The 230,686-nt window shown below is 50.9% G+C and carries 204 protein-coding genes, 1 tRNA gene, 2 CRISPR repeat arrays and 1 riboswitch; of the genes, 130 read left to right on the forward strand and 75 right to left on the reverse strand.

What is annotated here, in order from left to right; translation table 11 throughout:
• Window positions 1–99: 99 nt before the first annotated feature.
• The 9 genes from EKM96_RS00005 (at window position 100) to EKM96_RS00045 (ending at window position 11,062) form a co-directional block, all read left to right on the forward strand.
• A complete protein-coding gene (locus EKM96_RS00005) occupies window positions 100–576 on the forward strand; it encodes a hypothetical protein (RefSeq protein ID WP_125638111.1) in 477 nt (158 codons plus the stop codon).
• A 347-nt stretch (window positions 577–923) separates the two neighbouring features.
• Window positions 924–1,400: a hypothetical protein gene (locus EKM96_RS00010; RefSeq protein WP_125638114.1), complete on the forward strand. Its 477-nt coding sequence runs from the start codon at window positions 924–926 to the stop codon at window positions 1,398–1,400.
• 283 nt (window positions 1,401–1,683) lie between these two features.
• Window positions 1,684–1,878 (forward strand): hypothetical protein, encoded by a 195-nt coding sequence (locus EKM96_RS00015; RefSeq protein WP_125638116.1) that lies wholly within the window; start codon window positions 1,684–1,686, stop codon window positions 1,876–1,878.
• 179 nt (window positions 1,879–2,057) lie between these two features.
• Complete coding sequence (locus EKM96_RS00020; protein ID WP_164510935.1) at window positions 2,058–3,539, forward strand: DUF5776 domain-containing protein; 1,482 nt, start codon at window positions 2,058–2,060, stop codon at window positions 3,537–3,539.
• Window positions 3,540–4,043: 504 nt separating this feature from the next.
• Window positions 4,044–6,605, forward strand: a complete 2,562-nt coding sequence (locus EKM96_RS00025; protein ID WP_125638120.1) for a SpaA isopeptide-forming pilin-related protein — start codon at window positions 4,044–4,046, stop codon at window positions 6,603–6,605.
• Between the two features lie 3 nt (window positions 6,606–6,608).
• Complete coding sequence (locus EKM96_RS00030) at window positions 6,609–8,048, forward strand: SpaA isopeptide-forming pilin-related protein (RefSeq protein WP_125638122.1); 1,440 nt, start codon at window positions 6,609–6,611, stop codon at window positions 8,046–8,048.
• 31 nt (window positions 8,049–8,079) lie between these two features.
• Window positions 8,080–8,865 carry a class C sortase gene (locus tag EKM96_RS00035; protein WP_125638124.1) on the forward strand — a complete coding sequence of 262 codons (786 nt, stop codon included), beginning with the start codon at window positions 8,080–8,082 and terminating at the stop codon, window positions 8,863–8,865.
• The gene (locus tag EKM96_RS00040) at window positions 8,862–9,554 is read left to right on the forward strand and encodes a class A sortase (protein WP_164510936.1); all 693 of its coding nucleotides are present in this window, start codon (window positions 8,862–8,864) and stop codon (window positions 9,552–9,554) included. The genes EKM96_RS00035 and EKM96_RS00040 overlap by 4 nt, the downstream gene beginning before the upstream one ends.
• Before the next feature lie 188 nt (window positions 9,555–9,742).
• The gene (locus tag EKM96_RS00045; protein WP_125638128.1) at window positions 9,743–11,062 is read left to right on the forward strand and encodes a replication-associated recombination protein A; all 1,320 of its coding nucleotides are present in this window, start codon (window positions 9,743–9,745) and stop codon (window positions 11,060–11,062) included.
• A 269-nt stretch (window positions 11,063–11,331) separates the two neighbouring features.
• Here the strand turns inward: EKM96_RS00045 and EKM96_RS00050 are convergent, their stop codons facing one another.
• Both EKM96_RS00050 and EKM96_RS00055 read right to left on the reverse strand, forming a co-directional pair.
• Window positions 11,332–11,760, reverse strand: a complete 429-nt coding sequence (locus tag EKM96_RS00050; RefSeq protein ID WP_125638130.1) for a nuclear transport factor 2 family protein — start codon at window positions 11,758–11,760, stop codon at window positions 11,332–11,334.
• A 171-nt stretch (window positions 11,761–11,931) separates the two neighbouring features.
• Window positions 11,932–13,101 (reverse strand): DUF2075 domain-containing protein, encoded by a 1,170-nt coding sequence (locus tag EKM96_RS00055; protein WP_125638132.1) that lies wholly within the window; start codon window positions 13,099–13,101, stop codon window positions 11,932–11,934.
• A gap of 197 nt (window positions 13,102–13,298) precedes the next feature.
• Between EKM96_RS00055 and EKM96_RS00060 the strand changes: the two genes are divergently transcribed.
• The 12 genes from EKM96_RS00060 (at window position 13,299) to EKM96_RS00115 (ending at window position 29,260) form a co-directional block, all read left to right on the forward strand.
• Complete coding sequence (locus tag EKM96_RS00060; RefSeq protein WP_164510937.1) at window positions 13,299–13,772, forward strand: GNAT family N-acetyltransferase; 474 nt, start codon at window positions 13,299–13,301, stop codon at window positions 13,770–13,772.
• Window positions 13,773–14,218: 446 nt separating this feature from the next.
• Window positions 14,219–16,729, forward strand: a complete 2,511-nt coding sequence (locus tag EKM96_RS00065) for a MucBP domain-containing protein (protein ID WP_125638136.1) — start codon at window positions 14,219–14,221, stop codon at window positions 16,727–16,729.
• Window positions 16,730–17,018: 289 nt separating this feature from the next.
• A CRISPR array of direct repeats spans window positions 17,019–17,473; the repeat unit is 28 nt; unit sequence GTATTCCCCACGGATGTGGGGGTGATCC.
• 327 nt (window positions 17,474–17,800) lie between these two features.
• Window positions 17,801–20,575: a CRISPR-associated helicase Cas3' gene (cas3, locus tag EKM96_RS00070; RefSeq protein ID WP_125638138.1), complete on the forward strand. Its 2,775-nt coding sequence runs from the start codon at window positions 17,801–17,803 to the stop codon at window positions 20,573–20,575.
• The gene (locus tag EKM96_RS00075) at window positions 20,556–22,259 is read left to right on the forward strand and encodes a type I-E CRISPR-associated protein Cse1/CasA (RefSeq protein ID WP_164510938.1); all 1,704 of its coding nucleotides are present in this window, start codon (window positions 20,556–20,558) and stop codon (window positions 22,257–22,259) included. Before cas3 ends, EKM96_RS00075 begins: the two co-directional genes overlap by 20 nt.
• Before the next feature lie 17 nt (window positions 22,260–22,276).
• Window positions 22,277–22,879: a type I-E CRISPR-associated protein Cse2/CasB gene (gene casB / locus EKM96_RS00080; protein WP_125638140.1), complete on the forward strand. Its 603-nt coding sequence runs from the start codon at window positions 22,277–22,279 to the stop codon at window positions 22,877–22,879.
• Window positions 22,879–23,952, forward strand: a complete 1,074-nt coding sequence (cas7e, locus tag EKM96_RS00085; RefSeq protein WP_125638142.1) for a type I-E CRISPR-associated protein Cas7/Cse4/CasC — start codon at window positions 22,879–22,881, stop codon at window positions 23,950–23,952. Before casB ends, cas7e begins: the two co-directional genes overlap by 1 nt.
• Entirely contained in the window at window positions 23,933–24,634 is a 702-nt protein-coding gene (gene cas5e / locus EKM96_RS00090; RefSeq protein ID WP_125638144.1) for a type I-E CRISPR-associated protein Cas5/CasD, read from the forward strand. The genes cas7e and cas5e overlap by 20 nt, the downstream gene beginning before the upstream one ends.
• A gap of 12 nt (window positions 24,635–24,646) precedes the next feature.
• Complete coding sequence (gene cas6e / locus EKM96_RS00095) at window positions 24,647–25,318, forward strand: type I-E CRISPR-associated protein Cas6/Cse3/CasE (protein WP_125638146.1); 672 nt, start codon at window positions 24,647–24,649, stop codon at window positions 25,316–25,318.
• 3 nt (window positions 25,319–25,321) lie between these two features.
• A complete protein-coding gene (gene cas1e, locus EKM96_RS00100; RefSeq protein WP_125638148.1) occupies window positions 25,322–26,275 on the forward strand; it encodes a type I-E CRISPR-associated endonuclease Cas1e in 954 nt (317 codons plus the stop codon).
• Window positions 26,272–27,162, forward strand: a complete 891-nt coding sequence (cas2e, locus tag EKM96_RS00105; RefSeq protein ID WP_125638150.1) for a type I-E CRISPR-associated endoribonuclease Cas2e — start codon at window positions 26,272–26,274, stop codon at window positions 27,160–27,162. The genes cas1e and cas2e overlap by 4 nt, the downstream gene beginning before the upstream one ends.
• Window positions 27,163–27,191: 29 nt before the next feature.
• Window positions 27,192–28,012: direct repeats of the CRISPR family, unit length 28 nt; unit sequence GTATTCCCCACGGATGTGGGGGTGATCC.
• Between the two features lie 262 nt (window positions 28,013–28,274).
• Entirely contained in the window at window positions 28,275–28,724 is a 450-nt protein-coding gene (locus tag EKM96_RS00110) for a hypothetical protein (RefSeq protein ID WP_125638153.1), read from the forward strand.
• An 89-nt stretch (window positions 28,725–28,813) separates the two neighbouring features.
• Complete coding sequence (locus EKM96_RS00115) at window positions 28,814–29,260, forward strand: GNAT family N-acetyltransferase (protein WP_125638154.1); 447 nt, start codon at window positions 28,814–28,816, stop codon at window positions 29,258–29,260.
• 102 nt (window positions 29,261–29,362) lie between these two features.
• On the opposite strand, the gene EKM96_RS00120 is transcribed toward EKM96_RS00115, so the two are convergent.
• Window positions 29,363–29,842 (reverse strand): MerR family transcriptional regulator, encoded by a 480-nt coding sequence (locus EKM96_RS00120; RefSeq protein WP_125638156.1) that lies wholly within the window; start codon window positions 29,840–29,842, stop codon window positions 29,363–29,365.
• 105 nt (window positions 29,843–29,947) lie between these two features.
• Here EKM96_RS00120 and EKM96_RS00125 point away from each other — a divergent pair, with 105 nt between their 5' ends.
• The 7 genes from EKM96_RS00125 (at window position 29,948) to EKM96_RS00155 (ending at window position 38,535) form a co-directional block, all read left to right on the forward strand.
• Window positions 29,948–30,685, forward strand: coding sequence for an SDR family oxidoreductase (locus tag EKM96_RS00125; protein ID WP_125638158.1), 738 nt, complete (start codon window positions 29,948–29,950; stop codon window positions 30,683–30,685).
• A gap of 159 nt (window positions 30,686–30,844) precedes the next feature.
• Window positions 30,845–31,327, forward strand: a complete 483-nt coding sequence (locus tag EKM96_RS00130; RefSeq protein WP_125638160.1) for a GNAT family N-acetyltransferase — start codon at window positions 30,845–30,847, stop codon at window positions 31,325–31,327.
• Window positions 31,328–31,533: 206 nt separating this feature from the next.
• On the forward strand, window positions 31,534–33,495 hold the full coding sequence (locus EKM96_RS00135; protein WP_125638162.1) for an elongation factor G: 1,962 nt from the start codon (window positions 31,534–31,536) through the stop codon (window positions 33,493–33,495).
• 27 nt (window positions 33,496–33,522) lie between these two features.
• Window positions 33,523–34,224, forward strand: a complete 702-nt coding sequence (locus EKM96_RS00140) for a DUF1835 domain-containing protein (RefSeq protein WP_125638164.1) — start codon at window positions 33,523–33,525, stop codon at window positions 34,222–34,224.
• Between the two features lie 138 nt (window positions 34,225–34,362).
• A complete protein-coding gene (locus EKM96_RS00145) occupies window positions 34,363–35,028 on the forward strand; it encodes a type 1 glutamine amidotransferase (protein WP_125638166.1) in 666 nt (221 codons plus the stop codon).
• A 221-nt stretch (window positions 35,029–35,249) separates the two neighbouring features.
• Window positions 35,250–36,134, forward strand: coding sequence for a proline iminopeptidase (gene pepI, locus EKM96_RS00150; protein ID WP_125638168.1), 885 nt, complete (start codon window positions 35,250–35,252; stop codon window positions 36,132–36,134).
• A 442-nt stretch (window positions 36,135–36,576) separates the two neighbouring features.
• Window positions 36,577–38,535, forward strand: coding sequence for a MucBP domain-containing protein (locus tag EKM96_RS00155; protein WP_125638170.1), 1,959 nt, complete (start codon window positions 36,577–36,579; stop codon window positions 38,533–38,535).
• 44 nt (window positions 38,536–38,579) lie between these two features.
• Here the strand turns inward: EKM96_RS00155 and yaaA are convergent, their stop codons facing one another.
• On the reverse strand, window positions 38,580–39,326 hold the full coding sequence (yaaA, locus tag EKM96_RS00160) for a peroxide stress protein YaaA (RefSeq protein ID WP_125638172.1): 747 nt from the start codon (window positions 39,324–39,326) through the stop codon (window positions 38,580–38,582).
• Between the two features lie 253 nt (window positions 39,327–39,579).
• On the opposite strand from yaaA, the gene EKM96_RS00165 reads away from it, so the two are divergent.
• Window positions 39,580–40,308: a DNA alkylation repair protein gene (locus EKM96_RS00165; protein WP_125638174.1), complete on the forward strand. Its 729-nt coding sequence runs from the start codon at window positions 39,580–39,582 to the stop codon at window positions 40,306–40,308.
• Between the two features lie 19 nt (window positions 40,309–40,327).
• On the opposite strand, the gene EKM96_RS00170 is transcribed toward EKM96_RS00165, so the two are convergent.
• Window positions 40,328–41,047, reverse strand: a complete 720-nt coding sequence (locus EKM96_RS00170) for a RibD family protein (protein ID WP_125638176.1) — start codon at window positions 41,045–41,047, stop codon at window positions 40,328–40,330.
• A 389-nt stretch (window positions 41,048–41,436) separates the two neighbouring features.
• Here EKM96_RS00170 and EKM96_RS00175 point away from each other — a divergent pair, with 389 nt between their 5' ends.
• The 3 genes from EKM96_RS00175 (at window position 41,437) to EKM96_RS00185 (ending at window position 43,178) form a co-directional block, all read left to right on the forward strand.
• The gene (locus EKM96_RS00175) at window positions 41,437–41,964 is read left to right on the forward strand and encodes a hypothetical protein (protein ID WP_125638178.1); all 528 of its coding nucleotides are present in this window, start codon (window positions 41,437–41,439) and stop codon (window positions 41,962–41,964) included.
• A 127-nt stretch (window positions 41,965–42,091) separates the two neighbouring features.
• Complete coding sequence (locus tag EKM96_RS00180; protein WP_125638180.1) at window positions 42,092–42,775, forward strand: YjjG family noncanonical pyrimidine nucleotidase; 684 nt, start codon at window positions 42,092–42,094, stop codon at window positions 42,773–42,775.
• A gap of 22 nt (window positions 42,776–42,797) precedes the next feature.
• Entirely contained in the window at window positions 42,798–43,178 is a 381-nt protein-coding gene (locus tag EKM96_RS00185; RefSeq protein ID WP_125638183.1) for a VOC family protein, read from the forward strand.
• Window positions 43,179–43,238: 60 nt separating this feature from the next.
• Here the strand turns inward: EKM96_RS00185 and EKM96_RS10730 are convergent, their stop codons facing one another.
• Window positions 43,239–43,361 (reverse strand): hypothetical protein, encoded by a 123-nt coding sequence (locus tag EKM96_RS10730; protein WP_263853522.1) that lies wholly within the window; start codon window positions 43,359–43,361, stop codon window positions 43,239–43,241.
• Window positions 43,362–43,498: 137 nt separating this feature from the next.
• Between EKM96_RS10730 and EKM96_RS00190 the strand changes: the two genes are divergently transcribed.
• Window positions 43,499–44,377: an EamA family transporter gene (locus EKM96_RS00190; protein ID WP_125638185.1), complete on the forward strand. Its 879-nt coding sequence runs from the start codon at window positions 43,499–43,501 to the stop codon at window positions 44,375–44,377.
• A 140-nt stretch (window positions 44,378–44,517) separates the two neighbouring features.
• On the opposite strand, the gene EKM96_RS00195 is transcribed toward EKM96_RS00190, so the two are convergent.
• Window positions 44,518–45,378, reverse strand: a complete 861-nt coding sequence (locus EKM96_RS00195) for a hypothetical protein (RefSeq protein WP_225417546.1) — start codon at window positions 45,376–45,378, stop codon at window positions 44,518–44,520.
• 296 nt (window positions 45,379–45,674) lie between these two features.
• Between EKM96_RS00195 and EKM96_RS00200 the strand changes: the two genes are divergently transcribed.
• The 8 genes from EKM96_RS00200 to EKM96_RS00235 all read left to right on the forward strand — a co-directional run bounded on the left by EKM96_RS00200 (window position 45,675) and on the right by EKM96_RS00235 (window position 53,036).
• The gene (locus tag EKM96_RS00200; RefSeq protein ID WP_125638189.1) at window positions 45,675–47,561 is read left to right on the forward strand and encodes a glycoside hydrolase family 2 TIM barrel-domain containing protein; all 1,887 of its coding nucleotides are present in this window, start codon (window positions 45,675–45,677) and stop codon (window positions 47,559–47,561) included.
• The gene (locus tag EKM96_RS00205) at window positions 47,545–48,510 is read left to right on the forward strand and encodes a beta-galactosidase small subunit (RefSeq protein WP_125638191.1); all 966 of its coding nucleotides are present in this window, start codon (window positions 47,545–47,547) and stop codon (window positions 48,508–48,510) included. Before EKM96_RS00200 ends, EKM96_RS00205 begins: the two co-directional genes overlap by 17 nt.
• A 109-nt stretch (window positions 48,511–48,619) precedes the next feature.
• Window positions 48,620–48,982: a hypothetical protein gene (locus tag EKM96_RS00210; RefSeq protein WP_125638193.1), complete on the forward strand. Its 363-nt coding sequence runs from the start codon at window positions 48,620–48,622 to the stop codon at window positions 48,980–48,982.
• A 230-nt stretch (window positions 48,983–49,212) separates the two neighbouring features.
• Window positions 49,213–49,893 (forward strand): hypothetical protein, encoded by a 681-nt coding sequence (locus EKM96_RS00215; RefSeq protein WP_125638195.1) that lies wholly within the window; start codon window positions 49,213–49,215, stop codon window positions 49,891–49,893.
• 378 nt (window positions 49,894–50,271) lie between these two features.
• Window positions 50,272–50,925, forward strand: a complete 654-nt coding sequence (locus EKM96_RS00220; protein ID WP_125638197.1) for an NAD(P)H-binding protein — start codon at window positions 50,272–50,274, stop codon at window positions 50,923–50,925.
• A gap of 19 nt (window positions 50,926–50,944) precedes the next feature.
• A complete protein-coding gene (locus tag EKM96_RS00225) occupies window positions 50,945–51,391 on the forward strand; it encodes a MerR family transcriptional regulator (protein ID WP_125638199.1) in 447 nt (148 codons plus the stop codon).
• Window positions 51,392–51,487: 96 nt separating this feature from the next.
• Complete coding sequence (locus EKM96_RS00230; protein ID WP_125638201.1) at window positions 51,488–51,967, forward strand: flavodoxin family protein; 480 nt, start codon at window positions 51,488–51,490, stop codon at window positions 51,965–51,967.
• Between the two features lie 25 nt (window positions 51,968–51,992).
• On the forward strand, window positions 51,993–53,036 hold the full coding sequence (locus EKM96_RS00235; RefSeq protein ID WP_125638203.1) for a zinc-dependent alcohol dehydrogenase family protein: 1,044 nt from the start codon (window positions 51,993–51,995) through the stop codon (window positions 53,034–53,036).
• Window positions 53,037–53,370: 334 nt separating this feature from the next.
• On the opposite strand, the gene EKM96_RS00240 is transcribed toward EKM96_RS00235, so the two are convergent.
• The gene (locus EKM96_RS00240; RefSeq protein WP_125638205.1) at window positions 53,371–53,958 is read right to left on the reverse strand and encodes an NAD(P)H-dependent oxidoreductase; all 588 of its coding nucleotides are present in this window, start codon (window positions 53,956–53,958) and stop codon (window positions 53,371–53,373) included.
• Between the two features lie 97 nt (window positions 53,959–54,055).
• Here EKM96_RS00240 and EKM96_RS00245 point away from each other — a divergent pair, with 97 nt between their 5' ends.
• The 6 genes from EKM96_RS00245 to EKM96_RS10645 all read left to right on the forward strand — a co-directional run bounded on the left by EKM96_RS00245 (window position 54,056) and on the right by EKM96_RS10645 (window position 58,520).
• Window positions 54,056–54,625, forward strand: a complete 570-nt coding sequence (locus EKM96_RS00245; RefSeq protein WP_125638207.1) for a Crp/Fnr family transcriptional regulator — start codon at window positions 54,056–54,058, stop codon at window positions 54,623–54,625.
• Between the two features lie 248 nt (window positions 54,626–54,873).
• A complete protein-coding gene (locus EKM96_RS00250; protein WP_125638209.1) occupies window positions 54,874–56,211 on the forward strand; it encodes an MFS transporter in 1,338 nt (445 codons plus the stop codon).
• 78 nt (window positions 56,212–56,289) lie between these two features.
• A complete protein-coding gene (locus EKM96_RS00255) occupies window positions 56,290–56,892 on the forward strand; it encodes an NAD(P)H-binding protein (RefSeq protein ID WP_125638211.1) in 603 nt (200 codons plus the stop codon).
• 26 nt (window positions 56,893–56,918) lie between these two features.
• Complete coding sequence (locus EKM96_RS00260; protein ID WP_125638213.1) at window positions 56,919–57,281, forward strand: nuclear transport factor 2 family protein; 363 nt, start codon at window positions 56,919–56,921, stop codon at window positions 57,279–57,281.
• A gap of 94 nt (window positions 57,282–57,375) precedes the next feature.
• Window positions 57,376–57,912, forward strand: a complete 537-nt coding sequence (locus EKM96_RS10635; RefSeq protein WP_225417527.1) for a zinc-ribbon domain-containing protein — start codon at window positions 57,376–57,378, stop codon at window positions 57,910–57,912.
• On the forward strand, window positions 57,909–58,520 hold the full coding sequence (locus EKM96_RS10645; RefSeq protein ID WP_225417528.1) for a PrsW family glutamic-type intramembrane protease: 612 nt from the start codon (window positions 57,909–57,911) through the stop codon (window positions 58,518–58,520). Before EKM96_RS10635 ends, EKM96_RS10645 begins: the two co-directional genes overlap by 4 nt.
• Before the next feature lie 124 nt (window positions 58,521–58,644).
• Here the strand turns inward: EKM96_RS10645 and EKM96_RS00270 are convergent, their stop codons facing one another.
• Genes EKM96_RS00270 through EKM96_RS00280 form a run of 3 tightly spaced genes read right to left on the reverse strand, consistent with a single transcriptional unit; the run spans window position 58,645 to window position 61,732 of the window.
• Window positions 58,645–59,823 carry a MalY/PatB family protein gene (locus tag EKM96_RS00270; protein WP_164510939.1) on the reverse strand — a complete coding sequence of 393 codons (1,179 nt, stop codon included), beginning with the start codon at window positions 59,821–59,823 and terminating at the stop codon, window positions 58,645–58,647.
• Window positions 59,824–59,850: 27 nt separating this feature from the next.
• Complete coding sequence (nhaC, locus tag EKM96_RS00275) at window positions 59,851–61,344, reverse strand: Na+/H+ antiporter NhaC (protein ID WP_125638216.1); 1,494 nt, start codon at window positions 61,342–61,344, stop codon at window positions 59,851–59,853.
• A gap of 22 nt (window positions 61,345–61,366) precedes the next feature.
• The gene (locus tag EKM96_RS00280; RefSeq protein WP_125638218.1) at window positions 61,367–61,732 is read right to left on the reverse strand and encodes a RidA family protein; all 366 of its coding nucleotides are present in this window, start codon (window positions 61,730–61,732) and stop codon (window positions 61,367–61,369) included.
• Window positions 61,733–61,911: 179 nt separating this feature from the next.
• Here EKM96_RS00280 and EKM96_RS00285 point away from each other — a divergent pair, with 179 nt between their 5' ends.
• Both EKM96_RS00285 and EKM96_RS00290 read left to right on the forward strand, forming a co-directional pair.
• Complete coding sequence (locus tag EKM96_RS00285; protein ID WP_125638220.1) at window positions 61,912–62,613, forward strand: helix-turn-helix transcriptional regulator; 702 nt, start codon at window positions 61,912–61,914, stop codon at window positions 62,611–62,613.
• A gap of 135 nt (window positions 62,614–62,748) precedes the next feature.
• Window positions 62,749–63,366, forward strand: a complete 618-nt coding sequence (locus tag EKM96_RS00290; protein ID WP_125638222.1) for a LysE/ArgO family amino acid transporter — start codon at window positions 62,749–62,751, stop codon at window positions 63,364–63,366.
• A gap of 58 nt (window positions 63,367–63,424) precedes the next feature.
• Here EKM96_RS00290 and EKM96_RS00295 read toward each other — a convergent pair whose 3' ends face one another.
• From EKM96_RS00295 to EKM96_RS00335, 9 genes are all read right to left on the reverse strand, one after another.
• Entirely contained in the window at window positions 63,425–64,006 is a 582-nt protein-coding gene (locus EKM96_RS00295) for a cadmium resistance transporter (protein WP_125638224.1), read from the reverse strand.
• 116 nt (window positions 64,007–64,122) lie between these two features.
• Window positions 64,123–64,635 (reverse strand): GtrA family protein, encoded by a 513-nt coding sequence (locus tag EKM96_RS00300; RefSeq protein ID WP_125638226.1) that lies wholly within the window; start codon window positions 64,633–64,635, stop codon window positions 64,123–64,125.
• A gap of 135 nt (window positions 64,636–64,770) precedes the next feature.
• Entirely contained in the window at window positions 64,771–66,411 is a 1,641-nt protein-coding gene (locus tag EKM96_RS00305) for a peptide ABC transporter substrate-binding protein (protein ID WP_125638228.1), read from the reverse strand.
• A 471-nt stretch (window positions 66,412–66,882) separates the two neighbouring features.
• Window positions 66,883–67,242 (reverse strand): MmcQ/YjbR family DNA-binding protein, encoded by a 360-nt coding sequence (locus tag EKM96_RS00310; RefSeq protein ID WP_125638230.1) that lies wholly within the window; start codon window positions 67,240–67,242, stop codon window positions 66,883–66,885.
• A gap of 368 nt (window positions 67,243–67,610) precedes the next feature.
• Window positions 67,611–68,735 (reverse strand): NAD(P)-dependent alcohol dehydrogenase, encoded by a 1,125-nt coding sequence (locus tag EKM96_RS00315; RefSeq protein ID WP_061776337.1) that lies wholly within the window; start codon window positions 68,733–68,735, stop codon window positions 67,611–67,613.
• A gap of 238 nt (window positions 68,736–68,973) precedes the next feature.
• A complete protein-coding gene (gene aldA, locus EKM96_RS00320) occupies window positions 68,974–70,449 on the reverse strand; it encodes an aldehyde dehydrogenase (protein WP_125638232.1) in 1,476 nt (491 codons plus the stop codon).
• A 289-nt stretch (window positions 70,450–70,738) separates the two neighbouring features.
• Window positions 70,739–71,524 (reverse strand): SDR family NAD(P)-dependent oxidoreductase, encoded by a 786-nt coding sequence (locus tag EKM96_RS00325; RefSeq protein ID WP_125638234.1) that lies wholly within the window; start codon window positions 71,522–71,524, stop codon window positions 70,739–70,741.
• Window positions 71,525–71,552: 28 nt separating this feature from the next.
• A complete protein-coding gene (locus EKM96_RS00330; RefSeq protein WP_125638236.1) occupies window positions 71,553–71,876 on the reverse strand; it encodes a DMT family transporter in 324 nt (107 codons plus the stop codon).
• Window positions 71,877–72,126: 250 nt separating this feature from the next.
• Window positions 72,127–72,795 carry an N-acetylmuramoyl-L-alanine amidase gene (locus tag EKM96_RS00335; RefSeq protein ID WP_125638238.1) on the reverse strand — a complete coding sequence of 223 codons (669 nt, stop codon included), beginning with the start codon at window positions 72,793–72,795 and terminating at the stop codon, window positions 72,127–72,129.
• Between the two features lie 159 nt (window positions 72,796–72,954).
• On the opposite strand from EKM96_RS00335, the gene EKM96_RS00340 reads away from it, so the two are divergent.
• Window positions 72,955–73,515, forward strand: coding sequence for a nucleotidyltransferase family protein (locus tag EKM96_RS00340; protein ID WP_125638240.1), 561 nt, complete (start codon window positions 72,955–72,957; stop codon window positions 73,513–73,515).
• A 138-nt stretch (window positions 73,516–73,653) separates the two neighbouring features.
• On the opposite strand, the gene EKM96_RS00345 is transcribed toward EKM96_RS00340, so the two are convergent.
• Window positions 73,654–74,169 (reverse strand): DUF2798 domain-containing protein, encoded by a 516-nt coding sequence (locus tag EKM96_RS00345; protein ID WP_125638242.1) that lies wholly within the window; start codon window positions 74,167–74,169, stop codon window positions 73,654–73,656.
• Window positions 74,170–74,415: 246 nt separating this feature from the next.
• Here EKM96_RS00345 and EKM96_RS00350 point away from each other — a divergent pair, with 246 nt between their 5' ends.
• The 4 genes from EKM96_RS00350 to EKM96_RS00365 all read left to right on the forward strand — a co-directional run bounded on the left by EKM96_RS00350 (window position 74,416) and on the right by EKM96_RS00365 (window position 78,303).
• Window positions 74,416–74,916, forward strand: a complete 501-nt coding sequence (locus EKM96_RS00350) for a TetR/AcrR family transcriptional regulator (RefSeq protein ID WP_125638244.1) — start codon at window positions 74,416–74,418, stop codon at window positions 74,914–74,916.
• Between the two features lie 11 nt (window positions 74,917–74,927).
• Window positions 74,928–75,989: an ABC transporter permease gene (locus tag EKM96_RS00355; RefSeq protein WP_125638246.1), complete on the forward strand. Its 1,062-nt coding sequence runs from the start codon at window positions 74,928–74,930 to the stop codon at window positions 75,987–75,989.
• A gap of 2 nt (window positions 75,990–75,991) precedes the next feature.
• Complete coding sequence (locus EKM96_RS00360) at window positions 75,992–76,663, forward strand: ABC transporter ATP-binding protein (RefSeq protein ID WP_125638248.1); 672 nt, start codon at window positions 75,992–75,994, stop codon at window positions 76,661–76,663.
• A gap of 257 nt (window positions 76,664–76,920) precedes the next feature.
• Window positions 76,921–78,303 (forward strand): sugar porter family MFS transporter, encoded by a 1,383-nt coding sequence (locus EKM96_RS00365; RefSeq protein ID WP_125638250.1) that lies wholly within the window; start codon window positions 76,921–76,923, stop codon window positions 78,301–78,303.
• Between the two features lie 95 nt (window positions 78,304–78,398).
• On the opposite strand, the gene EKM96_RS00370 is transcribed toward EKM96_RS00365, so the two are convergent.
• The gene (locus EKM96_RS00370; RefSeq protein WP_164510940.1) at window positions 78,399–79,358 is read right to left on the reverse strand and encodes a helix-turn-helix transcriptional regulator; all 960 of its coding nucleotides are present in this window, start codon (window positions 79,356–79,358) and stop codon (window positions 78,399–78,401) included.
• 80 nt (window positions 79,359–79,438) lie between these two features.
• Between EKM96_RS00370 and EKM96_RS00375 the strand changes: the two genes are divergently transcribed.
• Complete coding sequence (locus EKM96_RS00375; protein WP_125638254.1) at window positions 79,439–79,909, forward strand: effector binding domain-containing protein; 471 nt, start codon at window positions 79,439–79,441, stop codon at window positions 79,907–79,909.
• 80 nt (window positions 79,910–79,989) lie between these two features.
• Window positions 79,990–80,619 carry a GyrI-like domain-containing protein gene (locus EKM96_RS00380; protein ID WP_125638256.1) on the forward strand — a complete coding sequence of 210 codons (630 nt, stop codon included), beginning with the start codon at window positions 79,990–79,992 and terminating at the stop codon, window positions 80,617–80,619.
• 64 nt (window positions 80,620–80,683) lie between these two features.
• Here the strand turns inward: EKM96_RS00380 and EKM96_RS00385 are convergent, their stop codons facing one another.
• Both EKM96_RS00385 and EKM96_RS00390 read right to left on the reverse strand, forming a co-directional pair.
• A complete protein-coding gene (locus EKM96_RS00385; protein WP_125638258.1) occupies window positions 80,684–81,343 on the reverse strand; it encodes an HAD family hydrolase in 660 nt (219 codons plus the stop codon).
• A gap of 461 nt (window positions 81,344–81,804) precedes the next feature.
• Window positions 81,805–82,977: an iron-containing alcohol dehydrogenase gene (locus EKM96_RS00390; protein ID WP_125638260.1), complete on the reverse strand. Its 1,173-nt coding sequence runs from the start codon at window positions 82,975–82,977 to the stop codon at window positions 81,805–81,807.
• Window positions 82,978–83,386: 409 nt separating this feature from the next.
• On the opposite strand from EKM96_RS00390, the gene EKM96_RS00395 reads away from it, so the two are divergent.
• From EKM96_RS00395 to EKM96_RS00420, 6 genes are all read left to right on the forward strand, one after another.
• Window positions 83,387–84,133, forward strand: a complete 747-nt coding sequence (locus EKM96_RS00395; RefSeq protein WP_125638262.1) for a hypothetical protein — start codon at window positions 83,387–83,389, stop codon at window positions 84,131–84,133.
• Between the two features lie 65 nt (window positions 84,134–84,198).
• The gene (locus tag EKM96_RS00400) at window positions 84,199–85,185 is read left to right on the forward strand and encodes a serine hydrolase (protein WP_125638264.1); all 987 of its coding nucleotides are present in this window, start codon (window positions 84,199–84,201) and stop codon (window positions 85,183–85,185) included.
• Between the two features lie 971 nt (window positions 85,186–86,156).
• The gene (locus EKM96_RS00405; RefSeq protein ID WP_125638266.1) at window positions 86,157–87,137 is read left to right on the forward strand and encodes a cation diffusion facilitator family transporter; all 981 of its coding nucleotides are present in this window, start codon (window positions 86,157–86,159) and stop codon (window positions 87,135–87,137) included.
• 243 nt (window positions 87,138–87,380) lie between these two features.
• The gene (locus tag EKM96_RS00410) at window positions 87,381–87,752 is read left to right on the forward strand and encodes a winged helix-turn-helix transcriptional regulator (RefSeq protein ID WP_125638268.1); all 372 of its coding nucleotides are present in this window, start codon (window positions 87,381–87,383) and stop codon (window positions 87,750–87,752) included.
• Window positions 87,753–87,832: 80 nt separating this feature from the next.
• The gene (locus EKM96_RS00415; protein WP_125638270.1) at window positions 87,833–88,141 is read left to right on the forward strand and encodes a hypothetical protein; all 309 of its coding nucleotides are present in this window, start codon (window positions 87,833–87,835) and stop codon (window positions 88,139–88,141) included.
• Complete coding sequence (locus EKM96_RS00420) at window positions 88,131–89,318, forward strand: NADH-dependent flavin oxidoreductase (RefSeq protein ID WP_125638272.1); 1,188 nt, start codon at window positions 88,131–88,133, stop codon at window positions 89,316–89,318. Before EKM96_RS00415 ends, EKM96_RS00420 begins: the two co-directional genes overlap by 11 nt.
• A 218-nt stretch (window positions 89,319–89,536) precedes the next feature.
• Here the strand turns inward: EKM96_RS00420 and EKM96_RS00425 are convergent, their stop codons facing one another.
• The 4 genes from EKM96_RS00425 to EKM96_RS00440 form a co-directional block, all read right to left on the reverse strand.
• Window positions 89,537–90,220 carry a DUF4097 family beta strand repeat-containing protein gene (locus EKM96_RS00425; protein WP_164510941.1) on the reverse strand — a complete coding sequence of 228 codons (684 nt, stop codon included), beginning with the start codon at window positions 90,218–90,220 and terminating at the stop codon, window positions 89,537–89,539.
• A 76-nt stretch (window positions 90,221–90,296) separates the two neighbouring features.
• Window positions 90,297–90,863 carry a TetR/AcrR family transcriptional regulator gene (locus EKM96_RS00430; RefSeq protein ID WP_125638275.1) on the reverse strand — a complete coding sequence of 189 codons (567 nt, stop codon included), beginning with the start codon at window positions 90,861–90,863 and terminating at the stop codon, window positions 90,297–90,299.
• A gap of 99 nt (window positions 90,864–90,962) precedes the next feature.
• Window positions 90,963–92,234 carry an MFS transporter gene (locus EKM96_RS00435; RefSeq protein ID WP_125638277.1) on the reverse strand — a complete coding sequence of 424 codons (1,272 nt, stop codon included), beginning with the start codon at window positions 92,232–92,234 and terminating at the stop codon, window positions 90,963–90,965.
• A gap of 133 nt (window positions 92,235–92,367) precedes the next feature.
• Window positions 92,368–92,784: a MerR family transcriptional regulator gene (locus tag EKM96_RS00440; protein ID WP_125638279.1), complete on the reverse strand. Its 417-nt coding sequence runs from the start codon at window positions 92,782–92,784 to the stop codon at window positions 92,368–92,370.
• A 274-nt stretch (window positions 92,785–93,058) separates the two neighbouring features.
• Here EKM96_RS00440 and EKM96_RS00445 point away from each other — a divergent pair, with 274 nt between their 5' ends.
• The 3 genes from EKM96_RS00445 to EKM96_RS00455 all read left to right on the forward strand — a co-directional run bounded on the left by EKM96_RS00445 (window position 93,059) and on the right by EKM96_RS00455 (window position 95,425).
• Entirely contained in the window at window positions 93,059–94,135 is a 1,077-nt protein-coding gene (locus tag EKM96_RS00445; RefSeq protein WP_125638281.1) for an NCS2 family permease, read from the forward strand.
• A gap of 3 nt (window positions 94,136–94,138) precedes the next feature.
• The gene (locus tag EKM96_RS00450; RefSeq protein WP_125638283.1) at window positions 94,139–94,687 is read left to right on the forward strand and encodes a phosphoribosyltransferase family protein; all 549 of its coding nucleotides are present in this window, start codon (window positions 94,139–94,141) and stop codon (window positions 94,685–94,687) included.
• Between the two features lie 237 nt (window positions 94,688–94,924).
• Complete coding sequence (locus EKM96_RS00455; RefSeq protein WP_125638285.1) at window positions 94,925–95,425, forward strand: hypothetical protein; 501 nt, start codon at window positions 94,925–94,927, stop codon at window positions 95,423–95,425.
• Between the two features lie 104 nt (window positions 95,426–95,529).
• Here the strand turns inward: EKM96_RS00455 and EKM96_RS00460 are convergent, their stop codons facing one another.
• A complete protein-coding gene (locus EKM96_RS00460; RefSeq protein ID WP_125638287.1) occupies window positions 95,530–97,164 on the reverse strand; it encodes a peptide ABC transporter substrate-binding protein in 1,635 nt (544 codons plus the stop codon).
• Window positions 97,165–97,771: 607 nt separating this feature from the next.
• Between EKM96_RS00460 and EKM96_RS10735 the strand changes: the two genes are divergently transcribed.
• The 3 genes from EKM96_RS10735 (at window position 97,772) to EKM96_RS00470 (ending at window position 100,185) form a co-directional block, all read left to right on the forward strand.
• A complete protein-coding gene (locus EKM96_RS10735) occupies window positions 97,772–97,900 on the forward strand; it encodes a hypothetical protein (RefSeq protein WP_263853523.1) in 129 nt (42 codons plus the stop codon).
• A 191-nt stretch (window positions 97,901–98,091) separates the two neighbouring features.
• Entirely contained in the window at window positions 98,092–99,165 is a 1,074-nt protein-coding gene (locus tag EKM96_RS00465; RefSeq protein WP_125638289.1) for an AEC family transporter, read from the forward strand.
• Between the two features lie 18 nt (window positions 99,166–99,183).
• On the forward strand, window positions 99,184–100,185 hold the full coding sequence (locus EKM96_RS00470) for an NAD(P)-dependent oxidoreductase (protein WP_125638291.1): 1,002 nt from the start codon (window positions 99,184–99,186) through the stop codon (window positions 100,183–100,185).
• 51 nt (window positions 100,186–100,236) lie between these two features.
• On the opposite strand, the gene EKM96_RS00475 is transcribed toward EKM96_RS00470, so the two are convergent.
• The 4 genes from EKM96_RS00475 to EKM96_RS00490 all read right to left on the reverse strand — a co-directional run bounded on the left by EKM96_RS00475 (window position 100,237) and on the right by EKM96_RS00490 (window position 104,882).
• Window positions 100,237–101,733: a zinc ribbon domain-containing protein gene (locus tag EKM96_RS00475; protein WP_125638293.1), complete on the reverse strand. Its 1,497-nt coding sequence runs from the start codon at window positions 101,731–101,733 to the stop codon at window positions 100,237–100,239.
• A gap of 17 nt (window positions 101,734–101,750) precedes the next feature.
• A complete protein-coding gene (locus EKM96_RS00480; RefSeq protein ID WP_125638295.1) occupies window positions 101,751–102,191 on the reverse strand; it encodes a zinc ribbon domain-containing protein in 441 nt (146 codons plus the stop codon).
• 18 nt (window positions 102,192–102,209) lie between these two features.
• Complete coding sequence (locus tag EKM96_RS00485) at window positions 102,210–103,370, reverse strand: TcaA second domain-containing protein (RefSeq protein ID WP_125638297.1); 1,161 nt, start codon at window positions 103,368–103,370, stop codon at window positions 102,210–102,212.
• A 1,050-nt stretch (window positions 103,371–104,420) separates the two neighbouring features.
• Window positions 104,421–104,882 (reverse strand): NUDIX hydrolase, encoded by a 462-nt coding sequence (locus tag EKM96_RS00490; RefSeq protein WP_125638299.1) that lies wholly within the window; start codon window positions 104,880–104,882, stop codon window positions 104,421–104,423.
• Between the two features lie 413 nt (window positions 104,883–105,295).
• On the opposite strand from EKM96_RS00490, the gene EKM96_RS00495 reads away from it, so the two are divergent.
• The 3 genes from EKM96_RS00495 (at window position 105,296) to EKM96_RS00505 (ending at window position 110,111) form a co-directional block, all read left to right on the forward strand.
• Window positions 105,296–106,714, forward strand: a complete 1,419-nt coding sequence (locus EKM96_RS00495) for an MFS transporter (protein WP_125638301.1) — start codon at window positions 105,296–105,298, stop codon at window positions 106,712–106,714.
• Between the two features lie 111 nt (window positions 106,715–106,825).
• Window positions 106,826–107,878 (forward strand): alpha/beta hydrolase fold domain-containing protein, encoded by a 1,053-nt coding sequence (locus tag EKM96_RS00500; RefSeq protein WP_125638303.1) that lies wholly within the window; start codon window positions 106,826–106,828, stop codon window positions 107,876–107,878.
• Window positions 107,879–107,906: 28 nt separating this feature from the next.
• A complete protein-coding gene (locus EKM96_RS00505; protein WP_125638305.1) occupies window positions 107,907–110,111 on the forward strand; it encodes a glycoside hydrolase family 65 protein in 2,205 nt (734 codons plus the stop codon).
• Window positions 110,112–110,399: 288 nt separating this feature from the next.
• Here EKM96_RS00505 and EKM96_RS00510 read toward each other — a convergent pair whose 3' ends face one another.
• Window positions 110,400–110,714 (reverse strand): DMT family transporter, encoded by a 315-nt coding sequence (locus tag EKM96_RS00510; protein ID WP_125638306.1) that lies wholly within the window; start codon window positions 110,712–110,714, stop codon window positions 110,400–110,402.
• A 2-nt stretch (window positions 110,715–110,716) separates the two neighbouring features.
• A complete protein-coding gene (locus EKM96_RS00515; protein WP_125638308.1) occupies window positions 110,717–111,040 on the reverse strand; it encodes a DMT family transporter in 324 nt (107 codons plus the stop codon).
• A 403-nt stretch (window positions 111,041–111,443) separates the two neighbouring features.
• Window positions 111,444–111,538, reverse strand: a riboswitch (guanidine-I (ykkC/yxkD leader).
• A gap of 334 nt (window positions 111,539–111,872) precedes the next feature.
• Here EKM96_RS00515 and scrK point away from each other — a divergent pair.
• The 4 genes from scrK to EKM96_RS00535 all read left to right on the forward strand — a co-directional run bounded on the left by scrK (window position 111,873) and on the right by EKM96_RS00535 (window position 115,389).
• Window positions 111,873–112,748, forward strand: coding sequence for a fructokinase ScrK (scrK, locus tag EKM96_RS00520; protein ID WP_125638310.1), 876 nt, complete (start codon window positions 111,873–111,875; stop codon window positions 112,746–112,748).
• A gap of 18 nt (window positions 112,749–112,766) precedes the next feature.
• A complete protein-coding gene (locus EKM96_RS00525; protein WP_125638312.1) occupies window positions 112,767–113,768 on the forward strand; it encodes a zinc-dependent alcohol dehydrogenase family protein in 1,002 nt (333 codons plus the stop codon).
• Window positions 113,769–113,859: 91 nt separating this feature from the next.
• Window positions 113,860–114,558, forward strand: coding sequence for a fructose permease (locus tag EKM96_RS00530; protein ID WP_164510950.1), 699 nt, complete (start codon window positions 113,860–113,862; stop codon window positions 114,556–114,558).
• A gap of 438 nt (window positions 114,559–114,996) precedes the next feature.
• Entirely contained in the window at window positions 114,997–115,389 is a 393-nt protein-coding gene (locus EKM96_RS00535) for a VOC family protein (protein ID WP_125638316.1), read from the forward strand.
• A 46-nt stretch (window positions 115,390–115,435) separates the two neighbouring features.
• Here the strand turns inward: EKM96_RS00535 and EKM96_RS00540 are convergent, their stop codons facing one another.
• Window positions 115,436–116,848: an aminotransferase-like domain-containing protein gene (locus EKM96_RS00540; protein WP_125638318.1), complete on the reverse strand. Its 1,413-nt coding sequence runs from the start codon at window positions 116,846–116,848 to the stop codon at window positions 115,436–115,438.
• 121 nt (window positions 116,849–116,969) lie between these two features.
• Here EKM96_RS00540 and thiD point away from each other — a divergent pair, with 121 nt between their 5' ends.
• The 3 genes from thiD to EKM96_RS00555 are packed head-to-tail and all read left to right on the forward strand — an operon-like array spanning window position 116,970 to window position 118,843.
• The gene (gene thiD / locus EKM96_RS00545; RefSeq protein ID WP_125638320.1) at window positions 116,970–117,755 is read left to right on the forward strand and encodes a bifunctional hydroxymethylpyrimidine kinase/phosphomethylpyrimidine kinase; all 786 of its coding nucleotides are present in this window, start codon (window positions 116,970–116,972) and stop codon (window positions 117,753–117,755) included.
• 12 nt (window positions 117,756–117,767) lie between these two features.
• The gene (locus EKM96_RS00550) at window positions 117,768–118,268 is read left to right on the forward strand and encodes an ECF transporter S component (protein WP_061776381.1); all 501 of its coding nucleotides are present in this window, start codon (window positions 117,768–117,770) and stop codon (window positions 118,266–118,268) included.
• A 17-nt stretch (window positions 118,269–118,285) separates the two neighbouring features.
• The gene (locus tag EKM96_RS00555; RefSeq protein WP_061776399.1) at window positions 118,286–118,843 is read left to right on the forward strand and encodes a TIGR01440 family protein; all 558 of its coding nucleotides are present in this window, start codon (window positions 118,286–118,288) and stop codon (window positions 118,841–118,843) included.
• Between the two features lie 133 nt (window positions 118,844–118,976).
• Here EKM96_RS00555 and EKM96_RS00560 read toward each other — a convergent pair whose 3' ends face one another.
• Window positions 118,977–119,954, reverse strand: a complete 978-nt coding sequence (locus EKM96_RS00560; RefSeq protein ID WP_125638322.1) for a LacI family DNA-binding transcriptional regulator — start codon at window positions 119,952–119,954, stop codon at window positions 118,977–118,979.
• A gap of 188 nt (window positions 119,955–120,142) precedes the next feature.
• On the opposite strand from EKM96_RS00560, the gene EKM96_RS00565 reads away from it, so the two are divergent.
• Together EKM96_RS00565 and EKM96_RS00570 are read left to right on the forward strand one after the other, a co-directional pair.
• A tRNA-Gln gene (locus EKM96_RS00565) sits at window positions 120,143–120,214 on the forward strand.
• A 204-nt stretch (window positions 120,215–120,418) separates the two neighbouring features.
• Window positions 120,419–121,099: a YoaK family protein gene (locus tag EKM96_RS00570; RefSeq protein WP_125638324.1), complete on the forward strand. Its 681-nt coding sequence runs from the start codon at window positions 120,419–120,421 to the stop codon at window positions 121,097–121,099.
• A gap of 239 nt (window positions 121,100–121,338) precedes the next feature.
• Here the strand turns inward: EKM96_RS00570 and EKM96_RS00575 are convergent, their stop codons facing one another.
• From EKM96_RS00575 to EKM96_RS00585, 3 genes are all read right to left on the reverse strand, one after another.
• Window positions 121,339–123,072 carry an aryl-sulfate sulfotransferase gene (locus tag EKM96_RS00575; RefSeq protein ID WP_164510942.1) on the reverse strand — a complete coding sequence of 578 codons (1,734 nt, stop codon included), beginning with the start codon at window positions 123,070–123,072 and terminating at the stop codon, window positions 121,339–121,341.
• A 359-nt stretch (window positions 123,073–123,431) separates the two neighbouring features.
• A complete protein-coding gene (locus EKM96_RS00580) occupies window positions 123,432–124,406 on the reverse strand; it encodes a C39 family peptidase (protein WP_125638326.1) in 975 nt (324 codons plus the stop codon).
• A 161-nt stretch (window positions 124,407–124,567) separates the two neighbouring features.
• Window positions 124,568–125,122 carry a cysteine hydrolase family protein gene (locus tag EKM96_RS00585; protein WP_125638327.1) on the reverse strand — a complete coding sequence of 185 codons (555 nt, stop codon included), beginning with the start codon at window positions 125,120–125,122 and terminating at the stop codon, window positions 124,568–124,570.
• A 266-nt stretch (window positions 125,123–125,388) separates the two neighbouring features.
• Between EKM96_RS00585 and EKM96_RS00590 the strand changes: the two genes are divergently transcribed.
• The 10 genes from EKM96_RS00590 to EKM96_RS00635 all read left to right on the forward strand — a co-directional run bounded on the left by EKM96_RS00590 (window position 125,389) and on the right by EKM96_RS00635 (window position 136,450).
• Complete coding sequence (locus EKM96_RS00590; RefSeq protein WP_125638329.1) at window positions 125,389–126,354, forward strand: DUF4097 family beta strand repeat-containing protein; 966 nt, start codon at window positions 125,389–125,391, stop codon at window positions 126,352–126,354.
• Between the two features lie 159 nt (window positions 126,355–126,513).
• Window positions 126,514–127,518: a tRNA dihydrouridine synthase gene (locus tag EKM96_RS00595; RefSeq protein WP_125638331.1), complete on the forward strand. Its 1,005-nt coding sequence runs from the start codon at window positions 126,514–126,516 to the stop codon at window positions 127,516–127,518.
• A 170-nt stretch (window positions 127,519–127,688) separates the two neighbouring features.
• Window positions 127,689–128,888: an enoyl-[acyl-carrier-protein] reductase FabV gene (gene fabV, locus EKM96_RS00600; RefSeq protein ID WP_125638333.1), complete on the forward strand. Its 1,200-nt coding sequence runs from the start codon at window positions 127,689–127,691 to the stop codon at window positions 128,886–128,888.
• Between the two features lie 167 nt (window positions 128,889–129,055).
• Complete coding sequence (locus tag EKM96_RS00605; RefSeq protein WP_125638335.1) at window positions 129,056–129,499, forward strand: flavodoxin domain-containing protein; 444 nt, start codon at window positions 129,056–129,058, stop codon at window positions 129,497–129,499.
• Between the two features lie 24 nt (window positions 129,500–129,523).
• On the forward strand, window positions 129,524–130,042 hold the full coding sequence (locus tag EKM96_RS00610; protein ID WP_125638337.1) for a GNAT family N-acetyltransferase: 519 nt from the start codon (window positions 129,524–129,526) through the stop codon (window positions 130,040–130,042).
• A gap of 203 nt (window positions 130,043–130,245) precedes the next feature.
• Window positions 130,246–131,610, forward strand: a complete 1,365-nt coding sequence (locus EKM96_RS00615) for an amino acid permease (RefSeq protein ID WP_125638339.1) — start codon at window positions 130,246–130,248, stop codon at window positions 131,608–131,610.
• Between the two features lie 18 nt (window positions 131,611–131,628).
• A complete protein-coding gene (locus EKM96_RS00620) occupies window positions 131,629–132,291 on the forward strand; it encodes a hypothetical protein (RefSeq protein WP_125638341.1) in 663 nt (220 codons plus the stop codon).
• A gap of 236 nt (window positions 132,292–132,527) precedes the next feature.
• Entirely contained in the window at window positions 132,528–133,181 is a 654-nt protein-coding gene (locus tag EKM96_RS00625) for a WxL domain-containing protein (RefSeq protein ID WP_125638343.1), read from the forward strand.
• 59 nt (window positions 133,182–133,240) lie between these two features.
• Window positions 133,241–134,266 carry a DUF916 and DUF3324 domain-containing protein gene (locus tag EKM96_RS00630; protein ID WP_225417529.1) on the forward strand — a complete coding sequence of 342 codons (1,026 nt, stop codon included), beginning with the start codon at window positions 133,241–133,243 and terminating at the stop codon, window positions 134,264–134,266.
• Window positions 134,267–134,278: 12 nt separating this feature from the next.
• Window positions 134,279–136,450: an L-type lectin family protein gene (locus tag EKM96_RS00635; RefSeq protein WP_125638345.1), complete on the forward strand. Its 2,172-nt coding sequence runs from the start codon at window positions 134,279–134,281 to the stop codon at window positions 136,448–136,450.
• Between the two features lie 127 nt (window positions 136,451–136,577).
• On the opposite strand, the gene EKM96_RS00640 is transcribed toward EKM96_RS00635, so the two are convergent.
• On the reverse strand, window positions 136,578–137,813 hold the full coding sequence (locus EKM96_RS00640; RefSeq protein WP_125638347.1) for an ArgE/DapE family deacylase: 1,236 nt from the start codon (window positions 137,811–137,813) through the stop codon (window positions 136,578–136,580).
• Window positions 137,814–137,934: 121 nt separating this feature from the next.
• Window positions 137,935–138,351 (reverse strand): Lrp/AsnC family transcriptional regulator, encoded by a 417-nt coding sequence (locus EKM96_RS00645; RefSeq protein WP_125638349.1) that lies wholly within the window; start codon window positions 138,349–138,351, stop codon window positions 137,935–137,937.
• Window positions 138,352–139,129: 778 nt separating this feature from the next.
• On the opposite strand from EKM96_RS00645, the gene EKM96_RS00650 reads away from it, so the two are divergent.
• The 5 genes from EKM96_RS00650 (at window position 139,130) to EKM96_RS00670 (ending at window position 145,274) form a co-directional block, all read left to right on the forward strand.
• Window positions 139,130–140,062, forward strand: coding sequence for an ABC transporter ATP-binding protein (locus tag EKM96_RS00650; RefSeq protein ID WP_125638351.1), 933 nt, complete (start codon window positions 139,130–139,132; stop codon window positions 140,060–140,062).
• 1 nt (window position 140,063) lies between these two features.
• Window positions 140,064–141,584, forward strand: a complete 1,521-nt coding sequence (locus EKM96_RS00655) for an ABC transporter permease/substrate-binding protein (protein ID WP_125638353.1) — start codon at window positions 140,064–140,066, stop codon at window positions 141,582–141,584.
• Window positions 141,585–141,599: 15 nt separating this feature from the next.
• Window positions 141,600–142,550, forward strand: a complete 951-nt coding sequence (locus tag EKM96_RS00660; RefSeq protein WP_125638794.1) for a zinc-binding dehydrogenase — start codon at window positions 141,600–141,602, stop codon at window positions 142,548–142,550.
• 588 nt (window positions 142,551–143,138) lie between these two features.
• Window positions 143,139–144,266, forward strand: a complete 1,128-nt coding sequence (locus tag EKM96_RS00665; protein ID WP_125638355.1) for a vitamin B12 independent methionine synthase — start codon at window positions 143,139–143,141, stop codon at window positions 144,264–144,266.
• Between the two features lie 312 nt (window positions 144,267–144,578).
• Window positions 144,579–145,274, forward strand: coding sequence for a glycerophosphodiester phosphodiesterase family protein (locus EKM96_RS00670; RefSeq protein WP_125638357.1), 696 nt, complete (start codon window positions 144,579–144,581; stop codon window positions 145,272–145,274).
• A 46-nt stretch (window positions 145,275–145,320) separates the two neighbouring features.
• On the opposite strand, the gene EKM96_RS00675 is transcribed toward EKM96_RS00670, so the two are convergent.
• Window positions 145,321–145,875, reverse strand: coding sequence for an NADPH-dependent FMN reductase (locus tag EKM96_RS00675; protein WP_125638359.1), 555 nt, complete (start codon window positions 145,873–145,875; stop codon window positions 145,321–145,323).
• Window positions 145,876–145,951: 76 nt separating this feature from the next.
• Between EKM96_RS00675 and EKM96_RS00680 the strand changes: the two genes are divergently transcribed.
• The 10 genes from EKM96_RS00680 (at window position 145,952) to EKM96_RS00725 (ending at window position 159,469) form a co-directional block, all read left to right on the forward strand.
• Window positions 145,952–146,383, forward strand: coding sequence for a MarR family winged helix-turn-helix transcriptional regulator (locus EKM96_RS00680; RefSeq protein WP_125638361.1), 432 nt, complete (start codon window positions 145,952–145,954; stop codon window positions 146,381–146,383).
• Window positions 146,384–147,138: 755 nt separating this feature from the next.
• Window positions 147,139–148,080, forward strand: a complete 942-nt coding sequence (locus EKM96_RS00685; protein WP_125638363.1) for a phosphate/phosphite/phosphonate ABC transporter substrate-binding protein — start codon at window positions 147,139–147,141, stop codon at window positions 148,078–148,080.
• Between the two features lie 81 nt (window positions 148,081–148,161).
• Window positions 148,162–148,914, forward strand: a complete 753-nt coding sequence (gene phnC / locus EKM96_RS00690; RefSeq protein ID WP_125638365.1) for a phosphonate ABC transporter ATP-binding protein — start codon at window positions 148,162–148,164, stop codon at window positions 148,912–148,914.
• A gap of 11 nt (window positions 148,915–148,925) precedes the next feature.
• Window positions 148,926–149,720 (forward strand): phosphonate ABC transporter, permease protein PhnE, encoded by a 795-nt coding sequence (phnE, locus tag EKM96_RS00695; protein WP_125638367.1) that lies wholly within the window; start codon window positions 148,926–148,928, stop codon window positions 149,718–149,720.
• Between the two features lies 1 nt (window position 149,721).
• Window positions 149,722–150,534: a phosphonate ABC transporter, permease protein PhnE gene (phnE, locus tag EKM96_RS00700; protein WP_191987329.1), complete on the forward strand. Its 813-nt coding sequence runs from the start codon at window positions 149,722–149,724 to the stop codon at window positions 150,532–150,534.
• 2 nt (window positions 150,535–150,536) lie between these two features.
• Complete coding sequence (locus EKM96_RS00705) at window positions 150,537–152,093, forward strand: bifunctional metallophosphatase/5'-nucleotidase (protein WP_125638802.1); 1,557 nt, start codon at window positions 150,537–150,539, stop codon at window positions 152,091–152,093.
• A gap of 476 nt (window positions 152,094–152,569) precedes the next feature.
• Window positions 152,570–155,317 carry an HAD-IC family P-type ATPase gene (locus EKM96_RS00710; protein WP_125638369.1) on the forward strand — a complete coding sequence of 916 codons (2,748 nt, stop codon included), beginning with the start codon at window positions 152,570–152,572 and terminating at the stop codon, window positions 155,315–155,317.
• Between the two features lie 235 nt (window positions 155,318–155,552).
• Window positions 155,553–156,971, forward strand: a complete 1,419-nt coding sequence (locus tag EKM96_RS00715) for a C69 family dipeptidase (protein ID WP_125638805.1) — start codon at window positions 155,553–155,555, stop codon at window positions 156,969–156,971.
• Window positions 156,972–157,010: 39 nt separating this feature from the next.
• Window positions 157,011–158,012, forward strand: a complete 1,002-nt coding sequence (locus tag EKM96_RS00720; protein ID WP_125638370.1) for a hypothetical protein — start codon at window positions 157,011–157,013, stop codon at window positions 158,010–158,012.
• A gap of 518 nt (window positions 158,013–158,530) precedes the next feature.
• A complete protein-coding gene (locus EKM96_RS00725; protein ID WP_125638372.1) occupies window positions 158,531–159,469 on the forward strand; it encodes a DMT family transporter in 939 nt (312 codons plus the stop codon).
• 79 nt (window positions 159,470–159,548) lie between these two features.
• Here the strand turns inward: EKM96_RS00725 and EKM96_RS00730 are convergent, their stop codons facing one another.
• Window positions 159,549–161,567, reverse strand: coding sequence for a heavy metal translocating P-type ATPase (locus tag EKM96_RS00730; RefSeq protein ID WP_382336179.1), 2,019 nt, complete (start codon window positions 161,565–161,567; stop codon window positions 159,549–159,551).
• 116 nt (window positions 161,568–161,683) lie between these two features.
• Window positions 161,684–162,124, reverse strand: coding sequence for a CopY/TcrY family copper transport repressor (locus EKM96_RS00735; protein WP_125638374.1), 441 nt, complete (start codon window positions 162,122–162,124; stop codon window positions 161,684–161,686).
• Between the two features lie 233 nt (window positions 162,125–162,357).
• Between EKM96_RS00735 and EKM96_RS00740 the strand changes: the two genes are divergently transcribed.
• The gene (locus EKM96_RS00740; protein WP_125638376.1) at window positions 162,358–163,635 is read left to right on the forward strand and encodes a D-alanyl-D-alanine carboxypeptidase family protein; all 1,278 of its coding nucleotides are present in this window, start codon (window positions 162,358–162,360) and stop codon (window positions 163,633–163,635) included.
• A 63-nt stretch (window positions 163,636–163,698) separates the two neighbouring features.
• Here the strand turns inward: EKM96_RS00740 and EKM96_RS00745 are convergent, their stop codons facing one another.
• Together EKM96_RS00745 and EKM96_RS00750 are read right to left on the reverse strand one after the other, a co-directional pair.
• A complete protein-coding gene (locus EKM96_RS00745; protein WP_125638377.1) occupies window positions 163,699–166,275 on the reverse strand; it encodes an ABC transporter permease in 2,577 nt (858 codons plus the stop codon).
• 9 nt (window positions 166,276–166,284) lie between these two features.
• Window positions 166,285–166,986 carry an ABC transporter ATP-binding protein gene (locus EKM96_RS00750; RefSeq protein ID WP_125638379.1) on the reverse strand — a complete coding sequence of 234 codons (702 nt, stop codon included), beginning with the start codon at window positions 166,984–166,986 and terminating at the stop codon, window positions 166,285–166,287.
• 176 nt (window positions 166,987–167,162) lie between these two features.
• Between EKM96_RS00750 and EKM96_RS00755 the strand changes: the two genes are divergently transcribed.
• Window positions 167,163–168,008, forward strand: a complete 846-nt coding sequence (locus EKM96_RS00755) for an aldo/keto reductase (RefSeq protein WP_125638381.1) — start codon at window positions 167,163–167,165, stop codon at window positions 168,006–168,008.
• 106 nt (window positions 168,009–168,114) lie between these two features.
• On the opposite strand, the gene EKM96_RS00760 is transcribed toward EKM96_RS00755, so the two are convergent.
• Both EKM96_RS00760 and EKM96_RS00765 read right to left on the reverse strand, forming a co-directional pair.
• The gene (locus EKM96_RS00760) at window positions 168,115–169,266 is read right to left on the reverse strand and encodes a low temperature requirement protein A (protein ID WP_164510944.1); all 1,152 of its coding nucleotides are present in this window, start codon (window positions 169,264–169,266) and stop codon (window positions 168,115–168,117) included.
• A 45-nt stretch (window positions 169,267–169,311) separates the two neighbouring features.
• Entirely contained in the window at window positions 169,312–170,202 is an 891-nt protein-coding gene (locus tag EKM96_RS00765) for a LysR family transcriptional regulator (protein WP_125638384.1), read from the reverse strand.
• Between the two features lie 121 nt (window positions 170,203–170,323).
• On the opposite strand from EKM96_RS00765, the gene EKM96_RS00770 reads away from it, so the two are divergent.
• From EKM96_RS00770 to EKM96_RS00800, 7 genes are all read left to right on the forward strand, one after another.
• Window positions 170,324–170,701 (forward strand): DUF2255 family protein, encoded by a 378-nt coding sequence (locus EKM96_RS00770; RefSeq protein WP_125638386.1) that lies wholly within the window; start codon window positions 170,324–170,326, stop codon window positions 170,699–170,701.
• Between the two features lie 10 nt (window positions 170,702–170,711).
• Window positions 170,712–171,656, forward strand: a complete 945-nt coding sequence (locus EKM96_RS00775; protein ID WP_225417535.1) for an aldo/keto reductase — start codon at window positions 170,712–170,714, stop codon at window positions 171,654–171,656.
• A 98-nt stretch (window positions 171,657–171,754) separates the two neighbouring features.
• Window positions 171,755–172,396 (forward strand): NAD(P)H-binding protein, encoded by a 642-nt coding sequence (locus tag EKM96_RS00780; protein ID WP_125638390.1) that lies wholly within the window; start codon window positions 171,755–171,757, stop codon window positions 172,394–172,396.
• Window positions 172,397–172,408: 12 nt separating this feature from the next.
• Window positions 172,409–173,317 (forward strand): amidohydrolase family protein, encoded by a 909-nt coding sequence (locus tag EKM96_RS00785; protein ID WP_125638392.1) that lies wholly within the window; start codon window positions 172,409–172,411, stop codon window positions 173,315–173,317.
• 20 nt (window positions 173,318–173,337) lie between these two features.
• Window positions 173,338–173,928: a DapH/DapD/GlmU-related protein gene (locus EKM96_RS00790; RefSeq protein ID WP_125638810.1), complete on the forward strand. Its 591-nt coding sequence runs from the start codon at window positions 173,338–173,340 to the stop codon at window positions 173,926–173,928.
• Between the two features lie 4 nt (window positions 173,929–173,932).
• On the forward strand, window positions 173,933–174,589 hold the full coding sequence (locus EKM96_RS00795; RefSeq protein WP_125638394.1) for a putative quinol monooxygenase: 657 nt from the start codon (window positions 173,933–173,935) through the stop codon (window positions 174,587–174,589).
• A 40-nt stretch (window positions 174,590–174,629) separates the two neighbouring features.
• Window positions 174,630–175,637: an aldo/keto reductase gene (locus EKM96_RS00800; RefSeq protein WP_125638396.1), complete on the forward strand. Its 1,008-nt coding sequence runs from the start codon at window positions 174,630–174,632 to the stop codon at window positions 175,635–175,637.
• 170 nt (window positions 175,638–175,807) lie between these two features.
• Here the strand turns inward: EKM96_RS00800 and EKM96_RS00805 are convergent, their stop codons facing one another.
• The 4 genes from EKM96_RS00805 to EKM96_RS00820 all read right to left on the reverse strand — a co-directional run bounded on the left by EKM96_RS00805 (window position 175,808) and on the right by EKM96_RS00820 (window position 180,389).
• Window positions 175,808–177,532: a hypothetical protein gene (locus tag EKM96_RS00805; protein WP_125638398.1), complete on the reverse strand. Its 1,725-nt coding sequence runs from the start codon at window positions 177,530–177,532 to the stop codon at window positions 175,808–175,810.
• 158 nt (window positions 177,533–177,690) lie between these two features.
• On the reverse strand, window positions 177,691–178,254 hold the full coding sequence (locus EKM96_RS00810) for a L,D-transpeptidase (protein WP_125638400.1): 564 nt from the start codon (window positions 178,252–178,254) through the stop codon (window positions 177,691–177,693).
• Window positions 178,255–178,601: 347 nt separating this feature from the next.
• Complete coding sequence (locus EKM96_RS00815) at window positions 178,602–179,453, reverse strand: polysaccharide deacetylase family protein (protein WP_125638402.1); 852 nt, start codon at window positions 179,451–179,453, stop codon at window positions 178,602–178,604.
• Between the two features lie 111 nt (window positions 179,454–179,564).
• A complete protein-coding gene (locus tag EKM96_RS00820; protein WP_125638404.1) occupies window positions 179,565–180,389 on the reverse strand; it encodes a site-specific integrase in 825 nt (274 codons plus the stop codon).
• Window positions 180,390–180,833: 444 nt separating this feature from the next.
• Between EKM96_RS00820 and EKM96_RS00825 the strand changes: the two genes are divergently transcribed.
• The gene (locus EKM96_RS00825; RefSeq protein ID WP_125638406.1) at window positions 180,834–182,768 is read left to right on the forward strand and encodes an acyltransferase family protein; all 1,935 of its coding nucleotides are present in this window, start codon (window positions 180,834–180,836) and stop codon (window positions 182,766–182,768) included.
• 222 nt (window positions 182,769–182,990) lie between these two features.
• Complete coding sequence (locus EKM96_RS00830) at window positions 182,991–183,704, forward strand: hypothetical protein (protein ID WP_125638408.1); 714 nt, start codon at window positions 182,991–182,993, stop codon at window positions 183,702–183,704.
• Between the two features lie 84 nt (window positions 183,705–183,788).
• Here the strand turns inward: EKM96_RS00830 and EKM96_RS00835 are convergent, their stop codons facing one another.
• The gene (locus EKM96_RS00835; protein ID WP_125638410.1) at window positions 183,789–184,352 is read right to left on the reverse strand and encodes a sugar O-acetyltransferase; all 564 of its coding nucleotides are present in this window, start codon (window positions 184,350–184,352) and stop codon (window positions 183,789–183,791) included.
• 268 nt (window positions 184,353–184,620) lie between these two features.
• Here EKM96_RS00835 and EKM96_RS00840 point away from each other — a divergent pair, with 268 nt between their 5' ends.
• Complete coding sequence (locus EKM96_RS00840; protein ID WP_125638412.1) at window positions 184,621–186,315, forward strand: oleate hydratase; 1,695 nt, start codon at window positions 184,621–184,623, stop codon at window positions 186,313–186,315.
• A 79-nt stretch (window positions 186,316–186,394) separates the two neighbouring features.
• Here EKM96_RS00840 and EKM96_RS00845 read toward each other — a convergent pair whose 3' ends face one another.
• Window positions 186,395–187,204, reverse strand: a complete 810-nt coding sequence (locus tag EKM96_RS00845) for a MerR family transcriptional regulator (RefSeq protein WP_164510945.1) — start codon at window positions 187,202–187,204, stop codon at window positions 186,395–186,397.
• Between the two features lie 99 nt (window positions 187,205–187,303).
• Between EKM96_RS00845 and EKM96_RS00850 the strand changes: the two genes are divergently transcribed.
• From EKM96_RS00850 to EKM96_RS00860, 3 genes are all read left to right on the forward strand, one after another.
• Window positions 187,304–188,248, forward strand: coding sequence for a zinc-binding dehydrogenase (locus tag EKM96_RS00850; protein ID WP_125638416.1), 945 nt, complete (start codon window positions 187,304–187,306; stop codon window positions 188,246–188,248).
• Window positions 188,249–188,506: 258 nt separating this feature from the next.
• Window positions 188,507–190,267 (forward strand): thiamine pyrophosphate-binding protein, encoded by a 1,761-nt coding sequence (locus EKM96_RS00855; RefSeq protein WP_164510946.1) that lies wholly within the window; start codon window positions 188,507–188,509, stop codon window positions 190,265–190,267.
• A 268-nt stretch (window positions 190,268–190,535) separates the two neighbouring features.
• The gene (locus EKM96_RS00860; RefSeq protein WP_125638418.1) at window positions 190,536–192,779 is read left to right on the forward strand and encodes an ATP-binding cassette domain-containing protein; all 2,244 of its coding nucleotides are present in this window, start codon (window positions 190,536–190,538) and stop codon (window positions 192,777–192,779) included.
• 54 nt (window positions 192,780–192,833) lie between these two features.
• Here the strand turns inward: EKM96_RS00860 and EKM96_RS00865 are convergent, their stop codons facing one another.
• On the reverse strand, window positions 192,834–194,339 hold the full coding sequence (locus EKM96_RS00865; RefSeq protein WP_125638420.1) for a DUF5776 domain-containing protein: 1,506 nt from the start codon (window positions 194,337–194,339) through the stop codon (window positions 192,834–192,836).
• 141 nt (window positions 194,340–194,480) lie between these two features.
• Window positions 194,481–195,113, reverse strand: a complete 633-nt coding sequence (gene lepB, locus EKM96_RS00870) for a signal peptidase I (RefSeq protein ID WP_125638422.1) — start codon at window positions 195,111–195,113, stop codon at window positions 194,481–194,483.
• 1,132 nt (window positions 195,114–196,245) lie between these two features.
• Here lepB and EKM96_RS00880 point away from each other — a divergent pair.
• Complete coding sequence (locus tag EKM96_RS00880) at window positions 196,246–196,767, forward strand: MarR family winged helix-turn-helix transcriptional regulator (protein ID WP_125638424.1); 522 nt, start codon at window positions 196,246–196,248, stop codon at window positions 196,765–196,767.
• Window positions 196,768–196,884: 117 nt separating this feature from the next.
• Here the strand turns inward: EKM96_RS00880 and EKM96_RS00885 are convergent, their stop codons facing one another.
• Complete coding sequence (locus EKM96_RS00885; RefSeq protein ID WP_125638426.1) at window positions 196,885–198,201, reverse strand: MFS transporter; 1,317 nt, start codon at window positions 198,199–198,201, stop codon at window positions 196,885–196,887.
• 32 nt (window positions 198,202–198,233) lie between these two features.
• A complete protein-coding gene (locus tag EKM96_RS00890) occupies window positions 198,234–198,755 on the reverse strand; it encodes a DUF1440 domain-containing protein (RefSeq protein WP_125638428.1) in 522 nt (173 codons plus the stop codon).
• A 219-nt stretch (window positions 198,756–198,974) separates the two neighbouring features.
• Here EKM96_RS00890 and EKM96_RS00895 point away from each other — a divergent pair, with 219 nt between their 5' ends.
• The 4 genes from EKM96_RS00895 (at window position 198,975) to EKM96_RS00910 (ending at window position 204,467) form a co-directional block, all read left to right on the forward strand.
• Window positions 198,975–201,245 (forward strand): ATP-binding cassette domain-containing protein, encoded by a 2,271-nt coding sequence (locus tag EKM96_RS00895; RefSeq protein WP_125638430.1) that lies wholly within the window; start codon window positions 198,975–198,977, stop codon window positions 201,243–201,245.
• Between the two features lie 165 nt (window positions 201,246–201,410).
• Window positions 201,411–202,943, forward strand: coding sequence for a hypothetical protein (locus EKM96_RS00900; protein ID WP_125638432.1), 1,533 nt, complete (start codon window positions 201,411–201,413; stop codon window positions 202,941–202,943).
• A 99-nt stretch (window positions 202,944–203,042) separates the two neighbouring features.
• Window positions 203,043–203,903 carry a DUF805 domain-containing protein gene (locus tag EKM96_RS00905; protein ID WP_164510947.1) on the forward strand — a complete coding sequence of 287 codons (861 nt, stop codon included), beginning with the start codon at window positions 203,043–203,045 and terminating at the stop codon, window positions 203,901–203,903.
• 171 nt (window positions 203,904–204,074) lie between these two features.
• Entirely contained in the window at window positions 204,075–204,467 is a 393-nt protein-coding gene (locus tag EKM96_RS00910; RefSeq protein WP_125638436.1) for a tautomerase family protein, read from the forward strand.
• A gap of 267 nt (window positions 204,468–204,734) precedes the next feature.
• On the opposite strand, the gene EKM96_RS00915 is transcribed toward EKM96_RS00910, so the two are convergent.
• The gene (locus tag EKM96_RS00915) at window positions 204,735–205,913 is read right to left on the reverse strand and encodes an MFS transporter (protein ID WP_125638438.1); all 1,179 of its coding nucleotides are present in this window, start codon (window positions 205,911–205,913) and stop codon (window positions 204,735–204,737) included.
• A 122-nt stretch (window positions 205,914–206,035) separates the two neighbouring features.
• Between EKM96_RS00915 and EKM96_RS10740 the strand changes: the two genes are divergently transcribed.
• The gene (locus EKM96_RS10740; protein WP_263853524.1) at window positions 206,036–206,158 is read left to right on the forward strand and encodes a hypothetical protein; all 123 of its coding nucleotides are present in this window, start codon (window positions 206,036–206,038) and stop codon (window positions 206,156–206,158) included.
• Window positions 206,159–206,324: 166 nt separating this feature from the next.
• On the opposite strand, the gene EKM96_RS00920 is transcribed toward EKM96_RS10740, so the two are convergent.
• From EKM96_RS00920 to EKM96_RS00945, 6 genes are all read right to left on the reverse strand, one after another.
• On the reverse strand, window positions 206,325–207,653 hold the full coding sequence (locus EKM96_RS00920; RefSeq protein ID WP_225417538.1) for a hypothetical protein: 1,329 nt from the start codon (window positions 207,651–207,653) through the stop codon (window positions 206,325–206,327).
• 92 nt (window positions 207,654–207,745) lie between these two features.
• The gene (locus EKM96_RS00925; RefSeq protein ID WP_125638443.1) at window positions 207,746–208,942 is read right to left on the reverse strand and encodes a multidrug effflux MFS transporter; all 1,197 of its coding nucleotides are present in this window, start codon (window positions 208,940–208,942) and stop codon (window positions 207,746–207,748) included.
• A 193-nt stretch (window positions 208,943–209,135) separates the two neighbouring features.
• Window positions 209,136–209,798, reverse strand: coding sequence for an ABC transporter permease (locus EKM96_RS00930; RefSeq protein ID WP_125638446.1), 663 nt, complete (start codon window positions 209,796–209,798; stop codon window positions 209,136–209,138).
• A gap of 2 nt (window positions 209,799–209,800) precedes the next feature.
• Window positions 209,801–210,730: an osmoprotectant ABC transporter substrate-binding protein gene (locus EKM96_RS00935; RefSeq protein ID WP_125638449.1), complete on the reverse strand. Its 930-nt coding sequence runs from the start codon at window positions 210,728–210,730 to the stop codon at window positions 209,801–209,803.
• A 10-nt stretch (window positions 210,731–210,740) separates the two neighbouring features.
• Window positions 210,741–211,367 carry an ABC transporter permease gene (locus EKM96_RS00940; protein WP_125638452.1) on the reverse strand — a complete coding sequence of 209 codons (627 nt, stop codon included), beginning with the start codon at window positions 211,365–211,367 and terminating at the stop codon, window positions 210,741–210,743.
• Window positions 211,364–212,569: a betaine/proline/choline family ABC transporter ATP-binding protein gene (locus EKM96_RS00945; protein ID WP_125638455.1), complete on the reverse strand. Its 1,206-nt coding sequence runs from the start codon at window positions 212,567–212,569 to the stop codon at window positions 211,364–211,366. Before EKM96_RS00945 ends, EKM96_RS00940 begins: the two co-directional genes overlap by 4 nt.
• 358 nt (window positions 212,570–212,927) lie before the next feature.
• Here EKM96_RS00945 and EKM96_RS00950 point away from each other — a divergent pair, with 358 nt between their 5' ends.
• Entirely contained in the window at window positions 212,928–213,392 is a 465-nt protein-coding gene (locus EKM96_RS00950; RefSeq protein ID WP_225417550.1) for a Rossmann-fold NAD(P)-binding domain-containing protein, read from the forward strand.
• Between the two features lie 77 nt (window positions 213,393–213,469).
• Here the strand turns inward: EKM96_RS00950 and EKM96_RS00955 are convergent, their stop codons facing one another.
• From EKM96_RS00955 to purH, 7 genes are all read right to left on the reverse strand, one after another.
• The gene (locus EKM96_RS00955; RefSeq protein ID WP_125638461.1) at window positions 213,470–214,699 is read right to left on the reverse strand and encodes an MFS transporter; all 1,230 of its coding nucleotides are present in this window, start codon (window positions 214,697–214,699) and stop codon (window positions 213,470–213,472) included.
• A 298-nt stretch (window positions 214,700–214,997) separates the two neighbouring features.
• Window positions 214,998–215,945, reverse strand: coding sequence for a Dyp-type peroxidase (locus EKM96_RS00960; protein WP_125638463.1), 948 nt, complete (start codon window positions 215,943–215,945; stop codon window positions 214,998–215,000).
• Window positions 215,946–216,097: 152 nt separating this feature from the next.
• Window positions 216,098–217,261 (reverse strand): MalY/PatB family protein, encoded by a 1,164-nt coding sequence (locus EKM96_RS00965; protein ID WP_125638466.1) that lies wholly within the window; start codon window positions 217,259–217,261, stop codon window positions 216,098–216,100.
• Window positions 217,254–218,123 carry a DUF3737 family protein gene (locus EKM96_RS00970; protein ID WP_125638469.1) on the reverse strand — a complete coding sequence of 290 codons (870 nt, stop codon included), beginning with the start codon at window positions 218,121–218,123 and terminating at the stop codon, window positions 217,254–217,256. The genes EKM96_RS00965 and EKM96_RS00970 overlap by 8 nt, the downstream gene beginning before the upstream one ends.
• A gap of 117 nt (window positions 218,124–218,240) precedes the next feature.
• Window positions 218,241–220,307, reverse strand: a complete 2,067-nt coding sequence (locus tag EKM96_RS00975) for a hypothetical protein (RefSeq protein WP_125638472.1) — start codon at window positions 220,305–220,307, stop codon at window positions 218,241–218,243.
• A gap of 12 nt (window positions 220,308–220,319) precedes the next feature.
• Window positions 220,320–221,345 carry a glycosyltransferase family 2 protein gene (locus EKM96_RS00980; RefSeq protein ID WP_125638475.1) on the reverse strand — a complete coding sequence of 342 codons (1,026 nt, stop codon included), beginning with the start codon at window positions 221,343–221,345 and terminating at the stop codon, window positions 220,320–220,322.
• A 181-nt stretch (window positions 221,346–221,526) separates the two neighbouring features.
• On the reverse strand, window positions 221,527–223,056 hold the full coding sequence (gene purH, locus EKM96_RS00985) for a bifunctional phosphoribosylaminoimidazolecarboxamide formyltransferase/IMP cyclohydrolase (protein WP_125638478.1): 1,530 nt from the start codon (window positions 223,054–223,056) through the stop codon (window positions 221,527–221,529).
• A gap of 494 nt (window positions 223,057–223,550) precedes the next feature.
• Between purH and EKM96_RS00990 the strand changes: the two genes are divergently transcribed.
• The 3 genes from EKM96_RS00990 (at window position 223,551) to EKM96_RS01000 (ending at window position 226,901) form a co-directional block, all read left to right on the forward strand.
• Window positions 223,551–224,900: a GH25 family lysozyme gene (locus EKM96_RS00990; protein WP_125638481.1), complete on the forward strand. Its 1,350-nt coding sequence runs from the start codon at window positions 223,551–223,553 to the stop codon at window positions 224,898–224,900.
• Window positions 224,901–224,921: 21 nt separating this feature from the next.
• On the forward strand, window positions 224,922–225,566 hold the full coding sequence (locus tag EKM96_RS00995) for a hypothetical protein (RefSeq protein WP_125638484.1): 645 nt from the start codon (window positions 224,922–224,924) through the stop codon (window positions 225,564–225,566).
• 150 nt (window positions 225,567–225,716) lie between these two features.
• Entirely contained in the window at window positions 225,717–226,901 is a 1,185-nt protein-coding gene (locus EKM96_RS01000; RefSeq protein WP_125638487.1) for an AI-2E family transporter, read from the forward strand.
• Between the two features lie 78 nt (window positions 226,902–226,979).
• Here the strand turns inward: EKM96_RS01000 and EKM96_RS01005 are convergent, their stop codons facing one another.
• Window positions 226,980–228,287, reverse strand: coding sequence for a hypothetical protein (locus EKM96_RS01005; RefSeq protein ID WP_125638490.1), 1,308 nt, complete (start codon window positions 228,285–228,287; stop codon window positions 226,980–226,982).
• On the reverse strand, window positions 228,284–230,590 hold the full coding sequence (locus tag EKM96_RS01010) for an SEC10/PgrA surface exclusion domain-containing protein (RefSeq protein WP_125638493.1): 2,307 nt from the start codon (window positions 230,588–230,590) through the stop codon (window positions 228,284–228,286). Before EKM96_RS01010 ends, EKM96_RS01005 begins: the two co-directional genes overlap by 4 nt.
• Window positions 230,591–230,686: the final 96 nt, after the last annotated feature.

Genomic DNA, 230,686 nt, shown 5'->3' on the forward strand with positions numbered 1-230,686 from the left:
CGCCACAACTTCTATTTGATAACGGCCTGTTCTGGGATTGTCCTCAACGACTGGCTAACTTGTTCTTGCAATTTACGATAATCAATTGGAGGAATACATATGAAAGTTAAATTTTTGGTAGCAGCAGTCTTGAGCCTGGGCCTTGCCGGAACAGTGACAAGCTTTGGCCAACCGGTCAACGCCGCAGCGAAGTCGAAACGGATGACATACTACAAGACGATGCCCAAGGCTTTACGCGGGACTTGGCAAGAGAAGAGTTACTCTAAGTACAAGAAGGGCATCAAGGTTAGATGGACGTACACTTTCAAGAAAAACTCTTACTCCATGAGAATGGATTTTAAGGGTGGTCATAAGAAGTCCAAGACCATTAATTTTTCTAAAAAGGAAATTGGTGGCATGAACTATGATCGTAAATATAAAGAGTATAATGTCTATCCTGGTGGGTCATCGATTCCCAAGAGTAAGCTACCTTATGCCGCTTACCTGACGTTCACCGCTGGCAAGCACAACGGTAAGAAGGCACTGGGACAACATGCCATCGCCGATGACAAGATTTTCTATTTTTACCGCAAATAAGCAATCGTCGCTAGGTTGGCTTATCAATAAGTCTGGCGTACTTTAGCGACTTACGAGAGGTCGTCCCAAATTATTGGGCGGCCTCTTTATTGTTCTTAGGCGACGAATTTATAATTGAAGGCATCGCTCTTAGGATATTAGAAGAAGACTCACAGTCTGGGGCCTTGGAAATCGAATCACCACAACGCTACTACGAGGTGGAGGCAGACGATGAGCCGGGGAGCACCATAAGCAACCGGTTCAACAATGCCACAATCGACAAATATTTATGTATTCCGATGGTTAACATGGTGCTATACTTATGAGGTAATTGATGGTTTAAATGATAATCAATCGGAGGCGTACATATGAAAGTTAAATTTTTGGTAGCGGCAGTCTTGAGCTTGGGGCTTGCCGGCGCAGCGACAAGCTTTGGCCAACCGGTCAACGCCGCAGCGAAAGCAAAGCGGGTGACGTATTACAAGACGATGCCTAAGGCTCTGCGAGGAACCTGGCAAGAAAAGAATTACTCGAAGTTCAAGAAGGGTATCAAGGTTAGATGGACCTACTCCTTCAAGAAGAATTCCTATTCTATGAGAATGGACTTTAAGGGTGGTCATAAGAAGTCTAAGACCATTAATTTTTCTAAAAAGGAAATTGGTGGTATGTTCTATGATCACAAGTACAATCGGTACAGCATCTATCCTGAAACGCCCAATCTGCCTAAGAGCAAACTGCCTTATGCGGCGTTCATGACGTTTACCGCTGGCAAGCACAATGGTAAACAGGCACTGGGACAGCATGGCATGGCCGACGATCACTTGCTGTACTTCTACCGCAAATAAATAATTACAGATAATTTGATACAAGCTCAAGATTAATTGATTAACGGGACGACAAACAGATTTTATGTTTGTCGTCCCGTTTGTTATTGAGGATAGATGTCGAAATTATCGTAGCGTATACAGACTTTTTTGACTAGATATTACCCCTTTTCCAGGTGTAGATGTGCTACACTATGACCGTTGAATAAAACAATGATGGATAGTGATAATTCTAGTGGTTACTTTGATTTGGTGGCTATAGAAGCATAGGGAGATCCGGAACATACTAGGAGGAATATCGCTCATGAAACGAAGCGTGCTGGGGCTGGCAGTCGTAGCGGGAGTGGCTTTTTGTGGTGTTCAGGTATCGGGAACGGTGCCCATATTTTCAATGATTGGAACAGAGGTCGTTGCCCATGCATCGGATGCAACAACGGTTGTCGATTCCGATCCGGGGTCAACAGAAAAGTCTGAGTTAGGGACTTGCCATGGAAATTAACGGCAGATGGCGTTCTGCATGTTGGAAGTGGTGAGTTGCCGGCAGCTACGAAGCCATATAGTAATTATGAGACACCCTTTTTCTATATTCAGGTTCGAGAAGGCGGCGACCACAATAACTATGAATTTAATACGATATCATTTGATGGTAAAGTCACAACACCTAAGAATGCATCATTTATGTTTGCTAATTTTTTGACGAGTACCCCGCCGCAGATTAGAAATTGGCAAAACGTGGATACTAGCAATTCGACCAACTTTGCTTTTATGTTTTTGGATAGTGGGCAGGATACGGTTGATGTATCCAAATTTAACACGAGTAAGGCAACGGACATGCATGGCATGTTTAGCAGTACGCCTCTTGTTACCGGCTATGAGAATCTGGATACAAGTCACGTTACGGATATGAGTAGCATGTTTGATGGTTATGGTGATGAAGATAAGCCAGCTTCTTTGGATTTATCGAAATTTAATGTTGGCAACGTAAGCGCGGCTGAATCGACGACGCAATTTGGGCAAATCATACATGGTTCAAGTGGGTTCTATAGAATGTTTAATGATGTTCAAGTTAAAAATCTTAATATTGGTAATTGGAAACCCAGCGTGCCGCTAACCAATATGTTTGATGGCTCTTATGCATCCCAAATAAGTAGGCTCACAGTAAGTCCGCAGGACAACTTAACTGATTCAGCGTTACCCGAGTTGGACACGGTTAATAACCCTGATTTGGCTGGGTATACTGGAAAATGGGAAAGCATTAACGATCAATACTTAAAGCCCAATGATCAAAGTAAAACCACGTACACGTCGGCTGAGCTGATCAGCAAGTACGATGGGAGCACAGCGCCAGCTGGCAATCAAACGTATCAATGGGAACCAGCAGTCACGCCAGGTAATCCAGTGACGATTCATTACGTGGACCAAGATGGCAAGCCGATTCAGGCCGACGGGCAGCTGCCCGGTGCGTTAGGGGATAGCTACATTGTTAAGCCGACTGCCATTAAGGGGTATCAATATGTTAAGGCTACTGCGGGCTCGCTGGCGGGGACGTTTACGGCCGATCCGCAGAGCGTCACCCTGTCCTATAAGGTAGCGCCAGTAACGCCGGCCGGTAATGGCACCGGCACGTCGACCAGTGAGTCGTCCAGCTCGAGTGATAGCTCTTCGACTAACGCTAAGAAGCAGCCAGTCGTCATCGCCGACAAGGACCGGGCAATCACGGCGGTTAAGAAGATCGGCTTCTATAGAACGCCAAACTTTAGTAAGAAGACCCGGCAATACGTCTACGCCAAGCAGAACCGGTCGATGCGGCCACAGTTTGTGATTACGGGCGTGGCACACGCCAAGAACGGCGTTAAGCGGTACCTGGTTCGGGATGTGACGACTGGCTCCAAACGATACGGCAAGACTGGCTATATCACGGCCAAGCAGGCTTTTACGGTTCACACGTACTATCAGCATAATCCTAGGCGCGTCAAAGTCATCTTGGCCACGAATGCCTATCGGGATAAGGCACTTAAGCATCAAGCCAAACACTTGAAGCGCGGAGCGGTCTTGCAGGTTAAAAAGATCGTGCGGTATCATTTAACGACGCGGTTGGAGCTCGTTGACGGCAGCTTCGTTACGAGTAATAAAACCCACGTGATTGAACAATCGAAGTAGTGGTCAATTTGATGGAAACCAAAGAGAGGGATGCTCATACGAGCATCCCTTCTTTTTATGTCGGCCAGCACGTAGCTACAGAAAAAGCTGCGTCCCAACGAATGACTCTTCTATAGTAGAAACCACTTCTAAACCAATACGGTAATGAGCGAGATGATCACCCTAAATGCTCGCTACAACCTGGTCAAAACATCAACAGCAATAGCTTATCTTCAAAAACTTTGCCACCAATTTTTTCGTATGGAATTGGTCACCAGCATCGGCCAGACCTAGCCGCCATCCAACCAAATCCTTGTCAAATCAACGTTTTAACGCCGCCGGATGCCCATAACACCTCAACTAATTTAACCCAAACCACAATCGTTTTACTATGTAACACAACAATAGACTTAATGTTATTAGTATTTACATATAGTATTCATAAATAATTCACATTTCGTTGTTATTCTTAAATCACTGAAGAAGAGACGACTCGCAACCCGCTTTGATATGGAGGTGTCCCCCATGAAAAAATGGCTACGAATCATTTTAATCATCACTTGCCTCATTGGCGTGACTTCACTACTGGGTCAGGCTAAGAAGTGCAAGACAATCATTCAATCAGCTGCTATCCATGACCAAAGCGGTAGAGTTGTTGAAAGCATCCCAAGTCACCAACCACAGGAAGTACAAATGGCGTTAACACTTGACCTTCCTGCTGGCGACACGGTGATTGCACTGGCAGACCAGGACCAAGCAGAATTTGTTCCTGGCGAAATCACTGAATTAGAGGCAGCTGAAGGCATCACGGCCGAAGTTGACCAGCAGAAACAATTAAAGCTGAACAACAGCCAGGACAAGGCACAACAGGTTGAACTCCTGGTGCCAATCAAGTTGGCTAACCCACTACTTATCAGCGACCTAGAACTGAAGTTACTGGTAGTCGACAAATCAGAAAAATTCAAGCTTGCTAAAGTTGCGGTGACTTCCGAAGAAGACGAAGACGCTGAAGAAGCAGCGAAGGAATCCTCAAAGGTGAGTAGCAGCGACGACAGCAAGGACCAAAACAGCAGCAACGACAATGACGCCGTAACTTCCAGCTCACAGTCAGGCACACAGCCTTCCGCAAGCCCACGGGTAAAGAAGGCCGAAACTGACAACAGCGACCAGGCAACTGAACCAGCTAAGGAAGAAGCGGTAAAGCAACCTGAAACGAAGGCGTCAAAGGTGGCAACGCCACAATTTCCATCCGGCGCAGGCATCAACGTTCACCGGGCACAAGTCCAGGTGGGCAGCTGGTCAGACAGCCTCATCGTTGGCGGTTCACTGCTAGCCAAAGACAACGTGAAGCTTCACGAAAAAGTGTACGATGGCGTAAGCATCACGTCGGGCGGATACTACGTCCCTAACAGCTTTGAAGACCGTTACCACGTTTCATACATGAGAAAGGGCGATATCGACGGCCCACCAGCTGGCGAAAAAGCATACGCAGTAGCGGTTTCCGGTAAGCCAGAAGAAGACAAAGACGACGACATCTACGTTTACTACAGCAACGTTGGGGCATACACGGACTCCGCATCGGCTGACACGCCGACGGAACCAATGGGCGCCATCGTTAAAATCTCAAACATCAAATACCACAAAAAGATTACTGGTAAAGATGAAGACGGCAAGGCCTTCATCGACTTTTCCAACAATTTCTACTCCGGCATGGTATACAACGGCATCGAGACGCTTGACATGGACGTAACGTTCACGACGAGTGACTGGAGCCAGGCGCTGGTGTTCCCAGATCTCGACATTAATGGCGACGCTCGGAGCTACTTCACTTTCGGTTCGCTAAACGGGAACAAGCCCTTTGAACACGAATGGGCAGGTAGCCGGTTAGAGCTTCCAGGGAAAGTGGCACCAGGGGCTAAGATCACTTACCGCGGAGAAGGTTGGTATGAAGGAACTGGCGTTGGTGTTACGAACAAAGAAACTTACGATGGCAAAGATGGTCCGGCAGACTGGGGTGACTACCTTGGGTCCAGCGACTACGAGCTGGGCGCGGTATCCTTCCCGCTGGTTGGTCAAGACCAACTATTCAAGTTAAAGAGTGAGTCCGGCTTCACTTGGCAGTCCTTCTCCAGCGGCTACGTAATGCCACTGGAACCAGAAGCACCGCAGAAACGGGTTCACCGGACTGAAGAAGTTGGACTGGACAATAACAACTTAGATGGCGTGACGGTTGACCGTGACAATGACAACCACAACGTTCTGTACTACACGATTTACCAGAAGACTTACAGCATTCCAAACGACTCCATTGCTAAGCCAAACGCGATTACGTTACGCGACCAGTTACCAGCTGGCTTAAAGTTTGACAAGGACGATGTTGAACTGTTCAACACGGACGGCAAGCGGATTCCACTGAAAGGTCCAATGACTGGCGACATCAAAATCTCAGACGACGGCAAGCTGACTTACAAGTTCTCCGAAAAGGAAATCGAAGCCCTAACGTTTGACGGCAAGTCCTTTGCCATCCGGATCAAGACGACGATTATTGACGACAACTTCGTTGGAACTTTCAAGAACCGGGCGAGTGTAACGTTTAACTCCGGCAAGGGCTACACTTGGCGCAAGCGCACGAACGAGGTGGTAACGCACTTCAAGCGGGGCACTTACCAATTCCAGAAGGTTGACGGCACGACTGGCAAGGCCCTCGCTAACGCTGAGTTCGTGATTCAAAACGCTAAGGGCCAATACCTGACTTTCAACAGCAACGGCCTGATGACGGGCTTGGTAGACCGCCAGAGCAAGGCAACGACGCTGGCGGGTGACGACAACGGTCACTTCAAGGTGACGGGTCTCCCTCACGGCGACTACAAGCTCATCGAAACGAAAGCACCAGACGGCTACGTAAATGGCGGCACGCATGACTTCACGGTTTCTAACCAGGCTCAAGCGACGCCAGCCAAGATTCAAAATGACCCATACAGCCTCCCCGTAACTGGGGGCCACGGCATCATCTGGGTAATTGTTGCAGGGCTCATACTCGTCCTATCGTCTCTCGCCATTTGGCGTGCACACCCTAGAGGAGGATAACCCATGAAATTAACGACTTTACGCCAACTGGCAGTGACCGTTCTGGTCGCCTGCGGCATGACATTTAGCGGCCCAGCAGCGGCCCAAGCGAGCAGCTCGGCACCGGAAACGGTGACGATGAAGCTGCACAAGTTAGACAACCAGTCGACGCAAACGATTAAAAACACTGGGGAAGAAATGGCCCTCCTGGATGGCATGACACCTTACGACCCGAGTAAATTCGGTGATGTGAGCTACAGCGTTTATGACCTGACGGACCTATTCGCCAAGCGCGGGATTGAAAGTGGCAAGGTCACTGACGATGAATTCACGGCGGCTCGTGACCAGCTGATTAATGACATCACGAACGGCAAGACGGAACCAGAAGATGTGCTCGAGGCGCAAAAAGACTTCGTGGCGGCTAACGACCTGAAGGCCATCCGGACGGAAAAATTAACTGGCCAGAACAGTAGCCTGGTTTTCCCAGGACTAAACAATCGGGGCTTCTACCTGATTATGGAAACGGCCGCACCGGAGCACCATTTGACAGGTGTGTCGGCGCCCATGATTGTGGCGCTACCACTGAACGACAAGGACACGATTCACCTCTACCCAAAGAACCTGGTTGCCCGGGATGTTGACCCCGAGATTCACAAGGTGGGGATCGACCCAGCAGACCCAACGAGCGACACACACGTGGCCCTGAACGAGGTTAAGTTCACGCTGAAACGGGCGGACGGTTTAGGGGAAATCAAGACGTTGGTGACTGACAAGAACGGCGACATCGAATTCGGTGGCTTAGAAGTTGGCACGTTGTATGTGTTAACGGAAGCGTCCATCTCGCGGTACCCATGGTACAACCAGGCGGATGTTAAGGACGGCAAGATTTCTTTATCATTCATGGTCGACAAGACGGGCAAGGTTTATCCAAAGGACATGCAACCGAACAAAGACTACTTCAAGATTGACGGCACGCGGATTGGGATTCTGAATCACCTGATTCTAGGCGGCGCGGAATTCAAGAAGGTTGATGCGCAGACGGACAAGGGTCTGGCGGGTGCGAAGTTTAAGGTCCAGAAGATTGACCACACTGGCAAGATTTTCTGGGCAGTATTCCAAGACAAGACTTTTGTTAAATGGGTAACGGACAAGGACCAAGCAACGGCATTAACTTCCGGGGACGACGGCAAATTTGACTTCACGGGCGTGCCTTACGTGTACGACAAGCGCAAGGGCAAGGTCACTTACAACCTGATCGAAACGCAAGCGCCGGTGGGCTACGCACCGTTGAAGAAGGCCACAACGTTTGAAATCAATGACAAGACTGAACTCAAGACGATTCAAAACGAGCGTCATGCGCTCCCAGTTACTGGGGGAATGGGAATCTGGCTGTTTATCCTCATCGGGATGCTCCTGATGGGTGGGGCCGGTTACCTGTACCGTCGGCAACGGAACGCCGCGTAACTTAGACAATTAAAGAAAGGGGGACCCCGACATGCGTAAATGGCTCGTAATCCTACTATGTTGCTTAGGACTAGGCTTGATTAGTTACCCAGCCGTGAGTAACACGGTAACGGAATGGCGCCAGCAGGGGGTCCTCGATGCGTATAAGGAACAATTACGGACGGCGAACACTGCCCAACGCAAGGCGCTACGGCAGGCCTTACAGCGGCAGGAAGCGATTAACCGGACGACGGTGAAAGACCCGTTCAAGGAAGATTCAGGACAGTTTGTGGACACGACGCCACTGGCCCTGGTGGCGATTCCTAAGATTAACGTGGAGCTCCCGGTCTTTGCGGGAGCCAGCGAAGACGTGTTACAGAAGTATGCGGGGTTGGTTCGGGGAACGGACGTCCCGCAGGGCAAGCGGAACCAGCACAGTATGATTACGGCCCACCGGGGACTTCCCGGAGCGCAACTCTTCACCGATTTACCGCGGCTAAAGAGTGGGGATCGATTCTACCTGAAGAATGCCTATGGGCTGATGACGTACGAGGTAACGGACGTGCGAACGGTGAAGCCGAGTACGCGGCAACTCATTCAGCGCGACGCAGAGATGAATCAAGTGACGCTGATGACCTGTACACCGTATATGATTAATTCACATCGACTACTGGTGACGGGACAGCGCATTCCAAATGCAACGCAGACGATTCCTAAGGGACAATTTGTCTGGGACTGGTACAAGATTGGGCTGCTAGTGTTAGCGGGTCTGCTACTCCTCGGTGGGGGATGGGCGGGCTACCGGCGTTACCAACGAGCGAAGGAGGAAGCGAAATGACGAATCGTAAACGACTTTTCAAGTTAAGCTCCCTCTGGCTGTTGGTGATGTTTCTGGTCGGGAGTGGGCTGGTCCTGCTAGCCCTGACGCAAAGTCACTCGGTGTCACGCATGGGTGAAACGGCTATGCGGAAGATGACAGTGGAAAGCGTGCAGCGAGTGACGGAGGCGTCTAAAGGCAAAACAGCCCCGTTCAACTATGCCAAGACTTCCCAGTTGACGCCACTTACGGTTGGTGGTTACGAAATCAGAGAATTGACTGGACACAGCGGGTACGACGGTGCGGTTGGCCAGCTTCGCGTTCCAGCGGTGGGGGTCAACCTACCGATTGGAATTGGCGTCAGTAATGCCGTCATGGTTCGTGGCGCAGGAACGCTCAAGGCTGATCAACGGATGGGCCAAGGCAATTACGCGCTAGCGGGCCACTATATGACATCGAAACAACTCCTGTTTTCACCGCTGAAGCAGGTTAATCAAGGGGATAGCGTGTATCTGTCGAATGCGAGTCAGGTCTACCGGTACCGGGTAACGCGGGTGCGAGTGGTCGACCGGCATAAGGTGGACGTTATCGATGATGTGCCAGGGCAGAAGCTAGTGACTCTAGTGACTTGTGCCTCGGCTAAGCGAAGCGAACCTAACCGGCTGGTGGTCCAGGGACAACTCGTTTCCGTAAAACGAGTGGCCACATGATGGGCTGGGAAGGGCAGTGTTGAATTGAAATCCGGTGACGCCTTGGAGGGACGTCACCGGATTTTTTTGTTGGGCGGAAATCATTCTCGTGGGGGACTGATCGGCGAGAGGTCTTTCATTGACTGTCACGTTACGTCATGGTTTAGACTGAATCATGACGTTAAATCTGAAAGTGGGGTGGCTTATCTATGAAACAGGAATCACTTTTCGCCAATCAACCCGAGAATACCCCATTAGCGAGCCGCGTGCGGCCCAGGGACCTGAACCAGTTCGTGGGGCAACAGCATCTCCTGGGACCCGGGAAAATTTTACGCGAAATCATCGAAAATGATCAGGTATCGTCCATGATCTTTTGGGGTCCGCCGGGTGTTGGCAAGACGACGCTGGCGGAAATTATTGCCCGGAAAACGAAGTCGAGTTTTCTAAGCTTCAGTGCCGTGGATAGTGGGATCAGCAAGATTAAAAAAATTATGAAACAGGCAGAACTTGACCGCGAGATTGGCGAGCGCACCATGGTTTTTGTGGACGAAATTCACCGGTTCAATAAGGCCCAACAGGATGCTTTCCTACCCTATGTGGAGCGGGGGAGCATCATTCTCATTGGTGCCACGACCGAGAATCCCTCGTTTGAGGTGAACTCGGCCCTGTTGTCGCGGTGCAAGGTCTTTATGCTTCACGAGCTGAAGCAGGCCGACATTGTGACGTTGGTCGAGAATGCCCTCAATAATCCGGAGGGCTATGGCAAACAAACCATCAAGATTGGTCAGGATGAGATTCAGGCGATCGCTAATTTTGCCGACGGCGATGCCAGAATGGCGTTGAACACGCTTGAGATGGCCATCTTGAATGGCAACAAGACCGATGAAGGAACCACGGTGAACATGGCCGACCTCAGTCAGCTGATTACGAAGAAATTTGTCCTCTACGATAAGACCGGCGAGGAGCATTACAACATCATCTCCGCGCTGCATAAATCCATGCGCAATAGTGATGTGGATGCCGCGATCTACTGGCTGTCGCGGATGCTGGAGGGTGGCGAGGACCCCTTGTATATCGCCCGGCGGCTAGTCCGCTTTGCCAGCGAGGACGTGGGCCTGGCGGATACCAACGCCTTGAACATCGCGATTAACGTGTTTCAGGCCTGCCAGTTCCTGGGGATGCCCGAGTGTGATGTCCACCTGGTCGAGGCCGTGACCTATTTATCGTTGGCCCCGAAGTCCAATGCCATCTACAAGGCCCGGCTGGCGGCGGCCAAGGATGTGAAGGAGACCGCCAACGACCCCGTGCCGTTACAGATTCGCAACGCGCCAACCAAGTTGATGAAGGACTTGGGCTACGGCAAGGGTTACGAGTTGGCCCATTACGCCAAGGATAAATTAACCACGATGAAGACCATGCCACCATCCGTGGATGGACACGAATATTATCTGCCCACCAGTGAAGGTAACGAACGGCGCTTCAAGGACCGCTTAGCGCAAATCAAGGCGTGGCATGAAAAGAATGGTTAAATCAAAAGAGAGTGGGACAAAAGGCGGTTAGCCGGCGAGCATTAAGGCTGCTAGCCGAATAATCCTGGTCTTGGATTGTTTGGCTAGCAGTTTTAAGCGGAACCGGGTGCCTTTTTTCGCACGTTTCGGCCATATAAATGAGTACACGAAAAAAGAGTCTGGGGTTTTTCCCCAGACTCTTTCTAATAGTTACGAGTCATTGTCGTTTAGGTAGTAAATGTTTGCAATGCCCCGAGCAGGATTTGAATCTGTCATGAATTAGACAGAGATTAGACGAGCGGCTTGTCGCGATCGAAGGCCATGTCCATTGGCCGGATGACGGACCAAGTGGAATGAATGACCTGCCAGTCGTCGTCCACGCGCTTGAAGACCTCGATGCAGTTGTAGCGCATGTCATTTAACGTGGTTTTCGCAAACAGCTGGTAGGTGAGGACGGCCATGTCATCGACGGCTTGGACCCGTGGCGTTTCGAAATCGTAGCTGTCGGCGTATAGTTTTCCTTCGACATTGGCTAAAACGAAGTCTTTGATTTCGGCATAGGAGTCGACTCGTTTGGCCTTGAAGCTATCGAAGTAGGAAAAGTCCGTCTGGGACCAAAGATTGAGGTAACCTGAGGTGTCACCCTTAAACCATTTGTCTAGGGCGGCCTTTTCGCGGGCAATGATTTGGTTGGTTAAATCGGTATTTTCGGTAGTCATTAGTTATCTCCTGACGTGATTGAATGGGTGGTTACGATGGTCTGGCGGAAAGACGTCTTCCGCTAACTGAGATCAGTTTAGACTATATCGTAACGTTACAGTCAAGTACATGGGGCCAGGAAACGGCAAACAGCCACCAGATCCCTGGGACAGGATGCTGGTGGCTGCTTTTTACTGTCGTTCCTTATCTAATTCAACCAGTCGTTGACGCAGTGCATCATCGTAGGCCGTCAGATAGAGGCCGTACTTCCCGCGCTTCATCAAGACGTTGAGCACGTTGGCGATGAAGGTCTTATATTCCTCTTGTGAGAATTGAATATCCTTCCGCTTCTTGAAGATTTCCTTGTGGGAATACTTCTTGGGGATGATGGTCATGGTGTCAGACTGCTTATCGTAGCCAAATGAAGGCCCGATGATCATGCCGACGTAATTCAAATCGAAGCCTTGCAAGGTGTAGATCGTTCCCACTTGGGTAATCGATCCTTCCCGCTTGGCCCAGTGGGTCCGTTGGGGATCCCATTCGTCCCAAGGCAGGCTGAAGGTATCCATTTCGACGTTATGACGGCCGTCAATTCGAGGGAAGCCCGATGTGGCAACGACCCGACTCATGCCGACCTCCTTGTTCCGCTTCTTGATATTTTCAAAGAGTTCGCCCGCGGTATCGAAGGTCTTAAATTCGAAATCGCTGTTGTCGGGGAACGGCTTCAAGGGCTTTTCGGCGGATAGGTCGTCCATCCAGGCGACCTGTTCGTCGCTGGCAACCATTCGGTATTGGAAATTCATATCGAATTGCTTATGAGGATGCGACCCGATGGTCTTGAAGAGGAGGTCCTTGTCCCAGTACATCTTTGACTGGAAGACCTGTTCGAAGTCGTAGACCACGACAACGACCTTAGCCAAGTTCATCAGGTCGGTCAGCTGGTTCTGACCGCGGTAGTGGGCGTAGGGCTCCGACTTGGAATACAGGAGATGAGCCTCGTCCACGAAAATAATATCGTATTGTTTATGATTCTTTTGGGCATCGTTAATCAGTGACGTTGGGCGGCGAATCGTTTTGACCTTCATGTTGGGGATGGATTCCGCCAAGTCTTGGTAGGCCTTGTACAATTCGGGATGGTTCACGACCAAGGAGGTCTTGTAGCGCTTGTCGGTCATGTACTGGCGGACAAGTTCCATCAAAACAACGGATTTTCCTGTTCCGGCGGCTCCCTGAATGATGGCGACGGACGAGGTGTTGCCCTTCAGACCTTGTTTAATATAGTCATTAATGTTGGTGATTACGGCCTTTTGGTCGGCCGAAAGGTCATCGACAAAGAACTGTTCTTGTAGAATTTTATTCATTTGATAACTCCTAATTGGTTAATGTTTGCGTGATGTCGATGCCCTAAGGATTAGCTAACTGGCATGATTTACTTCCAGCGGTGATTATATCATACTTGGGGTATGGTGAAACGGCGTAAATTAGCGGCCAGCACGAGTGTCGATGGCTGGTTAGCGATGACTAAAGTTTCACGTGAAACATGTCAGGAGGGATATCGATGTTAAGATTAGCAGCCTATCAAGATGATACTAGGGATCGGGACCGGGTGGCCAACTACCCACTTAAAGATGCGACCTTTACTGCAACACCGCAGATGGCCTTAACCATTGCGATTGGAAACACGGATCGCTTACCGGTCATGGTACTTGAGGATGAGGAATTGGTCGGATTCCTGGTGCTCATTAAGGGTGACGATGTCAAAGAAGTCGGTGCGGATCCTGACGTGGCGATATTGATTCGTTCGGTTTCGGTTGCGGAGAACCAACGCGGCAAAGGTTATGCCTCTCGGGCGTTGCAGATGTTACCGGAATTTGTTCGGCGGCATTTCACCTTCGCCACGACCCTAGTCTTGTCCGTGGATCACGGGAACCTCCCCGCGCAGAAGCTCTATGAGAAGGTGGGTTATGTCGACACCGGTCGACGGGGCTATGGGACGTATGGAGAACAGTATGTGTTGGAACAATTAATTTAGGAACTTAGAATTGAAGGGCAGCGATGGGGAAAGATAACCAATTGCTGCCCTATTTGTATTTTCTAGAGAGGCTATTTTCTTGGGACAACAAGGCCTAAAGGTTGAAAACGTCATCCATAACCCCAAGTTCGTAACAAAATAGTAAATGTCTATTGAAAGGATTTTAAAATTGCTCAAGAATACTGTAATGGCAAGCCTAACAGTTATATTTCAGATGGATGCGGCGGGATGAGTGTTTTTAAATCTAATTAATAAAGTGCCCTGATAAACGTTGATAAACCAATGATTGAGTGTCAAATCATCAACATTTACAATGTAAATGAATGTTTATAGTGTTGATTAAAACCATTAGTGGTGGTACATTGAACCTAATCAGCACCTTAACTTACATATGACTATTTGTTTTGACTAGGGAAAAACGTCACGAATGACAGGGGACTTTAAAAATGAAATTAGATAAAAATATCAGTAAACAGCGCCAGAATCGGTGGCTATTAACCAGTGCCGTTGCTTTAACCTTAACGACGGTTGGTCTATCGACGAATGCTCACGCCGCAACGACGGCCGCAGGCACCGATGACGCGTCTAGTCAGACGGTCAATGGGGCGACTCAGGATAAGCAAGTTACCCTCACATCATCCGACAAGAACACACCAGTTGATGATAAAAAAGTTGAGGAACAATCCGCTCAGAATAATTCAAATGCTTTACCTAATAATGACAGCAACGACCCAGCAAACACGGATAAGTCTGGGTCAGGGAGCGACGACCCTGATGTCGTCAAGAAGGACGCTGGGGATACGACCAACGATAAAAAAGTCACCGGCTCGGTCGACAATGCCGATGAGAAGACTGACACCACGGGTGAGACGTCGAAAAAGTCTCCGCTGATGAGCGCCCGCATGGCACCTTTGGCCGATGTAGCTACCCCAACGGTCGATGATCTGGTTCCCGATAAGGACTTCCAACAGGTGGTCTTATTTGCTATTCAACAAAACAACCATCCAGAAGTGACCGATGTTTCACAGATCACCTCGGACCTAATCGCCGAATTAACGTCCATCGACCTTAGCAGTAGTGCCGCTACCGCCAAGGAACGGACCGATCAGGCCTTCTACAATGCGGTTGCTAATGCCAAGTCTTTGGCAGGCTTGCAATACGCTAAGAACCTGACCAAATTAGTTATTTATCCAGATTCAACGGCTAGCAACACCTGGGGTAACCCAAGCGCTAACGGCCAATTGAGTGACTTGTCGGCCCTACAAGACTTGACCGGCTTGAAGACGTTGAAGCTCAAGTATAACCAGTTGACGGATGCCGACACGGCACCTTTGGCCGGGCTAACGGGTCTGACTACGATCGACTTAAGCCATAATCAATTGAAAGACTTGTCGTTCATGTCCAAGATGACGAATCTATCTAACATTACGCTTTCGTATAACGATATTGAGGATGTGTCGCCACTGCGTAATATCACGGCAGCGCCAGGGTTCTTCTCATTTTCAAATAACCATATTTATGATATTACGCCACTCTTAGGGCTGAACTGGCAACCATTCATGGACCAGATCTCCTACATGATTTCCGCTAACAACCAGACTTGGACGACGGCTCCAGCTGTCTTGAATCCGGATACCAAGACTTTATCGACCTGGTCATTTGCCTATGACAATTTGTATAACTTTAACGAATTCATGTTAGGTGATCCCCAAGCCACGGGGCAAAGCAATACGATTGGTGCCGGAAACTGGTCCGTTTGGAACAGTTTGACGTCGCCTTCTGGCACGCTTGTTCTGGACTGGGATGTTAGCCGGCACAACGATTTAACGCAGCCGGCAGCGCCTAATGGCCTGAGTTTCTCTGGCAAGATTATGGTTCCATACACGACGGATGCGAGTGTTGGTGCCGTTACGGTAGCCTTCCAGTTAGACGGTGGGGTTAAGATTGCGCCATTCGTTATTCTGAGTGGCAAGACGGGTTCGTCACAGGATGTCTTGGATGACCCATCGGTTCAACAGGCCATTGCTGATTTGGAAAAGCGGGGGTTTGAATATGAAAAGCCTGCTAAGTACACGACCGATCTGACGGCTACTTCCGAAAGCTCATCAGTGACCTATGATAGTGATGCGCAAAACATCACGTTGCTGTTTAGTCCACTGCAAAAGATTTACCTGGTCGATGAAAATGGGAATGCCATCGGTGACAAGGTTGTGAAGGAATCCGGCAAGAAGGATACCGCGTGGACCGTTGATGTACCAACAATTGATGGCTACACCTTCGACCATGTTGATGGGGGTACCGTTACGGACAACACCTTGAGCGGGACGATTCAAGACGTAAACAACGATATTTATGTTTACTACAAATCAACCGGTAAGCCAGTTACACCAGTCGACCCAGGGACGCCTGTCAACCCAGTTAATCCCGTCACGAATGGGACGGTCACGGTGCACTACCAAAAGGCAGATGGCACCAAGGTTGCCGACGATCAAACGTTAACCGGCGAAGTTGGTCAAAGCTATACGACCAGCGCCCCAACGATTAAAGGGTATAAGTTGGTTTCCAGCTCGGCTAACGCCAGTGGCGTCTACACTGCCGGGAATCAAGACGTTTACTACACGTATGCTGCCGATAGCAACAAGGGTGGTGCTGCGGCGGTTATCACGCCTAAGACCCCTTCTAAGCCAGCTCAAAAGGGTGCGCAAGCCAACAAGCCTAACAACGGTAAGACTGGCTCACAAGCCAACAAGGGGACTGTCGTTAGTGGTGCCCAAGCGGCTAAGCTGAGTGCTAACACGGATCATGCGCAAAATGTTAACTTGGCTGCGGCCAAGCCAGCGACCTTGCCACAAACCAGTGACCGGCAAATGTCATCCTGGTGGGGTATCGCTCTGTTGGCTATTCTTGGTAGTCTGTTTGGTTTCAAGCGGTCTGAAAAGGATGGCAAGAAAGATTAATTGTTATTAATAATTAATAGATAAAATAAGCCTCCATGGTGGGATCGGAAGATCTCACCGTGGGGGCTTTTTATTAATGGAGATTCTGTAGATGAATAGTGTATTGGGTCAATGTGTCTATTGAATGGATTACCCCATCTTTTAGATTGCAGAGTGATGCACTGATTTCTTTATTGTAGATGTAGAATTGCTGATGTATTCTTAGAATTATTATGTATCGGGAAAGCAAAGTGAATGAAAAAGATAGTTTTCCAAAAATGGAACACTGATGTATCAAGGATTCTTTAGTGTATTCCCCACGGATGTGGGGGTGATCCTCTTACGAATCCCACACCGCCCCCACACTTTTCGTATTCCCCACGGATGTGGGGGTGATCCTAGTCGAATGGATTACCATTGATCCCTGGTGTTGTATTCCCCACGGATGTGGGGGTGATCCTTGTCCGCCACATGCTCAACGGCATCCCCAGAAGTATTCCCCACGGATGTGGGGGTGATCCCCTATATCACCGTGAAGGCGGCGCGGTTCCTTGGTATTCCCCACGGATGTGGGGGTGATCCTCTGCGCGCTCTGGTGGCCAATTTAACGACCTGGTATTCCCCACGGATGTGGGGGTGATCCCGACTCACGCAAGCAACTATAACCACGTCCTGAGTATTCCCCACGGATGTGGGGGTGATCCCAAAATGGCGGCCATTAATTGGCTGCCCTTTTTGTATTCCCCACGGATGTGGGGGTGATCCAACTTGGGCCCCATAACACCAGTATTCTCCACAGATTTGGAGGACGATTCTCACAAAGAGTTGAATGTTTTTTCAGTGAAGGACAAGAAGTCCTTTTTTTATTGTCCTTGATTATTGGAGGTGAGGTGGAGGGCGTGTGTTTGTTTGAATCTGCCGAGGTGGGGCAGAAATTAATTAAGTAATAAGGATTACAACTAAATGGATAACACTATTGATTATTTTATAAGCGTAATACATTGACTTGCCAAATCTTAATCGGTATCTTCGTGATATGCTCTAAAAAAGTTATGCCAATTAGATATCCAAGAAATGAGGGAGCAAAATGTCATGAATATTAAAGTTTCTGGACAAGCATCAGTGCTTTGGGCTAAGAAGCGAGCAGAGAATGGTCGACATGCCTGGTTACCTGTGATTGTGCACTTGATCGACACACAGAATTCCATAAACTGGCTCTTTAATCATTGGTTAAGTAGGGGGCAACGTGACCTGTTAATTGGGGCATCTACGGAACAAGAGACTCAAAAACTGGTGAAATTTCTGGGCTTTATCCATGATGTAGGGAAGGCAACAGCAGCATTTCAAATTAAAGAATCATATGATCGGGATGAAATTCTCGATGATCAATTAAAATCCCAATTATCAAGTGGAGGTTTTCTCAATTTAGACGAGTTATTTTTGGTCTCACCAAACAAGTCTCCTCACGCAATTGCTGGCGAGGCTATTATCGAATCATTGGGTATTCCAGTTTCTGTTGGAGCGATTATTGGTGGTCATCATGGGAAACCTGCTGTTGAACCTCCTAGGGGACAAATCAGAGACTATACCGCTAATTATTTTCAAAGTGACAATGAAACTGAGTGCCAGGAACCATGGAAGCACGTACAACAGGAATTATTAAGTTGTGGTTTAAGAACATCCGGTTATCAAACGGTCGAAGATGTCCCAGTTATCACACAACCGCAAGCCGTGTTACTCGAAGGCTTATTGATTATGTCGGATTGGTTGGCATCTAGCGAGTATTTATTTGATCGAGCAAAGAAAGTGCCCTTATTTCCATTAATTAATATTGACGAATCATGGAAAGATATAGATATGAATCAGCGTTTTCGACAAGCCATGATGGCGTGGGACTTTGGTGGCGAATGGATGCCGGAGAAAATTACTGTTGAGGATCCCTACAAATTACGATGGGGTTTTGAGGCACGTCCGGTACAGTCGGCGATTACAAAGGAAATTTCAAAAGTTACAGATCCCGGAATAATAATCATTGAGGCGCCAATGGGTATAGGGAAAACAGAGATTGCGTTAGTAGCTGTGGAACAGCTTGCATATATTTCTGGTATGGATGGGGTATTTATGGGATTACCAACCCAAGCCACGACTAATGCTATGTTTGGTCGAGTTGAAGAGTGGTTGAGATTTTTGGCTCAGACGCAGAACGACAATTTTCAAATTCAACTCATGCATGGTAGATCACAGTTTAATCAGAAATATCGGTGTTTACCCAGTGCAGCGAATGTTTATGATAATGATGAATCTGGAGAGATTGTTGTTAACAGTTGGTTCTCTGGAAAGAAATCAATTTTAACAAAGTTTACCGTTGGGACGATTGACAACCTGTTGCTGATGGGGTTAAAGCAAAAGCATTTATTCCTACGGCATTTAGGCTTCAGTGGGAAGGTTGTCATCATTGATGAGGTTCATGCCTATGACTCATATATGAATCAATATTTATATAAAGCAATTAACTGGCTGGGGGCTTACCATGTGCCAATTGTCATATTATCGGCCACCTTACCTACAGAGAAGCGAAACTCGTTACTGAGGGCATACCTACGGGGAAAATATGGTCGGCAATATCGAAAAGAAGTGAATGCTAGAGCTGGATGGGAAGAGTCACAGGCATACCCACTATTAAGCATTGTAGATGGGCGACAAATTAAGCAAGTTAGTGAATTTCCAGGACGCAGTGACCAAAAGGGAATGAAAATCCAAGTACATCGGTTAAATTTATCCGACGAAGAATTAATCAAAGATGTTGTTAATAAAATAAGAGATGGCGGAATTGCTGGTGTAATTGTCAATACAGTGAAACGTGCCCAATCATTAGCAAAACTAGTGCCAAAGGATCTCAAATTGATGCTATTACACTCAGCATTCTTGGCAACCGACCGAATCAATCAGGAGACCGAACTACAGAAAGCAGTAGGCAAAAAGGGTCACCGGCCAGAAAGAATGATTGTTATTGGTACACAAGTTCTAGAACAATCGCTAGATATAGACTTTGATGTTTTATATACAGACATTGCACCAATGGATCTTATCTTACAGAGAGCTGGGCGGCTGCATCGACATCAGATAAAACGATCAGAAGCGTTGATTCAGCCGCAGTTGTTTATCATGGGAATTGAAGAATCCGATGAGTATGGCAAGGGTAATGAAGCAGTTTATAGTAAGTATCTATTGATGAAAACGGATCACTTTTTGCAAGAGACGATTACCCTACCCGATGATATTTCACTACTGGTTCAGAGAGTCTATGAAATTGGAAGTGACCAAGACGTATTGGGGATTAATTTGGCGAGGGCAAATTATGATGTTGAACTTGAACGTCAACGAAAGAAAGCGAAGGTTTTTCAAATCGATTCTCCTAAATTAAAAGTTGGCGCTACCATTCATAATTGGTTAGGGCGGGGACTTGGAAAAGTTGATCAGGATGAGCAAAAAGCGGGCGCGGCGGTGCGTGATATCAAAGAAACTTTAGAAGTTATCTTGGTGCAACATACAAGCAAGGGAAATTATTTGTTAGACGGTCGTCAACTGAGTTGTGTTAATCCACAAGAAATTGCGCAGCAATTGATTCGAATTCCATCTGTTGTGACGCCAACTAGTGGACAGGTTGACCAAGCAATTAAAGAGTTGGAAACATTGACCAGTCAGTATTTTTCAAGTTGGCAGGATAATATTTGGCTCAAGGGAGCATTATCTTTACCACTTGATGAGAATCTTTCAATAGTCTTTGAGGGCTGGCGGCTAGCATATTCTTCGGATCTGGGTCTTAAGTATGAAAAGGATGATGAGCGTGGACAACAGAAGCTTTAATTTAGTTACTGGACCATGGATTAAGGTACTTGATCGGAATACCAATCTGGAAAAGACGGTTTCTCTCTTGGAACTATTTGATAACGCACAGCAGTATCGTCAATTAACTGGGGATATGCGTAGCCAGGACTTAGCAGTTCTACGATTGCTACTAGCAATTTTAACTACGGTATACTCTCGGTTCGATGCTAGTGGGGATATGTATGATTGGCTGGTTGTTAAAGAACTGGCAACCAATAGGCTTGGGGTTAACCAAGAATTATTTGATGAGGATGACATTGAAGACGATTTATTAGAAACATGGCAAGACTTATATCAGTCAGGAAAGTTTTCCGAAATCGTTGGCGCATACTTAAAAGAGTATCAGGCGCGATTTGACTTTTTTGGTGACCGACCTTTTTACCAAGTAACGTCTCAGAATTATGATGCTTTGGTGCCAGAAGGTAAGCGAATTGCTACAGGAAAAGGCCAAGTGGCAGTTAAGCAACTAAATCGAAGGATATCGGAGAGTGGGAATAAGCCTGCGATATTTGCACCCAAGTCAGGGCGATTCAAAAATGAAATGGCACTGGATGAATTGGTTCGGTGGGTGGTAACCTATCAGAACTTTACTGGTGTGACAGATAAAACTAAAATTCTTACTGATGAGAAATTTTCCAACTCAGGTGGCTGGTTGTATCGGATTAGTCCGGTGTTTGTTGAGGGTAAGTCACTCTTCGAAACACTGATGCTTAATCTGGTTCTGGTTGATGCTGGGAATGATGCGACAAACTATGCTGTCCAGAAACCAGTTTGGGAATATGCAAGCATTCAGGAATATATTGATGAACGGAAAAAGATGGAAGTTCCAGATAATCTGGCTGAGCTCTATACAACCTGGACCAGGCTTTTACACATTGAATGGGATGATAACGGTGACCCTACTATTTTTAGTTCGGGGGTGCCGATGTTTGAAGCAGATAATGCCTTCATCGAACCAATGACCACGTGGCGCTTTGATAAGAAGACTAATGATTATCGACCGGCTTTGAAGAGCTTGCGTTCGTTGGGAATCTCAATGTGGCGAAACTTTGGGCAATACGTCAAAGTCAATCAAGCGGATGATATTCATGAACCGGGTATTGTTGTATGGCTACGATTGCTTAAAGACAAGGAAAAGATAGCGTATGGGAAACCATTACTATTAAATTCTGTTGGATTGATTGGAGATGGAAATGCGACGTCGCAGTTACCGGCGTTCGAGTTTGCCGATGATATGCGGATGCAGGCAGACGTCCTCTTTGATCCCGAGATTCAAGAAAATTGGCCAACGCGAATCGAAGATGTTATTTCGACAACTCAGGCAATTGGGACTGATTATTACCACTTTGTTAGTGATATTGGAAAGATTCGTAATGTAGAGGTCCGACAATTCGCTGGCAAAATGAGTGCTAAGTTTTATGATCGGCTGAATGAACCTTTCAAGGCTTGGTTACAGGATCTAACAGGGCATGATGATCGTGAAGCAAAGATCAAATTATGGAAGCAAGAGCTCAGCAGAATTTTAATGATGGCGGTGGATGAAGTGATGCAGTCCAGTTCATCAAGAGATATTACAGGAATTCCCGATAAGAAAGGGATCTTGAATATTTTCACTGCCAGAAATCATTTGATGTACAATGTTCGAACCCACCTTGATCGGTAGAGAGTGTGAGAAAATTTATGACAACTAATATCAAAGAGGCTACCGGCCGTATTATTACTGAGCTTTATGGATATGGTCATTCAAATAAGGCGGTATTGGCTAGCCTAAGACACGCGACGTCAATAACCAGTCAGCAAGCCCAGCCAGTGTGGCCGGTCCTCATAGCAAATTTGGAAGAGCATCAGCTTAGTATCTCAGGTGTTCCAACGCAAGCCGAGGTGGCCGTTTATTCGGCTGTGAGGCTGTATGCCATTCATCAGCAAGGCGTTAACGATCATTGCGTTTACGCTAGTGCTGGTGATGAGGCTAAAGGGATGCAATTATTTTCGGCATTGGCCAACCAAAGAAGTCATGAAGATACTCGAGTGGCCTTAGATCGTCGAGTTCGAATGCTTTTAGCGACGACAAATGTCAATAGTATTATTAATAGCCTTTCCCACATGGTCAGTATTTTGAAGGCTAGTGACGCTAAACTAAAGATTGACTATTCATTGTTAGCCCTGGATTTATATGGGTTACAGTTGAATCATGAGCACGCCAATAAAGTGCGCTTGCGTTGGGGTGAACAGTATTATTGGGTAAAAAAAGTTGATACTAAAACCGAAGGAGAACAAATCTAATGACTAATCAAAACTTGTATATTGATATGAATGTTTTACAAACGGTTCCTTCCTCAAACATTAATCGTGACGACACGGGGGCACCTAAGACCGCACTTTATGGTGGTGTCAGTCGGGCACGAGTTTCGTCACAAAGCTGGAAACGGGCCATTCGGCATGCCTTTAAAGATGATGCAGGTTCGGTAGGTACGCGTACTAAGGGTGCGGCAAAGTTGCTAGTGGCGGCACTACAACAGCTGGATCCATCGATGGATGATAAGACTGCAATGAACAAGTGTAGCGAGATTTTCAAGACAGCTGGTATTAAACTAGACAAAAATAATGACACGGGCGCATTATTATTAATTAGTACTGGCCAAATCAATAAGCTGGCTCAGTATGCCATTGATAATGATGATTTTGATAAAAAAGAAGTAAAAAAAGTATTGAAAGGTAACCAGTCTCTTGATCTGGCACTGTTTGGTCGGATGGTCGCTGACAATCCGGAATTGAATGTTGATGCCTCAGCACAAGTTGCCCATGCAGTGTCTACCCATGAAGTGGTTCCAGAGTACGATTACTATACCGCCTTGGACGATGAACAACCAGAAGACACCACTGGTGCGGCAATGTTAGGAACAATTGATTTCAATTCAGCAACTTTATATCGATATGCAAATGTGAATATGAATGAGCTGGTTCATAATTTAAATAAAGAGGAAGCCATTAAGGGAGCCGTAACATTTATCAAGGACTTCGTATTATCAATGCCTACGGGAAAGCAGAATACGTTTGCCAATAAAACCTTACCAAGTTATGTCATGGTTTCCATCCGTACAGATACGCCAGTTAATCTTGTTTCGGCGTTTGAAAACCCGGTATCTTCTGATAATGGATATGTGAAGCCATCAATTGAACGGCTTGAGAGTGAGTATGCTGCCACTCGGGATTTTGTGGAGAAGCCGTTATTAAATATTGTTCTAAACAAATATGATACGGAAAACCGTGAACAAGTGGATAACTTGTCAGAGCTTTTGGATAAGGTCACAACGAAGCTATCAGGGGCGATTACGGATGAAGACTCTAACGATTAAGTTGACCGGGCCTCTACAATCCTATGGGAATGAGGCGTCATTTGAACGGCGAACAACGAATAACTATCCTACAAAAAGTGCTGTCATCGGCATGATTAGCGCTGCACTGGGCTATCGTAGAACGGATGAACGGATCTTAACGCTAAACGACTTGGATTTTGCGGTTCGACTTGATCAAGTTGGTCGCGTCATAACCGACTATCAAACAGTGGAGTGGCATACAGGTACTAGAAAAATTACCTATCGGGACTATATTCAAGACGCTGTATTTGTCGTGGCGCTAGGTAGCCAAGACGAGGAACTTATCGAAAAGATTGAATTTGCCTTGCATCATCCGAAATTTCAATTATTTTTAGGGCGTCGTTCTAATGTCCCGGCAGGCGTATTGAAGACCCAAGTATTTGGGAATATGACAGTCATTGATGCCTTAAAGAAGCTGAATTGGCAAGCAACGTTACGGTATCGTAGAAAATCTCATGAGCAGGCGTTAGAAATTATGGCAGATGCCAATCTCGTTGGTGATTCTCTTGGTGTGGCGGTTAAGGACCGGGTCGTATCATTTAGTCAACGAGATCGTCGCCATGGTTTTCGGGCTGTTGCTAGAACCAGAGTCAATTTAAGCGATTTAGATTCTCATGAAGTTGAGCCCGAAACCAATCACGATATTATGGGGTTCCTCTAGGAAGGAGCAAGCATGTATTTATCAAGAGTCGAAATTGACATTAATAATCGAGCAAAAATAAAAGATTTAAGTCATCTTGGTGCGTTTCACAACTGGGTGGAGAAAAGCTTCCCAGACGAGATAAAGGATGGGAGGCGTTCTCGTCACTTGTGGCGAATCGATAAACTGAGGGGAAAAGAATACCTGTTGGTGTTGAGCGAGGAAAAACCAGATCTCAACTTGTTGACGACTTATGGTGTTCAGGGAACAGCCATGTCAAAGAGCTACGATTCATTCTTGGACAGTATTCAGGAAGGACAAGTTATGCGGTTCCGTTTGACCGCGAATCCATCGTATTCTATTATCCAGCCAGGACAAAAGCAAGGACGGATCGTCCCTCACGTGACGGTTGAACAGCAACGAAAATGGTTAATGGATCGAGCTGAAAAGTCGGGGTTTGAGTTATTAGAACGGTCGTCGATTGATTCAGAAGGGCCGGATACCTCCCCAATGTTTGAAGTGGTTAACCGGGAATGGCCGGTATTACATCGTAAAACGGGGCATGGGGCTCGGCTTAGCCGCGTTACTTTTGAAGGTCTTCTTCGAGTGACCGATATTGCGATGTTCAAACAAACTTTAACTAAAGGACTTGGCAGAGAAAAGGCTTTTGGGATGGGCTTGATGACGGTTATCCCTGAGGGCTAGTCAATGAAAAAACAAGTTGGTGCCAAGAAACCAGAGCGTTATGAGTTAGGTAGAGTTCGCGATAGAATAACTTTTTTGTATTTAGAACATGCTAAATTAAATCGGCAAAACAGCGCGATCCAAGTGACCGACTCTCGAGGGATTGTTTATGTTCCAGCAGCGATACTGAGTGTTTTAATGCTTGGGCCCGGCGTGGATGTTTCTCATCGAGCAATGGAGTTGATCGGTGAGTCTGGTTTGGGCGTCGTTTGGGTGGGCGAGCATGGCGTTCGACAATACGCCTATGGTCGCCCTTTAAGTCATTCTTCAGCGTTGTTAGAGGCCCAAGCTAAACTGGTGTCCAATCGACGCTCACGGGTTATGGTTGCTAGGAAGATGTATCAAATGCGGTTTCCAGATGATGATGTGTCTCAATTAACTATGCAGCAGCTTCGAGGTAGAGAAGGCGCTCGGGTTCGGCGGGTCTATTTGGATAATTCCTTGAGAACTGGTGTTCCTTGGTCTAGGCGTGAATATAACCCCAATGACTTTGAGGCAGGGACACCCATCAATAAGGCTTTGACTGCTGCTCACCAGGCGCTTTATGGCCTGAGCTATAGTGTCATTGCAGCTATGGGGGCCTCGGCTGGTTTGGGCTTTGTCCATACGGGGCATGATTTGTCGTTTGTTTATGATTTTGCCGATTTGTATAAGGCAGACTTTTCAATTCCGGTGGCATTCGATGTGGCAGCTAAGTTTAGCGAAGATCCGGATATAGCCACGAAAACGAGATTGTCCATGAGGGATAGTTTTGTTGACGGAAAACTGTTAGTAAGGATGGTGACGGACCTAAAGTCTCTGCTAGGAATGGAAGAGGCTGACAGCACGGTTGACAGTATAAATCTCTGGGACGATCGAATGGGATTACAAGAATTTGGGGTTCAGTATCATGAGCAACCAGAGGATGGTGGCCAATGATTGTTATAACCTTAACGAAGGTCCCCAAATCATTACAAGGCGACCTCACAAAGTGGTATCAAGAGATTCAAACCGGTGTTTATATAGGTAACGTCAGCGCCCGAATTAGGGACTTGTTGTGGGACAGAATCATGAAGAACATCGGCCATGGGGAGGCGACCATGGTCTATAACTCTAATAACGAATTAGGCTATCTATTTAGAACAACGCGAAAAGATCGTGCAGTTATTGATTTTGACGGGCTTCCGCTAATGATGCATTTGCATGAGGCTACTGGTGGGGTCAAACATGGATTTAGTGATGCCGCAAAATTTCATCGGGCGAAGCTGATGAGTCATAAGGCGGGGGCTCGTCAGGCTAATGTTACTTCGAAGGCGTTTGTTGTCGTTGATTTGGAAACCACAGGTTTGGATGCAGCTGAAGACGAGATACTATCGATTGGGGCTGTAAAACGAGTTATAGATGGTCATGTTGAAAAGTTTTACAAGCTGGTGAAGATCGAGCATGCTGTTCCCGAAAATATCAGAATTTTAACAAATATCACTTCTGAAATAGTGCAAGAACAAGGGGAGCCATTGAGGCTTGGACTACAATCTTTAAAGGAATTTATTGGCGACCTACCGCTGGTTGGTTATAATTTCCATTTTGATGAAATGTTTCTTACTAATGGATTTAGACAAACTCAAATAAATACATTGCGTAATCGAGGAGTAGATTTAATGCCAATTGTTAAGAAAGCGAATAAGTTTCTTGACAATTATCGATTGAAAACAGTTTTGGCAGAGTATGACATCGATAATCAAAAACCACATAATTCGTTATCAGATGCTATGGCGACCTTTGAGTTAGCGATCAAACTAAATGAAAATGGGTCTTTCGAGATTTGAGGATCGCGATATGACGGCTTTTCTTTAGTGTATTCCCCACGGATGTGGGGGTGATCCCCTATCGTGAGAGCCTGAAAACCATGATTGACCGTATTCCCCACGGATGTGGGGGTGATCCCTGGCAGCCATCCCCAGTCATTCCGCAAATAAAGTATTCCCCACGGATGTGGGGGTGATCCAAAAAGGGAGATATTTTATTATGAAAAAATCTAGTATTCCCCACGGATGTGGGGGTGATCCTCTAATCTTTTTCATGTTCCTGCTCCTTCATTTGTATTCCCCACGGATGTGGGGGTGATCCTACAACGGCCAGTCATCCCCCACCCGGGGATCGGTATTCCCCACGGATGTGGGGGTGATCCTGTAAGTTCTGTACTTTGTTTCGTCCACGGTCAGTATTCCCCACGGATGTGGGGGTGATCCTGTTAGCCGCAATTAACCCCATCTGAGGCGGTGGTATTCCCCACGGATGTGGGGGTGATCCTATGATTCTTGGCCTCACTTGCTACCGCCCCGGGTATTCCCCACGGATGTGGGGGTGATCCTATCTTAATTTCTTGAAGTTTTTTTGAAATTAAGTATTCCCCACGGATGTGGGGGTGATCCCTTACAGCTTGCTTCTTCTCATCGATAGCCATCGTATTCCCCACGGATGTGGGGGTGATCCCGTAATATTTGTGCCCTACCCGCGTGATCCGATGTATTCCCCACGGATGTGGGGGTGATCCTACCAGTCAGAAAACAAAAAATAATCGTTGCATGTATTCCCCACGGATGTGGGGGTGATCCTATGTGATGGGACACAAAGGCAACACTATGCACGTATTCCCCACGGATGTGGGGGTGATCCCGTGATAACCATCATGATGGCAATAAAAAAAGCGTATTCCCCACGGATGTGGGGTGAGCTTTTACTGATCACGATATATTTTCTCAGAATATGAACGGATAAAATTTACCGAATTATTTATACATCGACTTAGTTGACGGTACCTTTCAAAAGGCACATATTAACGTTAATGAACGGTACTTGGCGTTAATGAAAACGTTGATAATTAATACGATGTTATCAATAGTGGCTACCTCACTCACACAACCTTGGAGGAGAAAAGATGATTAAAGTTGGTAAGCTGGTTATGGCAACGATGTCGGCGCTTGTATTAGGCGGTATGATGCCAACAACCGCCAATGCTGCTCGATGGCACAGTGGAACACCTAAAGCCATCCGCGGCGAATTTCAGGCGAAGCGGACGGGGGCACAGGGATTTGGTTCGCGCTATAGCATCACCCGGAACCAGTTTGTCATTGGCATCTCCAACATGCCAACAGAATTTATTAATCATCTCAAGTATCAAAAGATTGGCAATCATCTTTACCGCGTTAAGGGCCATGTTAAAAAGAATGGCATGGTTCGGTTTTCACACGTGGATTTTTCCGTTTATCGAAAGGGAAAAATAATGGCATTCGGTGACTTTGCCTATTACAAAAGGCATAAATTCGCTAAGTCCCAATATGCCAGACAGGTCAAGGGCTATCGCAACGGCGACGCGATTTTTAAGTAAATGACGCCGCATCCGTCAACGACTATTTTGGCAACCAGTAGCCATCGGCCTATAATGAACGCATTAATCGTAAAAGGAAGTGGCTCATAGTGCTGAAAACACAAATTATGACACCGGAGGACCCACTGTGGGACATTGCCGCGGAACAAATCGGAGCCATCGAATGGCCGGCCGGTGCCGACCTCAAGCAACATATGCTGACGGGTTCCTGGCAGCCGTTTGAGCGGGTTATTTACATGACCGATGGCGCGACGATGGTGGGATTTTGCGGCGTAACGGCGGAGGATGTTGTCCGCGATGTCTCTTACACGCCATTCATCAGTACGGTATTCGTCAATCCGGAATATCGCCATCGTGGCCTCAGCCTGACGTTGGTCCGGACGGCTGAGCAAGTCGCCGTTGAGGCCCATATCAAGGGGATTTACATCGTGACTCAGCATGTGGGACTCTATGAGCATCTGGATTTCCAAATGATTGATCAAAAGCCAGATCGTTTCGGTCGAACGATGCGGGTTCTCTATAAGAAGCTGGCATAGAGACAGCGGGATTCCCGAGGAATGCCGAATGCAACAAGGCAGTCTCGTCATAAATTTAAAATGGCCGACAAGTGATGAACCATCACCTGTCGGTCATTATTTTTACGCCAATTTTCCGAGTTCCGCGGGACTGGCGCCGTCGGCCACCAATTTTTCGAATTCCGCATGGACTGCGGGATCGACATGGTTGGTGCCAGGGAGATAGTGAATGCTCTCGGTGCCGGCCTGCAACGCGGTCTTGTAGTACCACTTCTTCCAGCGCAGGAAGTCCAGGGTATGTTGAAGCTGAGCCATCTTTTTTTCCAGGGCCTGTTCATGCTCCGTTAGAAAGTCATAGCGGGCCTGCAACGTGGTGTCGCCGGTCATGCACAGGTCGATGAAGTCGCCAATCTGTTTGACCGGAACGTCGGCCTCTTTGAGACACATGATGACCTCCAGAAAGTTAAAGTCATTGTCTTTAAACCGCCGGCGGCCTGCCTCATTGCGGTCGACGAATGGTAACAGGCCCTCTTTATCGTAATAGCGGAGGGTGTAGGGACTGATGGAAAGTTTTTCGGACACTTGTCCAATTGAATAACTCATAAAATAAACCGCCTTTTTAAATTTGTGGCTTGACTTAGAGTCAGCTCTAGAAACTATACTACCATTAATCAATCAAAGACAGACCATTTAGGAGGGTTTATTATAATGACTGAAACAAAACCATTAGTTGTGATCACCGGTGCTAGCTCAGGATTCGGGGCAGAGGATGCTAAATTATTTAATACGGCCGGCTTCCCATTATTGTTACTGGGACGCCGTCTAGAGAAGATTCAGGCGCTACCCTTAGACTTCACCAATGTGATGACGGCGGCCGTTGATGTGACCGACCAGGCGGCTTTAAAGACCGCCATTCAAGCGGCGGAAGCCAAGTATGGCGCCACCGACCTGTTGATTAACAATGCCGGGGTCATGCTGTTAGGGAATGTTCAGCGCCAAGACCCTAAGGAATGGCAAACGATGTTGGATACCAACGTCATGGGTGTGTTAAACGGGACGCAGATTGTTCTGCCAGCGATGGTGGCCCGGAAGCATGGAACCATTATCAACATGTCGTCCATTGCCGGATTCAAGGCCTTCGCGAACCATGCCGCCTATGTTGCCAGCAAGTTCGGCGTGCATGGGTTATCTGAGACGATTCGTCAGGAAGTTTCTAGCGATAACGTCCGAGTTTCTCTGGTGGCACCGGGTGCCGGTGAAACCGAACTGCTGACGCATGTGACCGATGCTGGTGCTTTGAAGGACTACGAGGCCTGGAAGCAAACCATGGGTGGCCTGACGTTAGATCCTAAATATGTGGCCCAAACGGTGAAATTCATTTATGATATGCCACAAGAAGTTAACGTCCGGGAAATTGACTTGGCCGCAACCCGCCAAGATAGCTAAGCAAAACCGATTAGGACTGGTCAGCGTTGACGTTGGCCGGTTCTTTTAGTCTAGCCCAAAATAGTCGTCAATGTTTCATGTGAAACATTGACGACGGGACATCCGGTGGGATGTTTGGTATGCTAGTCCGGAAGTTTTCGGATGAAGGTGGGGCTCATAATGGACATTAGGCAAGTAACACTAGCGGATTTGCCAGATATTTTACGGATTGAGAATTTGGGCTTTACGGCGGACGAGGCCGGGACCGAGGCTCAATATCGTGATCGAATTGCCAAACTAACAACCACGTTCTTGGTGGGGAAGATTGCCGACCAGGTCGTGGGCTTCGTGGTCGGGCCGGCCACGACTGAGCCTTTGGTAGAGGACTGGATGTATGAAGCGACGCCGGCCAACCTAGTACAGGGCGGAAACCAACTCATCTTTACGATTGCTGTGGACCCCGCCTATCGTGGGCAACATCTGGGAAGTCAACTTTTGGCCGCTATGACGGATCTCGCTAGGTCCCAGCAACGCGAGACAGTCGCTCTCACCAGTCTGGCTCGTAACGTCCCCTTCTACGAGAAGAATGGCTTTGAAAATCGTGGCGTGGCCGATTCCGACCATGCGGGTGAGACCTGGTACAATCTCGTCAAAACCTTGTAAATTCAGGCTGAAGCAAGTCCATCTAGGATTTGTTTCGGCTTTTTTGTTGATTCATGCGAAAATTCAGGCTGTAATTTCGTTAGTAGGAGTAGGGAGTACGGATCATGTTCCTGCTGGAACAGAGATGGTATGATGTTAGAGAACGTTTTACCCTGAGCGATGAACGGAATCATTTAAAAAATATGAAATTAAAGGAGAAATGACCGATGAAACAAATTGTAGCGGGCATTGTGGCACACGTTGATGCCGGCAAGACCACGTTATCCGAGGCCATGCTTTACCATGCCGGCGGCCTGCGTAAGCTCGGTCGGGTCGACAATGGGGATGCCTTCTTGGACCCCGACGATCTGGAAAAGCAGCGCGGGATCACCATCTTTTCTCACCAGGCGCGGTTACAGACGGAAAACTTGGATCTGACGTTGTTGGATACCCCGGGGCACGTCGACTTTGCGAGCCAAACGGAACAAGTTTTTAGTGTCCTCGATTATGCGGTCTTGGTGGTGTCGGCAACGGATGGCATCCAAGGCTATACCCGGACGCTGTGGCGTCTATTGGCCGACTATCAGGTACCAACTTTCATCTTTGTGAATAAGATGGATGCCAATGGAACGGACCAACAACGCCTCATAGAGCAACTACAGGCGACCTTCTCCGAGGGTTGTGTGCCGTTTGACCATGAATTTACGGCGGACGATCGCGAAACTTTGGCCATGCAGGATGACGCGGTTCTCGAACGGTATTTGGATGACGGCAACCTGTCAGATGAGGCCATTCAACGGATGATCGGCCAGCGGCAAGTCTTCCCGGTCTATTTTGGGGCGGCGCTAAAGCTAACGGGGGTTCCCGAGCTTCTGGCCGGGTTAGAGAAGTGGACAGTGACCACACCGGCCAAGTCGGAATTTGCGGCCAAGGTCTTTAAGATTTCCCATGATGATAAGGGCGAACGCTTGACCTGGTTACGCGTTACGGGCGGCGAGCTAGCCAACAAGGCCGTGATCTTAGGCGAACAAAAGGTGAACCAATTACGGGTCTACAATGGCGCTAAGTTTACGATTCAACCGACTGTGAGTGCCGGACAAGTTTGTGCCATTCCTAATCTCACGGGGACCTATTCCGGTCAGGGACTCGGGCAGGAAGCGGATGGCCGGGCGCCGGAGATTCAGCCGGTCTTGAACTACACGCTGGATCCTAAGGACAATGACATCCATGAATGTTTAACCATTTTGCGAGAACTTGAGGATGAGGATCCCCAGTTACACGTGTCCTGGTCGAGTCATTTGCAGGAAATTCGGGTGCAAATTATGGGAGTCGTACAACTAGAAATTCTGCAACAGCTCCTTCATGACCGCTTCAATCTGGACGTTGGGTTTGGTGAGGGTAGCATCCTATATAAGGAAACGATTTCCCAGGCAGTTGAAGGCGTTGGACACTTTGAACCCTTGCGCCATTACTCGGAGGTTCATTTACTGATGCAACCGGCCCCACGGGGTAGCGGAATTCAGCTCGCCGCCGATTGTTCGCTGGAAGTGTTGGGTAAGAACTGGCAACACCAGGTTCTGAGTAACCTCCGCGCCAAGGAACACTTGGGCGTTCTAACGGGATCGGCACTAACCGATGTGAAAATCACGTTGGTTAGCGGACGAGCGAGCATCGTGCATTCCGTTGGTGGCGACTTTCGTGAGGCCACCTGGCGAGCGGTACGCCAGGGATTGATGATGTTACGCGACCGCGGGGCCTGCCAGCTATTAGAGCCTTGGTATCGTTTCCGGCTAGAGGTCGGTCAGGACCAGGTTGGTCGCGCGATGACCGACATCCAGCGAATGGCCGGAGAATTTGAAGCACCGGTAGAGAATGCGGCCACGGGGATGACCACGTTGAGCGGTGTGGCGCCAGTTTCAGAAATGCAGGACTACAGTCAGGCGGTTCAGGCCTATACGCATGGTCAGGGGTCGCTGGAGTGCTTGATCGACGGCTACCGACCTTGCCACAACGCCGAAGCGGTGATTGCGGCGCAGGACTATGCGCCCGTTTCCGACCTGGATAACACGCCGGACTCGGTATTCTGTGCGCATGGTGCCGGTTACCCAGTGCCTTGGGATGAGGTGCCAACAATGGCCCATGTCGATTATGTGTATTCCGCCACTGAACTGGCAGGTCTAGGGGATTAAAAATTATCATTAGGGGTGTATTTGAAAATGGATGTGACTTTCAACGAGAGCTTTGCCAATGGCCTGGCCATGGCGTTAAAACAACCCGTTCTGGGGCTTCAGTGGGATCTAGAAATAGGCGACCTGACCAGACTGGAAACGTTCGATCCCAGGGCCTGGACGGTGCAAGCGGCCCAATCGGATGAATCGAGTGCCGCGGCCTTGGCAAAACGGGTTCAACAGCAACGGCAACAGTTAGATGCTGCTGTTGAACGTGGCGAAAGCATTCGGGTCTGGTGGTGTGAGACGGCGGCTGACCAACTGGGGTATTGGTGGCTATGCGATTATCTTCAAGCCGTCCCGAATCTCGTTAAGCAGGTGAAATTACCGTTGGATCGGTGGGTGACAACCACATCACCGGTCTTTCAACGCTTCGCTAGCCTGGCCGAAATGGATGGTGACTTGGCTGTGACCGAGTTGGATCATGCACAAGCGGTGACGGCATTGCAGCGTCAGGTTATGGGGCGGTATTGGCGAGAAATCGTTCAGGAAAACGCCGCATTGCGAGTTAGCATGAACGGTGTCGTCATTGGCGTTCCGGTCGATTTTCTTGATCGGCTTTTTGCACAGCGATTGCGGCCAGGCAAGTCACTCACTTGGATCCTGGGCCAGGTTCTCGGGGCATTGCCAGTGGGGCTACCGGAATGGTGGTTACATTCACGAATGAGTGTAGTTATTAATAGCGACTAGCTATTATTAATAACAACTAATCCGGAATGTTTCCCATGAAACAGTCTACCTAGGTGGTCCGTGCTATAATAGCGTCATTATAGTGATTTGTAGGCGATACCCATACCCAACATTGCCGTTGATGGAAAGGAAGCCGTTATGCGCATTAATATCTTGCAACACACACCTAATGAAGGTCCCGGCTCGATTGCCACCTGGGCCAGGCTTCGCGGTCACGAGGTCTATATTTATCATCCCTACCAGTTTGGCTACGTGCCTAGTGCGGACGAGACCGATATGTTGGTCATCCTCGGCGGCCCAATGAGTCCCAACGATGATTTGCCCTGGATTAAGCAAGAGCGCGAGCTGGTTAAGACCCTCATGGCACGAAATGTTCCCATCTTTGGGGCCTGTTTCGGGGCGCAATTAATCAGTCTGACGTTGGGTGGCCAAGTTACCCAAGCCCCGGCCAAGGAGGTCGGCTGGGCACCGGTGTATCGACAAACTGACGTGATTCCAGGATTGCCGGAAAAGTTAACGGTCCTGCACTGGCATCAGGATATGTTTAGCATCCCAACTGGAGCGACGCGTCTGTTCTCGAGCGATCGAGTCGCCAATCAAGGCTTTGTGATCGGTCATCGCGTTGTGGGGTTGCAATTCCACTTCGAGCCGGAGGCCGACAACGTCCGTGAAATTGTCGTGAATGATTTCCCGTATATTGACGGATCGGACTTGGGGCAGACGGCGGCCGATATCTTAGCAACACCGGTTCCCGCGGCCAACCAGCAAGCCATGTTTCGAATCTTAGACTACTTAACAGAATAGTTAGCAGAATGGCGGCCACAGGGTTGCCATTTTTTGATTAAACAGAGACTTTCATTTTTTGTGCTAGACGTGCAAAATAAGCGTATTAATGATGGCAGATCCGATCCGGTAGCTGGCGTAACAAACGTCGTCGTTAGGGAAGTCCTAGCGACTCTCAAGCGGTATGCTGGCTGGAGAAGTGGGTCGCTGTCATCAAGGATTAAGGATAAACGAGGTGCCACATGAAAATTCAAACGGGGTTTATGCCGTTTCATCAATATCAAACTTATTATCGAATTGTGGGGGACCTTAAGTCCGACCTGACGCCATTGTTGTTACTGCATGGCGGACCGGGATCGTCCCATAATTATTTCGAGGTCTTCGACCAACTGGCGGCGGAAACGGGGCGGCCGGTGATCATGTATGATCAATTAGGGTGTGGCCAATCGTCGATTCCCGATCGGCCGGAACTCTGGCACGCCACGACCTGGGTCGATGAACTCGCAGCCTTACGCGACTACCTACACCTCGACCGGGTTCACCTGTTGGGCCAGTCGTGGGGTGGTATGTTGGCCATCATTTATCTGTGTGAACGGCGACCGGCCGGCATTCAAAGCCTGATTCTGGCCAGCACGTTATCTTCATCGGCCCTATGGTCACAGGAACAACATCGTTTGATTGCGTTCATGTCGCCGGCCGACCGGGCGGCCATGGCGACTGCCGAACAAACAGGTGACTTCAGCGCACCAGAATACGTGGCTGCCAACCAACGCTATATGATTGCCCATGCTTCCGGGCCGGTTACGGCGACCTCCGCCGAGTATTTACGACGCCCGAAAGTGGGGGGCACGCAGGCCTATCAGACGGCCTGGGGGCCCAACGAAGCTTTTCCAACCGGAACCTTAGCCGATTACGACTATACGGATCGGCTGCCCGAACTGACCATGCCCACCTTGGTGACTAGCGGGGTCAACGATCTATGTACGCCATTGGTGGCAAAAAACATGGTGGATCACCTGCCTAACGCGGAATGGACCCTGTTCACCAATAGCCGGCACATGGCCTTTATCGATGAGACCGAAGCTTATTTAACCCGACTCAAGCGATGGTTGAACGAACAAGATTAAGCAAAAGGGACTGGATTGCTAATCCGGTCCCTTTAAAATTGGCCATTTTTTCAGGTTCAGTTTAGGTCGATAGATTTAATGAAAGGACAGGCTAGGTCGACCAATTGATGGAAAGCATAGTGTACACACAATCAAAAACTTGTCACCGTTCATGTGACTGTGGGCTAGCGCAGTTAGAAGACTCATGTGATAAATTAATAAAAGTAAATTTGCTTGAATAACTGGTATAACAACGTTGAGTAGACGCGATCTCTACCGTGAATAGTTGTCAATGGACAAATTAAATGGTGGAATCAGATTGGCTTTTTTATTACCCACGGTATATACTAACTGTGTAAGGATCTACATAGTTTATGACTATAAGTAATTGATTACTATGACTATAATGTAACCGAATTCATTCTGGACACCCTAAGCAAACCCGTGAAAGGGAGGAAATATCGTGTTAAATAAAATGGATACTAAACGGCATTATAAGATGTATAAAAAAGGTAAGCACTGGATATTTGCTGGCATCATCGCAGTTGGACTCTCCTTGGGGGCCGTGGATGTGTCGGCTAACGCAGACGTGGTGGCCAACGATGGTGCGACATCGACCGTGGTGACGACCGCTGAATCTGTTAAGCGTGATACGGTGACGCCGACGCCTAAGGTCGATCCGGGTCCTAAGGTGGATCCGGAACCGGTAACGGCGCCGGTGGACAAGCCGGACGCAACGCCAGTGCCTAAGGACGACGGTTCAAAAGTTGCCGAGGAACCAGTCACTAATCCGGCACCACAACCAGTTCGTAGTAGTCGTTCGCTTGCGCCAGCGGCGGTCCCAGTTGTCAAGGAATCGATTAACGATTGGTTACCCAACAAGACCCTACAACTGACCATCATGAATCGACTGAATGAAATGGACCTCGGTCGGACTTGGACTACTCCGGAAGAAATTACCCAAGATGATATGGCTCTGCTAGACGAAGTGCACGTCGGCGGAAGTTCTAACTCGGGGAACAAGGATACCTATATTGATGGCACAACTTCATTTTCTTTGAAGGGGTTGGAATATGCGATCAACGTGAAGCATCTAACCTTGAAGTCCAATTTGAATGCTGGCTACCACTACTTCGGTGATGTGACCGATATTTCGGAATTGGCGTACATGGCTAAGCTGGAAACGGTTGACTTGGCTGGTAACCGGATCACCGATGCTAGTCCATTATGGGGACTCAAGAACCTTCAAGATCTTGATATCCAATATAATCATATTTTAGATCTTTCAGGTTTTAAAGCGATGCACATTCCTAAGATCAAAACATGGTTTCAATATGTGGTGTTGCCTTTGACACGGGTTGATCGAGCAACCAGACAAGGTCGCTTAGCCGTCAAATTTACTGACGAGGACGACTATACGTGGAAGTTGTCAACGGCGAAGGAGGCCTGGTGGGTATCCACTGAATCAAAAATTCCGGGTCAAACTTATGGATTGGTTTATTATAAGGGTGGGGATAAAACCTACAATCCTGATGGATCCATTACCTTCGACAATATGCCAGAACAAGAGCCCGGTGTGACGTCCTATAAAGACAAGTTGGTTATTCCGCAACAATATAAGTATTTTATGATTGGCGTTGCAAATGAGAACGGGACGAATCGGATCGTGATCGTCCAACCCTACCTGTTATCCGATAAAGCCGGAACGGTGACGGTTTCCTACCAAGATAAGGATGGGAAGCCACTCGCGGACGACGAGATCTTGGATGCCAAGTTAGTGGGCGACAGTTACACGACCGCCGCCAAGGAATTTGATGGCTATACCTTAACCAAGGCGCCCGAAAATGCTAATGGGACGTATACGGCCGATGATATCCACGTGGTCTACGTCTACGATAAGACGCCAGTTACGCCGCCGGTTGTGACGCCAAGCGCTACCATTAAGGTGACGGTCCATTACCAAACGAGTGATGGCATACCGGTGGCTGCGGATGTGGTTCTGACCGGGAAGGCCGGCGACAGCTACACGACCTCGGCCGCAGTGGTCGATGGGTATACGCTTGCGACAACGCCCGCTAACGCTAACGGCGTTTACGGTGATCAAGATAGCGAAGTGACCTACATCTATGCTAAGGATGAGGGCGACGCTAACCTGATTGATCCGGGTAACGAAGCCGATAAACCGGATGGGAAGAAGCCAGACGTGAATAAACCGGTGACGCCATCAACCGGTGGCGCTGCGGCTGTAGTGGCAAAATCGAATCCAAACGGCGGTCATGTGGTCAATCTCACCGTTGGCAAGACGGCAGCGAAGGAAACCTTGCCACAGACTGATGAAAAGACGATTTCCCCATTATGGGGGCTGGCCGTGCTGGGTTCACTACTGGGACTGGCAGTCATTGGCCGTAAGCAAAAATTTTAAATGAACAGAAAAAAGCCCGACCAAATTGGTCGGGCTTTTTTGCGCTATTTTTGCGTGATAAAGGTTAGCTGATCCGCCGTGGAATGGGCCTCACTGAAGGCCCAATCGGGGTGGTCGAATTGCGTAATGGTGGTTAAATCGGTGGCTTGGTGTTCCGCCAAGAAACGGACCATTTCGCCACGCGCCATTTTGGCCAATGTGGCCTTGGTCTTTAGCTTACCATCGACCAGGCTGGCAAAGGTAACCGTGATAAATCGCTGGTTGGGCGCCAGGTAAGGACTAATGGTCTTGGCATATTCCTGGGAGGCCAGGTTGACGATGGGTTCTGGCTCGGGCGTCAGGGCATGATACAGCCGGTCACCCCAGAACCGATAAAGGTTAGGACTTGTGCCAACGGTTAATTTCGATTGCATTTCTAAGCGGTAGGGGACGACCCCGTCAAATGGCCGCAGGATACCATAAAAACCCGATAAGATCCGTAGATTTTCACGGATATAGTCGAGGGCCGGTGCGGTAAAGAGGTCCGGCGCCATGTACTGGTACTGAATCCCGCTGAAGGCCAAAATGGCTGGCGTCAGCTGGTGGTCCAAATCGATCCGTTGTAGCCAGTCATAATTGGGTTGGGCCAACTTGTCGCTGCAATGCCACAGGGTCTTGGCCTCGGTATAGGAGAGCCGCCGCAGCTCTGTTAGGATGGTGCGTGTCTGATTTAGGTATTCGGGCAGGCCTTCAGTGGGAAAGGTATCCGGATCCACCACCATTTTCTTAGCGGGGGCGATGATAATTTTCATGACGGACCGACCTTCTTTCTTGGCTAAAAGTATAACGAAAAAAACAGCCCTGCGCAAAGCGCAGAGCTGTCATTGGTGAGGTGCGGCGACCTTCGGAATGCTTGCGCACCGATCGCGTACCCCCACCATGGTTTGGCACCGAGAACAGTATCGCACGGCGAGCGGGGGTCCGTCAACCTAAATTCGTGGGAACCTCGACTTATCGGGAGCGTTATGGAATAATCAAGCTAATCAAACGGGAGGTGCAGCGGCGATGGATTTGATGACGACGGCGTGGACGGCGACAGCCTATACGGAATTTCTGGCGGACTTACAAAGGCAGGCCAATCTGCAGGCTGGGCAACGGGTGAAGAAAATTGTGGTGACGGACTATCCGGTCTTGGGTATCTCAATGCGAGAACTGAAGGCCATGGCAACCAAAATCGCCAAGGGTAACCCGCATGAATTCCTGCGGTTGGCGGGAGTCGACTTCTATGAAGTCATTATCGTTCGTGGGTACGTCTTGAGTCAGCTAAAAGTGGATTGTCGAACGCTAGAACACGACCTGGCAGAATATTTAGCAACCGCCGATTGTTGGGCGATCTGTGATATGGCAATTCACTTCAAGCAGGTGAAACGCTATCCGGATGAGTTCTTACAAGTGATTAGGGGGTACTTGGCCGCCGATAATCCGTGGCTGCAACGAACGGGATTGGTTTTTCTGTTAAATTTCTATCTCACCGAAACGACCTGGCAGACCGCGATCCAGTTGGGGATGGCGGTTAATAGTGCCGACTATTATGTGCAAATGGGGCAGGCGTGGCTCTTGGCGGCAGCCTATCGGACCCATGCGGATGCCGTGCTCCAGCTGTTGCGGGCGGGAACATCTCTAAAGGTTGCCCAACGGACGGCCCAGAAGATTAAGTCACTCACACATACGACGATCGACCAAAAGGCGGAGTTGACGGCTATCATTAAAAAAAGAAAAAAGGACGCCCGATGATCAGCAGGCGTCCTTAAATTTAGGCCTTAGCATTGTCGACTAAGTAACGAAGCCAAACGGTGCTGCCGTGAGGTTCAACATTCTTCAGCGTGAAGGATACGGGCTTGTTTTCGGAGAGTCCCTTGGTGGCGGAGAACAGCGTTGGTGTGTCCGTGGAACCATCCGCAGAGTTCTTCAAGACCAGGCTGAGCTCATCGCAAAGGCCTTGTTGGATGAAGGACCAGTTCAGAACACCCCCGCCGCCAAGCATCACGGTTTCCATGCCAAAGAGGTCCTTTAACTTCTTCATGGCCAGTGGGGCATCGAGTTCGTCGTCACCGGCAATGATATAGGGAATGTTGAGCTTGCGTAAGAATGCCTTGTAGGCATTGCTGGTCTTAGTCGTCAGGACTTCTAAAACCAGGGCATGGGTGTCATTATAGATGAATTCACTGGAATCCCAAGCCAATCGGCCGTGAATATCAATCGAAATGTAGTACATGTTCCAAGGGGACTTGACGATGAAGTCACCAGCTGGAACTTCTGGGGCATTTTCATCTAAGTCCGGCTTGGCGTAGTGGGTGAAGTTATCATCCGTCGTGGTCCGACCGGACAACCAACCTTGGGGATGGTAGTAGCCGTCACTCTCAAAGGCCAGATGGTAGAACAAGTTACCGGAATCGGCGACACTCGCGTAAGATCCGGTGATCTTGCCATCGAGCGAGGTGGCCATGTGACAGAAGATATAAGGACGATCCATATGAATTAACTCCTTTCAGATTTGTAACTGTGTTCAGTGTAACAGCTTAGCCCCACTCGAAGGCAAGCCCAAACGAAAAGTTGTTTCACATGAAACATTTGACCAACCGTGAGATCGGGCAAATCAAGAGTCAATAGTCGCCAATTTGGACGGCACTTTATTATTAATAATTAATTATTAAATGTATCTGGACAAATATAGAGAAGGTCAATTAACGACGTTATGGCAGGCTTTTGCCATCGCCATTGATAATTAAAACTCTTATAGAGGCGGCTTCTGGCCAATCTTCTGACGTGTCAGGGCCATAGGGGTGTCGTATAGTTAGTTTGTTCCCACGATGATTATGGGACACAAGTTGTTTGTCGACGGCATCTCTAGGAGGAGAACGCATGAAGATTAACCGGGTAGTCATCTTAGTCCTACTGGCCATGATTGTTTTCACAACGGGTCAAGCAATGTTACATCCAGTAACGGCAGATGCCGCGGGAAGAACAATTCGAAAATTTCCCAAGGCATTGCGCGGAACTTGGTATACGTATAATCAGCATCATCTATATCGGCTCAAAATTGCGACCACCGCGATCACCGACAATGATGGTCGTACGATTCATTTACATTCACGTAAGCTGTCGAGTTATCCGAAACCGGGAACCAAGGCGATTCACCCAACCTGGGTGACGGGGCTTAACTTTACCAATAAAAAGGAAAAATGGACCCAGGTTTACGGGTGGTATCAAGCAGCCGGGGCCGGCGACTTTTACCGGGTGGCCCATTATAAAATTCATGGCAAGAAGATTCCTGTCTTACAAGTGGCGAGTGGTGCTGGCATATGGACAGATGTTCATGGCTTTCAGTCAAAAAGCTTAGCGCGGCATTATACTCACAAGCACTTCCACGGGGAACGTTATCGAGATTAATAAAGTCGTCATTGATTAAGGCCAACGTTGATATCCAGCGTTGGCCTTAATCATGGTCATCATTTGAAGAAATGTTTCGGCGGGTTTGCTATACTTAGGAAAATTATGGGTGAAGTGAGGCCGTTGAATGAAAAAATATGTGATTTTTGACTTGGACGATACGCTCTTGGATTTTGACCGGGGAGAGGTCGAGGGCATCCAGCACCTGTTGAAGGCCTATCATGCGCCAGATGTTCAAACCGGGTTTCGAACCTATCTGCAGGTTAATCGGCACGTCTGGGAACGGATTGAGCAAGGGGCCAATCGCGATCAATTGTTAAATGACCGATTCACTGAAACCTTTTCCCGCATGGGCGTGACGGTTGATGGGGCCGAGTTAGAGCGGCAATATAGCGACATGCTGGATCATAACTATTACACTTTGCCGGGGGCCGAAGAATTTTTAGAGGACCTCAAGCAGGCCGGGGTTCACCTAATTGCTGGAACCAATGGGACTAAGAAAACCCAGGTTAGTCGACTCGCGGGGTCGGGTGTTGGTCGTTACTTTGACGACGTATTTATCTCAGAAGATATCGGCTTTAACAAACCGGATCAGCGATTCTTCCAGCCAATCTTTGAGCAGCATCCCAGCCTGAGTGCACAGAACACGCTGATGGTGGGTGACCGGTTACAATCAGATGTTTTAGGCGCGCAACGGGCGCAGTTACCAAGCGTCTGGTTTAACCCACAGCGGACGGAGAACTTAACATCGATTCGCCCCACCTTCGAGGCGAGGTCGTATGACGCTTTAAAACAGTTAATTCTAGCTTAGTCATGATTTAGGAGGTTCAGCCATGCACGCACCAATAACTTATTTAGCCTTTAAGACGTCGGCCAAGGCGGCCATTGATTTTTACACGATGGTTTTTCCAGATACGACACTCCGAGCGATTACCTATTATCCAGACCGACCCGAGTTGGTCTTGAACAGCGAGATCGACATGCATGGCGTGACGATTGGGTTGTTTGATATGGGAGCGGATGAGGATGCCCCTATTGACTGGGGGACGTCAATCTATATCGAATGTGAGTCGATTACGGAGTTCCAAAACATTTTTGATCAGTTGGCAACGGCGGGGCACATCATGATGGGACCCATGGCAATGGAAGGTTTTGCGAAGGTGACGTGGGTCACCGACAAGTTTGGCGTCACCTGGCAGTTGGTCGCCAGATAATTGTTTCACGTGAAACAAATAACGGGTAGCAGCCAGAAGGCTACTACCCGTTGCTTTCGTTTAGAGGAGGCTGGCACCGAAGGAATTGATCAGGGCGCTGGTGCTCCAGTGGGCCAAACAGACGCTGGCCGTTGCGCCAAGAATGATGATGGCTAAGATGAGTTTCAAGGTCTTACTGCGCATGGAATACCTCCTTAAGTAATCTTCTTGAGCTCAGTGTAGCATGTTTTCTTGGCGGCCGCGTCAGTAATGCGTTTGAGAAATTATCCGAACGCGCCTATCATGAGGGATGAGAGTTATTCGATAAATGAGGCGATTATTTGAAAAGGGTAGCACCATTCTTCGTTGGCCTGGGCGCCATTAGCTATGGCGTACCGGCCACACTGTTTAAGATTGCTCGGGGAGAAGGCGTCGTTAACGGGCCGTTATTGTTCTGGTCATTCTTGAGCTCGGTCGTGATCTTGGCGCTGATTCAATTGTTTCGGGGCCCACGGTTCAGTCAGCAGCACACCAATTGGCGACAGGTGTTAACGGTGATGGCCGCCGGGACCGCCACGGGATTCACGAATACCTTCTACATTACGGCGCTACGGTATGTGTCGGTTGCGGTCGCGGCCGTGATGTTAATGCAGGCCGTTTGGTTATCAGTTCTGCTAGCAGCCATCATCCATCATCAACGGCCATCACGGTTGCAGGTATTAAGCATTGTGCTGGTCTTGGGTGGCACGGTCCTAGCCGCTGGATTACTCCCAATTAAAGGCCACATTTCAATTCTGGGGATGACCCTGAGCTTTCTGGCTGCGGTTGCGTATGCGATCACGATTCAAGTGACCGCCAGCTTGGGTAAAAATTTAGCGCCCCTGAGTAAGACGATGTTGATGTGTACGGGGGCTTTTATCATTGTCACGTTGGTCTGGGGACCGCAGATTATTTCCGTGCCCATTACATTAGCAACCATTAAATGGGGCGTCATCGTTTCCTTCTTTTCAATGATCTTGCCATTGTTATGCTATACCGTTTTTATGCCGTTATTGGCGTTAGGGGTGGGACCAATTCTGTCTTCATTGGAACTTCCCGCCGCGATTTGTGTGGCCTTTCTAATATTAGGAGAGCGCGTTAGTACTTTACAAATTTTAGGGGTCGCCATTATTATTGGGTCGGTCCTACTCACCAATCTCTGGCATCGTGATCGACTATAAAAAATGAGTGACCATTTGGAGTTCACTTCGGTTGAAGCTATTTGGACATTAAAAGGGGTCTGGGATAAAACCCCAGGCCCTTTGTGATCTCGGAACGTCAATTTCGAAAATGAGGCACCGACGAGAAGTACTGACAGTTCTTAATCGCTAATGCCATCGTAACCAATAAAGGTGTAATACTTGGTTCCACCAACCTCGTAGAGACTATCGAAGGTTCCGGAGATACCTTTGAACGGATTGCCGTTGGTATGTTGGGGTGTGTGTAGATTCTTAAGCGTCAGGCAGTACTGCTCATTGCCATGCTTATTGACGTGTTGGGTGTGAACACCCTTCAAATCCTGACGAAAGTACAACTTCCGATAGGGGTCGTTAAACGCTGTCCGAGTGATCTTGGCAATTCCCAGTGGCTTTTGGTAGAATCCCAAGCCGGCATTGGCCCGGGGATCGTAGGTCATCACTTGGACATAGCCATCCGAGGTCACTCGCAGGCTCTTGCTCTGAGGTTCCATTGGGCTCAGTGCTGCTTGGGCGCCACCAAGGAAAAGGTCGCCATGGCTATAGCCCGGCATATAGGTGGGAGCGGGAACGCGTTTGAACCCAGCCAACTGATCCATATCTTTGATGGTGACCTGCGGATCGTAGGCACCAGCGCCAGGATCAAGGGTATAGCCCGGTTTTTGACTGTTCTGTAGTGCGGCTGTACTCAAACGGGCCAAGTAGAGTTGCAGGCTAGGGATTAGGTAGCCATTGCGCTTGGTTGTCGTTAAGTTGCCAGCGATGGTGATACCAGCCGGTAGGTAAAGTGATTGCATGATTGGTGAGCCGGTCTTGTAAGTTGGCACGTAGGCCACCTTCACGCGAATCGGTTTTGTGGTCTTGTAATAGGCACTTAGATTAAGGAAGTCGGTGCTGGCCGTGTATTGGCCAACCTTGACGAGAGAACTAGGTTGCTCCGTCTGGGCATGAACCAGCCCACGGCCAATGAGGGTGACCATAACCATGGTTAGCAAGCCAAGGCCCCACTTGCGCAGTCGTTTGAAGATGAGAATCCGCTCCTTTCTTTAAAAATCGATAGCTCCAGTATACCTTAAAAGAGATCGTTTTTTGCGAGATTTCGGCAATTAAAACCCGGGTTATATCTAGTCGATTTTGGTGGAAATAACCCGGGTTATGTTGGGACACCGTGGCAGAAATTTTTTTGTAATTGTCCCAAGAGTTTCCGGTTTTTCCGGGTCTATTCGAGCTATCCTGCGCTATAATGTTAAATGTAAGCGGTTTAAAAAGGAGGAAGAGCTTTTTGAAAGCAGAAATTTCTTGGCTGGATGATCCCCAGACTTTCCGGATCAACCAGTTACCAGCACACAGTGATCATCGGGGCTACCAAAGTGTCGATGAAGCTGCTGAACATGAAAGCAGTTTGGTCCAAAGCCTGGATGGCACCTGGGAATTTGCGTTTGCAAAGGATCCCCAGCACCGTCCGGTTGGTTTTTACGAACCCGACTTTGACCGGTCAGACTTCGACCAATTAGCCGTTCCGGGCCACATCGAACTGGCCGGCTACGGGCAAATTCAATATATTAACACGGCATATCCTTGGGAGGGGAAGCATTACCGGCGTCCCGCCTATTCAATGGGTGCGGATCACCCTGAGAAGGGCATGTTTAGCCAGGATCCCGACAACACGGTCGGGTCCTACGTGAAGAGCTTTACCCTTGCGCCTGCCTTACAAAACAAGCGGGTCAGCATCGAATTCGACGGGGTTGAGCAGGCGATGTACCTGTGGTTGAACGGCCATTTCGTGGGCTATGCTGAGGATAGTTTCAGTCGGTCCGAGTTTGACCTGACGCCATACCTGCAGGATGGTGAAAACCTGCTGGCAGTGGAAGTCTTCAAACACAGTACCGCGGCCTTCTTAGAAGACCAAGACATGTTCCGCTTCTCGGGTATTTTTCGGAGTGTCCGGTTGGCGGCTAAGCCGGCGCTACACGTGGAAGATCTGACCATTCGGGCCAATGTCGACGATGCCTTTGTGACCGGCGACCTGCAAGTGGCCCTACAACTTTCGGCGGCCGATAAATTAGCGGGTTCCGTCAAGGTTAGCCTCTTGGACGATAGCGGTCAGCCGTTATGGACGGCCGAGGATGAAGCGGCCAGTGACCTTAAGTTGGCCACGACCATCAATCACGTTCATCTCTGGAACCATCACGATCCTTACCTGTATCACCTACAGGTTGAGGTGCTGGACGCCGCGGGACATCTGGTTGAAGTCGTGCCTTACCAAGTTGGTTTCCGCCGGGTTGAAATGAAAGATAAAATCATGCAGTTGAACGGTCACCGGATCATCCTGAATGGGGTCAACCGGCATGAATGGGATGCCCATCGTGGGCGGGCCGTGACAATGGAAGACATGTTACATGACCAATTGGTTTTCAAGGAAAATCATATTAATGCGGTGCGAACCTGTCACTATCCCGATCAAGATGCCTGGTATGACCTGTGTGATCTGAACGGAATTTACATGATGGCCGAGAATAACTTGGAAACCCATGGGACCTGGCAAAAGATGGGGGCCGTGGAGCCTTCCTATAACGTCCCTGGTAGCCTGCCACAATGGCAATTAGCCGTTTTGGACCGGGCCAAGAGTAACTATGAAATGTTCAAGAATCATCCCGCTGTTTTGTTCTGGTCATTAGGGAACGAAGCCTACGCCGGCGATAACATTGCGGCCATGGATAAGTTTTACCATGATGTCGACCCAACCCGTCTGACCCACTATGAAGGGGTTTGTCGCAACCGGGTTTATGCCGACCGGATCTCCGACATGGAAAGTATGATGTACGATCCACCACGTGAAATTGAAAAGTATCTACAAAATGATCCCGATAAGCCATTCGTTAACTGTGAATATATGCATGATATGGGTAATTCCATTGGGGGCATGAACAGTTATATTGATTTGATTGATAAATACCCAATGTATCAGGGGGGCTTTATCTGGGACTACATTGACCAAGCGCTTTGGGTTAAGGATGAGGTGACCGGCAAGCCGGTTCTCCGCTACGGTGGGGACTTTGACGACCGGCACTCAGACTATGAATTCTCCGGCGACGGCTTGCTATTCGCCGACCGGACGCCTAAGCCAGCACTACAGGAGGTGGACTACTACTATGGCCAACACGACTAAATTAAATGTGATTTTTGGTGACGTGACTTTGGGGCTAAGTGGTCCCGGATTCCACTATATCTTTGCCTATGACCGTGGGGGGCTTGAATCGCTGGTTCAGTATGGCAAGGAATGGTTGTACCGGACGCCTAAACCAGCCTTTTGGCGGGCAACCACGGATAATGATCGCGGTAACGGGTTCTCTAACAAGTCGGCGGCCTGGTTAGGCGCCGATCTGTTTAGTGCCTGCACAAACATCGAGGTGGCGGTTGATGGCCAGTCTATCCCACTGCCAATCGCACCGGAAAACAATAAATATTCCGATCATGAGACGGCCGAGACGGTGGCAATTACCTTCACGTACACCACGACAACCGTTCCCGCAACCACGGTGACCGTGACGTATACGGTGGATGCTGTTGGTAAGATCACGGTGGCCACCCATTATAATGGGGTTGCCGGCCTGCCCGAATTACCCGTGTTGGGGTTACGTTTCGTGATGCCAACGCCGGCAACCGGCTTTGACTACGTGGGCCTTTCCGGTGAAACATATCCCGATCGCATGGCCGGTGGCCGTCCCGGGACCTACCATGTTGAGGGGATGCCGGTAACGCCGTACATGGTGCCCCAGGAATGTGGCATGCATATGGACAATGATTGGGTGACGGTGACCCGGGCGACGACGCAAAACAATGCGGACCCGGATCATGCACCATACAGCCTAACGGTGCGGCAGGCCGGGAAGCCATTTGCCTTTAGCTGCCTGCCATACACGCCAGAAGAGTTGGAGAACGCCACGCACCTGGAAGAGTTGCCTGCCGAACGGCGGACCGTTTTGACGGTCTACGGGGCTACCCGCGGTGTCGGTGGTATCGATAGTTGGGGTGCCGACGTCGAGCCACAGTATCACGTGGCCGGTGACCAAGACCATGACTTTAGCTTCGTGATCGATGGCACGGTTAAGTATTAATGCACGTTTAGTTAACCGTTGGTCCGGTCTGACTCGAAAGTAGGCCACGATATTTGTCGTTGACCCCCGAAATAAAAACGCGCACACTGCAATTAGGGGGTGGCGGATAATGAAGCAGGCTATTTCAAAATGGCGGCCGTTAATCTCGCTAGTCGTGGCCGTTTTGACGATTGGTGCACCGCTAGTGATGATGATTAATGGCTATGTCTTGATGATGCAAAACGATCTGATGCATCCCGATGTCTTGGTACTCATAGGTTACCTGGTTTGGGGACTGGTGGGACTTGTCGGGGTTATTGCATATGGTATTCATTGCTACCGCGTTGGTTGGCATGGGTTAACCGTCCTGCAACGCTGGTTATTTTCCATCTATGGTGTCATCTTTGTGTTGGGCCTCTTGATATGGTTGCCCTTTTTAGGCCTGAGTTCTTTCGATTGGGCGGAGTGGATTATCTATGGATCAGCGAACTAATGATTAAGGTTAACGAGAGTGGGACATCTGACAATTCTGATTGCCGGGTGCCCTATTTTTAATTCTTCTAAGAATTAAGTGGATTTGGAAAAAATCTATTTTAGAAATCAACTAATAAACGGTATTTATCATTAATGACTATGGTATGATAATGGTTGATTTTGAGACGTGTTAGGGCACAATTAGCATTGAAACATGTTAATGATCAAAAAAATTTCAGGGGAGAAGACATGAAAAAAATTTCGGGGATAGGCTTAATCTTGATCTCAATGATTAGTATGACGGGGGCTTTGACGATAACGTCGCAAGCATCGAAAAGACAACATTCTGTTCCTAAAGTTTTAAGGGGTCGATGGGATTATAATTGGAAACTTTCTGGAATACCCAGTACTTATGTATATTTGGGTAAGAAGGATTTTCGTATCGGTATGAGTAAGTACAGAATTTCTTACATTACTGGCTCGAAGAACAGGGGATATAATGTTCATCTTAAGCGTAAATTTGTGGGTTCCAAGCTGCTTACGTTTAAATATAAACTCAGAAACATTGGGCAATATGGGGATGTGAAGTCAATTACTCTTAGTACAAATCGGTATACAACACCAGACGCGATGTATATCAAAGGGGACTTGGAGCGTTATCACTTTAGTAATTTTGTTCGGCTGGACAAAGTACCCGATAGCTTCGACACCACTATTAGTGGCTATACAAAGCCTAATTCGCAAGTATCAATTAGTGGGAATGACGAAGCTGATACTATTGCGGATAAGAAGGGACACTTTGTAATTGATGTTGTTGGAAATATTGACGATTATTCGGATGGCAATGGCAGAATTACTATTTGGACTGAAGGACCGAAGTCTTCAAGACCTTTTAAAAAGTCGTTTATAATGACAGCATCAGTTGAGTAAGACATTGATCTGGATTTTTTTAGTTAGTATTCGTGGGGTATCATTAGCTAGTTGAATCGAATTTGAATAGACACAGATGCCTGTCGTGGGTATCTGTGTCTATTTGTATATATTAATGTTAAATGGTGAGTTTAGAATTGATTACGAGACGTTCAAAAAAATTAAAATAATTCCTTTTTTCCCTTGCCTTAAAGTGCACATGAAGGGTTAACCTAAGGTCATTCAAGTGTTTGGGAATTGCGATATCGCTTGTGGATGGCGTTAAGCAAGACACGCCGCCCAGTCCCAAAGAACTTATCTAAAAATTTGTTGCACGAGACTAAATTGGGCAGGGCGACCGAAGGTATTTAACCCGGGCCCCAAGAAGGAGTTTTAATCATGACGAAAAAAGTTTTAATCCTAGCTGCTAACGGGCGGATTGCCCGCATTGTTGAGCACCGTCTCTTAACCGAATCGGCCTTTGCCGATGTCGACCTGACCCTGTTCCTGCGGGATGCCAGCCGGCTCGATAACCTGGTCGACAACCCCCGGGTCACGCTGGTCGATGGCGACATCACGGATGAATCGGCCGTTAGCAAGGCGATGGCCGGCCAAGACCTGGTCTTTGTCGCCGTCGTCGATCACGATGCCCAAAACCGCCTGACTAAGACCGTGACTGCCGCGATGAAAGCTAACCATGTGACTCGCGTGCTCTTCACCAACGTCTTAGGGATCTACGGCGAGGTTGGCGGTGAATTTGGTCGCTGGAATGCCGAAATGATTGGTGCGGGGATGGCCACGGCGCGGCAATCCGATCAACTTTTGGCAGACTCTGGCCTCGACTACACCACGTTGCGGCTACCCTGGTTAAATGATCGGGGGATCGCCTACACGGTCACCACGAAAAACGAGCCCTATGATGGCGTTTCCGGTTCCCGCGATAGCGTCGCCGACCTGGTGTTGAGTATGATCGCTGACCCTACCAAGTACAGTCGTGATAGTATTGGGTTAGCAGACCCCGATACCGAGGGGCAAGACCGACCAGTCTACTAATTTAAGGAGCTGATCACGTATGAATATTAAAGAAGCTAGTGAAAAAACCGGCGTGTCGTCCGCAGCAATCCGGTACTATGAAAAAGAATTATTGATACCCGCGATTGACCGCACGGACGTCGGCAACCGGGATATCGATGACCGGATCATCCGGCGAATCCAGTTTGTCACGCAGATGCGGGCGGCCGGGATGAGCATTGAAAACCTGCGGCGCTATATCCAACTCTTCGATGCCCAAGAGGATAATGCGAAGGAACAAAAGACCATCCTGAAGACGCAGTTGGCTGCCATGGAAGAAAAGCGCGACGATCTACAGTCGGCCATTGACCACTTGAACTACAAGTTAAACCACTTCTACGATCACATGGAAACGACCGAAGAAGAATTACGGGAACTGGAGCGGCAACATGCCGAGAAGGCTACCGATGATGAGACGAGCGAGGGTGACGGGTATGATAACCGGTAACGCGTTTATGATTTGAAGATAGTTGTGGTGCATGAAAATTGAACCACTAATCGATTGATGATTAGACAGAATTTGGATTGAGAAAGGACGACCGATATGGCAACAGAAACATTGATTTTAGACTATTCCTGGTCAGGAACAACCGCTAAGATGGCGACGGTGCTAGAGGCCGTTACCGGGGCTGATAAGCTGGATTTAACCGTGGCCCCGGGGACCTTTGGTGACACGATGAATGCCACCGCGGATATTGCTGATGAACAGCGATCCGCTGATAAATTTCCTGCCTTAACGACCAATTTGCCTAACCTCAATGATTATCAAACGTTGTTGATTGGGGGTCCTGTCTGGTCGGGCAAGGTCTCGACGCCAATCCGGACGTTACTGAATCAGTTGGGTGACTTTTCTGGTGTCGTGGCGCCCTTCTACACGGATGCTGGCACCCCTGGTGGCTATGAAGATGAATTCGAAAGTCGGCTGACGAAGGCACAATTTGTCCCCGGAATTGGCATGACCGCCAGTGATTTACGGCACGCGGATGAACAACTCGCCGGTTGGTGGCGACTATTTAAAAACTAATTAATTTGTTATGGAGGAAAAATTTATGAAAACTGCTGTCTTTGTTGAACCCGGTAAGGTTGAAACGCAGGACCTGCCTAAGCCCGTCATCAAGAACCCCACGGACGCCGTTTTAAAGATTGTCCGGGCCTGTGTTTGTGGCTCCGACCTCTGGTGGTATCGCGGGATCAATGACCGGAAGCTTAACACGCCGGTCGGCCACGAGGCCATTGGGATTGTGGAAAGTGTTGGGGATGCAGTCACCAGTGTGAAGCCTGGCGACTTTGTCGTAGCGCCCTTTACCCATGGATGTGGCCACTGTGCCGCTTGTTTAGCTGGGTTTGATGGCGACTGTGAGAACGCTCAAACCGATTCGGAAGTTGTTGGCTACCAAGGGGAATACCTGCGGTTCCGTAACGCTAACTGGGCGCTGGTTAAGATTCCTGGTCAACCCAGTGACTATACCGATGCGCAGTTAAACGATCTGCTGACCTTATCCGACGTCATGGCAACTGGCTATCATGCCGCCGCAACGGCCGAGGTTAAGGCTGACGACACGGTGGTTGTCATGGGTGACGGTGCCGTGGGCTTATGTGGCGTGATTGCGGCCAAACTCCGTGGGGCTAAACGGATCATTGCGATGAGTCGGCATGCCGATCGACAAGCCTTAGCCAAGGAATTTGGGGCGACGGACATCGTTGCCGAACGTGGTGATGACGCCGTTAAACGCGTGATGGCCTTGACCGATGGCGCCGGTGCCGATGCGGTCTTAGAATGTGTTGGTACGGCACAATCCGTCGATACGGCCGTTAAAGTTGCCCGTGCCGGTGCAGTGGTTGGCCGGGTCGGCGTGCCACAAAAGGCCGAAATGAACACGAATAACTTATTCTGGAAGAACATTGGTCTTCGTGGTGGGATTGCCTCCGTCACGACTTACGATCGCGCGGTCTTACTGGATGCCGTCTTAAATGGTGACATTCATCCCGGAAAGGTCTTCACTCAACGATTCGACCTTGACCATGTTCAGGCCGCTTATGAAGCCATGGATCATCGTGAAGCCATCAAGTCACTATTAGTCATTAGCGACTAGCTAGTTTCTAGGGTCACCTTCGGTGGACCAGGTCTGGCACCTGCTGTGGGGACCGGAGAAAGCCACAGAGCGGTCTTTCTCCTCGCCTGGGAGACTTGAAAAACACAAGTCTCCCAGGTCGTCCCACGATTTAAGCCGACCTAACCCGCCGGCTAATATCGTTATCACAGCCGATACCAGACCTGGCCCCCTACGGCTACACTGGTTAGTCTAATCGACTAAACGGTGATTTTTCAACATGATGGTCCTTCAGTTAGGCATTCAGTCACTTAAATATTAATAATAAAAGGCACGTCATTTGACGTGCCTTTTTTAATAACTAATAGTATTTGAGTTAGATCTTAAATTTCTTGAGGATTTGTTCCCGTTGGGCCAACGACTTCTTCTCAACCTGAGCGAAGTTGTGCCATTTGAAATGCCAGAGGCGCGTCTTTAAGAAGGTCCCCCGGAAGAGAAGTTTGGCCAGTGGTGCGCCGAAGATCAGGCGGTAGGCCCAGTTAGGGGTGCTCATCGTGGTCACAATGTCGATGCGCGGCTGATTCAGCTTGGTTTGCATGTTATCCGCCTGATAGAGGATATTTTTCGCGTAGACCTTGTCTAAAAATCCCTTGGTCATAGCGGGCATGACTTCCCACCAGACAGGAAACATGAAGATGATCCGGTCCGCGGCGAGTAAACGCTGTTGGTAGTCGGCAACTTGGAGGTCAGTAGGACGGCCCCGGCGCCAATTTGACAGGTCATCGGCAGACATGACAGGGTTAAAGCCATCGGCATGGAGGTCGATGAGGTCGACCTCATTATTTTCATGGCGAAGCTGGGTTATGGTGGTTTTTAACAGGGCCGCCAAGAAGGAACGGTGATGCGGAACGTTGTCGCCCGCAGTGGCGGTGTAGGGGTGGTCAAAGATAATAACAGTTTTCATATTTAGGACCTCGTTTTTAATTGATAAATGGAGTATAAATGAGGAAAGAGGTCGCGGCATTAACCTATGTTAATTCAGGCGAAAGGAAGTTAAAACCATGGAAGTTCCTCCATACTTAGCACAAACGTTTCCAACGATTGGCGAGCATTGGTCGGCGTTACAGCCCCTGTTTGAAGAGCGCACGGTTCCGGCCGGGCAGACCCTATTGACCGAAGGGGACGTCGCTACGGAAATTTTTATTGTAGTTAAGGGGGCGCTACGCCTGTGGCACAGTAGCCCCGAACGTGACGTGACGCTCCAATTCTTCTTCGAAAATCAGCTGGTGTCTTCGTTTGAGAGCTTCTACCTGGGGCAACCCAGCGGCTTCTCGATTGGGAGCTTCGAGGAGTCACGGGTGATGAGCCTGAGCAAGGCTAATTTTCGCCTGATTCAGCAACGCTACCCGGAGATCGAGCCGGCCATCACCCGGTTCATTTGCGAACGGTTCATTGCCTACCGTAATATATTCTTCGACCAGCTTCAGTTGTCGCCGGAGGAACGCTATCAACGGATACAGGACGATGAACCTGAGATCTTAGATCGGGTACCGCTGCGGTTAGTCGCCTCATACCTTGGGATTACGCCGGTATCACTGAGTCGGATTCGGACCCGGTTAAAACAAAAATAATTATAAATAACCTAGTCAGGGCCGGCCTCTCAGTCACAGAGGCCGGCCCTTTTTGCCGATTACTGGTCAATCTTTACGAAACCATGCGAAAAAATTCCGCTTAATTTCGTTAGTAGAAGTAGGGATGACGGGGACGTCAGTCTAGCGAGATCGTTTTTTACAAAGAATTTCATTTTTCGCCTTGCCTTGAAGTACAGATGAAGGTCTAAACTCCTGATCATTCACTTAAAGACAAGGAGCAAACTAACATGGCAAAGCAAAAACGATTCGATTGGATATTATTAGTTATTCTGATGAGTTACTTTATGATTCTTCTGGATAACTCGATTATTTTTACGGGGACCGTCAAGATCGCCCAAGACTTACATCTAAATCAGGCGACTCTCTCGTGGGTCAGCAGCGGCTACTCGCTGACGTTTGGTGGCTTTCTGTTGCTTGGTGGTCGCGCCGGAGACTTATTTGGCCGGCGGCGGGTCTTCGAAATTGGATTGGTTATCTTCGGACTGGGATCGTTACTCGTTGGTTCGGCCGTTAATGCCCCAATGATTATTGCCGCTCGGGCCTTTCAGGGAGTTGGTTCGGCCATCTTAGCCCCAACCACGTTGGCCATCTTGATGGACGCCTACGAAGGAGCCGAACGAGTCAAAGCGATTGCCTACTATGGGGCAATGGCCGGCATCGGTGCCAGTGTTAGCCTGGTTATCGGCGGGATCTTCGCCAGTCTATTGACTTGGCGGGTCGGATTCTTCATCAACGTTCCCATCAGCATCTGGATGTTCACCCTCGCCGTTAAGCATTTGCAAAAGGATCACGGCCAATCGGGTAAACTCGATTGGGTGGGCACCATCAGCTCCCTAATTGGGATGAGCGCATTGGTCTACAGCATCATCGGCGACTGGTTACAGGGACCGGCTCTCACTTTAGCCATCGTGTTCCTGGGCCTGTTTATTTTCCAAGAATGGCGGATTAAGTCACCGATTATGCCGCTACGATTATTTGGCGACCGGGAACGCATTGGGGCTTATGTTGGCCGGTTTCTCTACATGGGAGCGATGATGGGCTTTTGGTTCATCACGCCCCAACTCATGCAGAATCAACTGGGTTTCTCGGCTCTGATGGCCGGTGTCGCCTTCTTCCCACTGACCATTGTTAACTTTATCGTGGCCCTACAAGTTGCTCGCCTAACGGCTAAGTGGGGAAATGGGGGCCTCTTGGTCATCGGGATTGCCTTGACGATGGCCGGGATGCTCTGGATGAGTTTCTTCACTCCCGCCGTTGGTTATTGGTTAGGGATTGCGGCGCCAATGGTGATCATTGGGATTGGCCAAGGATTGGCGCTGAGTCCCTTCACCGCCGCCGGAGTCGCCCACACCAAGGGAACTGACGCCGGTGCCGCATCTGGCGTCGTTAACGTGATGCATCAGATTGGTGGTTCTGTTGGACTGTCCGTCTTGGTCACGACACAAAGCCTGTTTAGTGGCCAGATTAGTGGCTTTCAACACGCCATCTTGATGGGCTCTGGGTTGTTGCTCTTGGCTCTGTTGGCAGCGGTGTTCTTAATCGTTCCCGGCGAACGGCAAAAATAAATGACAATAACGCTTGCCTTGAAGTAACTGCAAGGCTCTACACTGTATTTATCAGCTAACGAAATGGAGGAAATGATCATGACAAATGTTTTAATTATTGGGGCAACGGGTTCTGTAGGCGGCACGACCCGGCGGTACTTCTTAGACCACACCACGGATAACTTAACCCTGATGGCGCGTAACACGAAGCGCTTAGGCCAATTAGATGACGATCGCGAACGATCAATTGCCGGCAGCGTCACGGATGAGGCGGCATTAACTCGCGCCCTGAAAGGCCAGGATGTCGTCTTTGCCGCCCTTAGCGGTAACTTGGCGGGGATGGCTCAGACCTTGGTTAAGGCCATGGCGACGGCCGGGGTTGATCGGCTCTTGTTCATCACCTCCATGGGAATTTATGATGAAATTCCGGCGAGTGTTGGGGCGGCCGGCAACCTGTCGGTGAACCCAATGTTACGGGGCTATCGTCAGGCCGCAGACATTATTGAAGCCTCCTCACTGAACTATACCGTGATTCGTCCCGGTTGGTTTGATAACGGTGACGATACCGATTACCAGGTCACTAAGAAGGGCGATCCCTTCGGCGGCCACAGTGTCTCACGCAAGAGCATTGCGGATCTGGTGATGCGGCTCGCACATGACGAGACGTTGGGTTCGCGTGACAGTTTAGGCATTAACCGTTAGTCAACGGCTTCAAGGGAGTGGATCAGATGGAAAAGACGATTTTACAACTGTATCGAGACTATAATGCAGCCCTGGCGACCAATGATGTGCGGGCACTGGATAAGTTGCTTGCCACGGATTTCACCTTGACCCACATGACGGGAGTCGCTCAGTCCCGGCAAGAATGGCTAACGGAGATGAGCCAAGGCACGATGCGGTATTTTTCATCGGTTGAAGAACGGGTTGCCGCTACGGAAACGGCCACCGGTTGGCAAGTGGTCGGCGATAATCACATCGAGGCCAGCATTCATGGTAGTGGCCGGTATGCCTGGCCCTTACACAGTGTGCTGACGATAGAGCGGTCGGCAGATCACTGGCAGATACGTCAGGTGGTCGTCACCACGTTCTAAATCAGGGTGACGATTTGCAAATTTAGCCGCCGTCAATTGGCGAAAACCGCTATACTTGAGGTATTGAACGAATACCTTAAGAGGAGTGATCAGGATGAAGTACTGTCCCAATTGCGGCGCAGAGGCCGCTGACGATGCCCAATTCTGTCGAAACTGTGGCCAGCCGTTACCACAGGCGACGGAAACGCCTAACCCACAGCCCCAACCGCAAGCGGCGCCGAAGCCACCAAGGCCAAAGCTTAAGCCAGTGGGCAAGCGGCCCGACCTGTACGATAGTGCCACGGCGGCCTTGAACAAGTACACGGGTGAGGAGGGGGCCGTGAAGGTTAATTTGATTGACCTGTTTTCGGAAGTCCCTAAGCACCATACGAAAGATGAGGCGGAAGCCATCTTCATCTCCGGCACCAAGACGACGACGCCCGAACTGAGTGACATCTCGGATGACTGGGCCAAGCCCTGGCTGTTCTCGCGGATCTTGCTGGGCTTCTTATTGGCCTTTGCCGCACTCTGGGTGATGGCGGCCGAGTTTCAAAATGCGAATGCCATCCCGGGGCTGATCCTGGTGGGGGCCTTCGCCGTGCCATTCTCCGGATTGGTCTTCTTCTTTGAGGCGGATGCCTGTTTGATGTGATCAAGGTCTTCTTCATCGGGGGAATCTTCGCGTTAATTGTGACGCTGTTTCTCTATCAATTCGTCAGCTTTAGCATGATGAATCGGATTACTGGGGCCTTAACCGTCACCGACTCCCTATCGGTCGGGCTGGTCGAAGAGCTGGGGAAATTCATGATTACCTTGACCTTCATCGATCAGTTACGGGTTCGGCATGTCTTGGACGGTATCCTGATTGGCGCCGCGGTGGGCGCCGGGTTCGCTGCCTTTGAAACGGCCGGGTACATCTACGCTTCGGGCAACCATTTGCTAGAGGTCGCCGTCTTACGGGGTTGGTCTGCGATTGGGGGACACCTGGTCTGGGCCGCCATCGCCGGCGGCGCCTTCATGGTGGTTAAACGCCAGAAGGCCTTCCAACCTAGCCAGCTAATTGACGGCCGGTTCCTGGTCTTCTTCCTGTTGGCGGTGCTCATGCATGCCGCCTGGGATTGGGACTTCACCTTGTTCGGCAGTTATTATCTAAAGCTAATTGCCTTAATCGTCTTGGCTTGGATCATCGTCTTTGTCCTGATGAACGCTGGACTGAAGGAAATAACGCATCTGCAAGAGGCGGAAATTAAACAACAGTGATTGTTCCATGTGGAACATTGATAACGTGAAATGAAAGGGGCTGTGACGATCGTCACAGTCCCTTTTTATGCTCGAAAATAAAAGCGCTCAATCCGGTGGGATTGAGCGCTACTTTGCCAATAGGCTAGCTAATCAAGTCGCTGTAATGTTCTTGCATTCCCGCCAAGAATTCCTTCAATAGAATCTGGGAGGTTGCAATGTTTAGGCGAATGAAGCCATCGCCGTACTTACCAAAGGCATTGCCCATGTAAATCTCGGCACCCACTTCATTTAAGAACCAGTTTTGTACCTTTTCGGCCGTCACATCGAGGTCACGATAACTAATCCAGAGCGTGTAGGTTCCTTGTCGTGGATAGACGACGAAGCCGGGACAGTTCTTGGCCAAGAAGTCGCGAACCAGCGTTTCACTGTCATCGATGTAGGCATTCACGGCCTTCAGCCAATCGCCACATTCCCGGTAGCCGGCGCTAAAGGCGGGCAGTGAGAAGATGTTAGGGTTATGAATCCCCATCCGGTAGAATTCCGTTTGAATGGTCTCGCGAATTTGTTCGTTAGGCACAATCAGGTAGGAAATTTCTAGGCCGGGGATATTGTAGGACTTGGTCAGCGAGTTGGCCACGATGATTTGGTCATATTGATCGGCAAATTCGATCAGGCTGTGATGCTTGATCCCGGCCTTTAACAGGTCGGCATGGATTTCATCCGTGAACAGGAGAATCTTGTTCTTGGCCGCGATGTTCATCAGTTGTTGCACGGCCGCTTCATCCCAAACGGTCCCGGTAGGATTGTCGGGGTTCACGAAGAACATGGCCCGGTTGAGGGGCTGCGCGGCCGCCTCCTCAATAGCTTCGAAGTCCATGTGCCAGGCCCCCGCGTCGAATTTGGTGGGAACGGGGATGGCCCGCCGATCGTTAGTGACGATGGCATCCTTCAGGGGTGAGTAACAGGGTTCGTTAATGATGACCCCATCGCCTTCACGAGTCATGGTGTTAATGAAGGCCGCTGCGGAGTTGATGACCCGTGGTGAGTAAACGATCCAGTCGCGAGGAATTTTGATGCCATACTTTGCGAGATAATGCTCTTGGATGGACGTGTAGAAGGCATCGTCAACATCCGTGTAACCATAGACACCGTGGTCAATCACACCGCGTAGGGCGGTTTGAATGGGTTCCGGTGACACGAAGTCCATATCGGCAACCCCTAAGTGCATCAGGCTATCGTTGTGATAATTCTTGGCCTGACTGTCCCACTTGGCACTGTTGGTGTTGCGGCGATTAACTAACTTATCAAAATCATATTTCATGATCATTGTCCTTCCTTCACTAACAAATTAGGCGACGGGATCGCTGGGTGTTTCGACGGTCTTGCCATTGCGTTCCTGATATTCGGCCCAGAAACGACTCTTCTTCGTAATCTTAGCCACACCAATCCCGGTAAAGGCGTAAATCAAGGCGAAGATGGTCCCCGTGTAACAGAGGATTGCCCAGGGGAGGTAGGCCATGGTGTCGACGCCTAGGGTGCTAGCCATGTAGACCCCAGCAGCGGTCCAAGGAATAATTGGTTCAATCATGGTTCCGGCATCTTCCACGGTTCGCGAGAGGTTTTTCGGCTCGAGACCGTATTTCACAAAGATATCACGGAACATTTCACCAGGGAGCAATTCGGCTAGTTGACCGTTTGAGGTTACCCCGGTAACTAACATCGTGGAGAAGATCGCGGTCGCAATCAATTGGCCGGTTGACCGGATGGCCTTGGTCATGGCATTTAACACGACGGTCAGCGAGTGACTGACATCGAGGGCGCCCGCAAAACCGTAGGCACACAAGGCAATCAGAACTACGCTCAACATGGAAATCATTCCACCACGTTCCAGCAGGGTGGTCAGGTCGGCACTGATCTTGACCCCTTGCGGCAACATGTCGGTCGTAAAGCCGGTAACGGCGGCTTCAGCGGCTGATTTGATGTCGAAGTGCTGGATGAAGACGGCGTTTAGAATCGCTAATGTACTGGACAGCAACATGACTGGAATGGTTGGCTTCTGCAGGGCAGACCCAACCAGGACGATGACGATTGGAATCAAAATCCAGAAGTTCATGTTGAAGAGGCTGTGGATCGACTTTTCAACCATTTGGATTTTATCGCTATTGCCACCGGCCATGTCGGGCAGGTTCAAGCCGACCGTGGTGTAGACAACTAAGCAAATCAGGACCCCGGGAATCGTGGTCCATAACAAGTGGCGAATATGTTCATAGAGTTCAGCGCCGGCGGCAATTGGTGCCAGGTTGGTTGAACCCGATAATGGCGAAATCTTATCACCGAAGTAGGCTCCGGACACAACGGCCCCGGCAACGATTGGCAATGGGGCACCCATGCTGGCCGCAACCCCCATGATGGCGACCCCGATGGTCCCCGTTGATCCCCATGACGTCCCGGTACACAGGGAGACGAAGGAGGTCACGACAAAGGCCGTCACGATAATGAATTTGGGGCTAATGAGTTTCAGTCCAAAGTAGATCATCATTGGAATCGTCCCGCCAATCATCCAGGTTCCAATGAGGAACCCCACGACGATAAGAATTAAAATAGCGGGCATTGTTTTGGCAATTTTATCAACAATATTATCTTGGATTTCATCCCAACTGTAGCCTAGGAAGTAGGCAATCAGGGCCGCAATGGCGGCGGAGGTTAACATCAAAACTTCTGGTCCGATGTGGAAGAACCCATACCCTAGTCCTAGCAGTAAGATCATGGCCACAATTGGCAAGACAGCCACGATAAATGTGGGTTCCTTTTTCACCCGAACCTTTTTTTCTTTTTTACTCATGATAGATTCTCCCCGTTATCTTCTAATGGTCAAAGGCGGCGATGGCTTCGATTTCAACCAATGCATCCTTTGGCAACCGCGAGACTTCAAATGCCGTTCGTGCTGGGTAGGGTTCATGCAGCATTTCCCGGAAAACTTTGTTAACGCTTTCAAAATCGGCCAAATCCTTCAGGTAAACCGTCAGTTTCAGGGCATGGTCGAGGTCGCTGCCTTCACTGTTTAGAATTGCCGCAATGTTGGTTAGACTTTGCTTGGCCTGCGTGTAAGTGTCGGTTCCTGCAAACTCATTGGTTGCGGGATCCAAGGGTAGTTGACCGGACGTGATAATGAGATCTTCGGTCCGCCGGTATGCGGCGTAGGGACCGATTGCCTTAGGAATATCATTCATCGATAAGAGCTCCCTTCTTTTTATGCCTCCAGAATACCCAATCAACTCGGCACTGTCAATAAATGTTTATCATGAAAATAAAAAATTATTGTTAAAGCGCTTCATTTATTGTAGAATGGTCGTAGTAAAAAGACAGACTGGGGAACCACCACCCCTAACAGTGGATTAGGAGGTTGACTATGAGTAAAACGTTAAATGAATACCGTCAATTGGTGCATTTCTTGGGCCAAACGTTGGGCAAAGATTATGAAATTGTGTTGCATTGGAAGAGCGAAAAAAATTCTTTTTATATTGCCGCAATCGAACATTCATACATCAGTGGGCGCAATATGAATTCGCCAATTACTGGCTTTGCCCTCCAATTAGTTCAGGATAAGGTCTATTTGCAGAAGGACTACGTGACCCAGTATTTTGCAACGACGGATGATAATCGTAAAATTCAGGGCTCAACCTACTTCATTAAGGACGGGGCGGACGGTATCTGTGGCTTGCTTTGCATTAACTTTGATACCAGCCGCTACGTTAACTTGGCCAACGAGGTTCTACGGATGACCGGCGTGGATATGCCATCGGTCAATCACCTCATTCAACCGGACGATGGCGAGGAGGATGCCGTGGCGACGCTAGTGGAACCAGTATCGGCGACCAAGCCAGCCGAAGCCCTACATGCCGATGTGGCCGCCATTATTAATGCCAGTATCGATCCCCAGTTGTTACAACCCGGGGTCGTGATGACGCCGGAAACGCGAGTTCAGATCGTTCAGGAACTCAGTGATAAAGGGGTCTTCCAGATCAAAGGGGTCATGCCTCACGTGGCCAAGGTGCTGGGCGTTTCGGAACCCAGTGTGTACCGGTATCTGCGGATGATCGACAAACCATAGGTGTTTCACGTGAAACGAAAGGGTTCCGCCAAGGCGGAACCCTTTTACTATTAACGCTAGATTTGGTATGCTAGTAGGAATTATTTCTAAACTTGGGTCGGCTGCGGAGTAGGACTTGAGGGAAAGTGGGGCTTTATGTTTGCAATGTATCTACGGGGGCTGCTGTTAAGTCTGGCCCTCGTGTCATCCATTGGGATGCAAAATCTATTCGTCTTTAACAATGCCATTAATCAGCGGTTGCCACGGGCACTGATCGTGACCATTATGGTCTGGTTTGCCGATACGGCGCTCACGCTGGCCGCCTTTTTCGGGATGGGGGCCATCATCAGCGCTCATCAAACCTTCAAGCTGATTATCATGTTCCTTGGTGGCCTGATGGTGATCTGGATTGGCTTCGGTATCCTCCGATCGGCCCGAAGCTTCCAATTGGCCAGCTCCAATACGCCGCTGACCATGAAGAAGTCGCTGATTAATTCCTGGGTGGTCACCTGGGCAAATCCGCAGGCCTTGATCGATACCAGTCTGATGTTTGGGGCGATGCGGGGGTCACTCAGCAATACCCAGGTGACGCCGTTCATCTCCGGCGTAGTGACGGCTACGGCCATTTGGTTCTTCGGCATTACCCTGATCCTGGGCCTGCTCAAGGAACGGTTACCACAGAAATTCCTCATGTGGGTCAACATTATCTCCGGTGGGGTTGTGATGATCTACGGTTGCTACTTGTTGTGGCAAGCCGTCATGATGGTCATTTAAGTTAAATTTGAACATGCGAAAGGGCCTGGAACGGTAAAACTCCAGGCCCTTTTTGATGTTATTGAACAAGAATGGCAATGCCCACGATCACGAGGAGTAAGGGCGACAACCAAGCGCCGAAGCGGGTAAAGAGTCGTCGAGCCCAGGTGGACTTGGCTAAGCGATAGCTGATGAATAGCCATAGGCCAATCATGATAATGAAGACCATCAGGACGATGCCGAGTTGACCCTGGTTAAGGTGCGTGAAGAAGGGAATGTAAATGCTGAGATTATCGCCGCCATTCCCTAACGTTAGCGACCAGACCAATGGTGGACTGATTAATTTGGGCAGGGCCGTTGGTGTGCGGTCATGTTTTCGGGTCCGATACCAATTCTGTAGGCCTAGGGTCCCTAACGTGAAGGGAATGATACCTAACAGATGTGTCCAGTGGGCGATATTTAAAGTCACGAGGCCCCAGCTGATTCCCCAAGAAATGGCCATTAGTGTCAAGATCCCGAGATATTGACCCACGACAATTGACCGCCGTTGGTCGGGTGTTTTTGCCGTCAACCAGAGCAACAGGAGGACGATGAGGTCATCGGTATCCGTGACGAAGAAGACGCCAATACTGGTGAGAATAAAGAGCAACAGGGGAGGCATGAGCGAATCAATCCTTTGTTAGACTTGATGAATTCATTCAATCATACACTAAAACCAGTCGGGACGGGGAACTTCGTCAAAAAAGACGCCTAGGCAACAGCCTAGACGCCGGTTAATTAGTCGTTGGTTTCGGGATGCTTCTTGAAGACCAGCTTCATGGATAAGAAATAGTTGAAGCTGACGGCGAGCCCATGGGCAACCACCTTGGTAATGGTTGGATGGAACTTCAAGAGGGAGATACCCACCCATAAGAGAATGAATTCGATCAGGTAGGTAATCAGCCGCGTGCCGTAGAAGGTTGTCATTTCCTTGAAGTATCGGGTGGACTTGTGTTTGAAGACGAAGGTGCGGTCCAGCCAGAAGGAACATTGCACGGTCAGAATCCAGTCGATGAAGTTGGCTAATTGATATTCAATCCCCAGCATATGGTTCAGAAGATAGAAGAGGGCAATGTTAACGACAACGGTCAGTGCCCCGAACAACAGGAATCGTTGGGCTTGACCCTTATTCTTATTCTCAACGGCGGCCAGTTGTTCCTTAAATTCAGTTTCCGTTTCGGTCAATTCAGCTTCGTATTCTTCTTTAGTCGTGGGATAGTGATCATGCCGTAATGGCGTTTGTTTCTCCATAGCAATGGAACCTTTCCTTACGCTCAGGGCCTGAGAGCACCGCGGTTTTCGCGCGCTGTTCGCGGGATGAAAACGTGTAATTTGTCTCGTTAGGCCCATTATAACGCAAGTTGGTTAACCTGCTAATGAAAATTTCTAATTTGCAATGTGGGCGAGCCGGTAGTCGGCATTCCCATTGAACTTGTTGTAAACAACGCCCTTTAACTTGGGGTTAACCAACGTTCCTGTCCGACCTTCGTAAAGTGGCGTGACGGCTTGATCCTTGGCCGCCGTTTGGGCAGCTTTGACCAGTTCGGCATACCGCGCCGTCTGGTTGAGCGCATCCTTACCCTCGGAGTTGGCCAGGGCCTGATCGTAGGCCTTGCTGGTGTAGTGACCCATGTTAGACCCGTTCTTGGATTCCAAGATTTGGAGTGATTGAATTGGGTCGGCGTAGTCCATGCTCCAGCTGGTCAGGTTAACCTGGAAGTTGCCCGAGGAAACCTTGCTGAGCATGGCCGTAAATGGCATGGCGGCAACGTTAACCTTTAAGCCAAGCTTACTGCTGAGTTGGCTTTGAATGAATTCGGCCAGGTTCTTGCTGGCATCGTCATCACCACAGGTGATCGTGATGGCCAGGGCCTTCTTACCCAGTTGTTGTTGCGCTTGCTTGTAAAGTTTCTTGGCCTGAGTGGGGTTGTAGTCTACGGTGTTCTTAACGTAGGCATCATTGGTGAAGTCAGTCCCGGTCTTAGGGTTCTTCATCATATCTTTAATCCCAAAGGTCTTGGCGGGTCGGGACCCATTCTTCAAAACCTTGGTGGCCAACTGTTGCCGGTCGATGGCCAGCGACATGGCAGTCCGTAGGTCGCGGTTAGCGGCGGTCTTGTTCTTTTCGTTGTATTGCATGAACCCAATGCGACCTTGCGAAACGGTCTTCAGGTTAGCGTTGTTCTTGTTTTGCGTGGTTTGTTCGCCGTCCAAAGTGACGGCGTCTAATTTCTTAGATTGATAGAGGTTGTACGACGTGGTGGTCGACTTAATCACCTTATAGTTAATATGATTGAGCTTGACGGACTTGGCCTCGTCGTAGTTAGGATTCTTCTTTAACGTCCAGTTATCGCCGGTACCGTTCCAGTTGGTGAGGACGAAGGGCCCGTTGTAAACGGTCGTTTTGGCCGAAGACCCGTACTTCTTACCGTATTTTTCAACGGCCGATTGGTTCACTGGGTAATAGGTCGTGCTGGCCAGCATCTTCTTAAAGTAATCGGCCGGTTGACTGAGGGTAATCTTCAATTGATACTTGCCAACGGCTTTTACGCCGAGGGTCTTAGGGGCCTTCTTGCCTGCTGCAATCGCCGTGGCGTTTTTGATGTTGGCGAATTGGTAGGTGAATTCGGACTTGGACTTAGGGTCGAGCGTCCGTTCCCATGAGTAGATGAAGTCCTTGGCGGTTACGCCTTGACCGTTACTCCATTTGCCGTCGTGCCGCAGGTTAATGGTGTATTGGTGGCCGTGGTCAGATACCGTGGTTTTGGTGGCCAGGGCGTTCTCGGGCTGACTATCGGCGTTCAACCGGTACAGCCCTTCGCCAACCTGGCTTATGGTGGTACTGGAGACGCTATCGGTAACCTTAGCCGTGTCCAGACTGGTGATTGGCGCCGTCTGCGACAGATTTAAGTCCTGGGCCGTTGCAGTCTTCGTTGATTTTGAATGGGCGGTTACGGCAAAGATGCCACCGATTAGAATAATTCCGCCACACAGTGCTAATGTTTTTTTATGTTCTAGTAAGCTCATCATAAATTCCTCCAGATAAATTAGTTTTGTCGGTTAGAAGTTAGATAAGCTTGGCCATCGTTTCAACATGGTGAATCCCCCTCGAGTCATAAAAGTGTAGACAAAAAACCGTCCTCAACAGCCAATGTGTTAAGGACGGTTTTAACCGCGGTGCCACCTTAATTAGACGGATCCCGAAAAGAGATCGCGCCCCTCTCCACAGGGAACCAACATTCCCCTGACAACTGACGTATGTCGCACGTCTTCCCGTACTTTGATTCGGGGAAGCCCTCGGTGGTCCATTTAACTATCTGCGTTCGGCCGTACTCTCAGCAACGACGGCTCTCTTGGCGTGCACGATAATCTTGATCTCCACCTCAATGGTTTGTTTCGGACGATTTATTGAATTGAGGCTAGTGTACCCCTGGAAAAAGAGGGTGTCAACCAGCATTCTGAAAAAAGTTTTTTCAACCGGCACGTTATTATTAATAATTAACTATTGATAACTAAATTATAACTGTCATCGAGCAATTGAAAGAGTAGGGCTTCATCGGTCTTTTCGTTCAGAATCATGGTGAGCCAATGCTCTTTGTTCATATGGTAAGCGGGTAGGAATCCCGGTTTGCCCCGCAGTAATTCACCAAATTCTGGATCGACCTTCACGTCCAAAATCTCGAGGGCGTCCGTTCCGGTTAACCCCAGCTTATCGGCAGGCACGTTCATGAGGAGGCCAAACCACTTACCGTGGCGATTCTTAAGGGCGGCGTAGCGGGGATACTTCTTAAACGGAAATTCGGGGGTGACACCGAAATTATCCTCGGTATACGTAAAAATAGCGGTTCTCGAAATCATGGTCACTGACCTCCCAGTTTGTATGGATAGCCTCAGTTTATAGTTGTTTTCACTGATATTCAATGGTCGTCTCAATGACTAAGCCAGCAAAACGATAGTTCTCGCCTTTTCCAAATTGGTGCGGCATACTGAAATTAAATCGGGAAGGATGATGGGAAATGGCAGAAGCATATGTGTTATTGGCATTGTGGCAGGAGTTGGCACGCCGCGAGGATTGGCAGGTTCAGACCCACATGCCAGCCGGCGGTCGCGATAACTTTTCCGATCGACCCTACTAAACTAGCAAAGCCAGTCGTCGGTTCGACGCGATAACTTTTACAGACAAAAGGAGCGATGACAACGTCATCGCTCCTCTTTAGATCCAATATTTATTTGCCAGGAACGTAGCTATCATCAATAACCAAGACTGGCTTGATGGTCTTCCCGGAAACGGAGTCGGCGTTTGCGGCATTGATGTCACTGAACTTGTAGAACTTTTCAGTCTTATCAAAGTCGAACATGCCTAACTTGTAGAATTCAATTAAACGAGGAATGTCGATTTGCGGTACGGAGTCCCCCATGTTAACCCCGATGACACTCTTGTCGTTGACACAGAGGTCGTTCCAAGTGTCGAGGTCGATGTGTTGGTTCGTCACGGCAATCGCTGCAGAAGTCCCGCCTTGTGCTAAGGCGGCGATGGAATTACTGATAACGGCGGAAACCCCAGTCGTATCCACGGCGAAGTTAACCCCGAAGCCACCGGTTAAGTCTTGGACGGCCTTCACAACGTCGTCAACCTTGTTGCTGTTGATGACATCGGTGGCGCCTAAGTCCTTGGCCAAGTCCAACCGTGAGTCCACGATATCGATGGCGATAACCTTGGTGCATCCGGAAATCCGGCCGGCCATCATGGCAGCCAAACCAACGGCCCCGGTCCCAAAGACGGCGATGGTGTCGCCAGGCTTTGGCTTTAAGGTGTTGAGGACAGTCCCAGAACCCGTGACGTAGCCACAGCCCAGTGGCCCTAATTTACGTAAGTCGAGGTCCTTATCAACCTTAACGGCGTTGCGTTCACGAACGACCGTGGTGGTAGTGAAGGAACTTTGGTCGAACATGTCCGCAACCTTGTGGCCATCTTCGGTGAAGTGAGCGCTACCGTCTGGCCGAACACCGGACAGGTTGTTAGCCGCGTAGTTTTCGCATTGGGTTGGCATCCCCTTCAGGCAACTCTTACAGTTACCACAGCCATAGAAGCTTAAAACAACGTGGTCGCCTGGTTGGAATTGGGTCACTTCTGGCCCAACCTTTTCAACGATCCCGGAACCTTCATGGCCTAAAACGATGGGGTAGTCAATGGTGGCAATCCCAGTCCGTAAGGCTTCGTCGGAGTGGCAGATCCCACTGGCAACCATGTGGACTTGAATGTCGTCAGGACCCATGTCGGTCAATTCAACGTCATCACGAATATCAAAATCAGCATTTTGTTTATCAACAACTGCAGCTTGAATCTTCATAATCGGCACCTCGTTTATAATTATTTAAGTTTCATATACACTGATCATTATTGCACAATCAGCTTTAAAAGCAAGCGCTTTCACGATGGGTTTCAACCCGCAAAGGCTGGTGTAAGCCCGATAAATAGGGCCTTTATCAAGCGACGGAAAATTTTCAAGCTTGCTAAAATTGCCACTTGTGTCGTTCCATTCAAAGAAAAGAGATCGTTCGAAAGGGAATGATCTCTTTTCACCGGGACTAGCCCTGGGCCTTTTCGGGATGACCCTGCAGGTAGATGACGTGGGTATTTAGGAACTCTTCGATCCCGTGTTTCCCATCGTCGCCACCGATCCCAGATTCCTTCCAGCCGGAGTGCGACCCGTTCATGGCCTCAAAGTTGAAGCGGTTGATATACGTTTCCCCATCTTCCAGCTCGTTGGCGGCGCGCATGGCGTTATCGATGTTTTCGGTAAAGATGGATGAAGTCAGGCCAAAGTCGCTGTCGTTAGCCATGGCGATCGCGTCATCCAAGGTCTTGAAGGTCAAGACGGGCAGAACCGGGCCGAAAATTTCGGATTGAACAATCTCTGAATCCTGGGCAACGTTGGTAATGACCGTTGGTTCGTAGTAAAAGCCGTTGGCAATCTTGATCCGGTGACCCCCCGTGGCTAGTTTGCCGCCGGCCGCTACGGCACGATCGACCATGCCGGCCACCTTATCGAGGGCGCCCTGGTTAATCAGGGGCCCCATGTCGACGCCTTCATCGGCCATGGGATCGCCCACGGTCACTGCCGCCATCTTGTCGGCCAGCTTGCGGGTAAACTCAGCGGCAACGTCTGCTTGAACGTAGATGCGTTCACAATTGTTGCAGAGTTGGCCGTTGTTATCGATGCGGGAGTCGATAATGGCCTGAACGGCCAGGTCAATGTCGGCGTCCTTGCAGACGATGGCCGGTGCCTTGCCACCAAGTTCCAGGGATACCTTAGCCATGTGGGTGGCGGCGGCTGCCATGACGCGCTTTCCGGAGTCGACTGACCCGGTCAGGCTGATAATGCCAATTTTTTTGTTCTTGGACAGCTCGTCACCGATCACGGCGCCAGGGCCGGTGATAATATTGACGACCCCCTTAGGGATGCCCACTCGATCACAGATTTTACCAAATTCCAGTCCCAGGTTAGGCGTATCCGTGCTGGGTTTCAGCACGATGGTATTACCAGTAACCAAGGCCGGCCCCATCTTACGGGCGATGAGGAAGAAGGGAAAGTTCCACGGTAAGATGCCGGCGGCAACACCGATTGGTTGCTTATCGATGAGAATGTTCTCGTGGGCATTGTCGGACTGAACGATTTCTCCCTCATAGGTTCGGGCGGCACTAGCCATGTAGTCGAAGTAGTCCGCCGAGAAGAGAATTTCGGTGGTCGCCAGGGACTTAATCTTGCCTTGTTCCTCCTGGAGCATGGCGATCAAATGGTCTTGGTCCTTGCGAATCTCGGTTGCACAGTCGTGAAGATATTGCCCCCGGGTAGCGGCGGGTAAGAGTTTCCAAGACTTTTGGGCGGCGTAGGCCGCATCGATGGCCTCACGGGCCTCGTCCACGGTTGCACTGGGCACCGTGGAAATGGGAGCGCCGGTGGCCGGATTGATCACGGTGATCAAGTTGCCAGACGTGGAATCTTTGAACGCGCCATTGATGTACATTTGGTAATGCTGAAGTGAAACGGAATTCTGTGCCATAGGACTAAACCTGCCTTTCAAATCAATGTGAGTGACCAGAAGCATCTATTGTTAACAAATGAGCAAATAACGGCATGCTTATCCGCCTGCTCAAGAAAGGTTATAACCTGCGATGAGTTACATTGCAAAATAACTCACGCGTCAATGGCCATTGAAAAGTTGTGAGTCGTTCGTTGACCCCGGTACGACGTTGCATGGTGACTTCGTCAGGGGACTTGCTTAACTCAGCGAAAAAAGGCCATAAAAATGGGTCGTAACAAGGGTTACGGCCCGTTTGGATTTAATAATCTTAATGCCGCTTGAGAAAGCCTGGATGGGAACGAATGAAGGCGGCCGCGCCGGCATGTTCCTCTAGAAAGGCATATAGTTTTTCGGGATCGCTGGTCAGCGCCTGTAGTTGATCGAACTCGGAGGTGGCGTTAGGTTCGCCCCCGGGGTAGAAAATTTCGGTGGCAGTCCGGTCTCGAGCCGCTTGGGTGTAAGCCTGGGCCACGTTCACAGGTTCCATCTCCGTACTGGTCCCGGCGATGCCTTGAATGGTAATCAGGCCCACGTAGACGCCGCGGTCCTTGACGGCCGGAGCCAGTGAGAAGATGTAACTTCGTAGGGCCGCCTTGGTTAGCGACAATGAGGTGGTCAATTGGCCGGGATGCAGGGCCGCGCCACCGCCAGTCACCAGGATATTGCGTGGTGTATCGTCCGGCGTCAATGCAAGGAATTGCCGGATGGTGCTGATGGCCCCGAGCACGTTGACGGTAAAGCGGTGACTAATCTCATCAAGGCGTGACTCCAACGGATTATCCAGGCTGGTGTCGGCCACGTTGTAGACCAACGTGGTGGGCAGTTCCCACCGTTTCTGAATATCATCGAACATGGATGCCGTTTGCACGGCATCCGTGCTATCGGCGACCAGGTAGTCCGCCGACAGGTTTTCCGACTGTAGTTGTGCACAGAGTTTCTTCAGTGAATCCGGGTGGCGGGCCACTAAGATGGGGTGATCACCCTGCTGGGCAAATGCCCGAGCAATCGCCATCCCAAAACCAGCGCCGGCGCCAAGAATAACAACAGTCCCCATTGTAGATTCCCCCTTAAGCTGAAACAGCCTAGTGACTAGGTCCGTACAAGTTTAAAACAACGACGCCAACCACCACTAACCCCATCCCCACGATACTCGCGAGGTTAATGGGCTCATGCCAGATAGTGAGAGAGATGACGGTGGTAATCACAATGCCAATTCCCGCCCAAATGGCGTAAGCAATATTCAGGTCGATACTCTTCATGGCTAACGACAGGAAGTAAAAACACAAGCCATAGGCCACCATGGCACCCATGGCGGGAATAAGTCGCGTGAAGCCGGTCGCGGCTTTAAGTAAGTTGGTTCCGATTAATTCACCAAAAATGGCAGCTCCTAAGTAAACATAAGGCATTCTGATCACTCCCTCAGGGTTTATAAAAATATCTATCAGAATGATTCTAGCAGTGTGTGTAAGCGTTTACAATGAAAACCATCGATTTTTTTCAGGTTGATTGAGTTGGCTAAGAAAAGTTGGTTATGGCTGGTGTCAGTTGCTTAGCCTTCCATAAACCGGGGCCGCCACTCCCGGGCCGGCAAGGCGGGCAATGTTCGGAAAATTTCGAAAAAAAAAGAGCCGTCGGTAGGCCGACAGCCCGAATTGATTATTTGATTTTTTCATTGGTGATCGCTTCAATATCGGCCTTGGCAATCTTGGCCATGTTTTTCTTGAGGTGCTTGTAGTTGGACTTGTTGGTAATGAAGCCCATCTCGACCAGGCTGTAATCAATGCCGCGTTTTCGCAGGACGTTACAGTTTCTTAGGTTGGTACGGAAGCTGTAGCCACCCCGATAGGCCCGGTTGAGCCCCACGTATTTTTTAATGACCTTAGCGAGTCGTTTGTCGCGCTTCGTGGGGTGTTTCTTATGAATGATGACGTGGCCACCCTTGCCGTTGGGCGCGTCTAGATGGAACATGATGACCGTCGTATGCTTGTTAATCTTGTAGGAGCCCTTGTGGTGAACCAGGGTATCCTTGACGATATTATGTTTGGGATTGTAGAAGGTGATCTGGCTATTCTTGACTTCCTTCGAGTATTTCTTCAATTGGGGGAGTAAGTTTTTGCGTAGAAAGGTGGCCTCGTTGGTGCCATTTCCCCTGGCGCCAGGGTCGCCAGCCCCATGTCCCATGATGATTAGGTATTGTTTCTTGGGCTTGGCCTTAGCGGTCGTTGCCGCCTTGCTGGCCGCTTGGGCCGAGGTCGTGGTGCTAATCAGGGCCACTGGTAGTAACAGCATGAGGCCGACTGCCAGCCGTAATTTCCATTTTTTCATATGTATGGTCGCTCCTTACGAAGATTGGTGGACAATTAACTCCCTTAAGAATACGCCAAATGCGGCAAAAGAGGTAGTCCAGAACCAAATTAAATGGCCGTGTTTCGGGCAACGAAAGCCGGTATAATAAATTTAGTAGTATCAAGGAGGAATGTTCGGATGACGAATGAGGAACGGCTGAAGGCCATCATTCAGGCCCAGCCAGAGTTAATGAGCATCTTGGAAATGATTAGGGATGCCCACCTGGCCCAAGGCGCCTTGGCGGCCGGGTGCATTCGCAATACCGTCTGGCAGGTGTTGAGCGGCCAACCGGTCCGCCTACAGAGCGATGTGGACGTGGTGTTCTTCGATCCGCAGCGGCCGGCGAGTGATGATCTAAAGATTTATGCCGCGTTGCGACAACGGGCGCCTCAGTTTAGCTGGCAGGTGAAGAATGAGGTCTACATGGCGCATTACAATTTTTCCGATACCCCGGACTTTACATCGGTGGCGGATGCGATTGGTCACTTCGTTGAGGTGCCCACCTGTGTGGGCGCCTATCTGGCGGGGGATGACCTTAAGGTGATCGCCCCGCATGGGCTGGACGACCTGTTTGCGATGCGGTGCCGGCCGATTCCATTCTACCAGCAAGATGATCGCCACATGGCGATATTTCGTGAGCGCATGGCCGCTAAGCAGTGGGATCGAAAATGGCCTAGTTTACAGGTTTCTGACAGCTAGCTAAAGGTAATCGTGAAGACACGAAAGGGACTGTGACGGTTGTCACAGTCCCTTTACTTTATTGACTGGCGTGGGTCCCCAGCAAATAAAAAACGCCGCAACACTATCTGGGTGATAGCGGCGACGTGAAGTTTTGGTTTATTCGTTAACGGATTCTGGTGATTGCTTAGCTGCGGTAGCGGCCTTAACAGCGCTCCGTGCTTGAACGGCACCCAGGATCTTCCGGGCAATTGGCCCGACGATCAACAATTGTAATGGCAAGGCCATGAAAACGTTGAAGATCCAAGTGTGCAGGTAAGTTAGGAAGAAGTTGCTGCCGAAGTTATGCGTCACGATCATCCCGAAGAGTGACATCAGGGTAACCATGCCGGCAACCATCATGACGGAGATGGTTAAGGCAATTCGGATTTGTTTCTGCTTCATATAATCATTAACAATGAAGTGGAAAAAGATGTATTTCACACCGGGGCCGATAATCCCCAGATCGCAGATAGCAGCGACGACTAAGGCCAGTGGATAACCCAACAGGACCTCGCGGATATAGTGGTTACCAAAGCCATCGGCTAAGGCAACGTTGTAACCTGCCATGACCAAGACCATCAGGCCAGCCATGACAGCAGTAAATAGTAATTCTTCTTTGAAATTTTTAGGCATTTGTGTTGCTCCTCGTTTAAATTCCCACGATTGGTTACTATACCACGTTTTTTTGACCGTCGTAAGGAATATTTTGAAAATTGTTGAAAAAACGGCTGGGTTTTCAGAAAATAGGCGTTTTTAACCTGGACTTAGCTAAGGGGGCCTGCGAATCAGTTTGAAGTTGACACGGTGTCACTATCGTGATAAAGTACGCTTTAGTTCAAGTGACACCGTGTCACTTTTATTCCTGAGAGGAGCTTCATTATGCCGTCAACAACCTATCAAAATCTAACAATCGCTAAACAGGACCGAATTCTAGCGGCCCTCTTAAATGAATTTTCTAATTACAGTCTTGCCGATGCCCAGGTGGCCCGGATCGTTAAGGATGCGGGAATTGCCCGCGGGGCCTTTTACAAATACTTCGATGATTTAACCGATGCCTACCAAACGTTGTACGCCCATGCGATGCAGGCCGTCCATCATGGCATGGCGGCGCCAACCGGCGAGTTTGATCCCGCCGCCTATTATGCCGCCGTTACGGGGTTCGTTGACCATTTCCAGGACAACGAGTATACGGCATTGATCCGTCGTCACTATAGTGAAAATGAAAGCCTGTTACCGGAACAGCCGACACCCGCTGATTTGAGTAGTGCCGACTGGGCGGCCATGGTTCTGAGTCACGCCACTATTAAGGCCATGATGATTGCTCCAGCGCCGGCCGTCATGGAACGGTTTTGCCAGGCACTGGAATTATTGAAGGGATAGGAGCGAATGCCATGTTTTTAGCACTCAAAGAGATTCGCCACGAGAAGCTGCGGTATGGGTTAATCGTGGGCATGGTCGTCCTGGTAAGTTACTTAGTCTTTGTCCTGAGTGGTCTGGCCTATGGGCTCGCGCAGCAAAACACTCAGGCCATTACATCCTGGAATGCTCGTAGCATCACGCTCAACGATGATGCCAATGAGAGTCTATCGCAGTCGTTGCTGACGACGAAAACAACCAAGGCGTTGACCTTAAGCAAACACGAGGCCTACATTGGCCAGACAGGCGTGGTGGCTAAGGAAAAAGGGCGCGCGAAGCTTTCGGCCCAGTTCGTGGGGGTGGATCGGAATCAGTTCATCTATGATCGGGTGGCCGTGACCAGTGGGCATAAGCCCAAGCGGGCCAACCAGATCCTTGTCGATGACAGCTTTAGGGATAATGGGTACCATCTAGGCGATCGGGTTCAGTTAAATTCAACCAGTTCGCGATACCGCATCGTTGGTTTTACCCATAATGCTAAGCTGAGTGTTGCCCCGGTTATTTACGGGACGCTGGGCACCTGGCGGACCTTGAGTCACGTGACCGCCGACTTTAAGGCCAGTGGGGTGGTTTCAAATTCGGCGACGTTCAAGCCTAAAACCGCGGGGTTAGCGACTTTATCGATGAGTAAATTCATCAATAAACTACCGGGCTATTCCGCTCAAAACACCACGTTTACCTTCATGATTGCCTTTTTGATGGTGATTGCGATGGTCGTGATCGCCGTTTTCCTTTACATCTTAACGATGCAGAAACTCCCGAATTATGCCGTCTTGCGGGCCCAGGGGATTCCGGCCCGGGTCTTGGTCAGTACCACGATTAGTCAGGCCCTCATCCTGGTGGTGAGTGGCTTAGTCATTGGGGCGGCCTTGACCGCGGCAACGGTCTTGGCACTGCCGGCCGGGGTTCCCATGAGTTTTAATATGCCGCTCTTATCCGGCGTCACCGGGGGGATCCTATTGACCGGCGTGATTGGGGCGCTGATTCCGGTGCGGATTATTTTACACGTTGACCCCGTCAGCGTGATTGGAGGTTAATCATGCCAGCATTAATATTAAGTCATGTGACGAAAACCTTTGGACACGATACCAATGAGGTCACGGTTTTAAAGGATGTTAACTTCGAAGCGGCGGCGGGCGAAGTCAGCCTGGTGATTGGACCGTCCGGGTCCGGTAAGAGTACGTTTCTGACCATTGCCGGGGGCATTCAGACGCCCACCGCTGGGGAGGTTCAGGTGCAATCGGCCAATCTTCATCAGCTGAACAGCAAGGACCGCGATGCCTTGCGCCTGAACAAGATTGGGTTTATTCTCCAGGCCTACAACCTGGTGCCCTATCTCACGGTGCAAGATCAGTTTACGTTGGTCGATCGGGTGAAACCGCAGGGGAATCTTTCCCCGGCGGCGCTCAGGGAACTATTGATGCAGTTGGGGATTGAACGATTGACCCACCAATTCCCCGGCGAGTTGTCTGGTGGCCAAACACAGCGGGTGGCGATTGCCTGGGCCCTGTATCAGAACCCCGATATTATCCTGGCGGATGAACCGACGGCTGCACTGGATAGTGACCGGGTGAAGGTGGTTGGGCGCCTGCTTCACGATCTGGCCAAGCAACATCATAAGGCCATTGTCGTGGTGACACATGACCTGCGACTTAAAGAATTTGCGGATAAGACCTACGCCATTATGGATGGTCAAATGACGCTCGCTTAAAAATTTTTTTAAAGTAGTTATGAGGTTATTTTTGAAAAAGTACACAAAAATTGGTCTAGTTTTCTGAAAAGAGTTGCCTGCGAAGGCAGCCCTTTTTTTAGTTTGGGGGCCATTAATGGTCTAGACGAATTGTTAGGCTTAACCGAAACAACCGGTTGCAAATGCTCATAAAATCACGATAAGAAAGCGTTTACAGAAAATCATGTAAGCGCTATAGTGGATTTACTGATTATTTATGAAGGGTGATGACGATTAACATGAATCGACATTTAAGTACTTTTTTCATCTTCACATTCGGGGCATTAGGTGGTCTGTTATTCGGCTTCGATACCGGGATTATTTCGGGGGCGTCACCATTAATCGAACACAACTTTAGCTTGGATATCGCGCAAACGGGTTTCATTACGTCATCTGTCTTGATTGGGTCATCCGTTGGGGCATTAGGCGTTGGACCCTTGGCCGATCGGTATGGTCGTAAGCGTCTCTTAATTCTGGCGGCGATTATGTTTTTACTGGGGTCATCGCTATCCATGGTCGCCGTTGGTTTCTGGTCCATGGTGATTGCCCGGATTATCTTGGGCTTAGCCGTTGGATCCGCCTCAGCCTTAACGCCAGCCTACTTAGCCGAATTGGCACCGGCCAAACGGCGGGGGTCACTGGGAACTCTGTTCCAACTGATGATTACGCTGGGGATCCTGCTGGCCTACGTCTCTAACTTGGGCTTCCTGGGTCACAACCTGTTGGGCATTCGCGACTGGCGCTGGATGCTGGGATCGGCGTTGATTCCGGCTGCGCTGTTACTAATCGGTGGCCTGCTGTTGCCTGAATCACCACGGTTCTTGGCCGAACAAGGGCACAACGATCAAGCGCTGAGCGTCTTAAAGATGTTGCGGAAGAATAGTCCCGAGGATCCCGAAAAGGAGTTGGCCGAGATTCAACTGGTGGCCAACCAACCTAAGGGCGGTCTGAAAGAACTCTTTACGGTTGCCCGGCCAGCAGTGATTGTGGCCGTGGGGATCATGTTACTCCAACAATTAGTTGGGATTAATTCCGTCATTTACTTCCTGCCACAAGTCTTTATCAAGGGCTTTGGATTTCCCGAAGGCAGTGCCATCTGGATTTCCGTTGGGATTGGGATCGTGAACTTTGTCGTCACGGTCTTGGCGACGTTCATTATGGATAAATTCAATCGGAAGACCTTCCTGATGTTTGGTTCGATTGTCATGGCCCTTTCATTAGGGGTCTTGGCGGTGATGAATTTCACCATGGACATTCATGCCGCAGCCATTCCAACCATGATTCTGATTGCGGTTTACATCTTTGGGTTCGCCATCTCATGGGGACCAATCGCCTGGGTAACCATTGGTGAAATTTTCCCTCTGAGTGTCCGGGGGATTGGGTCATCCATCGGCTCGGCGGCCAACTGGATTGGGAACTTCTTAGTCTCCCAATTCTTCCTGGTGATGCTAGCGTACTTCCACAACAATGTTGGGGGACCATTTGCCGTCTTTGCCGTCTTCGCGGTTCTGTCCATGTTCTTCGTCCATTACCTGGTGCCGGAAACCCGGGGCAAGTCATTGGAAGAGATCGAATTGGAATTTCGCCACCATGATAAGCAAGCCGAAATGTCGGATAAATAGTGTGGTCATTAATAAAAACGCTTGGGGCCAGTTGGCCGCAAGCGTTTTTTAGTGACGGTTCAAGGATAGGGGCAGACGTTTGTGCTCAAGTGATATTAGGTCAGCCGATCTAATTGGGCCGTGAGCTCCTGGCGCAGCGCGATCTTAACCGGGTTGGGGGCCTGGACCAAGTGCGCCGTGTGGCCCAGGTAGAGGAACCAACGGACGAAATCGTTCAGTTGCTGAGGCTGGTCGACAGCCAGCGTACATTCAAGCCGGGCCGTCTGTTGAAAGGGATCCAGAAACTGTAGCGCAGCCGTGGGATGGGGATGCTGGCGAAATTGTTGAATCGCTGATGCCTCCAGGCGGATGGTGATGTTGGTCATCGGTCGAGCGGCCTTGATGGTCGCCGCCAATTCCTTGGGGTCCACGGTTTGGTCCTGAGGAAGGGGCGTGATGTTCTGGATATCGGTGACTGCGATCTCACGAAATTCCTGGTTTTCCAGATCCCAAACGTCCGCGTACCAGGCGTCCTGGCGATTGTAGATGTGACGGACCCAGACTGCATTTGCCGACTGGGCCAGCCGGATCGTCAGTTGACGGTTGGTTAAACAGGCGTTAAGCAGGGTCTTAAGCATGGCCGGGGCAAAGTCGGTGAGCTCGGTTAGTTGGGTGTTGGCTGGATTGGTGTGTTTAAAGACCAAGAGCTCTTGTAGCGTCAGCAGGTCGTCTTGTTGGGTCTGTGAGGCAATGGCCACCAGCTTTTCGGTCAGTGTATTGCGATTTTGTAGATAAGGCAATTGGGTGTTTAACGTTGCCAGAAAACTGACGAAAAGGGCCTTGAGCTCCTCACTATTGAATTGCACGGCGGGTAGTAGTTGATTCTGCATGACGGCGTAACCGCCATCGCGGCCAACGGTGGCGGTCAGGGGCATTCCCAGTTCTTGAATTGTGTTGAGGTCCCGAATGATGGTGCTGCGGGAGACGTTGAAGTGGGTCATCAGTTCGTGAATGGTAAAGAATTGACGATTATTGATGTAGCGCATGACGGTGTTGATCCGGTCGGTTTTAGTCATAATTTTTCTCCTAACAGTGTCATTTTTTGAAACCATTAGACGGTACACTGAGTTTATCATTTTAAGGAGGCGACAACAACATGGCAAATTACACGATTGAAACAAAGGCGGCATTTACGGTTTTGGGCATCGACAAGCAACTGACAGGTGACTACTCGACGATGGGTCAACAGAAGCAGGACTTCTGGCAGACCATTAATGCCGACCATGCCCTGGATAAGTTGACCGGGATTAATGATTATCCATTTGCCGTTAACGAAGCCATCAATGGCGAGTTCCATTACTATGCCGGCCGACAAGTGGCCGTGGATACGACTGCCGCAGCCGGTCAACGGCTGATCGAGTTTCCCGCCGGTAAGTATCTGGTGATTACCGGCACGGCTGCCGATCAGATGGGGGTCTACAACGCCTTAGAAGGGCCGGCCTTCGGTGAAATTTTGCCACAATTGACGGACTATGCCTACGTTGGTGGTCCCAACACCTCGTTTGTGACGGGCACGGATGCCGATGGTGTTCACGGTGAAATGCTGGTCCCATTAGTTGAAAAATAAGTAAACGAATCGTCGGTCAATTTGACTGGCGATTTTTTTGTTAAAATGGTTAATGAGGATTGGGATTGGAGGATGACCACATGAAACACGAATGGCGTAAGGCCGAAAAGGATTGGTATCTGCCTAAAGAACCGACATTGTTGACGATACCGCGACTAAACTTTATCACGTTAGAGGGACAAGGTGACCCCAACCAACCGCAGTTTAGCGAGCAGATTGGGGCACTGTATCCCGTGGCCTACGACCTGAGAATGGCGCTGAAGCGGGGGGAACTCGGTGATCCCTACGAGTATGTGGTGTATCCCTTGGAGGGTGTCTGGACGACCTCTGATGGGTCACGAGGGACTGATTTAAATAAGGCGGCCTTGCGATATAAGATCATGCTGCGGCAGCCGGACCGATTAACCTCGGCGGACTTCCAGGCCAGCCTGAAGCGGGTAATGGCGAAGAAGGCCAATCCGTGGTTTGATCGGCTACGGTTTGAGTCCTATGAGGAAGGCCTGGTCCTGCAAACCATGCACCACGGACCGTTTGCCGATGAACCGACGACCTTTGCCGAGTTGCAACGGGTCTTAACGGAACGCAAACTGCGGGTGCGGCCAACCATGGGTGACTATTGGCATCGAGAAATCTATTTGACCGATCAGCGACGCACGGCTCCTGAAAAAGCCAAGACGATCTTGCGTTATCGGGTCGAACCGATCGATTGAACGAAAATAAAAACGGCTGATTCCTACTGGCAAGAGCCGGCGGGAATCAGTCGTTTTATGGTGATTATAACCATTGCAAGACTTGGTCTAGTGTCGAGACCTCGTGGGTTGGCCGAGCGGCCGCGGTTGGCTTCATACCGGAGCGATTGACCCAGATGGTGGGCCAACCCAGGGGATCGGTAGCCAGGATATCCGTGTCGTAACCTTGGGCGATATGCCAGTGATTTTCGCTGGTCAGGCCGTAATGGTCGGCAACCGTTTGGAAGAAGTCCAGGTCGGGCTTATAGGCGTGCACGTCCTCGGCCGGCCAAATGTCGAAAGGTACCTGCAGGGTGGCGGCGTTGAAGGGGATGATGTCCCAAGAAGAATTGGACATCATGATTAGGTGATACCCCTTAGCCTGTAAAGCCTTTAGGGTGTCTAAGACTTCTGGGAAGGGTTTCAGATCCCGATGAGCCAATAGGACCTCGGGATAGTAACGTTCAAATTGATGTTTAAGGCCAAATTGATAATCGAGATGAATAAGATTGTTGCGGGTTAGGAGATCGTAATCGAGGTAGGGATGGACGTTGTCGCGGTCGTCTTGGTAGGCAATAAACCGTTGGCGGGCCAATTGCGGGTCCACCCCGATTTTGGTGGCCAACTTGGCAATCTCGTCGTAGGTTCCATCTTCGTTTAACAGTGTGCCATAACAATCGAACGTTAAGTATTTAGTTTGGGTCATTGTAAGACTCCTTCAATAAATTTGTGAAAGTGGGTAAAAGAAAAGGACCATCCGAAGATGGCCCTTCCCCTCACATCACCAGTCGTACTCGGACTAATCACTTGCGAAGGGGGCAAATGGTCAGGCGAGCTGACACACTTACAGTCTTTAACCGAAACGAGTTCGGACCGGCTGTTGGATCAGCGTCGTTTACGCGTTGTCTACTAAACAACGGCAAACAGTTCTCACCAACACCCCACCGGCACCTGGACAGGTCGGTTGATTATTAGATTTAGGGGAGCACCCCGCTTGTAAGGGTTCGCTTGGGCCTCGGGGATGGTAGATCCGGGAGACTGGCGGCCTCTGAAACGTGTTCCTCGGGGCAACGCCCTCCGCTTAACCCCCTTAAGCACCGACTCGGCTCCGCCAAGTAGGCCCTTAAGGACGTTAATGCTCAGGCGCTAACCGCCCCTCGTCACTCTCTACTCAGCGTCGTAAGCTGCTTGGAAGATCTTGACGATGTCTTCCTTAGTCCCCTTACGAGGGTTAGAGAAGGCGTTCCCATCCTTCAAGGCGTTTTCAGCCATCAGTTCGAAGTCTTCTGGCTTTGCACCGATTTCCTTGATGGACTTAGGAATACCAACGTCTTCTGACATTTGCTTCATGGCCTTGATGGACAATTCAGCAGCGTCACGAGTTGATAAGCCGTCGGTGTTTTCACCCATGATCTTTGCTAATTCAGCAAAGCGTTCTGGGCAAGCAATGATGTTGTATTGTTCTACGTAAGGTAAGAGCAATGCACAGCAAACACCATGAGGAGCGTCGTATTGGCCACCAAGTTGGTGAGCCATGGCGTGAACGTAACCCAAGTTGGCGTTGTTGAAGGCCATCCCGGCTAACATTTCAGCTTCAACCATCTTAGTCCGTGCGTCCAGGTTGTGACCGTTAGCAACGGCTTCACGTAAGGAAGTTTCAATTAACTTGATAGCTTCGATACATTGTGAGTCGGTGATAGGGTTGTGGTCAACGGAAACGTAGGGTTCGATTGATTGAACGAAGGCGTCCATCCCAGTAGCAGCAGTTAAGCCCTTAGGAACATCGAGCATCAAAGTAGGGTCGTTGTATGAAACTAACGGAATGTTCCGCCATGAAACGACAACGAACTTCAAGTGAGTTTCTTCGTTAGTGATAACCGCGTGACGGGTCAATTCTGAACCAGTCCCGGCAGTCGTGTTAACAGCAATTAATGGAGGTAATGGGTTGTCGAGCGTTTCGATCCCGGCGAGCTTAGTAATGTCGTCGCCGTTGGTCAAGATAATGCCGGCACCTTTACCAGTATCGTGAGCAGAACCACCACCGATAGTAATGATGGAGTCCGCACCAGAGTCTTCATAAAGTTTCTTAACTTCTTTAATATTACGAATCTTAGGGTTTGGTTCGACATTGTTGTAAATGACGTAGTCGACGCCAGCAGCCTTCAGAGAAGCCAAAGACTGTTGAACGGCACCATTATCCATGCTTTCCAGGAATTTATCGGTAACAATTACCGGTTTCTTCATTCCTAACATCTTTGCACGGTCACCAATTTTAGAGATTACACCAGGGCCAAAAAAGTTGACGCTGGGCATCAGAAAGTCATAACTACGATCAGCCATTATACAAATACCTTCTTTCAGAAGTTTTGAAAATCTTTAATACCGATTTCACAAAGCAATTATAAACGAACCAGTTACAGTTTGCAATAGGTTTCCAAGAGAAGATTGGTTGTTGAACGAAAAAACCGGTAGAATACACTGGTAGCAAGGGATCGCTCGCTTAAAAGAAAATTTATTTTAACGTTTTCAACATAAAAACAGCAATCGTGAAAATAATCATAAATTTCATAAGATCTGATTAATTGTTCTATCAGCACATGTTTTTTCGCATGAATTATTGGACAAATAGTTGTGACTATTATCTGGAAACGTATTTACTTATTGTAGTTGAATAATAAATAGCTTAAACTGAAACTATGGTGCCAGAGTTATACATAATAGGTCTTTATAAAATGCGGAGGCAATACATATGAAAATCAAAAAAATTATCCTGACAATGGCCTTAGCGGTCTTAGCTGTGGGTATGGCGGGTTGTACCGCTGGGAACAGTGCGGCAGATAAGAATGGCAGTTCCAGCAGTTCGTCCAATAGCCAATTGGCTCAAGACGAGGTTATTATTAAAGATGCCCAATCACTGAACGCCGACGGCCACTATAAGGCTTCTAACAAGAAGCTAAGTAGTATTGATATTGCAGACTTGAGCAAGAAGGGTTTCGGTTCATTGAAGTCCGAATACTTCCACTTGCAGAAGAGTAACGACAAGTTCCTATTGAAGGATAACAAGTCTTCCAAGTCGACCAATAATGGGAATAACACGTCTAATAACAACACGACTTCGACGGGAACTAATAACAGTTTCAGTAGCTTCTCTAAGTTCACCGGGGACTATATTTTCTACAACCAGGATGGCGATCGGCAACAATCCGACCTGACGATTAGTTCCGATGGGTCCGTCGTTCAACACAACAATGATGGTTCGGCCTTCTACGGGACGGCGGTCGCTTCCGGTTCTAGTCAAAGTGGTATTCTGTCTTACGACGTGACGACGAATACGAATGACACCAAGAAGATTAATGCTAACGTTGAAATCGATGTGACTTGGGATAATGGGGAACACGAAACGTACTACGGCTACACGTCTTATGATGGTGACAGTGTATTGACCGATGGCAATTCTTACCACGGCGACCTGGTCAACGAAGTTTGGATTCAGTAAAGTCAGTGTGAACAAAATGAAGCCCGGGACGGTGGTCTCGGGCTTTTCTTTTAGGAGTGAAGATAATGAAGAAACGTGGATTAGCGGGAATCGTTGCCATCATTTTGGTCTTGGTTGGTGGCGGACTCTGGTGGGACCAGGCAACCTCTAAACCGGCACCGGCACGCTCAACAAGTCAGTCGGCCGGTCGTTCTAGCGCCTCGCATTCAACTAAAAAGGCGAAGACCAAGCCGGCAAAAAAAGTTAAGACAAGTGGACAAACGAGTAAGGATTATCCCTTCAAGACCATCACCCAACAGGCGATGGGGCAACTGAAGGGTCACAACTCGGTCGCGATTGCGACGAGTTTTTCCGATGACCACTATCAATGGCATAACCAGGCGCAACGAGCCGCCAGTGATATCAAGGTCTTTATCTTGGCGACGGTTTATCATCAGGTGGACCAGGGAAAGTATCAACTCAGTGGGCATTATACGTTACGGGATGCCGACAAGGTTGGTGGGACGGGTAGCCTGCAAGGTATGGCGGCCGGAACGACCGTGACCAACCAACAATTATTACATTATATGATGACCGTTAGTGATAACACGGCAACGAATATTACTCTCCGGCAGGTTGGGGGATTAGGGGTCGTTAACCGATATGCCCGGGACTTGGGGGCCAAGGATACCCACGTGGTTCGCAAGATGATGGATCAGAAGGCCCTGGATGCCGGTAAGGACAATCTAACGTCGGTGGCTGATCTGAGCATGGTTCTGATGAAGCTTTGGCGTCATCAGTTGATATCGACCTCCGCGGACACGGCAATGCTAAAACTGATGAGTGAAAATACCAACCATAGCAAGTTGCCTAAGGATGTTCCCACCGATCGGACGGTTTATAACAAGACGGGGGAATTCGATACCTATGGTGTTGAGAACGATGCCGCCATCTTTGCTAAGGGTGGCAAGGCAGTGGTCGTCGTCGCCATGAGCGAAGGCGGTCAACTTGGCCAGCAAGTGCCAGCCATGAATCGCCTCGGCCAACAGGTCGATCACGCGGTCTTTGGCTAGGGCTTGGCTAGGGTTTGATGGATTGGACCACCGACGGCGGTTAGGAGCTCCGTCCTATGGGGCCCGCTCGGAGCCAAGGAGCGGTCTCCAAGCTCACTTTCAAGCCACCCCAAGACCGGGCGGCCCGAAAGCTGGCCCGTGGTGTAAGACCGGCAAGCCCAGCCGCTCAAACACCACCGACACAGGACTACGTCCCTAACCACCTTTGGCTTTGATCTAGCTTGCTAGCGGTGGTTGCCGCCCCTGACTGGCTGGATGGACACGATGACTCGGATGTTGGTTAGGCTTTGTTGGACTGGACCGCCGACGGCGGTTAGGGGCTTCGTCCTATGGGGCCCGCTTGGAGCCAAGGGGCGGTCTCCAAGCTCACTTTCAAGCCACCCCAAGACCGGCAAGTCCAGCCGCTCAAACACCACCGACACAGGACTACGCCCCTAACCACCTTTGGCTTAGATCTAGTTTGTCAGTAACGATTGGGTATTATCAGCCGATGACAGATTTGTTTCATGGGGACACGTGTGTTGAGCAGAGTTGGACCGCTGATATTTGATTGTATTCACTGCGTTCATTAATTTAGTCATTTGGCAATCTTCGCTGGCAAGTCTTTCTGTCCTGTACAAGGCAAGTGACCTTATTAATTTTTAGATAGTTTGTCGGGGTAAGCTCGCTTCCGTATGTAGCGATTCAGGTTGATGATTTAAAAGACAGTTTGAAGCTGGAGGTGGGTGGACGGCGTCCCGTGTCGGTGTCGTTAGCTAGGCGATCTTCCTAGCTTAGGACACGGGCCAATCTTTGAAACTCACGGGTTTTGTGAGGTCCAAAGTTGCCCTGAAGACTTGGGCTTTAGGCTTCAGGTCTGCCCCAGGGGACGCCGTCCACCCGCCGTAGGCGGGGAATTCTAATAAGACTAGTACTCATCCAACAAAAGTGATTATAATGGACAGTATCTTAGGGGATAAGAGGGACTGCTCATGAACGAATTTGACGAACATCGGCGTCAGGAAACCATTGCCTGGCACGAACGCCAACAACAAGAATTGAAGAAGCTAAAGGGTGCCCAGAACCATCTCTGGATAAATGTGGTGGCTTACCTGGCCATTTCGGTCATTGAATTTTACTTGGCCATCGTGGGTCACTCGCAAACGTTGCGGGCGGATGCATTCAATAATTTATCGGGGATTATTGCGTCCGTCTTATTATTAGTCGGTATTCACATTGCCCGCGATATTGATGACGATGACTTGATGGGCCGGCCGCTGCCAGAGGAATCGCAGCACAGTGGTCAACGGCTCCAACTCACGCGTTTTCACTATGAAACGGTCTTCACCATGATTACGGGATTAGTCATGATTGTGATCGCCATTAGCGTTATCTATGGTGGAGTGCGGAGCCTGATGAGCCATGCCGACCAGGAGATTCCTAAGCCGATTACCTTGGTCGGTGCCGGCATTGCGGCGGTGATCATGCTGGGTATCTGGTGGATGAATAAACGCGGCGGTCGACGCCTACAGAGTGCCGCGCTCATCGCGGCCGCTCAAGATAGTTTGAGTGATGCGGTCACCAGTATTGGAACGATGGTGGCCATCGGCGGGGCCATGGTCTTTAAGGTTGAATGGCTAGATGGCGTGGCTAGTATGATCGTTGGCCTGTTCATCCTGTCGGCCGGTGTCAAAATATTCCGTGAAAGTAGTCTGAACTTGGCGGATTATTTCGATCCTAAATTAGAAGATCAATTCCGAGCGGCCGTGGGTGAATTTCCGGCGGCTAACGAGGTCTTGGAACTTAAGGCCCACTACAATGGGAATGTCGTGACCGTGGATACCACAATTGCCGTGGATGCTCACATGGAGGTTCAGGATAGTTATCGGCTGAGCGAAAATATTGAGGGCGCATTGCGTCGGCAGTTTGGGATTGTCGATACCAGCGTAATGGTGGTTCCGACAGAAGAATAAAACCAGCGCCGCAAAGATGATTTTTCACAATCTTTGCGGCGCTTTTTGATCGAACGTGATGAGTATTTTCACAAGCCACCAATAATTTGGATAGTCAAATCATGGTTATTAGTATTGACCTTATTCTTTTTTCTTGAAGCTATGCGACGAAGTGGGATGTCATTACATGGTTACTAAAAAGTGCCTACTACCCAAAAAGAACCATAGCGCGTAAAATAATCAAAAAAGCCGGGAGGTCGCATCGTGAAACAGACATTTAATAATGGCGTTGAAGCCACTCTGAAAATCATTAGCGGTAAGTGGAAGCCGCAACTACTTTGCCACTTAGGGAACCGTCCCCAACGGACCTGCGACCTACGGCAAAAGCTACCGGATATTTCGCAAAAGGTGCTCACGCAACAACTTCGGGAACTGGAGCGAGATGGCATCATCGATCGCCAGATTACCGGGGAACAGGCCCCATTTAAGGTCACCTATTCGTTGACGCCACTTGGACGGTCACTGGGCCAGATTCTGGTCCAGATGTCCATTTGGGGTGAGCAACGGGCCAGCGATCTACCCGACGTGGAGATTACCAACGATCACGGGGGCTTCAGTCGATTACTAGAAAATTAAGCAGAAGGCACTTTAAAGTGCCTTCTTTTTTTGTGGATCGAGACCGGGTATGCTGAGGATATTGTTTAAGGAGGTGGCCAATGGAAACTCAAATTCGTGGCTTAAAAACCACCCAGTCCATGGTCAACCATCCGGTGGAATGGCAATTAATGCTGGCGTTGTTGGCGGGGCCGCGGACCCTGACGCAATTGCGGCACCCGTTCCATGGATGGCAACGGTGGCAGGTTTATCCCCGACTGTATCGATTACGGCAGCGGCAATTGGTGACGATCGATCAACAACACCGATTGTGGCAGCTCACGGCAACTGGGGAAAGCCTGTCCCCCGTCTTAACCGCATTAGCGACCTGTATGGCCTCGCAGAAAGAAGGAACGACTGATGAAATATAAATTCATGAACCCTTATACGTTTAGCAATGGTGTGACCTTAAAGAACCGCATGGTGATGTCGCCAACCACGACGATGTCCAGCTTTTATGATGGCAAGGTCACGAATGATGAAATTGCGTTTTACAGTGCCCGCGCCGGGGGTATCGGCTTGATTATCGGTGAGGTGGCGAACGTCACTGCCAGCGGTAAGGGCTTCGAGGGCGAGTTATCCATTGCTGACGACAGCGACATCGCCGGATTGACCAAGTTGGCCGCAGCGATGAAGCAAAATGGGACCAAGGCGATTCTGCAAATCTTCCACGCCGGTCGTAAGTCAAACGATCAGATCTTGCGGGGCCAGCAGCCGGTTAGTGCCAGTGCCGTTAAGGCGGTTTTCCCACCAGATTCCCAGGAACCCCGGGCATTGACCGCCGCCGAAATTGATGACATTATTGTGGCGTTTGGCGATGCCACCCGCCGGGCGATTGCGGCCGGGTTCGATGGTGTTGAACTTCATGGGGCCAATACCTATTTGTTACAGCAATTCTTCTCTCCGAACTCTAATCAACGGACGGACAAATGGGGTGGCGACCGGGATGGTCGAATGGCCTTTGCCAAAGCGGTGATTAGCCGCGTGAACACCACGATCGTCGAGACCGCCGACCGGCCCTTCTTGCTGGGATACCGGATTTCACCGGAAGAGATCGAAACGCCAGGGATCCGTTTAGAAGATAGCCTGGACTTCGTGGACCAGTTGGCCGAGTCAGCGGTGGATTATGTTCACGTCTCTATGGGATCGGCTCACCGGACGTCACTGAATAATCCGGAAGACCACGAGTTGATTATGACGAAATTGGTCAAGCAATTGGCCGGGCGTAAGCCGTTGATTGGCGTGGGATCGGTTGAAACGCCCACCGACGCCGATGACGTGCTGGCGATGGGTGCCGATTTGGTGGCCATGGGTCGTGAGATGATTCGCGAACCTCAGTGGTATGAAAAGGTTACCGACGGAGATGAAGCCAGCATTCGTTACCAATTGTCACCATCTGAAATGGATGAACTGAAGATTCCTCGTGCCATGCAGGGTTACTTAAACACGGCCTTCTACTCGGTCATGCACTTTACGACCGATCCTGAGGTTGCGGCCGACTATCAAAATCAGGCGGCACCGATGGAAGGTTTCGAGCAAAAGCTCTAAAATATTAATTTCGCGAATAGAAATGACTTAATCGCAAAACAGAGTCTGGGACAAAACCCCAGACTCTGTTTTCGTGTACCCATTTATATGGCCGAAACATGCGAAAAAAGGCACCCGGTTCCGCTTAAAACTATTAACCAAACAATCCAAGACCAGGATTATTCGGTTAGCAGCCTTAATGCTCGCCGGCTAACCGCCTTTTGTTCCACTCTCATTTTTTATTGGGTCACACTCACCTGACCAGAACCACTGGTGATGTGCAAGGGATGGTGACCAGACTGGTGGTAATGGCGACCGGCACTGTGGCCGTTCAACTTGAATTGGCCATTCCTGATGGTGACGGCCAGCCCATTGCTGGTAAGGTGGTGAATGGTCGTTTGGCCATTGTTCTTGGTCAGCTTGCCCGCCCCGGTGAGGGTCAAGTCTTGAGCTAAGGTGGTGCCGTTGTGATGATGGATTGAGAGGTCATGGGTCGTCAGATTAGTCAGCTTTAGGGTGCCGTTGAGTTGGTTAATGGTCAGCTGTTGGATCGCCCGGGGATCGGTCAGGGTCAAGGTGATGGTTGGTGATTGGGCGATTTCGAATTGATGCCGGTTGACCTGTTTTTCCGTGAGCGACCAGGACGTGCTGGTCTGATTCGTCTGGTATTGGTTCGATCCGGCATTGGTGAGTGTGAGTTGGTTAGTCCGGCCGGGTTTAATCCTGACGACGGCGGTTCGTAAGTCAAAACGGATTCGTTTGGGTGACTGCGAAAGTGTTTGGGTTTGGGTGCTTAATGACGTTGCGGTGAAGCGGGTGAGATTAAGGCGCCGATGGCTGCCGATTGCCCAGGCGGTCAGGCTCCCGCCAATCACGGCAATGGCGACAAGAATGACGAGGATCGTGATGATAATTTTTTTCAAGGGAGAACTCCTTTTGAATGTGAATGAATAATTTGGAAATTCATTCATTTGTGATTAAAAAAATAGCCATCCCTGGTTATTTTAGAATTTTTAGTAGGATACCGTCGATGAGGTCGCCCAGCAATTGAAAATAGTCGTCAGTCTGAATTTCACTTTGGTGGAAATCTACGACCGTTAAGGCGTTGAACAGGCTGAGAACCCGGTCCTTGGTCATCGTCGACTTGAGCAGGCCGGCCGCCAACCACCGATCAATGAGGGCGACCAGGGTGGCATAGATGAAGCTGTCTTCGACCGTGACGGCATTGGTCTTGGCGATAATGGCATTCAACTTGGCGTTGGTAAACCATTCCTGAAGAATCCGGTTGTCGGCGGATTGGTCAAGGATTTGTTTGAGAATGGTTTTGATGAGGGGATTAGGCGCCTGGTCAAAGTCAACATTAGCGAGAATGGTCCGCTTAACCCGGTCATTCTCGGCGTTGTAGACCTGAATGAAGATGGCGGTCTTGGATTGATAGAAGTTGTAGAAGGTGCCCACCGCCACGTTGGCTCCCGCGGCAATGGCGGAAATATTGGTGGCCTTGAAGCCTTGCGTTAGAAATAAAGCATGCGCCGCATCGAATAATCGTTGTTGTTTTTCTTCCATGGGAACCCTCCTTATTTGGACATGAATGAATATTATATCAATTCATTCATCAAGTCAAGCCAAAAATCCGATTACAAATTATGCAATCGGATTGGATAGTTATTCAGAGGATTCTTCGGTGGCGATTGCTGCCTTTTTGGCCTGGAGTTCTTGATCGAAGTGCCGGGCACTCGGCATGATCCACATGGCAAAGCCGCAGGCGAGTGAACCGATCCCGCCAATAATGAAGAGCTTTTCTACGCCGATGCTGTCGGCCAAAGGCCCGGCAAAGATTAGGCCCACGGGACCCGTGATGCTCATCATTGAGTTCAACACGCCCAGGACGCGCCCAAGGTGCTCGGCCGGAAAGCTTTGTTGAATCATGGCCATCAGGAGGGTGCTGTAGAATGGGGTGACGACGCCGGCCAAAGCATTTAATACCACGAACCAAATGAAGCCGGTGTGGTTGCCGGGTAACAGGCCGCTGCCACCAAAGGTGATCCCCATGGCGACCGTGGCCCACAGGATGGGCTTCATTCGATCTGACCAGTTACCGAAGAGGCCGATGATGGTTCCGCCGGCCAGCATGCCTACGGAATAAATGGCCTCGATCAGGCCGGCCTGACCCACGTTGCCATGGAAATACCCCATGGTCATCAAGGGGTACAGACTCGCCGCGGGCATGAACATCAGGGTGAACGCGGCCCCGGTCATGGTAATGGCCCAGAGCCCCTTGGTCTGGCGGAGCTTATCCAGGCCAAATTTGGCATCGGCGAGGACGTGAACCTTTTCATCAATGACGGGATGCTCGGGGATAGTCACGAACGTCAGCAGGCTAATGCCAATGATGGCGCCGAGCACATCCAATAAGATTAACCAGTTGATAGGGACAATGGCGAAGAGAAAGGCCCCTAGTGCCGGCGCAATGACCATGTTGGCCGACTGCACCATGCCCAACTTACCATTGATCTTGGTCAGCTCCTCGGAGGGGACCATGGTCGGCAGAATCGATTGAATGGTGGGCATCTGGAAGGTCTGGGCAATCGCTCGTACTAGCAGCGAGATGAAGATGAGCCATAACGGATAGCTGGGGAGAAGCGTCCCGGTAATAGAAAGAATAATGGCAAAAATAGCGGCAATGATATCGGGCACAATCAGCAGGGCCTTCTTGTTCCACCGATCGACGAACGGCCCAACGAAGGGGCTCAGCAGGACCATTGGCAACATGCCCAGTAATGTGGCAAAGCTCAGAACCGTCGCCGATCCCGTCTGTTTGGTAAGGTACCAGACGATGGCGTACTGGACGACCATGCTGGTGATTCCCGACAGAAATTGACTGGTTAGAAATAAATAAATGTTGCGCCGCCAGTGCGGCAATGGTGTCGTGTCCAAATAACGACCCCCCTTTTAAAATCAATGAGCTTTTTATATTAGCATGTGGCGGACCCGAGATCAAGCGCTTACATTTATAATTTCATAACCCAATAAAAAAGGCCCCGGACAGGTGTCCAGGGCCAGATGATGGTTAATTATTGACGGGTGTTTGACGCAGGTTACTTGGAACGAAACTGTCCGGCTCGTGAGAGTCCAACAGGCCGGCGTAGTGGTCAACCTTGAAGTTGATGGTTGATAAATGTTCTTGTAGTTGGTTAATTTCTTCCAGTGTTCGTTCCTGTTGGACCTTCATCATCTCATAGCGTTCGGGAACGGTCGATTCGCCTTCCTGAACCAAGTCGATGTAGTGGCGAATCCGTTCGACCGGCATCCCGGTGGCCCGGAGGCAAACGATCATGTTTAGCCATTCCAGGTCACTGTCGCTGAAGACACGATTATTATTCGCGTCTCGTTGAACAAATGGTAGCATCCCGTGGTCGTGGTAGTAACGAATACTGTAAGTAGAAATCCCCGTCTTCTGGGCAACTTCGTGGATGGTATAAGTCATGATAACCTCCTAATGGTTTAGCGTTAGACTAACTCTAAGTAATAGTTGTATTTTAACCGTTCCTGCCCGGTCTAACAAGTATTTGCCTTGTGAAAAGATTAAGGTTCTTTGTGAAACGAATTGGTTTAAGTGACAAACAATAATCGAATTTAATAACTATAATTATAGCTAATGTTCGTATGTGGTCATAAAATTAGTGACTTGCCAGCCGTATTCCCTTATTATTTAAATTGAATCACGAATAAAGACTCATAACAAAGGGGAGAATTGAGTTATGCACTGGGTAGCTGACTTATTAGCGGCCATTGGGGTAGTGTTAAACGGCATTCCACAAGGAATCATGGCGATGTCACTGGGATTTGCTATCTTTCCAACCATGTTTTCATTTATTTTTGCCTCGGCGGTTAACGGGGCCTTTGGGGCGGTTGCGCCGCTTTCCTTCCAGGCCGAGTCACTGGCGCTGACGGGAAACCTGGGTCGTAATCTGCGCGAACGAACTTCCATTATTCTTGGCGGCTCGATGGTCATGCTGGTCATTGGGGTGACCGGAACGCTGACTAAAATCGTAGACGTCCTGGGTGCCAATATCATGGCCGGCATGATGGCCGGTGTGGGGATCATGTTGGCTAAGATTGCCCTGGGGATGGCGCGGGACCAGCGATTAACCGGCTGGTTGTCGGTAGCCTTGGCCGCCATCACATACTTTGTGAGCAAGGATTTGGTTTGGACGATTGTGATTTCCGTCGTGGGATCGAGCCTAGCAGCGGTATTTATCGAACACTACCGCGCGGAGTTGCCGGAACATGTCACAGCCCGTCGCTTCATCTTTACGAAACCGATGATGAACGTCCGGGTCGTCCGGGGAGCCTTGAGTTTAGCCTGCCTAAACATTGGGGCGAATATTTCCTACGGCCTGATTACGGGGCAGATGACCGGACAGAAGCCGAATCCGGTTAACCTGAACCTGTTGACGATTACGCAGTCGATTGCCGATATGGGAACAAGCCTGCTCGGTGGGGCCCCGGTCGAAGCAATTATTTCCGCGACGGCCAGCGCCCCCGAACCGGTGGTGGCCGGGATCATGATGATGTTAATCATGGCGGCGATCTTGGCGATTGGCTGGTTACCGAAGTTGGGCAAGTATGTGCCGAGTGCCTCGATCGCGGGGTTCCTCTTTATTCTAGGGACGGTCGTGATCTTCCCGGTTAATGCCGCCACGGCGCTACAGGGGTCATCTGGGACGATCGCGGCCATTACCATGGTCATTACCGCCGTTGCCGATCCATTTGCTGGATTGCTGACGGGGGCCTGCTTGAAATTCATTTTGCCACTTCTTGGATTGGGGGTATAACGAATGCTTAAAACCTATCAGCTTCAAATTGGTCCCATGACGCGGCAGCTCCCCGTCATGGCAATCAACGAATCCACGGCGATCGCATCCTTCGTTTTACTGGGGGATGCCGAGCTGACGGATTACGCGGCTCACGAGTTGGTTCAACGAATGCCCAGCGAGTTTGATTTCCTGGTAACGTTGGAGAGCAAGGGAATTCCATTGGCGCAAGAGCTTAGTCGGTTGACGAATCACACCCAGTACGTTGTTTTACGCAAGAGTGTGAAGGACTACATGCGGGCACCGCTGACGACGCCGGTGAGCGCCATAACCACGAGCACGCCCCAGCGCCTGGTGTTGGATGGGACCGACGCCGACCGGCTGGTGGCCAAGCGCGTGGTCATCGTGGACGATGTCATCAGCTCCGGTGGTTCCTTGTCCGCGGCCGAAGAACTGGTCGAAAAGGCCGGTGCCAAGGTTGTTGGTCGGATGGCGATCTTGGCCGAAGGGGATGCCGTCAAGCGTCAGGATATTAGTTATCTGGCGGAACTGCCACTGTTTCCCGTTGATTAAAACTGAAATTTCACGCGTCGTGGCCGCCGGCTGCGACGCTTTTTGTTTCATATAGACAAATGTGAGCAAGTGTCTATATGAACGACTGGACCCGTCCTTAGGAGCCTCTTGCTCACGATTAATTAGTTATTGCTTCATTAAATCCGTTAGCCTATATTTAGATAGTTAAGTAGCCGACGGCGTAAACCTATCTGGAGCGGCTGTCGGGATTAAACGCGATTAAAAGGGGTAATGACGATGCAAAAATTTTTTCGGGCACTGATTTTAGGCCTCGCGATTTTGGGAGTCATCGTGTTGGGCAATGGGACCACGGCCCAAGCGGCCAGCAAGGCGGTTAGCCTGCCAAGTGGCTACCAGGGGGACTGGTACGGTTACGTCGGCAATGCGGCCGATGATCAGCAGCATAACCAGTACGTTGTGGACAAGATGACGTTTGCCAAGCAGAAATTCACGGTCCGATCGTATACGACGCGGAATAAAAACCTGACGACTCGCCATTGGCAGGGGACCTTGTCACTGCCAGTCTCATATGCCAAGGAGTCAAACAAACTGTTAGTGAAAAGTAGCAAGACAATGGGCAGCCTGCCCGTTTTTTCTTTAAGCAAGCAGCAGGTCAACGTGAAGGTTCGTCACAAAAAGATGACGGCCCTAAAGGCGGTCATCGATGGCCAAAACTATTATCTCTTCCGTAGCCCCGTCCGTAGCCATAAGCTGCCGGTGGCGTCGATATTCGATTGATCAGGGATTGTAGATGAAAAATAGGACTCGACCGATGCACATGGGGTGTGCTGGTTGAGTCCTATTTTGTCATTATGAGTCAAAACGCTACGGTTAGGTGGTTGTTACTTGGCAATGTAGGTTGTCTTGAAGTCGTAAGGCACACCGGCTGGATTATAGATGATACCCTTGACGTTGTGACGCAAGAGCTGAGACTTGGCCGTTTGGAACAAGGGAATCGTTCCCTGGTCGTTCATCAAGATCTTTTCGGCCTGTACCAGCTTGGTCCAGCGCTTGCTAGGTTGGTTACCGTCCTGATTTTCCGCCTCATCCAAGAGCTTGTCGTACTGGCTGTTCTTCCAGCCGCCGGTATTGTAGCTGGAGTTGGATTCGAAGACGTCCAGGAAGTTAATGGGGTCGGCGAAGACGGATTGCCAGTTAGCCAGGGTTAGCTCGTAGTTCCCGTTATTTTGTTGGTTAATCAGTTGGACGTAGGGAACCGTCTTGATAGTGACCTTAACGTTGGGGAGCTTTTCGAGCGAGCTTTGGACGAATTCGGCCGTTTGCTTACTGGTATCGGTATCCGAAACGGAGAGGGTCAGGTCTAACGGCTTCTTGCCGAGTCCCTTAGCGAGTAAGGCCTTGGCCTGCTTGAGATCGTAAGACGTCCCGGTCGCGGTGGTCGCCTCTTGGTTAAAGGCTTCGCCTGTCTTAGGGTTGTTGCCCATGCCAGCCGGCACGTAACCCTTGGCGGCCACGGAGCCATCTTGCAGGACGTCATTGACCAATTGGTGCCGGTCGATGGCCAACGATAAGGCCTTCCGAACGTCGGCGTTCTTGAGCGCGGCGACCTTCTTCTCATTCAGGTCTAGTCGTTGTGATCCCGTTGGCAACCGTTTCACAAAGTCCTGACTGTTGCTGTTGTTCTTGATTTGTTGGCCGCTGAGTAGCGTCTCGTCGGTCTTCCTAGCGTTGAAGAGGTTGTAACTGGTGGTGGTACTTTCGGTCACGGCCACGTTAATCTTGTCGAGGCGGACGGACTTCTTATCCCAGTAGGTGGCGTTCTTGGCCAGCGTCCAGGATTTACCGGTGCCGTTCCATTTACTGAGGCGGAAGGGCCCGTTGTAGACGGTCGTGGCCGAGCTCGTGCCGTATTTTTTACCATACTGGTCGACGGCCTTTTGATTCAATGGGTAGAAGAGCGGCCAGGCCAGTAATTTCTTAAAGTAGAGGACGGGTTTGGTCAACTGAACGGTCAACTTGTAATCCCCGTGGGCCTTGATCCCCAAGGCGTTGAGCGGCTTCTTTCCCTGGTTAACGGCCTCGGCATTTTCAACCTGATAGAGGTAAAAGGCATCCTGTGAGGCCGTCTTGGGCGCTAAGGTCCGTTGCCAGGAATAGACGAAGTCCTTGGCGGTCACGGGTTGGCCATTCGACCATTTGGCATCCTTGCGCAACTTGAAGGTGTAGGTCTTGCCACCGTTGGTAATCTTGGTGCTAGTGGCCAGCGCGTTGGCCGGCGTTCCTTTGCTGTTCAATCGGTAGAGACCTTCCTGGGTGTTTTGCAGGACGGTAAAGCTCAACGTGTCGGTGGCCTGAGCCAGGTCGGAGGAGGCGAGCTCGGATGGCTCGGTCCAATTCAGTTCCTGCTTAGCGGCATACTTACCGCTGCCCGTTTGGCCGCTCGCCTGGCTACCGCATCCAGCCAGGGTTAATACACTTAGTGCTGCAATAGTTAGAATCGTTCCCTTACGTTGCATCCCCAAACATCTCCTTAAATAAAAATCGTCCTTATGTCTAATCACATAAGGACGATTTTACTCGCGGTACCACCTTGCTTTATGGGGAGCTCGCGCCCACCATCTCCGTAACTTCTGTTGCCAAAAGTCGGAAGCGGTAACGGGCTTCAGGTCGAGTCGTCAGCTTGCACCGATGACTTGCTTCCAGGTTCATCTTCGCGGTTCCGTTGTAAGCCACCTTTTCAGCTACCGGTGGTCTCTAAACTTAGCGGGAATCGCTACTCTTCCTAGTCAGGCGTTCGTATATGTTTAATATGGCTCCAATCATAACCAGGCGGTTTGGGTTTGTCAACAAAGAAAGCTGGGATTGATTGGGAAGCGTTTGAAAATTATTAAAGACAATTAGTAGAAGGAATAACCGGGAAAGGGGTGGAAAATAAATATAATTATAAAGAGGCTAAATTCACGGCCGAAATGAATAAATATGCATAATTAACGCATTGTTCCTTTTCTCTTTATATATAGACTTGGGTTTACGGGTTCGGTAAAATAGCAGTAGGCGCTGATTGCTTTAATTTTAGACTTAGCGTTGGCGATGCTTAGACACAATGCACAGGGGAGAAGCAAATTGAAAAAAGACGATGACGATTACCATGGCGCCTTCGAGGGAGACTATTTCGGCTGTTTCACGTTCTTAGTAGCGGGCACCATTGCCGTTATTGCCGTTGTGTTATGGTTCGGCATGGTGACTTATTAGTCGGGGTATCTAGCAACTACATAGGCTTTAATCCAAAGAAGCGACTCGTGAGAGTCGCTTCTTTTTGTTTCCCCTTATCAATGCCAGTTACAATTAGACAGATAACTTACAATTTCATCATTTGAATACTCATCGCGTAAAGGACCGATAATAGCCAAAGATCCAGGAGGTTAAATACGGAGGTGATCGTGATGGAAATATTGAAAGCTATCAGTGCAACTTTTTCCAATGCAGCCATTATGAGTTCAATTACGTCTACGATCTTTATCATTCTGTTAGGTTTCTTCTTGCGGCGTAAAGGGATTTTGGGCGATAATGTTGGTAAGATTTTAACCAACGTCGCCTTAACCGTGGCCATCCCTGCCTTGGCATTCAACTCGTTCATGCAACCCATGAACGGGGATGCCTTTCAACAAGGCATGGGCGTGTTAATCTGGGGGATTGTGATTTACATTCTCCTCATTTTCGTCACGCCGTTCATGTACCAACGTTACGTGAAGGGTGAACGCGAAGTCTTGGCGATTCTGACCACCTTTGGGTCCACCACGTTCTTTGGGATTCCCATTGTTGGCGCGGTCTATGGGGTCAAAGGGGTTATGTACAGTTCCATCTTCAACATTGGCTATCGGATCTTCCTGTATTCTTACGCCTACATCAAGATGTCTGGCCTGAAGATGGAAGGCAAGAACATTAAGAAGATGTTCCTGAATCCCATCGTCATTGCGACCTTCCTAGGCCTGTTCATGTGGCTTGGCCAACACCTGGTTCCCCAAGTCACCGTGCCCGTGGCGGTCAACGGGGTTGAAACGGCCAAGATGGCCTCGGTGGCCTTCTACCGGATTGACCAAACGGCACTCTGGCTGTACAAGCCACTGAGCTACCTGGCCAATTTGGCTTCACCACTCGCTTGGTTAGCCATTGGGACCACGCTGGGGTCCATTTCGATTAAGGATGCTGCGGCCGACAAGACGCCATGGTATTATTCTCTTAACAAGGTCATTATCGTGCCCCTGATTAACCTGGTACTCCTGATTCTCCTGGACATGACCGGCTTGTTATCCTTGAACTACATTGCGGTCGCTACCATCGTTGTCATGATGGCAACACCAACGGCGGCGGTGGTTTCCGCCTATGCCATTAGCTTCGACCGGGATGCCGTCATGGCCTCGAATGCGTCGTTCATCTCAACCATTTCGGCCGTGGTGATGATGCCAATCTGGATTGCCGTCATGGAAGTTATTAATAGCTTAGGCATGTTGAAATAAGAAAAGGAGTGACAACCTATGGTTAAAATTGCAGCCTATGGCGTTCGACCACTTGAACGTCCCTACTTTGACCGTTTGAATAAATATAATTATGACCTGATTTATATCGAAGATTTATTAACGCATGACAACGCCGACCTGGCGAAGGATGCGGATGCCGTGCTGGTACGGGGCAATTGCCTCGTGGATCGCGACAACCTGGAAAAGTTTTCCGGCTGGGGCATCAAGTACGTCCTTACCAGAACCGTCGGCTATAACCATATCGATCTGGCTGCCGCCGCAGACCTGGATATTGCGGTGGCTCGGGTCCCAGGTTATTCGCCATACGCGGTGGCCGAACTGGCCTTCACCCTGGGGATGACGCTGTTTCGTCACGTTAACTTGGCAATTGATGGCACGCGGCGCGGCGACTTTCGGGTGACCGACGGGATGTTTAGTCACGAGATTCATCGCTCAACCGTGGGTATCGTGGGGGTTGGTCGGATCGGCTTCACCGAAGCCAAGCTGTATCAAGGCCTCGGTGCGGACGTCTTGGCCTATGACCCGTATCCTTCGCCAGCCGCGAAGGAAGCCCTGGAATTAGTCGATCTGCCAACGCTGCTGGCCACCAGCGACATTGTCTCCATTCACGTCCCCTATTTCCCAGGGAAGAATGAAGACCTGGTCGATGCCGACTTTGTTGGCCGCATGAAGGACGGCGCGGTCCTGGTCAACACGGCCCGTGGTGAATTGGCCAACATTCCGGCAATCCTAGCTGGCATCGACAGTGGTCATCTGAGTGGCTACGGTGCCGACGTCATTGTGGACGAAGCCGCGATTCTTGGCAAACACTTCGCTGACGTGGGCGACGTTCCCAGTGCGCCGGTCCGCGACCTCCTGGCCGCCAATCCGCGCGTCCTGATCACGCCCCACATTGGGTCCTACACGGAACCCGCCCTGGAAGACATGATCAGCATCAGTTACGATAATTTCAATGATTTATTAACCACGGGCAGCACCAAGAATGCGATTCACGCCTAACAAAATAGCGTCCCGACAATTTAATTGTCGGAACGCTATTTTTAATGGATTTTAGTAGTCATCGTCTTCATCACGATGAGTATCCTTAATCGTGGTGGAGCCGGACACGCTGGTAATCTCGTAATTCAGGTTAGCGGAACTGTCATGGCTGGTATCCTTCATGTTGGCGGTGTACCGCAACGTTTGGATGTGGTGGGTGTCTTCGAGTTCGAAGTCATACTCAACGTCGAAGGTGACCACACTGGTGCCATTAGGACCGGGCTTAATGGCCGCAATGGAGGTCGTCATGTCGGTACCGTAGATGTCATCGTCATCTTCATAACCGGACGCCATCTTTTGGAGTTGGTTATAGAAGTTGCCACTGGACCCTTCGGAGAAGAAGTCGGACATGTCGTCCCCGTTGTCGTCGGTTTCGTCATCGTTACCGTTTGCGACGGCCTGAACCGTTTCAAACAGGTTGGAATAGAAGTCGTCGGCATCGCTATTACTGATCAAGTTCGGGTACTTCAGGTCGATGTTGTTGCCATCGTCGTTCTTTTGTAGTTGAACGGAATTGGACACGGCCTTGCCGGCACTTGAGGTGTAGTGCGCGGAGACGGACATGTCGGAAGACCAAGGCTCGTCCTTCAACCGGTAGGTCCCGGAATTGTCGACCGTCCCGATCTTCTTACCGTTCAGGTAAATGTCGGAGCCGGGCACGGTGTTCAGGTTGGCGGAAATCGTGGTCAAGTCCAGGTCATAAGACTTGCTGCTGGTGATGTGATAGTCGCCACTGTTGACCAGGTTATGCTTACCGACCTTGCCACTGGCCTGCAAATGATATTGGCCAGGAGCCAGCGCACTCAACCGCTTGGAGTAGTTGTCGGACGTTGCCGTGGCGATTTGCTTGTGGTCCAGGGTGATCTTGTTACCGGTGTGGTTGGTCGTGACGGTTGGGTACACGGGACTCACAATGATTTGGTACTTCGGGAAGAACAGCATGTGGCGTCCGTTCGTCCGGAAGCTAAAGTTGCCGTTGTCGCTACGGCCGGAGGCGGCCAATTGGTCCTTTAGGCTGCTGAGGTCGCCAGCATGGGCGCTGTAGTACCGGTTGATTGGCAGGAGCGAACTCTTGGTAATCTTGAGGTCGGGACTGGAACTGGTGAAGTCGTTGGTCATGTTCTGCCCCTTTTGGATGTCCGTGATGGACCGATCCAAGGTGACCTGCCGAGAATAGTGATGGAAGCCCCAGGCAAAGAAGATGATCAGGAGCAAGACGACCACACCAATGCTGGTCCACTTGCGCCGGTTCTTCTTCGAAGCGGGCGATTGATTCTTGCCGCCTCGTAAGCGTTCGCGCAGGGAAGGCTTGGTAGTCGTTGTTTGGGTGGTGGCCGCTGGGGCTGGGGTGGTTGGTTGGGCGGGAGCGGATTGGCTCTCGTCTAATTGGTACCCACAGTTAGGGCAAAAGGTGTCGCTAGCTGATAATGAATGCCCACAATTAGGGCAAAAATGGCTTTGGCCGCCGGGCTGATTATCAGCGGGCGCGGCGAAATGGGATAAGTGCATGTAGATTCCTCCAAGGATTATAGCTGATTATTAGGAACAAAGGCTTCGCCGGTCAAGAAAAGCTGACCTGGCTTAGCGGACTGGGATTCAATGCTGACGCGAGCAACGCCGGCATAATGCTTGGCCAACATGAGGCCATAGAGGCGCTTCATGAGGTCTTCCCAGACGGGTTTCATACCGGATTGCGCGGAGACGCTACTTTCGGCGAAGACCAGCCCTGCACTGCGGTAGCCGGTGGGGATGATGTCAGATTTCGTGATCATGAAATTCTTCGTTTCCGCGAGTTCTTCGGGCGTCAGTTCCAGGTCGAAGAGGGGAAAACTCTTGTCGGCGGCGTAAGGCGTGAAGATATAATCATCGTCGGTGGTTAAGGTCGTCCCACATTGGAGACAGAAGTTGGCATCCGCCGTGTTTTGGTGGCCACATTTGGAACAGATGCGGTAGATATTTTGCTTCATAGGTCAAGTTCCTTTCTATTATGCCGGGTCAAATTTGCCCGTGTCGGTATTATATTCGGAGTAAACGTCGTGAATGTCATCGTAACGGTACGTGCCGAAGAGCGAATGATCGTTCGCATTGTCGTAGACTTTCACTTGGTAAACGTCGGTGTACGGCTCGGAGACCTTGAAGTCAAAGTCATCCTCGGGGTAATCGAATTCATCAGACACGGAATCGATGGCATCCTGCTGATCGCTATCGACATCGTCTTGGTCGGTGTAATCCGACGCCTTGGGATTATTACCGGTTTGTTGTTGGACTTGGCTATTGTTATTAGAGTTATCCGTGGTGTTGCTATCATCGTTGTTGTTATTGGTGGTGGACTTCTCGGCTTTGAGTGACTTGGCAATCAGGTCAATCTGGCGGTCGTTGTCGCCACTAGAAATCAAGTTGACGGACTGAGATGCCGTTGAACGGCTGCCCGTCAGTTTAAATTTGTAGTGTCCAGGGAAGAGCGGACCGGCCTTGTAGACATAGTGGTCACTCTTCGAGGTCACGAGGTCGTCGCCATTGGCAACGATCGTGGCGTTATCCACATTGGTGGCCACCGTTGGATGCATCGTGGTGACCCGCAGCTTGTAGATTGGGAAGATCAGGAAATTATGACCGTCGGTAACCAGCTTAAAGGTTTGATCCGTGGTTTCGCCGGATTGTTTGAGACTGGCCTTCATGCTGTCGACGTATTTCGGATGCGTCCGTGCGTAGGTCAGGAAGGGCTGAACGGTATCCCCATCAATTTTTAAGCTGGGATTGTCGCTCAGTAAGACCTTAGCCAGGTCATCACTCTGATTGCCGGTGATCATGTCGGCCATGTTATCGATTTGCTTATCCTTGCCGGCCTGCTTGTTGTAAAAGGACAGGGCAAGGACCAGGACAATCACCCCGGCAATGGCGATGATGCTCCAGATGACGCGCTTGAACCAGCGGCCTTTTTTCGCGGGCTTGCCGGTCTTTTTCTTGCGGGACTTTAATAAACCCCGGCGCTTTCCCTTCCCGTTACGACGACGGTGGGGTTCGGCCGTTTCAGGAGTCGAGTCGGTCACCGCTGTAGGCTGGGCCTGTCGAAGGTCGTAGCCACAGTGATCACAGAACGCACTTCCAGGGGTCACGGGCTGGTGACAATTGGGACATTCTTTCATAAGATTCACTCCTCGAGGTGAGGTGGACGTAAAAAAGCTTCGGCCGCACAGCCTAAACAAACTGTCGGCGGCTGAAGCTAGTCTGATTAGATGACGCTTAATTATGTATGATGGTTAATGACAATCGTAAAACAGATTGACACCCAGCACTCTACCTCAGTATTAAGTTTTAACTATGCCATCATTATACGCTAATACTCGATAAGTGGCCTAACAATTTTTAACTGATTATTTGACAAAAGGTGAGCATGGTAGGATCGGTTGCCACTCCGACTGTCCGTTTAGTCGTCCTGCGCTATCGTTGGGCATCTTTACTTGTTAACTCTGGCCGTGGGCTTCGTAGGAGAAAGACGGTCGTTCGCTGCGGTGCCCTTGCGGGCTGGAACGCGGTGAACATGACTTCAAGCCAAAGGGCGGTCTTGAAGGTCAGTTCTGCTTAAGCGGAGCAGCCCACTCCCCTAAGGCAGTTCCACGGCTGAGCCCCGTGCGCCTCCGCTCACTAATATTGGCCATTGAGCCGACGTCGGCTTGATGGCTACTGTGCTGGGTCACGGTGTCGGGGAATCTTGAAAATTGGGTGGTTGGGTGTAGAGAGTTGGATGGGACTTAGTTTTTAGTGGGTTCCCATGCTGACGTGAAGTCAGGGCGACCGTGAGTGGCCGCAGGATGAATAATGTCGGACAGATAAAAAGTACCAGCTCTTCTCTATAGAAGAAACTGGTACTCGCTAGTCCGATTAGGATAAGTCATGTTTAGTCGTTGTGCCTGGTTTGTGGGCTAAGCGATTGGCCATTTTTCCTGGATCTCAGTGACCGAAGGAACCCGGGGCCCAGCTGTGGGACCACCTTAGGCGAGTGGGCTCCTCGGCTTAGGTGGAACCGATTCTAGAGACCGCTCTTTGGCTCTAGATCGTGTTCACCGCGTTCCGGCCCATCAAGGGTCCCGCAGGGAACGCCAGCCTTCACAGCTTAGGCTTTGACCCAGATCTGGTCTTTGACCCTGCGGGCCATGGTTTGGTTCTTGACCCTGCGGGTCGAAAGGATAGAGAACCTAATTGTTTTCGTTGAAGTATCGTTGAACGGCGGCCAACATGTCGGTCGTTTGTTGGTTCAACAGCGGTGGTAGGTCATCCAGTGGGAAGTATTTCAGATCCAGTGTCTCATCGGTGGACGATTCTAAGGTGTGGCCGCCAATGGGTTTAACCAGGTACAGTCGAGAAATCACTTGGGTGACGTCGCCGTTGGGATACTCAGTGAAGCCTTGGTCAAAGATACCGAGTGGCTTCACGATTTCGACATCTAGGCCAGCGTCTTCCTTATATTCACGAATCATGGCGGCATCAAAAGTCTCGCCATATTCGAGGTAACCCCCAGGGAGGCTCCAGTTATGGGTATCCGTTCGAAGGTTCAGTAGGACCTCGTGTTGATCGTTAGCAACAATTCCCGCCGCAGCGTTAAGAATTAAGGGCTTGTGGCCAACGAGCGCACGAATTTCTTTAATGTAATTTGCCATGATTAGCAGACCTGCTTTCTGACTGAATTTCTTCTAGTATAGCGCACTCTGAGTATGAATTGTCCTTATTAAAGGCGTTCCTACAGTCACAATAAGTGGTAGAACTGAATGGGTGACCTGATTGATTCCCCTCATCGTTGTTCAGATGAATGATTACCTGCTCGGGTGAGTTAGGTTGGGTAACAAATGGAGGGGCCTCATCACTTATCCTAATAGGTATCGGGTTATGATGGACACGATAACAGGTTAGGCTAACTGACTTGTTAACGAGCCTGAACGTTGGAGGAGGATAAAAAGGGTAACTCTTTCGGAAAGTCCGTGGATGTTGGCGGGCATGACAATTACTTATACTATATATGTAAGCGGTTACGTAATGAGCGGATAATAGTCAGAATTTGGGGGAGGTTTTTGTTATGAACAAGTTACAAGTATGGAAACAAAGATTCTTCTATGGGGCGACCGACATGGCCGGTAACTTAATTTGGCAAATTGTGGGTCTGTATCTGTTGTTCTATTACACGACGGTCATGGGCATCTCCCCGGCCTTCGTGGGGACGCTGTTCCTGGTGGTTCGGTTCATCGATGCCTTTGACGGGGTGGTTTACGGGTTCTTAATCGACCACACCCATTCGAAATTTGGGAAGTCACGGCCATACTTTATTTGGTTCGGGATTCCCCTTGGGATTTTAACCATGCTACTGTTCTTTAATCCCGCCTTTGGTGGCAATAAGACGGTTCAATTGGTATGGGTCGCCATTATTTACACACTATTTAGCTTAGTCTATTCTGGGGCTAATACCCCAATCACGGCCATTCTACCAAGTCTGACCTCTGACCCTGACGAACGGACCAACCTCGCCAGTGCCCGGATGGTCATGACGAACATTGGGACGGCGGTTATCGGGGCCATCTCCTTGCCAATGGTGGCGTTCCTAGGTGGTAAGAATGCCGAACGTGGCTGGTCAATTTGGGGCATGATCATTGGGGTTGCGATCATCGTGCTCTTCTTCGGCGCCTTCATGAACCTTCACGAAACCAATTCCGTTGCCGCCGATGCAGCGGCAGACGACGATGCCAATATCAAGGGCCATTTGTCCGTGAAGGAATCGTTGAAGGGGGCCGTTAAGAATAAACCATGGGTCATCTTGAGTGTCAGCTTTATCCTGTTACAAACGTTCTGGGTTATTCGGATGCAAACGGCCGTCTACTACCTGACCTATGTTTACCGGCGGACGGACATGATTGGCCTGTTCAATGGCCTGGTGATCGTTGCCGTCATCGGGAACTTATCCGTGCCATTCCTGAGCAAGATTATGAAGCATCGTAACGTGATGGAATTGGCCATGATTACGTTTGCGATTGGTGAAGCCATCATGCCTGTAGGGATGATGACCAAGAACCTGGTCTTTCTCTTCGCCGGTAACATTATCGCCACGATTGCCATGGGGGCGGCCTTCTCGATTGCCTTCGTCATGATTGCCGACACGGTAGAATACGCCCGGACTGAAATGCATATCGACGAACCCGGAATCTTATCCTCAGTACCAATGGTTGGGGCTAAGCTTGGCATGGGCTTTGGGGGTGCGTTGTCCGGCTGGATTCTTTCCTGGGGTGGTTTCAAAGCCGCAGCCAAGATTCAAGCGCCGAAGGCCGTTACCGCCATTAGTACCAGCTTTATCTGGTTACCAATTATCTTGGCATTAGCGATTGTAGTCATCCTGCACTTCTACAAGTTGGATGAAGATGCGGTTGCCGCGGACAAGGCGGCCCAAGCGCCGGAAAAAGTGGCTGCTGTGGCAGCGGACGATGACAAGACAGTGAAAGCTGATTAGCGTCAGCCGACCACAACTTTGGGGAGTAACAATGTGAGTTGCTGGTCGAACGGCGTTAGTGGCTTGAACCGCTAATGTCGCTAACAAATACTAAAGAGAGGGGTAATTGACATGTTGAATGACACGACAACCAAGCAATCTTTGGGGTATGCCGATGAGTTGAAACGGTTGCAACACATGCCAGTCACGACTAAGGTAGATGGCATCAAACAATGGATTAAGGACCGCGATCCAGAGCATACCTTTGAACCATTAGTTTGGGATACGGTGGCCGAAATTGAAGAAGATCCCCAATTACCAACGGATCTTTTCAGTCTGCGGCAAGGAACCGAAACGGCGGGGCAAAAGGATTTGACGTCCACGCCGATGAAAATTGAAATGCAACAAATTGTGGCGATGAATCGCCGGGTACGGGTGATTCGGATTGCCCGGATGGACCATTTGACGGCGGAAAAGGCCCTCATCTACTTTCACGGTGGCGCCTATTATGGTGGCACGCCGGAAGATGTCCTGTTGGCCCTGAAGTTTGTGGCGGAACAAGCCAATTGTGTGGTCTACAACGTGGATTACGCCTTGGCCCCGGAACAACCCTATCCAGCGGGAATTCTGGATGGGCTCGCCGTCGTTGCCGCGATGGCGCCCAACTATCACCACCTATCCTTGGGTGGCGACTCTGCCGGGGGATCGATTGCCTTGGCCGTCAGCCAACTCTGCAAGTCGATGGGGATTTGCACGATCGATAGCCACCTGCTGTTCTACCCAACGTTGATTCAGGGCTCCGATCTCGAGGGGCCACTGTGGGATGACAGTCGGATTGACGTGATTCCCAGTCAACGAGATGCGCTGCATCGTAGCTACCAACTTTTTGAACAACTGGATACGATTATGAGTGGGTATTACGTGGCCGATCAACCGTTCGACCTGACCTCACCGCTACTATCGCCATTGTTAGCAGACCCACGGGTATTTAAGAATGTGACGGTACTGGTCGGCGAATACGACCCGTTCCGACTCCAAGACGAAGCCTTTATTCAACAAATCGGGCGGGCAACGGGAACCGGTAACTATATTCGCTATGGCGGGATCAGTCATGCCTTCCTGAACTTCACCGGGAACGTTCCGGCGGTGGAAGATGCCCTGGCAATGGGGGCACGATTGATTTAAAATAGCAGCGAACTATGGGGGGATTAATGTGACTATCAAGAATTATCATTTAACATTACGGGACGTGGCGAGTCATGACGCCGAGTACCTGGAAACCGTTTTTTCCCTAGCCAATGGGCATTTTGGGGTGCGGGCCAATGACCCCATCACCGGTAATCCCATCACCGGCACGCTAATCAACGGTTTCTATGAAACTTCCCCCATCACATACGGTGAAGCGGGGATTGGCTACGCGCAGCATCATCAGACCATTTTGAATCTGCCCGATCTGCGGCATCTGACCATTTTAACGGAACACGGCCACCGGTTCACCAAGAGCCGGCGGACAACGGCCAACCTGGATTTGACTTCGGGACTCTTAACCGAAAAGTATTCCTTGGAGACCATGCAGGGCGAGAGCATTTACCTTGGCGTCCAGTCCGTGATTGGCCAGGGCCAGCGGAACTTTTGGGCCGTCAGCTACACGATTACACCTGGGAATTATCATGGTCTACTCGTTGTCAGTAAGTCGATTGCCGTGCCGGCCGAGGCCGAGGAATTAAAATCGGTCGACCCACGGAAGTCGCGGATCGCCGGGCTACCCGAGTGTGAGAGTGATTTTATCACTCAGGATCTCCAGCGTTATCATGTGAAGACGCGGCGGACACAGGAGTCCGTGACCATGTACCTCGGCAGTCTGACGCCAAATTGCAGTCTGCTGCGCCAGTCGGTCGATCTCGGCGATGGCCGGCCGCACGTGCTCGAATACGAAGTGTACGTTGGGGATGTCGGTGAACAGAATACGATTGATCCCGCCGCCACGTTCCTGGTTAACTCATGGGTGGCCTTACAAAAGGACAGTCGGGACTTCTGGGATGATGTTTGGGAACGTAGTGAGGTGACCGTTTCCGGCAATGACGAGCTGAATCTGGCCATTCACTACAACGTCTTTCAACTGAACCAGGCGGCCGGTCGAGATGGCCGAACCAACATCGCGGCTAAGGGACTGAGTGGCTCCGGCTACGAGGGCCATTACTTCTGGGACACGGAAATGTATATGTTACCGTACTTCATTTACACTAACCAACCGATGGCTCGCCAACTCCTGTTTTATCGGTACCAAACCCTGCCACAGGCGCGGATGCGGGCCCGGGCGTTGGGAATCGACAATGGGGCGCTGTTTGCCTGGCGGACGATCAATGGTGAAGAAGCCTCGCCATACTTCCCAGCCGGGACGGCCCAGTACCATATCGATGCCGACATCGCCTACGCGGTGGGCCGGTATTTCGAGATTACCCGTGACCTGGACTTTATCATTCAGTGTGGGTTTGAAATGGTGCTGGAAACGGCCCGTTTCTGGGAAAACTTCGGGTCTTGGAATCAGGTGGACACGGCCTCGCGGTTCGAATTCCACACCGTGACCGGACCCGATGAATACACGGCGCTGGTCAACAACAATTACTACACGAACCGCTTGGCTAAGCATAACTTTAACCTGGTGGTTAGCCTGGCCCATGAAATTCTAGCCGATGATCCCGATGGTCTGGAACCGTTTGGCCTCACCGAGGCCGATCTGGATGTCTTTAGCAATCTGGCCGATCACGTTTACCTGCCATACAGTCGGGAACTCCGGATCAACGAGCAGGATGATAGCTTCCTGAGCAAGCCGCGTTGGCCACTATCCAAGTCAACGCCGGAGAACTTTCCGCTCTTGCTGCACTACCATCCATTGACCATTTATCGCTACCAGGTTTCCAAGCAGGCCGATACCTTATTGGCAGACTACCTGTTTCCGGAGGATCTGAGTCTCGACCAATTGAAACGAGAGTATCGCTATTATGAAGGGGTGACCACCCATGATTCTTCCCTGTCGCGGTCGATCTTTAGCATTTTAGCGGCACGGATGGACGATCCGGAAAAGGCCTACCGTTACTTCATGGATACGGCGCGGATGGATCTAGTCAACCTGCAAAAGAACACGGCCGATGGGCTCCATTTGGCGAATCTTGGGGGCAGTTGGCTGGCCTTAGTGGCGGGCTTCTCCGGCTTCTATGTTCAGGACGAAGTGGTCCACTTCAATAATCATCTGCCACAGGAAATTTCCGAACTGACGTATCGGATGAAGATTGCCGAAAGTGTCTTGGAAATCTCACTGACGACGACGACCACCAATGTTACCGTCATTAGCGGGCCGATCCCAACGTATGGGGTTAGCGTTAACGGCGAGATGATTTCATTGGAAAAGGTCAGCTAAGGGCTTTTGATGAACGGCTTGAAAAAGATTGGTCTATATGATAGATTGAACGTGTAGTTGGAATAAAACCAGTCATATTAAAGCCACCATGTGAGTGGCCATGTGACATTGGTATAGCTATGCGAGCGTCCCCCATTTGGAGGAGTTACGACAACTGATGGCGACCGGGGATGCCGCTAAATCGCCGTCCGAGTTAACGATGTGAATCAAGGGTTCAAAGTTAACTGAATTTTGAGTAAGGGAATCATCGTCGATCATGCGTGACGATGGTTCCCTTTTTGTTTGGACCTAGCCGACCAGCTTAAGTCCGATGGTGGCGCCTAAGATGACGACAACCCAGACCAGCTTGCGCCAACTGCGCGATTCGTTGAAGAACAACATGCCGGTTATGACACCACCGGCGGCTCCGATACCGGTCCAGATGGCATAAGCGGTTCCCATGGGGAGCGTTCGTAAGGCCAGTTCTAGGCCGCCGAAGCTGAGCCCAAAGGCACCAATCATCATTGCCCATGGCCACCAACGATGCCGATGAAGAGCCAGGTTCATGAAGGTCACGCCGAGCATTTCGCTTAGTCCAGCGAGAATTAACCAAATCCAGGCCATGATTAGTCAGCTCCTTTCGTTGTGAGTTGAAGCCCCACGATACCGACGACGAGTAGGCAGATTAAGCCAATTTTGATCAGGTTGACCGGCTCGTTGAAGACTAGTATCCCAACGGTTGTGGTCCCGAGGGTTCCCAGGCCGACAAAGACGGCGTAGGCGGTCCCGGTGGGGATGACCCGGCCGGCCCGTATCAGAAAGTAAAAGCTTAAGTAGACCGCGATGGCCGTGACCATCCAGGCGAGAAGGGAGTCAGCGTGTTTGAAGCCGACCACCCAAGTGACCTCGAAAATGGCGCCTAACAAGACGTTTAACCAATGTTTGAACATTTTGTTTCCTCCTTACGTGGTTATCTTCTAGTTCTAAAAACAAGTTAGGCTAAGCTGGCTCGCCGGCAGTTGGCCTTTAAGGGCTGGAACGCCGTGAACACGACCTAGAGCCAAAGGGCGGTCTCTAGTGTCGGTTCCCCCTAAGCCGTGGAAAACACTTAACTAAGGGGGTCCCACCGCTGAGCCCCGGCCAACTGCCGGCTGCTGACTAGTCGTTGAGTACTGGGTTCAAAATCGTAAAGTCAGGCATAAATTGGCGGTCAGACACTGGTCTGGCAGCAATTTATTTGACGGTTAGTGTTTTGTCCAACTGGCTGCTCTCTTAGCCTATTAGAAGTGTTCATTCAATATTTCTTATCCTGAAACGCCAAAAAGCCCGGGAAATTCTGTCGTTATCGACAAAATCTCCCGGGCTTTTATCCCTCCGTGGCCACGACATGACGTCGCAGGTTCTCTCTTGGACCTGACCCTTGCGGCGGAACCCTAGAGAACTTTTTCTTCAGTTGGCTTTCAGTCCCAATAGCTTAGCACATTCCAGAATTTCGGGCAAGGAACGTGAAAATGAGTCATGAAAATCCGTTGTAAGCGTTTACAAAACGCCCCATTTTGGACCAAAAATAGTGAATAAGTGATGAATTTCACGAAAAATGAAATCGATTGTATTCGGATGACACCTGGATTTTGCGCTGTTTTCTGAAAAAATCAGGGGGTAAAAACCCCTTATTTTGCAGAGAAGCGATGCTATACTTTAAACGTTTTCAAGATGACTGAACCGAGATCGTCAAACAGATGCCGCGGGTCGAACCCCGGCCAACAGATGGAGGTAACGAGTATGCAACTCGGAAGCATTGAAGCTGGTGGAACAAAATTTGTTTGTGCAGTCGGTAACGAAGATTATCGGGTGCTCGACGAAGAATACATTCCAACCACAACACCAGAGGAAACTCTGAGTAAAACCATTGCTTATTTTAAAAAGTTTCCGGACGTGAAGGCCATTGCCATTTCGTCCTTTGGACCCATTGAACTGCGGCGTAATTCGCCAAAGTACGGTTTTATCACCAATACACCTAAGCCGGGTTGGTCCAATACCGATTTCGTTGGTCGGCTGAAGCAAGACTTAGACGTCCCCATGTTTTGGACAACCGACGTGAATGGCTCGGCATACGGTGAATACGTGATGTCGACGCTGTTTAACGAAAATGTTGGATCACTGGTCTACTTCACCATTGGGACTGGGGTCGGTGCTGGGGCCATTGTTAATGGCAACTTCATTGGCAGCATGGGGCATCCTGAAATGGGACACGTGCGGTTGAAGCGCCACCCAGACGACCTGGACTTCAAGGGCATTTGCCCCTTCCATGGGGATTGCCTGGAAGGCCTGGTTAGTGGCCCAACGTTTGATGCCCGGCTGGGTAAGCCCGGCAAGGATGTTCCACTGACGGATCATGTCTGGGACATCATGGCGTACTACGTTGCCCAAGCGGCCTTGCAAGAAACCTTGATGTTGCGGCCAGACAAGATTGTCTTTGGCGGTGGCGTGGTTAGCGAAGCCTTCCTCGTGAAGGTTCGCGCCGAGTTCGCCAAGTTGTTAAATGACTATGTTGAAGTCGGCAACCTGGATGACTACATTGTCATGCCAGCCGTTAAGGATAACGGTTCGGCAACCGTCGGCGATTTCGCGATGGCCTTGATTGAATATAACAAGTAAGAGAGGGAGATTTAATTTATGAAAGCCTTAGTTTTAACTGGAAAAGAAAAGATGGAGATTCAGAACGTTGCTACCCCAGAGGTTAAGTCTAACGAAGTCTTGGTTAACACCGCTTACGCTGGGATTTGTGGGACCGACCGTGCCTTATATGCCGGCCTTCCAGGCTCTGCCAACGCCGTTCCTCCAATTATCTTAGGTCATGAAAACTCCGGGATCGTTGCCGCTATCGGTAGCGACGTCACCAACGTTAAGGTTGGCGACCGTGTGACCGTTGACCCTAACATCTACTGTGGCCAATGCAAGTACTGCCGGACTGACCGTCCAGAACTCTGTGACAACCTGTCTGCCGTTGGGGTTACCCGCGATGGTGGCTTAGCAGAATCCTTCACGGCGCCTTCATCCGTGGTCTACCCAATTCCAGACAGCGTGTCATTGAAGTCAGCTGCAACGACGGAACCCATCTCATGTGCCGTTCACGGAATTAAGTTATTAGACTTGACCCCTTATCAAAAAGCCTTGGTTATCGGTGATGGCTTCATGGGCCAACTCTTCGTTCAACTGTTACAAGCTCAGGGTGTTCACCAAGTTGACTTTGCCGGGATTTCCGATGAAAAGTTAGCCTTCAACAAGGAACACTTTGGCGTTACGAACACCTACAACACGACTCGCGAGAGCATTCCTGCCGACTACGACGTGGTTATCGAGGCCGTTGGTTTACCACAAACCCAAGAACAAGCCGTTGAAGCTACTCGTAAGGGCGCCCAAGTTCTGATGTTTGGTGTTGGGAAGCCAGACCAAACCTTCTCAATGAACACTTACGAAGTTTACCAAAAGCAATTAAAGATCCAAGGGGCCTTCATCAACCCATACGCTTTCGAAGATGCCATTGCATTGTTAGCTAGCGGTCAATTGGACGTTGAATCCCTGATCAGTCATGAAGTCAGCCTGGAACAAGTTGAAGATGTTTTGACGGGTAAAGTTGCACATGTCAGCAAGGCTGTTGTTAAAGTTTCCGACTAAGTAAAGGTGGTTGAGGATTGTGAGAGTTGAACCAGCAAGTAATTTGAATGCTGACGCACCAAAGGCAGAAACGAGTCAGCGAACGATTTCAATGTCTAAGGCGATTGGTTACTTTGCCTTATCGCTCGTGATTAACTCGGCGGGGAATGTCTTGACCCTGGTGACCAGCGCCAAGATTCACCCCTCATTCTTGGGGGCCGCTTACTGGTCAGCTGCTGAAGCTAACCTCGGAACGGCATTTCATTGGAATTTGTTCTGGGCCTTCTTGATTATGGGGTTCCTGACCTCAGTTCTGAACGCGGTCTTGATTCATCACTGGGATTGGAAACGGATTGCCGGCAACATGATTTTCATGGTGCCGTTCTCCGCTTTGATTCAGGTGTTCGAAGACTTCTTCGATGGCAAGTATCCGGCAATTTTTGGGGGATTACCGGATGCGCACAGTTTGGGCATGATTATCCTATATATTTTCCTAAACTTCTTAGGGGTAGCCTTCATCGCGGTGGCCATTTCCATTTATCAACGGGTTAACCTGGTCTTACATCCAGCCGATGATCTGATGCAAATTCTGCGGTTCCGCTACTGCCATGGGAATGCGGCCCTGGCGATGTGGTTCTCTTACATTCCACCAACTGTGATGGCGATTGTTGCCATCATCATCACCCGTCAATTCAGCAACTTTGGGTTGGGAACGGTCTTTGCCTTCCTTGCTCAAGGGGGTATCACGGGGATTGCCGACCGGGTGATCTTCCCTCGGCTGAAGCACCAAGCAGTCGATGTCGGCAAATAGGTTTTGATTCTGGCAGCCGGGAGGTTCAGGTCTGCGAGCCTGTCCGCCTTGCCGGTCGTCAAATATGGGCTGGAACGCGGTGAACGCGGTTATGGGCCACAGACCGGTCCCATAATCCGGTTCTGCCTAATCCGAGAATAACGCTCGGCTAAGGCAGTGCCACGGCTGAGCCCATATTTGACTTCCCTTTCAGGCTGATATTGTTGTCAGAACTATTCAGTAAGAAATTAATGACGTTACGAGTGTTCAGAGCCGTGAGGGCGGCTCTGGGAGGGCTCAGCCATGAAATTTCTCTTAGCCGAGTGATTTACTCGGGTTAGAGAAAGGTCAGTCTTTGAGACGTGGCTTGCGGCTCAAAGCTGTGCCCATGGCGTTCCAGCCCTCCCGGAGCAACCGGCAAGGCGCCAGGCCCGTAAACATAAAAAGGAGCCAGTAAAAATGTCTGTAAGTGATTTTATTACCGGGATTCAACACGTAGGGATTCCTACGGCGGATTTGGATGCAACGATGGCCTTCTACGAAAGCTTAGGCTTCGAACGGGCCGGCCTATTTCCTAACGGCGACAACCGTTGTGCCTTCATGCGGTTAGGCAACTTGACGATTGAAACCTGGGAAGGTGACGCCACCAACCCAACTGCCGGTGCGATCAACCATATTTCTCTGAACACCACCGACGTTGACAAGGCCTTTGCTGCCGCCAAGGCGCAAGGCTTGAACATGGTTAATGATGAAATCCAATCAATCCCATCATTCTGGGACAAGGGGATTCGGTTCTTTAACATCCTGGGGCCTAATCATGAAACCATTGAATTCTGTGAAATCTTGAAGTAAGTGTGGGCAAAAGCCGACCGTGAGAATCTGCTCACGGTCGGCTTTTTTATGGCTTCAATTGACGTAATTGGGTTTCAAGTTGCCGTTGTTTAGTGGCGTCCATTGCCGCGAAATTAAAGCGGAACGTTTGCCGATCGGCACCGTAGATTGGCCCAGGCTTCACGAGAATATGGTTGGCGAGCAGGTGATTAAAGATTTCCTGGTCGCGTTGGGTGATCCAGAAGAACAGGCCGCCGTTCGGGCTAGCAAACTGCCAGTCGGGACGAACCTCGTGGAAGATCTTGGCGACGGCCTCGCGGCGAGCGGTGAGTTCCAGGGTTAATTTGTGAATCTCGGAGTTAAAGGAGGGGTTGGTCAGCGCCAGGTTGGCCATGACCTGGGCGAGCATGCTGGGCACGATGTCCAGTTTCTTTTGGACCTGTAATAAACGCTGACCGATGGCCTGTGGGGCCACGATCCAGCCAATCCGCGTGCTGGAACCCAGGAGCTTGGACAGGGAACTGATGTAGATGACGTTAGCCGGTGCCAAGGATTTAAAGGTGGGCACCTCGTCGGCCTTGTTGACCAGCCAGCCGAACACGTCATCCTCGATGATGGGCACCTGGTATTGCTGGCAAAGGGTCAAAATCTTTTGTCGTTGACGGAGACTGACGATCTCACCAGTTGGGTTTTGAAAGGTCGGATTCAATAGGAGAAGTTTGATCCGATGCTTCAAGATGAGGTCCTCTAGGACCGCCAGATCAAGTTTCCCGTGCTTAAGCGGTACGGTGTAGGTGCGGACCCCGACCGCCTGGAAGATAGCACTGGCGTTGAAATACGAGGGCTGGGCGTAGGCCACGGCATCGCCGACCTGGAGCAGGCTTCGTAGAATTAATAGGAGGGATTGTTGGGCCCCGCCCGCGATGATCAGGGATTGGCGGGTTAATTTGAATTGGTTGCGGGCCTTGTGGACATTACTGATGGTTTGAATGAGTGGCAGATAGCCGGCATCCTGCTCCTGGTGCTGCGCGAGCAAAAAGTTCTGCCAGTCCATCTGGAGAGATCCTAGCTTGGGAATCAGGTCCATGGGCAATTCGTTCACGGCGCCATCGATTAATTGGCCGTTATCGAGCGCTCGAGCCTGAAGAAGCTGGCCCTGGTAGGCCTGATAGTTATTTGAGGCGGTCGTCTCGAGAAACGTCGTCCAGTTGACCTTGTTGGCGGCACTGTCCAGTTGCGGCAGCGAGGACACGAAGGTGCCACTACCGGTACGCTTGACGACCAGACCGACGGAGGCCAGTTCCAGCAAGGCCCGGCTAACGGTCGATCGGTCCACCTTTAGGGCCTCGGCCAATTCCCGCTCTGCCGGCAGTCGTTGGCCGGGTAAGAGCTTATCTTCCTGAATCAAGTGGCGGATAAGTTGAGTGATGGCTAAATATTTTGGCTTAATATCGGGTAAGTCGGCGTACCAATCAATCATATGGAGGTCTCCTTTGGCGGTTTACTTAAGTATAGTAATTGGCTGGATTAAAAACAAGCCAATTGGCGGTTGTGATCGCTTCCACGAAGGACAATAATTGACAGTATCAGGAGGAGATCTCATGGAAAACGTCTTAACCATCGCTGGTTCGGATAGTTTGGCCGGCGGTGGTATTCAGGCCGACCTAAAAACATTTGAAGAACTCAATGTTTTTGGTGTCAGCGTGTTAACCAGCGTGGCGAGCATCTTGCCCAGCGGGGTCAGCTTGTATCAAATAGATTCAGCCATTATTAAGCAACAACTCGATTCGATCTTGACCCAGTTGCCGGTGCACTTTGCTAAAACGGGCTTACTTGGTGATTTACCTGCCTTGGAAACCGTGTGCGACGAGCTGGCCGCTCATCCGCTAAAGTTGGTGGTTGATCCCGTCCTGGTGTTCAAGGAGGGTGATACTCAGTTACAGTCGGATTACCTTAAAGCCATGCAACAACGGTTATTACCACTTGGATTTGTGACGACGCCTAATCTTGACGAGGCCGGCCAATTGAGCGGCTTGGGCAAGATTACGACGAAAGCCGAAATGGTCACGGCGGCAAAGGCCATTCAGGCCTTTGGTTGTCCTAACGTGGTCATCAAAGGTGGTAATCGGCTGCCGGGCGACACGGCAGTGGACTATTTGCGGTATGGCGAACAAGATTTCTGGTTTGAGAGTCCTAAGATTCACCAGTCAACGACTGATGGTGCGGGATGTACCTTCTCCGCCGCCATTACAGGTCAGTTGGCTAACGGTCGGTCGTTACCTGACGCGGTTAACGATGCCAAGCGGTTCGTCCACTTGGGCATTGAACATGGCGTCGTGATTAGTCCACAGCTTGGGAGCGTGTGGCAAGGCGCTAGCCGCCAATAGGAGGGAAACCCAATGAAACACGATGCATTGAAGACGAATACGTTAGCAGCGGTGATGATCGCCTTAACGGTGGCATTGTCGTTACTTGTACGGATTCCAATTGCTGGTACCAACGGATTTGTGACGTTATGTGAAGTGGGTATTTATACCAGTGCGATTTTGTTTGGCAATCCAGTTGGTGTCATGGTGGGGGCCGGTAGTGGTTTCTTAATTGATATCCTTGCTGGCTACCCAGTGTGGTGCCTCTTCTCGTTAGTCATTCATGGTACTCAAGGTTTCGCCGTCGCTTACCTGACACCAGAAAATGATAAGTCTTTAAAGGCTACCATCTTCCCATTGATTGTCGGTAGCGCTATCATGGTAGTTGGTTATTGTTTAGCGACTGCCTTCCTATACGGCTGGCCGGCCGGTATAGCATCAATTACAAGTAATTTATTTCAAGTTGGATTCGGGATGGTCGTGGCGGTCTTACTCGTTAAGAGCCTCGTTAAATTCAAGCCCAGTCTGACATAAGGAGAGTGTGCATCATGATGGATATTGATATTGAAAAGTTGAAAGCAGACTTGAACGTTATCGTTCAAGATGTGTTGGACGCAGCAAAATTACACAAGGGGGACCTTTTCGTCCTCGGTTGTTCTACTAGTGAAGTAGTTGGTGGGCGAATTGGTAAGAATTCTAACCTAGATGTCGGTGAAGCAATTATCCAGACGATCATTGCTAAGCTGAAGCCAGAAGGAATTCACTTGGCCGTTCAAGGTTGCGAACACATCAACCGGAGTGTTGTGGTTGAACGTGAAGTAGCTGAAAAGAAGGGCTTCGAAATTGTCAACGTCGTTCCAGCTTTGCATGCTGGTGGTGCTGGTTCAATCGCCGCTTTCAAGAACTTTGACGATCCCGTTGAAGTTGAACACATTGTTGCCCAAGCTGGGCTCGATATCGGTGATACCTTCATTGGGATGCACGTTAAGTTCGTTCAAGTCCCAGTTCGTCCTTCCATCAAGGAATTAGGTGGCGCCCACGTGACGGCCTTACGTTCACGGGCAAAGTACGTTGGTGGCCCACGGGCAAACTACGACCCAATCAAGTAAATTAATCGAGCTAACCGCTCAAATCAAAAGTCGCGACTTGGTCGCGACTTTTTTCGTAACGATTTTTATAGTTGTCTAGTTCGATAAGCGGCTTCGCTCAAGCTTAGTCAAGTTGAAACCGTGCCACCAAGGCCTATCGGTCAATCACCGTAGTGGCGAGACGAATTTCTTGAGGCGGGGTGGCCGGGTCTTGAATACGCTGCAATAGATGCTCAACGGCCAGTTGGCCCAGTTGATTCACCGGCTGACGGGCGGTGACGATCGGTTGTTCGAGCAGGTCGAACCATGACTGATCGTCGAAGCCTCCCAGGTAAAGGCGTGGCAGCTTCAGTTCGGGTAGTTTGCGTAGAACGGCCGCCATGATGGTGTTGTCCGCCACAAAGAGGCCGTCGCACTTTTGGTTAATGAGGATTTGTCGGGTCATCTGTTCAACATTACTGTTGTCCGTCCGAGCGGTGGCCTCGATGGCTGCCTCCTGTGGCAATCCAGCGGCCGCTAGCGCTTGGTGGTACCCTTGGCGTCGTTCGTGGGCCGTGAACGGAACGGCACTGTTGATGATTCCGATACGTTGCGCTCCTTGTTTAATCAGGTGGGCCACGACATCGCGGGTGCCTTGGACGTTGTCGACCAGAATCCGATCCAGGCCGGTTTGGCTACTATCGAGTGGGGTTCGGTCGACGAAAACGGTGGGCATGCCCCCAAGAAGTTCCCGATAGTCGGTATCCCCCTCGGCGCTGGCAATGATCAACCCGTCCACCCGCTTCTCTAACATCAGGTTGAGGGCCCGCGTTTCCTTCTCGGGATGCTCGTCGGTATTGACGATGACGACATCGTAGCCGGCTTGGTCGCTGGCGTCTTCGATTGCCCGAATGAATTGGGTAAAGAAGTCATTGAGAATATCCGGAATAATGACGCCTAGGGTATGGGATTGTTGCATCCGAATACTGCGGGCAAGTCCATTGGGATGATACCCAAGATTATTGGCAATGTTCTGAATCTTTTGTTGGGTGTCCCTTTTGACCTGATCGCTGTGGTTTAAAGCCCGTGACACGGTGGCCTCGGAGACGCCGGCAGCCTTGGCAACATCCTTAATGGTAATGGTGGTCGACATGTCGGCCCCTCCTTTTTTAGTCCCAGAAGGACCGTTTAATTGTGAATTAATATACATTCATGGTAGCCGTTTGTTGGGTTAAGTGTCAACTAATCTTCTCGTATCATAAGCGTTTTCATAAAAGGGGTTGCATTTTGACGGTTGTGAATGCTAAACTAATAGCTGTTGAGTCATAACGACTTAATTATTGGGCTATAGCCAAGCGGTAAGGCAACGGGTTTTGATCCCGTCATGCGTTGGTTCGAATCCAGCTAGCCCAATCAGAGGTTTACGAATCCCCGTCCTAGTGACGGGGATTTTTTTAATTGGCCACGATCTTTAGGGACTTTTAATGATCTGCACAAACCCCGTGACGCCGGTGGCTGGGCAGGACGATAGTCGTTCGATTACCCAATACATACCCCTGACAAGGGGCTTTTCATTTATACTGATCAGATAAATTAAGCGAATGGAGTGACTTAAAATTGGAAGAGACGGATTTTCCAGCTCACGAGCAGTTATTATTTGGGAGCGCACTAACCATGATTGCGGGGGCGTTGGACGCCTATTCTTATTTGGAACACGGTGAAATCTTCGCTGGACTACAGACGGGGAACTTTATTTTATTAGGTATTCATCTGGGCCGCATGGAATTCAGTACAGTGGGTCATTATTTGGCTTCCATTTTAGCCTTTGCTGTGGGAACGATGTTGGCGCGGGGATTGCAACATCTCTTGGAGAAGCGCTCGGTGAACCAGCAGTACATTGTGTTGTGGTATGAACTTGTTTTATTGGTCTTTGTCATGATTGCGACCAATCGGCTGCCGGATATCGTCATTACCACCTTGCTTTCCTTAGCCGCCGCGGCAGAATTACAAGAGTTCCGGCGAATTAAGGGGGCGCCATTCACGCCACTGATGATGACGGGTAACCTGCGCAAGGCCTCGGCGTCATTGTATGATGGCGTTCGTTATCACGACCACAAGGCCAGCAGCCAGGCGCTCGATACCTTCACGGTGTTGGGGAGTTTTGCGATCGGCGCCATTTTAATCGGGCTCTTTAGCAAAATTCTGGCGGGCTTTGCGTTAATTGTCCCGATTCTTATTATCATTGGGCTGATCACCTGGCTCTACCGAACCCATCATCACCGTCGTTGGAAGCATTAGGCAATCTTTAAATCACGAAATAAAAAGGGAGACGACACTATCTTTGTCAGATACTGTGGTCTCCCTTTAATTTGGTTAACTTTTGAGAATGGTGTTTGAGGCAATATCATCGATCTGATCCGGAAGGGTCCAAGATTAAGTGAAGCGGGGTCGAAGGTGAAAGTCCAGATTATGGCTGGAGGAGGCCCCACAGCGAACGGCGCACCTAAGCACCGGAGACGCCAGTTAAACGTCAGCGCCTATTTAGTCGCGTCGAATTGATAGGCAGCGTCATAGAACGGCACACGGTAGGCGCGGTAGGCGTAGGCCTTGGAGGCCGCACTCTTCATGGTGACGTTGAAGACTTGCTTGCCGGACTGATTGACCTCGATGACGTTACTTTCCTTACCGCCGTTCTTGAACCCAAAGTCGATGAGGACGTTATCATTGGCCAGCTTTTGGGCATAACCGATGACGGGCGTGAAGTTGGTCTTTCCTAAGGACTGACCATAGGCCCAGGTTTGTTTAATGGTCATCTTCCGGGTATCAACGTGGTATTGAACGGCCTGCGAATACTTACCGGAGGTCTTTTTATTGCCGTTGGTCACGGCAATATTGTTGTCGTAGAGCATGAAGTCTTCACTGTTGGCACTATTCTTGCCGCCATTGTTCAAGAGATAGAGACCGTGTTGGCCACCGGTAATCGTGGTGCCCTTGGCTGGTGTCAACAGGTATTTCCGGTAGGCGGACGGCCAACTGGACTTCTGTTTGCCGGTGTAAATCCACTTGATATGGTCGGTCTTATAGTCGAGCTTCATGATCAGGTCTTGGTTCCGACTGGAAATGACGATGGAATCGTCATTCTTGTCGTAGTCCACAGCGTTTTGATGGAGCCAATCAATCTTGCCATCGATGCCCTTCTTGTAATGTGACCACATGGATTTCGGCAGGAGCTTCTTCATATCGATGACCTTCACAATTCTTCCGGTCTTGTGAGAAACTTCAATCATGGTATCTTCCTTATACTTGGAGCCGTCGGAAACGGTCGCGAGAAAGTTGTGATTTGGCAATTCAACCAGGTCATGATGAATGACCGTGGTTTCCTTGTTGGACTTGGCAGCGGCCTTGGAAACGCTACTGCTGTCGGAGCTACTGGTATTGGCGGAGAAAGAATATTCTTTGTAGACGCGGCCTAAGTAATCGGTCTCTAAGAGGTCGTTGTAGACGTCTGAATTCACGTCCTTCTTCGACAACATCATGACATGGCCGTTTGACCATTGTTCGATAGTGTGTTGTGAGTAGTTGGTGTCGTACCAACGAACTTCGCCATCGGCATCGATAGCAAAAGGCTGTTTCGTGGTGCGGTTCATAATGGTTAATTTGTTTTTGCCAATTTCCATCTCGTCCTTGTCACTCTTGGTGACGTTGATGGTGGCATCCTTGATGTACTTAGGCAAGGATCCGGTTTGCATCTTTAAAGTCTTAGTGGTGGTTTTCCCATTCTTTGACGTTGTCGTGATCTTAACGGTGTTGTTGGTGTCGGCGTATAGACCAACGACCGGCACTTGGTGCGACTTGGTATAGCCACCTTTGACCGTGTTGGTGATGGATGTCTTGTCCGTCTTACCAACGACGGTATAGGTGACCTTCACGGCCTCGCCGGTCTTGAAGGTCACCAGTGCCGTCAATGGTGAGGCGTTGTAGGGATTGATTTTGACGTAGGGACTGGTCAATGTGTACCGGTCACTTTCGGCCGCCGTCTTGTACTGAGCAGTCAACGCCTTCTGACTGTCTTGACGGGTCGTAATGATCTTCGTATCCAAATTCTTCTTAATTTGGGCGGTGGTCAGCGCCACCTTGTTGTTCTTGATGCCATAGTCGGATGCAGAAGTCTTGTTTGAGCTCGAGCAACCGGCTAGACCAATGGTTAGGACTGCCAGAGAAGCAGCGGCGAACGCTGCCATCCGCGGGTGTTTGAATTGCAAATAAGCCATCTCCTTCTTAAATTGTGCCAAAAAGGGCGAGACTGGTCCCCCCGGCCAATCTCCCCCCAAAAAATATATGTAACACCTACAATATAGCAGTCGTATAAATTAGTTATGTTAACGAACTCTAACGAAATTTTGAATTCTCTGTGAAGATAGTATGAAGACGACAAAAATCGTTATAATAACGAAAAACGTCAGCCAGGACGAGTGTCGGTTTGGCGCTTCTTCTGGGAGTCGTTTGAGATTACTGGCACGAATAACCCGGGAAATATGATGAGGCAACTGGTTCATGTGGCGACTTCCTTGGCTTGACAATCAAGTAGAAACAAAAAAACTCCCTGTTTAAAAACAGGGAGCCGACTTATTTAATAGCTGAGTGCTCGGTAAGCATCATGTTTCCGGTGGTTATTAAGATTCTTGAGTGTCATACTGGTTCGCTTTTTGGTCCAGGGGTCGTTGTAGTAGGCCCGAGTGGCACTGTACCCCGTTAAAGTAATGGCGTGATTAACGAAGCCGTCGACACCGGCGACCCAGATAACGACAGGGTGGCCCTTATCGATTTGTTTCTTCATTTTGGTGAAGGAGGCACCGGTCATGTCTTTGGCGGACCCGACATGTTTCTTAACGGTCTTTAATAGGCCCTTGGGATAGATCCACCAGCCGGATTTGGCATAGGGACTACCAACGAACCCCTTATTAGGATTCGAGCTACGGGGCATTTCCTTTGCGAGGGACATCTTAGTCACCTTGGCGCCAGCGTATTGAAGCATCATGGTTGTTGCGGTAATCTCACAGCCGGTTGGTAGTTGTGGGCGTTGAGCAATCAATGGCACGCTTAACATGCGGTAACTTTTAACGGTCCCGTTGCGATGAATCCAGCCGGTTTTGGTATGATTGTAGGTGAATTTCAACCATAAACCGTCGGCCATCGTTTGTTCCCGGGTGATGTGGACCTTCAGATTGGCGTAGTGCCGACCCGTTGAAATGGCCGTCCAGTTCGCCGCGGAGGACTTGGCACCGCCGGACTTGTAGACCTTGTAATTGTGACGCTTATTACTGTTGATCTTGGTGTAGTACGTCACCTTTTTGGTCTTGATAACCTTACGGTAGACCCGTTTAGGCTTCGGGGTCGGCTGGGGCTTGGTCGTCGATGATTCGCTGGACGAGGATGTTGAAGTCGAAGTCGAACTGGAAGAACTGGTTACCGGTGCCGTGGTCGAAGCGGACGTGGCGGTTGCGGTACTAGCCGCAGTGGATGTTGCCGTCGCGGCATGGGCAACTCCCATGGGGGTCACGGTCAGAAGTAGGCCAAGACCGAGTGTAATGAATAGGCGTTTCATGTTAAGTGGCCACCTTTATATGTATAGATTTAGTTTTATTGGCAGATAATTTGCCTAAAAACTGGTTATGCCTCTTATTGTACGCCACTCGAATGTTTCGGACAATCCCAAAAAGCACCGCTACGAAACCAATCGTGACGGTGCTTTTAGGCATTTCTTAGTTAGACGACTTGTGCGCCAAGCACGTTGACGAAGTGCTTGAGGGCCCACTCGTGACCAGTGGGATCAAAGCTCGCCACGGCATCCTGATGGATGATGAGCTGGTAGCCCAAGTTGTAGGCATCAACGGCGGTATGGAGGACGCAGATATCCGTGCAGACTCCCGCCAAGTGTAGGGTGTCGACGTGACGTTCACGGAGTCGCAGATCCAGATCGGTTCCCGCAAAGGCGCTGTAACGGGTCTTGTCAAATTGCTTCACGGTGGCATCGGTCTGATGTTGGTCGAACCAAGTCGCTAGGGGACCGAAAAGTTGGCGACCCCAAGAGCCGCGAACGTTGTGTGGCGGGAAGAGTTTGGTTTCCGGATGGTACGGGTCATTTGGCGTATGGACATCGGTCGGCAGGTAAATCCAGTCACCAGCGGCCAGCATGTCATCGGCCAGGCTGACAATGGTCGCGGCCAGCCTTTGCCCGGGTTCGCCGCAAGTTAGGGCCCCCTGGTCGGCGACAAAGTCGTTGGTATAATCGATGATCAACAGTGCTTGATGGTTGAGCATACAGTAATCCCCCTCGGTAATGATTAGAATAAGTATGCTAAGACCGCCCCGTAAAGTCAACGAAACGTCTCATTTGTTTATTTATAAAATGCCGATAACAATCAATGGTTGATTCGTTGAACGACTAATGCTTGAAAATGCTTTAAGATGGGCACTTTGAAGGGGGTCATCAATTGACATTTACTGGCTAAATTAGTATATTGTTAGCGACTTGATGAGAACGAGAATTTACCCAAAATAGGACTAGTGACTGGAGGGCAAGTGACATGCGACATCGACGGCGAGTTAGCCTAACCTTGATTGTGTTAGGCGTGATTTTAGGAGGCCTGGGCTGGTGGCACCATGGTGGCCAGGCGGTGGCATGGGACCATGAGGCTCATGCATTACGGGTTGCCCGTAGCGTGAGTCGTCACGTGAGGCCGGTAGCCTATCAAAACATTGAGATTGCGAGCCCGGTGCCGGTCACTGTGAAGTCTGGCAACACCAACCAGGTGACGGTGCGCTATCTAAAGGGAACCAAGACGCGGCCACATGTGGTCGTTGATGGCTCAGCCTTAAAGATTACCGGTGGTCAAGTGAAGGCTAAGACCGCAACGCTCCTTGGTGGCAAGGCCAGTGTTGGGGCGGCCGTTGCCAACCCGAGCGGCGTGCTCGTGACCGTGCCCAAGGATACGCAACTTGACCGGGTCAATGTGGCGGCCAAGAGTGGGTCAGTATCGTTACAGGGCATTAAAGCCAATCGGGTGACGGTGGCCGATAGCGCTGATTTGACGCTTCAAGGCCTGACGGTAGCCAAGCAACTACAGGTTCACTCGACGACCGGTGACGTTTGGTTAGACGACGTCCGCGCCGGCCAGCTGGCGGTGCAGACCCTGCAAGGCGATATTGGGTTAACCAATGTCCAGTCCTCTTCAGCCAATACGGTGTTGTCTTCGACCGACGGGGATGTGAGTGTGGCTGGCGCCAAGTTAAAAATCAGTACCATTAAAGCAGTCAAGGGCGATGTCCGGCTGACGGACAACCAAGTTGCTGGCAAGCTCAGCGTGACGACTCAGTCCGGCGACGTGCGGGCCCGCATCCGGCGGTCGACCGGGGTCGACATTGCGACCATTAAGGGGTACGTGAAGGTTAACGACCAGTCACGGTCGCACAAGACCCGCTGGCACACTGATGCCACCAATCAGCTGGGCATCAAGACGGCTAGTGGGGATGTCACCATAACGAACAAGTAATCGATTAAGTGAAGCAGGAATGAGGGGCCCGGTGTCATGACGGGCCCCTTACGTGATCACAGGGACTTTTACTGGTAACCCCTGGGAAACGTGGTAAAATATAGAGATTGTGAAAAACACGGGATTTATAAAAATTTACTAATAGAGGAGATTTTAACTGTGCCTGATTCAAATTACTGGCAGAATATTGCTGACCACGCCAAGGCCGAAAACCGGCCGTTCTTTAGCTTGGCCCCCATGGAAGCCGTCACTAACGCTATCTTCCGTCGAGTGGTTGCCCGGGCAGCCGCACCGGATGTTTTCTTCACGGAATTTACCAATGCGATTAGTGTCACGCATCCTAAGGCTAAATTTTCTGTTCAGGGCCGGCTATATGTCGCCCCAGAAGAGGCCCACATGCCCGTTGTCCAATTATGGGGTAACGATCGTGAGGCTTTTGCTCGGGCAGCGGAGAACGTCAAGGAACGTGGCTATGAGGCCATTGATTTGAATATGGGTTGTCCTGACGGAACGGTCATCAAGAATCATGGTGGGAGTGACCTGATTCGCAACTTCGATAGCGCTGCGGAAGTTATTGCGGGTGCTAAGGAAGCCGGACTGCCGGTCAGTGTCAAAACGCGATTGGGTTACAGTCGATTGGACGAGTGGCCTGATTGGTTAACCTTCCTATTAAAACAAGACATTCCGTTGTTAACGATTCACTTACGGACTAAGAAGGAAATGAGTCGGGTACCCGCCCATTACGAATTGATCGATGATATCGTGAAATTACGTGATGAGGTCGCACCTAACACCTTACTGCAGTTAAATGGTGACATCGAGAACTATCAGGAAGGGCTAGCCTTGGCGCAAGCGCATCCTGGCGTCGACGGCATCATGATTGGTCGGGGCATCTTCACCACGCCATTTGCCTTTGAGGCGGAGCCACAGGAACACGATTTGCATGAGTTGATGGACTTGTTGAAGTATCAGCTGGATCTGTACGATGACTTTGCCGAACGTTTCCAAACGGCTCACTTTGCGGCGTTGAAGCGGTTCTTCAAGATTTACGTTCGCAATCAGCGAAACGCTGCCGGTTTGCGGAACGCCATGATGGAGGCCCATTCCACCGATGAGGTTCGAGAAATCTTGGAAAAATCCAATTTTGAAGCAGAAAATGAATAAGTAAGACTAGTCGCGACCAGGTCGCGGCTTTTTTTATGGTTATCGATCTAAGTTTCGATCACCAAACGAGTGGCATTTCGGCCGGTCGAAGCGGGAAGGCTAGTCGGGCCCAATCATGGTCAAAACGTGTTAAATTAGAGCCAAGACCTCGAAGGAGGAGAAGAAGACGGATGAAAATGATTAAATTAACGGAAACAATTGCCGGTAACGTCTCCCGGACGGTTAACCCGATTGGCAGAAAGCTCCGAATCGACTTAGGGGCCAATCAGGTGCAGACGGCCGGAACCTACGACGGTGCCAAGAATGCGTTGATCCTGGGCGGGGCTTCGGGTTATGGCCTAGCCAGTCGGGTGACGGTGGCCTTTGGTCAAGGCGCCAACACGCTCTCCGTGGGCTACGAGCGGGCGCCACAAGGCGAATCATTGGGAACCGCCGGCTGGTGGAATCAGGTCTATGTGAAACAGGCGGCGGAGGCCCAAGGCCTGCGGGCCGTCAATGTGAATGCCGACGCCTTTTTAACGGCGACCAAGCAACAGGTGATTGACCGATTACAACGAGAACACTGGGCACCATTGGATCTGGTGGTCTATGCGATTGCCGCGCCCAAACGGGTCAATCCAGCCGATGCGACTGAGGTATGGCGGTCGGTGATTAAGCCGATTGGCCAGTCGGTGACGGATGAGACACTGGATCTGGCGCATGAGCGCCTGGTCAGGCAGACCCTACCGCCGGCCTCGCCAGCGGAAATTGCCGCGACCGTCCATGTCATGGGCGGTGAGGACTGGGAACTATGGATTGAAGCCCTTAAGGCGGCCGGGGTGCTAGCACCAGACTGTAAGACGATCTTGTTTTCTTACGAGGGCCCCGAAGCAACGGCCCCCATCTATCATGATGGCACCTTGGGGCGAGCCAAACGGGCGGCCGAGGCCAGTGCCCAACGCCTGCAGCGGGTGCTGGCACCAACCGGTGGTGAGGCCTTGATTAGTGTCAATCGGTCGGTCACCACGCGGGCGTCGATGGTCATTCCGGGATTCGCCCGCTATTGCATGGCACTTTACCAGGTCGAGCAGGCGGCTGGGGGCCATGAACGTTCACTCGACCATGTGGATCGGCTGTTTCGCCAAATGGTTTATGGTCAGCACCGTCGTGTGGACGATCAGGGGCGCTTACGCCCGGATGCTCAAGAACTGGCGGCCAGTGTACAGGCGGCGGTTAATCAGTTGTTGGGTGAAATGACGGCCGCCAACTTTTCACCCAACTGGCCGGGGTATCAACAATTACGGCGAGAATTTCGTGAACTCAGTGGTTTCGGTGTGCCGGGAATTAGGGATGAAATGCCGGCAATGATGCTGGACAAGGTGGTCTTTTAGCCGGCTTGCGACGTAATGAGCGAATCGTTTACGGAATGTTTTATCAACAATCGAGACCAATCGTTAGGGAATTGGTGGCATAAGTGATATTATATTTAGCAGTTTCTAGTTTGCTGACGATACGCGAGCTAGCTGATTTCGTGAACAGTTAGGAGAACCCACTAATTATGACCCCAAGCATTCAGATTATTTATGCCAGCCAATCCGGCCGTAACCAGGCCATTGCTGGTCATTTGCAAGCCCAATTGGCCTCACGGGCCCAAACCGTGATTACCGAGATTTCTCAGGTGAATGCCTTTGAGTTATCCCAAAACGATGCGATTATCGTGGCCAGTTATACGTTTCATGACGGCGAATTGCCTGATGAGGCGCAAGACTTCTTTGAGGACTTGAAGAAGGTTGACCTGAATCGCACGAAGTTTGCGGTTCTGGGTTCTAGTTCCAAGACGCACTTGCATTTCGGTCGGGCAGTTGATTATCTCACTATCCAATTGAACTCAAGTAATGGCGAACAAGTTGCCGATTCCGTTAAGATCGACCGGGATGCAGACGATGACGACTGGGCCAGAGTCGACCAATTAGCCCAACGCGTATTAGCCAGTTTAGCTTAGACCCAAGGATGGAGTGAGAGATAAATGTATTTACGTAAAGCCAAAGAAGACGAATTAGACTTAGTATGTGACATTATTGAAGACGGTAAGCAACAACTGGCCGATGCCGGTATCGATCAGTGGCAAAATGATTATCCCAACCGCGACGTTATCAAGGAAGATATCGCTGCCGGTCGGGCGGTCATTTATAACAGTGATGACCACGAAACATTAGGAGTTGCCGCAGTGATGACGGCTCCTGATACCTCGTACGACACGCTGCAAGGTGAATGGTTGAAGCAAACGGATAAGTTTGTCACGATTCACCGGGTTGCCATCTTCTCCCATCACCAGGGTAAGGGTTACGCGTCACAACTTTTCCGTGACCTGTTCGATTACGTTGCCGAAAATCATCCCGACTGCGAGAGTATCCGTATCGATACCCACAAGGACAACGGGAAGATGCAGCACTTAATTGAAAAGTTTGGTTTCGAACGCGTGGGCAAGATCGTTGGGGTTTACCACCCGGCTGACGTTTGCTACGTCTACGAGAAGTTAATCTAAATAAAGTTTCGGGAGTCCCGACCAGTCTAGAATTGGTTAGGACTCTTTTTTTAGTCTATGCAGTGATTGAATAATCCCCGTGGTTGCGGGATAATGAGAGCCAATGGTTTAAGAATGACCTAAATAAAGGTTGCTTATTAGCGACAGATCAGGTAACATTTTCTCATTAAGTTTTAATCATTCAACAGAAAGAAGGAATTAGATTGCAGAGAAGACTAAGCGCTCGCCAAATGCAGATGATCGCATTGGGTGGGACTATCGGCGTCGGATTATTTATGGGGTCTGGTTCCACCATCAAGTGGACGGGTCCTTCCGTCCTCATTGCCTACATCATTTCCGGAATTTTCCTATACTTAATTATGCGGGCCCTGGGCGAAATGCTTTACGTCCATCCAACCACCGGGTCCTTCTCAACCTTTGCGTCCGAATACATGCATCCCGTCTTTGGTTACCTGACGGCGTGGAGTAACATTTTTCAATTTATCGTGGTTGGGATGAGTGAAATGATTGCCCTCGGGGGCTACTTCCGCTTCTGGTGGCCCAACCTACCAGACTGGATCCCCGGGTTGGTCGCGATCCTCTTCCTATGTACAGCTAACCTGATCTCCGTGCGGATGTTTGGGGAGCTGGAATTTTGGTTTGCCCTGATTAAAGTGGTCACGATTATCCTGATGATTATCGCCGGCCTCGGGGTGATCCTGTTTGGCTTCGGTAACGGGGGCCACGCGGTTGGGATCAGTAACCTCTGGACAAACGGTGGTTTCTTTACCGGTGGGGCCAAAGGGTTCATCTACGCACTCGCCATTGTCTTGGCCTCCTATCAGGGGATTGAACTGATTGGGGTGACGGCCGGTGAGGCCCAGAACCCACAGCACACGCTGGTGGCGGCTATTCGGTCGACCGTGGCGCGGATTTTGATTTTCTATGTCGGGGCAATCTTCGTGATTGTCAGCATCTATCCCTGGGATAAATTAAACCAGTTGGGTTCCCCATTTGTCCAAACCTTTGCCAAGGTTGGGATCACGGCGGCGGCCTCAATCATTAACTTTGTGGTGGTTACGGCGGCCCTATCTGGTTCCAACTCCGGGATCTATAGTGCCAGTCGGATGGCCTTCACCTTGGCCGAAAAGGGCCAGTTGCCTAAGAAGGTCACACTGTTGAACCGGCACGGGGTACCCTTCTACTCCGTCATCGCGATTTCTCTGGGAATCGCCATCGGGATCGTGTTAAACGTGGTTCTGCCAATGTTCTTTAAGGATGCTAGCCAGATTTTTGTCATGGTCTACAGTTCCAGTGTCCTTCCCGGGATGGTGCCATGGTTTGTCATCCTAATCAGTGAAATTGAATTCCGTAAACAGCATCCGGAAGAGATGGTTGATCATCCTTTCAAGATGCCGTTTGCGCCTTACTCGAACTACGTAACCTTGGTCTTTCTGGCCATCACGTTAATTTTCATGTTCCTGAACCCGGAAACCCGAATTTCCATTCTGGTCGGGGTGGTTTTCCTGGCCATCATGACGGTGCGGTATTTCCGTAAATATCATAAAAAAGAAACGGTTTCTGAATAAAGAAAAGGGGTCACGAAGATGAGTCGTCCAGGCAAATTTGCCAAGTCGAGTCGGGTCAAACAACTCCGGCAATTTCGGCGGCGGAAACAACAACAAGCGAGTCAGGCGATTGCCTGGGATCAAGTGGAGGATTTCCTGCTTGGACGGTATCACTTGGTTCAGGGAAGTCGCTTGCCACAAACAGTTGACGCGACCATCCAGCGGTTCTTTAGTGAGTGGTTGCGAACGGCCATGCAGGCGGGCGAAGGCCAGGTCCAGTGGGATGTGGCGACAATCAGCGCCGCCACGCTCAAACGAATTGGTAATCAGGTCCCGTGGCAGTTCTACGCGGTTCTTTGGCAACAAACAGCTCGTTGGCAGAAGTTTCTGTTGCGCGAGGGGCCCGTGGTTCCATTGGCAGAACGGCGGCAAGTGATTCACCCCTTAGAGCAATCCGAGTGGGCGCGGCTGATTGCCCACCAATTAGCGGTCAACTTGCTAACTGCCACGGCGGTCCCAATCACTGATCAGCAACGAGAGCAACTCGTTAAGAGCCTCTTGCAAGACGAACAGTTGCAGTGGAATGCCGTCGCGGCCCTATTTGGGCCCTTGGGCTTCCAGGTGGATGAGCAAGCAGACGCGGCCACTAAACAGTGGTTGAATGCGTTGTTGGCCTTAACCATCGTGCCCAATCACGACTAATTGACTAGATACGAAAGACTGGCGAAAAGCTGGTCTTTTTTTTCGGAACCAGTTATTATTTTATCTGAATCAAGCAAAGGGATTTTGACTAGGATTGCTTAGAACGATGGTCGGTGAACAAGTGACCGACACGGAATAACTTGGTTGGTTAGCTAACGGGTGGTTCAACCATTACCAGAGCTACTCGTTTACTCTAAAGCTGATAATCATTAGATTATTTTAGAGGAGTGAGTAAGATGACTCGCAGATTAAAGATTTCTCTGCTGAGTAGTTTAGCTGTTCTGACATTAGGCGTTGGCTTATCCGCGGCCCTTCCAGCAGCCGCGGCCACGACCGATACCTCAAGTTCAACTGGCTCAAGCAGTAGTAGTTCATCAGCGTCAACGACCCAAAGCACCAAGGTGACTTCGGAATTTGATACCGATCCTAATGCAGCGATTTCGCTTGATTCTGCGCCAAACATCAGCTTTGGTAAGAATGTAACCCCTAACACAAAGAGCAATGGTAGTTACGCTGCCCTTTCGGCAGATAACCCCGTTGAAGTGTCTAACCCAGGGTTAGGCAGTGGCTGGAGTGTTCAATTGAAGAACACGCCTTTCACTGACGCCACGGGCGACACGCTCGGTGGTGCCGTTCTTTCGTTAGGCGCACCTGATATCGCCGCGGGTAACACGGGCAACCCTTCCGCAGCACCAACTCCTGGCGCAGCAACCAAGCTTGACGGTTCGGGAACCAATCAAATTGTCTTCTCGGCCGCTGCTAAGGGTGGATTAGGTGTTTGGACCGCTGATTACAGTCTTGGCGACATTAACTTGGCGGTACCCGCTGGGCAAATGGGCGGGGTTTACACGTCAACGCTGACGTGGCAATTGAGCGATACACCACAATAGGCCACTGAGCAAGGTTAGTAATCGTTAATTTTTCTGACGACTGATTGGGGGAGTCGGTAATGAAACGAGGACTGAAATTTCTATTGGCGTTGGGGTTTGCCATGATGAGTCTAGCTGGCCAGATGCCAACGGCCGCGGCTAATAGTGTTGGTTATACGGTACGGGCGGTGTTGCCTAGCAATCAGGATGATCCCACGGTGAATTATTTTGCCCTGCGGACCAAGCCGAACGCTCGACAACGCCTAACTATTGTGATTAATAACACGAGTAGCTCGCGGCAAAAGTATTGGGTAAGTGTGAATCAAGCGGTGACCAATGATAATGGGGTCATCGACTATAGTCAGACAAATCCCAAGTTGGATCCGTCGTTGAAGGTGGGCATCAAGAACATCTTCACGAAGGCCTCCAACCAAAAGGTGACGGTTCCGGCAAATACCCAGAAGCGCGTGGCATTGACGTACAAGATGCCAGCGAAGAAGCTACGGGGCATTATTCTTGGTGGGGTCTACGTTGAACAGGTACCGCCTAAGACCCAGAATTCCGGGGCGGCGATCACGTTGAACAATGCCTTTTCCTACGCAATTGGGGTGCGGTTACGTGAAAACACGACAACCATTGCCCCGAACTTACGGTTACACCAGATTCAAGCGGTACAGGTTAACCGGCGTAACTTGGTGACGGCCAACCTGCAAAACTCGCAGCCCGGGATTATGCAAAAACTCACGGTCAATGCCCGAGTGACTAATGCTGGGTCGACGCAAACCCTCATCCGACAACAACAGTCCGGCATGGGGATGGCGCCAAACAGCAACTTTAACTTTGGTATCCCGTGGGGGAACCAGAATCTCCCGTCTGGTCGCTACACACTTTATCTGTCGGCGAAGGCGGGCGCCCAGAAGTGGCAGTTCAAACGCAACTTTACCATTCAGGGCACGACGGTTCGGCGGCTCAACAAGACTGTTTTGACGCCAACCAAGCAACCTAACTACTGGCTGTATGCCTTGTTAGGATTACTGATTGCGATGTTGTTAGCCGTTATCGGCTACCTGCTCTATCGTGATCACCACGAAAAATTAACGAAATAGGAGGGATGCAAGTTGTTCAAACGGTGGTTGAGCGCTAGCTTGATTCTATTGGCCGTTTGTCTAGGGAGTAATGAAATAACAGCTCGTGCTGATTATTCTGACGCTTTAGCAACTGCGCCACAAGGTATTTTAATCAACAAGACCAATCCATTTCTCACGGTAGACACGACTGGTAAGAGTTCGACCTCCATTGTGAACGGTAAGAATTCTGAAACGCCAGGTACCCAGATTGCCAGGTTGCATGAAGGGCCGTATGAGTTTGGGGCGATTTGGTCGACCGACTCAGGGTATATGGACTTGAAGAAGGTCCAGAAGTTTTCGATGTGGCTGTACTTGGGGAGCCAAGAGAGCCCGGTTAGTAGCGGGATGGCCTTCGTCTTGCAAAACGACAAGGCGGGCCTAGGCGCGCTAGCCACATCTCCGGCCGGCAAGAAGACCAAACTGCCCAGTGAAACGCTGGGTGTGTGGGCGGCCGACAACTTGGCCCACCAAGGCTCGAAGGTTCATTTGGCCGAAACAGCCATTCAAAATAGCTGGGCCTTGGAGTTCGATACGCGGCATAACGGCATGGATGGCGCTAAGGCGGCCGGCCAAGGTCAGTCCTTTGACTTGAATGAAGCACCTGTGCACATTGCTTCCAACTATCCAGCCCAATCGTCGACGTATGTACAACACGCGACCGACAAGGGTTTCTTGGGCGGTCTGCTTAGCAAAACCGACTATCATTACTCGATGGTTCACCAAGGCGTGCTGGTTGATCCCAACAACCCGGACTTCCTGGCCACGGGGAAGTGGCATCACTTGTCATTACGCTGGGACCCCAAGACCGAACAGATGACCTACGCGTTTGATGATCGCGATCCGGCAACGAATAATCCCTTGCCGGGAATGCGTCAGACCGTGCACATCGATCCGAAGAAGATCGACCCGGCTTGGCCCCACGCTAAGAACGATCCAGCGAAGGTCCGTTGGGGTTTTACCTCCGCAACGGGGGCCACGCATGACGATAACCTCGTCATCTTTGAAAACATTCCCGGATTGATTGTGGTCGATACCGCAGGGGAAATCATCGATGTCGAACGAAAACAAGTGTTGTCACCGCGAGACCAAGTGGTTAGTGGGGATGAACTACAAGTGGCGTACCACTTGAACTATAAGAGTGGTCGGCAGACTTGGGCAGACATTCGGGCGAAGCTCCGGTTACCCGATGGCATTAATTATGAGCGGGCGGAAATCATCTATGGCAACGGGAAGAAACAGGTCCTGTCGCTAGATGAGATGACCGATCGGCAGCTAATGGTTCGTTTGGACCAAGAGCTCAGCGAGGTTAATGACTCCGCGATGATTAATTTCTTCGGTAAGGCGATGGAGGTCAAGGAAACCAAGATGGTTCCAGCGGTTGGGAGTTCATTCACGTCGACGGCGCGGGTGGCATCAATCGCAACCACACAGTTTCGAATTAATCCCCATGCCGATGTTGACTTGCAGGTCATCAGTCCTAGTTCGGTTTCGCTTGAAGCCGGTCAGGACACGACGGTCCTTGGCAAGGTGGTCGTCACGTGTAACGGGGACATGGACATGAACATGCAGACCAAGGTGAAGGCGGTCTTAAATGACCAGCCCTTGGCCGATCTGAAGGTGAATGCCGATGGCCTGATCCGATTGCCCCTCAAGGCCAAGCAATTGAAGCCGGGGAACAACGTGTTATTCCTACGAGCGGTGACGAGTCACGGAGATGCCTCGCACCGGGTGAAGGTGAACATCAAGGTTGCGGGTGAACTCAAATTTGCCATGGTATCACCAAAGGAGAACTTCCAGTCAGGAACACTGTCTGGTACCCCCCAATTGATTAAGCGTGCCGATAATTGGAAGCTCGCCATTCAAGATACCCGTGGTAAGGATAAACGCTGGTCATTGTCGGCGCAGGCAACACCGCTGATGGTTGACGGGAAACCGGCGGCCGGACGGGTGGTCTACGTGGATGGCGATCGCCGTCTATCGTTGACTAACACGCCAACGACGGTGTTAACGCGTTCATGTGATGAGACCGTTAACGATGGGAAGTACGAGGTGACGGACGACTGGAAGGCCGACACCGGTGTCCTCTTGGAGTTAAACGGTGGTTCGAAGGCTGGTAAGTACCAAACAAGGATTACCTGGTCGTTGCAGGATGCCCCTCAATAATAAATCAGGCCGGCAGCGGCGTGATTTAAAGGTGGTGAGCAAACCGCTATGGCGGCTCAGTCTCTGAATAGTTTTACGAAAAAAGACGATCGTCAAGTTGACGACCGCCTTTTTTTGCGTTGGCTGGTTATTTCAGTAATTGAGTGATGAGTTGTTCGTAGATCGTGATGAAGCGGTGATACATGTCGAGGTCCACGTATTCGTTGACCTGATGAGCCGTGATGTTACCCGGCCCAAAGATGATGACGTCAATGTTGGGGTTGGCCGCGAGGAAGGAGGAAGCATCGGTGCCACCGGGAACCCCGATGAGTGGTAAGGCTTGTTCCAAGTTGGACGAACCGATGGCCTTGGCGGCTTGAACCAGTGGTGCATCATCCGCCGTGTGCATTGGGCGCAGGTCGCTGTGAACTTCTAGCGAAAGCTCGGCGCCGGCGGCATTCAGGTCGGCAATGATCTGCTCAATGGCCGCCCGCATGTCGGCGTTTGGCAGTTCGGGAATCGTTCGAATCTTAACGGCCATCTCGGCACTGGCAGGAACCGTGTTGATTTGTTCACCACCATTGATCAGCGTCACGACTGGGGTAACGGGTCCCAAGACCGGATTACGGTAGTGCTTGATGCTATCGAAGTAGGCCTCTTCCTTTTGGTAGAAGGCCATCAGTGGCGTAATCGCGTTCTTGCCGATTTCTGGCATTGAACTATGAGCCGCAACGCCTTTGGAATGAACGGTGTAGGTCAGCGATCCCTTGTGAGCTAATTCGATGAAGTGTTGTTCCGTGCTGTGGTTGGCGGCCAGGAGCTTTTCCGCCCCGGCATTGTCAATTTGCAACATGGCCTGAATAGCAGGTTGTTTTAACAATTGCTTGTTGGCCCCGCTGGGTTCACCCACGATCAGGGTGTCTAGGTCATCGGCATAGCCGGCGGCGGCCAATTGCTTGGCACCGTATTGGCCATACTCTTCGCCAACCGTGGCCATCAGCCGCAGGGTGCCATGAAGAGTCACGCCCTGTTCCTTTAAATGAATCATGGCAAAGACACCGGCCATTAAGCCGGACTTCATGTCGGAGGTTCCTCGGCCAAACATCAGATTATCCTTGATGGCCGCAGAGAGGGCGGGGACTTGCCATTTGGTGTCGTCTCCTAGGGCAACAATGTCCGAGTGGCCATCGAAACCAACAACGGGGCCGTGCCCATCACCAATCTCGGCGACAACACTGACCCGATCGGGGGCGTATTCAAAGGTCTTGCCGGTGATGCCGTGCTGTTGCAAGAGGTCGACCAGGTAGTCGGCCACCAGTTTTTCATGGCCATTGACCGTATTTAGCTTGACGATATCGCTTAACGCCTGTACAACTTCATCCATGTTACTGTCACCTCAGTTAATATTTTTGATCATTTAATTCGGATTTTTTCAATGTTTTACCAACCTGATTACAGCACTTTTCATTCACCGACGCAAGAAGTTCGTGTGGTGAATTGGTGGGCTACAGGTCTTCGCCAATCACGTCGATGACTTTGTAGCTGGCCAATGCCTCCAGTCGAGCCAGAAACATGGTGAGTTCCCGGCGGGTCGAGAACGCGCCTTCGATTAGGTAGCCACTTTCACCGGTGGTTCGATAATGGTGGCGGAGGTCGTTGCGGTAGTCGGCGATCAGCTGGTTATAGGCGGGACGCTTGTCGGCCTTTAGGGCGACCTGAATGAAGACTTGCCGGTCAAATCCCAATTGTTCGAGGTCGACTTCGATGGTGTATTTCTTGATGACACCATCGTCCTCCATCTTTTGAATGCGGGCGGCCACGGCCGGCGCGGTTAAGTGGACGAGTTCTGCTAAGCGGTTAATCTTGATCCGACAGTTGCGGTTCAGGTGTTTGAGAATTTCTATATCAGTGGGATCAGTCACGGGTATCCCTTCTTTTCTAAATGTTTTGGCGTCAAAGTCTTTATTTAAAATATTAACAGTTCTTGAGAAAAAAGGTATAGTGGTTGGTATTGCTTTTTGCTGGTCGTAATTCATGAGGGCCTTTGATAGGAAATACAACTGAAGACAGTATAATTAATGGTTGAAAGCAATTCGGCTTGATTATATTGGTTTAGATTGGGCTGCCTACGGCAGCCAGACGCCGCCCGGTGAGGCAGACCTGAAGCCTGAGGGGCGGTCTTCAGGGCAGCTTTAAGCCTCACCAAGACCGTGAGGCTTAAAGCTTGGCCAGTGGCCTAAGCCGGGGAATCCCCCCGACTTAGGCCACATCCACGGGGCTCTGTCTGGCTGTCTCCGGCGTAGATTGTCGGAATAGCCAAAACAGTCTAGGCCTAAATTTATTTAAACCATGGTCGTTTGTGAGATTCGAACGACTATCAGCCTTAATCGCCTGAGATGAATAGGATTAATGGTGAATCATCGAGCTCGATATCGGGCTCTGTTGACCAGTAGGTCTGGCTATAACAAGGGTTAGCCAGAGGTGGTTAGGAACAGAGTCCTGTGAAAGTGGTATTAGGGCGGGGGCCTTTCGACCTTACACCACGAGCCGACCTTTAAGCTTCACGGGTTATGTGCGGCTTGAAGGCGAGGCCGGAGACCGCTTTTTGGCTCCGGCCGGGCCCCATAGGACGGCGTTCCTAACCGCCGTCGGCGGTAAAATTAAGAAAACAGAAGATAAAATAACAAGTTGGAGGTTGTCATGATAGAATTCAAAAATGTCAGTAAGCGTTATACCACTAATCAGGCCATCAACGACCTCAATTTGACGATCCCAACCGGAGACTTTTTTGTGTTGGTTGGGCCTAGTGGGAGTGGTAAGACGACCACGTTAAAGATGCTTAACAGGCTAATTGAGCCCACCGATGGCAATATTTACTTTAATGATAAGCGGATTATCGATTATGATTTAAAACAGTTACGCCTTCAAATGGGCTATGTCCTGCAAAACATTGCGTTATTTCCTAACTTAACGATTCAAGAAAATATCGCCATTCAGGCGGAATCGTTGGGCTGGCCCCGTAAAGAACGAATTGAACGGGCACGGGCCTTGTTGAAGCAGGTTGACTTGGACCCCGATAAATATGCCACGCGAATGCCAAGTGAGCTGTCGGGTGGGGAACAACAACGGGTCGGAATTATTCGGGCACTGGCCATCAAGCCTAAGGTCGTTCTGATGGATGAACCCTTTAGTGCGTTGGACCCAATTTCACGAAAACAACTCCAAGACCTGGTCTTGCGGCTCCATAAGGAACTGTCGATGACCTTTGTTTTTGTGACGCATGATATGCACGAGGCCTTGCGGCTGGGCCAACACATTGCGGTGATGCGGCTTGGTCATATTCAACAGGTGGGGACCAGTCAAGATATTATGGAACATCCCGCCAACGACTTCGTTCGTGGGTTCTTTGAAACGGAACAGGCGGTCCAACCGGAGACCATTCAACGCCTGTTAGACCACGGTTACGGAACGGCCACAGCGGCCGCTCCCAGCCTGTCTACCACGTCAACGGTTAGTGAGCTGGCCGCGGCCTTAAAGACGACGTCAGCGGCCGTAGTGGCTACTGAGAGCGGATCTCGCGAACTATCTACCGCGGACCTGCTGGATTATTTAGCGATGAAGGAGGTGGACTAGCTTGCAAGACATTTTGCATATTCTGAAGACTCAGGGTGGCGACATTGTCCATTCGATTGGCCAACATATTGGGCTGTCATTGATCTCGCTGTTAATTGCGGCATTGATTGCGATTCCACTGGCCATCCTGTTGATGAATCATAAGCGGTCCGCCAACATCATGCTTCAGATCACGAGTATTCTCCAAACCATTCCCAGCCTGGCGTTGTTAGGGATTCTAATTCCGATTGTTGGGATTGGGACGGTTCCGTCGATTATCGCGTTGGTCATTTATGCGGTAATGCCCATTTTTCAAAATACTTATGCCGGCTTGACCACCATCGATCCGAATCTGGAAGAGGCGGCGACGGCGTTTGGACTGTCCCGACGGATGAAATTGTTCCGGATCGAATTGCCATTGGCCCTACCGATGATTATATCCGGTATCCGGATCGCCATGGTCCTGATTATCGGGACCGCAACGCTGGCGGCGTTGATTGGCGCCGGTGGCCTGGGGACCTATATCCTGTTGGGGATTGAAACCAATAACAATGCCTTACTGATTATTGGGGCGGTTCTGTCGGCCCTCTTGGCGCTGATCTTTGGGGCGGCCATCGACTGGCTAGGCCGATTGTCCTTCAAGAAGGTTGGGATTATTTTGGCGACCCTGGTGGTCCTGATTGGTGGTTTTGCCGGTTATCGTAAGATTGCTAGCCCGGAAACCACGATTACGGTTGCCGGGAAAATGGGCAGCGAGCCCGAAATTTTAATCAATATGTACAAGGACTTAATCGAGCATGATCACCCACGGATGAAGGTGGCCACGAAGGCCAACTTCGGGGGAACCTCGTTCCTCTTCAAGGCGTTGAAATCGGGGTCCATCGACATTTATCCCGAGTTTACCGGGACAGTGTTGGAATCGCTGGTTAAGGGACAGAAGTCCGCTAGCCACGATCCGACCAAGACCTATCAGGTGGCCAAGTCGGCCCTGAAGTCACAATATCGGATGGCCTATCTGAAACCCATGGCCTATCAAAATGGGTATGACCTGGCGGTAACGAAGTCCTTCGCGGCCAAGTATCACCTGAAGACCATTTCCGATCTGACAGCGGTTGAGGGCAAGATTCATGCCGGATTCGACCCCGACTTCTATCAACTGAAGGACGGATATCCGGGTCTGAGCAAGACCTACAACCTGAAGTTTGCCAGCGCCAAGACGATGGAACCTTCGATCCGTTACAAGGCGATTGTCAATGGCAAGGTGAACCTGGTTGACGGCTATACGACCGATCCCGAGATTCAGGAATATCATTTAGTGACGCTGAAGGATGATAAGCGTTTCTTCCCACCTTATCAAGGTGCGCCATTGATGACGGAGAAACTGCTAACGGCCCATCCAGAACTCCGACCAACGTTGAACAAGTTAGCCGGCAAGGTCACGACGACCGATATGCAGAAGATGAATTATCGCGTCACGGTTAAACACGAGAAGGCGGCAACGGTTGCTCGTGATTATCTGAAGAGTCATGGACTATTAGATTAAGTGGGAGGGATTATGATGAAAGCCATTGTGGTGCGTCATCCAGGAGGACCTGAGGTTCTTGAATACACGGAGGTTCCCCGTCCGACCGTTAAACCGGGGTGGTCATTGGTCGAAGTGAAAGGCCGTGGGGTCAATCATTCGGAAATCTTTACCCGGGATGGCGAGTCTCCTAGCGTTAAGTTTCCCCGTATCTTAGGGATTGAAGCCGTTGGCGTCATCGCTGACACCACGAATGCCGAACGCCTGCCGGTTGGTCAGAAAGTGGTGACCTTCATGGGCGAAATGGGCCGGGCTTATGACGGGGGCTATGCCGAATACGCCTTAATTCCAAATGAGCAACTTTTTCCGGTAACGACCGACCTATCCTGGTCCGATCTGGCGGCGGTTCCTGAAACGTACTATACGGCCTACGGGGCCCTGGAAGGTTTACAGCTCCATGACGGCGATACGATGCTGGTTCGTGGTGGCACGAGTGGTGTTGGGGTAGCGGCCGCTAAACTGGCGCATGCCATGGCATCAGTGACGGTTACCGGTAGCACGAGATCCCTGGCCAAACGCGACCAATTGCTGGCGGCCGGGTTTGATCAGGTCGTTCTAGACCAAGATGGTCAACTGCCGACGGGACAACGCTACGATAAGATTCTTGAATTGATTGGTGCGGCAACGGTTCCCGAGTCGCTCCAGCATTTAAATCCAGCAGGAATTGTGAGTGCCACCGGTGAGTTGGGTGGCCAGTGGGGACTGCAAGACTTTGAACCCGTCGAGAAGATCCCTAGCAATACCTATTTGACGGCGTTTCATTCGGGCAATATTGATGAGCACCGAATTCAGGCGTTATTTAAGTTGATCGACGATCATGACATCGACGTCAGCCCAGTGAAGGTCTTTGGGCTGAAGGACATGCAAGCGGCGCATGAGTATCTGGCCAGTCATCGGAGCTTTGGCAAAGTCGTGGTTCTTTCCTAAAATAGGTCTTGACAATTATGAGAACCAAGCATAATATTATCACTAATTTCTAATTAATCTGTCATAAATCAGCTAGGAGAAGAGTAGTGACGACGCCATTGTCCAGTGAGCCCGGTCAAGTGAAAACGGGTCTGTGGTTCGTCATGAAGATGAGCTCCCAATAGCTATCAAGTGGTTGAAGCTACTTGATCGGTAGGAACCGTTAGCTTTCCGGGTATCAATAGGTACCGTTGAGGCAAGGCCTGTGAGGACTTTGTGAATTAGGGTGGTAAAACGACGCGTTCGTCCCTTGAACTAAGCAATTAGTTCAGGGGATGGGCGCGTTTTTTTCTGGTTAACGATGGATTGATGGGAAAGGTGGGTTAGGTGACGGTGGTCGCTGCCTCGCTGGACTGACAACGGTCAGACCGAGGGTGGCAATGACCTGATTCCCTGAGACGTTTGGCGGTGCACGCCAAACGACCGAAGGAAAATGGGTGCATTCCGGCAGGTGCGGTGAGGACCGCTGCCAGTCGAACGCAGGCAGGCATCGTTGCTTCATCTCAATTGGCTGTCCGGATGCTTGTGATTATTTAGGAGGAATGATTAATGACGACAACAACTAAAATTCAGTACCCTTACCGTTATGATGTCGTGGGGAGCTTATTACGACCAGCAGCCTTAAAAGAGGCCCGCGCCCAATTTGCCCAGGGAACACTGACCGCCGAACAGCTTCAGACCGTTCAGTACCGTGAGACGCAGCGGGTGGTCAACGAACAGGTTCAGATTGGCCTTCGCGACGTCACCGATGGCGAGTTCAATCGGAGCTGGTGGCATCTCGACTTTCTCTGGGGACTAACTGGGGTTGGTCACTATGATTATCAGCAGAGCTATAAATTTCATGGGCGTAAAACACGAACGGATAACGCCGATCTGGTGGGTAAGATCGCCTATAATCCGGATCATCCATTCTTCAAGAGTTTTCAGTACTTGCAGACACTGGTACCAGATGATGTCCTGGTCAAGCAGACGATCCCGTCACCAACGATGCTCTTCCGTGACAATCGGAGCGACAACTGGCACGACTTCTATCCAACCTGGGAGGCTTATCTAGATGATCTAGCAACGGCCTACCATGAGACAATCCAACATTTCTATGACCTCGGGTGTCGTTATCTACAATTGGATGATACGACCTGGGCCTTCCTGATTAGCCAACTGAATGCCACTAAGGATGACGCGGCCGCCCATCAAAAGTTCGTCGATTTGGCAACGGATGCTGTGCGCGTGATCAACCAATTGTTGGCCGGATTGCCGGATGACTTGACCATCACCACGCATATCTGTCGGGGAAACTTCAAGTCGACCTACCTCTTCTCCGGCGGGTATGACGACATTGCCGACTACCTGGGTCAATTACACTATGACGGCCTATTCCTGGAGTATGACAGCGACCGTTCCGGCGATTTCAGTCCGTTGAAACGGATCTGGAACGGCGACACCAATAAGCGCCTGATCCTGGGATTAATCACGTCAAAATTCCCCGAATTAGAGGACGTCGCCGCCGTGGAGGCTCGGATTCGGGACGCCGCCAAGCAGGTTCCGCTAGTTAACCTGGGGCTGTCAACCCAATGTGGGTTTGCGTCCACTGAAGAAGGCAATCAGTTAACCGAAGACCAACAATGGGCCAAGCTGAAGCTCGTTAAGCAGATCGCGGATGACATTTGGTCAGACTAAGCAGAAAGCCTTGGACAAAACCCCAGATTCATTTTTCGTGTACCCATCTATATGGTCGAAACGTGCGAAAAAAGGCACCCGGTTCCGCTTAAAACTGCTAACCAAACAATCCAAGACCAGGATTATTCGGTTAGCAGCCTTAATGCTCGCCGGCTAACCGCCTTTTGTCCCACTCTCGTTTATAGTCGTTAGATTTACGGCAATTTTACACAGACTAAATGACTTCGATACGGTAGACGGGTAGACTGGAAGTAATCTTAGGGGTGCAGCTGAATGGCTTGGCGGCATGCTAGTTAGGCAGGAGAGGGAATAATGACAGGAAAGACGTTAGTGTTTGGGCATCGGGGTTATCCAGAGAAGTTTCCAGAGAATTCAATGGCGGGGTTCACGTATGCCGTCGAACACGGCATCGAGGGCATCGAGTTTGATGTTCATTTGACGAAGGATTTGGTCCCCGTCATCATGCATGACGAGCGGATCAACCGGACCACGGATGGTCGTGGCCGGATCATGGACTATACGTTGGCCGAATTACGGCAATTTCACTTGGCCAATCAGGCTGCGGTGCCGACGCTGGCGGAGTTCTTAAAGCTCGTTAGCCATCGCGATGTCCAATTGAATCTGGAATTAAAGACGGATAAGCTCCAGTACCCCGGCATTGAGAAAATTGTTCTGGCGATGGTTCACGCCACCCCATTGGAACATCCCGTCATTTTTTCATCGTTTCATTTACCCACCCTCAAGCGGTGCCAAGCATTAGCCCCTGATGAAAGTTACTGTTGGCTAACGGATAAGCCCGTGGTGAATGCGGCGGCGTTGGTCGAGAATGAACATCTTGCCGGATTACATTTGAGCCGGTATCAAGACGATGTGCCAGTTGCCGAACGGATTTGGACGGTCGACGACCCCAAGTTGGCTCAGCAGTTGTTTGAAAAACACATTGCCGGAATCTTTACCGATGATTTTGTGACCATGACGGCCTTACGGGACCGCTTGCTAAACTTATAAAAAAAGCCGTTGCGGACAACCGCAACGGCTTTTAAAGTGGGTTCATTTAGTCACCGAGTCGATGGACAAACTCTGCGCCCAGCTGATTAGCGTCAAATTCGTAAGGGGCCAATGCGGCCGCCGGGTCAATGAAGTGACCAGTCTCGTTCAAGTCGGGTTTCTTCAAATCGATTCGGAGGTTGTTGGTCATGATGGGCATCTTTAGTCCCCGAACGACGAGCTGCATGCCGAGGGCGGCCTGAAAACCACCGTGACCACCGTAGGAGACTAGACTGACGGGCTTACCGCGCCATTCGGCGTATAAGGTGTCGAGGGCATTCTTTAAGGGTGCCGGATAACCCCAATTGTACTGTGGGAACAACAGGATAAAGCCATCGTACCCTTGAATCAAGGCGCTCCAGGCCTTGGTGTGGTCCAGTTGATAGTTGCCATCGGAAGGCATGGCTTCTTCGTCTAAGAATGGCAGGTTAATGGTCTTTAAGTCAATGAGATCGACGGTTAGACCAGGTTGCGTCACGCGAGCTTGTAACCAGCTGGCGATGCTGGGGCTGATGCGGCTTGGTCGGGTAGAGCCAATGATTAAACCGATTTTCTTTGTCATAAGTGATCTCCTTTTTAAGTTTATTTATTGGTGCAACATGCACATATTATAGCTTGAATCTGGTATAATAACAACTATGGATAATGAAATCTTTGAAGCCTTATTTGAAATTGTGACGTTTTTCAATCAACCCCAACAGGACCGTGACTTGTTGAAGCGAGCGGAAATCTCCTTAGAACCGGCCGCTCTACCCATTATTGTTCGGGCAGGCCGGCAACCGGAGATCAGCATTGGTGAACTGGCTAATCAGATTGGTCGGAATCACTCGTCCGTCAGCCGTCAAGTTGATAAGTTGGTCAAAGCAGGATGGCTCATGGAGGTAGAGCGGCGGGACCAGCGAATTCGACGAGTAACGTTAAGCCAACAGGGGCAGCGAGCCTTATTGCAAGTGAAGGTTGCCAGGGAAGCCGCTTTCCGCCAACGCCTAGCGGACTATTCTGATGCGGATCGTTCGGAATTGGCGCGAGTCTTACAGCGATTGGCCGCAACATTAAATGAACGCGGTTAACTAAAAAACAGAGTCGAGGGATTTCCTCAACTCTGTTTTTTGTGTCGACCTTTAGTCGAAAAAAGGCCAAAAAAATTAACCCGATTGAATCGAACTGGGATTTAGTCTGATTCAAGCGGGTTAATCGATATATTTTGAGGACAGGCCAGGTCAAGGCATTTTCCGGGTACCCTGACGGCGGTCATCAAAAAAGCTTTAGTTTGTCGTCTGTTTGTTAAGCAATTGTTTTACGACACCTTTACTATAACAAAGAAATCAAGGCCAATGGGCGATTCTGGCGATTTGTAATATTACAAATTTACTGGGTCGGTTTATTCGGTTGACAGTGATCAATGATCGTGATGATTGGGCAAAAGCGATCCGGTCGAGTCAGAAGGTTCGGTTGGCTTACTATTTAAGATGAGGACAATTTTTCGACCGCTGAAAAGGGTTCTTAAACTAACTCATGAAATTGTTTTCAGCTGAAAACAGATAAATCCGGGCTTGTTTTCAACAATTGGTATAGTTTTCTCAACGAATGGCGAACAGGTTGGCAGATTAAAGTTATATACAATGGATGGATGGCAAATGTCTAATGGAAAGAAAAGTTTATCGTTTAGGTTTTACGGTTTACCTGGCGGTGGATTAACGAATCTTCAATTATAAATATTCTAATTGCGAACTTTACGGAAAATTCTTGTTGTAAAAGTTCTTTTTCCTGCTAGAATTGTAATTGTTCGTGAGAGTCCAATACATATACCTGAGGAGTGAACTTGATGCATTTACGAGGCAAGTGGAAGTTGCTTTTTACCGTCACAGCGTTATTGGTATTGCCAGCTTTACTGGTTGGCTGTGGGAAGAAAGATAGTAGTAAATCGAAGGGCTACACCCCTAAGAAACTAACTGTTGAATTTGTTCCGTCATCTAATGCAGGCACGATTGAAGCAAAAGCTAAGCCACTTGAAGGCTTACTGAAGAAGGAATTGGGAATTCCGGTTAAGGTGAGCGTTTCAACCGACTACAATACGATTGTTGAAGCGATGGGTTCTAAGAAGGTTGACGTGGGTTACTTACCACCTGATGCCTATGTTCTGGCTCACAAGCAATATGGCGACAAGGTTTTGTTGCAAGCCCAACGATTCGGTGTCAAGGAACCAAACGATGAAAATACCAAGAAGCTGGTTGACTATTACCGGGCACAAATCTTGGTTCGGGCCGATAGCGGCATTAAGTCGATCAAGGACCTGAAGGGCAAGAAGATTGCCGTTCAAGACACGACGTCAACTGCCGGATGGGTTTACCCAGCCGTTGAAATGCTGGACCATGGCGTCAATATTAACAAGAACGGCATCAAGACCGTTCAAGTGAAGGGTCATGACCAAGGTGTTCTGTCCGTTTATAACAAGAACACGGATGCCGCCTTTGTTTTCCAAGGCGCTCGTAAGCTGGTTATGAATGACCAAAAGGACATCATGAAGAAGGTTGTGCCAATCTACACGACCGCTAAGATTCCTAACGATACGATTACGGTACGGGGCGACATGAGTGCTAAGTGGCAAAAGAAGATTGCCTCAGCATTTAAGGATATTGCGAAGACCAAGAAGGGTCATGACATTATCTCCAGTGTCTACTCACATGAAGGCTACACGGACTCCAAGGATAGTAACTTTGATATTATCCGGAAGTACGATAAGGAAGCCGCAAAGCTCGATAAATAATTAGTAATAATGACGATATCTGAAAGTAGCGGGGCAAGCTTGGATGAGCACCTGGCTACTTTTTTACGGGGGGCCTACGAAATGGAACAAGCACCAATTATCAGTTTTAAACATGTTAGTAAAGTCTACAGTAACGGGACTGTTGGTCTGAAGGATATCGACTTTAGCATTCCCAAGGGTCAATTCTTAGTGGTGGTTGGCTTATCTGGTTCCGGTAAGAGTACCCTGATGCGGACGATTAACCGGATGCATGAGGTGACTGAGGGTGAAGTTTACGTCGAGAATGAAGCGGTCAGTGCCTATAAAGGACGTTCACTCCGCACTCTGCGGCGCCGGATCGGCATGATCTTCCAAAACTTTAACCTGATCAATCGCTCTAGTGTCGAAAAGAATGTTTTATCCGGGCGGGTCAGTTACTACCCAACCTGGAAGAGTGTGATGGGTTTATTCAGCGCGGAGGATAAGCAAAAGGTAGTCACCTCATTGAATCGGGTCAACATGGCCGAAAAAATTTATGCACGGGCAGATGAGCTGTCTGGTGGTCAGCAACAACGGGTCGCCATCGCGCGGACGTTAATGCAAGACCCCAAGATTATCCTAGCCGATGAACCCATCGCTTCCTTGGATCCCTTGACGACCAAAACCGTGATGGATATCTTGAAGCGTCTGAATCAGGAGGATGGGCTCACGGTCATTGTGAACCTGCACTCGGTGGAATTAGCCCGTGAATATGCCGACCGAATTGTGGGCCTGCGTGCCGGTGAATTGGTTTACGATGAACCAATTAGCGCCGTGACCGAGGCAGATCTGAATAAGATCTACCAGGCCATTTAGGGGGCGCGACTATGACAAATGCTAATCTGCCTCGTCGTTCCTGGATCCAACGCTGGCATGTTAAGGGATTCGGTTGGACGGCCTTGATGGTTCTACTGCTCATTGGCTCCTCCAAGATGACCGACGTTAATGTTGGCATGTTCTTTAGCAACCTGGACCAATTTGCCGACTTAATTGTTCGGATGTCCAACCCAACCTGGGACTACCTGAGTGTGATCATCCAGCCCTTAATTGAAACGATTCAGATGGCCATCTTAGGGACGACCATCGGAACAATCTTTGCCATTCCGTTTGCGTTGATGGCGGCGGGTAACCTGGTTCACAATAAATTTCTGCGGGGGTTCGACCGACTGGTCTTGGACCTGGTGCGGACGTTACCCGACTTGTTATTGGCAGCCATCTTCGTCGCGATCTTCGGGATTGGGTCGACGGCTGGGGTGATTACCCTGGCAATCTTCTCGTTCGGGATGATTTCGAAACTATTCTATGAAGTGATTGAAACGATCGATATGGGACCGCTGGAGGCCATGGAGTCCGTGGGTGCCAGCAAGATTACCATCATTTGGTATGCCGTCCTACCGCAAATTATGAATCAATTTGTCAGTTATTTTCTCTACACGTTGGAAATTAACGTGCGGGCCTCGACCGTCTTGGGGTACCTGGGTGCCGGTGGTATCGGGGTTTACCTGCAACGGTCACTGAACGAATTCAACTATGGGGCGACCGCCGTCATTATCCTGGCAACCATCGTGGTGGTCTTGATCATTGATGGTATCAGTAACCACTTAAGGAGGGTGCTACTCTAATATGCAAGCAATGATGTCGAATAATAAACCCCATCTTTCCCTCTGGCGGCGGTGGAACTGGCTGGTATGGCTGATCGTCGTCGCGGTTATCTACGTCTGGGCAATCGGTGGTCTTCAGTTCACCGGTCTTCAAGAGTCGGCCGGTTCCGTCTCCAAGTCAATCGTTCACGGCCTGGTGAACCCGGACTGGAAGTATGTCTATAACGGTAGCGGGGAAGACCTGGTTTCCTTAATCTTACAAACGTTGGCAATTGCCTTCTTGGGGACGATTATTTCCGCCTTGATCAGTGTGCCGTTTGCCTTTTGGGCCGCCCGGAGCGAGAAGGAACACTACCGTCTGCGTTCCGGGAGTGGAAAGATTGTCCTGACCTTAATCCGGACGTTCCCAGAAATTGTGCTGGCCATCATGTTTATCAAGGCCGTTGGACCGGGTTCTTACGCCGGGGTCCTGGCCGTCAGCATTCACTCGATTGGGATGTTGGGCAAGCTGTTTAGTGAAGCCATCGAAAACATGGACCGGGGTGCCGAAGAGGCGATCGTCAGTGCCGGTGGGAACAGCCCACAGGTCTTCATGCTGGCGACTCTGCCCACGATTATGCCGGAATTCATTTCTTACACGTTATATCGGTTTGAAATCGCCGTTCGTTCCGCTTCCATCTTAGGGATGGTGGGTGCCGGTGGTATCGGTACCCCCATGATCTTTGCGATTCAGACACGGAACTGGCCACGGGTGGGCATTATCCTCCTGGGAATTGTGGTCATGGTGCTCCTGATTGATTCCTTGTCAGAACAATTACGAAAGAGGCTCATTTAATGATGCGGGTTAAAATTCTATCGACCAGCGACGTTCATGGCCACGTGTATCCCACGAGTTATAGTAGTCGGGATGACTATCAACCGTACGGAATGCTGAAGGCGGCCACGATTATTCGCCAGATTCAGCAGCATGCCGGACCAGACGACGTGGTCATTGCCATTGAGAATGGGGATTGGATTCAGGGGGCCCCGTTTGCCGGTTATTTGGCTAAGCAAGCCCCTAAGGACCAGGCCCTCTTTTCCAAATTAACCTCAATCATTAATTATGATGCCGGGGTTCTAGGTAATCATGAATTTAATTACGGGCTCGACTATATTCGTAACTGTGAATGCCAGCGGACCTATCCGATTCTAGGGGCCAACATTGGCGGGGCCGAGGACCAAAAGATCGTCGATGCCCCCTATCGAATTGTGAAAAAGAAAGGCCTGAAGATTGCCATCTTGGGCCTGACGACGGCTTACGTGCCAACCTGGGAGAAGGCCGACCATATTGCCGGGCTGACCTTTGAATCTGCCGTTGCTACGGCGAAGCACTGGGTGCCGAAGCTCAAGGCTCAGGCCGACCTGGTTGTCGTGGCCTATCACGGCGGCTTTGAGGCCGATCTGGAGACGGGTGAGCCCACCGAACGCCTGACCGGAGAGAATGAAGGCTACCAATTAATGACCGCCGTACCGGGAATTGACGCCCTAGTGACGGGCCACCAGCATCGCCAATTGGCTGGGGTCTATCATGGGGTGGCCACCACTCAACCCGGTGAGAAGGGCATTGCGGTGGGCCAGATTGAACTCCGGCTAGACACGAATCGACGAGTGATTGACCGCCAGGCAAAGTTATTGCCGGTGGCCGATGCCGCGCCAGATCCCGAGCTACAGGTGTTGACGGACCCAATCCAAGAACGGGTTCAGACCTGGCTCGACCAGCCAACCGGCCACATTTCTGGCGAAAGTTTAGTCGTGACCGACCATATGGCCGCCCGGTTGACCGGGCACCCTTATCTTCAATTCATTAATGACGTTGAGATGGCGGCCTGTGATACCGATGTCGCGGCCACGGCACTGTTCAATGACGGGGTGCGGGGCTTTGCCCATGACGTGACGCTCCGTCAGGTTTTGAATAGTTATCCATATCCCAATACGTTGGTGGTCGAACGACTAACGGGTCAGGATGTTCGTGAGGCGTTAGAACGGTGTGCCAGCTTCTTCGAGTTGGCCGCTGATGGAACCGTTCAAATTGCTTCGGCGTTCACCTACCCCAAGGTCGAGCTCTATAACTACGATATTTACAGTGGGATCGACTACGCGTTTGATCTCCACCAACCGGTGGGCCAACGGGTCACCGAGTTGCGCTATCATGGAGAACCCTTGCTAGTCGATCAACCGATCGATGTGGCAATGAATCAGTACCGGGGGAATGGTGGGGGCGAGTACCCCATGTTCACCACGGATAAGGTGATTCGCGAAGTCAATCGGGACATGGCCGAATTGATTCAAGACTACTTTGAAGCCCATCCCGACGTTCAAGGAACGCCGCAGACCAACTTCAAGGTTGCGTATTAACCGTAAACATTAACGCGAAAGCGGTCCTCACCAGCGTGGTTGACATGAGAGCAACCACGCTGGTGAGGACCGCTTTTTAATTTGGCGAAAGGGTGACAATGCGACTACCGAGATTGAACCTTTGCTTGGGGGATCCGAGACCTGCCTGTGTTTGATTGCGTTGTAGAGCCGCACCAATCATCGGGATAGATTGTCCGGTCACAATCTGATGAATGACAGCGGCCGTCAGTCGCTTACACGGAGATTCGTGGAAATACAAGGTGCTTGTTTGATTAGACCTGTTTTTGGTTCACCCCATAATTAAAAATTCCTTCAATTGAGTCCGTAATAGATGCAATTTAAGGGGTGACTTGGTAAAATGAACTAACTTAATCTTAGATAGGAAGGTGGACGCCTTGGACCGACGTAACGTGACGTTACCCATACCCGATCGCTAATACCAAGTAGCATTTATATTGAAAGGAAGATTTATTTATATGGCGCAAGAACCAGAATTAACCAGTTCCACCCCAACTGAAGCAGAAACCACTGACCCTGGACCCATCCAGCCGCCGTTATGGCAGCGTTCGACTGAGTCCTTACTTGTCGATTATGCCACGGATCAAGAGTCCGGGTTGACGACCACCGAGGCGCAGGCACGACTACGGCAGAATGGTCCGAATGAATTGACAGCGAAGAAGCAGTCCAACCTGCTACGGTTTCTGAAGCAGTTTAACAACAGTATCATCTATATCCTGGCAGCCGCCGCCCTGATTACATTCCTGATGCACCATTACTCCGATTCCATTGTTATTGGCCTAGTCATTGTGGCCAATGCCTTCATCGGGTATTTCCAGGAACGCTCGGCCGACAACGCGCTTGACCGGATCAAGGCCCTACTGGTTTCCGAGGCCGTGGTCATTCGTGACGGGCAAAAGGTCACGCTGCCAGCGCGCGAGCTGGTGACTGGTGATATCGTGCAGTTGGAAGCCGGGGATACGGTCCCCGCCGACCTGCGACTCATCGATGCCGACAACTTGAAGATTCAGGAATCCGCGTTGACCGGTGAGACCGACTCCGTGGAAAAGGGGGAAGATCCCTTGCCCGTCGCCAACCTGGCGTTGGCCGAACGGACGAACCAAGCCTTTGCCTCCACGGCCGTGACCAATGGGTCTGGCCGTGGAATCGTGACGGTGACCGGTGCCCAAACCGAGATTGGTCACATTCAGCAAAACGTGGCCGAGGTTAAGCAGCAGGCCACACCACTGATGAAGAACCTGAATCGCTTGGGACTGGGTCTGTCGATTGCTATCCTGATTGCCGCTGTCTTACTGTTCATCCTGGGGATGATCACCCATGTCTACAGTCTGCCAGTCCTGCTGGTGGCCGTCATTACCATGGTGGTGGGGTCCATGCCTGAGGGCTTGCCAGCAAGTACGTCGGTGGTTCTGGCCATGGGAACCCAACAGATGACCAAGCAAAATGTGATCGTGAAGACGCTACCCGCCGTCGAAACGCTGGGGGCCGTCGACATTGTGAACACCGATAAGACCGGGACCTTAACCAAGAACGAGATGACCGTGACCGATGTTTTAACCGCTAAGGACACCTACACCGTGTCTGGGGTGGGTTATGACGCCACCGGCCAGGTCGAAACCGACGAGGGTCAGACCGTTGCCTGGCAGGCCGATCCTGACTTAGAGTGGTTGGTGCAGATTGCCGGTCAGACCTCCGATGCCGAATTCCATGAGGAAGATGGGCAGTGGTTGTTAACCGGGGAGCCAACCGATGGGGCCTTGACCGCGCTCTACCACAAATTAGTGGGGGCCGATCCGGATCCAGCGGAGATTGATTCGCGACCATTTGATTCGGCGATCCGTTATTCGGCCCGCCTGGTTGACCACGCCGACCAACGCTATTTGTTGGTTAAAGGGGCGCCCCAAACCTTGATGCAGAAGATGGCCGCGCAGGGTGAAACGATCGACCAAGTTGCCTGGCAACAGCGATTATCGCAGCTGACTCGTCAAGGTAAGCGGGTCGTGGCCTTGGGTTATCAGCCCGTTGCCGGCGATGTGACCGAGGTCGATGACCTTGAGATTGGCCAGGACTTCCATTTAGCCGGGATGGCCGGGATTATTGATCCGCCTCGCCCGGGTGTCGCCGATGCCGTTCGTCAATTACGGTATGCCGGTATTAAGGTTAAGATGATTACGGGGGATGACCCCGAAACCGCCGCGGCGATTGCCCGACAGCTGAATCTTTCGGAGCAGGCCAAGGCCATCACCGGACCGGAGTTGGCAAAGTTATCCGATGAGGAATTGACGGACCAGATTGACCGCTACACCGTCTTTGCCCGGACCACGCCGGCCGATAAGTTGCGAATCGTGAAGGCCCAACAACAACGGGGGCACGTGGTGTCCATGACGGGTGATGGGGTGAACGATGCGCCGGCCCTGAAGCAGGCCGATATTGGGGTGGCCATGGGGATTCGGGGAACCGACGTCGCCAAGGACTCCGCCGATATGGTCTTGGCCGATGATGACTTCACGTCAATCCTGGGGGCTGTCCGCGAGGGTCGTCACGTCTTCGACAACATTCGTAAGACGATTCGGTTCCTGTTACCGACCAGTTTTGCCGAAGGCTTGATCGTCGTGATGAGTATCCTGATGGACCAGCCGTTACCGTTGTTCCCAACGCAATTGTTGTGGATCAACATGGTCTCGGCCCTGACGATTCAGTTTGCGTTTATTTTCGAGCCCGCCGAGAGTGGGATCATGCGTCGGGGACCCCGGGATGTTAGTCGGGGGATCCTGTCCAAGTTGGACATCTTTGAAATTACCTACGTGTCCCTGTTGATTTCGGGGCTGGGGATGATTGCCTACGATGTTCTGACGGCGCAAGGACTTTCGGCCGTGGTCGGCAGTACCATGACACTGAACGTGATTATCTTCGGGAAGGTCTTCTACTTATTTAATTTACAGAACGACCATCCGGTATTCTCGAAATACTTCTTCCGCAACAAGATGAGCTTCGTGATCGTCGGGATCCTATTGATTCTGCAGGCCGGTATTATTTATTGGCCCGCGATGCAAGGGGTCTTCCATACCACCGATGTAAACTTCCACTATGGTTGGGGGATTCCAATCCTAGCTGGCGCCATCGTGTTGTTGATTACCGAACTGGCTAAGTGGATTCGTCATCGTTGGGATGCCAATACGATGAATCGTGAACGCCGCCGCTTCTAAATCTAACGCTAATCCATCCCCCGCGACGTCTGGTTGACGTCGTGGGGGATTTTTGGTTTGGGGTCTATTAATCCTTTCGGCGAACAATCAATGCTGCCTAGGAAGGCACCGGTTTCATGCGGTGAAGTCGTTCATGACCCAATGATCAATAATTAACGGCCGAATGTTCAAAAAGGGTGGCCCTTAGCAACCGATAATCCTATACTGGAAGCAAAGGGGGCGGAACATAAATATGTTGAAGAAAAGTTCCGATTGTACCGAAATTTTAGTGGGTAAAGCCGCCAGTATGGATGGCTCCACGATTGTTGCGCGTAACGAGGATGGCTACGGGCCAGTAAATCCGATTAAGGTCGTCGCTCATCCAGCGACTGATCATAAGAACGCAACCTTTACGTCAGGTGTCACTGGCGTTACGGTCCCCTTACCCGATCATGCTTACCGCTATACGGGTACCCCACAAGCCGATCAAAGTGACGGCCTGTATGAAGAAGCCGGCATCAATGAATTGAATGTCGGGATGAGTGCCACCGAAACCACTGCCACGAATGCCCGGGTCTTGGGCTACGATCCTCTGGTCGATGACGGGGTCAATGAAGAGGCCATGGTCACGTTAGTCTTGCCATATATCAAGACTGCCAAGGAAGGGGCCCAACGGTTGGGTGCTCTCTTGGAAAAGTATGGGACCGGCGAATGTAACAGTATCGCCTTTAACGACCAAGATGAAATCTGGTACTTGGAAACGGCCGGTGGTCACCACTGGGCAGCCATGCGTTTGCCAGACAACACCTATGCGGTTGCACCTAACCAAACGGTGATGGAAGAGGTCGACGTTAGCGATACCGACAACTTCCTGGTCGCCACGGACTTGGTTGACTTCGTCAATAAAAATCATTTGAATCCTAAGCCAGGCACCTTTAACTTCCGGGATATCTTTGGAACCCATGATGAAAGCGATGCTTACTACAACACGCCACGGACGTGGTATGGCCAAAAGATGTTTAACCCATCCATTACCGACCAAACGCCAACGGACCAAGACATGCCATTCGCTCGCGTGCCCGAGAAGAAGATTGCCATCGAAGATGTAGAATTCTTCCTATCTTCACATTACAACGGCACGCCATACGATCCATTTGGGACGTTTGCTTCGGGCTCCGCCGATGATCAGAAGAAGTACCGGTCAATTGCGATGGACCGGAATCAATGTTCCTCGATTCTGCAAATTCGCAACGATGTTCCGGCCGACCACGCGGCGATCCAATGGATTGCCCTGGGCTTCTTTGCTTACGCCCCTTACGTGCCATTCTTTACCAACATCAACGACACGCCAGAGGATTACAAGAACACCACGACAACAGTTTCTGTCGACAACGTTTACTGGTTGTCGAAGACCTTGTCCGTGATGATCGAACCCCATTTCCACGAATTCGTTGCCACCATCAACGCTTATCGCGAAGGTTGCCAATCGTATGCTCGGCAACGGGTTGCGGCTACGGACGCAGGGGTTACCGGGGATGTTACGGACTACTTGACCAAGAGTAATGCCGAAACGGCCGGTGAGGTTTCTCGCCGGACCCATGAGTTATTTGATGAAATAGTTAAGCAAGGACTCCTTCTATCCGCAACGACGTGGGAGAAGGGCCAAAACCTTTAGTTTGTCAGGCAGTACACAACCTTGGGGAGGAACAAGCTAATGAAATGGATCAAACTACTATTAGGGAGTAGTCTTGGGCTGTTACTGTGGGGAACGGGGACCACGGCTCAGGCTGCAAAAAAGATGCGGCTTCCCGCGTATCCCCAACAGCGGCTATTTACGGCGAAGCACTTGCGAACCAAGGTCTACAGTTATCCACGCGGTTTGCACTCAGGCAGCCGCTATCTGGGAAAGATGATGAGCACCAAGAAGAAGTGGACCGTCGTCAAGGTTGTGATGGTTCACGGCAAGAAGTACGTGCGCATTACGGCGGCCGTTCAGTTCCCGCTTCAGCATGGAACGGTGCTCAGGAGCTATCCCCAAGCAACGGCGATTGATGGCGGTTATGTGGCGTTGAGCAAGCTGAAGAGTCATCAGCAGATTAGCCGCATGCCGACGATACCGCGGACGCCGTATTTTGAGGCCCGGCTGACCAGTGACTTCTGGTGGATGCCTTATGGCACGGTCGGCAGTAATTACGCCGCCCATTATGGGACGACCTATGGCTACCGGACGATCTATGCCATTCAATCGTTAACCACGGTTAAGGGCAAGCAGTACCTCTTGTTTGAGAATGCCAAGGGTGAGGTCTTGGGCTGGCTACCCAAGAGTGTGGTCGTCAAGGGCCAGTACCCCGATCTGATGCAACGTGAACTCACTCGGGATACCCCGGTGGCCGCGGAGTCGACCAAGATTCGTGTTTTGGATAGCGGTCGACACGTCAAGATTGGCATTGCCAAGACCGCCGGCAAGATTCAACGGGTGGTCCTGTTGGACCAAGACAGTCAAACCACGGTTTACGACTATCAAGACGGCAAAGCCGTTAAGAAGACGATCCGTGGCGCGGATGGTCGACTCAAGTCGTCGCGGGCGTTGACCCCTACTAGTACGATCAAGTTTCATTTGCAGGCCGACTACGATATCAGTGGCGACATCTATGATGGCACCATTGATGCTCATGGTAAGATTACCATTCCCTACATGGGTGGCTGGGTTGCTTAAAGTTGAATTTGATGAGCGTTGTGGTTGTTAAGGCCGCAACGCTTTTTGATTTGAAATTATTCGATTCGACGATAATGACGTGATTTAATTTGTTTGCTAAGCAAACTGGGCCAGTAATCCGTGGTTTTGGCGCTTGACCAGTTAAAATGTTTCTTAGAGCCAAGGGAAACCCGACCCTCGACTTGGTTTTACTCAGCTTTAATAATTAAAACGGATAATGTCGCGCGACTACCATCAGCGAAAGACTATTCGTGGCTGGGTCAGTGAGGCTTCCATTCTTTGGAAGCCTTTTTTGTTGGGCTAACGTGATAAAACTAGACCAATTTCTGGAGCTGATGGCTGGTTTAGCGTAAATAAATGGCTAGTGACAGGTGGTAACTAACAACCAATTAATTTATATTTAGAAAAAGGCGTTAACCTACCGGTGATTTTTGTTATAATGGCTAACATGTTATAAATTTTATGGATAAGAGGGATCGTATGGGATTTGAGCAAAACACTGATGGGAAGTGGCAAGGATGACGCAGGGGCATCACTTACGAGGAATCATGTTGGCCAGCGTGGCCTGTATGCTTTGGGGCATCTCTGGTGTTGCCGCCAGCAGTCTTTTTGCCATGAATCCAGACGTTTCTCCGCTCTGGCTGACGCAGGTTCGGATGATTATTGCCGGCATTATCCTCCTCATCATGGCTCAGGGCGTGGGGGCCAAACCCATGCAGCTCTGGAAGAACAAGTACACCGCGACGCGGATTGTGAGCTATGCCCTATTGGGGATGGTTCCCGTTCAGCTGTGCTATTTTGAAGCCGTCAAGTATGGTAATGCGCCGGTCGCAACGATCATTCAATTCTTAGGGCCCTTCATCATTAGCCTCTATTACTTGGTCTTCAAGCACACCAAGCCAACGCGTTCGGAGGCGATCGGCATGGTGGTGGCCTTCGTCGGCACCCTACTAATCGTGACGCATGGGCATCTGAATAGCTTGGCCATCTCGCCGGCTGTGCTGGTTTGGGGACTCTTATCCGCAGTCGGTGTGGCAACGAACACGCTGATTCCACGGCCTTTATTGACCAAATTCGGGTCATTATCGGTCACCGGATGGGGCTTGCTGGTAGCAGGGGTCTGCCTGAATGTCGTCAAACCCCTGTGGCAAGTTCATTTGACCCTCGACTGGGCGCAGATCAGCATGCTGGGGATTATCATTATCTTTGGGACGGTCATTCCGTTTCAAATGTTTGCTCACAGCCTGGGCTATATTCTGCCAACGGAAGCCTCGTTGTTGGATGCCTTTGAGCCGCTGGCGGCCACGGTATTTTCCGTGTTGTTCTTGAGTGTCCAATTGACGGGATTTGACCTGTTTGGTGGTGCGCTCATCATCTTTGCGGTCATGATTCTCTCGTTGGACGCCCAAACGTTGGCGGTCCTGCTACATCGGCGGCATTCACAGGACACAGACTAAATTTAATTGAACCGAAAAATGCCTCGGAACTCTCACATGAGTTCCGAGGCATTTGTTTTTTATTCATTCAGATTCATTTCTATTCTGCGATTGGCTTGATCTTAAGGGTCATCGCGTTAATCGCCACGATAATGGTACTCAGGGACATGATGACCGCCCCAACCATTGGATCGAGCATGAAGCCGATTGGTGCCAGAACACCGGCGGCTAAAGGAATGGCTAGCAGGTTGTAGCCAGCCCCCCACCAGAGGTTTTCGGTCATCTTCCGGTTGGTAGCGCGAGCCAGGTCGAGGAATTGAATGACATCAGCCGGGTCGCTGGCAACCAGGATGATGTCGGCGGACTTAATCGCCACGTCGGTCCCCGATCCAATGGCCATCCCAATGTCGGCGCGGGCTAGGCTAGGCGCGTCGTTGACACCATCACCGATGAAGAGTACCTTACCATCGGCTTGGTACTTTTGTACGAGGCGTTCCTTGTCTTCAGGCAAGAGTCGTGCTTGGACGTCGTCAATCCCAACGGCAGCGGCGACCTTGTTGGCCGTTTCTTGGTTGTCACCGGTTAACATGACGGGTGTGATGCCTTGGGCCTTGAGTGAAGTGACCAGCATCTTAGCAGCCGGCTTAATTTCATCACCTTCGGCCACGAGGCCCAAGACCTTTTCGCCAGCAACTAAGAAACTAATGGAGTTGCCTTCGGCGGCGAATGCCTTGAATTGGTCATGGTCGTAGTCCAAGTGGTGTTGGTCGAGGTAGGCGACGGAGACGACACCGTAAGTGGTCCCATCAATATCGCCGAATTGACCTAACCCGGTCTCTTGGTGTGTATCGTTAGCTGGCGTGAAGTGAATGTTCTTACCCTTAGCATCGCTCAGAATCCCGGTTGCCAGGGGGTGGCTCGATCCGCTTTCAAGGCCGGCCATCAGGGCCAACACGTCATCGTCGGTGTGATCGGCATCGAGACTGATTAAATGGTTGACTTGGAAGTGACCCATGGTTAAGGTGCCCGTCTTGTCCATTAGGGCAAACTTTAGTTTGTTAACTTGTTCCATGGCGTCCCGGTTCCGGATTAACAGCCCATTTTGGGCGGCTAACGCGGTACTCCGAGCGACAACCAGGGGAACGGCCAGGCCTAATGCGTGAGGGCAGGCGATAACGAAGACAGCAACGGCAACGGGTAAGGCCACGGCCAGATTACCCACAAACATCCAGACGATGAAGGCCAGGATGCCGGCAAAGAGGGCGGCGTAGAACAACCAGCCGGCAACCCGGTTCGCCAGGTTTTCCGACTTAGACTTGGAATTCTTGGCATTTTGAATCAGGTCCATCACCTTGGCCAAGTAGCCGGAATCTCCGGTTCCCGTAACCTTAGCGGTGAAGGTCCCGGTTCCGTTGACGGAACCACCGATGACGTCGTCACCCTCGGTCTTCTTAACCGCCTTGGATTCCCCAGTTACCAGGGATTCATTGACGTCTGATGTTCCGCTAATGATCTTAGCATCGGCAGGAATTTGTTCGCCAGCCCGAACGGCAACGACTTGGCCAACATGTAAATCACTGAGTTGGACATCCGTTGCGGTGCCATCATCGGCGATGACATGGGCGGTTTGTGGGAGCAGCTTACCGAGAGCGTCAACGGCCGACCCGGCGTTCATCACGGTATTCATTTCAATCCAGTGACCCAGTAGCATGATGACGATCAAGGTGGATAATTCCCAGAAGAAGTTGTTCACCATTGGCGTGACATGTAGGATATCATTGGCAATAACGGCGTAGATACTGTAGATGTAAGCCACGCTGATCCCCATTGAAATCAAGGTCATCATGGCGGGTTGCTTCAATTGAAGTTCCGCCTTGGCGCCACTGATAAATGGCATGCCGCCATAGAAGAAGAGGATTGATCCTAAGATGGCCACGACCCAGTCGCTACCAGGAAACATAATTTGGAAGGGTAACTTGGCGCCCATCATTGGGGACATGAGGACCACGGGAATCGTGAGAATCAGGCTGACCCAGAACTTACGCTTTAGGTTGCCCATGTGCATCATGTGGCCATCCCCCATGTCCATATCCATGTGGGTCATGTCCATGTTGCTCATATCCATATCGCCGTGGTCCACGTCGCCAGAATCCATCTTCATGTTGGCCATGTCGTCATGGTCCATCTTCATGTTCGGATCCATCTTGTCATGATTCATTTCACTTGCATTCATAACTAGCAGCTCCTTTCGCAGCCCTCCGGTAGGCAATCACAGTCAACCATGGTTGGTGCCGTGGGAAGTTTCTTCTGTAAGACATCGATTAAGTTTTCCACGTCATCGTGACTCAGTTCAAGTTGGTCGAGGACGTGGGCTAAGCTGGTCCCGCGGTGCATGGCACACATCTGATTGAGTTCAGTTATGAGGGCGGTATCCATTGCGCTCTGTTCGTCAATCAAGGGGGTGTAAATGAACTGGCGGCCATTCTTGGTGGTGGCCAGAGCGCCCTTCTTAACGAGGCGACCAATTAAGGTCTTGATGGTGGCGGGTTTCCAGTCGTGTTGTTGTTCGAGTAAATCAATAATGGTGCGGCTATCGGCTTCTTTTAAAGTCCAGACAATCCGCATGACACGCCATTCGGCATCTGAAATGGTTACGGTTAATTCGGTTGTGGCCATGGTTATCGGCTCCTTTGTTTACGGTTGTAATCCCTCTAGGATTAAATTGAGTTTACATCCGTAAACGTAAGAAGTCAAGCGGGTGGGCCGGCTTTTTTACAATTGGAATAATAAGAGATTAAAATTTGCGCAAGTTTGATTAATTTCGCCCCAAGTGACGGGGGTTTTTGTATAATGGGTTAAGTTAATTAGGCGTAAGTTATGTTGCTTATGCGAAAGGAGCGTCAATGCTTGTGGTCGATTTAAAACGTTGGGTGTGGCGGGGCTTACTACTGAGCCTCATGGCCGCCTTCTTTGGTGGCGGGGTTACCGCTCACGCCGCTACGAATACAGTGACGAAGGTCCCCGCACGGTCGGCCTTCGTCATGGATGCCCAAAGTGGCCAAGTCCTTTACCAACAGAATGCCGATCGGCGTTATCCGATTGCGTCGCTATCGAAGCTGATGACCGTGTATCTGACGGTTAAGGCCATTAATGATGGTAAGATCGGCTGGGATGACCAAGTCACGATGTCGAAGGACCTACTTAAACTGAGTCATAGCTATGCGTACTCTTCCCTACGAATGAAGAGCGGCGAACAGTTCACGGTGCGACAGTTAGTGGAGGCGGCCATGATTGCTTCGTCCAATAGTGCCGCGACGGCATTAGGAGAATACGTGGCAGGAAATAATGCCGATTTTATCAAGCTCATGAATCAACAGAGTGCCGACTGGGGCATCGAGGCCCATTTCATTAGTTCATCAGGCTTGGACAATACCGATCTGAAGGATTACAACCTGGTCTTGCCGAACACGGGTAAGAAAGAAGAAAATTTGGTGTCGGCTAAGGCCATTACCACGGTTGCGCAACATTTGTTGGCGGCCGATCCCCAGATTACCCAGATGTCGAACCGAACCGAGGCCACGATTAATGGCACCAAGATTTTTAACGAGAATAGCTGTTTAAAGGGTAAGAGTCAGTATAAGAAGGAAAGCCAGATCGATGGTCTGAAGACCGGGTTCACGGAAAGCGCCAAGCTTTGTTACACCGCCACCTATAAGGTTAACGGCCAGCGAATGATTGCGACCATTATTGGTGGCGATACGACCTTCTCGGCGATGAACAAACTCATCAAACAGACGAAGCAGGCGTATCAATTAGAGACGACCCCTTTAACGAGTCAACGGATTAACCTGGCCAATGGGTTAGCCACCACCGTTGCTGCCGAGCCCATTACCGGGCAGGCGGGTGTGTGGTACCAGAACCAGGCGGCCAACTTGACCACCAAGGTCGCCGCTAAGCTGACGCCGAGTCAGTTAGCCTCTGGCACCGTTGACGCTGGGGAACCGGTGGCTCAGGCCACGGTAACCGATGCAACGACGGGGGCTAAGCAGCGCATTACCTATCGGGCCCAGCAAACGGCCACCTTGTTTGCGGATCGGGTGGTGTTTGCGGTACAAGCGAGTGGCGATCACCTGCTTAAGGCACTCAGCCAACCAGTCGTGAATGTATTAAGTCAGCACGTCAGTTAAACCAATAGAAAGTCGCTGCCTCACCGACCATTGTGGTCAGTGAGGCAGCGACTTTTTTGTCGTCTAGTCGACGGATTGTAGGGCATCGAGCATATTAATTCGTTTGAGCTTCCGGTGCATGATGACCATGACCAGCAGGCTGAAGGCCAAGGTGAGCAGGGCTGAGTAGACATAACTGATGGGGTGAATTCCCGGTGAGAACATCAAATTATTGGTCTCCGCCGTGGTTAAAATGTAGTGATGGAGCCAGTTGCCAAAGAAGCATCCCACGATTATTCCGAGGACGGTTAGAATGAGATTTTCACGGAAGATATACATCGTGACTTCCCGGTCGTAGAAGCCCAGCACCTTGATGGTTGAGAGCTCCCGAATCCGTTCGGATACGTTGATGTTGGTCAGATTGTACAGAACGACGAGGGCCAAGGCGCCGGCGGCTACCACGAAGATGATCACCACCAGGTTCATGGTGTCGAGCATCTGGAAGTTGGTCTGCTTCTCAGTACTGAGAAGGGTGACGTTTAGCAACCCCTTGTGCTTCAGTAGGTTGTTGGCAAAGGCATCCTGTTGTTGTTTGCCATGATGCTTGAACTGAACCAGGTTACCATTGAAGACGGGACTATTCTTAAAAACTTGGCGATAGTAACTCGGCGATAGATAGATAAAATGGTTAACGTAGTTTTCGGCGACGGCCGCGATGCGGACGTTTTTGACCGATCGGTTGCCTAGCTTGACGGGTAAGCGATCACCCGCCTTAACGTGATACATCTTCGCTAACTTCTCATCGATGATGGCGCCATGATTTCCCAGCGTTTGGGGGCTGTGCGTCTTGCGGTCGCGAAGGACCACAAAGTGTTTTAGTTGCCCGGGATGTTGGGGAACGCTCAAGGCCGCCGTTTGGTTGGCCACGCCGTCCCGCTGAACGGTGACCTGTGATTGCTTCAAGACGAGGTCGTCCTTATATAAGGTCTCGTGATGGAGTGCGTTGCGTTGTGCGGCGGTCTGCCGGCCGTTGCGCACCACGATGGCATCGTAATGCCAAAGCTGATTGAACTGCTTCAGGCTAATATCACCAATCGAATCCTTGAGACCGAAGCCCGTGATCATCATGGCCATGCAGCCGGCAATCCCCAGGACCGTCATCAGCAGTCGTTGCTTGTAGCGAAAGAGATTTCGCAGCGTGACCTTGTGATTGAAGCTGAGACGATTCCAGAGTGTGTGCCAGTGTTCCAGCCACAGGGTCTTGCCAGCCTTGGGGGCCTTGGGGAGCATGAGCGTTGCCGGAAGGCTGTTCAGGTCGACACGGAGCACGACCAGGGCACTGCCCATCGTGCAGGCGAGGGCAATGACCAAGGCAATCAGGATATCCGACCAGATGTATTGGACGTGGATAGCCGGCAGATTATACATGTTGCCGTAAGCCTGAGCAATGAATTGAGGGAAGAAGTTAACGCCAAAGCCAACGCCCAGCAGGGTGCCAGCAAGACTAGCGAGACCATCATAAAGTAAAAATTCACTGCCAATGGCGGCGTTGCTGTAACCCAGCGCCTTGAGGGTCCCCATTTGAATTCGGAGTTCCGTCACCATTCGAGTCATGGTTGTCAGGCAGATCAAGGCTGCAATCGCAATGAAGAATAACGGGAAAACCGTTGATAAGGCCACAACGCGTTGGGTATTTTCGTGATATTCGCTGTAGCCCGGATTGGCGGCGCGGCCGGTGACCAGATAAGTTGGTTTAGACATTGCGGCAATTTTGGCCTGGGCTTGGCCGATCTTAGCCTGAGCCTGTTTTAGCATTGGGGCGCCGGCCGGGAGTTGTTGTCCCAGCTGGGCGACCTTTTTTTGTTCTGGCGCCAACCGTTGTCGCGCCTGGCGTTGCAGTTGTTGTTGCCGTTTGGCGGCCTGGGGTTTGAACCAGCGCTTTAGCTTGGCCGAGTTGGCCTTAGACCGGCGATTATAGGTGCTCGTATAGGGGGTGACTCCCTTCAGGTTGTCAAAGGCCACATCCACGCGGCTGTAGACGGACTGCTTCAACGTACCGGGTTTCACAAGGGCGAAGTAGTCCAGCGTCCCCTTGCCGACGGTGGTTACACCGCGATCCGTGGTTTCTAAGAAACGCGGTGAGTTCACGAAGCCGACGATTTTAAATTGGTGGCGGGTGAACTGGCGGTTGAGTGCCTTGGTCGTGGCGATCCGATAGGTGCTCCCCAGCCGTAACTCTGGCTGAAGGGTGCGGGCCTGTTGGTCCAGGACGATTTCATTTGCCCGTTTAGGTAGTCGGCCACTGACGACCTTAACACGGTTCAATCGCTGACGGTCGGGAATTTCTGCAACTCGGACAACCCGATTATTATTCAGCTGATTGATATCCACGGTCTTGGTGGCCTGCCAGGTCAGCTCGTGGTCGTGTTCCTTGAGAACTTTCAGGTCGGCCGGGGTAATCCCCGCCGTTGACTGAACGGTTTGGGTGGCTAGTCGTTGTTTAGCGTAGTAATCAGTGGCCGCTTGCAGCATATCGGGACCACTGGCCCGGATACCGGTATAGAAGGCGACGCCCATGAAGATGATCAACATGATGGAAATGAAACGGGCCTTGGAATGGCGAATCTCACGGAACAACAGTTTAAAGTAAACGTTAGTCATGCTGGTCACCTACCATTCGATGTCGGCGATAGGCGTTGGGTGGTCGTTACGCCGGACCGATTGAACCTGCGCGTCGTTAATGTGAATCACTAAGTCGCCCATCTCCGCAATGGCACTGTTATGCGTCACGATGATGACGGTCATGTTGGTTCGCCGGGCACCGTCTTGAATAACTTGAAGAACTTGCTTACCGGTCTGATAATCGAGGGCCCCGGTGGGTTCATCGCATAGGAGCAGCTTGGGATTCTTGGCGACCGCTCTGGCGATGGCGACCCGTTGCTGTTCACCACCAGAGAGTTGGGCCGGGAAGTTGCCGGCTCGGTTGGTCAGGCCCACTAGCGCCAAGGTTTCGTCGACATCGTGGGCGTCACTGGTAATCTGCGAGGCCAGTTCAACGTTTTCTTTGGCCGTTAGGTTGGGAACCAGGTTGTAAAATTGAAAAACAAAACCGACGTCCTGCCGCCGGTAGGTCGTGAGTTGTTTCGAATTGAGTTGGGCGATGTCCTTGCCATCGATGATGACCTGGCCACTCGTTGGGCTGTCCATACCGCCCAAGATATTTAGCAGGGTCGACTTGCCGGCCCCACTAGGCCCCAAGATGGTCACGACGTCACCTCGTTCGACATCGAAGGAGATATCGTTGTTGGCAACGGTGGCTTGATCGCCCTGATTGAAGCGACGATATTCGTTTTTTACGGTTATGTAGGCCATAGTTAGGTCTCCTATTCTTATGAATTGAATTAGGTTAATTGTAGGCGGAACGGTGATTGAACGCAATCGGAAACGGTTACAATTGAAGAATTGGATTAGGCCAACCTTTTTATTTGCCTTCGAGTGGCCCTAAGGTCGTATACTAATTCTCATGAAGTGTTGAAGGAGGATTTCTTATGCCAACAATTACAGATACGTTTGATTTAAACAACGGCCTCGAGATGCCTAAGGTCGGTTTTGGGACCTGGCAGACTCGGCCTGGTCAGGAAACTTATGATGCCGTCAGCAATGCCCTAAAGGCTGGCTATCGGTTCATCGATACCGCCGCGGCCTATGGCAACGAGGCGAGTGTCGGCGAAGCCATCGCCGATAGTGACGTGGCTCGGGAGGATATCTTTGTGCAGACCAAGCTTCCCGGCGAGACTAAGGATTATGAGGGCACCCTGGCGGACTTTGATCGAAGCCTGGCCGAACTGAAACTCGATTACGTGGATTCCTATATTATCCACGCCCCCTGGCCATGGAACCAAATGGGTGCCAACTATGATGCTGAGAACCGCGATGTTTGGCGGGCGATGCAAGACATCTACAACAGTGGCCGGGCCAAAGCCATTGGTCTTTCCAACTTCAATTCGCATGACATCGAAAGCCTGCTGAATTGGGATGGCTTGACGGTCAAACCAGCCGTGGACCAGATCCAGTACTACGTCGGCCACACCCAAGCCTCAATCGTGGCAACTGCCAAGGCCAATCAGATTGTGGTTCAGGCCTACTCACCATTGGCCACCGGTGGCCTGGTTGATAGTCCGGAATTGGAACGGGTTGCGGGTAATTATGGCGTCACGATTCCCCAATTGGCCCTCCGATTCATCATCCAAAATGGAATTGCGCCGCTACCAAAAGCGCGGGCGATGGCCCACGTGGAGGCTAATACCCAGCTTGACTTTGCGATTAATGATAAGGATATGGCGTTCCTAAACCGCCTAAATGATGCCAATGGCTGGCATCCAGTTGGTGATTAATTCACCGTTTAAAAAAAGAATCGTCCTTATCCATTAATCGGATAGGGGCGATTCTTTTGGGATATTGCGAAAAAAACGGATTGAATTTCGTTAGTAAGGGTAAGGACTACTGATTATCGGCCCAAGTCCAGACGCCAATTCCCAACAGGAGCAGGTCCGTGATAAACAGGCCGATAAAGACGGGGGCCAGCGCTAGGAGCAGGATGATGACGATACTGGCGGCGATCCATTTGAATTGATAGGTCGGCAAGGGATCCACGTTGTATAGCTTCGGCACCGCTAGGGCTAGGAGCGCGCACAACATCAGGGCCGTAACGATGACCAGGCCGTGGTAATAGACGGTCTCACCGGATTCAAGCGTTTGCGAAATGAAGAATGATTGGAGAATCAGGCAGGCAATCAGGAACCGATGAATGCCCCGGAAGAGGGAGATGGGCCAGTATCGGTGCGCCGTCACCGTGCGTTCATCCATCAAGGTGTAGTAGATCATCCAGGTGCCGATGATGCAGGCGAGCGCGATGATAAAGTGGCCGTAGTCCGCGATGTGCGTGTGTTCCTCCGACATGTGTTCGATGATGCCGGCCAACGATTCGCCGAGGACAATCATGGTGAATAGGCCATACCGTTCTAGCACGGCAGAATTCAACTCGAAGGGAATCTGGCGGGTCTTGAATTCGCGATCGAAGTTGCCGCTTTCGGCCATGACGGTGCTGACAAAGATTAACAGGCTGGCGACGATGAGCCCCTGTTGGACAGCCAGGTTAGGCACCCAAATGCTGCCAATAAAGATTGCCTCGCCGATCAGATATGAAATCAAGAATGGTCGCGTGGTGGTCGCGTGCAGCGGATCGGCAATCATGGTCCGGAAATACAGATACATGTAGATGAGTTGATTGAACGAGTAGGCCAGAATGAAACCGGTGTAGTGGCCGGCAAAGGCATCGGGAGTGAACGTGGCCGTGACCGCTACCGCCACAATTTGCAGGAGGGCGAAGCAGACGTTTCGGAGATTGTTTTCCCCGTGCAGGTCGAAGTAGAGGACCATGTTGGTCCAGGTGTTGAAGAAGAATAGGAAGAGTACCCAGAACGTGACAAAGCCAAATAGGTTGAAGTGCTCGGATAGATTTTCCACGAAGCTATGGATGATGACAACGTAGACCAGGTCGGAGAAAAGCTCCAGCCAGGATATTTTACGATTTTCAATGGCATTGGTGATGGTTCGCGGTGCGCCCCACCAGGATTTACGGTTCGTGTTCACGTGATGACCCCCAAAGGTAATTTATTTTTAAGCTGAAGGATGACCTTAAATTGGCATTTGACGAACTTGGCTGACCACGAAGTCAATCCAGGCCTGCGTAATGGGTGACGGTGTGTGGTTCTTGCGCCAGATCATGGTGTGCCGGGTTTGACTCGTCGGACTGAAGGGGACGAAGGCCAGTTGGTGGTTGAGATAGAAGTCCAGGACGCCATCGATGCCGATGTCGTAGTAGCCGTGATTTACCATGAGTGGCACAACGTTATTTTCCAAATTACGATCGCCGCGGAAGTTCAGGCTGTCCGAGTCGACTCGCAGCCAGGTAGCAATCTGGTTTTGAACGATCTGGCGCCGCGGACCAATCAGCGGGAGGTCGGTCAGGTCGGCACCGGTAACGACCTTGTGGGAGGCCAGGGGCGCATCGTGAGCCATGATGAGGCCCCAGGTCTCCGTCACCGGAATCGAATGCGCGTGATACTTGGCCGATTCAATGGGCTCCAGCAGGAAACCGACATCGAGTTCGCCGCGATCCATCTGGGCCCGGATGGAATTGCCATCGGCCGAGAATAGGGAAAAGTGAATGTTCGGGTGTTGGTGCTGGAAGTCCGCCAGCCAATCGGCAACGTGCGTTGAAATCTTACTCTCAACGCAACCAATGCGCAGGTTGCCGGCCAGTCCGGTCGTTTGTTGTTGAATATCTGTGGTCGTCTGGGCCACGATGTTTAGGATTTTCTGGGCCCGTTGTTCGAAGAGCACGCCGGCATCGGTCAGCGTGATCGACCGCTTGCCCCGAATGAAGAGTTGAGCGCCAACCTCTTCCTCTAAATCTTTGAGCTGACGCGAGAGGGTTGGCTGGGTGGTGTGCAGCTCGTTGGCCGCTTGGGTGATATTCCCGACACGGGTGAGGACGATGAAATTCGTGAGCATTCGGGTTTCCATTAGCGATCCTCCTTAAGCATACATAAATTGAATGATAAAGCATGATAACTAAGCATTTTACATTATTATCAATCGCCGGTATCATGTTGTCAATGAGTTAATCCTGAAGGGAGTTTTTAAGATGGCAAAATGGACTGCCACACAATTAAACGAGTTTACCACCGCTGATGATATGCACGTTTCGCCGTTCTATGAAGATGGCAAAACGCCCGGCACGCCGACCTGGATCTGGTCGGTGGTCGTTGATGGAAATCTTTATGTCCGAGCCTGGAACGGACAAAATTCACGCTGGTATCAATCGGCGAAGCAACAGGGAGCCGGACGGATTCATCTGGCCGGCCGGGACTATGACGTGGCCTACGTCCCGGTGACGACCGATGATCCCCTGACTGCGGCCATCAGTCAGGCCTATGAAACCAAGTATGCTGGTAGTCCGTACTTAGCCCCCATGGTTGAGTCCGGTCCCATCAGTGCGACCGTTCGTTTGGATTTAAAATAAAGGAGATTTTATGATGACAACAACACCTAAAATTGCGTTAGGAACCTGGGCCTGGGGCGATACGCCAGACGGCCAAGTATTTGGTAACCATTTAACCGCGACCGATTTGAAACCGGTGGTTGACGATGCAATGGCGGCGGGATTGACCCTCTGGGACACCGCCTATGCCTATGGTTCCGGGGCCTCCGAAGACAAGCTGGGAGACCTATTGCAGGACTATCCGCGTGACAGTTACCAACTGTCCACGAAGTTCACCCCCCAAATGGCGGCCGGCGATTCCGATCACGAGGTGGCCGATATGCTGGCGGGCAGCCTGAAACGGCTGCACACGGATTATATCGATATTTACTGGATTCATAATCCGGCGGACGTGGAAAAGTGGACCCCACAGTTAATTCCATTGCTTCAAAGCGGTCAGATTAAGCGAGTGGGGGTTTCTAATCATAACCTGGCACAGATTAAACGGGCCAACGAAATCCTGGGCGAAGCCGGATTCCAGGTCTCTGCGGTGCAGAACCACTTTAGTCTCTTGTACCGGTCCTCGGAAGAGGCGGGGATTATCGATTACTGTCGGGAACACGATATCACCTTCTTCGCCTACATGGTTCTGGAACAAGGCCTGTTGAGTGGTCGCTTCGATGTTGACCATCCGTTACCAGCCGGCAGCATGCGGGCCAGCGTTTACAATGAGGTTCTGCCCCAAGTGAGCGCTCTAACGGCCGGTCTGCAGGAGATCGGCGCGGCTCAAGGGGCCTCAGCGGCCGAAGTAGCCACCGCTTACGCCATTGCCAAGGGCACCACACCGATCATCGGGGTGACGAAGGCCAAGTATATTCCGAGCGAGGCTAAGGCCATGGCATTGACCTTAACGCCCGCTGATATCAAGCGGTTAGAGGATTTGGCCCAGGCGGCCAATGTTGATACAAAGGGGTCATGGGAAGCCCCAATGGCCTAATAATGGTATGATGAAAACGGTATCACCAAACGGGATGGGCCTTAGCCCATCCCGTTTCGGCGAGGGTCAATTAAATTAAAATCTAGGAGGAACACAATATGACTAAGGTAATGATTTTAGGCGCCCACGGGGCCATGGCTCGTTTGGTAACGGAACGGTTGTTAGCCGAAACGGATGACACGTTAACCTTATTTCTGCGGAATGCGTCTCGTTTAGCGGAATACGCAGACAACGATCGGGTAAAGGTCGTTGATGGGGATGTCCACGATACCGCCGCGGTGGCGACGGCGATGGCCGATGCCGACGTGATTTATTCCAACCTGGGTGGCAGTGACCTTGACGTTCAGACCCAGAGCGTGGTCGATGCGATGAAGCAAACGGGTAAGCAACGCCTCATCTACATCAGTTCATTGGGCGCCCACAACGAGGTTCCCGGCAAGTTTGGTGAATGGAATGAAGAAATGATTGGCGCCTACCTGCCAGCGTTCCGGCAGACCAGCAAATTGGTTGCGGCCTCGGGCCTGACTTACACGGAAGTTCGGCCTGCTTGGTTGACCGACAACACCGAGGTGGACTATGAAGTGACCACGTTGGCCGATGGCTTCAAGGGAACCGAGGTTTCTCGTCGCAGCGTGGCGGACTTTGTGGTCAAGGTTCTGAACGATACCAGTAGCTATGAAAATGCCAGCGTTGGCCTGGACAAGGCCGGTACCGATGGTGATAAGCCTAGCTGGTACTAGGGGGGCGCAACGATGACGGTCATTGATGTTTTTGCGCACGTCCTACCACCAAAGTTCCTGCAACAAATGCAGGCATTGAATCCAAAAATTCTAGATAACTTTCCCTATATGAAGAATGACCTGCTAACCGATCTGGATCAGCATCGGGCCAGCTTACCCGCCGATCATCAACAGATTATTTCGGCGGTGAATCTAAATCCCGAAGACTTTGTCGATTCGGATCAGGCAGCCGAGTTGTGTCGATCGGCCAATGATGAAATGGCCGATCTGGTTCGTGATAATCGTGACATCTTCCCGGCGGGCGTGGCCATGTTGCCAATGAATAATATCCCGGAAGCCTTGAAGATTATCGATGATCAGGTGGCCAATAGTGATGCTCTGGTTGGTGTACAGCTCTTCACACAGGCACTGGGACAACCGATTACGGCGTCGGAATATGAACCGGTCTTTGCCAAGCTGGCCAGTGTGAACGCGCCAATCTGGCTTCATCCAGTCTTCGATACCCATAAGACGGATAACGAGCTGACCTTTAGCTGGGAGTACGAGTTGACGCAGGCCATGAATGGCATTGTTGCGGCGAGCTATTTCCGTAAATACCCTAACCTGAAGGTCATTGTGCACCATGCCGGTGCGATGGTGCCCTACTTCAGTCAACGGATTAAATACATTCAATCGGCAGAGAACTACACCGATTTCCAGAAATTTTATGTGGATACGGCGATCCTGGGAAATCCGCAGGCCTTGGAACTTGCGGTCGATTTCTTTGGTGGCGATCACGTGCTCTTTGGCACGGACTCACCCTTTGGCATTCCTCCGGTTGGCCCCACGGCCGTGATTGAACAGGCCGTGAATGATATGGCCATCTCGAGCGACCAAAAACAGGCGATATTTAGTGAAAATTGGCAACGACTACGGAACTAGTAGAGAGTGAGGATGATGGTTTGCTAACGGAACATGAAAAATTATTGGCCGGCCAGGATTACGATTATCGTGATCCGGAACTTCAGGGCATGATTGCCCAGGGTCGTCAACGCCTAACCGTGATTAATACCAGTGCGGACGCCGAAAAACGGGCGGCGGCCATACAAGATTTCTTTGGTAAAGTCGGTCAACGCTTGACCATCAACGGGCAATTCAGTGCGGTTTATGGGCAACACATCCAGGTTGGCGACGATGTCTTCATTAACGGCAATTGTACCTTTCAAGACTCCAATCGAATTACGTTGGGGGACCGAGTGATCATCGCCCCAGATACCAAGTTGTATTGTGGCGGCCATTCGTTGGATGCAACGCAACGGTTTGGCACGCGGGCCGATGGGACCCGGTACCTGGTGACAACTACCAAGCCAATTACAATCGGGAACGATGTGTGGATTGGCGGCAACGTCACGATCATCGGGGGTGTCACCATTGGCAACAACGTGGTCGTTGGCGCGGGTGCCGTGGTTACCAAGGATGTTCCGGATAATGCCGTGGTCGGCGGCGTGCCAGCCCGTCTGATTAAACCGTTACCGGCTCTCGATAAGGAGTGATGGCATGAGTGAAGGTGGACAGCCACTCTTTCGGCTATTTAAAATTAAGATTGATGGCGACCAGCAGGCGAGATTTGCAACAGTTGGTCGGCAGAATTTGCTGACTTCCCATGCAAATGAACCCGGGACGCTGGCCATGTACTCGACGCGATTGCTCAGTGATCCCAGTGAAAAACGAGTAATCGAAATGTATCGCGATGAGGCCAGCTACGACGTGCATGCCCATTCACCACAGTTCGCGGCGTTTCGGTCCATGGCTCAGGACGTGGTTCGGGAGTCAAAGGTGATCAATCTAAGACCGGCCCTGGTATTGGAACGGTCGGAACCGTTGACGGCTACCGGCGATGCGGGCTATCGGCTGGAATTAACCGAGGTTACGGTGAAGGCGGATCAAGGGCAACCATTTAAGAAATTGCTGGTGGACAGTCAACGACACCTGTTTAAGACCGAGTCCGAGGTGTTGGTGACGGCGGTTGGCCAGTCCATGGTTGATCCACAGTCCTGGGTCATCTTCCGGGTTTCCTGTGGTGAGGCGGCGACCCAGGCGGCCGTTGATCAAGACTATCAACGGCAAGTTGCCAACCTGGTCGATCACACAGAGACCGTTCAATTGGCGGCGGAGACGCTAGTGACGCAGGGTGGTTTATCGATAATTGACTAGTTGTGAAGTTGAGAATTTAGAGATAAAGGATGATTGACTGATGGAGTATACGAAGTTAGGACGAACTGGACTAGATGTTTCACGACTTTGTTTAGGGACGATGGGCTTTGGCAATGCGTCCACGGGGATGTTTCCCTGGGCCGTTGGCGAAGAACAAAGTGAACAAGTGATTCGTGAAGCCCTGGATCTGGGCATTAATTTTTTCGACACGGCGAATATTTACTCACACGGTGATAGCGAACGGTTTGTCGGTAAGGCGTTGAACAAGCTGGCCAATCGCGATGAAATTGTGCTGGCGACGAAGGTGTTCTTTACCCCAGAAAAGGCACCTAATGTGGCCGGCCTATCGCGAAAGGCGATTCTGTCGCAGATTGACAAGAGCCTGGAACGCCTGAACACGGATTATGTGGATCTGTACGTCATTCACCGGTGGGACTACAACACGCCAATCGAGGAAACGATGGAAGCCCTAAACGACGTGGTTAAATCCGGCAAAGCACGCTACATTGGGGCGTCGGCAATGTTTGCTTGGCAATTCGAAAAGGCCCAAGCCGTGGCCGAAAAGCACGGTTGGACCAAATTCGTTTCAATGCAAAATCACTTGAACCTGTTGTATCGGGAAGAGGAACGGGAGATGTTACCGCTGTGTGCCGATCAAGGCATTGCGGTGACGCCCTATAGCCCCTTGGCCTCTGGTCGGCTGACCCGTGACTGGTCCGGTGATAGTAAGCGCTATGCAACGGATGCGGTAGCTCGTTCCAAGTACGATGATGCCAAGCAATTGGACCTGCCCATTATCCAACGAGTTGGTGAGATTGCCGATAAGTATGGTGTGGACCGGGTACAGATCGCGTTGGCCTGGTTACTGCAAAAGAAGACGGTGACGGCGCCCATCATTGGCGCCACAAAGTCCAGTCATTTGACGGGGGCGGTCAAGGCGCTCGATGTTCATCTGAGTGCCGAAGACGTGACCTATCTAGAAGAACCCTACCTGCCACATGAACTCGTCGGGCCCTTAACGGCCGAGGATACGGATTATCAACGGTAAATCAGTTAAAATTGGTCTCTCGCTAAATCGCGTGAGGCCTTTTTTTGTTGGTTGGAATGGGCTATCCGATGTGGTGCTATTAGCAGAACACAAACAAAGCCTCACCCAAATGACTGAGTGAGGCTTTGTTCAGATATCAGTAATAGCAGATAAAACCAGGGTAACGGTAATTATTTAAAGGTGCTATTCGTATAATCCTCGACGGTCCCGGTCTTGGCGCTAGCGTTGATCCGACCGGTCAGCGTGATTTGATCGCCGGTCTTCATCAGGACGGCCTTGGGATAATCCGCCGATCCCACTGTCCAGAGGGTATCGTGGCCCTTGAGGGCGAACAACACATTCTGGTTGTCACCGTTGGGGATGACGACAACCCGTTCCACGGTTCCCTTAACTTTGGTGATCTTGGAATTAGTGGTGGAGCTAGCCGTTGACCCGGCGGTGGCGAGTTGCACGCGGTACTGGTCGAGGGCCTGAGTGGCGGTCGTGGCATAAGCCTTCACGCTTTGATCGGCCGCCTTGATATAGGCATAGCTGCGGAAGGCCCCGGTTGAGTCTAAGAGTGACACGACCCAGGTTGGGGTGCCATCGATGTTGTACATGATAGGCATGGTGGCCGACCATTTCTGCGCCACGTATTCCTTCTCGGCAATCTTCTTGGCGCCGTCGCTATCCATGACCCCAATGTTCTTACCGGTGTAGTAGGTCAGCTCACCGGTCCGCGCATTGATCATGGAGTAGCCCATGGTGGAGTCGGCGCTGGTCTTGGGCGAGGTGAAGTCGTTGAAGTAGGAAATATTCCCGTGCTTATCGACGACGGGGGTGACGCCATCCTCGGTCCCGTTGCTGTTGGGTTCCTTGACGCCGGTCTTATTGAAATGGGCGTTGAAGTAGCCATGGCCGTACCAGCCGAAGATGTCGTTCATCTCGGCGGCGGTCGACGAGGCGATCGATTCGTTAATAAATGCGGGAGCCTTTGCGGCGGCGTACAGGTTGGTTGCCCCAGTCTTGGCATTTAGGACGACCACGTGCAGCGTCCGGTAGTTGATTCGACTGGAGACACCGCGGGCCTTGTAGACGGTTTGGATGAAGTAGGGGTCGCCGTTATCCTTGATTTCCAATTGTGGCTGACCTTCTTGAACCCAACTAGGGAAGCGGTTATAAATGACCCGTTGGGCATCGTCCATCAGGTAGGCGCTTGGGGTGTATTTCATGGCCTGTTTCACGAAGTGGGGTTCGGCATTCACATTGGTCGCATCGATGATGAAGTACCCCGGGGTGGCGCGAGCCCGTTGCCACCGCCAGAAACCATCGAATTCAACTGGCGCAATGTAGACGGTCTTGTCTTTAACCACCTGGGTCTGTAAGTCGCCGAGGCGGTAGTAGGAGGTGTTGGGTACGGTACTCATGGCCTTGTTCATCTTGTTGCGGACGGTCTTGGGGGCGATGGCAATTGGTGTGGCGTCCTTATCCAGGAGGGGGGCCGACTTCGTGGTCTTAATCTTTAATGAGTTGTAGACGGGCTTCACGCCGAAACGGGTCTGCGCGGCCCCAAAGGCACTGGTCACGAAGAGTAAACCCAAGATGAGGGCGGCCAGGTTGAGGCCACGGTTGTTGCTATGGAAGTGGGGCCGATGGGTCTCGTCCGGACCCTCGATGGTCACTTGGGGACTACTGAAGGCCAGAAATGGCAGGTAGACCAGGCCACTGACCGCGTTGATGATAATTAAATTAAAGAGGGCTTTGCTGGGCAGCGTCACGAAGACCGTTAGCAGAGCGACTAGGTAGAAGACAATATAGACGCCGATGAGTAGTTTGGCGTGACTCGGTCGCTGAATCACACCCATAACGGCCATGATAAAGGCGGCGAGCGTACAGAAGAAGGCAACGAGTAACATAGATTAAACCCTTTCTTGAATCGTCTTAGTTTTTAATATAGGTCTAGTTTAGCGTACTTAGACTCTTAACGATAGGGCGGGCAAGTTGTGGGTTGGCGGAATGCGCAAAAAAAGAGGCGGTGATGTTAGTCACTGCCTCGAACGTGATTATTGATTGATTATTTGATAACGACCTTGGTCTTCGTTGGGACGTGGTTGTAGAACCAGATAGCATCGGAGACGGTCAAACGAATACAGCCGTGACTCGCACGATGGCCGAGTTTGCGGCCTTCTGAAGCCAGGTATTGGCCGTGGCCACCGGTTGGAACGGAGTGGAAGAGATAAGTCCCGTGACCCTTGAAGGACTTCCAGTAACGGGCACCCCCACCGATCGAGGCATTGAAGAAGGACTTACCCTTGTTTTGAATATGGAACGTCCCCTTAGGGGTTGGCGTCCCCTTCTTCCCCGTGGAACACTTCATGGTGTAGAGAACCGTATTGCCACTGCGAATGTAGACCCGTTGTTTGGCAATCGAAACGCGAATGTTAACCTTTTTATGTTTCTTCAGGTTAGGGTAGGGTTTCTTTTCGGAAGGCCGCTTCCAGGCAGGGGTCTTCTTAGCTTTTTTGGCGGTCTTGGCCATGACCGTTGTTGGTTGTCGAACATAGTTAGTGGCGACAAGTCCACCAAACAACCCTAAAGCGGATAAGAGCGTGATCACGAGTAACTTCGTCTTCTTCATGTGAATTCCTCCTCGGTAACTGGTTTCATTTTATTAGTCGAGGGGGAACGTGTCAACGGGGATAACTGTGTTTGGTCTAAATTATTATTTAATTAATTGGTCGGACCAAAAAGGGGCCTAGCCAATCGGCCAGACCCGCGTTAAATCAAATGATTAATGACGAAACATGAATATTCCCCGGACGATTTCCGCCCCGATTAACAAGATCATAACAACCCAGGAAGTTAAAGCAAGAACACCAGTCATAACCAGGACCTCCTATTCGTGTTGACTCACGTTCATTGTACGATGAACGCTGGAATTACACAATAGGAAACGGTTTCAAAACGCATATAAATCGGCAAACATCACTGGTTAGTGACCTGAATTAAGGCCGCAAAGGTGGCGGTGCTCATTCCTGGCGTGATCCGAAGCCGTGAGAGGTGGTAGCGGCCCTGCTTCATCTGGGCGAAGCCCTCGGTTGTGGTCAACGCCAACTGATAGCCGGTCGCCTTAGCCAGTCGACGAGTGGTAGCGTTGTTGCGGCCGGCTGGATAACAGAGCATCGTCGTGGATTGCTTGAGATTATGGTTGAGCCATGCCTTGGAGTCGGCCATTTCCTGGCGTTGTTGCGTGGCCGATAAACTGGACAGATCCAGGTGCTGCACCGTGTGGCTGGCAAAGTCGACTCGACCGGTGGCCTGCATCTGTTTCATCTCGGCCAGCGACAGGTGGTTCTTCTTATGGGTGAAGCCCGTGATCACATTAATGGTCGCGTGGAGCCTGGTCCGCTCCAGCACCGGCAGCATGTGGGTTAGATTATCCTTGTAGGCATCATCCAACGTGATCCAGACCACCTTCTTTTGTGGCACCTGATTGGTGGTCAAAGCGCGGATGGCTTCGGCGGTCGTCAGCGTGCGGTAGTGATGATCCTTTAGATAAGTCATTTCCGCCGCAAACTGTTTCTTGGGCACCCGCAGTTGGTTACCGGTCGAGATGCTGTGATACATCAAAATGGGCAGCTTCAAGGGTCGCTTAAGTTTAATCCAGGGCTTTGCCGTCCGGACCTTCTTGGGCGTCGCCTGCTGTTCCTTGATCTGGTTATGTTGAGCCGGCCGCGACCGTTCGTTGGTTCTAAGTGGACGGGTCAGGAAGATGAAGCTCCCCAAGGCCACCAGCACGATCCCGATTAGACTAATTAACCACCATTTTCGTCGCATATTTAATTCCCCCAAAAATTAACGTGATTGCCCGTATGACCGAATACACCCATTGTCATAAAGGTTCATTTGATTATTAGTATAGTGGGGTTAACTTAAAATTGCACTGATTTAGTCAGCTCGTTGGGATAGCCGGCGGTAATAGTCGATCGAACCGGGCTCAAGGTGGAGGGCCTGAATGACGTCACGGTCGGATTGCTGAGGGTGACGCCTGAGATAGTTAATTAAGTAGCCTTGAAGGAGAACGGACGGGCTGAGGCTGAAACCAACGATGGCCTCATCGGGGCGCAGATACTTGTGGAGACCGGGCAAGGTCAGATGGGGATCGGTCGCTTGGCGTTGCTTCAGAAACCAATCGCGGCATTGAAAGCGATCCTGCAAGGGGCCCACGAAGGCCTGGAAGCCTTCAAGAAATTGGCGCTCGTTAGTCGACCAATCGTTGGTCGACAGGCTGGCCGTGAAGTCGGGCTTGAGGCAGGCCTGAATGGCATAACCGTGGCTAATCAGCAGCAGCGTCAGCCGGGTATACCAGTGGAGTCGCTCGTCTGTGAGCCACGCCGCTAAGTGGTCGGGCCATTGGTAGTTAATGGGGCGCGCGGCCTGCAGGGGCTTACTCTTGATATCGAGGGTCGGCAGGTAGGGGGTCCAATTGTGGGAGAAGAGAAACTTAAAGTAGACGTTTAGATGGGACAGAATCTTATTGTAGGTCTGATTTTGAACCTGACGGGCCGTGAGGAGCATGCTCAGGTATTGTTCAATATCTGGGGTCTGTAGTTGGTTGATCCGGTGGTCTCGCTGATAGGTGGGATTGAAGTGTTCCAGGTAGTTGCAGAAATCTTTGAGGGTGGCGTTGTACTCGGCCACCGTGGCCTGGGCAATGTCGCGAGCTTCCAGGTCGCGGACAAAGGCGGTTTGATAGGGATACTCTTGGGTCATAATGGCCATCCTTTCGATTTTTTAAAAAAGTTACTTTAACTAATGACTGTTAATCGTAGTATAGCACGCTGCGACCGGCTTGACTTCGTGGTTAGCGCTTCTAAATGTTTGTCCAGCAAACAAACGGGTAAAGGGTCGGCCGGTGAGATCGGCGCGCCGGCAAGTTTCTTCGGCGGTTGGATGACAAATTTTACAAATCAGTAAAATGAAGAAAAAACGTTGTTTCGACGGGGTAAACATTATATGATAAGGATAATCATCGGCAGAATTTTGATCACTGGAAAGATTAACTGCTGGGAACACCTGAGACATTTGATTAGTAAATTATCGTAACACATGTCAATACTATTAATAATCGCAACTTGAAAACTTGTGTCACTGCCGGTAGGGGGAGCTTGACCAGTCAATAGTTACTGGTTTTATAAAGAGAAGGAGTAATGAACAATGGATCAATCGTACACGCGAATGACTCGCGAAATTTTACGGGGTCGGCGTGCGGGTAAACGGCGTTATATCACCGGGTTCGATGGTATTCGGACGCTAGCCGTTTTGGGGGTCATCATTTATCACCTGGCACCATCGACCCTTCAAGGGGGCTACCTCGGGGTGCCCATCTTCTTCGTCGTGTCAGGCTATCTGATTACATATTTGTTAATTCAAGAGTGGGATACCACCCACAGTATTAATGTTTTGAGCTTCTACGGTCGCCGGTTGAAACGATTATATCCGGCACTGGTGACGATGCTGTTGGGCACCACCGCCTACATCACGCTGTTCCAGCGAAGTTTGTTGGTTAACATCCGTAAGACGGTCCTGACCAACCTGATCTATGGCTATAACTGGTTTGAGATCGGCCACGGACAGTCATACTTTGACCGCTTCAGTGGGGAGTCGCCATTTACCCACCTCTGGTCGCTGTCAATTGAAGGTCAGTTTTACCTGGTTTGGCCGTTGGTTGTCTTAGGGCTTTTATTGGTCTTTCGCAAACGGGCCCGGGCGGTCTTTCCATTGTTGGCGCTGGCAATTGTGTCGGCGTTAGCCATGGCCTTCCTGTATGATCCCAAGAATCCTAACCGGGTTTACTATGGGACCGACACCCGGATGTTTGCGATCCTGGTTGGGGCGGCGATCGCCTTTATCTGGCCCGCTCATCGTTTGAACGCCAACATTGAACCGGCCCAGCGCTGGTTCTTGGATGGTGTTGGTGGACTTTCACTGATCACCCTGATCTGGATGTTCTTCACCATGAATGGCCAAGCAGCGTTAACCTACAAGGGTGGCATGTTCTGGTTCACCGTTCTGGCGGGCGTCCTGGTCGCAACCGTGGCCCATCCCGGTAGCGATATGAATCGGATTCTGTCGAACCCCGTCTTTAGTTATGTGGGGCAACGGAGTTACGGCATCTATCTTTACCAATTTCCCGTGATGATCTTTTATGAAGCCCGGGTGAACATTGGGAATCATCCTCTGTTCCATGCCTTGGTCGAGCTGTGTTTAATTATGGTTGTGACAGAGATCAGTTACCGTTGGATTGAAAATCCAATGCGGCATTACCATTATGGTCAGTTGACCAATGACGTTCGCGCTTATTTACAGCAACCCGGTGCCCATCGGTTGGCCAGCAGTCTTGGGGTCATCGCGGCACTCTTGTTTGGCTTAACCGCCGTTGGCTTCGTTCAACAACCGGCTGGTGCCAAGCCAACCGCCTTGCAACGCACCATCAATGAGCGCCAGGCCGCTACGAAGAAAAAGAACGCGGCCGCCGTTAAGAAGCAAAAGGCCTTAGATGCGGCCTCTTCCAAACGAAAACATGAAAAGGTGGCCTTCTCGAAGCTATCCAAGAAGGACCAGAAGACGGCCAAAAAGTATTTCTTGACCGCCGACGAATTAGAGATTAGTAAACAGACCGCGCTGACAGCGGTTGGAGACTCCGTGCTCTTGGATGATTCCGGTGCCCTACAGGACGTCTTTCCTGGGGCCATTGTGGATGGCGCCGTCGGTCGTCAGGCGGATGCCTTACCGGGTGTCATCAACGGTTTAGCCCAACGCGGCCAGTTGGCCAAGACGGTCCTGGTCAATATCGGTACCAATGGCTATGTGACGCCGGACCAGGCCGACCAGATTGTTCACGCCATCGGGCCTAAACGTCAGATCTTTTGGGTAACGGCGCATGTGCCGACGCGAGAATGGCAGAACTCCGTGAACGCTCGAATTGCCAAGACGGCCAAGAAATATTCGAACGTCCATGTGGTGGACTGGTATACGGCGGCTAAGGGGCATACGGACTGGTTTATCAATGATCACGTTCACCCGAACGATCATGGTAACCGGTACTATACCTCATTAATCGCCAAGGCGATTGCCAAAGAAAATCAATAATGTTAAGGGCCCAATCGTTGTGGTTGCAACGATTGGGCCTTTTTATCGGGCAATATGTTTTGACCGGTAACGTTAGTTGAAATACTTTACCACGGTGGGTAACTTTTTTTGGAATTCCGCAGAATATGGGGACTTCCATGAGCCCATAAAATTTTGATCATGTTATGATATCTTCGAATTCAGGGATGAGTTCATCACATTAATCTACGGGGGGTAATTGTTATGATGAAGAAAGTTGCTATGATTGCTGCGGCTGCAGCGATGGTATTACCATTGGGTGTTGGCGCTATTGCACCTATGGACGCTGGCGTAACTGCATTTGCCGCAACTAAAGCCGCTGCTAAAGCGGTCACTTACAATTTGATTAGTAGCAAATCACTTAAAAAGACCGCTTATCACGTCAAAAGTGGTAAACCTGCCCTCTACAGTGCTAAATTCGCTGCAGACAAGGCTAAGGTTAGCTTGACTAAAAAGGGTTCCTTAGCAGGTAGCACAACTTATTACGCAACCAAGAAGATTGTGATTAAAGCCAACGGCAAGAACGTTAGCCGCGTTTACATCACTTCTGCCAATGGCAAGGTGAAGGGCTGGGTCGCTCTGTCAACCTTGACTGCCGGTAAGTTCATGGCTGCCGATGGTAACAAGAAGGGTAACAGCTTTACCTTGGTAAGCGCCGCTAACATCAAGAAGAGCGCCTACCATTTCAAGAGCGGTGACCCGGTTTACTACTCTGGCAAGTTCGCTGCTGACAAGTCCAAGGTTACCCTAATTAAGCTGGGTAAATTGGCAAACAGCAAGTCCTATTACGCAACTAAGAAGATCACCATTAAGAAGGCCAAGAAGAACGTGAAGTACCTTTACGTAACGAATGGCAAGATTAAGGGTTGGGTCTTAGCATCTGCGTTAACGGCCGGCAAATTCATGGCCGCTGACTAAACATCCCACATCGGATTAATGTAGAGCCCGGAAGATTGTGCTTCCGGGCTTTTTGGTTGTTCGCCATAGAGTGACGAGGGAGCCTCAATGTGTCAGTGATTTAATTGGTTTGGCGGGTACGCCACCGACCAAGCTGTTTGCCGCCACGTCATGGGTGACCACCGCACCCGCAGCGATGATCACGTTGTCACCGATCGTGACGCCAGGCATAATAGACGCCTTGCCACCAATCCAAACGTCGTTACCAATTGTGACGGGAGTCGCCTGAGCTAGGTAGCCACGGCGGCCAGATGCGGTCAAAGGATGATTGACCGTATAGATATCGACATTGGGACCGATCATGACATGATTACCAATGGTGACCGGCGCAATATCTAAGATTGTTAAGTTATAGTTACTTAAGAAGTCCTCGCCAACGTGAATATTGCGACCGTTATCGCAATTGAAAGAAGCTTGGACGGAGACGCGTTTACCGTGACTGCCCAGAATTTCTTTGATCTTCGCCGTTTGGGCTGCAGGATCCGTTGCCGGAATGGCATTGAATTCCTGACAGAGTTGTGCGGCTCGGGCCTTACGAGCTGCGACCTCTTCATCAAGAAAATAGTACGGTTCGCCAGCATCGAGTTTCTCTAATTCTGTTTTATCCATCATAATCACCTCTAGTTAAGCCTACCACTTAGAGTCGGGTCAGGGTCAAGCCGATGACAGTCTCCGGGTAGGCAAATGATTTGTCCAAATACAAGGTTTTCGTTAGAAACGTTGATGGGGCTCGTTCCCGTTAAATCGGCGTTTATCCGGCCAAAGATTAAGACTCTGGAAAGGTCAATTTTTCCCGGGGAAACCGCTTTACAATGCATGACAAAGCAAGCATAATGGGGGCGTAACGAGCTGAGACAATCTCATGGAGGTGTTGTTGATGGTTAAGACCAAAGCAGTAATGATCGGTGCTGGCCTGTCCAACATGGCGGCAGCGGTTTATCTGATTCAAGAAGGTCACTGGCAAGGTGACCACATTACCTTCTATGGTGCCGATATGCACGGTGCCAACGACGGGGGCTCCACCAGCCAATTCAGTGATGAATACTGGAACAAGAGTCATCCCCTCAGCAACCAAACGGGCTACGTGGCTCGTGGTGGTCGAATGCTGAATTACCGGACCTATGTGGACTTAATGGATCTACTCGATCGCGTGCCATCGGCCACGGAAGACGGCATGACCGCTGCTGAAGACACCCGGGACTTCGATGCCCATCACCGGACCTTTGACAAGGCACGTCTTTTAGAAGGTGGCAAGGGGATCATCGATGGTGGCAAGATGGGTCTGAACAACAAGGACCGAGTCTTACTTTCCAAGCTGGTCTTGATGCCCGATGACGAAGAAACCAAGTTAGACAATGTCTCGATTGCCGAATACTTTAAGGACTCGCCCCACATTTTCCAAAGCAACTTCTGGTTCATGTGGGAAACGACCTTTGCCTTTCGGATTCAAAGCTCCGCCCAAGAACTACGGCGTTACATGCACCAAATGATTTATGAATTTACGCAAATTGAACATTTGGTCGGGGTCAACCGGACCCGTTACAACCAATTTGAAAGTCTGATGTTACCGTTAATTAACTACTTGAAGGGTGAAGGCGTGACCTTCCTGGATAATCGCATCGTCACCGACTGGGACTTTGCCGACAGTGCCTTGCAAGACGAAATCACGGTCACCGGCATTCACGTTAAGAATGTCGCCACCGATGCCGAAGATGACATTGCCATCGACGATGACACGGCGGTCTTCTTCACGAACGGATCGATTACCGACTCCGCCACGATGGGGGACTATGACACGCCGGCCCGTGAAAACATGGAATACGGAATCAGTGCTGCCCTTTGGAAGAAGGCCACGGAACGGTTCTACAATCTGGGAACGCCGGACAAGTTCTTCAACGATCGGAAGAATTCCGAATGGGTCAGCTACACGTTGACCACGAAGAATCATCTGTTGCTGAATGAAATCACGCGAATCACCACCCAAATTCCTGGGAACGCGTTGAACTCCTTCCTGTCCACGACGCCCATCACGCCGTTGGGTCAAAAGGACGTTAACACGTCAATCGTGGTCCATCATCAACCACACTTTACCACCCAACAACCGAATGAATCCGTCATTTGGGGATACTTCCTGTATCCACGGCGGACGGGTGAATTCGTCCACAAGCAATACATCAAGATGACCGGGAAGGAAATGGCCCAAGAATTAATTGGGCAATTATCCAAGGTCGATCCCGGCCCCGATAACATTAAGCATCATGAAGCCGAAATCTTGGACAGCATCGTGAATAACGTGCCGGTATACATGCCTTACGCCTCGGCGTTGTTTAACAACCGGGCGAAGGCCGATCGGCCAAAGGTCATTCCAGATCACTCGACCAATCTCGCCTTCACGGGTGAATTCGTCGACCAACCTTACCAAATGATCTTCACGGAACAAAGTGCCACGCGTTCCGGTGAAATTGCGGCTTATCACTTTGCCGGGGTTTCGATGGACAAGCTGGTCAAGACGCCACGTTACGATAAAGATCCGAAGACGTTGGCGCGGGCAACCAAGAAGATGTTTAGTTAAACCGTGTTTGAAGAACCAGACAAGTCGTCTGGTTCTTTTCGATCCAAAAAGGCCATCACGTGGCGATGGCCTTGGCTAATTACGGTTGGATTTGATATTGCAGACAAACCAGGTTGGAGGCGCCCTTGCTGGTGAAGGCCTCATCGCGGTTCATTTGCCATAGGTCTTGATTGATCTTCAAGTGTTGGCTGGCGATGTATTCCGCCAGGATCTGTAACCCAATACAAATGCTCTTGGTGTCGTTGGTCGTATTGATCGCGACGAATTGGCCGGCCGGCTTGGACAATCGTGGCAGGTCGCCGGTCTCGGTGTCGTCGGTGATGGCCTTTAGAATGCAGAACGACGCGGTGGGATACAGGTTGGCATCGCTCTTGGGGAGTTGTGTGAGAAAGCCGGAATCCTGTTTATTCATCAACTTGAGTTTGCCCAGTCGTTGGTAGAAGTCAGCATAGATCTCGGCAATCTCTTCCTCGGTACAGGCGACCGACTGCTTCGATTGGCAGAATAGCTGCGCCGTCCCGGTGGTGATAAACGGTTGGTTTTTAATCACGGACTCACTGGGTGTGGGTTGATTGAAACGGGTATCCAGGGTCGACCGGAGCAAGTTGAGGTTGTCGATTCTCTGATTGATTTTGTCCAGAATGCTGGTCAACTGATCGTTTAATGCTGACTGATCCTGGGAGTCATTCAGCGCCTTAATCTCTGAAATCGAGAGCCCTAGTCGCCGTAATTCTAGAATAAAGGTCGCGCGATATAGTTGGTCATAGTCGTAGTACCGGTAACCATTGTCGGCAACCCGCTTGGGCTTGAACAGGTCCTTTTGATCATAGAAGATCAGGGTCCGTCGGGTCGTGCCGGCAAGTTCGGCAAATTTCTGAATCGTAAGCATAGGCCATCTCCTGACTAAAAACTTGACTGTAACGTTACGATACACTCTATACTGAAACCATTGAATAAGCAACTGACTAAAGAATGGAGCAGATAAAGCATGCGAGCAATTGTGATTAATGAACCCGGCGATGTTGATGTGATGAAACTGGTTGACCGGCCAATGCCTAAGGCCACCAAGCACCAATCGGTCATGCGGATTCATGCGTTTGGCGTTCACCGTTACGAGGTCCTAACGCGGGCCGGCGGCTCACCATCGGTGAAGTTTCCCCGGGTGATCGGTGTGGAGGCCGTCGGTGAGGTGGCCGAAGCGGCCACGGATGGGTCCCTAAAGGTCGGCCAAAAGGTCATGACCATGATGGGGGGCTTCGGTCGTGAGGTCGATGGTAGCTATCAGGAATACGCCCTGGTTGACGATGCCAACTTGTTCCCGGTGGACTACGATGGCGACTGGGTCACGTTGGCGGAATACCCTGAAAACTTCTATACGGCCATCGGCGCCCTTAAGTCGTTGGGCCTGCATGCGTGGCAAACGCTGTTAGTTCGGGGTGGAACCACGGCGGTTGGTTTGGCGGCCATTAAGTTGGCCAAGGCCATGGGACTCACGGTGGCTGCCACGAGCCGCAGACCGGCCATGTTGGCCGAAATAACGGCCAATGGGGCCGACTCGGCCGTGCTGGACGTGGACAATCAGTTGGATACTGACGCGAGCTACGACGGCATCATTGACATGGTTGGGACGGTCTCCATGGCCGATTCCATCGCCCACCTTAAACAGGGCGGGGTGGCCTGCGTGATTGGCCTACTGGCCGGTGAATGGGTGGCCAAGGAATTCTCGCCATTTAGCTTGGCTGGTAAGTTCCTGACCTGCTTCGATTCGACAGATGTTAAGCAAGACTTGGTGGATGAGATGTTCCAGTTAATCAATGAGCACCATTTGGAAATCCCTATCGCTAAGGTCTTCAAGCTTGACCAAATTCAGGCGGCCCACGAATATGTGATGGCCAGCCGTGAACTGGGGCAAGTGATTGTCGACAATGATTAGTTTTATAAAAAATTGATTAGGTTCAAATACCACTCGGTCGGCCAAATCAGCCAATTCGAGTGGTTTTTTTGTTTGGGGAAAATTTCTAATTGAGGGGTAAAGGGCATGGTCAACCTGTGAAACTAATAACTAACAAAAAGTAAGTAGAATTAATAGCTATTCTATAAGGAGTGGACTATGATGACCTTGTTAAGCGAGTTTGAGGCATTTCGACCAGGATTTGTTAGCCGCAATGACCATTAAGGAGTGCGAGTGATTATGGCAAAAATGATTGCAGGACAAGCGCTAGTTAAGGTTTTGGAAGCATGGAACGTGAACCACATTTACGGTATTCCCGGTGGGTCAATTAACCATACCGTAGAAGGTCTGTATTTGGAAAAGGATCATATCGATTATATTCAGGTCCGTCACGAAGAAGTTGGGGCCTTAGCCGCCGCGGCCGATGCCAAGTTCACCGGTAAGATTGGTGTGGCCTTTGGGTCAGCGGGTCCTGGTGCCACGCACCTTTTCAATGGGTTATACGATGCTAAGATGGACCATGTGCCCGTTTTGGCCCTGGTCGGCCAAGTGCCACAGGCCGCGATGAATACGAACTACTTCCAAGAAATGGACGAAACACCCATGTTTAGCGACGTGGCTGTTTACAATCGCACGGCCACCACGGCGGAACAACTGCCTTACGTCGTCAACCAAGCCATTCGTGAGGCATACCGGCAAAAGGGACCAGCCGTGGTCATCATTCCAGAAGACCTGGCCGCGACCGAGATTGACTATGAGCCCGTCAAGACGCCCAACGTCGTCTCCAACACGTTTAGTGAAGCCATCGATCCAGCCGCAGTTACCGCGACCATGAAGCTACTCAAGGCCGCTAAGCACCCACTAATTTATGCGGGCCGCGGCCTACTCGGGGCTCGCGACGAGCTGGTTAAGTTCAGCGAACAATTTAATATTCCCGTTATCAACACGGTTCCCGCCACCGGGGTGATTCCCACGAACCATCCGAATGCCATCGGGACGTTTGGCCGGTTGGGGTCCAAGTCCGGCTTTGAAGCCTTACAACACACGGACCTGATTCTCTTCCTGGGCTCCGAATTTCCATTCGCACAGTTCTGGCCAAAGGACATTAAGATTATTCAAGTTAACGATAATTCCTTCGATATTGGGAAAATGGTGCCGGTCGATTATGCCGTGATCAGTGACGCCAAGAGTTATCTGCAGGCCATGCTCGCCACGGGTGAGACCCTGCCGGAAACGACTTGGCTCACCGCCAACCGAGAAAACAAGGCCAACTGGAACCGGTGGCTCGATCAATTGGCCGCCGATGACAGTGACGGCCTGGCTCCCGAGGCTGTCACCAAGAAGATTGCCTCCATGGTAGGGCCCAACGATACTTATGGCGTCGACACCGGGAACGTGTCCGGGTGGGCCGTTCGTGGCCTGCCAATGGATCGGGACCAACGTTTCGCCTTATCCGGCTTATTTGCCACGATGGGCTACGGCTTGCCGGCCGGTTTAGCCGGCGCGTTGAGCGTGCCCGACGCCCAATCCTGGTCGTTGTCCGGGGATGGTGGCTTTGCGATGGTCGCGCCCGATATCATTACCGAAGCGCGGTATCAATTGCCCGTCATCAACGTGGTCTTCAGTAACCGGCGCTTCGGCTTCATTTACCGTGAGCAGGTCGACACGAAGCAACACCTGTACGGGGTTGATTTGACCGATGCCGACTGGGCCAAGGTGGGCGAAGGACTGGGTGCCATTGGTTTTACGGCCTCCAACAACCAAGAAGTCGAGACGGTCTTTGATGAAATCAAGGATCTGCAGGCCAAGGGTAACCGTAAGCCGATCGTGGTCAACGCCGTGATTAAGGACGACGATCCCATTGGCACGGCCTTCATGCCCCTTGATGCCAAGCTTTACGGCCAAGACGCCGTGGATGCCTACGCTAAGGAGAATCATATCGACTTAACCGCACAACCCGCCTTAGGAGAATTACTGCGAGCACAAGGCGACAACCTCTAAATTAAATCTGAAATGAGAAAATGCGAGTCCCCAGATAGTTGGGGCTCGCATTTTTTGTGTGTCTTGACTAATTTGTGGGTAATGAGACGACCTGGCATGGCGACCCCCAAAATGGCCGGCAAGCCTTGAAAAGCTCAGGCGGGCCAACTGGTCGGTGGTTACCACAAGACCCGCCAAAAATAGGCGGTCGCTTTGCTTCGATTCGAATAGTGGGTATGCTAAACTATGAATCCGATGTTTAATTGCCAAGTCAATTGGGAGGTTCAAGATGACAGACTCTGAGTACATAGAAATTGTGAATGACCGTCAGAATAATTTGAAGAACGTCAGTCTGCGAATTCCGAAGAATAAGTTGACCGTGTTCACGGGGGTCTCGGGTTCCGGGAAGTCCTCAATTGTGTTTGATACCATTGCCCAGGAGGCCGGTCGTCAACTGAACAGCACCTATGATAGCTTTACGCGCCTGTACCTACCCCATTACCAGCGACCGGATGTCGATGCCGTGCGGCACCTGTCCACGGCCATCGTGATTGACCAGAAGCCGTTGGGGGGCAATGCCCGTTCGACGCTGGGGACCATCAGCGATATCAATTCCTTGCTGCGGATTCTCTTTTCCCGATTTGGGGTGCCACATTATGGTCAGGCTAGTAACGCCTTTTCATTCAACGATCCGGCGGGGATGTGTCCCGACTGTGAGGGGATTGGTAAAACCTATGTGTTGAAGCAAGCGGTGGCCTTGGATCGATCGTTGTCGCTCGCCGATGGGGCCATTCAGTTGCCAGGCTACGGCAACAATAGCTACTATTACCAGTCAATCATTGCCACCGGCATGTTTGATGAGCATCTGCCGCTAAAGGACTATGACGCGGCAACCTTTGCGTCACTGATGAATGGCGAACAGCCTGTCACCGTAGACTATCGAGGATCGCAAATTAAGGGAACCTTCGAGGGGATTGAACGACTCTTTTACCGTCAGAACGTGAAGACCGGTAAGGCCATTAGCGATGGCGCTCGTAAGAAGATTGAGAAGTTCGCCGACCAAGTAGCTTGTCCAACCTGCGAGGGTAAACGCTATCGACCAGAGGTGTTAGCAGCCAAGATCAACGATTACAATATTTATGATTTGACCGCCATGCAACTGGATCAGTTGGCGCAGGTCTTACAAGGCTTCGGGACCGATGAGATGCAGAGTGTGGTTCAGGGCGTTCGGGAACGGGTTCAAAGCCTGATTGATGTTGGTCTGGACTACCTGAGCTTAACGCGGGAGACCACCACGCTGTCCGGTGGGGAATCGCAACGGGTTAAGACGGTTAAGTATCTCGCAAATAGCCTGACGAATCTCCTCTACATCTTGGACGAACCCAGCACGGGGCTACATCCCCGGGACGTCCATCGGCTAAATGATCTGTTGTTGAAATTACGCGATAACGGCAATACGGTGTTGGTGGTTGAACATGATCCGGATGTGATTGAGGTGGCTGACTTTATTGTGGATGTTGGGCCAAGGGCCGGGAACCATGGCGGTGAGATTACCTTCACCGGGAGTTACGCCGACTTGTTAAAGTCTGACACATTGACGGGGCGTTACCTGACACGCCATTTGCCGCTAAAGGACCAGCCACGGCAGCCGACGACCTTTCTGACTAGTCAACCGAGTCGGCGACATAATTTGAAGGACGCGGTTCTCCGCATCCCCGAGGGGCTATTCACAGTGGTGACCGGGGTGGCCGGTTCCGGGAAGAGCACGCTGGTTGAACAAGTCTTTGCGCAAGAACATCCGGAAGCCATTCGGATCAGTCAGCGACCTTTGCACGCCAACAGTCGGTCCAACCCGGCGACCTATGTAGGGGTCATGAACGACATCCGTAAGTTGCTGGCCGAGGAGAATGGGGTCAGTGACAGCCTGTTCAGCTACAATTCGAAGGGGGCCTGCCCACAGTGTGGGGGTAAGGGCGAGGTCGAGTTAAACCTCTCCTTCATGGAGAACACGACGGTTGAATGTTCCCTCTGTCATGGGGGTCGCTTCGATCCGGCCGTTCTGGATTATACCTTCGACGGTTGCAATATCGAAGAAATTATGGCGATGACGGTGGAGGAGGCGGTGGCCTTCTTTGCCGAAACCAAGGTCGCCACCAAGCTACAACACGTGTTAAACGTTGGCCTCGAATATTTGGCACTGGGACAACCACTCACAACCTTGTCGGGTGGTGAAAGCCAACGCTTAAAGATTGCCAAGGAACTGAATCAACGAGGTAACCTGTACATCTTAGATGAACCCACGACGGGTCTTCACGCGGCCGATATTGAAACGATTATTGGTATTATCAATCGACTGGTAGACCGCGGCAATACCGTGATTGTCATTGAACATAACCTAGATGTCATGCGGCAGGCCGATTGGCTGATTGATATTGGCCCGGATGGCGGGACCAAGGGTGGCGAGGTGCTCTACGAAGGGCCCGCTGGCGGTTTGCAGGCCGTTACGCGATCAGTCACGGCCCAGTATCTATAATCAACGTAAAAGAAGCTAACGCCGATCGGCGTTAGCTTCTTTCCGTATCCATGGTTATTTAATGACCTTGAGGTCCCGTGCGTTGGCTAGTATATAGCCGCCGCTGACGCGATAAAGTTTTTGACCGGGTTTAGCGGAACGGTCGCCATTGGTGTCGTCCCAGCCCTTGACGGTGATGATGCGGTTCTTAGCGTAGTGGGTACGAATCTGCTTGAGATCGGTGTTCCGGTAAACGGCCACTTTCGCCTTGGTCTTCACGCGGGTGACCAATCGTGGTCGGTTCGGTGAGACCCATTGCTTATTGCCGGTGATGTAGGTGCCATCGGCGAGTTGGTAACGGGTCATTTGACCTTGCCGGACACGCTTAATGACGGTGATCGCCGATCCCTGTTTGTAGTGCCCCAACTTATCAGTAAAGGTCGTGGCTTGATGGGCGGTTACGCCACGGGGGTTAGTCACGTAGAGGGTTTGATAGTGGGCACCTTGCCAATAGAGTTTGGCCACGTAGTCAGGGTTGGCGGTGATGTAGCTGCCATCACTGAGCTGGTAGCGGGCCAAGCCGGCCTTGTTTTTAACGGTTTTAATCACTGTAAAGATCGGCGCATAGGTCTTGGACTTTTGAGCATAGCCTTGTAGTCGTTCGGATTTATTGAAATCGGGGTTCTGGTAACGGTACAGGCCGCGCTTGCCGTAAACCTTAAAGGGATCCGGCGTCGCAACGTCGGGTTCACCGGGCTCCGCTGTGTTGTGACTTGATGGGATTTTGGTGTAAGTAATCGTGATATCTTGGTCACCTTTGACATCTAACTTGGCTTGATTGTCAAAGGTGAAGTTATCAGTACTGGCCTTATACCCGTCAATCTCGGGGATCAGGTAATGGTTAGTATCGGTGTAGGTGTCACCGCTCACGCCGGTAACGATTCGTGGATTTTCTGGGATCTTATCTGCCGGTACGGCGGAACCGTCGGCCATTTTATAGGTAATCTTAGCTCTGGTATCGTTGGCTTTTTCCGGGTAATACCAGTTGTATAAGTAAAAAACTTGGCCGGATACGGGATCTGTTCGTCTGTTATCATAGGTGTCCACGGCCCGTTTGTTTAAATAGTTCTCGAAGTTTTCATTGTCGAAGGATTGTTTTAAAGGCAGATCGTCTGACTTTAACATCGTGGTGTAAGCGGCCCAGTCGTTTGCCGTGAATGGCAGGCCGACGTATTCGGTTGCCTGATCGATCGTCCATAGGTTGTTATTTAAATTTGACAGGCTAATTGAAAATTTGATGAATGAGAATGGCTGGCCTTCAAGAACATTATCACTCGTGGCTTTTTCAGTCATCGCGAGAATCTCGTGATTGGTGGTCGTTTCTGTCACTGGGTAATAAAAAGACTGGTCAATGATAGCTACCGGATCCTCATGGAATTTTATCGTAATATTGATGCCAGCATCATTGTTGATATCATCGTCCGAAGCCGGGGTAACGCAGTGACGACTAATAGTATCGCCAATGAATCCACCTAAACAAAGTGCCATAGAAACTAACAGAATGCGTTTGAAAACTTTCATGTGATTAGCTCCCTTCGGAAGTGAACCTGTCTGGCTGTGTATAGGCATAGTATACCCTAAATCGCCCAAAATGTGAGCGTTTTCACAAAATAGCATGACAAAAAAGGATCGGGACTATTCGGCCGATCCTGGCGATAAATTCTATGATGCAGCGCCTTGCCAGCTAAAGGAAGCTTGTACCTGGCCCTTCTGATTGGCGAGACTGTTAATGTTTTCACGATGGGTTGCGGTTCCCTGCCAGAAGGGTACTTTTACAACACCCATGACCTTATTGGCATTGACGTAGCCCCAGGCCCGCCCATCTTCTGAGACGCTGCGGTGGTCACCGAGCACGAAGTAATGGTTAGCGGGAACCACGCTGGTTGTCGTGGACCAGTGGTGCCGCTGGGCGAGACTGGCTAGTGTCCAGTTACCCGTTCCGCCGGCGCGTTCGGACTGATCGATGAATGACTGATTAAGCTTGTGGCCGTTGACGTAGAGATTACCATTGCGACTGGCGATCTGATCGCCGGGTAGGCCAATGACCCGCTTGACGTAGTTGGTTCCCGGTTGGGCATTGGGATCTTCGCCGTAGGCATCGAAGACAATGACGCTGAGTCGCTTTATCTTGAGCGGCTTAACCACGACCATTCGCTCCTGATCAGCCAGGTTGGGTTCCATTGATCCCCCAGAGACTTTGACAATTTCAAAGAGATACGTTCGGACCAGCAAGACCAGGACCAAAGCGATCAAGATGGGAACGACCCATCCTAAAAAGTTCCGTGCAATTCTCATAACAACACATTCTCCCCCATGATGAGTTATTCTACTTTTTAGTCTAGCATAAGTAGGTCGGTCAGGGATGAAAGAAGCCAGCGTTTATTTATAATCTTTGAAAATTGACCCGTAATGTTAGGTCCGGGAGAATGTTGTGGTCAACCTTTAAAAAAGAATAATCACGGATTTAATCGTCTATTTGACGGTAAAAAGCCTGATATGGCGGGAACGACGACCATCGGTGGTCGTTGGTATGGTGAACTCCCACAGGTTGGCCGGGTTGGGTGGATCAGTGGTTAGACCAAAGCTGGCCAGATCGTCAAATGGCAGTCGCCATCTCAGTTGGCCAGAAATGATCCATCCAGAATAATTATTGGATCGGTCGTTTGGGGGATAACAGATTTTACCCAATCAATTAAGCATTCTGTGTAACTTTCTGATTGTTACCAGTTTAGCAAAAGTGTGGTCAATCTTTTAACCAAAATGGGTTTATACTTTAATTAGACTAGGACTAACTTAAAAGGTTTGTGGCTAATGATTGATTAGTGACAAACATCGTAGATTCACAAAAGAGAGCGTTTTCTTCAAATTGTAAAGAAATTACCAACAATTTAGCAAAAAAGGGTTTATTTTTTGCTGGAGAGAGGCGATACTATAGAGAGTCAAGATGACGACCGGTCATACAGATGCCACCAAGATTGAAATTGGTGCAGTTTAACCTGGGTAATTTGCGTGAGGGGAATTTCACGGAATTGACCAGCAGCTAGACCGAGAACAACGGAATTCGTCGACACTAAATCGACAGTCCCTGTACAACTAACATTGTTGAATGTCAGAGTTGTCAGTTGGTTATTTTGATACGCAGTTTGGAGTAGACGCCTGATTTGCTGACGGGCTCGTTGCATAGTGAACATCACATCCTAAACGAAAGATTATTTCTATTATAGAACATATGTTCTATAATAGAAATAGGTTTTTCATATCATGGGATTAGGTGGTTTGCAGATAAACTATCTGTATCGTTACGTACTTTGCAATATCGTTGGTGACTTGGGTCAGATTATCTAATTAAATTTCATCCCGGAGTAGCCACAATTTGGGCCGGCATGGAGCGGTTTTTGTGCTGGACAGAAGGAGTAATGGACATATAATGACAGAGACAAATGACACGGTAACTGAAGCAGAATTAAAACAACAGTTTGACGATCTATACATGCACATCTTCAAGTACATTGGAGATTTCGTTTCCATCCCTACGCAAAAGTATAATTTAACTTTTGAGGCGTTTATGGTCATGGATAATGTCGCTCACAGCAAAAATGGCCAGACTTTAGTTGAACTCGCTAAGTTAGAGGGTGTCTCTAAGAGTGCCATTGCTCGGCAAGTGAACGTCTTGCTGAAGGAAAACTACGTGATGCAAAAGGTTGATCCGAAGGACCGGCGGGTGAAGTACATTACCTTAACTGCTGCCGGTAGTCGGGTTCAACGGAACTTGTCTCAGGCAACCGACGAACGTTTTCACCGTTGGTTAACCTTCTTCGGCGGTAAAGAAGAGGGCGAACGGTTCATTAAGGTCTTGAACCAAGCCAACGAACGGGCCATCGAAGCCGGGTTCGTTGGGTTTGACAGCTTGCACGACAAGCGGCGGAACTCTAACCGGAGTAGCCACTAGGCCGCAACAAATCATGATGAATTAACTTAGATCAGGCGCTGCCATTGACGGTGGGCCTGATTTTTATGTAAAAAGCCGGATCGACCACGAATGAAGGTCGATCCGGCTTTTTCTGTTCTACTGCGCGATGGCCGCTTGTAATTGACGGTCGTTATAGAGTAAGAGCACCAGGAACATAATCACGTAGAGAATTAGCGGTAACCAGGCGTAATTAAGGGTAATCATGTGTTGCGTGGCCAGGTTTTGCGGATGGTTAGCGGCGTAGCCAGACAGATGGAAAAGGCCGGCGGTGATGAGGCCACCCAGTCCGAGGCCGACGTTGACGCCAAAGTCATCGGTCGAGGCGAGGATACCCTCCGCCTGAATGCCCATGGCCACGCCGTAGCGGATGGTGTCGGCAATCATGATGGAGACCAGGCCAATGATTAGACCATTGCCGACGGAATTGATCAGAATTCCAGTGAATAGGGTGGGCAGGTGGTTAAGCATCACACCGAGGCTTAGGATGACCTGGCCACCGGCAGCAATCGCGATGCCACCGAGCATGGTGCGTTTCTTACCCCAGTGGCTGGCGGCGTGCACGATTAGCAACACGCCAATGAGGGCCGCAAAGGTAAAGCTATTGGCCCAGGGAACCAGGGTCTCGCTGTGTTGAATGTATTTGAAATAGTAGATCGTGGTTTGGTTCTTAATCGCCGTTGTCAGCCAATACAACAGGATGACCACCGAAATGACCAGCCAGGGTTGATTCCGTTTCAGCATGGTCCCAACGGCTCGCCAAGACTGATGGGCCTGTTCCGGATTGGTGAAGCGTTCGTGAACGTGGAAGAAGGTATTCCAGATGAGCATTAGAGAAATCAGGCCGAACACGGCAATCGTGAGCAGAAAACCCTGGCGCTGATTGCCACGGCCTAAGAGCGCCACTAACGGTAAGGTGAAAATGGCCACGATGATTTGGACCGAGCTGCCACAGAACTGGCGAATAACGCCGAGCAGGGTCAGTTCGTCCTCATTCTGTGTCAGGGTTGGCAGGATTGAGGTGATCGGCAGGTTGACGGCCGTGTAGAAGAAGCCTAGTCCGAGGTAGGTGACGTAGGCCCAGACGATCTTGCCCGAAGCGGTAAAGGGCGGGGTGACAAAGGTCAGAACGGCAAAGATGACATAGGGTAGCGCGTACCACAGGAAGAATGGCCGACTCTTCCCCCAGCGGGAATGGGTCCGATCGATCATGAGCCCAATGATCAGACTCTCCACGACGTCGGCGAGTCGGGCCACGATGAAGAGGATCGCGGCGCTACTTGCGGAGAGCCCATAAACATCCGTGTAGAAGAATAACAGGTAGGTGGTCATCATTTGAAAGACCAGATTGTCGGCCGCATCGCTGAGTCCATAGCTCAAGCGTTCCGGCCATTTGGTTTGCCAGGGTTGATTCAAGGCGCCGCCTCCTTCGAGTAGCGACAAGGAGCTTACTTATTCTTTTCGTCGACTAACCGACGATAGACTTCGGCGCCAACCAGGTCATTGGTGACCATCCAGGCAATGTGACCCAGGGCCTCGGAAAAATGTTCCTCCTTGGGCTGGTCCTTGGCACTGGGAACGGTCCCCATGGCCGGCATGATCCCCAAGTGAAAGGCGACCCAGATCGCTAGGCCAAACCAGGTCCCAGCGTCCTTCTTAACGGCGGGAATTTTTTCGCCGATAATTTGATACAGGACGGCAAAGGTCGTCGAGAAGCCAAAATGAATCACGTAGCTGACCCATGGTAATGAATGGCCAGAGTAGTGATAGGTTGCGTGGGTGACTTCGGCGGGAATGCCCAATTGTTCGAGTAGGGTTTGGGGGGGATTGGTGGCATCCCGTTCCTCGGTCCGGGGTGGCAAGACATTTTCCCAGCCAAGCTTGACGAGGCCGGAGACGATCCCGGCGGCACTACCGGCGATGACGGCGGCGGGAAAATTGAAAGGACGATGCGAGTTAAATAAGGACATGAGTGGTTCCTCCTTCAGTTAATAATCACATTTAAAGTATAAGCGTCTGGTGGCAGGATCGGGCGATTTTCGCTTGTGGTTTTTCATACAGCTACTGGTGGATGAGCCCCTGCGGATAGGGATGTTGTCGGGCCTGAATACCCGCCGCTGTTCCATTAAAAAAGAATATGTTATGGTGGGAAGGTAGTGGATTAACCGTATCATGAGAGGGGTAACGGGATGCAAAAGACGTTTGAAAAAGGCTATATTGAGATTAATGATGCCACCCAAAACAACTTGAAGCATGTGAGCCTGCGGGTGCCGAAGTATGAAACGACCGTCTTCGTGGGGCTGTCTGGTTCCGGGAAGTCCTCATTGGTTTTCGATACGATTGCGGCGGCCTCCCGGCGTGAACTCAACGAAACTTTTCCAAGCTTTACGCAGCAGTACCTGCCGAAGTTCGGCCAGCCTCACGTTAAGGACATCGAGCATCTGCCGGTGGCCATCGTGATTGAACAGCAACGGCTGGGGAAGAATGCCCGGTCAACGCTGGCCACCTACACCGGGATTTATTCGCTCATGCGATTACTGTTTTCACGAATTGGCAAACCCTTTATTGGCTATTCCGACACGTTCTCATTTAACCTGCCACAGGGGATGTGTCCCACATGCCAAGGCCTAGGTTACATCGATTATATCGATGAGCACAAATTAATTGATCCGGAAAAGTCTCTTAACGAAGGTGCCATTACCTTCGTGAGCTTCGGACCGGACACTTGGCGTTGGCGGCGTTATGCCACCAGTGGCCTGTTTGATGACGATAAGCCGATTAAGGACTATACGGCCGAAGAATACGACCTCTTGATGCATGCCCCCCAACAGCAACTGAAACATCCCGGCGAGGGTTTTCCCCGAACGGCACTATATGAAGGGGTGGTTCCTCGGATTCGCCGATCGGTTATCGGCAAGAAGGAAGCGGAACATCACCGCGAGGCCATTGCCGAGATCGTCACCCGTAAGGCTTGTCCGACCTGTCACGGCACGCGTTTGCGGCCCGAGGTCTTAACCAATCACCTCAATGGTTATAATATTGCCGAGGTCACGGCCATGGACCTGCGGCACGTCCTGAGTTTTCTGAAGACGATCACCGAACCCCTGGCCACCGACGTGGTTCGGGAACTGACGACGAAGATTCAATCGTTGGTCGACATCGGTTTGGGCTACCTGACGTTGGATCGGGGGACGAGTTCCCTGTCCGGTGGGGAGGCCCAACGGATTAAGATTGCGAAGTATCTGACGAGTTCCTTGGTCGATATGGTCTATATCCTGGATGAACCCAGTGTGGGTCTGCATCCGCACGATATTCAGTTGATCAAGCAAGCGTTGACTCGTTTGAAGGATAAAGGAAATACCATTTTAGTGGTTGAACATAATCCAGCCATGATTGACTTCGCCGATTACGTGGTGGAAATGGGCCCTCAGGCCGGCCAAGGCGGCGGCACTGTGACCTTTACGGGGACCTATCTGGACCTCTTAGCATCGGATACATTGACCGGCAAATGGTTGCGGCGCCCGCATCAATGGGGCCAAGAACGCCAGCCAAACGGGCAATTACACCTGACCCACGTGACCCAAAACAACCTGCAGGATGTGAGTGTTGACGTGCCGTTGGGCGTGATGACCGTTGTCTCCGGGGTGGCCGGTTCCGGGAAGTCGTCGCTTGTCACCGCGTTGAAACGGCAGTTAAAGACGGCCTATATTGACCTGGCTCAGGCGCCAGTTGGCATTAATATTCGGTCGACGCCGGCCACCTATCTGGGCATCTTGGATGAGATCCGCAAGCTATTCAGCCAGGCCAACGATCGGGTTGGCACGAGCTGGTTTAGCTACAACGGTAAGGGTGCCTGTCCCCGTTGTAAGGGCAAGGGCGTGACGATTACCAATATGGCCTTCATGGACCCGGTTGTCCAGACGTGTGAGCTGTGTCACGGTCAACGGTATAGCGATCAGGCCCTACAATACAGTTATCATGATAAAAACATCGCCGAAGTTCTCCAACTTTCGGTCGCAGCCGCGAGGGACTTCTTTGCCGATTCCCCCAAGTTGGCGGCGCAACTGGGTAACCTGGATCGGGTTGGCTTGGGGTATTTAACCTTGGCCCAACCCCTGACCACGCTCTCTGGTGGCGAACTTCAACGGCTAAAGCTAGCGGTTGAACTGGGTAAACAGGGCACGGTTTATCTGCTAGACGAACCGACCGCTGGCCTCCACTTGCAGGACACGGCCCGGCTCTTGAAGCTATTCAATGAGCTGGTGGCCGCCGGCAATTCACTGATTATCATTGAACACAATCTAGCGGTGATTGGCGCGGCGGACTGGTTGATTGACGTGGGTCCCGATGCCGGTCGGTATGGTGGCCGGATTCAATACAGTGGCACGCCGCGGCAAGCCGTCGACGTGGCTACGTCGCGAACCGGGGTCGCCTTGAAGCGGTGGATTGAGCAAAAATAACCCATCTTGTCGCTCGATGGTGATGGAGAATATAGTTGAGGTCCCATTCAATTTTGAATGGGACCTCTTTTCAATAGCAGCTATTTTGATCAAACACGTGTTCTGAATTTTGGCAAATTATGGTATGCTAAAGGAACGATTTTTCAACGAGAAAGGATGACCATGATGGCAACGACCATTCTGACACCGGCAGAGAACCGGTTCCTTCAACTTAGTCAGCCAGCGATTCAGGTGCCGGCGTTAACCCGAGTGTTGCCAACGCTTCGGGACCATCCGACCATCAAAGATTCCAGTGACTTTTTGACCCGTTCGACGCGGCAGATCTTGTTGGATCAACGAGTCAATTGGCTTATTCAAGGGAGCCTGGCCTGGAAATTATTGGCCCGGTTACCCTACGCCATTAATGACAGCGATCAACGGCAGGACTGGCACCACTGTGCGTTGTGCCACAAGCCGGTTCGCTATGAGTATCATGTCGTCTTGAAGGCCACGGATCGTGAGGTTTTAGTCGGGTCCGAGTGTGTTAAAAAGTTTATGAGCGACGAGCTTCAATATTTGATGACCATTACCACGGAGGATAATTTTCATGCGGTCACCCAGTACGATGCGTTAACCGCCAAGCATCCGGAGGTTCCAGAGATTTTATGGGATCGTGAAGCGCTGCCCAATCTACCTGAGGCATTGCGACCGCAACGACGTCAGGTTCGCCAGGGCACCCATTCGACGGTCACGGGTTATTTGCGGCATCGGCAAGCCAGCCTGCCCGAACGACAGTTGGCCCCCTATTTGCACGATTATCAGGGGCTACAGGCGGCCGACCAACAAGCAACGGCCGATCTCGTGGCGCAACGCCGAGTGGTCCAGCAACGGGCTCAGGACCTGGCCGAGCGTGAGGCCCAGGCGGCGTGGGATGCTGCTAATGCCGCACAGACGACCGCCGAACAGCAACTCCGTCAATCTACTGTTTATCGCGACTACCTCCGGTCGGTGGCGGCCCTCATTGCGGATCGCACAGGCCTAACCACCTTCAAGCAACAGTTAACCAAGGTGACCCAACCCCGACAATTGAAGCGGTTGGTCAATTCCTATCAATTAGGCGTGATGGCCACGGAATTTTTACGCACCGGTCAGATCAAGGCCGAACGGTTACAGATCGTCCCCCGGTATTTTGTGGCGGACTTGAATCGGGTGACCCGGCGATTAGCGGCTCAGCGGTTACGTGATTGGCAGGACGATCTCTTTAATGCGGCCGTGGGGTTCGATCTCGATCTGGCTGAGCGACAACAGACGCTGGCGACCCTCCGTCAGAGTTGGGAAGGTCAACAGGTCCCGGCAACGGTGTACCAAGACCTACTGACATTGCGCGACCGGCTGACCGCGGGCAAGGCGGTGCCGCAGTCGTGGCCGACCGCACTGCGAACCGCGTTTACGCATCGATTGGCGGTGCAACCAACGAGTGGCTGGGTCCCAGCCAAGAAGAATCACGTGACGCCAATCCAACTACAGCAACTGGTGCGGCAATCGGTCGACTTTACCCAGTTAACGCGGGCCTATCATCGTTTGTATACCCTGTCGGCCAAGGATGAGGCGGTGATCTTATCTGCATTGGAACAGGCCCAGCTCCAACTGGCAGACCAACAGGCCGGTCGGGCCCAGGCCACACGAAGCCTGGTTGACCGGATTCTTTCAAAGGATTAATGACTTTGGTGCGTAAAATTTATCAACCACAACTGTTCAACCTTCGCGAGGTTTGGTAGACTAATTGAGTAGAGTTAACGCGTGAAAGAAGGGGTCACCGTGCCAAACGAATCAGGCTTCAAATTCTGTTTTAACTGTGGGAAGAAGATTCCCGCGGAGGCTAAGTTCTGTCCCAATTGTGGAATGGATCAAACTCGGCCCGAATCAGCCCCAGCGACTAGTGCTGCCCCAGGTGAACAACGGCCTGGTGTCGCTTCGGATCAGGCCGAACCGGCCGAGCCAAGCCATGAGACCGACCAACCACAACCGGATACAATGGCCAAGCCGGACAAGGGTCGCGAACCGGTCGAGTCGTTTGTTGACCAGGGAGCAGATGACGAGCACGAGTCAACAAACGATGGTCCAGCGTTCGAACGGCCAGACTTTCAGCCGGTGATTCCGGCTAAGCCGACCCAGAACGCCAACCTGATTAGTTCCCTGGAGTTGGGATTCAAGGACGCCTTCACCGTTGCTAAACGAACCTCACGGGCAGACTTCTGGTGGCTGTACCTGGTCACCATCATTGTGGACAGCCTGGTGCAAAGCCTATTCATTTGGGACTTCCGGAAGAATCCGTTCACTATTCTTCCCATCAAGGCGGTTTGTTTTGTTATAGCTTCCCTGCTAACCGTCATGATGATTTCTGCCGGGATGCGCCGGTTGCATGATATTAATAAGTCCGGGAGCAACATTTGGTGGCTGCTCTTGCCGGTTATCGGCAGCCTGTTGCTGATCTTCTTCTGGGCGCAGCCAAGTGTTCCGGCCGGCCAGCGGTTCGATGACCCCAAGGTAACTGGTCGTCATTGGCTGACTACCTGGTGGCCATGGCTAATTTTAGTGCTCATGAGCGTGGGGTCGTATAGCTGTTACATCACAGCCCTGCAAAGCATCCCAGCGATCCTAACATTTTCAAATTATTAAGACTGGAAAGTTCCAGTCTTTTTTGTTTTCTTGATTTCTATCAATTTTGGCAACAGCCCAAGTGTGTATAATCAGACTTGCTGTTAGGATAAGCCGTCCTGGCGTGCTGGGGTAAAGGCTTGTGCTAAAATGTTGAGGAATTGAAGTCAAATCACGAAGGAGTTTTTAAGGATGCCATTGATGCGAATTGATATGTTCAGGGGTCGGAGTAAGGCCGAAATCAAGACGATTTTGGATATTGCTTACCAAGTTGCCACGGAGGAGCTCCACTTGTTGCCGCGGGATCGTTACCAGATTGTGACGCAACACGATCCGGAAGAAATGATTATTGAAGACGTTGGCCTGGGTTTTGACCGGACAGACCAGGTCATGGTTTTTAGCCTGACATCCAGTCCGCGCGATGAAGGCGATAAGCAACGTTTCTACGCGCGCCTGGTGAAGGAATTGGCGGCCGGTGCTGGCGTGGCGCCGAGTGATGTCATGGTTAACATCACGAGTAATACCAAGGCCGACTGGAGTTTCGGCAACGGTGAGGCCCAGTTTATGAATGGAAAACTAAATTAGATCACTTACTACCGAAGGGTCTGGGACAAAAGTCTCAGACCCTTCATGCGCTCCGAACGTATATTGCGGAAACGTGCGACAAAAGGCAGTCAACTCCGCTTAACCCCGATAGACAAAAAATCCAAAACCGGGATTATTCGTCTATCGACGTTAATGCTCATTGACTAACCGCCTTCTGTCCCACTCTCTTTTTAATTGGCCGACCATAACGAGTCGCCAGCCAACATCCCGATAAATAAAAAATTCCGACCAATTGGCCGGAATTATTTATGAAGCGTTATTTTTAGCTAAGTTGCGCCGATTTGGCAGGTAAACCATGATAATCACAGGCAGCGTGAGCATCATGACGGGGTAGAACCAGGCCCATGGTAAGGCGGTCGAAATGACCCCACCGAGCATTGGCCCCAACGCCATGCTGAGGTCGATCCCAATGTAGAAGGTACTGTTGGCCAGCCCGTGGTCGGCTTCGGGTACCAGCATCAGGGACTTGGCCTGGCAGATGGAGAACATCATGCCGTAACCCGCGGCGAGACCGAAGGCGGCCATGATCAGCATGAACCAGTTGCTCAGCTGAGTCAGGCCAATTAGGCCCAGGAGGTTAAAGCCTAGGCAAAGCCAGATGAACCGCTTAAATGGTACGTGGTCGAAGGCATCACGCAGTGTTAGCCGCAGGACCAGCAGGGTTATCGCGTAAATCGGGAAGAAGACCCCGGCCGGCACGCCGAAATGCCGATGCGCAATGTAGGTCACGATGTAGGCTTGCGTCGCAAAGTATGGTAACGAGAATAACAGGATGATGACCGCTACCGGGACGACCTTTGGCTGCACCAAACGGAAGCCGGGTTGCTTGTTCTTGCTCTTAGACGCCTTATAGTCGGGATGCGGAATGCCCTTGTCACCAACGAATTGAATCGTGACCAGCAATAAGAGGCTGAAGATGGCCGCCAACCAGAAGACACTTTGATAATTGAAATTTTGGTAGAGGAACACACTGACGGCGGGGCCCACGGCCATGCCTAGGGCGTTCGCCAAACCGTAAATACCCATCCCGGAACCGATTCGGTCGGGTGGGAGCAGACTGGCCATCCAGGTGGCCATGCAAACGGAACAGAGAGTGTAACCCACCCCGTTGACGATCCGGCACAGCAGAATCAGGGTGACGTTGTCGGTCATCCCATAGCCTAGGCTGGCGAGTAGGATCAGGACCCCACCGACGATAGTCAGATGGTACTTGGAGATGCGGTCGGTCAGGTTACCGGCCAGGGGCCGAAGAACCAACGAGGTTAAGTTCATGGCACCGGCAACGATTCCGGCAAAGATGCTAGTGGCACCGATGTCCGAGGCGAAGCCGGCGATGATGGGGTTGATCAGCATGGAACTCATTAAGAAGAAAAAGCTAGCGGCAAGCACTAGGATGACGTCCTTGGTATATAAACGCGTTTTCACGCAAACTCAGTTCCTTTCTAAATTGCTACGCGTTCGCGACAACTGGGTTAAGCGTTGTTGCTCGCGAGGAGTAAAGTCGGTCAGTAATTTTTGGCGGGTTTGCCAAATGGGTTGGTATCTAAGTGGATTCGTTTGCCACGGATGATCGGCGGATACGCGCCGTGTGGCGGCGCGTTCGCTGGTCAGGTTTAGATGGCGAACGTCTTGGTGACGGTGTTGGCGAGGCTTCCGCCGAGAATGAATAGTTGGCGGACCACCGTTTCGTCACGGATCATGAAATAACTTCATCTTTAAACTATACAGGGTTCGGTATGGTTTTGAAAGGGGTATTTTCAGTGGTCGCCAGCGTGAAAGCCATTGTACAGCAAACAAAAACAACCGGCCCACCTCAAAGTGTTGACCGGTTGTCCCTTACTTATTAGGTGATTTTTGACTGAGGTGGAGTGCCGTTAATCCCAGTGAAATCAAGGTTAGCGGCCAACTTAAGCTGTAGAAGTACAGGTTGAAGTCGGCGGCACTGTGAGGATTGAAGAAGGCTAGCAGGTCGGTATGTGCATAGGTGCTGGCTGTTACCAACAGGGTAAACAGGGCGAGCTGGCAGAGGAGGCCGCCATACGTCGAAAAGCGGTACTTGCGGATAATAGCGCTGTCGGCGTTTAATTCCGGCAGGTCGTAGAGATTCTCATTGACCTGGGGGTTGTCATGACCAACGTACAGGGTGACCAGCAGGAGGCCAACGATGTACGTTCCCACCCAGGGAATCAAGAGGAGAACCTGCCCACAGATAGCGGCGAGTTCGCTGAGGGTGAGCTTTCCTGGCAGGGGCCGCCGCTCAAGCTTGGTGAAGAGAGGATGACCAAGTTCGAAGCCGATAAGGTAAATGCCAAAGGTGGCGTACATGCCCATCTTTCCAAGATAGAAATAGGCGAAGAACCCATTGAATAGTAAGACCAAGGTCATGATAAAACCGCGATTTAATAGTCGGAGCTTAAAGGTTGGCAGGGTCTTCCAATCGGCGGCCAGCTCCAGAATGAGAATGATGAAGGCCACCGCTATCGCGACATAGATCAACCAGGTTGGCAGGTTCAGTGTCGTCTTACGCAACGCCGTTAAGAGGGCGACGATGGCGAAGCCGATGACGGATAGGCCCCAACGCCAGGCCTTGGTGTGTTCTGGGTGGAGCGCCATTTCTGGATAGACCGTCCGCATGGGTTCCCGTAAGAGGAGACTGCCGGGGATGGCTGCGAGATAAAGTAACCCCAGCACGTCAAAGGAGAGCGTGTAGGCCAGGTGAAGTCCCAGGTCGGCGGCCACCATTAATCCCAGGAGGCCAAAGATAAGCCAGTAGAGGCGTTTCATTTTGAAGTGGCTGTAATGTTTGAGGTGGAGTTTAACGGTGAGAAAATACGGCCAGATGGTCGCGGCGCTGTAACCCCACAGCAGGCTGCCAATGACCAACCAGATAAAGTTGGTCGTGCTGGCAAAGATGAGGGCGCCAGCGGCCCCTAAGACGAGGCTGAGGGTGAGGTAGGTGACGGACTTCAGGCCCATCCGTTGGGTGTAGAAGATGCTGGCGGACCGGGAAATGTAGAAGGTCACCAGGGCGATCAACAGGGTGGTCGTATGTAATTGTTGATATTTCGCCATGATCAGCAGGTAGGGCAGGATTAGGCCGATGTTGGCCAAAAAGTTGAGAATCCCACCGGATAAATCGATGGCGGCGGACTTGAGTTTTTCCACAATGGGGACTCCTTTCGGTAACTTCATTTAGTAGTATACCAAAAAGCCGGGCCGATCCTCAGGTAGAGGACCGGTCCGGCGGCGATCATTGGTTATTCTTTAAGATTAATCGGCCGACGTTGGGCCAGTCTTAGGCGACTGAATATCAGCAACATCCCGGTACACAAGGCTAGGATGTACTCAGGCAGGGTGAGAATCTGACCATTGTGGAGGCCGCTCATTCCCCAGGTAATGGCACTGACCAGTAGATAATAGGCCAGGCTAAACCAACCGCTGGCACTGCCCATGACGGCCTCATAGCCGACTAAGGCGCGATTCAAGGCGTTAGGCAGGGTAATGTTGAGTCCTAGGAAGGTGATGAAGATGGCGAGAAGCATGGGCGTCACCAGCTGCCATTTGGCGGCCAATAGCCAGCTTCCGCACCCAACGACGCTGAGGGTTAACCCGCTCCAGGCCAATTGTTCGGGCGCCCACCAGGTGAGCAAACGATTGACGAGCACGGCGCCTAAGAGGCTGGCAGCCGCCAACACCAGGCCCAACCAGCCGTACTGCACGCTGGAAAAGCCAAAATGTGTCATGAAGATGAAGGGCGCCTCGGCGTAGTAGCTAAACAAGATTCCGTTAATGCCGCCAATCAGTAACCCATAGGTCCAGGCCACGGGATCTCGTAGCAATCGTAGACACAGCTGCAGGTGGCGTGGCCGCACGGGGGTGGCGTTCACCGGCTGGGTTTCGGGTAGTCGCGCCCAGGCGTAACCGCCGACCGCGACGGCTAAGGTGACGAGCGCCGTGAAGACGCTGTGGACACCCCAGTAGAGCTGTAAACAGCCCCCAATTAGGGGGCCTAACGCCGGGGCCAACGCCATGGCGGCGCTGGTTTTTGCAAAAATTTTGGCACCGATAATGCCGCTAAAGCTTTCGCGCATCATGGTTTGGGTAATCACGGACCCGGCACTCGCACCGAAGGCTTGGACGAGGCGGCTCAATAATAGCCAGTCAAAGGTGGGGCTCCAACTCAGGCCGAGGTTGCCGATGAGGTAAATGGCGATGCCGGCCAACATGGTGGGTCGGCGACCGAAGCGATCGGCGAGCTGTCCCCAGATAAGAACCCCGATGGCAAAGGCAATGAAGTACCAACTCATGGTGAGCTGGACCCGACTTGCGCTGACCTGTAGGGCTTTTTGTAGTTGCGGCAAAACGGGTGTGAAAATGGATTCGCTGATTTGTGGAAAACCAACGAGGGTGATGATCAGTCCCAGTGAGGGGGCCGATCGGTGGACGTTTTTCATGATATTTCTCCTTAAAAGTTATTCTGCGGAAAAACGTCCTTGTCCGTTTGCGGGGACACACGCCATTAATTTAGTTAAAGTCATTGGGCTGGTCACCCCTCTCATAGTAATCGTTCCACCATACGGGATTGCTTAAGACCTGTCAAGTCGATCAAAAAAAGCCGGAAAATTCCGGCCGGATGAAACCGTAAGTTTAACGTTCCGAAGAAGTCTTTGGCGTTAAGCGTTTTTCAATGAAGGAGAGGACCAGGTCGGTGATGATGGCCATCAATGCGGTGGGTAAGGCCCCCGCCAGGATGATGGCACCACCGTTGGTCGCATTGGTTCCACGAACGATGATGTCGCCCAGGCCGCCGGACCCGATGAAGGACCCGATGACGGTAATCCCGATGCCAATGACTAGAGCATTACGAATACCGGCAATGATGACGGCTAACGAAAGGGGAATGCGAATGGTCTTCATGATTTGTAACCGCGTCATCCCCATCCCCTTGCCGGCATCCAAGACGTCGGGATCGACGCTGATCATGCCGGTGTAGGTGTTCTTGATGATGGGAAGAAGGGAGTAGAGGAAGACGGTCACAATGACGGTCGTTTGCCCGAGCCCCAGTCCCAGCATCAGAATGGACAGCATTGCCAGCGAAGGAATGGTCTGAATCACGTTGGCGATGCCAATGATGGCGGGCGAGAGTTTCCGGTATTGAGAAATCCAGATGCCTAACGGAATGCCGACGATCGCTCCCAACAGGACGCCGTAGATGGAAACCAGGAATGTTTGGTTGAATTGCCCGAGGACGTACATCCCGTTGTGTGAAAAGTAGTAGACCAACTGGCTAAATAAATCCATGCCTTTCATGCCTAATTCCCCCCTTCGAAGTAGTTGTGAGCCTTCAGATAATTGTTGGCAACGGTTTGTGGTTCTTGGAGTTCGTCGTCAACTTCGTAGTTCAGGTGTTGCATGGTCTTCAAGGAAATCTTGCCGACCAAACGGTTCAGGACTGGTTTGAGTTCGGGATGCTTCTTCAGAATCGCGTTCGTGGCCACCGGGCTGGCATCGTACGGTGGGAAGAAGTCGCGGTCGTCCTTCAGAAGTTTCAAATGGTAACTGGCGACCCGGCCGTCGGTGGAGTAACCCAGGATGGCATCCATCTTGTTGGCCGATAGCGCGTCGTAGAGCAGGCCAACCTGCATTGGATAGACCGTGCCGAAGCTGTAGCCGTAGGTCTTCTGAAAGGCGGGATACCCGTCACCCTGACGGTTCTGCCAGATTTGGTCGATCCCCACCTTCATATTGGGGGCCATTTTCTGCAGGTCACTGACCTTGGTTAGGTGATGTTTCTTGGCGTAGTCCGCCTTCACCATCCAAGCATAGGTGTCGGCAAAGCCGTAAGACTTGAAGTAGGTCATCTGATAGCGATCGTTGAATTCACGCGTCACGATGCCCTTGACCTTGCTGGGATCGCGTTGGAACTTTTCATTCAGGACGGTGGTGAGGTCGGTTCCATAGAAGCGGATCGCCGAGATGTCGGCGTCACCGTTCTTTAGAGCGTTAAAGCTCACGTTACCGGAGCCTAAGTTGTTGATGATAGTCGAATCAAGGTTGGTGTAGTGATGAATCATGCCTTGAATCATGTAGGCCATAATTTGTTGTTCAGTTGTATTTTGTGAGGCAATCCGGACCGTTTGGTTGTTCGAGGCATTCAGCCCCGGTAGTCCGCAGCCGGCCAGTGGTAATAGGACAAGGGTTACCAACAGTCCGGCAAGCCATTGACGTAAGTGTTTTCGCATGACGGACCTCCTATCGTAGTTGTCGTGGGGAAACCAGCGTTTCAACCTTACCCAGTAGATAGTCGACGATGAGCGCCAACAGGATGACGGGAATCGACCCGCCAAGAATCAGATCTGACCGGTAGAGGTTGAGTCCGTTGAAGATGAAGTCACCCAACCCCCCGGCGCCAATGTAGGAAGCCAGGGTGGCCCAAGCAATGACGTAGGTGGCCGAGAGCCGGATACCGGACATGATAACCGGGGCGGCTAAGGGAATTTCGGCCTGAGTCATTCGTTGCCACCAGGTCATGCCCATGCCTTCGGCGGCGTCCTTAACCGTGGGCGACACGCCCTGCATGCCCAAGTACGTGTTTCGTAGAATGGGAAGCAGAGAGTAAATGAACAATGCGACGATGGCTGGGGTTGAGCCAATCCCGAAGATGGGGATCATCATGGCCAGTAAGGCCATGGCGGGGATGGTTTGCAGGACGCCCGCCAAGGAAATAATAAAGTTGGCGCCATGTTTCATCCTAGTCAGGAGGACGCCTAGGGGCACCGCGACAATGACCCCCAGAAACAGAGCGGCGGCGGAGATGTAAAGGTGCTGGCCCGTCTTACTCAGCAATTGGGTCCCGTAGGTTGCAAAGAAGTGCATCATTGTTGCGAGTCACCTCCTTCTTTCGTTGCCGTGGCGTGAATGTCCGCGTTGATTGGTGAGGCCGGCTTGTGATCGGATTCTGGAGCTCCTTTCAAAGCATCGTAGACGATATCGACCAGCGCCGTCCGGGTAACAATCCCGACCAAGCGTTTGTCCTTATCGACAACGGGGACGTTCTTAACGCCTTGTTTTAAGATACGATCAACCGTGTCGCCAATCAGGGAGTCGGCCTGAACGTAGAAGACGTCGTGATTGGTAAAGCTCTTGATGGGTGTCGTCACGTCGGTGAGTCGGTTGATATCGTTTAGGTCGACGAAGCCTTGCAAGACATTCTGATCGTTCACGACCAATAAGGTGTCGACTCGCCGGTCATGCATGCGGTCGATGGCGTCCTTTAAGGTTTCCTCCGGCCGAATTGAGGCGGGATGATCCAACATGATTTGGCTAACCGTTAAGATGTTCGGTTGGGCCCGAATCAGCCGTTCCTCACCGATCAGGTTGGTGACGAATTGGTTGGCGGGGTGCCGGAGAATATTTTCCGGCGTGTCAACTTGGACCTGCTTGCCCCGACTCATGATGACCACGCGAGTCGCCAGGCGTAAGGCCTCATCCATGTCGTGGGTCACGAAAATGAAGGTCTTGCCGAGATCTTCCTGTAGTCGTTTGACCAGGGATTGTAGGGATTCCCGCGTGATCGGGTCCAAGGCACCAAAGGGTTCGTCCATCAGGATGATGTCTTGGTCGGCGGCCAGGGCGCGGACGACCCCGATTCGTTGTTGTTGACCACCGGAAAGCTCGCCGGGATATCGCTGTAACATGTCATCCGGTAGTTGGGCCAGCTCGATCATCTTATGGGCCTGGGTGTTCCGCTTTTCCTTGGACCAGCCTAAAAGCTTGGGCACGATTTCAATGTTTTCTTGAATGGTCATGTGCGGCATCAAGCCGATGTTTTGAATAACGTAGCCGATGGACCGACGTAACTTAACGGGGTCCATCTTGGAAATGTCTTCGCCATCGATCTTAATCGTGCCGGAGGTCTGATCCAGCATGCGGTTAATCATCCGCATGGTCGTGGTCTTACCGGACCCAGAGGTACCGATGAAGGCGATGAATTCACCGCGGTCGACCTGAAGATTGAAGTCATCAACGGCGACTTTGCCGTTGGGATATTCTTTTCGTAAGTGTTCCATTGATAGCAGCATACTAGTACCTCCTAATTTCGCAGCCGGTAAAAACTGCTGGAATAAAAATAACGATCGGCGTGTCGGGAGCACACGCGTAGACGAGAGCAACCTGGACCGATCGTATTAACTGACTAATTTAAGGCATTATACATGAAATGATTAGCTAAATCAAAAGAAACCCCTTATAAAAATAAAAAGGGTTTTCTTATTTATAGACAGGACTTGTTGTCGTCAACTTAACATATCTGCCGGGGCTTTTAAACCGAAGTCCTTTAAAATGGCAAACTTTTTTCAAAATAGGGTTGCCTTCTAGTTACTGTAACCCACTATAATAATTTTCATGATCAAACGAAGGGAAGTTATTATCTTGAAAAGAGTGCTCATCATCGGGGCCCTGGATACCACCGCACAACGGTATGTGGACGACCTCAGTCATAATCAACAATTACAATTGACGGTCTACACCCCTAGTAGAGTCCGTCTGTCCGCGTCGATTCATGCTCTAACTGAAGAGACCTTGGATGAAGGCGGGTTAACGGCCGCCATGTTAGATCAGGATGTTGTCGTGGCCTTGGTGCCAACCATTCGGTTAACGGCCACGGTTAAAACGCTGGTAACGGCCGCCTCCGCCACCGGGACGCGGTCATTGATGATTAGCCGGACGGACGACATGGATGACTTGCCAGGCGAGATTCGGCGTGCTCGGCAGCAGTTGGCTAACGCGCAACTTCACTATGATTTCATTACCGGTTTGGGCGGTATCGGCACGCTTCTGGGAAGCACACCGGCTCCCGGCGAAGTCGTTCCCATCGACCCGTTCACTGACCAACAAGCAGGATAGAAGCGATTGCGACAAGTGTCGTGATCAAAAATAAGCGGGGCCATGACGATCGTCATGGCCCCGCTTTTGTTGTGCTTTTAAGCCGGTCGTAGTTTGCTGTGCCTGAGTTCGGGTACGAGCCACCAGATCATCGCCAGGTTGATGAGCATCAACATGGCCGTTGAGATAAAGACCGCGTTGTAGTTGAAGATCCCAGCAATCCAGCCCCCCAATAGGGAACCCATCATGTTACCGATGGATTGAAACGATTGGTTCCAGCTGAAGACGGTTGACGTCAACTCGATTGGTGAATTTTTGGTCAGGAGCGTTTGGATTTCAGGGAACAGCGCGCCATCGGAAATACCGATCATGAAGCGGAGAATCCCCAGCATCCAGACGCTGTGAACGAAGCCTTGGGGGAGGTACATGACCGTGGCGAAGATGTAACCAAAGATCAGGACCTTCCCGGAGCCATGCTTGTCCCCGTAACGCCCCAACCGAGGCGAAGCGAAGATGTTGGAAATCCCAGGTAACGCCGCGATAATCCCGGCCACCACGGTAATGGGGCCGACGTTATGCATCAGTTCCTTAACATAAAGACTGATGATGGGCGATATGGAAATATTCCCGAATTGCACGATTAAGGTGGAGGTTAACAGCACCAGAATTAATTTAGGCTTGGGAAAGGCGGCTAATGGATTCAGGCTCTTCTCGGAGGCTGGCTTGGTTGGAACGGGTTTGAACTTTTCTTGAACAAAGATCCAGCTGAGAACGAAGGTTAATAATAGTAGAAAGGCGGTGATGAAGAAGGTTAGCCGAATAGAGAATAGTTGGGCTAGGATCCCCCCGATCACCGGACCGAGTAACATCCCGCTGGTAACCCCGGTCATCAGGGTACTTAGAGCGGCCCCACTATGTTTCCGTGGTGTCTGGGAGGCAACCAAGGCCTGCGCGTTAGAAATGTAACCCGCGAAGACCCCTTGTAGGGCCCGCAGAGCGACTAACTGCCAAACGGTGGTGGCAAAGCCCATCAGCCCCATGGCGATAGCCGTCCCGAAGGAAGCCCGCAACAACATGAGTTTGCGGCCCTTCTTATCGGCAATCATGCCCCAGAGTGGGGCGGAAATGGCGCTGACAAAGAAGTCGGCGGCATAGACCAGCCCGGCGTACATGGTGACCTGTGACTTGCTGTAATCACCTAAACTACTAATATATAACGACAGGAATGGCATGATTTCACTAAACGCCATCCCTGCGACGAACGTACAAAACCAGAGAACTCGTAAATTACGGCGCCAAGGGCCGCGTTCTCTTTCAGCCTCGTCCAAAGTGGTTCAACTCCTTAAGATATGAATTGATTCGTGGAATTACCCAATGGTAATGCCCACTAATCGTTGTTTGATCGATATGGTAACCCCCCTAAGATACCCTCTTCATGCCGAACCGTCAACGTTACCTTAAAAAATGTATGCGCTCGCAATGGTTTAAGTAAAGGGATAGCGCCGCCTTTTGACAAATTATCTCAAATACAAATAATTCAATGATGCGATGATTTTAGGGGGCGGGCATCGTAACTGTCGAGACACAAAAGCGACCGACGTTGAGCCAGTCACTCGGGTTATCGAGTTAGTCGATGAGTTCGCCAGCGGCGATGCGTTCCAGTAACGAGCGAGAGGGGATGAAGAAGACGCAACCGGTCACGGGGGTACTAAAGTCGAGTAGGCGATCGCTCTTGGTAAACATGTTCGTGAGCATGCGTTGGGTGACCGCGAAGTGGCGGGCGTAGCCGATGAAGTAGGTCCCCCGGATATTGTCGGCCTCATTAATATAGGGAACATTCATCCGGACAATCTTGTGTTCAATGTCGTCTTGATTATCTTGGGAGGCTACGTTGTGCGCATTCGCTAACTTTTCGTCGTCCGTTAATTCCAGATCGTTGAATTTATGCCGACCGATGGCGGCCTCCTGACCACTGGTGTCGAGGTCGTCCCAGGCGTCTAAGTTGTGGACATACTTTTGGGCAAACGCGTAGGACCCGTTGATGAACTCGGGGTCTTCATCGCCAATCAGGGCATAGGGGGCGGCGTCACTTCCCGCCGGATTTTCGGTGCCGTCCACGAAACCAATGATGGCCCGGCCTTCGAAGTAGCGAAAGCCAGGGGTGGCATCGATAACGGTCGTCCAGTCACGAAGAAAGCGGTTGGTCTGATCGATCACTTCATAGACGACCGCCATTTCATTAGCCCGAATGTGGAGAAAGAGATCGCCTGCCGTGGCTGGAGCATTGTATTTAGGACCGGTGGCGCCGGTAAAGTCGTCCAATTCCTTGGGACGGTGGGCATGTGGAAAGAGCAGACGCCAGGCCGTGGCGCCAATTCCGAAGGCCACCTTGAGGTCGGCATCGGGGTACCGGACGGCCATGCTGCGTTCGATCGCCGCCAGTCGATCGGCAAATTCTGCGAGGGCATCGCGATCCTGTTCGAGATGTTCCCGGTCGATTAGGTAAGTTAGAAAGAAGACATTTTCGCCGGCGTCGCGGTAGACGTCTTGGGCATCAGCTGGATTAAGTGGCATTGATGAAGACCTCCCCATAAATTTGGTAATAATTATGCCCAAAGTATAGCATTCCCAGGCCAGGGTGGTGGCTGGCAATGCTTGTTTTTTCGCGACTGGGGACAAATAAAAACAGACCCCCGTTAGTTCACCTAACAAGTGTCTGCCATTAATTATTTTTGAAAGTTTTTAATGCCAGTTGCCAGTCGGTTGAGACCGTCTTGCAGGCGATCCGGTGGGCAGGCAACGTTCATCCGGAGATAATGGTCGCCATCACCGCCATATTCCGCCCCATCCGATAGGAATAGGCCGGTCGTGTCGCGAATGGCCTGGCAAAGTTTGACGGAATCGTGACTGATTTCGCCGCAGTCGATCCAGACGAGATAGGTTGCATGTCCGGTAATGACGTGAAGTTGGGGAATGTTTGCTGCCACAAACTTAGTCAGGGCTTGTTTGTTCGCCGTGATCGTGGCGTTTAAGGCGTGTACCCAATCGGCACCTTGCGTATAGGCTGCAATCGTGCCGGGGATGGCGAAGGCGTTGGGTTCGGCCAGTTCATCCGTGTTGATCCCGCGGTCCACGATGTTGCGTAGGCGTTCATTGGGGATGATTAACGTGGCGGCGTGCAGGGCGGCGACGTTAAATGTCTTGCTAGGTGAGACCGCGGTCACACTGAGATTGGCTGCCGTGTCACTAGCGGCGGCGAATGGCGTGTAACCGTGGCCGGCGTCCGTGATGTCCCCGTGAATTTCATCGGAGAAGACCGTGACGTGGTTGGCCGCGGCCAGCTCGGCAATTCGCCGTAATTCGGCCGGTTGCCAGACCTTGCCCACGGGGTTGTGCGGGTTACATAGGATCATCATGGTTGTCAGGGGCGCGGCCATCTTGGCAGCCAAATCCGCCCAGTTGATTTCATAGGTGCCGTCGTTATTTACCAGGTCGCTCGAGAGAATATGCCGACCATTGTTGATGATCGAATTATAGAAAATGTTATAAACGGGGGCCTGAATCAGGACGTTGTCCCCGACGTTTGAGATCCGCCGAACGGCTGAGGAAATGGCGGGCACGACCCCCGTCACGAAGCGCATCCAACATGGTTGTGGCTGCCAGTTGTGTTCGCTGGTATACCAGTGTTGGACGGCGGCGAAGTAGTCGTCGGGTACTTCCTCGTAGCCAAAAATCCCGGTATCGGCCTTTTGCTTGATGGCCTCTACGATGGCTGGTGCGGTCCGGAAGTCCATGTCTGCCACCCACATGGGTAGCTCGTCGGCGCCAACATCCCACTTAACGGAGTTGGTGTTCCGGCGGTCAATCATTTCTGAAAAGTCATTAGTCATTTGGGCTAGCCTCCTTGTCACCTGTGGTGATCGTTGTTTGGCTGGCATCAATCTGTGGGTCATCGAAGATGGTTTCACCGATAGCCGGAGCCGAAATCTTCCCATTGATCGGATTCTTAACGCTCGTGATTTGGGTGTTGATCGTGGCATCGATGTCGGAACAATATTCAAAGGCCAGGTTGGTATTTACCAGTGAACAATTTTTCATCGTCAGGTGATCAACGTAACATAACCCTTGTTCACTTTCAATCCAACAATTAACGAAGGTAATGTTTTTGGTGTTCCAGGCCAGGTATTCACCAATGATGGTTGAATCGTAAACGGTGACGTTGTCACAATTCCAGAAGGCATCGTGGGTGATGAAGGTGGAGTGATGCACCTCGACGTTCTTGCTGCCATCGAAGGCGTAGTTGCCGTTGATGGTTAGGTTATTGGCAACGACGTTCTCACTGTTCATGCCGAAGTAATCACCGGTGGCGGTGACATCGTCCAGTTGGACGTTCTGACACCACCAGAGGGTTTCACCGGCATCGGAGAAAGTGACGTCTTTCAAATGGAGATCGCTGGCGTGCCGGAAGGTCTTAGTGGCGCGGACACGGGTATGTTCCATGGTTAGGTCCTTGGTATACCAGATGCCGGCGTGGGCGTCCGGTTGCCAGGTCGTGTGATTGAGGGTGGCGTGGTTGGTGTACCACAGGGGGTACTTCCACTTGAAGATGGTGTGGTCAATGGCCAGGTTTTGGCCGTGCTTCAATGGTGATTCGCCGTCTTCAAAGACGCTATTGGTAATATGCAGGTCGTGGGCCTGAAAGAGGGCCCGTTCTCCGGTTAGGTTTGCTTGGTTAATAAGTTTTTTAGTCAAAAAAATAACTTCCTTTATTGGTTGGCTTGGGGTACTGGTCATAAGCGTCAAAATACGCTTCATGATCTAGTGTAGTACCCTCGAGTAACCTTAAGGCAAGTTATTTGAATAATTTTTTTAAATTTGACGGCGATACCAGTAGAAACGGTCGATAATTAACAGGCCACCAAGCCACAAAGCGCCGAACAGGAGCCAGAATTTTCCGTGTGACAGTACCGGCGCGATACTGCGTTGTTGAATGAAGAAGCGCAGGTATTGGTGGGGATGTTGGCGGATACCTTGTGGCAACAAGGCGTAGTTTGCCGGTGCCGAGATTAGCCGGAAAGGTTGGGCCCCGGTATTTTGCACCGTAATCGTGTAGCGACCAGCGGGCTGTAACGGAATGGTCCCTAACAGGTCAATCTGGTCATCGTGGGTTTGCCAGACCGTCTTACCCTGCGCATTGGTTAGGGTAATTTTACCCGCGACGGATTCCCCATTATTGATGACGAATTGGTCGAAGGGCAGACTGGCGGTGAACGGTTGCGAGACCTTTTGGTGTGGTAGCAACCGGTAATGATGGTTCTGGTAGTAGCGGCCCTCACCCTGGCTGATGACGCTGACCGGCTCGCTGTTGGAGTGGCTGATCAGTCCGGTGTTCTGCCAGGCCGCCACGCCCAGGATTAGGGTGAAGGCAACGCCCATCCCCAAGGGTAACCAGCGAAGCTGATCGGACTTGCGGAATAGGTTGAGTGGTTGCCGGTAACCAGCCGCGGTTCCAGCGATGAGTAACGGCAGGATTGGTAGGGCATAGCGTTCTTCCGTTTCCCAGAAGATGATGTGAAATGCCGCTAGCCCCAGAATGAAGAGGCCACCTAACAGGAAACTGGCGCTGATTCGGCGTCGGCGGAGTTGTTGAATTCCCCAACCGAGGTTGACGATTAACAGGGCGAGATAGTTCATTTGGCACCAGTTGGCCAAGAACCAGTCGCTGGTGGCGCGGTGTTGCCGGTACCAGTTAGGTGCCCGATCGAATTCAGGCGAGATTTGGAAGGCATCGAAGGTCCCCGTGGCCAAGAAGAGCTGGGCCTTCTTGAAGAGATGGCCCACGATGCCGGTGACGCCCAGCCGATGGAGGCTATCGGTCAGGTTTTGTTTGGCTTGCGCCTTTTTAGCGGCCTGAGTCGGTTGCTTGATAATCTGAGTGGCATCGGTTCGGTTGTACTGACCGTAGAGATCGGGATTCCAACTCATGGCGATCCAACTGACGGGTGGCAGGGCGGCACCATTGGTATGGTAGCCCTGTTGATGTTGGACGGACCGCATCAGGCTGGTTCCCGTGGCTAACGAGGCTAGAAGAATTAGGATTGCCAGGCTACGGGTAATGTTGGGTTGTGGTGCCCGGTTCTTTAGGAGCAGGAGGGCCAAGACCACGGCAATGATTAAGACGATGAAGTTAGCCTTTAGCAGATAGGCGCTCGTCACGATTAATCCCAGAATGATACTCCAACCCGTGATTTGCGGCCAGGTGATGGCATCTTGCAGTCGGCGGAATGCCACGAGGCTTAAGAGAACTAACGGCAGAACGTAGGTATCACTGTAGGTGTTTAGGGCGTAGGCGTATAGCGGAACAGTCCCCAAGATAATCATTAGAAAGAGGTTGGCGCGGACGATATTTAAGCGTTTTAGCTGGCGCCAACTGGCCCAAAGGCTGAGGTCGAGCCAGGCAAATTGAATCACGTTCAGCCACACACCGGTGTGCTCACCAAAGAAAGTTTGACCGAGCCCGAGGAGGCCACTGAGCAGAATGGTGAGGTTAACGTTGTTGGGATAGGTTTGAAAATAGGGGGCCCATTGATGGTTGCCGTGTAAGAGGTCCAGCGCCTGTTGGTGAACGAAGTAGAGATCCGCACGGGGAGCCGCCACCCAATGAACGGCCACCAGGATTTGAATCAGTAGAAGTAGCGCCCAGAGGCCACGGCCGATCCAATGATTCCGTCGATCGCTGGTGCGATGGAGTGCCCGAAAGGTCAGGCCGATCCCCCCAAGGTAGACACCGGCGCCGATCAGAATAACCAGTGGTGACAGCCAGTCGTGATCCACGCGAAAAGTCACTGGCAGCGCGAACGCTAGACCAGCGGCTACGAACAACATGAGACTGATTAGGCCACCGAGCGTGGCGAAAAGGTGTTGGCGAATTCGCATGTCGAGACTTCCTTACTTAATCGCGGAGTGCCGGTCGAAGTGTAATGTCACTGCGGCCGGTTGGGTCGTCGAGAATTTAGGTGAATAGGTATCTGTTTGAATGATGAAACGCGGCCGATGCTTAACTTCGGTAAAGGTACGACCGACGTACTCTCCAATGATGCTGATGGCGATGAGTTGAAAGCCACCAAGGAACCACAAGGAGGCCATGATGGAACTCCAACCGGTCACAACCGTTCCGTGGAGATGGGTCCAAAGAATCCAGATTAACATGGCTAAGGCCCCTCCACAGATGAGTAACCCGGCGTAAAGGACCGCGCGGATGGGCGCAATCGTAAATGAGAGCAGGCCATCTAGGGCAAAGCGCAACATTTTACGCAGCGGATACTTGGATGCGCCGGCTTGTCGTGGTTGGCGCTTGTAGTAGACCTTGGTGGACGGAAAGCCCAATTGTGGGATGATTCCCCGAATGAAGGGCTTGGACTCGCGACAGGCTAACAGGGCCCCGACAACCCGGCGACTCAGTAAGCGAAAGTCCGAGTGGTTGGGAACCAAGTCAACGCCCAGCTTGCGCATGAACCAGTAAAAGCCTTCGGCTGACGTGCGCTTGAACCAAGTGTCGGTTGACCGGTCGTTCCGTACCCCATAAACAATGTCACTACCGGCCTTGGCCTCAGCGACCATGGTTGGAATTAGGGTCGGGTCATCTTGCAGGTCGGCATCGATACTGATGGTGAGGTCCGAGTAGGGATGGGCCGTTTGTAACCCGGCAATCAAGGCGGCTTCTTGGCCAAAGTTTCGGCTGAAACGGACGCCGGAAAATAGGGCTTGTTCGTGGCCAAGCTGAGTGATTTGGGCCCAGGTTTGGTCGTGGCTACCATCATCTACGAAGAGTATCCGGCTATCGGTGGCGACCTCATGGTCAGTCATTAATTGCCGCAGAATTTTCCCCAAAATCGCTGCGCTAGTGAGTAGAACGGGTTCCTCATTGTAACAAGGAACGACGATGGTTAATCGTGGAATAGTTGTTTGTGTCATGGTGATCCTCTCCCCCAAAATTACCTGAATTAATCTGTTTATTAATTAATAATAGACGTAATTTAAGGTTAGTGGTCAGGGGTGACCCAATGTTTACCGATTTTTAAGGGGGATTAACTTTGATGATTCTTTAAAAAAACCGTTTCGGCGTGATGTTCCGAAACGGGCTTTTTGGCGTGCGCTAGTGGCGGAAGTGACGATTACCGGTGAAGATTAAGCTGATGCCATATTCATTAGCCATCGCAATAGAATCATCATCGCGAATGCTACCACCGGGCTCGGCAATGACCGTGATACCATGCTGGGCCGCATATTCGACACAGTCGTCCATTGGGAAGAAGGCATCGGATATCAGCACGGCCTGGTCGTAATCGGCCTGAACCTCGGCCTTGCCGACGGCAATTTTGACGGCATCGATACGGTTCATCTGGCCGGGGCCGATTCCCAATGTTTGGGTGGCCGAGTTGACCACGATGGCGTTACTCTTAACGAACTTAATCGCCTTTAAACCAAAGGTGACGGCTTGCAATTGTTCCGCCGTTGGTTGGGCATGGCTGACCACTTGGAAGTTGGCGGGGTCATCGTTGATGGTGTCGGGTTCCTGACGAAGCAGGCCCCCGCGAACACTCAGGACCTCATCCGCTTCGGGAGCCTGGGCCGTCGTAAAGTCGACGGTCAGTAGTCGAAGGTTTTTCTTCTTGGCTAGCACGTCGTAGGCATCGTCGTCGAAGCTTGGCGCGATGATGATTTCCAAGAAAAGATGATGCATCTTGGTAGCCGTTGCCAGATCGACCGGACGATTGAGCACGATAATCCCACCGAAGATGGACATGGAGTCGGCGGCATAACACTTATCCCATGCCGTTGTGAGGCTGGTTGCCGTGCCAATGCCACAGGGATTCATGTGCTTGAGGGCGACCACAGTTGGTTCGCTGAATTCGCGAATTAGGCCCAGGCCGGCATCGGCATCCTTAATGTTGTTATAGGACAGTGGCTTGCCATGGAGTTGCTTAGCGGCCGCGATTGAGAACGGTACCGGCTGGTCGGTTTGATAGAAGGTGGCCGTTTGCTGAGGATTTTCACCATAGCGCAGGGCCTGCTTCCGCTGGTAGGTGAGTGTCAATGTTTCGGGCTTGGCCTCATCGGTTAAGTAGTTGGCGATAACGGCATCGTAGTGCGCCGTGTGATGGAAGACCTTAGCCGCCAGGTGCTTGCGGAACAGGCGATCATCGGTGTGTTCAATCAGGGCTTGGCTGACCTGGTCATAGTCGGCGGGATCGCAGACGACCAGCACGTCTTCATAATTCTTGGCCGCTGCCCGGATAAGTGAGGGACCACCAATGTCGATCTGTTCCGTGGCTGCCGTTAAGGTCACGTCGGCCTGGGCAATGGTTTGCGCGAAAGGATAGAGGTTCACGCAAACCAGATCGATGGGCGCAATCACATGTTCCTGCAGTGTTTGGAGGTGGTCCGGATTATCTCGCCGGGCCAAAATGCCCCCAAAGACCCGTGGATTCAAGGTCTTTACCCGGCCATCCAGCATTTCTGGAAAGTGCGTGACTTCTTCGACGGGGATGGTGGGAATGCCTGCGGCGGTTAAGACGGCAAGGGTACCGCCAGTAGAAACAATTTCAAAATCCTGAGAGACCAAGGTTTGGGCAAATTCAACGAGTCCGACTTTATCGGAGACACTTAACAGAGCACGGCGCATGGTAGACCTCCTACTGATTTAGAATATTTAGGCTTATCATACCCGATTGTATCTGAACGATCAACGGGAACAAATTATAAATATTCGTATATTGGCGGTTTCATCTAAGGCCGACCAGTCAATCAGGTCAATTGCTAACAAATAACTTTATATTTAAGCGAAGTTGGCACTGATCGTTTATGATCCAGTCATTTTCCGTTTTGAGGCGGCCAAACCTGGATACGTGCGCTTGAATTCCGGTCAATTTCTTAACGATTAGTCGGCCTGACAGTTGGCCGTATCGTTGATTTAGCAGGCTTTATGTAATAAATATAATTGTAAGACGCGGTAATTAAAATGCAATCGATCTGTTACGAGCAGCACATGAAAGAAGGTTACAGTGAAAATGGTTTAAGAAATGAGGAGGTGAATGAAGGGGAGTTTTACGTGACGGGGAGCGTCCCGCACGATTAGGAGTAGGGCACACCAAATTTAAGTAGGGAAGTGCCAACATTATGTCGAATACACATCTTTGGGCCAAGCGATTAACCCAAGCCGTTGTCGCCGCGAGCGCACTACTAGGGATTGCTTGGAGCGGCCAAGTCGTCGCCCATGCCAGTACCTTGGCCATTCCGGATATTTCCGAGTGGCAAGGCAAATTAACGGATAGTCAGGTTTCAAATTTAAAAAGTCAGGTTTCATTTGTGATCAACCGGCGGCAGTATGGCTCCTCGTACACGGACCTCTATGCCGCCAACAATACCGCACTCTACGTCAAGCATGGAATTCCGTTTGGTGAATACGACTACGCCCGGTTTACGAGTGCGGCCAGTGCTAAGACCGAGGCTAAGGATTTCTACAATCGGTCGAATAAGAACGCTAAATTTTATGTGTTAGATTTTGAAGAGAACGATGTGAGTTCCGGGACCACCAACGCCGCGGTGAAGGCCTGGTATGATGAAATGCGGTCATTGACCAATAAGAATCTCGTTTTCTATTCATACCAATCGTTTGCAACCTCCTATGCCAACACGGCGCGGCAAAATTTTGATGCGCAGTGGATCGCTAACTATTCCACGACACCAACGATTTCGTACGCCCTGTGGCAATACACCGATCACAACTATTTGTCGGCTCTAAGCGAATACACCGATAATAGTCAGGCCGTCACAACCGTTCACCCGATGAGTTGGTGGACGGATGGCCTGACCACGGCGTTATCAACGGTTTCCTATGCCTATAGTAGCTACAATGCGGGTCAACACATCTTCCTACATAAGGGCGCCTCAAAGTATCAGGACGGTACGGCCATTGCCAATTCCGACCGGCAGAAGTTCTATAAGATTTCGAAGGTCAAGAGTCTCACGCAGTCGAAATCCAAGCAGGCTCTCTACATCAGTGAGCTGGGTAAATGGGTTCTGTCCCAGGATGCGTCGGGCTTCTGGGTCGGTCAACATGGGTCCTTTAATCTGACCCACAAATTGAATATTTATTCTGACTCGAGTCTGAGCAAGAAGACGGGAAGTTACTATGTCTCTGGCGATACGGTGGCCGGCAAGGTCGTCAAGGCGCCAAGTGGCAAGTCGTATCGGATCAAGACTAATCTAGGTTATATTTCCGCCAACACGCAGTTCTCCAATCACGCCTATTACGAATCGGTGGCTGCATCTAAGACGTTGACGACTAAGAAAAAGTTGTACGAATACAAAAAGTCTTCGTTTGCCAAGTCTAGCCGGTCCACGGCGGTTGCCAAGGGAACGAAGCTGAAGGTGACGGCGGTGAAGAAGCGGTCAACCGGGTCGCGTTACTTTGTCTTGAGCAATGGCAAATACGTGACGGCTTTGCGGAGCTACGTTAAGGAATAACGGAAGAGAGGTTGAATAAATATGCAACGAAAGACGAAAATCATTACCGGGGTTACCGCCGCACTGGCCATCGTGACGCTGGGATCAGGAACGGCCTTGCAGATGCATGCCGCCAATAACGTCAGTTCGGTGAGCCAGACGACCGCGCCAAAGACGGCCAGTACTGATAGCACCAAGTTGGCGGCCACGTCAACGAGTGGTACCAAGCAAGCTTACACCGTTAAATACACGGATAAGAGCACCGAAGGGAATTCGGCAACTTTTCAGAAGAAAACCTACGGATCGGCGGCAACGGCGGCCGATCAGGTGGACTACGTCGGCAGCGCCAGTGGATCCACGGTGAAGTTGAATCACGGGACCAAGGCCGTCGTTCAGGGAACCATGGGTCACACCTATGTCCATTGGACCAAGGGCGACTGGTCGGTGACCGCCGTGACCGACAATGCCGATGTGACCGGGACGCCCACCCAATTTGCTAAGCAGGTGAATCAACAAATCGCCAAGAGTCATCTGCCTAAGCGGGCGGATACCGGGGCCATCACGGTTTACAGCCAGGATGAACAGAATGAGACGAATTCCGTGAGTTGGCAACAGGGCAAGCAGCTTTACCAAGTTAGCGGCACCTCGGCTGATGCCACGGTCAAGGTCGCCCAAAACGCCAAATAGTTCGGATGGTTGATGAAGCAGTCGTGAGGTCAGGGCTGCTTTTTCTATGGTGTGGTGGCCAGAGTGACCGTCTCGCGAATTTTTTCGATCTGGACTGGTCAGGAGCGACCGTTAGCCGTACACTTAAAGTACTGAACGGAGGGGGTTGCCGTGAACAAACAGGGCCAGTCCGAATCGGGATTCTCCTGGTTTTATCGACGCTTTTTAAATAATCATATAACGATTCTTCTATTAAATATCTTCCTGCTATTATTGGTCATTCATGAACTGCTACAAAACGCTCAGTTGCTAACGCCAATCTGGCGGTTTATCAGTATCACCACGCCATCCTTGGTGGTGGCCGGAATCCTATTCTACGTGTTAGATCCGTTCGTTCACTTCATGGAACGGCGGTTGCACCTGAATCAGGGGACGGCGATCGCGATTGCCATGGTACTGACGGTCGCCTTGATCGCGTTGGTCTTCATCCTGTTAATTCCATTTCTAGCGCGCCAAATGGCGGGGGTGATTGCGTCCTTGCCGCAGTTCTCAAATGATATGTTCCGCCATTTCAATCGGCTTAACCGAGAACACCATTGGCTGTCGAGTGATACGCTGGCCGACATCAATAGCCGAGTATCGACGTACTTCTCAAAACGCGGCTTTAACATCTTGACCGGGACGCTGACTTCTCTCGGCAACGTGGTCACCACGGTCACGGATTGGGTCATCACCCTCATCACGGCGCCGTTGGTGCTGTTCTTCATGTTGAAGGATGGCACGCGTTTTCCCCACTACGTTAGTCAAGTGGTGCCGACGCGGTATCGTAAGCGTTTTGTGACGATGCTGGCGCAGATGAATCAAAAGGTTAGTTCGTATGTTCGTGGTCAACTGACCGTGGCCTTCTGTGTGATGGCGATCTTCACCGTGGGCTATACGATTATTGGCTTGCGCTATGCCTTACTGATTGGCCTGCTAGCTGGGCCGTTGAACCTAATCCCGTACTTTGGATCGGCGATTGCGCTGGTACCGGCGTTGATCATTGGTTTTCTAACCAGTCCCTCGATGCTGATCGGGGTGATCGTGGTCTACCTGATCGAATGGGTGCTGGAGACTCAGGTCTTATCACCACTGATCATGGGGAACAGTCTGGAAATGCATCCCATTACCATCGTTTTCGTGCTGTTGGCCGGGGGTAAAATGTTTGGGTTGATCGGCGTGGTCTTCGGGGTTCCTGGTTTTGCCATCCTGAAGGTTTTCGTCGTCACCGCCTTTCATCTGTATCAAGAGTATTCCGCCCTGTATCCGGATATTTTACCGGATGAGGAAGACCTGGATGATTGGGAACAAGACTAAAAATGGCTATACACAAAGAGGCCTGCTCAACTAAATTTGTTGAGCGGGCCTCTTTGTCGGTTAATCAGTTAAAGTTTATTAGTCTTGGTTACGACGACGGCGAGCGCCGAAGAACCAGGCGAAGACGGCTGCGGCAACGACAACCAACCCGCCTAAAAGGTAGAGTTGATGCTTGTCATTTTCCTTGTTCGCCGCGGATTCCTTGTTGTTTGAAGCGGAAGCCTGTTTCGTCGTTTGCGTCGTGGTCGAATTAGAATTGTCCGACTTGGATTGCTTGTCGGTAGTCTTCTTGTCCTTAGAAGATGCGGCCTTATTGGTCTTCTTAGAGGTGTCAGCCTTCGTTGCGGCGTGGGCCACGGTTTCACCCGTAACTTGATCGAGTGCATGGGTGACGGCTGGAATAACGGCCGTTAAGGCACCTTGCGCCTGGTTACCAGCAAAGGCCAGGACAGACGTCCCATTATGACTACCAGAGCGAGAGGTGGTTAACGTTGCCCGATGACTGGTCCCGGTTGAAGCGCCAGTACCCTTGGCAGCAGTCTTGCCAGATTGCTTGGAAGACTTGGTCGACTTCGTGCTCTTCTTGGTCGACTTTTTAACGACCTTGGCTGGTTTCTTGCCAGTATCGGTGGCTGGCTCGCCCGCGGTGTGCGTCGTTGAGGTGTCCGTGTCCGGCGTTGCGGGTTGCGTTGGTGTTGTCGTGGTTGTACCGGTTTGGCCACCATTATTGTGGTTATTATTGGCAGCGGCAATTAACGCGTCCAGAACGGTCTGCCGAACCGTGGCCAGCTTGCTGTCGGCCTGCTCCTTGGCAGTCTTAGCTTGACTGAGAAGGTCTTCGTCAGTCGCTAATAGCGCTTTGGCTGCGGTCAGTGCCGTGTCAGCAGCAGTACTAGCGTCCTGTGCTGATGAAAGAGCTGTTTTGGCGGCCTCGACGGCAGCGTCGGCGTTACTTGCATCAGTCGATGCGGTATCGAACTTACTTTGAGCATCACTCGCCGCGGTCTTGGCAGCGTCGGCAGTGGATTTAGCGCTGGTAACCTTGCCATTCAGCGCTTTTTGATTATCACTAGCGGATTGCGCGGCACTGGAGGCTGCGGCACTAGCGGTTGCGGCCTCGTCAGCGGCAGTTTTGGCTGCGGCAAAATTAGCTGCGGCCGTTGTGTAGTCACCTAACTTAGCCCTCAAATCGTTGAGCGTTTTTTGAGCATCCGAAGCCGTAGATTTCTGGCCAACTAACTGGGTGTTTAGTTTATCCAGGCTAACCTGCGCATTTGAAGCTGCAGTCGAATCAACGGCGGCATCAGATGAAGCATTGGTGTAGGCCTCACTGGCAGCGGTGTCAGCGACTTTAGCATCTGAGAGGGCCCCTGATGTGCTAGTCACAGCATCGCTGGCGTATTGTTAGTTGTCGTGGCAGCATCGAAGGCCGCTTGTGCGGGAGTAATGGCTTCCGAATCAGTCGTTTTTGTCGTATTAGCTTCGGTAAGCGCAGCGGAAGCCGTGTTAACAGCGTCTTGTGCCTTGGACTGGGTGTCTTGTGCTGTAGCTAAGTCGGCTTGTGCTGTAGCTAAGGTGGCGTTGGCCGCCTTTAAATTGTTTTGAGCAGTGGTGTTGTCGGTATTCGCAGTATCGAGGACGCCTTGTTGAGTTTTGAGTTGAGGGGTTAAATCATCAACTTTTTTCTGTGCGGCTGCGTTATCAGCGGCAGTGGTATCGGTAATGACGGTCCCAGCTGAGAATTTCGTCGGATCCGGAATGTAAGCCTTGGAATCTAAAACCTGTTCAAAGTGAATTTGATCAAGTCCGTCAATGGACAATCCAAAGTAGTTTGTGACCTTGTCGGTGTCGGCAACGCCAGATAGGGAGATTGCGTGACCAAAGTTGGCAGATTGATCACTAAACATCATTTGAATAATGGCATTGTAAATACCTGCCTTAACATCGTCCAAGGTTTTGTGATCAGCAAGCATGCCCTTTGATTCGGCGTTTTCGTAGTAGTTACCACCGGCGTTTAAACCGTAATTGCTGGCAACGGATTTAATGGCGGCATCATCGTGGCGTCCCTGAGCATCAAGGTCCCAGTTATCCGTGTCATATTGAGCCGCGATGTCCTTGGCGAAGGCCATCATGGTGGTTGTCAGGATGACTTGTGGCTCTCCAAGCTGTGTCCGTATCTGATTAATCAGCGAAGCAGCGAACTTGCCGAGGTCTTCATATTGATCGGCGGTCAATGAATCGGCACCGTTGTAGTCAATGGCCACATCACTGGGATTTGATTGGTATTTATTACTTTCCATGGTGGCGCCTGGATTAGCGATAGTTGTTAAATCCGCGGCTATTTGGGCGAGCTGTGTAGCAGCTGTGGTCTTATAGGAATTAGTCTTTGCTAATGTAGCTGATGCTGCGTCACGGGCAGCCGAGTTAGCAGCTGTGGGATCGTCTGTATACTTTTGTGATGCATCCATAAATGCGGCATCATCCGTCTCATACTCCGCAGCATACTCGTTATACATGTCAGTTGCTTGCGACATCTGGACTAGTGCAGCCGAATCCATGCCAGCTGGTAATGTGATGGTACTTGGTGTTTGGATGGTTGCTGATGCGGAGCTGATTGCCGCCGAAAGTGAATTGGCCGCGGACTGAGCCGTTGAAGCGGCGTCAGATGCCGTTGTCGCGGCTAAAGAAGCTGTTGATGCAGCATCAGAGGCCGTTGAGGCCGCGTCTGATAATGGCTTGATAGCATTCTTAGCAGCAGTTAAGGCTTCGTTGGCAGTCTTAAGTGCAGTTTCTGCCTCAGTCACTTGGACAGTCGCATTTGTCAGCGCATCCTTAGCGTCATTGAGTTTTGTCGTCGCATCGTCCAGAGCGGTTTTGGTTGTGCCGGCCTTTGCGACGGCGTCATCGTAGGCACCTTGTGCTTGGTCCAGGGTAGTCTTGGCGGCCGCTTGGGCAGCCAATTTTTGTGCGGCTAAGGCACTAGCATCTTGAGCCGCAGTATTAGCCTTGGTTACCGCTTGGCCTTGTGCCGTAATGGCGTCCGAGGTGTTCTGGACATCGGTGTTGTCTTGGCCGACAACCCCCTCTTGAGTGGTGATCTGCTTATTCAGATCGTCGATATTAGCCTGTGTGGCATCGGCAGCGGCCTTTGAAAGAACATCCGCTGATGATTGGGCAGCGGCGGCAGACTTTGCAGCATCGGCGGCTGATGAAACAGCAGCATCAGTGGAACTCTGGGCCGCTGCACTAGCACTGGCCGCCTGGTCACTGGCATCGCTGGCGTTTTTGGCCGTCTCGTTGGCCTTATCCAACGCCGATTGGGCATCGCCCTTGGCAACGGCTGCCGAGGATTGGTTCTTGGTTGCATCGGCAAGACTCGTCTGAGCATTGGAGACCGCGGTGGAGTTAGTGTTGGCCGCGCTTTGGGCATCGGTAACGCCTGATGTGTCCTTGTCGACAACGCCTTGAGCCTTGTCGACTGCCGTACTTGCGTCAGAGGCAGCACCACTGGCCGCCTGAACTTCTGGGTTGGCTTCAACTTCAGCGTTTAAGGCGTCCTGTGACCCTTGATTGGTGGTTGTGTCACCGGGTGTGGGGGTGGTGTCGGCGTTAGCCATGACACTGTTCGTCATGATGGTTCCGGCCAGCACCGCGGTGGTTCCGGCAATAATTTGAATAGTTTTTTTCATAAAAGTAATCTCCCTTGGATAACAAAATAAGTAAATGAAACTTACAAATGCGACGAGCGGCAATCATCATCAACCGCCGTCTTAACCAGGAATGAT

It is taken from the genome of Levilactobacillus tangyuanensis (genome assembly GCF_003946545.1).
Lineage (GTDB): Bacteria > Bacillota > Bacilli > Lactobacillales > Lactobacillaceae > Levilactobacillus > Levilactobacillus tangyuanensis.

Coding starts and splice junctions, on each gene's coding strand:
- EKM96_RS00430 (WP_125638275.1), bottom strand. CDS start 90,863: ATGGAAGAAAAACAACAACGATTATTCGATGCGGCGCATGCTTTATTT.
- EKM96_RS00865 (WP_125638420.1), bottom strand. CDS start 194,339: ATGAAAGTTTTCAAACGCATTCTGTTAGTTTCTATGGCACTTTGTTTA.
- EKM96_RS00145 (WP_125638166.1), top strand. CDS start 34,363: ATGCGCATTAATATCTTGCAACACACACCTAATGAAGGTCCCGGCTCG.
- EKM96_RS00215 (WP_125638195.1), top strand. CDS start 49,213: ATGAAAAAAATTTCGGGGATAGGCTTAATCTTGATCTCAATGATTAGT.
- EKM96_RS00025 (WP_125638120.1), top strand. CDS start 4,044: ATGAAAAAATGGCTACGAATCATTTTAATCATCACTTGCCTCATTGGC.
- EKM96_RS00675 (WP_125638359.1), bottom strand. CDS start 145,875: ATGACAAAGAAAATCGGTTTAATCATTGGCTCTACCCGACCAAGCCGC.
- EKM96_RS00910 (WP_125638436.1), top strand. CDS start 204,075: ATGCCATTGATGCGAATTGATATGTTCAGGGGTCGGAGTAAGGCCGAA.
- EKM96_RS00580 (WP_125638326.1), bottom strand. CDS start 124,406: ATGAAACGCCTATTCATTACACTCGGTCTTGGCCTACTTCTGACCGTG.
- EKM96_RS00340 (WP_125638240.1), top strand. CDS start 72,955: ATGACGAATGAGGAACGGCTGAAGGCCATCATTCAGGCCCAGCCAGAG.
- EKM96_RS00195 (WP_225417546.1), bottom strand. CDS start 45,378: ATGGTTATGGTCACCCTCATTGGCCGTGGGCTGGTTCATGCCCAGACG.
- EKM96_RS00925 (WP_125638443.1), bottom strand. CDS start 208,942: ATGAAAAACGTCCACCGATCGGCCCCCTCACTGGGACTGATCATCACC.
- EKM96_RS00880 (WP_125638424.1), top strand. CDS start 196,246: ATGACAGAGACAAATGACACGGTAACTGAAGCAGAATTAAAACAACAG.
- EKM96_RS00350 (WP_125638244.1), top strand. CDS start 74,416: ATGCCGTCAACAACCTATCAAAATCTAACAATCGCTAAACAGGACCGA.
- EKM96_RS00045 (WP_125638128.1), top strand. CDS start 9,743: ATGAAACAGGAATCACTTTTCGCCAATCAACCCGAGAATACCCCATTA.
- EKM96_RS00305 (WP_125638228.1), bottom strand. CDS start 66,411: ATGAGCTTACTAGAACATAAAAAAACATTAGCACTGTGTGGCGGAATT.
- EKM96_RS00965 (WP_125638466.1), bottom strand. CDS start 217,261: ATGACTAATGACTTTTCAGAAATGATTGACCGCCGGAACACCAACTCC.
- EKM96_RS00130 (WP_125638160.1), top strand. CDS start 30,845: ATGGACATTAGGCAAGTAACACTAGCGGATTTGCCAGATATTTTACGG.
- EKM96_RS00110 (WP_125638153.1), top strand. CDS start 28,275: ATGATTAAAGTTGGTAAGCTGGTTATGGCAACGATGTCGGCGCTTGTA.
- EKM96_RS00575 (WP_164510942.1), bottom strand. CDS start 123,072: ATGGCTTATTTGCAATTCAAACACCCGCGGATGGCAGCGTTCGCCGCT.
- EKM96_RS00960 (WP_125638463.1), bottom strand. CDS start 215,945: ATGCCACTTAATCCAGCTGATGCCCAAGACGTCTACCGCGACGCCGGC.
- EKM96_RS00820 (WP_125638404.1), bottom strand. CDS start 180,389: ATGACCCAAGAGTATCCCTATCAAACCGCCTTTGTCCGCGACCTGGAA.
- EKM96_RS00500 (WP_125638303.1), top strand. CDS start 106,826: ATGTTGAATGACACGACAACCAAGCAATCTTTGGGGTATGCCGATGAG.
- EKM96_RS00385 (WP_125638258.1), bottom strand. CDS start 81,343: ATGACCCAAACTAAATACTTAACGTTCGATTGTTATGGCACACTGTTA.
- EKM96_RS00120 (WP_125638156.1), bottom strand. CDS start 29,842: ATGAGTTATTCAATTGGACAAGTGTCCGAAAAACTTTCCATCAGTCCC.
- EKM96_RS00415 (WP_125638270.1), top strand. CDS start 87,833: ATGGAAACTCAAATTCGTGGCTTAAAAACCACCCAGTCCATGGTCAAC.
- EKM96_RS00795 (WP_125638394.1), top strand. CDS start 173,933: ATGAGTGAAGGTGGACAGCCACTCTTTCGGCTATTTAAAATTAAGATT.
- EKM96_RS00990 (WP_125638481.1), top strand. CDS start 223,551: ATGTCGAATACACATCTTTGGGCCAAGCGATTAACCCAAGCCGTTGTC.
- phnC (WP_125638365.1), top strand. CDS start 148,162: ATGGAACAAGCACCAATTATCAGTTTTAAACATGTTAGTAAAGTCTAC.
- EKM96_RS00775 (WP_225417535.1), top strand. CDS start 170,712: ATGATGACAACAACACCTAAAATTGCGTTAGGAACCTGGGCCTGGGGC.
- phnE (WP_191987329.1), top strand. CDS start 149,722: ATGCAAGCAATGATGTCGAATAATAAACCCCATCTTTCCCTCTGGCGG.
- EKM96_RS00440 (WP_125638279.1), bottom strand. CDS start 92,784: ATGACTTATACCATCCACGAAGTTGCCCAGAAGACGGGGATTTCTACT.
- EKM96_RS00285 (WP_125638220.1), top strand. CDS start 61,912: ATGAGTAAAACGTTAAATGAATACCGTCAATTGGTGCATTTCTTGGGC.
- EKM96_RS00360 (WP_125638248.1), top strand. CDS start 75,992: ATGCCAGCATTAATATTAAGTCATGTGACGAAAACCTTTGGACACGAT.
- EKM96_RS00495 (WP_125638301.1), top strand. CDS start 105,296: ATGAACAAGTTACAAGTATGGAAACAAAGATTCTTCTATGGGGCGACC.
- EKM96_RS00940 (WP_125638452.1), bottom strand. CDS start 211,367: ATGATGCACTTCTTTGCAACCTACGGGACCCAATTGCTGAGTAAGACG.
- EKM96_RS00040 (WP_164510936.1), top strand. CDS start 8,862: ATGACGAATCGTAAACGACTTTTCAAGTTAAGCTCCCTCTGGCTGTTG.
- EKM96_RS00335 (WP_125638238.1), bottom strand. CDS start 72,795: ATGAAAAAATGGAAATTACGGCTGGCAGTCGGCCTCATGCTGTTACTA.
- EKM96_RS00470 (WP_125638291.1), top strand. CDS start 99,184: ATGGTTAAAATTGCAGCCTATGGCGTTCGACCACTTGAACGTCCCTAC.
- EKM96_RS00710 (WP_125638369.1), top strand. CDS start 152,570: ATGGCGCAAGAACCAGAATTAACCAGTTCCACCCCAACTGAAGCAGAA.
- EKM96_RS00515 (WP_125638308.1), bottom strand. CDS start 111,040: ATGTTCAAACATTGGTTAAACGTCTTGTTAGGCGCCATTTTCGAGGTC.
- EKM96_RS00745 (WP_125638377.1), bottom strand. CDS start 166,275: ATGACTAACGTTTACTTTAAACTGTTGTTCCGTGAGATTCGCCATTCC.
- cas6e (WP_125638146.1), top strand. CDS start 24,647: ATGTATTTATCAAGAGTCGAAATTGACATTAATAATCGAGCAAAAATA.
- EKM96_RS00225 (WP_125638199.1), top strand. CDS start 50,945: ATGAATATTAAAGAAGCTAGTGAAAAAACCGGCGTGTCGTCCGCAGCA.
- thiD (WP_125638320.1), top strand. CDS start 116,970: ATGGAAAACGTCTTAACCATCGCTGGTTCGGATAGTTTGGCCGGCGGT.
- EKM96_RS00250 (WP_125638209.1), top strand. CDS start 54,874: ATGGCAAAGCAAAAACGATTCGATTGGATATTATTAGTTATTCTGATG.
- EKM96_RS00770 (WP_125638386.1), top strand. CDS start 170,324: ATGGCAAAATGGACTGCCACACAATTAAACGAGTTTACCACCGCTGAT.
- EKM96_RS00780 (WP_125638390.1), top strand. CDS start 171,755: ATGACTAAGGTAATGATTTTAGGCGCCCACGGGGCCATGGCTCGTTTG.
- EKM96_RS00945 (WP_125638455.1), bottom strand. CDS start 212,569: ATGCTGCTATCAATGGAACACTTACGAAAAGAATATCCCAACGGCAAA.
- EKM96_RS00255 (WP_125638211.1), top strand. CDS start 56,290: ATGACAAATGTTTTAATTATTGGGGCAACGGGTTCTGTAGGCGGCACG.
- EKM96_RS00365 (WP_125638250.1), top strand. CDS start 76,921: ATGAATCGACATTTAAGTACTTTTTTCATCTTCACATTCGGGGCATTA.
- EKM96_RS00005 (WP_125638111.1), top strand. CDS start 100: ATGAAAGTTAAATTTTTGGTAGCAGCAGTCTTGAGCCTGGGCCTTGCC.
- EKM96_RS00050 (WP_125638130.1), bottom strand. CDS start 11,760: ATGACTACCGAAAATACCGATTTAACCAACCAAATCATTGCCCGCGAA.
- EKM96_RS00605 (WP_125638335.1), top strand. CDS start 129,056: ATGACCCCAAGCATTCAGATTATTTATGCCAGCCAATCCGGCCGTAAC.
- yaaA (WP_125638172.1), bottom strand. CDS start 39,326: ATGAAAATTATCATCGCCCCCGCTAAGAAAATGGTGGTGGATCCGGAT.
- EKM96_RS01010 (WP_125638493.1), bottom strand. CDS start 230,590: ATGAAAAAAACTATTCAAATTATTGCCGGAACCACCGCGGTGCTGGCC.
- scrK (WP_125638310.1), top strand. CDS start 111,873: ATGCAACTCGGAAGCATTGAAGCTGGTGGAACAAAATTTGTTTGTGCA.
- EKM96_RS00900 (WP_125638432.1), top strand. CDS start 201,411: ATGGCAACGACCATTCTGACACCGGCAGAGAACCGGTTCCTTCAACTT.
- EKM96_RS00785 (WP_125638392.1), top strand. CDS start 172,409: ATGACGGTCATTGATGTTTTTGCGCACGTCCTACCACCAAAGTTCCTG.
- EKM96_RS00245 (WP_125638207.1), top strand. CDS start 54,056: ATGGAAGTTCCTCCATACTTAGCACAAACGTTTCCAACGATTGGCGAG.
- EKM96_RS00750 (WP_125638379.1), bottom strand. CDS start 166,986: ATGGCCTACATAACCGTAAAAAACGAATATCGTCGCTTCAATCAGGGC.
- EKM96_RS00825 (WP_125638406.1), top strand. CDS start 180,834: ATGGATCAATCGTACACGCGAATGACTCGCGAAATTTTACGGGGTCGG.
- EKM96_RS00755 (WP_125638381.1), top strand. CDS start 167,163: ATGCCAACAATTACAGATACGTTTGATTTAAACAACGGCCTCGAGATG.
- EKM96_RS00325 (WP_125638234.1), bottom strand. CDS start 71,524: ATGGGGACTGTTGTTATTCTTGGCGCCGGCGCTGGTTTTGGGATGGCG.
- EKM96_RS00015 (WP_125638116.1), top strand. CDS start 1,684: ATGAAACGAAGCGTGCTGGGGCTGGCAGTCGTAGCGGGAGTGGCTTTT.
- EKM96_RS00735 (WP_125638374.1), bottom strand. CDS start 162,124: ATGGCCACAACCGAATTAACCGTAACCATTTCAGATGCCGAATGGCGT.
- EKM96_RS00995 (WP_125638484.1), top strand. CDS start 224,922: ATGCAACGAAAGACGAAAATCATTACCGGGGTTACCGCCGCACTGGCC.
- EKM96_RS00020 (WP_164510935.1), top strand. CDS start 2,058: ATGTTTGCTAATTTTTTGACGAGTACCCCGCCGCAGATTAGAAATTGG.
- EKM96_RS00510 (WP_125638306.1), bottom strand. CDS start 110,714: ATGGCCTGGATTTGGTTAATTCTCGCTGGACTAAGCGAAATGCTCGGC.
- EKM96_RS00665 (WP_125638355.1), top strand. CDS start 143,139: ATGACGACAACAACTAAAATTCAGTACCCTTACCGTTATGATGTCGTG.
- EKM96_RS00390 (WP_125638260.1), bottom strand. CDS start 82,977: ATGGCTGATCGTAGTTATGACTTTCTGATGCCCAGCGTCAACTTTTTT.
- EKM96_RS00730 (WP_382336179.1), bottom strand. CDS start 161,567: ATGAGCAACATGGACATGACCCACATGGATATGGACATGGGGGATGGC.
- EKM96_RS00280 (WP_125638218.1), bottom strand. CDS start 61,732: ATGAATGATATTCCTAAGGCAATCGGTCCCTACGCCGCATACCGGCGG.
- EKM96_RS00610 (WP_125638337.1), top strand. CDS start 129,524: ATGTATTTACGTAAAGCCAAAGAAGACGAATTAGACTTAGTATGTGAC.
- EKM96_RS00230 (WP_125638201.1), top strand. CDS start 51,488: ATGGCAACAGAAACATTGATTTTAGACTATTCCTGGTCAGGAACAACC.
- EKM96_RS00530 (WP_164510950.1), top strand. CDS start 113,860: ATGTCTAAGGCGATTGGTTACTTTGCCTTATCGCTCGTGATTAACTCG.
- EKM96_RS00640 (WP_125638347.1), bottom strand. CDS start 137,813: ATGGATGAAGTTGTACAGGCGTTAAGCGATATCGTCAAGCTAAATACG.
- EKM96_RS00670 (WP_125638357.1), top strand. CDS start 144,579: ATGACAGGAAAGACGTTAGTGTTTGGGCATCGGGGTTATCCAGAGAAG.
- EKM96_RS00705 (WP_125638802.1), top strand. CDS start 150,537: ATGCGGGTTAAAATTCTATCGACCAGCGACGTTCATGGCCACGTGTAT.
- EKM96_RS00355 (WP_125638246.1), top strand. CDS start 74,928: ATGTTTTTAGCACTCAAAGAGATTCGCCACGAGAAGCTGCGGTATGGG.
- EKM96_RS00450 (WP_125638283.1), top strand. CDS start 94,139: ATGCTTAAAACCTATCAGCTTCAAATTGGTCCCATGACGCGGCAGCTC.
- EKM96_RS00180 (WP_125638180.1), top strand. CDS start 42,092: ATGAAAAAATATGTGATTTTTGACTTGGACGATACGCTCTTGGATTTT.
- EKM96_RS00140 (WP_125638164.1), top strand. CDS start 33,523: ATGGATGTGACTTTCAACGAGAGCTTTGCCAATGGCCTGGCCATGGCG.
- EKM96_RS00680 (WP_125638361.1), top strand. CDS start 145,952: ATGGATAATGAAATCTTTGAAGCCTTATTTGAAATTGTGACGTTTTTC.
- EKM96_RS00315 (WP_061776337.1), bottom strand. CDS start 68,735: ATGAAGATTCAAGCTGCAGTTGTTGATAAACAAAATGCTGATTTTGAT.
- EKM96_RS00135 (WP_125638162.1), top strand. CDS start 31,534: ATGAAACAAATTGTAGCGGGCATTGTGGCACACGTTGATGCCGGCAAG.
- EKM96_RS00855 (WP_164510946.1), top strand. CDS start 188,507: ATGGCAAAAATGATTGCAGGACAAGCGCTAGTTAAGGTTTTGGAAGCA.
- EKM96_RS00405 (WP_125638266.1), top strand. CDS start 86,157: ATGAACGAATTTGACGAACATCGGCGTCAGGAAACCATTGCCTGGCAC.
- EKM96_RS00650 (WP_125638351.1), top strand. CDS start 139,130: ATGATAGAATTCAAAAATGTCAGTAAGCGTTATACCACTAATCAGGCC.
- EKM96_RS00375 (WP_125638254.1), top strand. CDS start 79,439: ATGGCAAATTACACGATTGAAACAAAGGCGGCATTTACGGTTTTGGGC.
- EKM96_RS00630 (WP_225417529.1), top strand. CDS start 133,241: ATGAAACGAGGACTGAAATTTCTATTGGCGTTGGGGTTTGCCATGATG.
- EKM96_RS00380 (WP_125638256.1), top strand. CDS start 79,990: ATGAAACACGAATGGCGTAAGGCCGAAAAGGATTGGTATCTGCCTAAA.
- aldA (WP_125638232.1), bottom strand. CDS start 70,449: ATGGCACAGAATTCCGTTTCACTTCAGCATTACCAAATGTACATCAAT.
- EKM96_RS00395 (WP_125638262.1), top strand. CDS start 83,387: ATGAAAATCAAAAAAATTATCCTGACAATGGCCTTAGCGGTCTTAGCT.
- EKM96_RS00890 (WP_125638428.1), bottom strand. CDS start 198,755: ATGTCCTTATTTAACTCGCATCGTCCTTTCAATTTTCCCGCCGCCGTC.
- EKM96_RS00815 (WP_125638402.1), bottom strand. CDS start 179,453: ATGCGACGAAAATGGTGGTTAATTAGTCTAATCGGGATCGTGCTGGTG.
- EKM96_RS00540 (WP_125638318.1), bottom strand. CDS start 116,848: ATGATTGATTGGTACGCCGACTTACCCGATATTAAGCCAAAATATTTA.
- EKM96_RS00550 (WP_061776381.1), top strand. CDS start 117,768: ATGAAACACGATGCATTGAAGACGAATACGTTAGCAGCGGTGATGATC.
- EKM96_RS00625 (WP_125638343.1), top strand. CDS start 132,528: ATGACTCGCAGATTAAAGATTTCTCTGCTGAGTAGTTTAGCTGTTCTG.
- cas1e (WP_125638148.1), top strand. CDS start 25,322: ATGAAAAAACAAGTTGGTGCCAAGAAACCAGAGCGTTATGAGTTAGGT.
- EKM96_RS00295 (WP_125638224.1), bottom strand. CDS start 64,006: ATGCCTCCCCTGTTGCTCTTTATTCTCACCAGTATTGGCGTCTTCTTC.
- EKM96_RS00475 (WP_125638293.1), bottom strand. CDS start 101,733: ATGCACTTATCCCATTTCGCCGCGCCCGCTGATAATCAGCCCGGCGGC.
- pepI (WP_125638168.1), top strand. CDS start 35,250: ATGAAAATTCAAACGGGGTTTATGCCGTTTCATCAATATCAAACTTAT.
- cas5e (WP_125638144.1), top strand. CDS start 23,933: ATGAAGACTCTAACGATTAAGTTGACCGGGCCTCTACAATCCTATGGG.
- EKM96_RS00800 (WP_125638396.1), top strand. CDS start 174,630: ATGGAGTATACGAAGTTAGGACGAACTGGACTAGATGTTTCACGACTT.
- EKM96_RS00975 (WP_125638472.1), bottom strand. CDS start 220,307: ATGCGAATTCGCCAACACCTTTTCGCCACGCTCGGTGGCCTAATCAGT.
- EKM96_RS00205 (WP_125638191.1), top strand. CDS start 47,545: ATGGCCAACACGACTAAATTAAATGTGATTTTTGGTGACGTGACTTTG.
- EKM96_RS00725 (WP_125638372.1), top strand. CDS start 158,531: ATGACGCAGGGGCATCACTTACGAGGAATCATGTTGGCCAGCGTGGCC.
- EKM96_RS00835 (WP_125638410.1), bottom strand. CDS start 184,352: ATGGATAAAACAGAATTAGAGAAACTCGATGCTGGCGAACCGTACTAT.
- EKM96_RS00980 (WP_125638475.1), bottom strand. CDS start 221,345: ATGACACAAACAACTATTCCACGATTAACCATCGTCGTTCCTTGTTAC.
- EKM96_RS00685 (WP_125638363.1), top strand. CDS start 147,139: ATGCATTTACGAGGCAAGTGGAAGTTGCTTTTTACCGTCACAGCGTTA.
- EKM96_RS10635 (WP_225417527.1), top strand. CDS start 57,376: ATGAAGTACTGTCCCAATTGCGGCGCAGAGGCCGCTGACGATGCCCAA.
- EKM96_RS00555 (WP_061776399.1), top strand. CDS start 118,286: ATGGATATTGATATTGAAAAGTTGAAAGCAGACTTGAACGTTATCGTT.
- EKM96_RS00460 (WP_125638287.1), bottom strand. CDS start 97,164: ATGCAACGTAAGGGAACGATTCTAACTATTGCAGCACTAAGTGTATTA.
- lepB (WP_125638422.1), bottom strand. CDS start 195,113: ATGAGAATTGCACGGAACTTTTTAGGATGGGTCGTTCCCATCTTGATC.
- EKM96_RS00525 (WP_125638312.1), top strand. CDS start 112,767: ATGAAAGCCTTAGTTTTAACTGGAAAAGAAAAGATGGAGATTCAGAAC.
- EKM96_RS00560 (WP_125638322.1), bottom strand. CDS start 119,954: ATGTCGACCACCATTACCATTAAGGATGTTGCCAAGGCTGCCGGCGTC.
- EKM96_RS00290 (WP_125638222.1), top strand. CDS start 62,749: ATGTTTGCAATGTATCTACGGGGGCTGCTGTTAAGTCTGGCCCTCGTG.
- EKM96_RS00030 (WP_125638122.1), top strand. CDS start 6,609: ATGAAATTAACGACTTTACGCCAACTGGCAGTGACCGTTCTGGTCGCC.
- EKM96_RS00810 (WP_125638400.1), bottom strand. CDS start 178,254: ATGAAGAAGACGAAGTTACTCGTGATCACGCTCTTATCCGCTTTAGGG.
- EKM96_RS00840 (WP_125638412.1), top strand. CDS start 184,621: ATGGTTAAGACCAAAGCAGTAATGATCGGTGCTGGCCTGTCCAACATG.
- EKM96_RS00270 (WP_164510939.1), bottom strand. CDS start 59,823: ATGAAATATGATTTTGATAAGTTAGTTAATCGCCGCAACACCAACAGT.
- EKM96_RS00455 (WP_125638285.1), top strand. CDS start 94,925: ATGCAAAAATTTTTTCGGGCACTGATTTTAGGCCTCGCGATTTTGGGA.
- EKM96_RS00170 (WP_125638176.1), bottom strand. CDS start 41,047: ATGGATCGTCCTTATATCTTCTGTCACATGGCCACCTCGCTCGATGGC.
- EKM96_RS00485 (WP_125638297.1), bottom strand. CDS start 103,370: ATGAAAGAATGTCCCAATTGTCACCAGCCCGTGACCCCTGGAAGTGCG.
- EKM96_RS00400 (WP_125638264.1), top strand. CDS start 84,199: ATGAAGAAACGTGGATTAGCGGGAATCGTTGCCATCATTTTGGTCTTG.
- EKM96_RS00420 (WP_125638272.1), top strand. CDS start 88,131: ATGAAATATAAATTCATGAACCCTTATACGTTTAGCAATGGTGTGACC.
- EKM96_RS00590 (WP_125638329.1), top strand. CDS start 125,389: ATGCGACATCGACGGCGAGTTAGCCTAACCTTGATTGTGTTAGGCGTG.
- EKM96_RS00445 (WP_125638281.1), top strand. CDS start 93,059: ATGCACTGGGTAGCTGACTTATTAGCGGCCATTGGGGTAGTGTTAAAC.
- EKM96_RS00175 (WP_125638178.1), top strand. CDS start 41,437: ATGAAGATTAACCGGGTAGTCATCTTAGTCCTACTGGCCATGATTGTT.
- EKM96_RS00345 (WP_125638242.1), bottom strand. CDS start 74,169: ATGCCTAAAAATTTCAAAGAAGAATTACTATTTACTGCTGTCATGGCT.
- EKM96_RS00060 (WP_164510937.1), top strand. CDS start 13,299: ATGTTAAGATTAGCAGCCTATCAAGATGATACTAGGGATCGGGACCGG.
- EKM96_RS00620 (WP_125638341.1), top strand. CDS start 131,629: ATGAGTCGTCCAGGCAAATTTGCCAAGTCGAGTCGGGTCAAACAACTC.
- EKM96_RS00480 (WP_125638295.1), bottom strand. CDS start 102,191: ATGAAGCAAAATATCTACCGCATCTGTTCCAAATGTGGCCACCAAAAC.
- EKM96_RS00185 (WP_125638183.1), top strand. CDS start 42,798: ATGCACGCACCAATAACTTATTTAGCCTTTAAGACGTCGGCCAAGGCG.
- EKM96_RS00210 (WP_125638193.1), top strand. CDS start 48,620: ATGAAGCAGGCTATTTCAAAATGGCGGCCGTTAATCTCGCTAGTCGTG.
- EKM96_RS00895 (WP_125638430.1), top strand. CDS start 198,975: ATGCAAAAGACGTTTGAAAAAGGCTATATTGAGATTAATGATGCCACC.
- fabV (WP_125638333.1), top strand. CDS start 127,689: ATGAAAATGATTAAATTAACGGAAACAATTGCCGGTAACGTCTCCCGG.
- nhaC (WP_125638216.1), bottom strand. CDS start 61,344: ATGAGTAAAAAAGAAAAAAAGGTTCGGGTGAAAAAGGAACCCACATTT.
- EKM96_RS00845 (WP_164510945.1), bottom strand. CDS start 187,204: ATGCTTACGATTCAGAAATTTGCCGAACTTGCCGGCACGACCCGACGG.
- casB (WP_125638140.1), top strand. CDS start 22,277: ATGACAACTAATATCAAAGAGGCTACCGGCCGTATTATTACTGAGCTT.
- EKM96_RS00720 (WP_125638370.1), top strand. CDS start 157,011: ATGAAATGGATCAAACTACTATTAGGGAGTAGTCTTGGGCTGTTACTG.
- EKM96_RS00830 (WP_125638408.1), top strand. CDS start 182,991: ATGATGAAGAAAGTTGCTATGATTGCTGCGGCTGCAGCGATGGTATTA.
- EKM96_RS00300 (WP_125638226.1), bottom strand. CDS start 64,635: ATGGAGAAACAAACGCCATTACGGCATGATCACTATCCCACGACTAAA.
- EKM96_RS00310 (WP_125638230.1), bottom strand. CDS start 67,242: ATGATTTCGAGAACCGCTATTTTTACGTATACCGAGGATAATTTCGGT.
- EKM96_RS00585 (WP_125638327.1), bottom strand. CDS start 125,122: ATGCTCAACCATCAAGCACTGTTGATCATCGATTATACCAACGACTTT.
- EKM96_RS00660 (WP_125638794.1), top strand. CDS start 141,600: ATGAAAGCCATTGTGGTGCGTCATCCAGGAGGACCTGAGGTTCTTGAA.
- EKM96_RS00235 (WP_125638203.1), top strand. CDS start 51,993: ATGAAAACTGCTGTCTTTGTTGAACCCGGTAAGGTTGAAACGCAGGAC.
- EKM96_RS00165 (WP_125638174.1), top strand. CDS start 39,580: ATGGATTTGATGACGACGGCGTGGACGGCGACAGCCTATACGGAATTT.
- EKM96_RS00330 (WP_125638236.1), bottom strand. CDS start 71,876: ATGCCTTATGTTTACTTAGGAGCTGCCATTTTTGGTGAATTAATCGGA.
- EKM96_RS00065 (WP_125638136.1), top strand. CDS start 14,219: ATGAAATTAGATAAAAATATCAGTAAACAGCGCCAGAATCGGTGGCTA.
- EKM96_RS00220 (WP_125638197.1), top strand. CDS start 50,272: ATGACGAAAAAAGTTTTAATCCTAGCTGCTAACGGGCGGATTGCCCGC.
- cas2e (WP_125638150.1), top strand. CDS start 26,272: ATGATTGTTATAACCTTAACGAAGGTCCCCAAATCATTACAAGGCGAC.
- EKM96_RS00860 (WP_125638418.1), top strand. CDS start 190,536: ATGACAGACTCTGAGTACATAGAAATTGTGAATGACCGTCAGAATAAT.
- purH (WP_125638478.1), bottom strand. CDS start 223,056: ATGCGCCGTGCTCTGTTAAGTGTCTCCGATAAAGTCGGACTCGTTGAA.
- phnE (WP_125638367.1), top strand. CDS start 148,926: ATGACAAATGCTAATCTGCCTCGTCGTTCCTGGATCCAACGCTGGCAT.
- EKM96_RS00010 (WP_125638114.1), top strand. CDS start 924: ATGAAAGTTAAATTTTTGGTAGCGGCAGTCTTGAGCTTGGGGCTTGCC.
- cas7e (WP_125638142.1), top strand. CDS start 22,879: ATGACTAATCAAAACTTGTATATTGATATGAATGTTTTACAAACGGTT.
- EKM96_RS00850 (WP_125638416.1), top strand. CDS start 187,304: ATGCGAGCAATTGTGATTAATGAACCCGGCGATGTTGATGTGATGAAA.
- EKM96_RS00930 (WP_125638446.1), bottom strand. CDS start 209,798: ATGAAAGGCATGGATTTATTTAGCCAGTTGGTCTACTACTTTTCACAC.
- EKM96_RS00035 (WP_125638124.1), top strand. CDS start 8,080: ATGCGTAAATGGCTCGTAATCCTACTATGTTGCTTAGGACTAGGCTTG.
- EKM96_RS00370 (WP_164510940.1), bottom strand. CDS start 79,358: ATGACTAAAACCGACCGGATCAACACCGTCATGCGCTACATCAATAAT.
- EKM96_RS00465 (WP_125638289.1), top strand. CDS start 98,092: ATGGAAATATTGAAAGCTATCAGTGCAACTTTTTCCAATGCAGCCATT.
- EKM96_RS00055 (WP_125638132.1), bottom strand. CDS start 13,101: ATGAATAAAATTCTACAAGAACAGTTCTTTGTCGATGACCTTTCGGCC.
- EKM96_RS00935 (WP_125638449.1), bottom strand. CDS start 210,730: ATGCGAAAACACTTACGTCAATGGCTTGCCGGACTGTTGGTAACCCTT.
- EKM96_RS00240 (WP_125638205.1), bottom strand. CDS start 53,958: ATGAAAACTGTTATTATCTTTGACCACCCCTACACCGCCACTGCGGGC.
- EKM96_RS10730 (WP_263853522.1), bottom strand. CDS start 43,361: ATGCGCAGTAAGACCTTGAAACTCATCTTAGCCATCATCATTCTTGGC.
- EKM96_RS00535 (WP_125638316.1), top strand. CDS start 114,997: ATGTCTGTAAGTGATTTTATTACCGGGATTCAACACGTAGGGATTCCT.
- EKM96_RS00805 (WP_125638398.1), bottom strand. CDS start 177,532: ATGTTACTCGTTGCCTTCTTCTGTACGCTCGCCGCCTTTATCATGGCC.
- EKM96_RS00490 (WP_125638299.1), bottom strand. CDS start 104,882: ATGGCAAATTACATTAAAGAAATTCGTGCGCTCGTTGGCCACAAGCCC.
- EKM96_RS00765 (WP_125638384.1), bottom strand. CDS start 170,202: ATGGAAACCCGAATGCTCACGAATTTCATCGTCCTCACCCGTGTCGGG.
- cas3 (WP_125638138.1), top strand. CDS start 17,801: ATGAATATTAAAGTTTCTGGACAAGCATCAGTGCTTTGGGCTAAGAAG.
- EKM96_RS00260 (WP_125638213.1), top strand. CDS start 56,919: ATGGAAAAGACGATTTTACAACTGTATCGAGACTATAATGCAGCCCTG.
- EKM96_RS00125 (WP_125638158.1), top strand. CDS start 29,948: ATGACTGAAACAAAACCATTAGTTGTGATCACCGGTGCTAGCTCAGGA.